We start from the raw sequence: 202,266 nt of genomic DNA, 5'->3' as shown, positions 1-202,266 counted from the left end.
CCCGAAGGGCTTCACCGTTCGACTTGCATGTGTTAAGCACGCCGCCAGCGTTCGTCCTGAGCCAGGATCAAACTCTCCGTGAATGTCTACCCGCAATCGGGCGGCACTCGCGTTGAGCGGCACGGCAACCACCGGAATAGGGCGGTCCCGCGCACTGCGTCCTCGCTAGTGTTTTACTTCAAAAGGAATCTCCAACCCCGATCAAACGATCGAGGCCGGGGATGTCAACATATCTGGCGTTGACTTTTGGCACGCTGTTGAGTTCTCAAGGAACGGACACTTCCTTCGGACCGCCTTCCAGCGGGCCCTCCGGGCGCTTCGTTCTTTCGTGTTTCAAGCTTATCAGATGTTTTCCGCTCCGTTTTCCGGAGTTTCATTCATCGGAATTCGCTTTCCGCTTGCCCCCGCTCTCTCGCGGCGACTCCGGAACTGTACGGGGACAGGACCGCCACATGCAAATCGCCCCTGCCCGGGATCCCGGGCAGGGGCGATCCGATGTTCAGGCGCCGTCAGATGCGGCCCATCTCCTCGGCGATGGCCGCCACGAAGCCGTCGATGTCGGCCTCCGTGGTGTCGTACGAGCACATCCAGCGCACCTCGCCGGTGTGCTCGTTCCAGAAGTAGAAGCGGTAGTGCTTCTGCAGCCGCTCGCTCACCTCGCGCGGGAGGATCGCGAACACCGCGTTCGCCTGGACCGGGCGCACGATCTCGACGCCGTCGATCCCGCGAACGGCCGCCTCCAGCCGGCTGGCCATCGCATTGGCGTGCCCGGCATTGCGCAGATAGAGGTCGCCGGAGAGCAGCGCCTCGAACTGGACGGAGAGGAAGCGCATCTTCGAGGCGAGCTGCATCGAGGTCTTGCGCAGGAACTTGATGTTCCGCACCCGCTCGGGGTTGAGCACCACCACGACCTCGCCGAACAGCAGGCCGTTCTTCGTACCGCCGAAGGACAGCACGTCGACGCCCACGTCCGTGGTGAAGGCGCGCAGCGGCAGGCCGAGCGCCGCGGCGGCGTTGGCCAGGCGGGAGCCGTCGACGTGGACGAGCATGCCGAGCTGGTGGGCGTGCTCGGTGATCGCACGGATCTCGTCGGCGGTGTAGAGGGTGCCGAGCTCGGTGCTCTGGGTGATGGAGACCGCGAGCGGCTGCGCGCGGTGCTCGTCGCCGAAGCCCCAGGCCTGCTGGTCGAGCAGCTCGGGGGTGAGCTTGCCGTCCGGGGTGGGGACGGTGAGCAGCTTGATGCCGCCCATCTTCTCCGGGGCGCCGCCCTCGTCCACGTTGATGTGGGCGGATTCGGCGGCGACCACGGCACCCCAGCGCGGGAGCAGCGCCTGGAGGGCGACCACGTTGGCGCCGGTGCCGTTGAAGACGGGGTGGGCCTCGGCCTTGTCGCCGAAGTGGCGGCGGAAGACGTCCTGGAGGTGGGCCGTGTAGTCGTCCTCGCCGTAGGCGATCTGGTGACCGCCGTTGGCGAGGGCTATCGCGGCGAGGATCTCCGGGTGCACGCCGGCGTAGTTGTCGCTGGCGAAGCCGCGGACGGCGGGGTCGTGCCGCCGTACCGCGTCCGTACGGGTGAGGTCGGTCATCGGGCTGTCAGCCACAGGTGCTGTCCGTTCAGTTCTGCTGCGGGGCGGTCCCAGAGGCCCGCCAGGTGTCCGGCGAGGTCGGCGGTGTCGGTGAAGCCGGCGAACTTCGCCTCCGGCTTCTCGGCCCGCATTTCGGGGCTGACCAGCGCCTTGATGACCAGGATCGCAGCCGCCGCGGTGGGCTCGCCGTCGGGGGCGGTGGTCTCCTTCTTGAAGGAGTCCGCCATGGCGAGGGTCCAGGCCTCGGTGGCGGCCTTGGCGGCCGCGTAGGCGGCGCCGCCGGCGGTGGGCTTGTGCGCGGCGGCGGCGGAGATCATCGCGTAGCGGCCGGCGGAGCTGCGGACCAGGGCGGGCTGGAAGGCCAGCGAGGTGTGCTGGAGGGTGCGCACGACGGTGTCGTGCAGGAAGTCCCAGTCGTCCAGGCGGGTGTCGAAGAAGGTCTTGCTGCCGCGCCAGCCGCCGACCAGGTGGAACAGACCGTCGACGTGGCCGTGCTCGGCCTCCAGGTGGTCGGCCCAGTCGTGGACCTCCTGCGGGTCGAGCAGGTCGATCACCTGTCCGCTGACCTTGGCCCCGCGCACGGCGATGCGGGTGGCATCCAGCGCGGATTCGAGGCGCTGGGCGTCGATGTCGGCACCGATCACGGTGGCGCCGTCAGCGGTGAGGCGGCGCAGCACCGCCTGGCCGGCCGGGCCGCTGGCTCCGGCGACGGCGATGACCTTGCCGGTCAGCGGGGACTTGGTGGTCGTGGTCACGCGGCGGCTCCCTGGATACCGGTGCCGGTGATGCCGGCGGTGGCGGCGATGACGCCGCCGAGCTTCTTGGACAGGGCCTCGTAGAACATGCTCAGCGGGAACTCGTCCGGGAGCACCGCGTCGCACAGCGCCTTGTTGAGCGCCTTGCCGTCGGTGATGTCGAGCGGCAGCGCCTCGGCGCCCTTCGCCCAGGTGGAGGCGGGGTGCGGGGTGAGGTAGCGGGAGACCAGCTGGTAGGCGGCGATCCAGTGGGCCGGCTTGGGCCGGTCGATGCCGTCGCGGTAGAGGGTCTCGATCTCGGCGCAGAGCGCGTTGGTGACCTGCGGGGCCCGGTCCCAGTCGATGCTGAGGCGGTTGTCGCGCCAGCGCAGCGCGTCGTGCTTGTGCAGGTAGGCGAAGAGCAGCTGGCCGCCCATGCCGTCGTAGTTGCGGACGCGGTCGCCGCTGACCGGGAAGCGGAACAGGCGGTCGAAGAGGATCGCGTACTGGACGTCGCGGGCGTGCGTGTTGCCCTCGGCCTCCAGTTTCACCGCCTCCTTGAAGGTGGTGAGGTCGCAGCGGAGCTCCTCCAGGCCGTACATCCAGAACGGGCTGCGCTGCTTGATCATGAAGGGGTCGAACGGCAGGTCGCCGTGGCTGTGGGTGCGGTCGTGGACGAGGTCCCACAGGACGAAGGTCTCCTGCGCGCGGTCCTGGTCCTTGAGCAGGCCCTCGGCGTCGGCCGGGATCTCCAGGCCGAGCTGCTGGACGGCGCTGGTGGTGACGGCGCGGAAGCGGGCGGCCTCGCGGTCGCAGAAGATGCCGCCCCAGGTGAAACGTTCCGGCGCCTTGCGCACGGCGACCGTCTCGGGGAAGAGGACGGCGGAGTTGGTGTCGTAGCCGGCCGTGAAGTCGGTGAAGGTGATCGGCACGAACATCGGGTTGTCGAAGCGGGTCCGCTCCAGCTCGGCCAGCCAGTCGGGCCACACGACGCTCAGCAGGACGGCTTCCAGGTTGCGGTTCGGGTTGCCGTTCTGCGTGTACATCGGGAAGACGACGAGGTGCTCCAGGCCGTCCTCGCGCTGGTCGGCGGGGTGGAAGGCGAGCAGCGAGTCCAGGAAGTCGGGCTCCCGGTAGCCGGTGTCGGCCCACTTGGCCAGGTCCGCGTCGACGGCGGCCAGGTAGGCGGCGTCGTGCGGGAACAGCGGGGCGAGTTCCTCGACGGCGCCGCGGACAGTGGCCAGCAGCGGGTCGACGGTGTGCCGCTGGACGGCGGACAGGTCGATCGAGCCGTCCTTGGACTGCAGCGGGCGCAGCGTCTCGACGGCCTCCTTCAGGCGCAGCCAGGCCGGGTGGCCGGCGAGGGTCGAGACCGGGGCGTCGGCCGCCGCAGCGAGCCTTGGCGAAAGATTCTGCATCGGGGACTCACTTCGACAGGAGTTATTTCAACGGAGACACCATAAGTACGAAAGGTTCTCCTGTTCAAGGGGGTCGCGACCGACAAAGCTCCGGCGTGGCTCCGCCGAGGCCCTGGCGGGGCCCCGGGTCGCGGGCCCGCCGGCCGGGCGTCCGCCATGTGGACAGGGATCTGGATGTTCTGGACAGACGCACTGTCGGAATGCGAACCTCCCGCCATGCTCCCGGCGGTGATCACGGTGACCGAGTGCCACATCGGCCTGTTCCGGGCGCCCTCTTGTTGTCACGCCTGCTGTCGCGTGCGCGGCCTCTGCCGCCGCTGTCGCTGATCCGGCTCGGAGGGCGCCGCGGACGCGGGCCCGTACGCCGACCATGCCGTGTGTGTTCCGGCGCCGCCACCGGGGGGAAGTGACCCGCCGGGCCCGCGGCCGGCCCCGGCCCGCCCGTCGCCTCCCCTGTCCCACCCGGCCCTTGTCTCCCTCCTGTCCCACCCCGCCCTTGCCTCTCCCTGTCCCGCCCGGCCCTTCCTCACTGGAGCCCTGCCATGACCATCCGCAAGCCGTCCGCCGCACTGCCCCTCGCCGCGCTGCTCGCCGCGGCCGCCGCGCTGACCGCGTGCGCGCCGCAGGACGCCAGGTCCGACGGGGCCGCCGCCTCGGGCTCCTCGGGTGCGGCCGGTACCGCCGCGGGCTGCGCGCCGGGAGCGCTGGCGACCCGGACGGCGGGGACGCTGACCGTCGGCACCGACAAGCCCGCGTACGACCCGTGGTTCACCGAGGACAAGCCGGAGAACGGCAAGGGGTTCGAGTCCGCCGTGGCCTTCGCGGTGGCGGAGAAGCTGGGCTACCCCAAGGAGAAGGTCAGCTGGGTGGTCGCGCCGTTCGGCAAGGCCACCTCGCCCGGGGCCAAGGACTTCGACTTCGACGTCAACCAGGTGTCCATCAGTGACGAGCGCAAGCAGGCCGTCGACTTCTCCTCCGGCTACTACGACGTGCGCCAGGCCGTCATCGCGCTGAAGAACTCCAAGGCGGCGGGCGCGAAGAGCATCGCCGACCTGAAGGGCGCCAAGCTGGGCGCGCAGGTCGGCACCACCAGCCTCGACACCATCACCAACACGATCAAGCCGAGCATCCAGCCGGCCGTGTTCGACTCCAACGACCTCGCGAAGGCCGCGCTGAAGAACGGCCAGGTCGAGGCGCTCGTGGTGGATCTGCCGACGGCCTTCTACATCACCGGCGCCGAGGTGCCGGAGGCACAGGTGGTCGGCCAGTTCGCGGGGGCCACGCAGGGCGAACAGTTCGGCCTGGTGCTGGACAAGGGCTCGAAGCTGACCGGCTGCGTGTCGCAGGCGGTGGACGCGCTGCGCTCCGACGGCACGCTCGCGAGGCTGGAGAAGCAGTGGCTCTCCGACGCCGTCTCGGCACCGGTGCTCAAGTGAGCGGCGACGCGGTGTCGGCCGGTCCGGCGTCGGTCGCCAAGGGCCGGGACGGGAAGGGCCGCGCCGGAAAGGGTCTCGAAGGGGATGAACTCGACGGGGGTGACCTCGACGGGGAGGGCCTCGACGGGGAGGGCCTCGACGGCGGCGGGGGCAAGGGGGACGACGACGGCTACCGTCCGTCCGAACGGCGGCTGGCGCACGAGGCGTACCGGCGCGGCCGGGCCCGCCGGTCGGCGCTGATGGCCGCCGGGTCGACCCTGGCGACGGCGGTCGCGCTCTACCTGCTGGTCGTCAACTCCCCCGGCTGGGAGGTGACTCGGAAGACCTTCTTCAACGCCGACTACGCCCGCCAGGCGCTGCCCGAGGTACTGAAGGGGCTGCGGCTCAACCTGGAGCTGATGCTCGGCTGCGGCGCGCTGATCCTGGTGTTCGGCCTGCTGCTCGCGGTGCTGCGGACGCTGCGCGGGCCGGTGTTCCTGCCGGTGCGGCTGCTGGCCACCGCGTACGTGGACTTCTTCCTCGGGCTGCCGATGATCATCTGCCTGCTGGTGATGATCACCGGGGTGCCGGCGCTGCGGCTCGGCGGGGTGACCACCGATCCGCTGGTGCTCGGCGGGGCGGCGCTGGTGCTGACGTACTCCGCCTACGTGTCGGAGGTGTTCCGCTCCGGCATCGAGTCGGTGCACCCCAGCCAGCGGGCCGCGGCCCGGTCGCTCGGGCTCACCAACGCGCAGGCGATGCGGTACGTGGTGCTCCCGCAGGCCGTGCGGCGGGTGGTGCCGCCGCTGCTGAACAACCTGGTCAGCCTGCAGAAGGACACCGGGCTGGTCTCGATCGGCGGGGCGATCGACGCGGTGTACGCGGCCAAGATCATCGCGGCCCGGTCGTTCAACTTCACGCCGTACCTGGTGGCGGGGCTGGTGTTCATCGTGCTGACCATTCCGCTGACGCGGTTCGCCGACTGGCTGACCGCGCGGACGAACCGTCGGCAGTTCCAGGGAGGTGCGGTGTGAGCGGGGACGTGCTCCGACTGGAGTCCGTGCGCAAGACCTTCGGCGGCCAGGTGGTGCTGCGCGACGTGGGGTTCGCCGTGCCCGAACACTCGGTGACGGCACTGATCGGGGCGTCCGGCTCCGGCAAGTCCACGCTGATGCGGTGCGTCAACCTGCTGGAGGGGATCGACGACGGGGCGGTCTTCCTGGACGGGGAGGAGATCACCGACCCGCGCGCGGACCAGGACGCCGTCCGCCGCCGGATCGGCGTGGTGTTCCAGTCCTACAACCTGTTCCCGCACCTGACCGTGCTGGAGAACATCACGCTCGCCCCGCGCCGGGTGCACGGACGGGGGCGGGCCGAGGCGGAGTCGGAGGCGCTGGGGCTGCTCGACCGGCTGGGGCTGGCGGCCAAGGCGAAGGAGTACCCGGACCGGCTCTCCGGAGGACAGCAGCAGCGCGTCGCCATCGTGCGGGCGCTGGCCACCGGGCCCCGGCTGCTGCTGCTCGACGAGATCACCGCGGCGCTCGACCCGGTCCTGGTCGGGGAGGTGCTCTCGGTGGTGCGCGACCTCAAGGAGCAGGGCATGACGATGGTCCTGTCCACCCACGAGATGGGGTTCGCGCGCGAGGTGGCCGACCAGGTCTGCTTCCTGGACGACGGGGTGGTGCTCGAACAGGGGCCGCCGGAGCAGGTGTTCGGCGATCCGCGGGAGGAGCGGACGCGCCGGTTCCTCAGCCGGGTGGTCGCCTCGGGGCGGCTCGCGGGCTGAGCACCGGCCGGGGCGGCGGAGCGTGTGCCCGGTGGCCGCACACCGGGGGGCACCACTGTGCGCCCCGGTGCGCGCCCTGCCCGCGCCCCGGCCACAGCGGTGATCGTGGACTGGACGACCGTCCAGACCGCGGTCGGCGGGCGATGGTGTGGCGGTTCGCCGCCCCCACCGCACCGCCGCCGGCCGCCCGCCCCCGCCGCCCCGGGAGGCCGCCGTTGCACGGACCCTCGCTGATCAGCTGGCTGCTCGCGCTCCTCACCGCCACCGCCGGCGCCTACTGCCTCACCCGGCTGCGCCACTCCCCCTGCGCCACCGACACCACTCACCACTTCGGCGCCCGCCGCCTGCTCGCCCGGGAGTCCGACGCCGCCGAGGCCCTGATGGGGCTCGGCATGGCCGCCATGGCCGTGACCGGCGGCGCCGTCCCGGCCACCGTCTGGGCCTGGGTGTTCGGTCTCCCCGCCACCACCTTCCTGCTCGCCGCCGTACGCGCCCCGGCCCGCCGGGCACACCGGCTGCACCACGCGATCGGCGCGCTCGCCATGACGTACATGGCGCTCGCGATGACCGCCACCCCCGGCCATCACCACCACGCCGCCGACGCGGGCACGCCGCTGCTGACCGGCTCCCTCCTGCTCTACTTCGGCGCCTACTCGCTGTGGGCCGGCACCCGGCTCCTGCACACGGCCTCCGGGACCGTGGCACTCGGCACCGCCGGCCTGCCCCGGGCCTGCCGGCTCACCATGGGCATCGGCATGTTCGCCATGCTCCTGACCATGTGAGCCCGGATCGATCCAAGAGCCCATCCCTGACGTGGCGTTGGTCACTGGCCGGTCGAAAGCCGTTCCTCCGGACGTCATCAGCGCATAGGTTGGCAGGGAGCGCGTTGTCGCGTTCCGTGCGTACTCGGGGAGCCCATGCGATGACTGCCCTGATCGGCCTGCTGCTGCTCGGACTGCTGCTCTCGACCGTCGCGCCCCGGCTGCTGGCCCGGGCCCGCTGGGCGGAGCGCGAACCGGTGCTGGCGCTGCTGGCGTGGCAGTGCCTGGTGGTGGCCGTGCTGCTGTGCTGCGCCCTGGGCCTGCTGCTGGCCGCCTCCGCCGCGCTGCCCGAACTGCGCGCCCTGGTGTTCTCGGGCGCCCCGCACGGCGTCGAGGCCGCGTACGGCCTCCAGGACGCGGAGGGCTGGGGCCGGCTGTGCGCCGCGGTGCTGGCGGCGGGCGGCCTGCAGACGGTGCTGGCGCTCACCCGCGAAGTCCGTTCCGCGAAGGCGATCCGCGACCACCGACATGCTCAACTCACGGTCCGCGCTCCGGAGTTGCCCGAGGCCATCGCGTCCGCCCGCAGTCGCCGGGAGCGGCTGGTGGTGCTGGAGAACGTCCGCCCGGAGGCGTGGTCGCTGCCCGGCCCGGACTCCCGCCTGGTGGTCACCACCGGCGCCCTCCAACAGCTGACCGACCGGGAGTTGGCCGCCGTCCTGAGCCACGAGCGCGGGCACGTCCGGGCCCGGCACCACTGGCTCCAGCAGTGCGCACAGGCGCTCGCCTCCGGCTTCCCCGGGGTCGGCGTGTTCAGCGCCTTCCGGGCCCAGGTGGAGGAACTGGTGGAGCTGGCGGCCGACGACCGGGCGGCGCGCCGGCACGGCCGGCACACCACCGCCCTCGCGCTGGCCGAACTCAACCTGGACCGCGGGGTGTTCGGCTCCTGCCCGCCCGGTCTGGCGCAGTCCCCGCGGCGGGTGGACCGGCTGCTCGCGGGCCGTCCTCGACTGTCCGTCCCGCACCGGCTGCGGCTCACCGTCGTCGCCCTCGCCGCACCTGCCGCGGCCGTCCTGCTGGCCGTCGCCCCGGGGCTGACCTCGCTCCTCTGAGAAGGCCCACACCCCTCCGGAAAGGCCCAACCCGGGCGTCGGTCCACCGAGTTGACACCAGGTCAGCTTTCCGGCGGCTCACCCAGCGGCCCGAGCGGAGCGCCGAGGGTCAGTTCGAGCACCTCACGATGGAGCGGCCTGGCCTGCTCGTACCGCTCCCGACCGGTCCCGGTCAGGGTGATCACGATGGCCCGCCGGTCGCTCTCGCACATCGCCCGGGTGACCAGCCCGCCCTTCTCCAAGCGGGCGATCACCCGGGACAGCGCGCTCTGGCTGAGGTGGACGGTGTGGGCCAGCTCCTGTGCCCGCAGCGCATGACCGCCGCCCTGGCACCCCTCCACCAGGCGCTCCAGCACCTCGAACTCGCTCACGCCCAGCCCGCACTTGTCACCCAGCTCGCGATCGAGCATGCAGGCCGTGGCGGCATGCCGGGCCAGCAGGTCGCGCCATTGCGCGACGAGACCGGCCTCCGCCGGGGAGTCGAGATCAGCCACGGTGCCACCCTAGCACGTGCGCCGTAAAATTATGTGTTCACATCTTATTCATTTGCATTGAATGCACACGCATGTACTGTCCTCCCCATGACCACCGCGACCGCCTCGTCACCCGACGCCCCGTCAACCAGCGGGCTGAGCTGGACACCCCGCCTCTGGGGCACCCTGATCGTGCTCTGCGCCGCCATGTTCCTGGACGCCCTGGACGTCTCCATGGTCGGCGTCGCCCTCCCGTCCATCGGCTCCGAGCTGCACCTCTCCACCTCCGCCCTGCAATGGGTGGTCTCCGGCTACGTGCTCGGCTACGGCGGCCTGCTGCTGCTCGGCGGCCGCGCCGCCGACCTGCTCGGCCGCCGCCGGGTCTTCCTGGTCGCCCTGGGCGTCTTCGCCGCCGCCTCGCTGCTCGGCGGCCTGGTCGACGACGGCGGGCTGCTGATCGCCGCCCGCTTCCTCAAGGGCGTCAGCGCCGCCTTCACCGCCCCCGCCGGCCTGTCGATCATCACCACGACCTTCGCCCAGGGCCCCGCCCGCAACCGGGCGCTGTCGATCTACACCACCTGCGGCGCCAGCGGCTTCTCGCTCGGCCTGGTGCTCAGCGGGCTGCTCACCTCGGTCGGCTGGCGCTGGACGTTCCTGATGCCCGTTCCGGTCGCACTGCTCGCCCTGCTCTTCGCGGTCCGGCTGCTCCCCCGCCCCGCCGAGGAGCGCGCCAAGGGCGGCTACGACGTGCTGGGTGCGATCACCGGCACCGCGACCGTGCTGCTGCTGGTGTTCACCGTCACCGAGGCGCAGGGCGTCGGCTGGCTGAGCCTGCGCACCGTCGGCTCGCTGGTCGTGGTCGCCGCACTGGCCGCAGCCTTCCTGCTGGTGGAGAGCCGCACCGCCCACCCGCTGGTCCGGCTCGGCATCTTCCGCAACGGCTCGGTCGCCCGGGCCAACGTGATCGCCTTCGCCATGGCCGGCGCGTACGGCGGGTTCCAGTTCGTCGTCACGCTCTACCTGCAGCACCTGCTGGGCTGGTCGGCGCTGCAGATGGCCCTCGGGCTGCTGCCGGCCGGCGCGTTCATCGCGCTCTCGGCACCGTTCATGGGCCCGATCGTGGACCGCTTCGGCACCGGCCGGCTGCTGCCGATCGGCCTGCTGGCCCTGGTCGGCGCGTTCGCGCTGTTCCTGCGGCTGGACGAGCACAGCTCGTACCTGGGTCTGGTCCTGCCCTCGATGCTGCTGCTCGGCGTGGGCTTCGCGCTGGCCTTCCCCTCGGTGAACATCGCCGCCACCGACGGGGTGGGCGACGAGGAGCAGGGCCTGGCCTCCGGCCTGGTCAACACCGCGATCCAGGTCGGCACCGCGGTGGTCCTGGCCGGCGCGACCGCGATGATCGCCGCCGGCAGTGCCGGCGGCGACAGCCCGCAGGCGCAGCTGGACGGCTACCGGCCGGCCCTGGTGTTCGTCACGGCGGTCGCGCTGTTCGGCCTGCTGATCGCCGCGGTGGGCGCCCTGGTCGACCGGCGGCGGACGTCAGCTCCCGCGCCGGTGCCGGACTACGATTACCCCCCGGTCGGGTCGAGCGCGGCGCGGACCGAAGTCCTGACCAACCGCTGACCGTCGACCGCCGCCCGGGCCGGGCCCCGGCCCCCGCCGTCGGACAATGGCGCCGGCTCCACCAAACCCCCGTTTTGGTGGAGCCGGCCGTCTTCGTACCGGGCGCCCGAGCGGCGCCCACCGGCGCGCGGTTTCACGGTGCGACTACCGGCTCCGCCAGTATATTGGCCCGGAGCCAACGAACGTTCGGAGCAGACACGATGGCACCTCGCGGGGATTCGGTCAATGAGGAGATGCGGCAACGCTCCCGTCGGCGCATCATGCGAGCCACCGTCGAACTGGTCGACCGGCACGGATACGCGGGCACCACGCTGACCGACATCGCCGAGCGGGCCGGGCTCGCGCGCGGGCTGCTCTCCTACTACTTCGACGGGAAACGGCTGCTGATGCAGTCGGCGACGCACCGGATGATGCACCAGTCGCTCTCCGGCGCGCTCGCCGAGCTGGCCCCGGACGCCACGCCGGCGGCCCGGCTGGCCCGCGCGATCGACGCGGTCCTCACCCTCGCCCTGGAGCACCCGCGGGTGATGCGCTCGCACCTCGCGCTGATCCTGGACCCGGACTCCGGTGCCTTCGTCCAGGACCCGGAGCAGCAGCAGCTCGGCGCGATCCTCCAGGGCCTGCTGCTCGACTGGGGCGCGCCGGACCCGGCCGCCGAGCACGCGGTGCTGCGCAGCGCGCTGATGGGCGGCTGCATCGGGGTGCTGCTGCCGGGCGCCGAACTCCCGCTGGCACTGATCCGGGCCGACCTGTTCCGCCGCTACGACCTGCCCTGGGAACTGGGCACCCCGCCGCAGGCCCTGCCGCCGGAACGCGAACGGCCGCCGGCCCGCGGCTGACGGCGGGTGGACGGCGGCTGGGTGTCCGGGCGACCGATCGCGGGTCGCCGGACCCGTACGTTCTGCCGGGAGTTCGCCTCAGCGCTCCTTGAGGATCGACGCCAGCAGGTCCACGGTCCGCTCGGGCGTGAGGCTGTCCACGCAGAGCCGCTCCATGACCTGGATGTACGCGTCGACGTCGTCCCGCTTGTCGAGGTACAGCGCGCTGGTGAGCTGCTCCAGGTAGACGACGTCGGCGAGGTCCTGTTCGGGGAAGCGCAGGATCGTGAACGCCCCGGACTCCCCCGCGTGCGCGCCGAATCGGAACGGCATCACCTGGATCACGACGTTGGCCTGCTCGGCGACGTCGATCAGGTACTGCACCTGGCCGCGCATCACCTTGGGCCCGCCGACGGGGCGGCGCAGCGCGGCCTCGTCGATCACGGCCCACAGTCGCGGGCTGGCGCCCTCGGTCAGCAGCTTCTGGCGACGCAGGCGGAGGCTGACCCGCCGCTCGATCTCCTCCTCGCTGACGACCGGCCGACTCTGGCCGAAAACCGCCCGTGCGTACTCCTCGGACTGCAGCAGTCCGGGGATGAACTGCACCTCGTAGGTGCGGATCAGCTGGGCGGCCTCCTCCAGGCCGACGTAGGTCTGGAACCAGCCCGGCAGCACGTCGTTGAAGCTGTGCCACCAGCCGGACTTGTTGGCCTCGCGGACCAGCCCGAGCAGTGCCTCCCGCTCCAGGCCGTCGTCCACGCCGTAGAGGCTGAGCAGGTCGGCGACGTCGCGCTCCTTGAAGCTGACGCGGCCGAGTTCCATGCGGCTGATCTTGGACTCCGAGGCCCTGATCGCGTAGCCGGCGTCCTCGCGCGTGATGCCTCGCGTCTCACGCAGGCGACGCAGCTGAGAACCGAGGAGGATCCGGCGGACCATCGAGCCGCCGCCCGGCTGAACTGTGGTCATGCGGTCGAAACCTCCACCTAGGGCAAACAGCGCACAGTCTGCCATCAGTTGAGCGCTCACGGTGCCGATACTGACGGATGTTCCTATCAGTTCCACACTCCACACACCAGGATGCACGTGCATCCGGCGCTTGCATATGCCAATAGTGCGACTGCACGTGAATCGACTCTTGCATCTGCAGTGAGCGCACACCACCATGGTGCACGTGCACCTGCACATCCCTGGCATTCCCGCGGGCTCCGCGTCGACCCCACGCGCGACTCCGTGCACCGACCCGGCAGCGTTCCCCCGCGCCACCGGGGGTTCGTGTGCGCGCGCGCTGGTCGAGGGGGCGGCCGAGCGGCCGAGCGAGTCGGAGGTGACCGGCATGACCCCGGCGGGTCCAGCCGTGTCCGCCCCCTTATGGGAGGAGCTCTTCATGAGCACCGGTACGGCTTTGGCGGTTGACCCCCATGTGGTCACCTGTACGCTCGCTCCTCGCTTCGAAGCCGTCAGAACCGCGCGCGACTTCGCCAGAACCTCTCTTCAGCGCTGGGGCCTGATGGAGCTGTTCGACGACGTCGCGCTGGTGGCCTCGGAGCTGGTGACCAACGCACTGCGGCATGCGATCGGCGCACGGCCCGACCCTGCGGGTGGCGTCCAGGGCGAGTACGACTTTCCCATACAGCCGACCCCTGAGGGACGGCTGCCGATCCGAATAAGCCTGGTCCACCGCTCTCCCCAGGTGGTCTGCGCGGTGAGCGACCCGAGCTGCATCGGCCCGGTCGCCCGGGAGGCGGACTTCGTCGCCGAGTCCGGCCGCGGACTGCACCTGGTGGAGTCCTTCAGCCGCTCCTGGGGTTGGCACCCGCTGGGCAGCGGCAAGGTGGTCTGGGCCCTGTTCGAGGCGGAGCCGGCCACCGGTTCCGAACTCGGTGGACGGCACCGGCGCTCGGCCTAGCGCCAGGCGGCGCGCGGCCGGCCGAGGGAGGCCCCGGGAGGACCGCACCCCGGGCTCCGCGGAGCGGATCGACGGGCCTGGCACAGGTGCGCCACGGGCTCCGGCCCAGCCCTCAGGGCGATTCCCACGACGATTCCCGGGCCTGCCTCCCGGACGAGCCGGCCGGACCGACGGCCGGGCACCCCGGCGGCCCGACTCCCGTCCACGTCCGGGCCCCCAACCGTGCGCGGGACCACCCGCCGCACCTGCGCACGGTCGGCCACGAGAACGCCCGTCGCGAGAGCGCCCGTCGTGTGGCCCCGGACCGGCCCCGGACAAGACAAAGGCCGTCGCGGTGTCAGTACCCACGACGGCCCCCCGATGGCAGGACGACGGCCGGTCAGACCGCCAGGTGGTCGAACTCCCCGTCCTTGGCCCCCAGCAGCAGGGCGGCGATCTCGGCCCGGGTGTAGATGAGCGCCGGACCTTCCGGGAAGCGCGAGTTGCGCATCGCCACATCGCCCCCCGGCAGGGCCGCGAACTCGACGCAGTTCCCCTGGGAGTTGCTGTGCAGGCTCTTCTGCCAGACAACCCCCTTGAGGTCGGCGGCCGCCATCCCGTTGTAGGTGTCGTACGAGCCGTACGTGTCCTGCGAGTCGTGCATAGAAATCTCCCGAAGAGCTCCGGAGTGGTCGTCCAGCGCGGCGCTCCCGGCACCCGCCGAACGAACGGACCGGCCCCGTACCGGCCCGGCACAACGCCTCACTTGACGCGATGATAGCTGCTGTGCACGTGCATCAGCACGGGACATTGCAGGTGCACGAGGCCTTTCACCGGCAGTTCTGAACTCTTCACGGACCCTTCTCCTGACGGTACGTAAACGGACATAGCCGAGTGAATCGCCAGATTCTCGATAACCGGCCGTGAGCGGCTCCCCGCTGAATGTTGATCTTCAGGCGCCCGGAGTCGCGCCTTCGTGACCCTCCGTCAGGCGACCTCCTGGCTGTGAGACATCTCACGCGCCACAGAAGCAACTCGACGCCCCGTCGGACACGTCAGGGCAACCAGCGGTGATCGCTCGAAGGCTGGGTGAGATATGTCCGGATTGCGGGCAAACCGCCCGGACGGACACGACGGGAGCGCGGCGCACCCGCCATGACCACGTGAAACTCGAACGGCAGCCGAATGCAGGCCTGACGGGCCGATGTCCTACGATCTCCGGCATGAGCACCGCAGCCATCCCGGGCGCGCCACTGCCCGTCCGCACTCCAGGCTCCCGTGCGCGGGGGCGCCACCGTCGCCCCGAGCGCCCCGAGATCCCGGCCGGATCCCCGGCCCTGGTGCTCGCCGTGCCCGCGACCGCCGGGCCCGAGTCCCGCTCGGTCGTCGAGGAGCTGCTGTCGATCGTCCGCAGCGAGCAGAGCGGCATCCAGACCGCCGTCGGCTACCTCCCGGGCGAAGCCGCCCAGGGCGCCGACAGCGACGACCGCACCGTCGCCGAACTGCTGGCCATGGCCGCCGAGGCCGGCCTGCCCGCGCCGGTCCTGGTGCCGCTGGTACCCGGCCCGCACGGATTCCTGACCGAACTCCACGCCCTCGCCGCCGAGTACGGAGCCCCCGTCACCGACGTGCTCGGCCCGCACCCGCTGCTCGCCGAGGCCGTGCACGTGCGCCTGTCCGAGGCCGGCCTGGCGCGTGCCGACCGGGCCCGGCTGTTCGCCATCGCGACCGCCGCGGACGGCGTCGTGCTGACCACCGTCGGCGGCGAGGAGGCCGCCGCCGCGGCCGGCATCACCGGTGTCCTGCTGGCGGCCCGGCTGGCCGTCCCGGTCGTGCCCGCCGCGCTCGACGTGCCGGGCTCGGTCGCCGCGGCCGTCAACCACCTCAAGGAGACCGGCTCCCAGCGCCCGGCGCTGGCCCCGCTGGTGATCGGGCCGGAGGCCGACTCCGAGCTGCTCGCCACGGCCGCCGAGGAGACCGGCTGCCCGTCCGCGGCTCCGCTGGGCGCCTACCCCACGGTCGGCCAGCTGATCGCCTCCACCTACCTGGCCGCGCTGCCGGCGCCCTCCCCCGAGGCCCTGGCGCAGGCCGAGGCCGAGGCGGCGGAGGCCGCCGAGGGCACCCACGCCGACCACTCCGGCCGGGGCGGTCACGCCGCTCACGCCGCCGCCGAGGAGTCGGCCGGCCAGCAGTAGCGGTCACCGCACGCGGGAAGGGCCCGGAACGGCTACGTTCCGGGCCCTTCCCGCTTGTCCCGTAAGGGAGTTAAAGAACGAATAGGTGCGATGTCCGTTCTGTCCATATTTGTTCACCATCGCTCGACACATCCCCCGACGACCACAGTGCGGACACGCCGCCCTCCCGACGGACGGGCCCCCGGGCGACCCGACCCACCGTCACCCGCCTCCTGAAGCGCAGACAGTTGCGCGCACCCTTCGCGGGGTTGCCGGAAATCGGTCATTTCCGATCATGAAAAGCGAGGGGAACGACCGTTCTCGCCAAACTGTGATGCGCGTCACAGGTGTTTGCAGTTTGAACTTAAGTCTGCTTAACGTGCTCCCCGTTCGTGGCCACACGAACCCAGTTCATCCGCGACGCCGAGTCCTGCCGTCGGATGTCCTGGCAACGCGAAAACGCACCACGGCAGGAGCGGGGGACCCACAGGTAAGTCGCCCCGGACCGTTCCCCGGAACGATCCAGGGCTAGGGGTGAAGCCGCGCCCACAGCGCGGCCGGGCAACTCCAGCCCGAATCCGACAGCTCACCTCGCAGGCGTGGGAGAGGACTGCGTCTTCATGCTGCCCACCAACGGCACCCGTCTGTCCAGTCGTACCCGACGCGTGATCGCCGCCGTCGGCGTCGCGGGCGTCGGCCTCACCATCCCCTGCCTCACCTCCGGCACCGCCTCCGCCGCCTCCGTCGCCACCTGGGACAAGGTCGCCCAGTGCGAGAGCACCGGCAACTGGAGCATCAACACCGGCAACGGCTTCTACGGCGGACTGCAGTTCACCTCCAGCACCTGGGCCGCCTTCGGCGGCACCGCCTACGCCCCCCAGGCCAACCAGGCCACCAAGGACCAGCAGATCGCCGTCGCCGAGAAGGTCCTCGCCTCGCAGGGCCCCGGCGCCTGGCCCGTGTGCTCGGTCCAGGCCGGCCTGACCAAGGGCGGCGCCCCGGCCGCCGTCGACACCTCGGCCGGTTCGACCGCCGGCTCGGCTGCCGGTTCGACCGCCACCAAGCCCGCCGCGAAGCCGGCCGCCCCGGCCGCGAAGCCCGCGCAGACCCCGGCCCCGGCCGCGAAGCCCGCCAAGCCGGCCGCACCGGCCCAGGACCAGGCGCAGGCCCCCGCCGACTCCACCAACGGCACCTCGGCCCAGAAGGGCCAGAGCCAGGCCCAGAACAGCGCCCAGCCCCAGGCCGACGACTACACCGTCGCCTCCGGCGACTGGCTGTCCTCGATCGCCGACAAGCACAACCTCCAGGGCGGCTGGCAGCGGCTGTACGAACTCAACCGCGGCACCCTGACCGAGGGTCCGGACAGCATCTACCCGGGCCAGCGCCTCTCGTTCAAGGACGGCGGCCAGGCCCAGCAGTCGGCTCAGGCCGACCGGTCCGGCTCCGGCTCGTCGGCCACGTCCGGCTCGGACTTCACCTGGTTCGACCGCTCGCAGAAGTCCGGCCAGACCTCCAACGGCGCTGCCGCGAACGCCAAGCCGGCCGCCCAGCCCCAGGCCCAGGCCACCAAGCCGGCCGCCCAGGCTCAGACCCCGGCTCAGACCCCGGCCGCCACCGGCAGCATGGCCGCCGCGGTCTCCTTCGCCCAGTCGAAGGTCGGCCAGGCGTACATCTACGGCGGCACCGGCAACGGCGGCTGGGACTGCTCCGGCCTGACCCAGGCCGCGCTGCGCGCCGCGGGCGTCTCCGTCCCGCGCGTCGCCGCCGACCAGGCCGCCGCCAGCACCCGCGTCTCGCTGGACAGCCTGCAGGCGGGCGACCTGCTGTTCTGGTCCAACAACGGCCAGAACTCCGGCGTCTACCACGTCGCGATCTACATCGGCGGCGGCCAGTACGTCGAGGCCGCCAACCCGAGCTCGGGCGTGCGCCTGCAGACCGTCGCCAACTGGGCGCCGGACTTCGCCGGCCGGGTCTGAGCACGACCGACGGGTGACAGCCGACAACTGGCGGCTGACCCGGAACCCTGGCGGCACACGACGGGCCCCGGAGAGCAACTGCTCTCCGGGGCCCGTCCGTTGACCGTCCTCAGCGCGCGCAGGCCCCCGTGGACCCGCGCATGACCAGCTCCGGCTGGAACATGAACTCCCCGCGCTGGACGGCGTTTCCGCCGACCTCCTCCAGCAGCGCGTCCACCGCCGCGGTCGCCATCGCCTCGACCGGCTGGCGGATCGTGGTCAACGGCGGCTCGGTGAAGGCGATCAGCGGCGAGTCGTCGAAGCCGACCACCGAGACGTCGTGCGGCACCGACAGCCCACGCTGCCGCACCGCCCGGATCGCCCCGAGCGCCATCATGTCGCTGCCGCAGACGATCGCCGTGCAGCCCTTGTCCAGCAGCGCGCCGGCCGCCGCGTGCCCGCCCTCCACGCTGAACAGCGTGTGGTGGACGAGTTCCTCGGCCTCCTCCTGGCTCCGTCCCAGCACCTCGCGCATCGCCGCCGTGAAGCCCTCGATCTTGCGCAGCACCGGCACGTACCGCCGCTGCCCGACCGCCAGCCCGATCCGCTCGTGCCCGAGTTCGGCCAGGTGTTGGACGGCCATCCACATCGCGGCCCGGTCGTCCGGCGAGATGAACGGCGCGTCGATCCGCTCGCTGTAGCCGTTGATCAGCACGAACGGCACCCCTCGCCCGGTCAATCGGGCGTAGCGGTCGTGGTCGGCGGTGGAGTCGGCGTGCAGCCCGGAGACGAAGACGATGCCCGCCACGCCCCGGTCGACCAGCATCTCGACCAGTTCGTCCTCGGTGGACCCGCCCGGCGTCTGGGTGCACAGCACCGGGGTGTACCCGTGCCGGCTGAGCACCTGCTCGATCACCTGGGCCAGTGCGGGGAAGATCGGGTTGCTCAGCTCCGGCGTGATCAGCCCGATCAGGCCGGCGCTGCGCTGGCGCAGTCGGGTCGGCCGCTCGTAGCCGAGCACGTCGAGCGCCGCCAGCACGGTCTGCCGGGTGGCGGCGGAGACGTTCGCCTTGCCGTTGAGTACGCGGGAGACGGTGGCTTCGCTGACCCCCGCCTGCGCCGCGATGTCTGAGAGTCGCGCCGTAGTCACGGTCCCAGAGCCTATTGCAACCACGTCAGACCGCCCACCAGCCGGTGCTGTCCGGCGCGAGCACCGTCTCGCCGCCGTCGACCACCAGTTCCACCGAGGAGAGCAGCAGCTTTCCGGGCGCCGCTATCCGGACCGGCGCGTCCGTGGCGTTGACGGTGCAGACGAAGGAGCCGCGGCGGAACGTCAGGGTCCCCTCGGGGCCCTCCAGCCACTCCACGGCCGTCCCGGCGCCGAGGTCGTCCTGGGAACGGCGGACGGCGAGCGCGCTGCGGTACAGCTCCAGGGTGGACGCCGGGTCGCCGGTCTGCGCCTCGACGCTCAGCGCGGCCCACTCGGCCGGCTGCGGCAGCCAGGACGGCCCGCCGGCGACCGGGCCGAAGCCGTACGGGGCCTCGGTGCCGGACCACGGGATCGGGACGCGGCAGCCGTCGCGGTAGCCGTCCTGCCCGGCCTTGCGGAAGAACGACGGGTCCTGGCGGACCTCGTCCGGCAGGTCGGTAACGTCCGGCAGACCGAGTTCCTCGCCCTGGTAGATGTACGCGGAGCCGGGCAGCGCGAGCATCAGCAGGGTGGCGGCGCGGGCGCGGCGCAGGCCGAGCTCGCGGTCGCCGGGCGTGCGGATCTGGGTGCCGAGGCCGGGCGGGTTGGCGAAGCGGGTGGCGTGCCGGGTGACGTCGTGGTTGGACAGCACCCAGGTGGTGGGGGCGTCGACCGGGCGCATCGAGTCGAGCGAGACGTCGATCACCTCGCGCAGCGCGGCGGCGTCCCAACCAGTGCCCAGGTACTGGAAGTTGAAGGCCTGGTGCAGCTCGTCGGGGCGCACGTAGTTGGCGGTGCGCTGGACGGTCGGGGTCCAGGCCTCGGCGACGCCGATCCGCTGGCCCGGGTACTCGTCGAGGATCTTGCGCCAGCTGCGGTAGATCTCGTGCACGCCGTCCTGGTCGAAGAACGGCATGACGTCGTTGCCGAGCAGCTTGAGCTGGTCCGAGCCGCCGAGGTCGGGCAGGCCGGGGGCCTTCACCAGGCCGTGGGCGACGTCGATGCGGAAGCCGTCGACGCCCATGTCGAGCCAGAACCGCAGGATCGAGCGGAACTCGTCGGCGACGGCCCGGTTCTCCCAGTTGAAGTCGGGCTGCTCGGGGGCGAACAGGTGCAGGTACCAGTCGCCGGGGGTGCCGTCCGGGTTCTCGCTGCGGGTCCAGGCCGGGCCGCCGAAGATGGACTCCCAGTCGTTGGGCGGCAGTTCGCCGTTCTCGCCCTTGCCGGGGCGGAAGTGGTACCGCTCGCGCAGCGGGGACTCGGGGCCCTCGCGCAGGGCCCGCTGGAACCACTCGTGCTGGTCCGAGGAGTGGTTCGGGACGAGGTCGACGATGATCCGCAGCCCCAGCTGGTGGGCGTCCCGGATGAGCGCGTCGGCGTCCAGCAGGCTGCCGAACATCGGGTCCACGGCGCGGTAGTCGGCGACGTCGTAGCCCGCGTCCGCCTGCGGCGAGGCGTAGAACGGCGAGAGCCAGACCGCGTCCACGCCGAGGTCGCGCAGGTACGGCAGGCGGCTGCGGATGCCGGGCAGGTCACCCATGCCGTCGCCGTTGGAGTCGGCGAAGCTGCGCGGGTACACCTGGTAGATGACCGCGTCCCGCCACCAGCCTCTGGACGCGCCGCCAGTCGCAGGAGCCGGGGTGACCGCCTCGTGGGCGGCGGCGTCGGCGGCAGGCCGGGAGGTGTCGGCCAGGTTCTGGGTCATGGACGGTATCCCTTGGGGACTAGAGGAGCGAGGAGCGTTACGACTTGGAGGCACCGGCTGTCAGACCGGTGACCAGGTGGCGCTGCACCAGGTAGAAGAAGGCTGCCGACGGGATCGCGATCAGCACGGCGGTCGCGGCCATCAGGTTCCACTGGGCGTCGTGCTCGCTGACGAAGGTCTGCAGGCCCACGGCCAGCGTGTACTTGTCGGAGCTGAGCATGAAGGTGGAGGCGAACGGCACCTCGGCCCAGTACGTGAGGAAGGAGTAGAAGGCGGCCACCGCCAGGCCCGGGCGGGCGAGCGGCAGCACCAGCCGCCAGAAGGTGCCGAACGGGCTGAGCCCGTCGACCCGGCCGGCCTCGTCGATCTCCACCGGGATGGTGTCGAAGTAGCCCTTCAGCAGCCACGCGCAGTACGGCACGGTGGTGGTCGAGTAGACCAGGATCAGGCCCAGGTAGCTGTCCAGCAGGCCGAGGTCGGAGAGCATCGTGTACATCGGCACGATCAGCACCGCGATCGGGAACATCTGGGTGACCAGCAGCGACCACATCAGCGGCCGGTGGCCGGGGAAGCGCATCCGGGAGACGGCGTAGCCGGTGGTGGCGGCGACCAGGACGCCGAACACGGTGGTGACGCCGGAGACCAGCAGGGCGTTGCCGAACCAGGTGAAGAAGTCCGTGTCGAACAGCACGTGGTGGTAGTTCGACAGCGTGAGCTTGTCGAGGATCGCGCCGGGGTGGAGGTAGTCGGTCTTGTCCGGGCCGAGCGAGACGAAGAGGATCCACGCCACCGGGAACAGCGCGATCAGGCCGGCCACGATCAGGGTGCCGTGGGACAGCGCCCTGGCCAGCAGGCTGCTCTCACCGCGTCGGCGGACCTTGGCCGGCCGGGCGGCCGGGGCCACGGTCGTCGCGGGGGTGGGGAGTTCGGTGGTGGTGCTCATCGGGGGTACCTGCCTTCGTGGGTCAACTGGGTCCGGAGCCTCAGCCGTTGGCCTGCTCGTTGCGGGCGAGCCAGCGCCGGTAGAAGGCGGTGAAGACGATCAGGATGGACAGCAGGATCACGCCGTAGGCGGCGGACTGCGCGTAGTCCCGGGGGATCTGGCCGAAGCCGAGGCGGTAGGCCCAGGTGACCAGCAGCTGGGCGTCGGGCGCACCGGTGCCGAAGAGCAGGAAGATGACGTTGAACTGGTTGAACGTCCAGATCACGCCGAGCAGGACGACGGTGGAGGAGACGGCCCGCAGCCCGGGCAGGGTGACGTACCGGAAGCGCTGCCACGGCGTGGCGCCGTCCATCTCGGCGGCCTCGTACAGCTCGGCCGGGATCGACTGCAGGCCGCCGAGCAGCGAGATCATCATGAACGGCACGCCGGCCCAGGTGTTGACCAGGATCGCGGCGGACTTCTGCGCCCACGGGTCGGTGAGCCAACCGGGTTCGGGCAGGTGGAGGAAGGCGAGCATGCTGTTGACGACACCGCCGTCGGACAGCATCAGTCGCCAGGAGAAGACGGTGACGAAGGTCGGCACGGCCCAGGGCAGGATGAGCAGCATCCGGTAGACGGCGCGGCCGCGCAGCTTCTTGTTGAGCAGCAGGGCGAGGCCCAGGCCGAGGGTGTAGTGCAGGCAGACGCAGATGGCCGTCCAGGCGATGGTCCAGACGAAGTGGGACCAGAAGCGGTCGTACGAGCCGGGGCCCCACAGGATGTCGGCGTAGTTGTGGAAGCCGACGAAGTCGTAGCTGGCCGGGATCTCGTTGACGCCGATCTTGCGGGCGACGTTGAGGCTGTTGGCGTCGGTCAGGGTGAGCCAGAGGCCCTGGACCAGCGGGTAGAGCACCAGCGCACCGAGGACCAGCACCACGGGGGCGATCATCGCGTAGGCGTACCAGTGCTTGGCGTAGGAGCGCTTGACGCGTTCCAGCAGGCCCGGACGCTGCTCGCGCTCCGGGCTGCCCTTGCCGGTGGCGCCCTGCACGGCGACTGACATCGATTGACACCTTCTCGGGGGGAAGTCTCGGGGAGAGCGGGTCCGGCCGCCGGGCCCGCCGGGTGGCCGCCGCCGCGAGAGCGGCGGCGGCCCGGACGGCCGACGGCGACTACTTGGCGAAGCCCGGCAGCAGCTTGGCGTAGTCGGTGGCGACGGTGTTCAGCGCGTCCTGGGTGCCGGTGCCCTGGACGGCCTTGCCCAGGTTGGTGCCGAGCGAGGAGAACAGCGAGCTGTACTCGGGCAGTTCGGGGCGCGGCTTGGCGCTGCCGAGGACGGCCTGGAAGCCGGCGATGCCGGGGTCGGCCTTGACGTCGGCGGTGAAGGCGTCGGAGCGGGTCGGCAGGGTGGAGTTCTTCTGCGCGATGAACGCCTGGCTCTCCGCCGAGGTCATGAAGGCGGCGAACTTCTCGGCGGCGGCCTTGTGGGCCTGGTCGGCACCGGCGTAGACGGAGATGTTGTGCCCGCCGGTGGGCGCACCGGACTTGCCGCTGGAGCCGGCCGGGACGGGCGCGATGCCGAGGTTGTTCTTGTCGGCGAACGCGGCGCCCTTGTAGATGTTGGTGATCTCCCACGGGCCCTGGACGATGGCCGCGACCTTGCCGTTGTTGAAGGCGTCCATCATGTGCGCGTAGGCATCGGTGGTGACGTCGGCCTTGGCCATGCCGGGCGCGGTGAACATCGTCTTGTAGGTCTCGATGGCCTTGACGGCCTCCGGCGAGGTGACGGTGATCTTCTTGCCGGCGGCGTCGACGGTGTCGGTGCCCTCGCCGAACAGGAACGGCATCGCGTAGTAGCCGTCTGCGGCCTTCAGCCAGAAGCCGTCGACACCGGCCTTGTCCTTGAGCGCGGCGGCGTCGGTCTTCAGCTCGTCCCAGGTCTTGGGGGCGTCGGTGATGCCGGCCTTGGCGAACAGCTCCTTGTTGTAGAGCAGGCCCAGGGTGTCGGTGACCAGCGGCACGCCGTACAGCTTGCCGTCGAACTTGGCCTGCTGGATCAGGCTGGGCTGGAAGGCGGAGGTGTCGGCGACGGCCGGGGTGCCGTCGAGCGGCTCCAGGTAGCCGGCCTTGGCGAAGGCGGCGGTCCAGCCGACCTCGGAGCGGAACACGTCCGGAGCGCCCTTGGCCCCCATGGCGGTCTGGAGCTTGTTCTGCGCCTGGTCGAACGGGACGTTGACGAAGTCGACCTTGACGTTCGGGTTGGCGGCCTCGAACTTCTTGACCAGCTCCTGGTAGTTCGGCGCCTCGTTGGTGGCGTTCGAGGTGTCCCAGTAGGTGAGGGTGACCGGCCCGTCGGCCTTGCCGTTTGAGCTGGAGCCGCTGCTGCCACAGGCAGCCATCGAGACCGCGAGGGCCACAACGAGGGCAGAGGCCGCGATGCCACGCCGCATGAGAACTCCTTGGGAGGGTGGGGGTGCCCGAGATCTTCGGAGACAGGCGCATAATGGCTGCCTCGTGCCGACTGCACCGTTGCTGCCGTCGGGCTCGGAAGGAAGTTAACAGCGGTGCAATAGCGACGGAAAGTCCTTGCAGCAAGTTTCTGCAAGAAATGGCGATCGTTACGCCCACGTGTCCTGGGCGTAGCCGCACGGTAGTTGACAGTGCGACCAAATGTCCGTGTTCGCCCGTTTCGAGCCGGTACCGGATGGCCGAGAGCACCACCATCCCTGGCCGAAAACCGCTTGCAGCAGACTGAACGCATGCGTATCAGAGCCGCCATGAGGGACGAACTACCGCTGCTGTGCGAACTGGAGCGGGCCGCCGGGGCCCCCTTCGCCGCGATCGGCATGCCGGAGATCGCCGACGACGAACCACCGGCCCCGCACGAGCTGGCCCACTACCTGGACGCGGGCGTCGCCCTGGTCGCCGTCCCCGACGCGACCGACCTGCCCCACGGGACCGACCTGCCCGACGCGGCCGACCTGCCCCAGCAGCCCGGTCCCGGTTCGATCGCCGGCTACCTGCTCGCCGAGCCGGTGGACGGCGCCCTGCACATCGAACAGGTGTCGGTCCACCCCGACCACGCCCGCCGCGGCATCGGCCGGGCGCTGATCGAACACCTCGCGGCCGGCACCGACGCCCCCGCGCTCACCCTCACCACTTTCGCCGACGTCCCCTGGAACGCCCCCTACTACGCCCGCTGCGGCTTCCGCCCGCTCGCCGACCACGAGCTCACCCCGGGCCTGCGGGAGATCCGCCGCAAGGAGGCCGAGCACGGTCTCGACCGCTGGCCCCGGCTCTGCATGCGCCGGGACCTCGCACGGGACCCCCGGCAGGCCCCCCAGCGGGACCTCACCCCGGACGCGCCCGGAGCGCTCAGCTGACGCCCAGCCGCAGCACGGTGGTCGAGCGGAACTCCTCCCCCGGCCGCAGCACGGTGCTCGGGAACGCCGGGTGGTTCGGGGAGTCCGGGAAGTGCTGGGTCTCCAGCGCGATCCCGGCGAACGGCCCGTACGGGACGCCGCTCGCGCCGGTGACCGCCCCCTGGAACTTGTTGGCCGTGTAGACCTGGACGCCCGGCTCGGTGGTCAGCACCTCCAGGGTGCGCCCGCTGACCGGGTCCTCCAGCAGCGCCGCCCGGGCCGGGCCGCCGTCGGCCGGCCGGGCCCGGAGCACCCAGTTGTGGTCGTAGCCGCCGGGCCCGGCCAGCTGCGGGTGGTCGTCGTGCACCGACTTGCCGATCGGCGTGGCCACCGTGAAGTCGAACGGCGTGCCGGCCACCGGTTCGGTCCGCCCGTAGGGGATCTGCCGCTCGTCGGCCGGGGTGTAGGCGTCGGCGTCGAGGGTGAGCAGGTGGCCGAGGACGTCGCCGTTCCCTTCACCCGCAAGGTTGAAGTACGCGTGGTTGGTCAGGTTGACCACGGTCGGCTTGCTGGTGACGGCGCGGTAGGCGATCACCAGCTCGCCGGCCGGGTCCAGGGTGTAGGAGACGGTGACGTCCAGCGCGCCGGGGAAGCCCTGGTCGCCGTCCGGGCTGTGCAGCCGCAGCCGCACCCCGCCCTCGATCCCCTCGGCCTCCCAGATCCGCTGCGCGAAGCCGTCCGGCCCGCCGTGGATGGTGATGCCGCCACCGGTCGGGGCGAGCGGGTGCTCCTCGCCGTCGATGGTGATCCTGGAGCCGTCGATCCGGTTGGCGTACCGGCCGACCGCGGTGCCGTAGTGCCGGGCCGGGCCGAGGATCTGCGTCAGCTGGTCGGTGGAGAGCAGCAGTTGGGCGGGGCGCCCGGCGCGGTCCGGGCCGGTGAGGGTGTGCAGGGTGGCGCCGAGGGTGAGCACGCTCGCCTCGTACGGGCCGGCGGAGAGCGTCCAGCGCTCGATCGCGGCGCCCGCGCCCGAGGGGTCGAGGGGTTCGTGCCGCACGCTGGTGGCCTCGCTCGCCATGGCCTGCTCCTCACTGGCGGTCGCGGGGTGCCGTGACCGCCCCGGTTCCGGGTCCGTCCAGGGGGTCGCCACGGCGACCCCACGTCTGCGTCAGCCTAGCGACGGCGACCGCCCCGGGAGCGCTCCCGTGCCTCCGCGCGCCGCCCGGGCGCCCGCCGCCCGCACGCCCGGGCCGCCACGGCTACTCCTCCTCGGACTCCGCCCCCGGCCGGGTGGCCCCGCGCGGCTGCGTCGGCAGCCCGAGGGCGGAGGCCAGGCCGTCCGGCCCGCTGCCCGCCTTGCGGTAGACCGCGGCCAGTCGACGGTTGACCAGGCTGAGGTGCACGCCGAGCTCGTCGGCGATGCGCTGCGGCGGCACGCCCTGCACCGCGAGGTTGGCGACCTCCCACTCGGGCTGGCTGAGCGTCTCCCGGAAGTCGCGCAGCCCCAGCCGGTTGGGCCGCAGGCCGTAGTTGGCCAGCTCCCGCCGCGCCTGGTCGACCAGCCCCTCGGCCGAGCAGTGCTGGGCCAGTTCGATGCCCTGGTACAGGTACTCCTGCGCGTCCTCCAGCCGCCCGACCCGGCGCAGCGCGGCGCCGAGGTCGACCAGCGCGACGGCGTGCTCGTACCCGGCCGGCGACTGGCCGAGGTGCATCACGGCCTGCTCCAGCAGCTCGACCGCCTGCTGGCCGTCCTCGATCTGGGCGTTCAGCCGCAGCGCGGTGCCGATCGCCGAGGCGGTGCCGAAGGTGCGGGCGTCCTGGACGGCCTTGTGGGCGTACTCGCGGGCCCGGTCGGGCTCGTCGGCCGCGATCGCGATGGCGAGGTGGCCGGCCCAGGGCGCCCAAACGGTGTTGTGCCAGCCGCGGGCCTCCAGTTGGGCGCCGGCCTCGGTGAGTGCGGCGGCCGCCCCGGCGTAGCGCTTCTTGGCGATCAGCAGCTTGCCGTACAGCGAGGGCGCGTCGGGCAGCACCATCGCGGTCGCGTGGTACGGCGGGTGGAAGCCGAACTTGACGGCGAGTTCCCAGGCCTCCTCGGTCCGGCCGCGGGCGAGCAGGGTGTCCACCAGGACGCCGACGGCGTCCCAGGCGAGCGGCAGCTTGGGGCCGATCCGCTCGGACAGTCGCAGCGCGCGGCGCAGGAAGTCCTCGGCCTCGGCGAGCAGGCCGCGGCGGAAGCGGGCGAGGCCCATCAGGAAGTACGCGAAGCCCCGGTGGGCACTGCTCCACCCGGCGACCTCGAACTGGATGATGGCGTCCGCGAACAGCCGCTCGGCCTGGGCGATGCGGTCGTTGTAGGTGTAGGTGAGGCCGAGCATGGAGGGCAGTTCGAAGCCCCAGGTGCTGTTGGTCCAGCCGAGTCCCTTGGGCAGCCGGCCTGCGTCGAGGACCGAGTCGGCGTAGGTCAGAGCCTCGGCGGAGGGGGCGCCGCGCAGGGTGAGGTCCCAGGCGCGCATCGCGAGGACGGCCCGGTCGGCGGCGTCGCGGGTGCTGAGGCCGTCGCACATGAGGCCGAGCCGGGTGGAGCGGCCGGGCCCGTCGTCCTCGGACTTGCGGAAGGCGTGCCACATGAACGAGGCGGCCTGGAGCCGGAGTCGGCCGGCCGGGTCGGCGGTCTGCTCGGCCTCGTCCTGGCAGACCACCGCGGCCTGGCGCAGTTCGCCGCTGTGTGCGAGCACCTCGGAGAGCCGGAAGGTGGCGTCGACCCGCAGTTCGGGGCGCAGCGGCCCCTCGTCGGGGTCGAGGGCGAGCTTGAGCTGGTTGACGGTGGCGACGGGGTCGGTGAGCAGCGCGGAGCAGCCCAGTTCGTACAGCACCTCGGCGCGGATGTCGTCGGCCGGGGGTTCGTTGAGGGCTCGGTGCAGGCAGCGCTGGGCGGCTTCGGGGGCGCCGATCAGCAGGTGTTCGACGGCGGCCCGGCGCAGTTTGCGGACGGTCTTGTCGTCGCCCTCGCCGGAGAAGGTCTCGACGAGGTGGCGGGAGGCGGCGAGCAGGCCGAGTCCGGCGTTCTCGATCTCGGCGGCGGCGACGCCGTGCATGCCGGTGCGGGTGGCCTCCGGCATGGTGTTGTAGATCGAGCTGCCGATCAGCGGGTGGACGAACTCCAGGTTGCCGTTGGGGGTCTGGGTGAGCACGCGCTGCTTGCGCAGCTGCTTGATGGCTTCGCGGGCGCCCTCGGTGGTCTGGGCGCAGATCCGGGTGGCGAGGTCGACCCGGATGTCGGTGCCGAGCATCGCGCAGGCCCAGGCGAAGCGCAGGGTGCCGGAGCCGAGCCGGTCGATCCAGCTCTTGAGGGTCATTCCGGTGGCGTCGACGGCGAGTTCGCGCAGTTGTTGGGAGTTCTCCTCGACCGGTTCGAGGTCCTGGTCGCGGACCTGGTCGAGCAGGGCGACGGCTTCGAAGGGGTTGCCGTTGACGACGTTCCAGAACTCGTAGCAGAAGGCGTCCTCGGCCTTGTCGCCGAGCTCGGCGCGGATCATGTCGGTGACGGAGACCAGCGAGAGCCGGTTGAGCTCGTGCTTGCTGGTGGCGAGGCCGAGGACGGCCTTGCGGTGCTGCTGGATCTCGGTCGGCCAGTCGCTCTCGTCCTCGCGGAAGGCGAAGACGAGCAGGACGGGCAGTTCGCGGGAGCGGACGGCGAACTGGGTGAGCCAGGAGAGCGACTCGTGGTCGCCCCAGTGCAGGTCGTCGACGATCATGACCAGCGGGGCCCGGCGCGGCGCGAGTTGGGTGAGGACGTAGTCGAGGCCGTCGCGCACGCCCTGGGGGTCGAGGCGGCGGGCGCCGGCCTTGGGCCGCTTGAGGCCCATGGCCGGTCCGACGACCTCCTCCCAGGTGCCCATGACCTGGCGGAACTCGTCGGGCTCCAGGCTGGTGAGGAGGGGTTGGAGGAGCTGGCGCAGCACGTGGTAGGGCTCGTTGAACTGGCGTTCGCCGCCGCGGGCGAACAACACGGTGGCGCGGTCGCGGAGTTTGGCGACCCGTCGGACCTCGTGCAGCAGGCTGGTCTTGCCGATGCCGGGGCGGCCGGAGAAGGCGAGCAGTTCGCCGATCTCGGTGCCGCCGGCCGCGAATTCGCAGCAGAGTTTGTCGACGGCCGTTTCGACGGAGCGCAGTTCGGCGTCGCGGTCGCGCAGCCTGACCCTCGGCGAGGTGCTGTCGCCGTCCCGGCCGGAACCTGATCCCGTCCGAAGTTCGTTGTCCTGCTCGGTCACCGTCGTGCCTCCGCCTCGCCACTCGCGTCACAGCCCGTGTCGCTGCTCGCATCACTGCCCGTGGAGCCGAGGTTAGCGCTGCGTGGCACTCGCTGTGGGGCATTCGCGCAGGCTGGGGCGGACGGTGAGGGTTCGGACGCCTTGCCAAGGGCAATTGCCCTATACCCCTAACGTCCGATCATTACATCAGATACCCTACGGCCCGCGAGGCGAAGATGATCTTTCGCTACCACCCTCTCCCCGGAAGCCTCGCCGCGTCAACTCCCCCCACACCGAGCGTTCGAACCACTAGTGCCCCCACCCTTCGCCGCACCGGGAGTCCGATGTCTGACGACACCTCACTTCAGATTCCGTTCCCGCACCGCCGCAGCCCGCACGGCCCGCAGGCCACCGCACTGCACCGTGACTGGCTGGTCCACCACCCGCTGCTCCCCGACGTCGACCACCCCGGGTACGCCCACTGGGAGGTGGTCGACCTCGCCGCCCTCGGCTACCCCGACACCGGCCCGGACGAACTCTCCCTCGCCGCCGACCTGATGGGCTTCTACTTCCTCTTCGACGACCAGTTCGACGGCCCGCTCGGCCGCCGCCCGACGGAGGTCGCCCCCATCTGCGAGCGGCTGATCGCCGTCCTGCACGGCGCCCGCCCCGACCAGGACTCGCCGGTCGAGACCGCCTTCGCCGACCTCTGGGACCGCAGCGTGCGCGGCATGCCCGCCCGATGGCAGGCCCGCGCCGCGTACAACTGGGAGTGGTACCTGGCCAGTCACCCCGCCGAGGCCGCCGGCCGCATCTCCACCCGGCCACCCGACCGCGACGGCTACCTGGTGCTCAGACGAGGCACCGCGGCGATGGAGACCATCTTCGACATGGTCGAACGCCTCGGCCAGTTCGAGGTCCCCGCCGCCGTCCTGCACCACCCGGTGCTGCGTCAACTGCGCCAGCTGGCCGCCGACATCCCCTCGCTCAGCAACGACGTCCGGTCGTTCCCGCTGGAGGCCCCGCGCGGCGACGTCAACAACCTGGTGATGATCGTCCAGCGCGAGCGCCGCTGCTCGGCCGAGGAGGCCTGCGCGGTGGTGCTGGAGGAGGCGCAGCTGATGGTCGAGCGCTGCCGGGACCTGCACGGCCGACTGCCGGACGTCTACCGGGAGTTGGGGCTCTCCCGGGTCGAACGGACGATCGCCCAGCGGTACGCGGACGGGCTGGTCACCTGGCTCGCCGGCTACCTGTACTGGGAGTCCCGCACCGGCCGCTACCACGCGGTCTGACACCGTCCCGACCGGAGCGCGGAGACATGGTGCGCGCCCCCGCGCGACGGCCGGAACGTGCACCCTCCGTACGGGCCGGGCGCACGGACCGTAGCCGCGCCCCGCGCCGGGCGGCTATCGTGCTCGACGGCGGACGCCCCGGCGGGCATCCGCCCCGAATTGCGTGTCCGCACCCTCCCGCCGGGCCGCCCCGCGCCGGGCGCGGCCCGGCGCGCCGCCCCCGCCACCCGGTCCGGGCGGCGCCCGACGTCGCGAGGAGACACCAGAGCATGACGGTCTACCAGCCCCCCGGCACGCCCGGCAGCATCGTCGCCTACCGCTCCCGGTACGAGCACTGGATCGGCGGCGACTGGACCCCGCCGGCGCGCGGCGAGTACTTCGGCGACCCGACCCCGGTCACCGGCGAGGTGTTCACCGAAGTCGCCCGCGGCACCGCCGAGGACATCGAGGCCGCGCTGGACGCGGCCCACGCCGCCGCCCCCGGCTGGGGGCGCACCCCGCCCGCCGAGCGGGCCCAGGTGCTGCTGCGGATCGCCGACCGGATGGAGGCGAACCTGGAGCGGCTGGCCGTCGCGGAGAGCTGGGAGAACGGCAAGCCGGTGCGCGAGACACTGGCCGCCGACCTCCCGCTCGCGGTCGACCACCTGCGCTACTTCGCGGGCGCGCTGCGCGCCCAGGAGGGCGGCCTGTCCCAGCTGGACGAGGACACCGTGGCGTACCACTTCCACGAGCCGCTGGGCGTGGTCGGCCAGATCATCCCGTGGAACTTCCCGATCCTGATGGCGGTCTGGAAGCTCGCCCCGGCGCTCGCGGCCGGCAACGCGGTGGTGCTCAAGCCCGCCGAGCAGACCCCGGCCTCGGTGCTGCTGTGGGCCGAGCTGACCGCCGACCTGCTGCCGCCCGGTGTGGTCAACATCGTCACCGGCTTCGGCGAGGAGGCCGGCGCCCCGCTGGCCTCCAGCAACCGCATCCGCAAGATCGCCTTCACCGGCGAGACCACCACCGGCCGGCTGATCGCCCGCTACGCCAGCGACAACCTGATCCCGGTCTCGCTGGAACTCGGCGGCAAGAGCCCCAACCTGTTCTTCGCGGACGTCGCCGACGCCTCGGACGCCTTCTACGACAAGGCGGTCGAGGGCTTCGCGATGTTCGCCCTCAACCAGGGCGAGGTGTGCACCTGTCCCAGCCGGGCGCTGATCCAGTCCTCGGTCTACGAGCGGCTGCTCGCCGACGGCCTGGAGCGGGTGCGCGCGATGCGCCAGGGCGACCCGCTGGACACCGAGACCCAGGTCGGCGCGCAGGCCAGCGCCGAACAGCTGAAGAAGGTCCTCTCCTACTTCGAGATCGGCCAGGCCGAGGGCGCCAAGCTGCTGGCCGGCGGCGAGCGGGCCGACCTCGGCGGCGCCCTGGCCGGCGGGTACTACGTGACGCCGACGGTGTTCGAGGGCGTCAACAGCATGCGGGTCTTCCAGGAGGAGATCTTCGGCCCGGTCGTCTCGGTCACCCGCTTCGAGGACTTCGCCGAGGCGATCAGCCTCGCCAACGACACCCAGTACGGGCTCGGCGCGGGCGTCTGGACCCGCGACCTCAACACCGCCCACCGCGCCGGGCGCGCCATCCAGGCCGGCCGGGTGTGGACCAACTGCTTCCACGCCTACCCCGCCCACGCGGCCTTCGGCGGCTACAAGAACTCCGGCATCGGCCGGGAGAACCACAAGGCGCTGCTGGAGCACTACCAGCAGACCAAGAACCTGCTGGTCAGCTACTCCCCGGACGCGGTCGGCCTCTTCTAGGCCACGGCCTTCACGAAACACGGAGCGGGAGACCGGTCCCGGCCTCCCGCTCCGCCGCCACTCCCCGTGGCCGCACCGCGAACGCCCGTTGGGACGTCCACGCTGCGCAACCCTCCGTAGGGCAAAACGCCCATTTCGGGATCTAAGCACATGAATGCGCGATTTTCTCGACGCGCCGCCGACATGCCCGAACACACCCGGCGAACGTCGTAAACAGGACTCCCCGTCCCTCACCCCCGGGAGTCCCGATGACCATCTCCCCCGCCAAGCTCTCCGACCCCACCGTGCGCGCCTTCGTCGCCGCGGTCAACGCGGGCGACCGCGACGCCTTCCTGGCCACCCTCACCCCGGACGCGACCATGTCCGACGACGGCTCCGACCGCGACCTGCCCCAGTGGATCGACAAGGAGATCTTCACCGTCCGCGGCCGGATGGACGTCCAGACCGAATCGGACGGCGGCCACGCGCTGATCGCCAACTTCACCAACGACACCTGGGGCGAGATGCGCACCGCCTGGCGCTTCACCCTCACCGGCCCCAAGATCACCCGCTTCGAGACCGGCCAGGCCTGACGGCTCGGGACCGGGCCCGCCGCTACCCGGACAGCCCCAGGCACCCCCGCACCGCACGGATCAGGTTGCGCGAGCGGATGTCGCCGGTGACACCCGGCTGCATGCCGTTGGTGACGTAGCCGAAGCCCAGCCCGAGCTCCGGGTCGGCGAAGCCCAGCGAACCGCCCCGGCCGGGGTGGCCGAAGCTCGCCGGGGAGGCCATCGGCGCGGTCGGGCCGTGCCGCCAGAAGCCCAGGCCGAAAGTGGAGTTGACGATCAGCACCCGGTCCGGCCCGCTCACCTCGGGCCCGGCCGCGCGGGTCAGCACCCCGGGCCCGAGCAACGGCGGCAGCAGCGCGCCGGAGCCGTCCGGGCGGTCGGCGGCGCCGATCAGCGCCGCGTAGAACCGGGCCAGTGAGCGGGCGGTGCCGATGCCCCCCGCGCCGGGGATCTCGGCGGCCTGCACCGCCGGGTCGTTGAGGTCCACCCCGGGGCGCACCGAGGCGAAGGACCGCGCGGTCAGCGAGGCCGGGTCCTGGTAGGCGTCCCGGACGGACTGCTTGGGTCGCAGTCGCAGCCCGCTCGGCCCGGTCCGGGCCGCCTCCGGGGCGGGCAGGTCGACCAGCCGGCCGACCCTCGGCGCGGCCCCGGCCGGCAGCCCGATCCACAGGTCCAGCCCGAGCGGCCGGGCGATCTCCTCGGCGAAGTACTGGCCGATCGTGCGCCCGCTCACCCGCCGCACCACCTCGCCGACCAGCCAGCCGAAGGTGTACGGGTGGTAGCCGTGCGCGGTGCCCGGTTCCCAGGCGGGCGCCTGCGCGGCCACCGCGGCCGCCGCGCGCTCCCAGGTCAGCACGTCCTCCAGCCGCAGCGGCACGTCCAGCGCGGGCACCCCGGCCTGGTGCGACAGCAGCCAGCGCACCGGCACCCCGCCCTTGCCGGCCTGCGCGAACTCGGGCCAGCAGGAGGCCACCGGGGCGTCCAGGTCGAGCAGGCCGCGCTCGGCCAGCAGCAGCGCGGTGGCCGCGGTCAGGCCCTTGGTGACCGAGCGCAGCACCTGGGCGGTGTCCGCCGTCCAGGGCACCGCCGGCGCGGGCCGCCCGCCGACCTCGGGCCGGGCGTCACCGCCCCACAGGTCGACCACCTTTCGGCCGCGCGCGTACAGCGCGAAGGCCGCGCCCAGTTCTCCGTACTCGCGGAAGTTCCGCGCGAAGGCCTCCCGTACGGGCTCGAACCCCTCGGCCGTCTCGCCCCAGATCTCCACCACCGCGCCGCCCTCAGCCTGTCCGGTTCCTGCGTTCCCGCCCGCGTCGGATCGCACACGAATCGCGCGCGAATCACATTGCGCATCACATGCGAATCGAGCTCGGATCGCACTCGAAAAGCGTTCGAAGCGGGCCCCGAAACCCTAACCTGTCCGTCATGACCAACCCTGCCGAAGAACTGCTGGACGTCGTCGACGAGCACGACCGGGTGATCGGGACGGCGCTGCGCGGGGAGGTGTACCGGCAGGGGCTCACCCACCGGTGCGTCTTCATCCTGGTCCGCGACCCGGCCGGGCGGATCTTCGTCCACCGCCGCACCGACACCAAGCTGTTCGCCCCCGGCGCGTACGACATGTTCGTCGGCGGCGTGGTCGGCTCCGGCGAGACGTACGCCGAGGCCGCCGTCCGCGAGGCCGAGGAGGAGCTCGGCGTGCACGGGATCAGCCCGCGTCCGCTCTTCAAGTTCCTCTTCCGGCAGGACGGGCTCTCCTGGTGGAGCGACGTGTACGAGGCCGAGTGGGACGGCCCGGTCCAGCCGCAGGAGTCCGAGGTCGCCTGGCACGCCTGGCTCACCCCCGCCGAGCTCGCCGACCGCCTCGCCCGCGACCACTTCGTCCCCGACGGCCGCGAGGCCTACCGCCGTTACCTGGACCTCCACGCCGCATAGGCCCCGCCCCGGACGGCGGATAGGGTGGCGCGCATGGCCTCCCGTACGCCGTCGCCGACGGCCGCCCGCGCTGCACGGACCCCCGCCCCGGAGCAGGCACCGGCCCGGACGGCGGGCCAGGCGCCGGGCCAGGCACCGGCCCGGGCGGCTGCCGGTGAGCGGCCGCGCCGCAGGCTCAGCGTGGACGAGCGGCGCGAACAGCTGATCGCCGTCGCGCTGGAGCTGTTCAGCCGCCGCCCGCCGGAGGAGGTGTCGATCGACGACATCGCCGCCGCCGCGGGGGCCTCCCGGCCGCTGGTGTACCACTACTTCCCCGGCAAGCAGGCGCTGTACGAGGAGTCGCTGCGGCGGGCCGGGCGGGAGCTCTCGGCGCGCTTCGAGGAGGCCGCCGACGGGCCGCTGTCCGAGCGGCTGTACCGGGTGATGGGCCGCTACCTGGACTTCGTGCAGAGCCACGGGCCCGGCTTCGCGGCGCTGCTGCGCGGTGGCTCGGTGGCGGCCAGCGCGGGCACCTCGGCGGTGATCGACGAGGTGCGGCGGGCCGCCCACGACCAGATCCTCTCCCACCTGGCGATCCCCGCGCCGAGCCCCGGGCTGCGGCTGACCGTCCGGGCCTGGATCGCCAACGCCGAGATCACCTCGCTGGAGTGGCTGGCCGAACGCTCGGTGCCGCTGGAGGACCTGCAGCTGCACCTGGTGCAGGAGTTCGTCGCCTCCCTCACCCTCACCGCCGCCCGGGAGCCGGCGCTCGCCGCCGAACTCGCCTCGTTCTTCGCGGACGAGCGTCCTGACGGCCCGACCGGGCGCCTGGTGCGGGAGCTCGCCGGACTGTTCGCCGTCCCCGGGATCGCCGAGGCGGTCACCGCGCTCGCCACCGCACCGTCCGGCGAAACGTCCCCGCAGGCCACGGGCGAAACGGCCGCGGCTCCCATCGGGTGATCCGCCGGTTCGGTCCCGACAGCGGGCTCTGATAGGAATGAGCACGGATCCGACGGCACGCCGCCACGGCGCGCGCGGACCCACCCGAACCAGCGGACCGCAGACGCAGCAGAGCGGGGGGCTCAACAGTTGACCCAGGACGTCCAGTTCAGCGCGGAGGCCAATCCCTTCGCGGCGGCGGAGCAGGTCTGCGCGACCCTCGGCACGCTCACCGACGCCCTCTTCGACGAGCGCACCTCCCGCCATCCGGCGGCCTCGCTCAGCGCCCTGCGTCCGGCCGAACACCCCGCCTCCGAGGCGCTGTTCGGCCTCCCACTGGCCCCGAACGGCCCGGTGCACGCGACCGTGGACCGGCTCGGCACGGTGCTCACCGCCGGCACGGCCCGCCCCGGTACCGGCGCCCGGGTCGCCGACCGGGTGACCGCCGCCCTCCACACCCGCTACGGCGGCGGGGCGGTGCGCGGCGCGATCGCCGACCGGGGCACCACCTCGGCCGCGCTGTTCCAACTGCCGGTCACCGGCGAATTCGCCGACCCCAAGCTGCGCCCTCCGTTCGCCCCGGCGCTGGCCGCGCTGGCCGCCGGGCAGCAGACCCGCCAGCCGGTCGAACTGGCCACCGGCGCGGGCGCCGAGGTCCGGCTGGTGGTCCCGCCCGGCTTCCACCCGCTGACCTCCCCCGGTGGTCCGGCCGGGGTCTGCTCCCGTACGGTACCCGCGCCGGCGGGCGGGGCGGACGGCGTCGACCCGGCCACCGCCGCGGCCGCCGAGGAACTGACCGGGCATCTGGCCGAGGTCGCCGAGGAACTGTTCAGCGGTGACGGTCCGGAGCGGCGCCGCGACTTCGCGGTCATCTCCGCCACCCTCGCCGACCTGGTCCACGACGCCGGCACGGTCTACGCCGGCGTCTGCGCGCTGGACGTGGACGGCCGGGCCTCCGACGCCGCCCTGGTCGTCTCGCTCGCCCGACACCCGCTGCCGATCACCGCGCTCGCCACCGAGCTCGCCACCGTCCGGCGGCACGCCGAGGTGTGGACGGTCCTGCTGCCGGCCGGGCCGGCCGCCGTCCTGGTCGAGGGACGGACCGTCCCGGTGCCGGGGCCGCTGTCCGCCGACGGGCAGCGGCGCTGGGTGGTCACCTCGGCGGTCGAGGCCTTCGTCCCGCTGCCGGACGGCGGCACCGTGCTCTGCGTCCAGCTGTCCACGGCGCAGCCGGAGGACTGGGACCTGTACACGCAGGCGTTCGCGGAGCTGCTGAAGAGCGTTCAGTTCGGCTGGGACGGGGAGGTGTCCGGCGCCGTGCGCGCGCCCGTACCCGCCACGCCTGCTCCCGCTCCCGCTCCCGCTCCCGTCGAGAAGGAGCCGGAGAAGGTGCCGGCGCAGCTCCCGCCCGAGGACTTCAACCCGTTCGCGCCCGTCACGGAGGCCTCCCCGGCCGACGCCGAGCCACAGTCGGCGCCGGCCAGGCGGAAGGGCACGCCGGTCATGGTGCCCCCGCCGGACTTCAACCCCTTCGCCCCGGAAAGCCTCCCGTCCACCCCGGACACGTCCCCGGCGGCCGCCGCCCCGGCCACCGACCCGTTCGGCACGGTGACGGCCGACCAGTCGGACCCGTTCGGCACCACGCTCGCGGCGCAGGGCCCGGCCGTCCCGCCGCCGCCCTCCGCACCGCCGGCCGTTCCCGCGCAGGCTGCTCCCGCGCAGGACGCCCCGCGGAAGGGCACGCCGGTCATGGTGCCCCCGCCGGACTTCAACCCCTTCGCCCCGGAAAGCCTCCCGTCCACCCCGGACGAAGCGACGGAGACCGACGCGGCGGAGGCTTCGGGCCCGGAGACCAGGCCGTTCGGCTGAGCCCCGACCACTGCCCCTCCGCCAGGATCCAACCGCAGGATCGACAGGAGGCCGCGACAACGCGACGCCGAAAGCCGGTAGTTGACCGCCGCTGCGGACAACGCCCGGACGCGACAGGAAGGTTGGGAGGCCCTACGCCGTCAGCCGGCGCGCCGGGCCAGGTGGACCACGTCCGGCACGCCGCGGCTGACCGGGATCTCGTGCGTGACGACGTCGGAGAAGCCCGCCGCCCGCAGTGCCTCCTCGAAGTCCGCGGAGGGCTGCGCGCTCCACACCGCCAGCACCCCGCCCGGCTGCAGCCGGTGCCAGAGCACTGCGAGCCCGTCGGCGCCGTACAGCCCGGCGTTGGAGTCGGTGACGGTCCAGTCCGGGCCGTTGTCGATGTCGAGGCACAGCGCGTCGTAGCGCTCGCCGTCGGCCGCCGCCAGGTACTCCAGCAGGTCGGTGTGGAGGACCTGGACCCGCTGGTCCTCCAGCGCGCCGCCGGAGAAGGCGCCGAGCGGCCCGCTCCGGTGCCAGTCGATGATGGCGCTCTCGCGCTCGACGATGGCGATCCGCCCCCAGCGCGGCTCGGCCGCCGCGTACGCCAGCGAGAAGCCGACGCCGAGGCCTCCGATCAGCACCGAGGGCTCCGCGGGGGCGCCGGTGCGGTCCAGTTCGTCCAGCGCCGCCTGGATCAGCAGGCGTTCGGAGCGGCCGTCGGCGGTGTCCATCAGGAAGCAGCCGTTGGCGATGATCTCGAAGTGCCGACCGCGCCGGCGCAGTACCACCTCGCCGAACGGGCCGTCCCGCCGGTCGAGCGTGACGACGGCCTCGTGAGCGTCCCGTTCGGGCAGTGCGGTGGACATGCGGCTTCCTCAGCGGACTCGGGTGCAGGAGCGTCCCGGCGGACGAGTACCCGCCCGACAATAGCCGAGTCCGCCCCTGCGCCCGTCACGTCGTGACCAGCACCCCGGCGTAGGAGACGCCCGCGACGACCACCCAGGAGCCGAGCCCGAGCAGGGCGAGCCGCCCGCCGGTGCGGACCATGGTCGGCAGGTGCACGGCGCTGCCGAGACCGAACAGCGCGGCGGCCAGCAGCAGTTCCTGGGCGTCCCCGGCGAGGGTGAGCGCCCTCTCCGGAAGCACCCCGGTGGTCCGCAGCACGATCATCGCGAGGAACCCCGCCACGAACAGCGGGACGATCGGCGGGCGGCTGCCGACGGTGCCCGGGTTCTTCGCAGGGCCTTCCCCCGGCTCCTGGCCGGCCCCGACGACGGCCTCCCCGGCCCGTCGCGCCCGGCGCCGCACCGCGACGGCCATCCCGGCGACCAGCGGCGCCAGCAGCACCACCCGCATCAGCTTGACCAGGACGGCCTCCCGCAACGCGCCCGCCCCGCCGGTCTGCGCGGTGGCGACCACCTGCCCGACGTCGTGCACGCTCGCGCCGACCCACCGCCCGAACTCCACGTCGCCCAGCCCGAACGGCTGTTGGAGCAGCGGCAGCACGGCGATGGCCAGCGTCCCGCACAGGGTGACCAGGGCCACCGAGGCGGCGACGTCCTCCTCCTCGCTGCCGGCCGCCTGGCTGACCGCGCCGATCGCCGAGGCTCCGCAGATGGAGTACCCGGTGGCGACCAGCAGCGGCTGGTCGCCCGGCAGGCCGAGCCGCCGGCCGAGCCAGAGCGTGCCGGTGAAGGTGGCCGCGACTACCGCGAGCACCATGGCGACGGTGGCCCAGCCGAGGCCGAGCACGTCGTCCAGGCTGAGCTTGAGCCCGAGCAGGACGATCCCGAGCCGCATCAGCCGCTTGCCGGCCATGGACAGCCCTGGCCGGGCCACCCCGCGCACCACCGGGCGCAGCGCGGGCAGGTGGGCCGCCGCCATGCCGAGCACGACGGCTGCGGTCAGCTTGGGCACGGCGGGCACGGCCGCGTGGACGGCGATCGCGGCGGCCACCCCGGCCGCCGCGAGCAGCAGGCCGGGGGCGTCCCCGCCGAGCGGGGGCAGTGAGCGGGTGCGCGTGGCGCGCTCCCGGAGGGTCAGTGCCACGCCGCCCTCACTGCTGCTGGTCGGCGGGCAGCCGGTAGACGCGCCGGATGCTGGTGCCGAGCCGCGAGACGTCCGCGCCGTAGACGTGGATGGAGATGGCGGTGCTGTTGCAGGCGTTGCGCACCAGGTGGATGTCACCGGGCGGGGCGAAGGCGGCGACGGTGCCGGCCGGGCCGGCGACGTGCTCGGTCTCGACGAGGTGGGCGGTGCGGCCGTCGGAGACCAGCCGGTAGCGGGTCTCGCTCTCCTGGCCCTGGTGGACGCCGGCCACGCACCAGGAGACGTGGTCGTGGATCGGGGTCTGCTGGCCGGGCAGCCAGACCAGGGCGACGACGGAGAAGCCGCCGTCCTCCTCGGCGTGCAGGACGTGCTGGCGGTAGCGCGTCGGGTCGCCCTCGCGCTGGGCGGGGGTGAGCAGCGCGTCGGGCCCGTCGGGGTCGGCGCGCAGGTGCGGGGCGAGGCGTTCGCCGACCAGGTAGGCGGTGAGTTCCGGGGGCAGTCCGCGGTCCACGACGGCACGGATCTCGCCGATCAGGGCGGTCATCCGCTCGGTGAGCCGGTCGCTGCCGACCGTGGCTGGGGGTGTCATACCAGCAGGTTCGGCTGCACCGACCTATCACGTCCAACGATGGTTCTTAAGCTTCCCCCCAACTTCAGCTTATGAATCGCCCCGGTGAACACCCACCGGAGCCACGGCTCAGCACCCGATCCGGCTCGCCGCCGCCCTCCGCAGGTGGTCCAGCACCAGCCCGGTGGCCGGTATCCGCCGGTGCTCGCGCAGCACGTACGCGCTCACCTGCCGGCGCAGGTGCGGTTCGACGGCCCGCCCGGTGACCTTGCGGTGGCACATGAAGGAGAGCACCAACGCGGGCATCAGCGCGATCCCGACCCCGGCGGCGACCAGGCTCTGCACCGCGAGGTTGTCGTCCGTGGAGAACACGATGTCGGGCGCGAAGCCCTCCTCCGCGCAGACGTTCAGCAGGTTGGCCCGGCAACGCGGGCACCCGGCGATCCAGCGCTCGCCGTCGAGGTCGGCGAGCCGAACGGCGTGCCGACGGCCGAGCGGGTGTCCGACCGGCAGCAGCACGGTGAGCAGGTCCTCCATCAGCGGGATCTCGTCCAGCCCGTCGGGCACCTCGGTCGCGCCGCCGGGGTAGCGGAAGGCCAGCGCGATGTCGCACTCCCCGCGCAGCAGTCGCTGGACGGAGTCCGGCGGTTCGGCTTCCAGCAGCTCGACCCGCACACCGGGGTGTTCGGCGAGCAGCCGGGCCATCGCCTCGGGTATCAGGGTGGCGTTGGCGCTGGGGAAGGCGCAGACCCGCACCCGCCCGGCCCGCAGCCGGGCGAGCGCGGCGAGCTGCTGCTGGGCGGCGGAGAGGCTGCCGAGGATCAGTTCGGCGTGCCGGGAGAGCGCCTCGCCCGCCTCCGTGAGCCGCAGTCCGCGCCCGGCCCGGGTGAACAGCGCGACGCCGACGGTGCGTTCGAGCGCCTTCATCTGCTGGGTGATGGCGGGCTGGGTGTAGCCGAGCTCGCGGGCGGCGGCCGAGTAGGAGCCCGCTCTGACGACCTCGTGGAACGTCCTGATGTGCCGCGAGTCGAATACCGGCTCCATGGCCCTCCCCCGGTCGTCGTCGTCGAACCTCCGCAATCATAAGAGGAAATTGGAGATGCCCGCTCTATCCCCACCCACACCTATGGTTCAGGATCGAACCAGGCCTCTCACTGCTGCGCGGACGGCGGCAGCCCCATCGCCACCCCGGCCTTGACCACCGGCGCCCCGCCCCGCATGCTCGGGCTGCGCCGGCTGCGGCGCTCGACCCAGCGGGCGAGCCAGGAGAGCAGCAGGCACATGCCGATGTAGATCGGCGCGATCACGATCACCACCGGGATGAACGGCAGGTCGTAGTCGAGGTTGGTGGCGATCAGCTTGCCCGCGTGCAGGAACTCCTCGTAGGTGATCAGGAAGCCCAGCGAGGTGTCCTTGAGCGCGACCACCAGTTGGCTGATGATGGCCGGCAGCATGGCCCGGTTGGCCTGCGGCACCAGCACGTACGTCATCACCTGGGTCTTGCGCAGGCCGAGCGCGTAGGCCGCCTCGCGCTGGCCCTTGGGCACCGCGAGCACGCCGGCCCGGAAGACCTCGGCCAGCACCGAACCGTTGTACAGCACCAGCCCGGCCACCAGCGCCCACAACGGCTGCACCTTGAGCGCGACGAAGACGAAGAAGATCATCACCAGCAGCGGCATGGCCCGGAAGAACTCCACCACCACCGTGGAGAGCACCCGCACCACCTTGTGGTCGGACAGCCGCCCGGCTGCGAACAGCGCGCCGAAGGGCAGCGCGAACAGCACCGTCCAGCCGAAGGCCTTGAGGGTGTTGCCGAGCCCGCTCAGCAGCAGGTCCTGGACGCCCCGGTACTCGAAGGGCATCCACTTCTGGTACGTGAACTGGTGGGTGTGGAACAGCATGTAGACGATCCAGCCGATCAGCGCCGCGATCAGCAACAGCGCGATCCCGCCGTACAGCCGGTGGCGGGCGAGCGCCTTCGGACCGGGGATGTCGTACAGCGCCGAGGATCCAACGGTCATCGCGACACCGCCACTCGTCGTTCCAGCAGGTTGAAGACGGCGCTGACGGCCAGGGTGATGATCAGGTAGCCGACGGCGATCCAGACGAAGGTCCAGATGATGCTGTAGCCCAGTTCGTTGATCGTCCGGTAGGTGCCGAGCAGCTCGGTGACGCTGAACGAGCCGGCGATCGCCGTGTTCTTCGCCAGCGCGATCATCACACTGCCGATCGGCGCGACCACCGACCGGTACGCCTGCGGCAGCACCACCACGCTCATCGTCTGCCCGAAGCTCATGCCCAGGCTGCGCGCCGCCTCCCCCTGCCCCGCCGGCACGGTGTTGATGCCCGAGCGCATCGCCTCACAGACGAAGGCCGAGGTGTAGCAGCCGAGCGCGGCCACCGCGAAGACGAAGAACGGCAGCGTGATGTTGAAGCGCGGCAGGCCCAGCACCACGATGAAGAACAGCAGGGTCAGCGGCGTGTTGCGCAGCAGCGTCACCCACGCCGTCCCGAACACCCGCAGCGGCCGGACCGGCGAGACCCGGAAACCCGCGATCATCACTCCCAGCACCAGCGACAGCACGGCGCTCACCGCGAACAGCGAGAGCGTGCCGAGGAAGCCGTCCCAGTAGGTCGACCAGTTGTCGGTCAGCGTTTTCACGGCGCGGCCCTCTCAGTACCGGTCGATCGGCGGCGGTGTCGGCGCCGGCTCCCCGGACAGGCCCAGGGTCGCGTCGTAGGCCTTCTTCCAGTCGCCGTTCTGTTCGTTCTGCGCCAGCGCGTCGTCCAGGGCCAGGCGCAGCACGGTGTCGTTCTTCGGGGTGCCGATCCCGTACGGCTCCTGGGAGAACAGCGGGCCGACCACCTTGAGCTCGTCCGGCGCCTTGGCCGCGTAGCCCAGCAGGATCGCGTTGTCCGTGGTGACGGCGTCGACCTGGCCGGTGATCAGGTTGTCCACGCAGGCCGAGTAGGTGTCGTAGCCGATCAGCTTCGCCTTCGGGTACTGCGACTGGATGCGCTGGTACGGGGTCGAGCCGGCCGCCGAGCAGACCTTCTTGCCGTCCAGGTCCTGCGGGCCGTGGATGGTGTTGTCGTTCCTGCGCACCAGCAGCGACTGCCCCGCGACGAAGTACGGCCCGGCGAAGCCGACCAGCTTCTTCCGGTTGTCGTTGATGGTGTAGGTGCCGACGTAGAAGTCCACCTGGCCGTTCTGCAGCGCGGTCTCGCGGTTGGCCGAGGCGATGGTCTTGAACTCGATCCGGTCCGGCGGGAAGCCGAGGTAGGCGCCGACCATCTTGGCGATCTCGATGTCGAAGCCGGAGTACACGCCGGTGGCCGGGTTCTTCTCGCCCAGGTACGGCTGGTCCTCCTTGGCGCCGACCACCAGGTGGCCCCGGCTCCGGGCGGCGTCCAGGGTCGGCGAGCCGGTGATGGAGGCGGCGTCGCGCACCTGGTAGCTGGGCAGCGCGCTCGCCTGCGGGCCCTTGGGCGGCGGGGTGCCGGGCTTGCCGCAGCCGGCGGCCAGCACGGCGAGCAGCAGGACGGCGGCGAGCACCGTCCGGCTCCGGGCGGCGGGCGTGGTCTTCCTCGTCACGGCGCCGCCTCAGTGCTTCAGGATCTTGGACAGGAAGTCCCGGGCGCGCTCGCTCTCCGGAGCGCTGAAGAAGTCCTCCGGGGCGCGGTCCTCGACGATCCGGCCGTCGGCCATGAAGACCACCCGGTTGGCGGAGGCCCGGGCGAAGCCCATCTCGTGGGTGACCACGACCATCGTCATGCCCTCGTGCGCGAGCTGGCGCATGACGTCCAGCACCTCGTTGATCATCTCGGGGTCGAGCGCCGAGGTCGGCTCGTCGAACAGCAGTGCCTTCGGGTCCATCGCCAGCGCCCGGGCGATCGCCACCCGCTGCTGCTGGCCACCGGAGAGCTGGGCCGGGTACTTGTCGGCGTGCGCCTCCAGCCCGACCCGCTCCAGCAGGGCGCGGGACTTGGCGTCCGCCTCCGCCCGGGGCCGGCCGCGGACCTTGATCTGCGCGAGCGAGACGTTCTGCAGCACGGTCTTGTGCGCGAACAGGTTGAAGGACTGGAACACCATGCCGACCTCGGCGCGCAGCCGGGCCAGCCCCTTGCCCTCCTCGGGCAGCGGCTCGCCGTCGATCAGGATGGTGCCGTCCTCGATCGGCTCCAGGCGGTTGATCGCCCGGCAGAGCGTCGACTTGCCGGAGCCGGACGGTCCGATGACCACGACGACCTCGCCGCGGCCCACGGTCAGCTCGATGTCCTGGAGGACGTGCAGGTCCCCGAAGTGCTTGTTGACGCCGCGCACCTCGATCAGCGGCGTGAAGGCCGAGGGCCCCGCCTGGGCCGGCCCGGGAGCGCTGGTCACCGGCCGCGACGCCCCTTCAGCAGCCAGCCCAGCGCGCCGCCGGCCAGCAGCGTGGCGAGCAGTGCGATCCAGAGCGGCGCGGTAACGGTGAACACCCAGAACTGGATCTTCACCTTGTCGAGGTTCGCGAACAGGAACCACACGGCGAGGACGACGATGACGCCGATCCCGATGTACCGGGTGGGGATCCCAGCGATCTCGCTGCGTTTGGAGCCGGACGAGCCGTCCGAAATCTTGGTCACCGGAGCAGTCTGCGGGCCGGGGCTCCGATTTGCCCGGTTACGCGCCCTGATGGGTGAGGGAGTAACCCGCACGGGGCAATCCGGCCCCGTGCGGGTTTGAAGTGCCGTACGGGTCAACGGCGCCGTACGGGTTCAACGGCGCCGGCCCGCTACCGCTCGTCCCGCCAGGAGCGCCAGAGCGCCGCGTACGGGCCACCGGCCGCGACCAGCTCCGGGTGGCTGCCGTACTCGCTGATCCGGCCGCCCTCGACCACCGCGATCACGTCGGCGTCGTGCGCGGTGTGCAGCCGGTGGGCGATGGCGATGACCGTGCGGCCCTCCAGCACCCGGGCCAGCGAGCGCTCCAGGTGCCGGGCGGCGCGCGGGTCCAGCAGCGAGGTGGCCTCGTCCAGCACCAGGGTGTGCGGATCGGCCAGCACCAGCCGGGCCAGCGCCAGCTGCTGGGCCTGCGGCGGAGTCAGCACGGTGCCGCCGGAGCCGACCTCGGTGTCGAGGCCGTGCGGCAGCGCGTCCATCCAGCCGCCGGCGTCCACCGCGTCCAGCGCGGAGCGCAGTTCGGTGTCCTCGGCCCCGGGCGCGGCCAGCCGCAGGTTGTCCCGCAGGGTGCCGACGAAGACGTGGTGCTCCTGGTTCACCAGGGCGACCTCCGCCCGCACCCGCTCGGCCGGCATCCGCGCCAGTGCCGCCCCGCCGAGCGTCACGCTGCCGCGCCCGGGGGCGTAGATCCCGGCCAGCAGCCGCCCCAGCGTGGACTTGCCCGCCCCGGACGGCCCGACCAGCGCGACCCGGCTGCCCGGCGCGACGTCCAGGCTGATGCCGTGCAGGACGTCGGCGCCCTCCCGGTAGCCGAACCGGACGTCCCGGGCCTCGACCCGGCGGCCGTCCGGGTGGCTGGACTCGTCGCCCTCGTGCTCCGGCACCTCGCGGACGCCGACCAGCCGGGCCAGCGAGGCCTGGCCGATCTGCAGTTCGTCGTACCAGCGCAGGATCAGGTCGACCGGACCGGTCAGCATCTGCGCGTACAGCACTCCTGTGGTCAATTCGCCGACGGTGATCCAACCCTTGAGGGTGAACAGCCCGCCGAGCAGCAGGGTGGCCAGCACCGCCGAGGAGTAGAACGCGTCGATGGTCGGGAACCAGACCGAGCGCAGCCACAGGGTGTAGCGCTCCCAGGCGAGCCACTCGCCCAGCTTGCGGTCCGTCAGGGCGATCCGCTGGTCGCCCAGGCGCAGCGTCTCCACCGTCCGCCCGGCGTCCACCGTCTCGGCCAGCACGGTGTTCACCGCGGCGTACCCGGCCGACTCGTTGCGGTAGGACTGCGGCGCGCGCTTGAAGTACCAGCGGGAGCTGACCAGCAGCAGCGGCAGGCCGACCAGCGAGGTGAGCGCGAGCAGCGGCGAGGTGACCAGCAGGGCGCCGATCACCAGCAGCAACGACACGATGGCGACGGCGAGTTCGGGCACGGCCTCGCGCACCGACTTGTCCAGCCGGTCGATGTCCGTGGTGCCCCGGGAGACCAGGTCCCCCGTGCCGGCCCGCTCCAGCACGCCGGTGGGCAGCGCGACCGAGCGGACCAGGAAGTCCTCGCGTAGGTCGGCCAGCACCCGCTCGCCGAGGACGGCACCGCGCATCCGGGACCAGCCGGTGAAGGCGGACTGGACCACCAGCGCCAGCAGGTACCAGCCGACCGCGACCGCGATGGTGGCCTCGGCGGTGCCGGTGGCCAGCGACTCGACCAGGCTGCCGAGCACCCAGGGGCCCACCAGCCCGGCCACGGTGGCCACCGAGTGCAACCCCACCACCGCGGAGAACCCGCCGCGGTGGCGCCGGGCGAGCAGGCGCAGGTAGGCGCGCACGGCGGCCGGTGAGCCGACCGGCAGGGTGGTGGCCGGCCCCTGCTCCTCATGGACGGGGGGCTTCATGACGTGCTCCTCAGGTGTGCGGCGGGTCGGGCGGGACGGACGGCGCGGGTGCCCACGCGGCCGCTCATACCGGCTCCCCCACCGGTTCCGGCTGCTCTTCGCGGGTGACCACGGCCCGGTAGGCCGGCTCGGTCCGCATCAGGTCGCGGTGCCGCCCGGCCACGGCCGCCCGGCCGTCACGCAGCAGCACCACCCGGTCCGCCTGGTCGAGCAGCAGCGGGCTGGTCGCGAAGAGCACGGTGGTGCGCCCCGCCCGGGTGTCCCGCAGTCCGGTGGCGATCCTGGACTCGGTGTGGGCGTCCACCGCGCTGGTCGGCTCGTCCAGGACGAGGACCGGCGGGTCGGCCAGCAGCGCACGGGCCAGGGCGAGTCGCTGGCGCTGCCCGCCGGACAGCGAGCGCCCGCGCTCGGTGATCCGGGCGAGCATCGCGTCGCCCTCGCACTCCGGCGAGCCGTCCACCAGGGCCTCCAGCACGTCGTCGGACCGGGCGGCGGCCAGCGCCTCGGCCACCGAGACCCGCCCCGAGGACGGGATGTCGAACAGCCCGGCCAGGGTGCCGGAGAGCAGCACCGGCTCCTTGTCGTGGACCAGCACCGCCGCCCTGGCCTCGGCCAGCGGTACCGCGTCCAGTTCCGTCCCGCCGAGCCGGACGGAGGGCTGCTCCGGCTCGTCGCCGGCGGCCGGGACGTGCCCGCCGAGCCGCCCGGCGAGCGCCCCGGCGAAGTCCGGGTCCCCGCAGACGACCGCGGTCAGCTCCCCGGCCCGCGCGGTCAGCCCGGTCGCCGGGTCGAACAGGTCGGCGTTCCCCGGCTTGTTCAGCGAGGCCTCGGCCACGCCGCTGGTACGGCTGAGCGAGAGCACCCGGACGGCGCGCCCGGCGGAGACCCGGGCGACGCTCCAGGCGTGTGCGGCCTCGCCCAGGATCCGCAGCGGCGCCGCGAGGAAGGCGGTGGCGCCGTACACGGCGATCAGGGTGCCGACGGCGAGTTCGCCCGCGGCCGCCTGCCGGGCGCCGTACCACGTCACCCCGATCACGAACAGGCCCGGCAACAGGACCTGTTGGGCCTGCATCAGCGACCAGAGCCGGGCCGATCGGACGGCCGCGGCCCGGACCTTCTGGGAGGCGGCCCGGTACCGGTCGAGGAACAGCTCCTCGCCGCCGATGCCGCGCAGCACCCGCAGCCCCGCCACGGTGTCGGCGGCCAGCTCGGTGGCCTTGCCGCCGAGCGTGCGCTGCTGCTCGTACCGCCGCTCGAACGGCCCGATCAGCGGCCAGACGGCGGCCGCCAGCACCGGGACACCGAGCAGCACCCCGACCCCGAGCACCGGTTCGACGATCAGCACGGCCGAGCTGACGGCCAGCCAGACGATCACCGCGGCCCGGACCCGGGCGACGAGTTCGACGTACCAGCCGATCCGCTCGACGTCCCCGCTGCCGACCGCGACGACCTCCCCGGTGGCGATCCGGCAGGACAGCCCGGCGCCCAGGTGCGAGGCCTGCCGGGCCACCAGCTGCCGCACGTGGCACGCCGCGTGGATCCAGTTCCAGACCGCCTGGCGGTGCAGCAGCACGGCACCGAGCGCGGACAGCACGGCGAGCGCCACCGCGAGGGCGCCGGCCCGCCAGATCCCGGCGGCCTCACCGTCGACGGCGGCCTGCACGCCCCACCCGAGCGGTATCGGCAGCGCCGCCTGGCCGCCCATCTCCAGCAGCGCCCAGCAGGTGGCGAGCACCTGCCCGCGCCGCTGACCGCGCTGGAGCCAGCGCAGGAAGGCCAGGGGTGAGGAGAGATCGGGACTGCCGGGGTCGGCCAACGGCAGGGGGGTGAGCAGCATGACGCTCCGATACAGGAGGGTGCGGGACGGTGCTGGAGGGTGCTGGAGAGCGCGAACAGGCGTGAGCGGACACGCCGGGAGAAGGTCACGAGCCGGAGGCGCGGGTCTCGCGGCACGGCGGGCCCGGCTCGCGCGAACGACGGAAGCCGGACGGCGGCGGGCGACAGCGCGGCACCTCGCCCCGGCGGCATCGGCGCGTCCGGGGCGGCGCCTGACGGGACGGCCGGGCGGAGGCGGGAAGGGCACGAAGGGCCCGGATCTCAGGAGGTCATGGCCGCGAGCCTGCCAACCCCGATGTGATCCGCGCAACAGGTTTTTTCGCTGCCCGGCCCCTGGATCCCCACCGCAGCGGGCCTCCGGCCCCGCAAGATTCCCCCGAACGGCGGGAACAATCCCGCCCGGGTGCCAGTTGCCCCCTTCTGGAATCACACGGACGACCAGGAGGGCACCCCTTCCCGTGAGCAACATCCCCAACGTCACGCTGAACGACGGCACGCAGATCCCGCAGCTCGGATTCGGCGTGTGGCAGGTCCCGGACGACGAGGCCACGGCCGCCGTCCGCACCGCGATCGAGGCGGGCTACCGCTCCATCGACACCGCGGCCATCTACGAGAACGAGGCCGGCACCGGCCAGGCGATCACCGAGGCCCTGGCCGGCGGCGTGGCCCGCGAGGACCTCTACATCACCACCAAGCTGTGGAACTCGGGCACCCGCGACTGGTCGGGCGAGCAGGGCCGCGACGCCGTCCTGCGCGAGTTCGACGCGTCGCTGGCCAAGCTCGGCCTCGACTACGTCGACCTCTACCTGATCCACTGGCCGCGCCCGAAGCACGGCAGCTACCTGAACGTCTGGAAGGCCTTCGAGCAGCTGAAGGCGGACGGCCGGGTCAAGTCGGTCGGCGTCTCCAACTTCGGGCCCGAGCAGCTCACCCGGCTGCTCGACGAGTCCTCGGTCGTCCCGGTGCTGAACCAGGTCGAGCTGCACCCGTACTTCCCGCAGACCGAGCTGCGCGCCTTCCACGCCCAGCACGGCATCGCCACCGAGGCCTGGAGCCCGCTGGGCCAGGGCAAGGAGCTGCTCGCCGAGCCGGCACTGGCGAAGATCGCCGAGAAGCACGGCCGCACGGTCGCCCAGGTGGTGCTCCGCTGGCACCTGCAGAGCGGCGTGATCGCGATCCCGAAGTCGGTCACCCCCGCCCGCATCCGGGAGAACCTGGACGTCGCCGGCTTCGAGCTGGACGCCGAGGACCTCGCCGCGATCGCCGGTGTCGCCACCGGCACGCGGATCGGTCCGGACCCGCAGGAGTTCGACTGGAACTGACGGCACCCGCCGTCCGACTTCTCTGACGAGCGGTCATGTCGAACGACCGCCCACCCCGATCAGGGGTGGGCGGTCTTCGGTGTGCCACGATCCGCCGACGCCGACGAGCAGCGGCCTCCGGCGGGTCAGGCCACCAACGCCTTGAGCCGCCAACTCCTTCAATCACCAACGCCTCAAGCCCTCAACACACCGGGCCTTCCGTACGTTGGCGAATCGTTTTGGCTGGCGCTCAAAGGATCCCTCTAGAGCCGCGCCGCCTTGCCGAGGAGCGCCAGCGCGGGCCCGTGCTCACCCTCGTCCAGCGGGGCGAGCAGCAGCCGCTGGACCTCGGCCACGCCGGCCGTCGAACGGTGCAGCAGGTCCTGGCCCGCCGGCGAGAGCGACAGCAGGTTGCGGCGCCCGTCCGAGGGATCGCGCCGGCGCTGCACCAGACCGCGGCGCACCAGCCGGCTGACCATCTCGGCCATCGTCGCCTTGTCCAGCGAGGCCAGCTCACCGACCGTACGCTGGTCGGCGCCCGGCTCCAGTTCCAGCGCGTCCAGCACCGCGTACTGCGGAGCCGTCAGCTCCGCACCGACGTGCTCCGACCAGAGTTTGGTGTGCACCTGCTGGCCCACCCTGATCAGGTAGCCGATCGCCCGCTGCGCGTCCAGTATCGGCCGCGCGTCGGAGAACACGGCGACCGCGGCGGGCTCCAGCCTGGCTATCTTGGCCATCACCCGCACGATCTCCACCTGCTCCTCCGCCGTCAGCGGCTCGAACAGGGTGCGCTGCACGCGGACCACACCACCGGTGGCCTCACGCACCGCCTGGGCACCGCTCTGCGAGAGCGCGAGCAGTTTTCGCCGGCCGTCGGCCGGGTCACGCCTTCGCAGCACCAAGCCGCGGCGGACCAGCCGCGCGACCATCTCCGCCATCGTCGCCTTGTCCAGCGAGGCTCGCTCGCCGACCGTCCGCTGGTCGGCACCCGGTTCGAGGGCCAGGACCAGCAGAACGGCGAACTGCGGAGCCGTGAGATCGGCTCCGACATGCTCGGACCACAGCCTGGTGTGAACCTGCTGTGCAACGCGAATCAGGTGTCCGGGCGACTGTTGCAGTCGCGCGGACACGCGGGTCGTCGGGATCTCCCCCAGCACCATGTATCCGTCCCGATGTCACACCCGGTGTGTGTGGGACACCCGGGTGGGGCAGTAACGGCGAGTGGGCGTCCAGCTATGAGGGAGGGCGCTCCAGCCGTGCAGCCGGTGGCTGCTGGCGGACACTATACAAACGGCGGGCCCTTGCTGGCAGGCAGGGGCGGATAGTAGACGCAGGTTCGGCAACATTGGCATATTTACGCGGCCGCCACGCCCTCTCGGTAACCCGTTCTCAGTAGAAAGCCGACCGGTCGGTCCTTACCGACCGTCACGTGCGGCTCTCCGACCCTGTTCGCCCTCCCTACTCGCGGGTAGGGTGTGGCCACCCTCCCCGGGGCGCTCCCCGCGGAGACCACCCCGAGAGAGACGAGAGCGCGCATGACCGAGCAGAGCACCGCCCCCCGGGTCGCCGTCGTCACCGGCGCCGCCCGCGGCCTGGGCGCCGCCACCGCCGTGCAACTGGCCGCCGACGGCTACGCCGTGGCCGTCCTCGACCTGGACGAGACCGCCGGGAAGGACACCGTCGACCGGATCACCGCGGCCGGCGGCCGGGCCCTGGCCGTGGGCGCCGACGTCTCGGACGCCGACCAGGTGCAGGCCGCCGTCGACCGGGTGGCCGCCGAACTCGGCGCCCCCGTCGTGCTGGTCAACAACGCGGGCGTGCTCCGCGACAACCTGCTCTTCAAGATGTCCGAGTCCGACTGGGACACGGTCATGAACGTCCACCTGCGCGGGGCCTTCCTGATGACCCGCGCAGTGCAGAAGCACATGGTGGACGCCGGTTTCGGCCGCATCGTCAACCTGTCTTCCTCCTCCGCCCAGGGCAACCGCGGCCAGGCCAACTACTCGGCCGCCAAGGCCGGTCTACAGGGCTTCACCAAGACTTTGGCCATTGAGCTGGGCAAGTTCGGCATCACCGCCAACGCCGTGGCGCCCGGCTTCATCGCCACCGACATGACCGCGGCCACCGCCGCCCGGGTCGGCATGGACTTCGAAGACTTCAAGCGGGCTGCGGCCTCCCAGATCCCGGTCCAGCGGGTCGGTCTGCCTGAGGACGTCGCCCACACCATCTCCTTCCTCGCGAGCGAGGGCGCCGGCTTCGTCTCCGGGCAGGTGATCTACGTCGCGGGCGGCCCCCTCGACTGAGCACGGAACCTACACAGGGTTACCACGGAGTGGGAAGCCGGCCGCACCGGCCTCCCACTCCGTTTTCTTTACCGGGGCTTTTGCAGAATCATTCGAACACCACACTGGCATTCGATCCGAGAATCGCGGAAATCACTCCCCGGGCGGACCTCTCCCCGCCAATTGTCGATTTCACGGGAAAATGACAAATCCCTCCGGAATAGCCCCGGCCGGATGGGTAAGGTCACCCCCGTGCAAGCCCCGAGTACCCCCGCGCCCTATCCCAACCAGGGGCCGGAGCAGCTCACCACCACCCACCGCGAGCGCCCGAGCCCCGAACGAGTCCACCGCCGCGAGCCCGGCTGGCCGCCGATGAGCCGCCGACAGGCCGCCCTGCTCGCCGTGACCTGCGTCGCCTACCTGCTGGTCCTGGCCGGTGTCCTGCTCAACACCGCCCTGGTCGACCTCGACTGGTCGGTCCGACTGTTCCGCCCCTACGACCACTGGCCCAGCCTGGAACCGCTGCTCGACACCTGGGTGGTCGCCGGGCAACGCGGCCCGTCCGCCATCGCCGCCTTCGTCTGGCTCGGCTGGCGCGCGCACAGGCTGGGGCGGCTGCGCCCGCTGCTGGTGATGGCCGTCGCGCTGCTGCTGCTCAACGTCACGGTCGGCGCGGTCAAGATCGTCACCGGCCGGCTCGGCCCGCACTACGCCCAGTACGTCGGCTCGCCCGAACTGTTCTCCGGCGGCACCATCTTCCCGTCCGGTCACACCGCCAACGCGGTCGTCACCTGGGGCGTGCTCGCCTACCTCGCGGTCCGCTGGCGGCGCACCGGCGCGGTGATCGCCGCCGCCACCGCCTGCTCGATCGGCCTGACCACGCTCTACCTGGGCACCCACTGGGTCACCGACGTGCTGGCCGGCTGGGCCGCCGGACTGCTGGTACTGCTCTCGCTGCCGCTGCTGGAGCCGCTGGTCGTCGCCGCCGAGCAGCGGTTGGCCCGGCGGCCGGGCCACTGAGCCCCGCACGCCAAGACCACCGGGAGGGCGGCCCTACCCCTCCCAGCTGCGCTCGACCACGCCGTCGCGCACCGCGAGGTTGAGCCGGCCCTCACGGTGGTCCATGGTCATCATCGCCCCCGGCTCCAGCACCCGGACCGAGGCCCAGCCGTGCCGCCGGGCCAGCTCCCGGGCCCGTTCGATCCGCAGCCCCGCGTAGCCCTCGGCGTCCGCCGCCGCGTCCGACCCCGTCATCGCGTCTCCCCCGCTCTCCCCCACCGACGTACGCTGGAATCGTAGCCCCCACCCGCGCGGCCCGGAGGTGAACGGCCATGCGCACCACCACCCCGCGACGGCCGTGGCGCAGCGGCACCGAACCGGCCACCGCCCGCAGCGACCTCAAGCTCCGCTACCTGCTGTCGCTCACCTTCACGCCGCTGTTCGCGCTAGCGACGGCGGGCTTCGCGATCTGGGCGGCGGCCTCCCCCGCCAACGGCGCCCCCAGCCGGGGGACCCTGACCGGCTTCGCCATCGCCTGCGGTCTGCTCACCCTGTTCGCCACCGTCGATCTCATCGTGGTCATCCGGCGCCGCCGGACCGAGCTCTGACACGGTGTCTCCCACGGAGTGGGAAGTCGGCCCGGCCGACTTCCCACTCCCGGAGCACTCCCGCAACACTTCCGCACCGCCACCGAGCACCCACCCAGAGCCGGCTCGGAACCGGCTCGGAACCGGCTCAACGGCTGCCGACCGCCTGCTTCACCAGCGTCCGCCCGAAGTCCCACATCAGCCCGCTCCCCCGGTGAGCGTCATCCATGATGTCGGTGAAGGCGTCCACGAACCGGTCGACGTCGCGCTCCGTGATGATCAGCGGCGGGATCAGCTTGATCACCTCCAGGTGGTCACCGGACACCTGGGTCAGGATCCGGTGCCGCTGGAGCAGCGGGACGACCACCATCTGGGCGAACAGCCCCTTGCGCGCGGCTTGCAGGGCCGTCCAGCCGGTGCGCAGCTTGAGCGACTTGGGCCGGCCGAACTCGATGCCGATCATCAGCCCCCGGCCGCGTACCTCGGCGAGCAGCTCGTACCGGTCGACCAGCGCGGCCAGCCGCTCGCGCAACTGGTCGCCGACCTGACGCGCGTTCTCCACCACCTTCTCCTCGCGCATCACCTCCAGGGTCGCCAGTCCGGCCGCCATCGCCTGGGCGTTGGCGCCGAAGCTGGCCGAGTGCACCAGCACCCGGTCCATCGAGGAGTACACCTTCTCGAAGATCCAGCTCTTGCCGAGCGTCGCCCCGACCGGCACGTAGCCGCCGGAGAGCGCCTTGGCCGCGCAGACCAGGTCGGGCAGCACGCCCTCCTCGTGCCGGTAGGCGAAGAACTCGCCGGTACGGCCGATCCCGGTCTGCACCTCGTCGCAGATCAGCAGCGCCCTGTGCTCGTGCAGCAGGGCCTGCGCGGCGCGCAGCCAGCCGGGCGGCGGCGCCAGGACGCCCTTGCCCTGGATCGGCTCGACGATCAGGGCCGCGACGTCGCCGCGCCTCAGCTCCTTGGCCAGCGCGCCGAGGTCGCCGAGCGGGATGGCGGTGTCCGGCAGCAGCGGGTCGAAGCCCTTGCGGAAACCGCTCTCCCCGTTGACGGAGAGCGAGCCGGTGGTCAGCCCGTGGAAGGCGTGGTCGGCGTACAGGACGCGCCTGCGGCCGGTGGCGTACCGGGCGAACTTGAGCGCGGTCTCCACCGCCTCGGTGCCGCTGTTGCCGAAGAACACCCGGTCCAGCCCGGGGGCGTACGAGAGCAACCGCTCGGCGAGCAGCCCGGGCAGCGGCGAGCAGTCGAAGCGGACCAGGTCCGGCAGGTCGAGGTCCATCACCTGCTGGATCGCCGACCGCACGACCGGGTGGTGGCGGCCCAGCGCGAAGATGCCGAAACCGGCCAGCATGTCGAGGTACTCGTTGCCCTCGGCGTCGTAGAAGTACGGGCCCTTGGCACGCTCGTAGTACTTGTCGAACCCGATGGTGTGCAGCATGCGCGGCAGCTGCGGGTTGAGGTGGCGGCCGTGCAGCTCGTACCGCTCGGCGCCGCGTTCGGCGATCAGCGCGGCGAGGTCGAAGCTGGCGGCGGTGCGGTCGGGGTCAGCCGGCATGGCGCTGGTTCGCTCCTCGGTTCGGTAGCAGGTTCTTGGCGAAGACGGCGGTCTGCGCGGCGACTCCGGTGCCGGTCAGGCCGGTCTCCTCCAGGATCTCCCCGCGGGCGGCGTGGCCGAGGAACTCCTGCGGCAGGCCGAGCACCCGCACCGGCACGTCCACGTCGGCGTCGCGCAGCGCCTGGGCGACGGCGGCGCCGACGCCACCGGTGCGGCCGTTGTCCTCGACGGTGACGACCAGCCGGTGGGCGGCGGCCAGTTCCGGCAGGGCCGGGTCGACCGGTTTGACCCAGCGGGGGTCGACGACGGTCGCGGTGAAGCCCTCGGCGAGCAGCAGCCGGGCGGCGTCCAGGCAGGCGGCGGCGGTGGTGCCGACCGCGACCAGGAGGATCTCCGACGGCCGGCCGGTGCGCAGCAGGACGTCCATCCCGCCGATCCGGTCGACGGCCGGCACGGCGGGCCCGATGGTGGCCTTGGGGAAGCGGACCACGGTGGGGGCGTCCGCGACCTCGACGGCCTCGCGCAGCTGGGCCCGCAGCTGGTCGGCGTCGCGCGGGGCGGCGAGCCTGAGGCCCGGGACGACTTGCAGGATCGACAGGTCCCACATGCCGTTGTGCGAGGCGCCGTCGCTGCCGGTGACCCCGGAGCGGTCGAGGACGAAGGTGACACCGAGCCGGTGCAGGGCGACGTCCATCAGGACCTGGTCGAAGGCCCGGTTCAGGAAGGTCGCGTAGACGGCGACGACCGGGTGCAGGCCGCCGGTGGCGAGGCCGGCGGCGGAGGTGACGGCGTGCTGCTCGGCGATGCCGACGTCGAAGGTGCGTTCCGGGAAGGCCTTGGCGAAGCGGGCCAGGCCCACCGGTTGGAGCATGGCCGCGGTGATCGCCACCAGATCGGGCCGCTCGGCGCCGAGCGCGACCAGCTCGTCGCCGAACACCGAGGTCCAGGAGACTCCGCCGCTGGGCGAGATCGGCAGGCAGGTGTACGGGTCGATCGGGTTGACGGCGTGGAAGCGGTCGGCCTCGTCCTGTTCGGCGGGCCGGTAGCCGCGCCCCTTGACGGTGAGGCAGTGCACGATGACGGGGCCGCCGAAGTTGCGCGCCTGGCGCAGCGCCTGTTCGACGGCGCCGAGGTCGTGGCCGTCGATCGGCCCGAGGTACTTCAGCCCGAGGTCCTCGAACATGCCCTGTGGCGCGAAGGCGTCCTTGAAGCCCTTCTTGGCCCCGTGCAGCGCGTCGAAGATCGGCTGGCCGACGAGCGGGGTGCGCTGCAGCGCGCCCTTGCCGAGGGCGAGGAAGCGTTCGTACCCCTGGGTGGTTCGCAGGGTGGCCAGGTGGTTGGCGAGGCCGCCGATGGTCCTGGCGTAGGAGCGCTCGTTGTCGTTGACGACGATGACCAGCGGCCGGTCGGGGGCCTCGGCGATGTTGTTGAGCGCCTCCCAGGCGAGCCCGCCGGTGAGCGCGCCGTCGCCGATCACCGCGACGGTGTGCCGGTCGTGCTGGCCGAGCAGTCGGGCGGCCTTGGCGAGGCCGTCGGCGTAGGACAGGGCGGTGGAGGCGTGCGAGTTCTCGACCAGGTCGTGTTCGGACTCGCCGCGCGAGGGGTAGCCGGAGAGCCCGCCCTTCATCCGCAGCCGGGAGAAGTCCTGGCGGCCGGTGAGCAGTTTGTGGACGTAGCTCTGGTGGCCGGTGTCGAAGACGATCCGGTCGTACGGGGAGTCGAAGACCCGGTGCAGGGCGATGGTCAGCTCGACCACGCCGAGGTTGGGCCCGAGGTGTCCGCCGGTGCGGGTGACGGCGTCGATCAGGAACGCACGGATCTCGTCGGCGAGCAGCGGGAGTTCGACCGCCGGAAGCTTTCGCAGTTCGGCCGGGGACGTGACGCTGGAGAGCAGTGACATGGGTACACCTCACGACTCGGAGTGGTGCGGTGGTGCCGCCGCCCGGCGGGAGCGGGGCCGGCCCGGGCGCGGGGCCCGGGCCGGACGGGGTGTCCTCGGGAGCGGTGGCGCGGTCGAACGACCGGCTCAGTGGCCGCGGTTGGCGCCGATGGTCTCGGTGATGGCGCGCAGCGACTCCTTGAGCGAGCCCATGGTGGCGAGTACGGCGGTCGGCTCGTAGCCGCAGTGCGCCATGCAGTTGGCGCAGCGCGGGTCCTTGCCGCGGCCGTACTTGCTCCAGTCGGTCTTCTCGACGAGTTCGCGGTAGGTGGGCACGTAGCCGTCGGCCATCAGGTAGCAGGGCCGCTGCCAGCCGAACAGCGAGTAGTTGGGGATGCCCCAGGGAGTGCACTCGAAGTCGGCCTTGCCCTCCAGGAAGTCCAGGAAGAGCGGGCTGTGGTTGAGCCGCCAGCGGCTCCGGTTGCCGCCGGCGAAGGCCTTGCGGAAGAGCTCCCGGGTCTGGTCGACGCCGAGGAAGTGCTCCTGGTCGGGGGCCTTCTCGTAGGCGTAGGCCGGGGAGATCATCATCTCGTCGACCTTGAGCTCGTCGTTGAGGAAGTCCAGCACCTCGATGATGGTCTGCGGGGTGTCGGTGTTGAAGAAGGTGCTGTTGGTGGTGACCCGGAAGCCGCGCCGCTTGGCCTCCTTGATCGCCGCCACCGCCTCGTCGAAGGTGCCCTCCTTGGCCACCGACTCGTCGTGCCGCTCGCGCATGCCGTCGATGTGCACGGCGAAGGTGAAGTACGGCGAAGGCTTGAACTTGTCCATCTTCTTGCGCATCAGCAGCGCGTTGGTGCAGAGGAAGACGTACTTGCGGCGCTCGACGAGCTGGCGGACGATCTCGTCGATCTGCGGGTGCATCAGTGGCTCGCCGCCGGCGATCGAGACCATCGGGGCACCCGATTCCAGGACCGCGCCGACCGCCTGGGCCACCGGCATCCGCTGCTTCAGCACACCCGCCGGGTGCTGGATCTTGCCACAGCCCTCACAGGCGAGGTTGCAGGCGAACAGCGGCTCCAGTTCGACGATCAGCGGGAACTTGTCCCGGCGCTTGAGCAGCTTCTGCTGCATGAGGTAGGTGCCGACCCGCACGGTCTGGCGCAACGGCATGGCCATGGCTAGCTCGCCTCCTGGGGGAGCGTCGAGGATGTGGGGTGGTTCAGGTCCGCGGGGCCGGGCCGGGACTCCTGCCGGTACCAGTCGACCAGGGCGGGTACCGCCGCCCGCAGGGTCCGCCAGGCACGCACCCCGGCCGGGAGGGTTCCGAGCCGCAGAAGTTCGCGCTCGGGGGTGTCCACGACCACCCGCAGGACGGCGGCGGGCAGCGTCGGCCGCCGTTCCCGCAGCGCGGCCAGCACGGCGGCGGCCTCCATGTCGACGGCGAGCGCGCCCTGGAGGTGCAGGGCCCGCCGTTCGAGGCCGCGGACGACGTGGTCGGCGGTGTGGTGCACCCCGGCGTGCGCGGTCAGGCCGAGCTCCTTGAGGGCCCTGGCGAGCTCCGGTCCGGAGTCGACGGGGTACAGGTGCCCCTCCGCGTCGCGCACGCCGTCGGCGACCACGATGTCGCCCGGCAGCACGCCCGGGCCGACCGCGGCGCCGAAGCCGGCCACCACGACCGCGCCGTAGCCGCCGGGGGCGGAGCCGAGCAGCCGGCGGACGGTCAGCGCGGCCCGCCGCCGGCCCATGCCGGTGCGCACCAGCACCGGCGGCCCGCCGGCCGCGCCGCGCCAGTCGCCGCCGCGCAGCGCCCAGACCTCCGGGCCCAGCGCGCAGAGCACCAGCAGCGGTGCGGTGGTCACCGCGCCGCCCCGATCGCCGGGGTGTCGCCGTTCCTGCCGCCGAAGGCGGGGCTGCCGTGCAGGTAGCGGCCGAGCGCGGTGACCGGGAAGACCAACCGGTACAGGTGGTAGTTGATGGAGAAGTCCCACGGGAAGCCGGTGCCGGTGAACTGCGGCTCGTCCCAGGTGCCCTCGGGCAGCTGGGTGCGCACCAGCCAGTCCACGCCGCGTTCCACCGCCGGGTTGGCCCGGCCGTCCGGGCCCTCCCCGGCCGCGAGCAGCGCCATCAGCGCCCACGCGGTCTGCGAGGCGGTGGAGTCGCCGCGCCCGGCCCAGCGGGCCGGGTCCTCGTAGGAGCGCATGTCCTCGCCCCAGCCGCCGTCGGTGTTCTGCCGGTCCTCCAGCCAGCGGACGGCCCGCCGGATCGCCGGGTGCTCGTCCGGGACGCCGGCCGCGACCAGGGCGGGCAGCACCGAGCCGGTGCCGTAGATGTAGTTGGTGCCCCAGCGGCCGAACCAGGAGCCGTCCGCCTCCTGGTTGTGCAGCAGCCACTCGACGCCGCGCCGGGTGCGCCGGTCGCGGGCCCGGCCGGTCTCGGCGAGCATCTCCACCACGTGGGCGGTGACGTCGGCGGACGGCGGGTCGACCACCTCGCCGAAGTCGCAGAACGGCAGCTTGTTGGGCAGCGTGCTGGTGTTGTCGACGTCGAAGGCGCCCCAGGCCCCGTTCTTGGACTGCATGCCGAGGTTCCAGAGCACGCCGCGGTCCATCGCCGCATCGACCTTGGCCGGGTCGGGGTGGTCGACCCGGCCCAGCGCGAGCACCACCTCGGCGGTGTCGTCGATGTCGGGGTAGGTGTCGTTCTCGAACTCGAAGGCCCAGCCGCCGGGGGCCAGCGAGGGCCGCTGGACGGACCAGTCGCCGTCCTTGCGGATCTCCTCGCCGAGCATCCAGTCGACGGCCGAGACCAGCGCCGGGTGGTCGGCCGGCAGCCCGGCGTCGACCAGCGCGATGGTGGCCAGGCAGGTGTCCCAGACCGGGGACTGGCAGGCCTCCAGCCAGCGGCGGCCGTCCTCGGTGTGCACGGTGAAGCGGTCGAAGGAGGAGAGTCCGGCCTTCATCACCGGGTGCTCCAGCTCGTAGCCCTCCAGGTGCAGGGCGATCAGCGAGTACACGGCCGGCGGCTGGATGCCGCCCCAGCAGCCGTCGGCCTCCTGCCGTTCGACGATCCAGCGGCAGGCCTGCGAGACGGCGAGCCGGCGCAACGGGCGCAGGGCGCGGTGGTGGTAGGCGTGCAGGACCTTGTCGAGGCGCTCGAAGAGGCCGTCCCAGCTGGTGGCGGGGGCGAGCGGCCGGTCGGGGTAGGGGTGGTCCGGGTCGGTGTGCAGCTCGGTGAGCGGGAAGGGCGCCGGACGGACGGGGCGGTGGGCCGAGACGACGGTCAGCGGGACGATGGTCTGGCGGGCCCAGCAGCCGAAGGCGTAGATGTTCAGCGGCAGCCACTTGGGCAGGAAGATGATCTCGGGCGGCATCTCGGGGAGCCGTTCCCACGGCCACCAGCCGAAGAGCGCGAGCCAGATCCGGGTGAAGACCCGGGCGGCCGCGATGCCCCCGGCGGAGCGGACGTACCGCGCGGCGGCCACCATGTGCGGGGCCTCGGGGTCGTCGCCGGCGAGTTTGAGGGCGACGTACGCCTCGACGGTGGTGGACAGTTCGGCCGGCCCGCCGTGGAAGGTGGCCCAGGTGCCGTCCTCCCGTTGCTGGGACCGGATCCACTCGGCGGTGGCCTTGGTCTGGTCCTCGGTCCGGATCCCGAGGAACTGCCGCAGCAGTAAGTCCTCGGCGTCCATCGTGACGTTGGTCTCCAGGTCGCCCTTCCACCAGCCCTCGGAGCTCTGCAGCGAGAGCAGGTGGGTGGTGGCACGGGCCAGGGCCTCCTGCGCGTCGGCCGCTCCGAGGTCCGCCTCACCGGCCGGCCGGAGCTGGTCGGTGTCTTCGGGCTGCCACCGCCCGGCGCCCAGCAGGGTCGGGGGGCGGTCGCCCACCGCGACCGGCTCGGAATCGTACTCAGGGTCGAGCCGGCCGTCCGCGGTTGCTGTCAACGTAACGTCACCTCTCTCGTACCACCACGAATTCGGCGAGTGCGACGAAGTGCTCGCGCACCTCGTCGGACATGGGCACCTCGTCCAGGGCGGCGAGGGCAGTCGTGTGCTGGCGGCGGGCTTCCTCCTGGGTCCAGGCGCGGCCGCCGGCCTCCTCGATCAGCGCGGCCCGGGCGGCGAGCTCGGGCTCGCCCTCCTCGCCGCGGCCCTTCGGGTCGGCCAGCTGCTCGGCGAGCCGGCGCGAGGCCGCGCCGCCCTCGGCCAACGCGGCGGCGACCGGCAGGGACTTCTTGCGCTGGCGCAGATCGCCCCAGTGCGGCTTGCCGGTGACCTCGGTGGCGCCCCAGATGCCGAGCAGGTCGTCCACTGCCTGGAAGGCCAGGCCCAGGTGGTGGCCGTAGCGCTCGAGCGGTTCGGAGACCTTGTCGTCGGCCCCGGCCAGGACGGCGCCGATCGCCGAGGCGGCCGCCAGCAGCGCCGCGGTCTTGCCGCCCTCCATCTCCAGGCACTCGGCGACGGTGACGCTGTCGCGCTGTTCGAAGGCGACGTCCATGGCCTGGCCGTCGATCAGTCGGCGGGTCGCCGTGGTGAGCAGCCGGACGGCCCGCGCGGCGTCGGTGGGGCTCGTACCGCCGGGCACCGCGGCGTCGAGCAGCACCTCCGTGCCGAGCGTCGCCAGGGCGTCGCCGACCAGGATCGCCTGAGCCGGACCGAAGACCGTCCAGGCGGTGGCCCGGTGCCGCCGGGTCTCGTCACCGTCCATCAGATCATCATGGAGCAGGGAGAAGTTGTGCACCAGTTCAACCGCGACCCCGCCCGGCACGCCGACCTCGGCGGCGGCGCCGGTGGCCCGGGCGGAGAGCAGGGCCAGGGCGGGGCGCACGGCCTTGCCGCCGTCGCCCTTGGACGGGGTGCCGTCCCGGTCGATCCAGCCGAAGTGGTACGCGGCGACGGTGTCCATCGGTGCGGCCAAACGGGCGACGGCGGACCGTAGCGGCGGGGTGCAGAGCGTGCGGCTGCGGGCCAGCAGCTCCGGCACCGAGACCGGTTCGGCGTGCGCCGTGCCTCCGACGGCGATGCCGGTGCGTGACTCCACGTGCGTTCCCTCTCCCTCGTGGTGCCGGACCGCCCGGGGCTGCCGGGTGCTTGCGCTGTCGGTGCGGCTGGTGTCGATGTGGCCGGTGTCGGTGCGGCTCGGGTCGGTGCGGCTGGTGCCGGTGTCACCGCTGTCAGTGCCGCCGGTGCGGCCGGTGTCGTTCCCGGCGGTGCGGTCGACGGGAGGCCCGCCGGCTCTGGCGGGGTCCCCGGCGGCGCCCGCCGTCACCGGGGCCACCTCCCGTCGCCCCGGTCCACCGGGAGCCGGCCGCCGGCCGCGGCGAGCGCCGCGTCGGCCGCGGCGTGGCCGCTGCGCACGGCCCCCTCCATGGTCGCGGGCCAGCCGGTGGCCGTCCACGCGCCGGCCAGCAACAGGCCGGGGACGTCCGTGCGGGCCGACGGGCGCAGCAGCGCGCTGCCGGGCGCCGGGTCGAAGGTGGCGGTGCGCTCACGGGTGACGAAGAAGTCCAGCACCTCGGCCCCGGCGGCGGCCGGGAGCAGCCGCGCCAGCTCCGGCAGGTACCGGCGGCGCAGCTCGGCGACCGGCAGGTCGATCTCGTCCTGGACGGCGGACTGCGAGAGCGCCAGGTACTGGGCGCCGGGGTGGGCCCGGCCGAGCCCGGTGCCGGCCAGGCCGGAGTGCGCGGTGCGGTCGAAGACCCACTGCACCGGGGAGCCGAGGGCGGCGAAGAACGGCCGCCGCAGCACCTTGCGGTCGTAGACCACGTGCACGTTGAGGATCGGCGCGGTGCCGAAGTCGGCCAGCCGGTCCTGGCCGGGGAGGGCGTTCGGGGGCAGCAGGGCGGCCGCGCTGTCCTGGGCGCCGGCCAGCACGACGGTCTCGGCGGCGAGCGGCTCCGCGTCGCCTTCCAGATGGACGGCGTGCTGGGGCACCGCCGGCTTGAGCTCCGCGACGCGGGCGCGCAGCAGCACCTTCACGCCGGCGCGTTCCAGCTCGGCGAGCGCCCGGTCGTGGTGGATCACGCCGAGCGGGACGGCGGCCGTGCCGATGTCGGAGGCGCCCGGGTCGGAGAGCAGGCCGGTCTTGAAGACCATCGCCGCCAGCGCCAGCGACACCTGGTCGGCCCGGGCGTTCAGGGTGGCGACGCCGACCAGGTCCCAGAGCGCGGCGAGGGTGTTCGCGTTCTGCCCGTTGCGGCGCAGCCACTCGCCGAAGGAGATCTCGTCCAGTGCCGGGTCGGCGAGGTCCAGGCCCTGGAGCGCCAGCGCGCCGCGGACCACCCGGGCGCGGTCGGCCGGCCCGAGGTGCGGGTAGCGGGCGAGGCTGCCGGCCAGGTGCAGCGGGACGGGCAGGCCCGCCCGGCGCAGCCGCCCGAGGGTACGCACCGGGGCCGCGTCCGGCCCGGAGACGGAGAGCACCGGGACGTCCAGCCGGTCCTGCAGGTGGACCAGCCGGGCGGCGCCGAGCCGCTCCAGCAGGCCGCGGTAGGCGGTGCAGCAGCGCAGGTACACGTGCTGGCCGTTGTCGACGGTCAGCTCGCCGCGCTGGAAGGAGAACGCCAGCCCGCCGAGCCTGGGCCGCCCCTCGACCAGCGTGACCCGGTGGTCGGCCTCGGCCAGCCGCAGCGCGGCGGTGATCCCGGCCAGGCCGCCGCCGACCACCACGGCGGCCGGGCGCGCGGCATCGGCTCGCCCGGTCATCGGCCCTCCCCCTCGCGATTGCTGGACCGCCCTGCGGCGGTCGCTCCGGCCGGCACGCTCGTGACCGGCCCGGTCGTGGTCAACACTGCCCTGCCCGCTTGTGATTCCCCGCTGACACAGCGTGACAGAACTGCGGTGAGAATCAAGAACGCCCCCCGGCGAGCCCGGAAAGCGCGACGTACGCCTTCTCCCAGCCCGGCAGCGAGACCCGGCCGCGCAGTACGGACTCGGGGTCGGCGGCGATCCGGCCGAGCAGCCGGTGGTAGATCCCCGCCATCGCGGCGGTGCAGGCCCGGCTGCGGCGGTCGAGCATCGGCAGCAGCCGCAGGCCCTCCTCGAAGGCGGCCTGGGCGCGGGCGGCCTCGAAGGCCACCAGGCCGGTGAAGTCGGCGCCGACCGGCGGCCTGGGCAGCGCGAAGCCCTGCTCGCAGCCGAACCGGGCCAGGTCCTCGGCGGGCAGGTAGGTGCGGCCGTTCAGGGCGTCCTCGCGCAGGTCGCGCAGGATGTTGGTGAGCTGCAGGGCCAGGCCCAGGGTGTCCGCGTAGCCCGCGCCGCGCTCGGGGTCGTCGCAGCCGTACACGCCGAGCGAGAGCCGGCCGACCGAACCGGCCACGCAGCGGCAGTAGACCTTCAGTTCCTCGTAGGTCTGGTACTCGGCGCCCTTGAGGTCCATCTCGACGCCGTCGATCAGTTCGTCGAAGCCGCCGAGCGGGATCGGGAAGCGCCGGGCCGCGTCGGCCAGGGCGACCTTGATCGGGTCGGTGTCGTCCTCGGCGACCGCCCCGGCGCGGACCTCGTCCACCAGTTCCCGGGTGCGCACCAGCGCCTCGGCCTTGCGGTCGGACGGGAGGTCCCCGTCGCCGATGTCGTCGACCCGGCGGGCCAGGGCGTACAGGGCCGACATGGCCAGCCGCTTGGGTTCGGGCAGCAACCGGATGCCGTAGCTGAAGTTGCGTGCCTGAAGTCCGGTGACTGCCTCGCAGTACCGGTACGCCGCCATGACCTGGGCCGACGCCAGTGGTGATGCCGCCACTCGGGCGTTCACCTTCCCTTCGCGAAGATGGCCGCCGCCTTCGCTGCGAGGCGGCGCTTGTCAGGCTTCGCCTGCTGCGCGAGCACGTCGTACCCGGCGTCCTCGATGGCCGCCAGGGCCGCGTACCCGCCGGCGGTGAATCCCGCCAGGAGCAGTCGAAGCCTCCCCCGAACCGTACCTACCAATGGCGCGCCGCGGTCGAGCAGGGTGCGGGCCCGCTGCACCTCGAAGGCGATCAGCTCGCGCACCGGGCCGCCGGCGGTGGGAGCGGCGAGGTCCGCCTCGGTGACGCCGAACCGGGCGAGGTCCTCGGCGGGGAGGTAGATCCGCCCGTGGGCGAGGTCCTCGGCGACGTCCTGAAGGTGTTCGACCACCTGGAGAGCGCTGCAGATCGCGTCGGACAGCTCGATCCGCTCGGGGGTGGAGACGCCGGCGATGGCCAGCACCAGGCGGCCGACCGGGTCGGCGGAGAGGGTGCAGTAGCCGATCAGGTCGTCGTAGCCGGCGTAGCGGGTGGTGGTCTGGTCCACCCGGTTGGCCTCGATCAGGCGGCGGAACGGCTCCGGGGTGAGCCCGTGCCGGTCGACCAGCGGCACGAGGCTGCGCAGCAGCGGGTGGCGGGGGCCCTCGGAGGCTCCCGGGTGGAGCGCCGCCTCGAAGACCCGGTCGAGATCGCGCTCCAGTCCGTCCAGCAGTGCGAGGCGGAAGGCGACCTCCTGCGGAGTCGGCGGGCCGGACTGGGCCGAAGGGGTGGCGGGAGGCGTTGCCTCGACCCCGAGCAGGGCGGCGGTGGCGGCCGGATCGGCCAGGTCGCCGTCGCCGGCGTCGTCGACCAGCCGGGCGTAGCCGTAGACGGCCATCAGGTCGTCGCGCCAGGCCGCGGGCAGGAAGAACGGGGCGACCGGGAAGTTCTCCGCGCCCGCCTTGTCCAGGGTCTCCCCCGCGGAGCGGTTCACCGACGTATCTCTGGGCTGGGCCGAAGCCGACACTGCTGTCACTCCCCCGTTCTACACCGCTGGGCATCACCGGCCCGACTCGGACACGCGTCCGAGCGGGGGCGCCACCTCCGGCACACCGCCCCCGCGCATACAGCCTGACACCACGGGGCGCGCCGGAGAAGAGCGCCCCGCCCGGCGCACGGGGGCGCTCACCCCCGCGGCGGCGGGCCACCCGGGGTACCGGCGGGGCGCACGAACAGGGGGCCGGCCCCGGAAACCCCGGAACCGGCCCCCTGGACGGCCTGCGGTTACGGGCGCTCGCCGCGCTCGTAGCGGCCGACGACCTCTTCGGTCGGGCCGTCCATGATCAGCTCGCCGGCCTCGATCCAGATCGTCCGCTCGCAGACCTCGCGGATCGAGCTGTTGTCGTGGCTGACCAGGAAGACCGTACCGGCGGACTTGCGCAGTTCGTCGATCCGCTTCTTGCTGCGCTGCTGGAACGCCTGGTCGCCGGTGGCCAGCGCCTCGTCGATCAGCAGCACGTCGTGGGTCTTCGCGGCGGCGATGGCGAAGCGCAGGCGGGCGCCCATGCCGGAGGAGTACGTGCGCATCGGCAGCGAGATGAAGTCGCCCTTCTCGTTGATGCCGGAGAACTCGACGATGTCCTGGTAGCGGCTGCGCACGTCGGCCGGCGCCATGCCCATCGCCAGGCAGCCGAGGATGACGTTGCGCTCACCGGTGAGCTCGTTCATCAGCGCCGCGTTCACGCCCAGCAGCGAGGGCTGGCCGTTGGTGTAGATGCCGCCCTTCTCGGTCGGCAGCAGGCCCGCGATCGCGGCCAGCATGGTCGACTTGCCGGAGCCGTTGGAGCCGATCAGGCCGATCGCCTCGCCCTTGTAGGCGGTGAAGCTGACGCCGCGCACGGCGTGCACCTCGCGCACGCCCGCGGAGCGCTTGCGGCTGATGATGCGGCTCAGCGCCGAGGTGGCGCTGCCCTTGCCGGAGCCGGCGCCGTGCACCCGGTAGACGATGTGCACGTCGTCGACGACGACGGTGGGCTCGCGGGCGACGTCCGCGTCCCGGATGGTGTCCAGCTTGCTCAGTTCGACGTCAGCCACGGCCGTACTCCTCCTCGGCCTTCCAGAAGAAGACGTATCCGATCACGAACATCACGACCGCCCACCCGATGCCGTAGGTCCACTGGTGGAGCGGGAGTTCCTGGTGCTGGGGCTGGTGCTTGTTGTAGATGATCGGCGCGAAGGCGTGCCGCAGCAGGTCCATGTAGACCGAGGCCGGGTTGAGGGCCATCAGCGTCTGGATGTACTTGGGCCACTCGTGGATCTTGTCCTGGATGCTGAACATCACGCCGGACAGGAACATCCAGGCCCGCATCACGAAGGGGATCAGCTGGGAGATGTCACTGGTCTTGGAGCCGAGCCGCGCCATGACCAGGGCGATGCCCGTGTTGAACATCATCTGCAGCACCAGGGCCGGGATGATCAGCAGCCAGGTCCGGCCCGGCTTGATGCCGCTGACCAGCACGGTGCCGACCAGCACCACCATCGAGATCAGCAGCTGCTGGAGCTGGATCACGGTGAACGCGATCGGCAGCGAGGCCCGGGGGAAGTGCAGCGCGCGGATCAGCCCGAGGTTGTCGGCGATCGCCCGGGTGCCGGACTGCACCGCGTTCTGGGTGAACTGGAAGACGAAGACGCCGATGCAGAGCCAGGCGATGTAGGTGTCCGGCGGGAAGTTGTCCTTGCTCTTCAGGATCACACCGAAGACCAGGTAGAACACCGCGCAGTTCAGCAGCGGCGTCACGACCTGCCACAGCTGGCCGAGCTTGGCGTCGGTGTACTGGGCCACCAGGCGGGCGGTGGCGAAGGCCCAGATGAAGTGGCGCCGGGCCCAGAGCTGCTTGGTGTAGGAGATCAGGCCGGGCCGCCTGCCGCTCACGGCCAGGCCGTACTTGTCCGCAAGCTGCTTGGGGGTCAGGCCCGCGTCCACCCCCCTGGGGGATGAGAGGCTGACGGGTTCACTCACTGTCGACACATTCGTCCTTCACGCGGGATCGGTCGGGGCGGCCGGTCGACGGGGGTCCGCCGGCCTTGCGCCGATGGGGATCCACTGGATCACGGGGAGAGTCCGGCCGGTGTGTGGTCACCGGCCGCAGCGATCGATCATTCGATCAGATGACCGGTGGCCGGCCCAGCCTGGTCAATCGCCAAACGGTACGCCATCGCATGGGCCGCCGCGGACCGCAGGGTTCGCGCCAGCCCGCCCGGAACCCGCCCCACCAGGCCTTCAGCGCCTCCGAGGAGGGGCGGCGGGCCAGGGTCAGCAGGAACCAGGTTCCCAGATAGAGAGGCACCAACAGGGCCGGAAGGTTCCGTCTGGCGAGCCAAACCCTGTTACGGGCAATGTTGTGGAAGTAGGTGGCGTGCCGGGCGGGCGAGGTCGTCGGGTGGTGCAGCACCACGTCCGCGCGGTAGTCGATGGCCCAGCCGGCGTCCGCCGCGCGCCACGCGAGGTCGGTCTCCTCGTGGGCGTAGAAGAACTCCGCGGGCAGCTGCCCGGCCTGCTCGAACACCGCGCAGCGCACGGCGGTCGCGCCACCCAGGAAGGTGGTCACCCGGGACGAGCGCAGCGGGTCGCTGGCGCGCAGCCGGGGGACGTGCCGGCGCTGGGTCACGCCGGTGTCGGGGTCCGCGATCCGGAAGGCCACGATGCCCAGCTCCGGGTCGGCGGTGAAGGCCTCGCGCAACAGGCGGGCCGAGTCGGTGCGCGGCAGGTGCCCGTCGTCGTCCAGGAAGAGGACGGCGTCCACGTCCCGGCCGTCGCGGCCGAACAGCTCGATGCCGACGTTGCGCCCGCCCGGGATGCCGAGGTTCTCCGGCAGCTCGACGCTGCGCACGCCCTCCGGCAGCGGCGGCAGCTGGGCGCCCTGGCCCACCACGGCCAGCTCGACCGCCGCGCCCTCCTGGGCGCGCACCGATTCGATCAGGGCGGCCAGTTCCTCGGGGCGGTTGCCCATGGTGATGATGACGGCTCCGAGGCGGAAGCTCTCCGCGTTGGTCGGGGCGCTCATCGCAGCCTGCTGGAGAGGACGATGCTCAGCAGGTGCAGCACGGTCTGCAGCATGGCGATCGCCGCCAGCGCCACCACCGCGATCCGGGTGAAGAACAGCCCGCCGTGGACGGCGTCGGCGATCCCGGCCGCGAGGATCAGCAGCGAGGCCTCGACCGCACCGACCAGGCGGTGGAACTTCAGGAAGGAGGCCGCCCGGCGGGCCTTGGCCACCGAGGACGAGCGCGGCACCGAGGCGCTGTCCTCGACCGCCGTCAGGCCGCTGCGGGCCCGGGCCACGTCCACCAGGTCCGTCTCGGACTTGATCAGGATCGCGCCGAGCGCGGCCAGCGTGCCCAGGAACGCCCACTCCCAGTGCGAGCCGCCGCCCTCGCGGTGCAGCAGGTCGGTGGCGCGCAGGCCCAGCCCGGTGAGCAGGGCCGCCTCGGACATGTAGTGGCCGACCCGGTCCAGGTAGACGCCGGTGAGCGAGGTCTGCCGGCGCCAGCGGGCCACCTCGCCGTCCACGCAGTCCAGCAGCAGGTAGACCTGGATCAGCAGGGCCCCCAGGACCGCGCCCGCGATGCCCGGCACGACCAGCGCGGCGCCGGCCAGGACGCCGGTGAACATCATCAGGTACGTCAGGCCGTTCGGCGTGATCGCCGTCACGGTGGAGAGCACGCGGGTGATCCGCAGCGAGATCCGCCGCATGTACAGGCGCCCGGCCCAGTGCTCGGCGCTGCGGCGCTGGAGCATGCCCTCCGGGTGGATCACCGCGCGCAGTTCCTCGATCGAGGGCCGGCGGGTCAGGTCCACCGGGGGCCGCTCGGCGCCCGCGGTGGAGGGGTCAGCTGTTGACGGCTTGGACATAGTCGGCGTACGCGTCCCTGATTGCTGAGGGGGAGAGGTCGAGGTGCTCAAGGATGGTGAAGCGCCCCGGGCGGGTGTTCGGAGCGTAGTGCACCGCGTCGGTGAACTCCGCCTCGGTGAAGCCGATCTGAGCTGCGGTCACCGGCAGCCCGTGGCTCGCCAGGCGCTCCACGATCAGACCGGTCAGCTCGCGCTCGCCCCGCAGGAAGCTGGCGAACGCGGCGCCGAGGCCGACCTGTTCGCCGTGCTGGGCGGAACGCTTGGGGTACAGCACGTCCAGGGCATGCGAGATCTCGTGGCAGGCGCCCGAGGAAGGCCGGGTGCTGCCCGCGATGTTCATCGCGATGCCGGACAGTACCAGGGCTTCCGCGAGGGCCGTGAGGAGGTCCTGATCCTGAGTGTTACCTGGGTGCCGCAGCAGGTTCTCGCCGGCCGAGCGGGCCATCGCCACGGCCAGTCCGTCCACCGGCTCGCCGGTGACCGCGTGCGACAACTCCCAGTCCGCGCAGGCGGAGATGTTGGAGACCACGTCGCCGATGCCGGCTGCCACGAAGCGCGGCGGGGCCTGCCGGATCACATCCAGGTCGACGATGATGCCGATCGGGCTGGGCACCCCGTAGGAGCCGCGGCCGGCGTCGTTGTCGAGCGTGGAGACCGGCGAACAGATGCCGTCGTGGGCCAGGTTGGTGGCGACCGCGACCAGCGGCAGTCCGACCCGGGCGGCGGCGTACTTGGCGGCGTCGATGATCTTGCCACCGCCGAGGCCGACCATCGCGTCGTAGTGCCCGCCGCGCACCGACTCGGCCAGGCGCACCGCGCTGTCCAGGCTGCCGTCGTCCACGTTGTACCAGTCGGCGCCGGGCAGGGCCGGCTCCAGGCGCCGGCGCATCGCCGCTCCCGAGCCGTTGCTGATCGCCACCGCGATCCGGCCCGAGGCGGACAGCCGCTGGTCGGCGAGGATGCCGCCGAGCGCGTCCAGCGCGCCCGGGCGGACCTCGACGAACAGCGGCGACGGAACCAGCCGGGTCAGTACTGGCACGCGATCTCCCGCGCCTTCGCCAGGTCGTCGTGGTTGTCGACCTCGACCCAGGAGACCTCGCCGATCGGCTGCACGTCGATCCGCAGGCCGCGGTTGACCATCTCCTGGTAGCCGTCCTCGTAGTACAGCTGCGGGTCGCGCTCGTAGGTGGCGCGCAGCGCGTCGGTCAGGTCGACGGCGGCGGCGGGGTTGATCACGGTGACGCCGATGTACTCGCCGGTGGCCTCGGTCGGGTCCATCAGCTTGGTGATCCGGCGCATGCCGGCGGCCGGGTCGACGACGACCTTCATCTCCTCGTCGGCGAGCTTCTTCACCGTGTCGAGGGCCAGCAGGATGCCGGGGGCGGTGCCGGCCTCGACGAGGCGCCGGTTGCCCTCCAGCATGGTGCGCTGCACGGACGCCGGGTGCACGGTGTCGCCGTTGGCCAGCAGCAGGCCCTCGGCGAAGAGCTCGCGGGCGCACCAGAGCGAGTACGCGTTGTTCCACTCCTCGGCCTTGTCGTTCTCGACCAGGTGGAGCTTGACGCCGTACTTGCTCTCCAGGGCGTCCTTGCGGTCGTACACCGCCTCCTTGCGGTAGCCGACGACGATCGCCGCCTCGCGGATGCCGACCTCGGCGAAGTTGCCGAGGGTGAGGTCCAGCACGGTCCGCTCCCCGTCGACCGGCACCAGCGCCTTGGGCAGGGTGTCGGTGTACGGGCGCAGCCGGCGGCCGGCGCCGGCTGCCAGAACGAGGCCGATCATGCGGGGTCTCCTGATCCGTCGTGCGGTGCGCGGGGCGGTGCGCGCGGGGTGCCGGGGCACCGGCTTTCCGTCCGGCCGGGCCGCGAATCGGCGCGCCGGTGCCGCCGCGAGTGCGGGCACCGTGCCGTAAGCGATGGTAGGCGACCCGGGCGGCCGGCCCGAACGCGGCCGGGGGCTGCGAGGTGACGGGAGGGTGGCGAAGCAGTGATCGAACGCGCGGGCGAGGCGGCGATCGAACGCGATGGGAACGGATACCGAACAGTCCTGCTATTCCGATGACCCTTCCGGGAACGTATCGGGCCCATCTCTGCCCGGAATCGACCTGCCGACGGTCATGATCCGCCCGGTTGTGCGTGGGACCCGTACCCACCGCCACCCATACGGCAGACTGGAGCCCGACGCCGGCGCCGGTGCCCCCGCTGCGTCCGCTGCACCCGGTGTACCGGACGTACCCCGATGCTTCCGTTGCTCCCCCCTCCCGAAAGAGGCCCCATGCCCCAGAGCCTGCCGACCAACCCGACACACTTCGACTCCGAGATCGACACCGGTCTCGACGTCGAGACGGACGTGACGGTCGCCCCGGGGGCCTCGACCGGGACCGCCGGCGCCGGTCCCGAGATCCTGCTGGAACTGGTCGACGACGAGGGCGTCACCACCGGCACCGCCGAGAAGCTCTGGGCGCACCAGCAGCCCGGCCGGCTGCACCGCGCGTTCTCGGTCTTCCTCTTCGACCGCCAGGGGCGGCTGCTGCTCCAGCGGCGGGCGCTCGGCAAGTACCACTCCCCCGGCGTCTGGTCGAACACCTGCTGCGGCCACCCGTACCCGGACGAGCCGCCGTTCGTCGCCGCCGCCCGCCGCACCGCCGAGGAGCTCGGCATCGCGCCGGCGCTGCTCTGCGAGGCGGGCACGGTCCGTTACGACCTGCCGGACGAAGCCTCCGGGCTGATCGAGCGGGAGTGGAACCACCTGTTCGTCGGGCTGGTGACCGCGCCCGTCGAGCCCAACCCCGACGAGGTGGACGACTACGCCTTCGTGACCGCGCAGGAACTGCGGGAACTGCGCGCCGAGCGGCCGTTCTCGGTGTGGTTCGAGACGGTCTTCGAGGCGGCGCTGCCGGGGATCCGGGAGATCGCCGGGCGGGACTGGTAGACGGGCGGGACCGGTCGGCGGGCCCGCGGCGCTCAGTCGTCGGTCTCCGGGGGGACGGGCAGCGAGGCCCAGATGACCTTGCCGCCCTCCCCCGTCCGCTCCACGTCGCACACCCCGCCGGCCTGCAACGTCACGCTCTTCACCAGCAGCAGGCCGCGGCCGCCGGTCCGCCCGGTGTCGCTCTCCAGCGCCTTCGGCCGGTACGGGTCACCGTCCTCGACCGACACCCGGACCCAGCCCCGGCGGACCGCCAGCTCGGTCGTCACCTCCGGCGACAGCTTCGCCGCGTGCGTCACCGCGTTGCTCACCAGCTCCGAGACGATCAGCAGCACGTCGTCCACCAGCTCCTGGTAGCGCACCCCGGCCATCCCCTGGGCCAGCAGGCGGTCACGGACCGCGTGCCGGGTCAGCGGCACCGAGGCCTCCTCGGCCGGCACCGGGAAGCGCCACACGCCCTCGACCGGTCCGGCGGGTGCGCGTTCCGGCCCGGTGCGCCTCGGCTCGGCGCGTGCGTGCTCCGGCCCGGCGCGTCTCGGCTCGGCCTTCGCCGCCCCGCTGATCTGCTCCACGTCCAGCCGCCCTTCGTCCGCGACCCGGGGGTGTCCTCGACCCGGGAATCAGGCGTTCCGCTCATGGCGCCCTCGATCCACAGAGGCTAGGAGAGGCACCGGCGGGACCGTGGCACCGTCGACAACTTGCCCGTGTCGGACCGCTTCCGGCCGGAACGGACCGCAGCCACCGCCGGGGTCGACCGTTTCCTTCGCGCTCGCCACCACTTCGGCCGGGGTTCGCGCACCGTGGCGACCCATCCCAGCCAGCCCGACCACCCCTGCCGCCCCGGACGTCCCCCCACCCGGGGAAACGCAGGTGAGAAGCACTCCAGAACCCTGGTAATGTTCTCTCTGTCGCCGAGGGGGCGAGAAAAACCCCGAAGCACACACCCCGTCCGGGTGGCGGAATGGCAGACGCGCTAGCTTGAGGTGCTAGTGCCCTTTATCGGGCGTGGGGGTTCAAGTCCCCCCTCGGACACAACCGAATTCCCCGTGGGATCCGAAAGGAACCCGCGGGGAATTTCTTTTTCCCGGCGCGCCGCCGCCGTCCACGGGTCCTCGCGGGTTCTCCCGGATTCTCCCTGCGGACCGGGTGGCCGCCGCGGCGCTCGCGACCCCCCGCAACCGCTGTGACCCAGGCGACTTCTGCGGCTGCCGTGACCCGGAAAGCGGACACGAGATGGCAACGATCGGACAGTTTGAGCTTCCCTTGAGGTATTCGCCCCTTTTGGCCCCATAGGCTGTCTCCGTTTGTCCGGAAACCAGCATAAAAACCACGACACCACCCGATGAAACCCCGAGCGAGAGGACCGATACGTTGAGTGAGCCAGAGTCTCCGACGGCATCACATCAGAACTACCGGCGATCGCTCGGCACCATCAGCCTGACCGCCGTGGGGCTCGGATCCATCATCGGATCCGGGTGGTTGTTCGGCGCCGAGCGCGCCGCCCGGCTGGCCGGCCCCGCGTCGATCCTGGCCTGGGTGATCGGGGCCGCGGTGGCACTGACCATCGCGCTCACCTACAGCGAGCTCGGGTCGATGTTCCCCAAGGCCGGCGGCATGGTCCGGTACGGCCAGTACTCGCACGGCTCGCTGGCCGGCTACCTCGCCGCCTGGGCCAACTGGATCGCCATCGTCTCGGTCATCCCCGGCGAGGCCACCGCCTCCGTCCAGTACATGAGCTCCTGGCACTTCGGCTGGGCGCAGGGGCTGTACAACGGCAAGGAACTCACCCTGAGCGGGGTGGCACTGGCCAGCGTGCTGCTGGTCGGCTACTTCGTCCTCAACTGGTTCGCCATCACGATGTTCGCCAAGACCAACACGGCGATCACCGTCTTCAAGGTCATCGTCCCGACCCTGACCGCCGGCGCGCTGCTGTTCGCCCACTTCGACACCGCCCACTTCACCGACCACGGCGGCTTCGCGCCGAACGGCTGGAGCGCCGTGTTCACCGCCGTCGCGGTGTCCGGCATCGTCTGGGCCTTCAACGGCTTCCAGTCCCCGCTCAACCTGGCCGGCGAGGCCCGCAACCCCGGCAAGTCGCTGCCCAAGGCCGTCATCGGCTCGATCCTGATCGCCCTGGTGATCTACGTCGCGCTGCAGATCGCCTTCCTCGGTGCCATCCCGGCCGCCGACCTGTCGCACGGCTGGAGCAGCCTCGCCTACACCTCGCCGCTCGCCGACCTCGCGATGGTCTGGGGCCTCAACTGGCTCGCCCTGCTGCTGTACGCGGACGCCTTCGTCTCCCCCAGCGGCACCGGCATGATCTACGCCGCCACCACCTCTCGCATGATCCACGGCGTGCAGGAGAACGGCCACCTGCCGAAGATCTTCGGCAAGGTCGACGCCAGGACCGGTATCCCGCGCCCGGCCCTGGTGCTCAACCTGGTGGTCGCCTTCCTGTTCCTCGCGGTCTTCCGCGGCTGGGGCTCGCTGGCCGAGATCGTCTCGGTCGCCACCGTGATCTCGTACGTCACCGGCCCGGTCGCCGTGATGGCACTGCGCCGCCTCGCGCCGGACCTGCCCCGGCCGGTCCGGCTGCGGGCCATGCCGGTCATCGCCCCCGTGGCGATGGTGTTCGGCTCGCTGGTCCTGTACTGGGCCCGCTGGCCGCTCACCGGCAAGGTCATCCTGCTGATGGCCGCCGGTCTGCCGATCTGGGCCTGGTACGAGCTGCGCAAGCCGTGGGCCGAGCTGAAGCCGCACCTGAAGGCGGGCGCCTGGATGGTCGCGTACCTGTTCGTGATGGCCGGTGTCTCCTGGGCCGGCAGCACCGACTTCGGCGGCCAGGGCTACCTGCCCGAGGGCTGGGACCTGCTGGTCGTCGCGGCCATCGCGCTGGCCTTCTACCGCTGGGGCGTCGCCAGCGCCTGGGCCAACCCCTCCCTGGCCGCCGTCCGGCGCGAGCTGGCCGAGGAGGCCGCGGCCGGCGAGGGCGCCGACGGCCCTGCGGGCTCCGGTCGGGAGCCGCGGGAGGCCTCGCGGGCCTGAGGGAGCGTGCAACGCCGAAGGGCCGGTCGAGTCGTCGACCGGCCCTTCGGCGTTGACGGGGGCCGGATGGGACAGGACTGGGCGGGGTGCCGGGTCCCGGTCGGATCCGTCGGCGGGCGGCCGTCAGCCGCGGCGGGCGCGGCGGATGACGGCGGTGACGACCGGGGGGAGCAGGTCGCGGGCGGCGCGCTTGGCGACATTGGCCGGGCGGCGCAGTTCGGCGGCGCGGGCGCGGCGGGCGGCGAGGTCGCGGGCGGCCTCCTCCTGGGCCTCCTGGGCCGCCCGGCGGGACTGCGAGGCCTCGTTCCGGGCCGCTTCGGAGGTCAGCCGCCGGTGGTGGCGGGAGGGGCGGAACGCGTCGATGCCGTCCGAGCTTCCGGTCATCCGGAGCACCTGCTGCCCGTTCAGGGTCTCGGAGCTGAGGTAGCAGCCCTCGGCGAGGTCCACCCGGTCGAGCAGGTCGCGCTGGAACGGCTCCGGATCCCCCCAGGTGCCGTAGAACTTGCACTCGGTCAACATGATCGGCTTGAGCCCGTGGTTGAAGACCGCGCCCCAGGTCGCGGCGGCCACGCCCGGGGTGTGCTGCGAGCGGTAGTCGTCCAGGACGACGACACCCTGGTCCTGGAGCGCCACCCGGGCCACCTGGAGGTCGCCCACGACGTGCTCGTACAGGTGCGAGGCGTCGATGTGGATGAAGCGGAACGTGCCCGCCGCGATCCGCCCGCCGGCCAGGGCGGAGGTCGGGGCCTGGATTATCTCCGGCAGTTCCTCGTGGAAGGCGAGGTAGTTGACCTCGAAGGCCGAGCGGGTCAGCGACTTCCGGTAGGAGATGTCCATCTCGGCCGCGTTCTCGTCGTCCGGCGCGTCCGAGTCGAAGAGGTCACAGACGGTGAAGGACTCGCCGGGCTGGAGGTGCTCGCCGATCACGATCGCGCTGCGGCCCAGGTACGCACCCATCTCCAGCAGGTCGCCGGTGACCCCGGTCTTCTCCTGCCGTCCCATGAACCAGTCGAACGAGTGCCGGTCATGCTCCCAGAACCAGCCCGGAACGTCGTCCAGCACGGCTGGTTCGGCAGGCCGCTGCGACTCGTCCTTCAACGCGGCATCGGTCACGGGATGCTCCTTATGCGGTACGGATGACCTGCGGATTTGAGCCAGACCTCAGCCCGGTGGCAGCCCCCGCCCGACCGTGGGACACGCTGGTCCCGGACCATGTGCACCACTACGAACCACTGGCAACAGTAGTGCCTCACCGCTGAGTTCGCTGCAATCTACAGCGGTGCCCGCGGGCGTGAGGAGCTTTTCGCGCAATGATTTTCGCGGACCGTCGTTTCGCTGCCGGAGGGTGAACACGGAGCCTTCGGGACGGTTCGTCCGGTGTCCCGCGGCGGCGGACCACGGCGCGACCGGTCGCGCCGCACGCTGATCGTCAACTGGACGTCCGACGGCGGGCGGTGGAGCTGACGGCGGAGGCGGTGGGGGCGGCCGCCCGGTGCCGTGGCCGTGCGAGGCCCTTGAGCGGTCGGACGAGCGGCGCGCGGACCGAGCCCTCCGACGAGAACACCGCGCGGTTCGCCCCGGAGTGACCCGCCGGCCCACCGGGCCGGATTGGCTCTTGCGCGCGGCCGACCGGGCCGCCTTGACTGGCCCTTTGACTAGCGCTGTTGGTCAATCGGCCGACCGGATGAGAGGACACTCGGTGCAGCAGTACGCGGAGTACGGCGACCAGTACATCGACGGCGCCTGGCGGCCCTCCCTGGACGACGCCGGGTCGATCGAGGTGCTGAACCCGGCGACCGAGCAGGTGCTCGCCACCGTGCCGGCCGGCGGGCCGGCCGACATCGACGCCGCGGTCGCCGCGGCCCGCCGGGCGGCCCGCGGCTGGGCGACGACCGCCCGCGCGGACCGGCTCGCCCTGCTGACCCGGTTGCGGGACAAAATCGCCGCCGCCCAGGAGGAGATCACCGCCACCGTGGTCGCCGAACTCGGCGCCCCGGTCGGCTTCGCCGCCGCCGTGCACGCCGGAGCGCCGCTGACCGTGGCGACCTCCTACCTGACACTGCTCGCCGAGCACCCCTTCGAGGAACGGATCGGCAACTCGGTGGTGCTCGCCGAGCCCGCCGGGGTGGTCGCGGCCATCACGCCGTGGAACTACCCGCTGCACCAGATCGTCGCCAAGGCCGTCCCGGCCCTGGCGGCCGGCTGCCCGGTGGTCCTCAAGCCCGCCGAGGACACCCCGCTGGTGGCCCGGCTGTTCGCCCGGCTGGTGCACGAGGCGGGCTTCCCCGCGGGCACGTTCAACCTGGTGACCGGAACGGGCGTGGTGGCGGGTGCGGCGCTCGCCGCCCATCCGGGCGTGGACATGGTCTCGTTCACCGGATCCACCGCCGTCGGCCGACAGGTCGCCGAGACGGCGGGCCGGGGCCTGAAGCGGGTCGCCCTGGAACTCGGCGGCAAGTCCGCCAACGTGGTGCTGCCGGGCGCGGACCTGGCCCGGGCGGTCAACGTCAACATCGCCAACGTGTTCGCCAACTCGGGCCAGACGTGCAGCGCGTGGACCCGCCTGCTGGTGCACCGGGACCAGTACGAGGAGGCCGTCGCGACGGCGGCGAAGGCCGCCGCCAAGTACGCCCCGGGCGATCCGACCGACCCGCAGACCCGGATCGGCCCGCTGGTCAACGCCAAGCAGCTGGCCAGGGTGCGCGGTTACGTCGAGGGCGCGCTCGCCGCGGGCGCCCGGCTGGTCGTCGGCGGCGCGGAGCCCGTCCCGGGCCTGCCCGCCGGCTTCTACGTCCACCCGACCGTGCTCGCCGACGTCACGGGGGACATGGCGATCGCCCGGGAGGAGGTGTTCGGCCCCGTCCTGGTGGTCCTCCCCTACCGGGACGAGGACCACGCCGCCGAACTCGCCAACGACACCGAGTACGGCCTGGCCGGCGGCGTCTGGGCCGCGGACACCGACACCGCCGCCGCCTTCGCCCGCCGCCTCGACACCGGCCAGGTCGACCTCAACGGCGGCCGCTTCAACCCGCTCGCGCCGTTCGGCGGCTACAAGAGCTCCGGCCTCGGCCGCGAACTGGGCCGCCACGGCCTGGAGGAGTTCCTCCAGTACAAGTCGCTGCAGTACTGACCGCGGCGCCGAGCGGGGTACCGGCTTCGGGCCCGCCGCACGTGGGGCGGCGGGCCCGGGGGTTCGGGCATCGAGGTCGGTCGGGTGAGGCCGGTCGGGCGGGGCCGGTCAGGCGAGGTCGACGCCCGGGTAGAGGGGGAAGGGGGCGAGGAGGTCGGCGGCGCGCTTGGCGACGCCGTCGCGCACGGCGTCGTCGAGGCGGTACTGGGCCTTGGAGGGGGCGCCGCCCGCGGTGGTGGTCGGGGTGGTGGCGCGCAGCACGGTGTCGATCAGGGCGGCGATCTCGTCCATCTCGGCGGCGCCGAGGCCGCGGGTGGTGAGCGCCGGGGTGCCGAGGCGCACGCCCGAGGTGTACCAGGCGCCGTTCGGGTCCTGCGGGACGGAGTTGCGGTTGGTGACGACGCCCGAGTCCAGCAGCGCCGCCTCCGCCTGACGCCCCGTCAGGCCGTAGCCGGAGACGTCGGCGAGGACGAGGTGGTTGTCGGTGCCGCCGGTGACCAGCCGGCCGCCGCGGCGCAGCAGGCCCTCGGCGAGCGCCCGGGCGTTGTCCACGACGGCGCGGGCGTAGGTCCGGAACTCGGGCCGGCGGGCCTCGGCGAAGGCGACCGCCTTGGCGGCCATGACGTGCGAGAGCGGCCCGCCGAGCACCAACGGGCAGCCGCGGTCGACGTGTTCGGCCAGTTCGGTGTCGCACAGCACCATGCCGCCGCGCGGGCCGCGCAGCGACTTGTGGGTGGTCGTGGTGACGATCTGGGCGTGCTGGACGGGGTCGTGGTCGCCGGTCAGCACCTTGCCCGCGACCAGGCCGGCGAAGTGCGCCATGTCGACCATGAGGGTCGCGCCGACCTCGTCCGCGATCTCGCGCATCCGCCGGAAGTCGACCAGTCGCGGGTAGGCGGAGTAGCCGGCGACCAGGATCAGCGGGCGGAACTCCCGGGCGGTCTCGCGCAGCGCGTCGTAGTCGATCAGGCCGGTGGCCGGGTCGGTGCCGTAGCTGCGCTGGTCGAACATCTTGCCCGAGATGTTGGGTCGGAAGCCGTGGGTGAGGTGGCCCCCGGCGTCCAGGGACATGCCGAGCATCCGCTGGTTGCCGAGCGACTGGCGCAGTTGCGCCCAGTCCTGCTCGGTGAGGTCGTTGACGCCCCGGACCTTGGCCCGCTCCAGCGCCGGGCTCTCCACCCGCTGGGAGAGGACGGCCCAGAAGGCCGTGAGGTTGGCGTCGATGCCGGAGTGCGGCTGGACGTAGGCGTGGTCGGCGCCGAACAGGGCGCGGGCGTGCTCGGCGGCGACGGTCTCGACGGTGTCGACGTTGCGGCAGCCCGCGTAGAAGCGCCGGCCCGCGGTGCCCTCGGCGTACTTGTCGCTGAGCCAGTTGCCCATGGCGAGCAGCACGGCCGGGGAGGCGTAGTTCTCGCTGGCGATCAGCTTGAGCGAGGCGCGCTGGTCCTCCAGCTCCCGGCCGATGGCGGCGGCGATCCGCGGCTCCACGCCGGCGACCACGTCGAGGGCGCTGCGGAAGGCGGTGTCGGCGGCCGCGCCGGCGGCGGTGTGCGGGGCCTGAGCGGCCTCAACGGCAGGAGGGGTGTGCGGGGTGGCCAAGGCGGTCTCCTCGTGGTGCACGGACGAGTACGGACGGCCCAGGCGCTCGGCAACTGTCGTGCGGGTGCACGGAGCCGCTTCCCGATGGTCGGTTCCATCCGTGCGCGCCAGTCGCGGCTCCCCGGGATCGTACCAATGCCCGGGGGGATGTGGCGGAGATCTCAGGATTCGGGACGGCACGCCCGTTTCGCCCCTCGATGTCCGTTCTTCTGCAACGCCGGTATTGCGGCGCAATGACGCCGAATGAAGCCGCAATACGCGCCGAAACAATGCCGGGGAAAACCGCCGGAGGTGATTTGCGGACCTCCCCGCGCATCCGGTCTGATGGCGCTCGAACGGCCGACGGGAAACCCCCGGGGGCTGGTTCGGAAATGCACACCAGCGCACCCTCACCCACAGGGCGGCGGAGAATTCGGGGAGTACGCCTCTCATGGCCGTGGTCGAAACAGCAGCGGGCTCCGTCCCCGCACCCGCCGCGCCGAGGCTGCTCGGCCGGCTCCTGCGCGACCGGGTCGGCGCCGCCGCCCTCGCCGTCGTCCTGCTCTTCCTGCTGCTCGCCCTCGCCGCCCCGCTGATCGCCGCCCTGTACGGGAAGAACCCGGTCGAGCACTACGGCCAGAACTCCCCCGGCCTGCTCAGCGACGGCGGCCTGCCCGTCCTGCCGAACGGCGGCATCTCGGGCGACTTCTGGTTCGGCCTGGAGCCGGGGCTCGGCCGGGACGTCCTGACCCAGTTGCTCTACGGCATCCGCACCTCGCTGCTGATCGCCTTCGCCTCCGCCGCCGTGACCACCACGCTCGGCGTGCTGGCCGGGGTCGCGGTCGGCTACCTCGGCGGGATCGCCGACCGGCTGTTCGGCTTCCTGGCCAACGTGCTGCTGGCCTTTCCGACCCTGCTCCTGCTCCTCGCGCTGAGCCCCGTCATCCAGTCCCGGCTGGTCGATCCGGGCGCCGCGGAACCGGAGTGGATGCAGTTCCTGGTGCTGATCCTGGTCTTCTCCGCGTTCGGCTGGATTCCGCTCGCGCTTTCCCTGCGGGCCACCGTGCGGTCGCTCCGGGAAAGGGATTTCGTGCAGTCCGCCCGGGCCCAGGGCGCCGGTCGATTCCATGTCGTCGTCCACGAACTGCTGCCGAACGTCCGCTCGCAGCTGCTGGTGCACGCCACCATGGCGGTGCCGACCTTCGTCGCCTCCGAAGCGGTGCTGTCCTTCCTCGGCGTCGGCATCACGGAGCCGATCCCGGACTGGGGGCGGATGATCTCCCGCGGCTCCGAGGTCTTCCAGGCCGATCCGACCTACATGGTCTTCCCCGGTGTCGCCCTGCTGCTCTTCGTGCTCGCCTTCAACCTGCTCGGCGACGCCGTCCGGGACGCGTTGGACCCGCGCGCCGCCCGCTGAGCCCCGCCCTTCTCCGTCCATCACCCCAAGCCCGCCCCGACCCGCCCCGGCTCCCGGGGCAAGGAGAGATTCGCCATGCGCTGGACCAGACCGTCCCTCGCCGTCGTCGCCACCGCCCTGCTGGCGACCGCCTGCTCGGCCGGTGCGGGCACCGGCCCGGCGCCCGCCGGGGCGGCCGCCAAGGAGACGTCCCCGCTGACCGCCGCGCTCGGCGGCGAGAAGGAGAGCGCCGGACCGGCCCCCGCCGTTGCCGGCGCCCGCGTGGGCGGCACCGTGAACGTGTACAACAGCGTCGAGTTCCGCCACCTCGACCCGCAGAAGGTCTACGCGGGCGCGACGTACAACGCCTCGCTGCTCTGGGGCCGCCAGCTGACGCAGTACCAGGTCGTCGACGGCAAGGCCAAGCTGGTCGGCGACCTGGCGACCGACACCGGCACCTCCGGCGACGGCGGGCGCACCTGGACGTACAAGCTCAAGGACGGCGTGGCCTGGGAGGACGGCAAGCCGATCACCGCCCAGGACGTCAAGTACGGCATCGAGCGCAGCTTCGGCAAGGGCTACGAGGTCGGCCCGCCGTACTGGCCGCAGTGGCTCACCGGTGAGGCCAGCTACGAGGCGGCGCGCGCCAAGTACGCCGGCCCGCAGGACGGCGACCTGGCCGCGATCGAGACGCCCGACGAGCACACCATCGTCTTCCACTTCCCGCAGCCGCAGGCCGACGTCCCGTACATGGCCGCGCAGTCCTCGTCCTCGCCGGTGCGCCGGGACAAGGACACCGGGACGGACTACGACCGGCAGCCGTTCGCCACCGGCCCCTACCGGATCGTCGAGCACGTCCAGAACACCCGCATGGTGCTGGAGCGCAACCCCGCCTGGAAGGCCGAGACCGACCCGATCCGCAGCCAGTACCCGGACAAGTTCGTCTTCACGTTCGGCAAGGAGGCGCTCAACATCAACCAGGAGATCCTGTCCGGGCGCGACGGCGGCGCCAGCGCCACCACCGCCTCCGACGTGCTCTCCCCCGAGCTGTACCAGACCGCCGACACCGACCCGAAGGCCAAGGACCTGGTCGTCTCCGGGCGCCAGGGCGCCTTCGTCACCCAGCTGGTGATCAACAACGAGCGGGTGCCGGACGTCGAGGTCCGCAAGGCCCTGCACCTCGGCTACCCCCGCCAGCAGGCCCGCCAGGTCCAGGGCGGCTCCCGGATCGGCGAACTCGCCACCACGCTCAGCTCGCCGGCGCTGATCGACTGGGAGAAGTACGACCTCCACCCGGTCAAGCCCGAAGGCGACCCGGAGGCCGCCAAGGCCGCGCTCGCCAAGGCCAAGCAGGCGCCGACGAGCCTGACCTACGGGTACAAGAACACCCCGGACGGGCAGCGCACCGCGCAGGTGCTGGTGGACGGCTTCGCCAAGTCGGGCATCACCATCGTGCCCAAGCCGATCGACCCCAAGGCGTTCCTGGACGAGGTGCACCGCGCCGACTCCCCGTACGACCTGTTCGAGGAGACCTCCTCCGTCGACTGGCCGACCCCGTCCACGCTGATCCCGTTCTCCTTCGACGGCCGCGCCGGCAGCGACCTCAACTCCGCGCGCTACCGCAACCCGGCGGTGGACAAGGAGATCGACCGGATCAACCAGATCGGCGAGCCGCGCGCCAAGGCCAAGGAGCTGTACGCGCTGGAGAAGACCGTGATGCAGGACGTCCCGGTGCTGCCGTTCGTCTACGCGAACGTCAACCAGGTGCGCGGCTCCAACGTCGGCGGGGCGTTCATCCACCCCATCTACGGCACGGTCAGCCTGGCGTGGCTGTACCTGAAGTCCTGACCGCCGCACCCGCCCCCGCGCCGGTCGGTGCGGGGGCGGGCCCCTGAACTCCCGCACTCCCCGCGCACTGCACGTAGTCCTGCCCCGCGCACGCCTCCCCGTCCCGTCGACCCCGGACCGGCCATGCTCTCCTTCGCCCTGCGGCGGACCCTCCAGGCCCTCGCCGTCCTGGTCGCGGTCTCCGCCGCCGCCTTCGCCCTCTTCTACGCCGCGCCCGCCGACCCGGCCCGCGCCGCCTGCGGCCCGCGCTGCGACAGCGGCCAAGTCGCGGCGGTGCGCCAGAGCATGGGCCTGGACCAGCCGCTGCTCACCCAGTACACCGACTACCTCACCGGGGTCGTCGCCGGGCGCGACATCGGCGACGTGGACGGCTCGGTCATCCACTGCGACGCGCCCTGCCTCGGCTACTCCTACCGGCTGCACCAGCCCGTCACCGAGGCCCTGGCCGACCACCTGCCGGTCACGTTCTCGCTCACCGCCGGCGCCCTCGCCGTCCTGCTGGTGCTCGGCCTCGGCACCGGGTTCGTCTCCGCGCTACGGCACGGCGGCCGCACCGACCGGCTGCTCTCCGGCTTCACCCTCGTCGGCGCCAGCGTGCAGATCTACTTCCTCGGATACGTCGCCCAGTGGGCACTGGTCTACTCCACCGGTCTGCTGCCACTGCCCTCCTACACCCCGCCGACCGAGGACCTCGCGGCCTGGGCGGGCGGGCTGCTGCTCCCCTGGCTCGTCCTCGGATTCGTCAACTCCGCCGTGTTCGCCCGGCTTTCACGCTCCCAGCTGCTGGAGACGATGAACGAGGAGTACGTCCGCACCGCGCGCGGCAAGGGCCTCGGCCGGCTGCGCGCCCACCTCAAGTACACCTCGCGCGGCGCCGCCGGGCCGCTGGTGCAACTGCTCGGGCTGGAGGCCGGAGTGCTGCTCGGCGGGGCGGTCATCACCGAGACGGTGTTCGGGCTGAACGGGGTCGGGCGGTTCGCCGCCCAGGCGGTGTCCGGGCAGGACCTGCCCGCAGTGGTCGGCGCGGTACTGCTGGCCGCCTGCTTCGTGGTGCTGTTCGTCGCGCTGGCCGACCTGGTGGTGGCCTGGCTCGACCCGCGAATCCGCCTGAGCTGACTGGAGCCGTTCGATGACGTCCACTGTTGAGTCCGTGTCCGGGGGCGCGCCCGGAGCCGTGTCGGAGGCCGCTCCTGGGCCCGGTGCCGCGCCTGCCGCGGAGCCCGTGCTGAGCGTTCGCGATCTGACCGTCACCTTCGCCGACCCGCGCGGCGGCGCTCCCGTGACCGCCGTCCGGGGGCTCTCCTTCGACCTGGCCGCCGGTGAAGTCCTCGGCCTGGTCGGCGAGTCGGGCTCCGGCAAGTCGGCCACCGGACTCGCCGTCCTCGGCCTGCACGACCCTCGCACCACCACCGTCACCGGCTCGATCCGGCTGGGCGGGCAGGAGCTGGTGGGCGCGACGGAGTCCGCGCTGCGTCCGGTCCGGGGCGGCCGGGCCGCGCTGGTCTTCCAGGACGCGCTCACCTCGCTCAGCCCCTTCCACGGCGTCGGCGCCCAACTCGCCGAGATGTACCGGCTGCACCACCCCGGCGCCGGTCGCGCCGAGGCCCGCCGACGCGCCGCCGCGATGCTCGACCGGGTCGGCATCCCGGCCGCCCGGGTGCGCGACTTCCCGCACCAGTTCTCCGGCGGGATGCGCCAGCGGGTGATGATCGCCATGGCGCTGATGAACGACCCGCAGGTGCTGATCGCCGACGAGCCCACCACCGCCCTGGACTCCCGGGTGCAGCGGCAAGTCCTCGACCTGCTCGGCGAGTTGCAGCGCGAGCACGGCACGGCGGTACTGCTGGTCAGCCACGACCTCGGCGTGGTCGCCGGGACGACGGACCGCACGCTCGTGCTGCGCGGCGGCGTCCAGGTCGAGTCCGCGCCGACCGCCGAACTGCTGGCCGCGCCGCGCGAGCCGTACACCCGCGCACTGGTCGGGGCGGCGCTCACCCTGGACTCCGTACCCGGCTCACCGCTGCCGACAGTTGACGACCCGTCACCCGTCGCCGCATTCGCGCCCCGGGCTGTCGGGCGCCCCGAGCGCTGGCTCGTCGAGGTGGCGGACCTCGCCGTCCACTTCCCCGGACGGCGCCGCCTCCCCAGCCTGCGCGCCGAGCCCGTCCGGGCAGTGGAGGGCGTAGGACTGCGGATCGCACCCGGCGAGACGCTCGGACTGGTCGGCGAGTCCGGCTCCGGCAAGTCCACCACCGCCCGCGTCCTGGCCGGCCTCCAACAGCCCACCTCGGGAACGGTGTTGTACGACGGCCAGGACGTCACCCGCCCGGGCCGGGAGCTGCGGCGCCGGCTCAGCCGGGAGATCCAGCTGGTCTTCCAGGACCCGTACGCCTCCCTCAACCCGCGCCGCACCGTCGCCCAGACCCTCGACACCCCGCTGCGCCTGCACACCTCACTCGACGCGGCGCAGCGGCGGGAGCGCTCGGCCGAACTGCTGGACCAGGTCGGGCTGCCCGCCGCCCACCTGGACCGCTACCCGCACGAGTTCTCCGGCGGACAGCGCCAGCGGATCGGCATCGCGCGGGCCCTCGCCCCGCAGCCGCGCCTGATCATCGCGGACGAACCGGTGTCTGCCCTCGACGTCTCGGTCCAGGCGCAGGTGCTCAATCTGCTGATGGAGCTACGCGAACGCCTCGGCGTCGCCTTCCTGTTCGTCTCGCACGACCTCGCCGTGGTACGGCACTTCTGCGACCGGGTGGCCGTGATGCACCGGGGCCGGCTGGTCGAGTCCACCGACCGCGACCGCCTGTTCAGCGCGCCGCACACCGAGTACACCCGGGAACTGCTGGCCGCGGTGCACTAGCGCTGGGGCCGGTCCTCGCGGGGGGGGGGCGGCCGTGAGGGGACTGGCCGTGGCCTCGCGGGGGTCGGTGGGGAGGAGCGCCTAGAGGTGCAGGTCGCGGCGCTCGTCGTCGTACCCGGCGGAGGCGGCCGGGACGGTCGTGACCAGCGGGATGTACGGGTCGGTGCCCGCCTCCCGGACCACGGCGAGGTCGGTGAGGCGCCAGGGGCGAAGGATGAAGGGGCCCTCGTAAAGCGTTGGCACGATCAGGGGCGGTCGGTCCATGCTCGAAGCCTGTCATGTGCGATCAAGGAGCCCCAGCGAATATGTCCGCCAGCGATCAATCCGACTCCGCAGGAGACCGCGCAGCCGTCGACCGCGAGCTCGTCGAGGCCGCCCGGGCGGTGGCCCGGCGCTACTGCCGGGGCGACAACCACACCGTCGCGGCCGCCGGACGCAACGCCGACGGGCGGATCGTCACGGCCGTGAACGCCTACCACTTCACCGGCGGCCCGTGCGCGGAGCTCGTCCTCATCGGCGCGGCCGCCGGCCAGGGCGCGTACGACCTCACCACGGTCGTCGCGGTCGGCGACCAGGACCGGGGCGTCGTGCCGCCGTGCGGCCGCTGCCGGCAGGTGCTGCTCGACTACTTCCCGACGGTCGAGGTCATCGTCAAGCGGGGAACGGAGCTGCTCGCCCTGCCCATCCTCGACCTGCTCCCCGAGGCGTACGTCTGGGCCGAGCACCAGGACGGCTAGCGGCCCTGCCTTCGAGCCGCCCGAGCGGCCGTTCGCCCGTCGTTCGGCTGCGCGAGCGCGACTCCAGGCACTAGCGTGCTGGCGACGTGTCGTAGTGATCGCCAACCGAGGGGGCACATTGTCGGACGACCTGCTCACAGCAAAGATCAACCACGGGTTCGACCACCTCGACGCCGACGGCGACGGGCTCCTCACCGAACGGGACCACGTCCTCATGGGCATCGCCGTCGCCCGCTCGCTCGGCCACCAGGAGGGCTCGGAGGCCGAGGCCGTCATCGTCCGCGCGTACCTGACGGTCTGGCACGACCTGCACCTCGCCCACCTGCCCGCCGGCACCGAGGCGATCACCCGCGAACAGTTCGTCCGCTCGACCGGCGCCCTCTCCGACGACCCCGAGGCCGCGCGGACCAGCTTCGGCGCACTCGCCGACGCCTTCCTCGCCGTCGCCGACACCGACCGCAGCGGAACGGTCGACGCCGGCGAGTTCTTCGTCTTCCAGCGCGGCCACTTCGCCGTCCTCTCCCGCGACGACGCCGACGAGGCCTTCCGCCACCTCGACCGCGACGGCGACGGCACCCTCTCCGCAGCCGAGTTCACCAGCGCGATCATCGAGTTCTGGACCAGCCGCGACCCCGACGCCCCCGGCAACTGGTGGACGGGCAAGCCCCCGCACACCTTCTGACACCCCCTCCGGCAGAGCTGCCCTCCCGCCCGCCGGAACGCGAGGTCAGCGGGGTCAGGTGGCGGGGACGATGCGCTCGACGATGGTCTCGATCAGGGCGGGCAGGGTGTCGGTGCCCAACACCTCGGGCAGGGTGAGGTGTTCGACGATCAGGCCGGTCATCGCGAGGTAGAGGACGAGGACGGTCTCGCGGTCGCCGGGCAGTCCTCCGTCGAGGTGGTAGGCGACGTTGGCCTCCAGCTGCTCGCGGATGGTGCCGGTGAGCTGGGCCCGCAGGCCGGGGCGGCGGGTGGCCTCCAGGCGCAGTTCGAGCATCGCGAGGTAGCCGGCCCGGTCGGCGGAGATGCGGCGGATCAGGTCGTGCATCAGGGCGGCGACCAGGGCGCGGTCACGCGGGGCCCGCAGCAGGTCGGCGATGACGGCCGGGTCCGGGGTGAGCCGGTGGTGGATGTGCCGGGCGGTCTGGTGGAGCAGGTGGTCGCGGTTGGCGAAGTAGTTGGAGGCCGTGCCGTTGGGGACGCCGGCCTGCACGTCGACCGCGCGGAAGGTGAGGCCGCGGGCGCCGTCGCGGGCGAGGACCTCGATGGCGGCGTCGGCGAGGGCGGTGCGGCGGGCGGGGTTCTGGACCATGGGCCGATTCTCTCTCGCGGGGTTTTCGGGGGCCGGGGCGCCCGGCCTGAAAACATCCTGGCAACCACTATGACTGGAGTACTATAGTCGGAGTGGTTAGGCGACAGGCCGCACGGTCCGCGCCGCTTCCCGACTCCAGAGGACCTGCATGCGCAAGCTCAGCTACTTCATCGGCACCACCATCGACGGCTTCATCGCCGGCCCGGACGACAGCTTCGACTTCTTCGCGCCGTTCCTCACCGAGGACTACACCTCGGTGCTCTTCGCCGAGTACCCGGAGACCATCCCCACCCCCGGCCGCGCGGCGTTCGGCATCGCGGAGGCGCCCAACAAGCGCTTCGACACCGTCGTCATGGGCCGTGGCACCTACGCACCGGGGCTGGCCGTGGGCCTCACCAGCCCCTACGCCCACCTGCGGCAGATCGTGGTCTCCCGCACCCTCGGTGCCGGCCCGGACCCGGCGGTGGAGGTCACCGCGGAGGACCCGGTGGCCCTGGTCCGCAGGCTGAAGCAGCAGGACGGGCTCGACATCTGGCTCTGCGGCGGCGCCGACCTGGCCGGCCAGCTGCTGCCCGAGATCGACGAGTTGATCATCAAGCAGTACCCGGTGGTGGTTGGGTCGGGCGTCCCGCTGTTCCGCGCGGAGTTCGAGCCCCGCGCCTTCACACTCACCGACAGCCGCGTCTTCGAGCGCGGCAACGTCGTCCTCACCTACGCGCGGACCACCCCGGACGCCGCCTGACGCCCACCACCGGGCGGACGCGCGGGGCACGGGACACGCGGGGCGCGGGACACGCGGGGCGAGGGGCGCTATCGCCGCGCGGGCGCGAGGACGTACCGTGGGCGCTCCCCCAAGCCGAGAGGTCGAACCCGTGTCCGAGGAGGCCCTGCCGTTCTTCGTCTACGGCACCCTGCGCAGCGGCGGCCGCAACCACGCCGCCCACCTGGCCGGACGCTGCGCCGACATCCGCCCGGCCGTGCTGGACGGCGCCACGCTGCACGACGGCCCCGGGTACCCGTACGCGGTGCCGGACGCGACGCCCGGGCGCCGGATCGTGGGCGAGCTGATCACCGTACGGCCCGGCGCGTACGCCGGAGCGCTCGCGGCGCTGGACCGGCTGGAGGACTGCCGGGCGGACGGGACCGGCCTGTACGTACGGCGGCGGCTGCCGGTGCGGACGGCGGCGGGCGAGGTGCGGGAGGCCTGGGTGTACTTCGCCGGGCCCGTCGTCGAGAGCCGGCTGCGGGAGCGGCCCGCGGTGATCGACTCGGGGGACTGGGCGGACCGGTAGCGGGGGACGGGCGGGAGACGACCGGCCGGATACCGCCAGGTAGGCTGCCCCGACAGTTGTTCCCTCTACTCACGGCGCCCGCCGAACGACAAGGAGCCACCCGGTGCCCGAGCTGCCACCCCCGATCACCGTCGTCGGGATCGGGGCCGACGGCTGGCCCGGCCTCTCCACCACCGGCCGCGCCGCCCTACGGGCAGCCGAGGTGGTCGTCGGCGGCCCCCGGCAGCTGAACCTCCTCCCCCACGACGAGGTCGCCGCCGAGCGCGTCCCGTGGCCGTCCCCCCTGCGCCCGGCCGTCCCCGGACTGTTCGCCGCGCACGCGGACCGCCGGGTCGCCGTCCTGGCCAGCGGCGACCCGATGTTCCACGGCATCGGCCGCACCCTCGCCGAGACCGTCGGCGCCGGGCGGCTGCGCGTCCTGCCGCACCCCTCCTCCGTCTCCCACGCCTGCGCCCGACTCGGCTGGCCGCTGGAGTCCACCGAGGTGGTCAGCCTGGTCGGCCGCCCGCTGGACACCCTCGCCCTGGCCCTGAACCCCGGCCGCCGCCTGCTCGTGCTGAGCGCCGACGCCACGACCCCGGCCGCCGTCGCCGCGCTGCTCACCGCGCGCGGCTACGGCGCCGCCCGCCTGCGCGTGCTCGAACAGCTCGGCGGCCCGACCGAACGACAGCTCGACGGCACCGCCGACGGCTGGCCGCACCCGCCCGGCGACCCCCTGAACGTCATCGCGGTCGACCTCGGCGACGGCCCCCGCAGCTCGCTCGTCCCCGGCCTGCCCGACGCCGCCTACGAGAGCGACGGCCAGCTCACCAAGCGGCACGTGCGCGCCGCCACCCTCGCCGCCCTCGCCCCCTCCCCCGGCGAACTGCTCTGGGACGTCGGCGGCGGCTCCGGCTCGATCGCCGTCGAGTGGCTGCGCGCGCACCGCGACTGCCAGGCCGTCAGCATCGAACGCGACCCGGCGCGGGCCGAGCGGATCACCCGCAACGCCGCCGCCCTGGGCGTGCCACGACTGCGCGTGGTGACCGGTCCGGCCCCCGCCGCGCTCACCGAACTCCCCACCCCCGACGCGGTGTTCATCGGCGGCGGCCTCACCGCGACCGGTCTGCTGGACAGTTGCTGGGCCGCCCTGCGACCGGGCGGCCGGCTGGTCGCCAACACCGTGACGCTGGAATCCGAGGCGCTGCTCACCGAGTGGTACCGGCGCCACGGCGGGGAGCTCGTCAAGCTCGCCGTCGCGCACGCCGTCCCGGTGGGCGGCTTCACCGGGTGGCGGCAGGCCATGCCGGTCACCCAGTGGTCCGCCGTCAAGCCCAACACCCCTCAGGAGAACGCGTCGTGACCGTCCACTTCATCGGAGCCGGCCCCGGCGCCGCCGACCTGATCACCCTGCGCGGCCAGCGCCTCCTGGCCCGCGCCGAGGTCTGCCTCTACGCCGGCAGCCTGGTGCCGCGCGAACTGCTCGACGAATGCCCGCCCGGCGCCCGCCTCGTCGACACCGCGCAGCTCAACCTGGACCAGATCATCGCCGAGCTGGTCCGCGCGCACCAGGCCGGACAGGACGTGGCCCGGCTGCACTCCGGCGACCCGTCCGTCTTCTCCGCCGTCGCCGAGCAGATGCGCCGCCTCGACGCGGCCGGCGTGCCGTACGAGATCGTCCCCGGCGTGCCCGCCTTCGCCGCCGCAGCGGCCGCGCTCAAGCGGGAGCTGACCGTCCCGACCGTCGGCCAGACCGTCATCCTCACCCGGATCGCCAAGCGCGCCACCCCGATGCCCAAGGGCGAGGACCTGGCCACCCTCGGCCGCAGCGGCGCCCTGCTGGTACTGCACCTGGCCGCCGGATACGTGGACGACGTCGTCGAGCAGCTGCTCCCGCACTACGGCGCCGACTGCCCGGCCGCCGTCGTCGCGATGGCCAGCCGGCCGGACGAGCTGGTGCTGCGCGGCACCCTCGCCGACATCGCCGGGCAGGTCAAGGCCTCGGGCGTGGTGCGCACCGCCGTCATCCTGGTCGGACGGACGCTGGCCGCCGAGCAGTTCCGCGACAGCCACCTCTACTCGGCGGAGCGCGAACGCCCGCACGAGCCCTGCGGGGCGTGAACCCCATGACCCGGCACGTCCTGATCCTCGGCGGGACGACGGAGGGGCGGGCGCTGGCCGCCGCACTCGCCGAGCCGCCGTCCCTGCGGGTCACCAGTTCGCTGGCCGGCCGGGTCGCCCAACCCCGGCTGCCCGCCGGAGAGGTGAGGATCGGCGGCTTCGGCGGCCCCGAGGGGCTGGCCGACTGGCTGCGCGGCGAACGGGTCGACGCGGTCGTCGACGCCACCCACCCGTTCGCCGCCGGGATGTCCCGCAACGCGGCCCTCGCGGCGGCGGCCACCGGCGTACCGCTGCTGGTGCTACGCCGCCCCGGCTTCACACCCGTCGCCGGGGACCGCTGGCTCCCCGTCCCCTCGCTCGCCGCCGCGGCCGAACTCCTGCCCGGCCTCGGGCGACGGGTCTTCCTCACCACCGGACGACAGGGCATCGCCACCTTCGCCCACCTCGACGGGGTCCACTTCCTCGCCCGGTCAGTCGACCCGCCCGAGCCCCCGTTGCCGCCGTCCTTCGAAGTCCTGCTGGACCGGGGGCCGTTCACGCTCGACGACGAACGGATGCTCCTGCGCGAGCACCGCATCGACGTCGTGGTCACCAAGGACAGCGGCGGCGCCGCGACCGCACCCAAACTCACCGCCGCACGCGAACTCCACCTGCCCGTGATCATCGTGCGGCGTCCGCCGGTCCCGGACGGCGTACCGGTGGCCCCGGACGTACCGGGCGCGGTGCGGTGGTTGCAGCACCTGCGCTAGAACGGCGGGTCGGGTCGGCCGAACCAACCGGGCCCGACCGGGCCGACCGGGCCGACCGGGCCGACCGGGCCGACCGGGCCGCGAGAAATTACCGGGCGGGTTCGTCGCCGCACCGGCAGGACGGGCCGATGGCAGACGATCACCGCACCACGACCCTGCGCGCGGCCGACGAACGGGCCACCCTGGCCAGCTTCCTGGACTACCAGCGCGACACGCTCGCGTTGAAGTGCGCCTGCCTCACCCCGGACAGCTCCGCACCCGGGCCCTCGGACCCTCCGGTCTCTCCCTGCTCGGGCTGGTCCGCCACCTCGCCGAGGTGGAGCGCAGCTGGTTCCGCAACGTCCTCAACGACGAGGCCCGGCCCGGCTTCTGGAAGAACCCCGACGGCTCCTTCGCCGAGTTCGACGCCGACACCGCCGACCCGGACGAGGCCTTCGCGGTCCGGCGCCGCGAGTGCGACCACGCCCGGCAACTCGTCGCGGCCGCCGAGTCGTTGGACGTCCTGGGGCACTACGGCGAGGAGGTCTTCTCGCTGCGCTGGATCCTCACCCACATGATCGAGGAGTACGCCCGCCACAACGGCCACGCCGACCTCCTGCGCGAACACCTCGACGGCACCACCGTCGAGTAGCCGAAACGGCCGACCAGCCCCAACGCGTGGAGACGGTCGGCCATCTGACTGTCATTCAGATCCGGATCGGATCAGATGTCGCGGAAGGTCTCGATCTGCGCGCCGATGGAGTTGAGGCGCTCGGCGAGGTCCTCGTAGCCGCGGTTGATGACGTAGACGTTGCGCAGGACGGAGGTGCCCTGGGCGGCGAGCATCGCGAGGAGGATGACGACCGCGGGGCGCAGGGCCGGCGGGCACATCATCTCGGCGGCGCGCCAGCGGGTGGGGCCCTGGACCAGGACGCGGTGCGGGTCGAGGAGCTTGACGTCGGCGCCGAGGCGGGTCAGCTCGGTGAGGTAGATCGCACGGTTGTCGTAGACCCAGTCGTGGATCATCGTGGTGCCGTGGGCGGCCGCGGCGATGGCCGCGAAGAACGGCACGTTGTCGATGTTGATGCCGGGGAACGGCATCGGGTGGATGGTGTCGATCGGCGCGGTCAGCTTGGACGGGCGCACGGTGAGGTCGACCAGGCGGGTGTGGCCGTTGTGGGCCCGGTACTCGGGGGTCCGGTCGTAGTCGAGGCCCATCCCCTCCAGCACCGCGAGTTCGATCTCCAGGAACTCGATCGGCACCCGGCGGATCGTCAGCTCGGAGGAGGTGACGACGGCGGCGGCGAGCAGGCTCATCGCCTCCACCGGGTCCTCGGCCGGGGTGTAGTCGACGTCGCAGGTGATCTCCGGGACGCCGTGGACGGTGAGGGTGGTGGTGCCGATGCCCTCGATCCGCACGCCCAGCTTCTCCAGGAAGAAGCACAGGTCCTGGACCATGTAGTTGGGCGAGGCGTTGCGGATGACGCTGACGCCGTCGTGCCGGGCGGCGGCCAGCAGGGCGTTCTCGGTGACGGTGTCCCCGCGCTCGGTCAGCACGATCGGACGGTCCAGCGGGGTGCCCGGCTCGACCGAGGCGTGGTAGGCGCCGCCGGTGGTGGCGACCTCCAGCCCGAAGCGGCGCAGCGCGGTCAGGTGCGGCTCGACGGTGCGGGTGCCGAGGTCGCAGCCGCCCGCGTACGGGATGGCGAAGCGGCTGGCGCGGTGCATCAGCGGGCCGAGGAACATCAGCACGCTGCGGGTGCGGCGGGCCGCCTCGACGTCCATCGCCGCGAGGTCGAGCTCGGCGGGCGGGGTGAGTTCGAGGTCGCGGCCGTCGTTGGTCCAGCGGCTCTTGACGCCGATGCTGGTGAGCACCTCGAGGATGCGGTAGACCTCTTCGATCCGGGCGACGCTGCGCAGCGTGGTGCGTCCGGTGGTCAGCAGTGAGGCGCAGAGGATCGCGACGCAGGCGTTCTTGCTGCTGCGGACGTCGATGGCGCCGGAGAGTCGGGTGCCGCCGGCGACCCGCAGGTGCATCGGGCCGGAGTAGCCGAGGGAGACGATCTCGCTGTCGAGGGCTTCGCCGATGCGCGCGATCATCTCAAGGCTGACGTTCTGCTTGCCCTGCTCGATGCGGTTGACCGCGCTCTGGCTGGTGCCGAGGGCCTCGCCGAGCTGCGCCTGGGACCAGCCGCGGTGCTGGCGGGCGGTACGGATGAGGGTGCCGATACGGGTGAGGTAGTCGCCTGTCACTCGCCAGACCATATCTCATGGTTGAGATGACAACAGAGCCGGGGGTGGGTGTGACACTCCTTTTGTCCGTTTCTCGCCCCGTATGAACGTCAGATCTTCACATCACCAGGCGGTATTGCCGCGATTCTGTGAGAGCGTCACGGCCCGAGCGGCTCCGCCCGGCCGACGACGGTGCCCGCGCGGTCGATGCAGATGACGTCCACCGCCACCGGCGAACCGACCAGCACGCCGAGCGCCGTCGCCCGCGCCGCCTCGGCGACCAGATCGCCCAGCGGCACCCCGGCCGCCCGGCACAACTGCACCGCCTCCAACCCGGTGTTGGCGGCGGCCACCGCCTCGGCCAACACCCCGTCGGCCCCGCCGCGCCGCGCCAGTTCGGCCAGGTACCCCTTGTCCACCTGGGAGCGCGCCGAGTGCAGGTCGAGGTGACCGGCGGCGAGCTTGGACAGCTTGGCGAAGCCGCCCGCGATCGTCAGCCGGGGCACCGGGTGGCGCTTGAGGTACTTGAGGACGGCGCCCGCGAAGTCGCCCATGTCGAGCAGCGCGTCCTCGGGCAGTCCGTGCACGGCGACGGCGACCTTCTCGGAGGTCGAGCCGGTACAGCCGGCCACGTGGGTGCGGCCCGCCGCCCGGGCCACGTCCACGCCGCGGCGGATGGAGTCGATCCAGGCGGAGCAGGAGTAGGGGACGACGATGCCGGTGGTGCCGAGGATGGACAGGCCCCCGAGGATGCCCAGCCGTGGATTCCAGGTGGAACGGGCGATCTCCTCGCCGTGGTCCACGGAGATCTCGACCACCACGTCCCCGCTGCCGCCGTGCGCGGCGGCCACCTCCGCCACGGCGTCGCGGATCATCTGCCGGGGCACCGGGTTGATCGCGGGCTCGCCGACGGGCAGCGGCAGGCCCGCCTTGGTGACCGTCCCCACCCCCGGTCCGGCCCGGAACACCACTCCGGCGCCGGGCTCGCCGGCCCGCACCGTCGAGCGGATCAGCGCGCCGTGGGTGACGTCGGGATCGTCGCCGGCGTCCTTGACCACGGCGGCCATCGCGCTCGCCGGCCCGGGCGGGACGGCGGCTCGACCCCCGGCCGCGAGGACCCCGGCGGCCAGTCCCCCGGCCCTGGGGGCGAGTTCCTCGGCGGTGAGTTCCTCGACGGCGAGCTCCTCGGCGGCGAGGGCGAAGGCCGGCTGCTGGCCCTTGGGGAGGGTGATGGTCACCGGGTCCGGGAACTCGCCGGTGAGCAGTGCGGTGTACGCGGCCTTGGTGGCGGCGGTGGCGCAGGCGCCCGTGGTCCAGCCGTGCCGCAGGCCGCTGCTCTTCAGCTGGCCGGCCCGGCCCCCGGCTTCGGCTCCGGCCTCGGCTCCCGCTTCGGCTCCCGCTTTGGCCACCTGCGTCTCGCTTCCGACTCCGTTGAGGTGCGGCCGCACCGACCGTCGGTACCGATTTTCCCCCATTCGCCTGACCGCGCCCCGACCGGGGGCGGTCAGCAGGGCCCCGCGACCCGGTGTCCGAGTCGGGGAGCGGCCGCTGCCCCGCGTTCCCGAAGAGTTCTCCGCACGGGCCTCGCACCTCGCGCCTACCAGTGAGTAATCTGGCGGTCCGCCAGAGGCGGGTTCATGACACGGGGTCCGGTGTCCGGGTTGTCCGGCCGGGCCATCAGCATGTGGGGGTTCTTGTGGCAGGGATGAGTCGGCGTACGTTCCTCACCGGTACGTCGGTGGCCGCCGCCTGGTCGGCCTTGTCGCTGGGCGGCGGGCAGTTCGCCTCGGCGGCGGAGCGCGAGCGCGCACTGGCGGCCACCGCCGCGCGGGCGGTCAGGACGACGGGCACCACGCTCGACCAGGTGGCCACACCCGTCGGCACCGGCGGGTACAAGCGGCTGACGGCCGGGCCGGGCTGGCCGCTGGTGGTGCGCGGCGACCTGGCGGCGCCGGGCACCGGGCGGGACGACCGGCGGACCGGGCTGGCCAGCTTCGTCCAGTTCAGCGACCTGCACCTGGTGGACACCGAGTCCCCGGTGCGATTCGAGTACCTGGCCCGGTTCAACGGCAGCGCGTACCGGCCGCAGGAGGCCCTGAACGCCCGCGGCGTCTCGGCCCTCGTCGAGCGGGTCAACGCGCTCGACGGCGGCCCCTACACCGGGATGCCGTTCAGCATGGTGATGGCCACCGGCGACAACACCGACAACCACGAGCAGGCCGAACTCGACTGGTACCTCACCGTCATGGGCGGCGGCCGACTCGCCCAGAACACCGGCGACCCGAACTGCTACGAAGGCGTGCAGAACTCGGGCAACGCCGCCTACTGGAACCCCGAACTCGCCTACAGCGACGGCTACAAGGCGAAGGGCTTCCCGCAGATACCGGGCTTCCTCGACGCCGCCGGCCGGCCGTTCGACGCCCCGGGCCTGCGTACGCCCTGGTACACGACGGTCGGCAACCACGACGACAGCCTTGAGGGTTCACTGCCGGACCTCGGGCTGCTGAACGACCTCTACACCGGCCAGTACAAGCTGGAGGGCTGCAACGACGCGGACGCGGCCCAGCTGATGGACTCGCTGCGCCGCGACCCGGCCGGCGCCGCGCTCCTGCTCGCGAAGCTGCTCGCGAGCGGCGACGCGGTGCGCCGGATCACCCCGGACGAGCGCCGACGGCCGTTCACGCTCAAGGAGTTCGCCAAGGCCCACCTGAACCCGGCGCACACCGGCGCCGGCCCGTACGGGCACGGTTTCACCTCGGACATGGTGGGCAGCGGCAAGCTCTACTACACCTTCCGCATCTCGGAGAAGGTGGTCGGCATCAGCCTGGACACCACCAACCAGGCCGGATTCGCGGACGGTTCGCTGGGCACCGCGCAACTGCGCTGGCTGGAGCAGCAGTTGAAGGCGCACAGCGGGCACTGGTACGACACCGACGGACGCAAGGTGACGGGCGGCAGCACGGACGAGGTGATCCTCCTGTTCAGCCACCACACGAGCACCACCATGGGCAACCTGCTGCCCGACCCGCGCAACATCTTCGAGAAGCGGCACGACGGCAACGAGCTGGTGGCGCTGCTCCAGCGCTACCCGAACGTGATCGCGTGGGTGAACGGGCACACCCACATGAACAAGGTCACGGCGCACGGCCACGCCGTGCCGGAGCGGGCGTTCTGGGAGATCAACACCGCCTCGCACATCGACTACCCGCAGCACGGGCGCATCATCGAGATCGCGGACAACGGGGACGGCACGCTCTCCCTGTTCACGACGCTGATCGAGTCCTCCGCACCGTACGGCACGGACTTCGGCAGCACCTCGGACGCCAACCTCGCCGCGCTGTACCGCGAACTGTCGTACAACGACCCGAACGGCCGGCCGGCGGCGCTGCTGGGCGCGGGCGAAGACCACAACACGGAGCTGGTGATCACCAAGCCGACCCGGTGACGGAGGCGGCGGCGAACAAGTAACAGAAAACAGATGACAGCTAACAGATGATGAAATCTGTTAGCTGTCATCTGTCAGTCGTCGCCCGTTACTCCTCCGGGTACCGCCGCGGCGTCCAGACGACCTCCACGCCGCCGCCCCGCTCGACCGCCCGGGTCTGCGAGGAGCCGATCAGCAGGATCGTCCGCATGTCGACCAGCGCCGGATCCAGCTCGCCCAACCGGACGATCCGCACGCGCTCGGTCGGCCCGCCGACGTCGCGCGCCATCACCACCGGCGTCTCGGGCGCGCGGTACTCCAGCAGCAGGTCCCGGGCGAGGGCGACCTGCGTGGTGCGCGACTTCGAGCCCGGGTTGTAGAGCGCGAGCACCAGGTCCGCCTCGGCCGCCGCGCGCAGCCTGCGGGCCACCACGTCCCAGGGCTTGAGCCGGTCCGACAGCGACACCACCGCGTAGTCGTGCCCGAGCGGGGCGCCGGCCCGGGAGGCGGCCGCGTGGGCCGCGGTCATCCCCGGGACGATCCGCACCGGGACGTCCCGGTAGGCCTCCTCGCAGGCGACCTCCAGGACGGCGGTGGCCATCGCGAAGACGCCCGGGTCGCCCGAGGACACCACCGCGACCTTGTGCCCGCGGCGGGCCAGTTCGAGGGCGTACTCGGCGCGCTCCGACTCCACCTTGTTGTCCGAAGCGTGCCGCCGCTGCCCCGGCCGCTCGGGCACCCGGTCCAGGTAGGTGGTGTAGCCGACCAGGTCGGTCGCCTCGGCCAGGACGCCGCGCGCCTCGGGGGTGAGCCAGAGCGGCCCGGCCGGACCGGTGCCGATGACGGCCACCGCGCCGGCACCGTCCGTCCGCCGCTCCACCGGCTCCAGCGGCGCGACCTTGCTCGGCAGCACCGCCACCGAGAAGTACGGGACGGTCTCGCCCTCGACCTCCGCGAGCGGCAGGATGCGCTCCCCGTCCATGAACGCGCGCTCGACGTACTGCGCGTCGTCGAGCCGGCCGGCCCGCTCCAGCGCCCGCCGGACGGCCGGGAAGGTGCGCCCCAGCTTCATGATCACGGCGGAGTCGGCGGCGGCGATCCGCGCCGTCAGCTCCTCCTCGGGCAGCGTTCCCGGGATGACGGTGAGCGTCTCCTCGGCCTCGGTCAGCGGCTGGCCGAGCCGGGCGGCCGCGGCGCTGACGGAGGTCACGCCCGGCACCACCTCGGTCGGGTAGCGGTGCGCGAGCCGCTTGTGCATGTGCTGGTACGAGCCGTAGAACAGCGGGTCGCCCTCGGCGAGGACCACGACGTCGCGGCCGGCGTCCAGGTGGGCGGCCAGCCGGGCGGCGGCCTCCTCGTAGAAGTCGTCCAGCGCGCCCCGGTAGCCGCCCGGGTGGTCGGTGGTCTCGACCGTGATCGGGTAGACCAGCTTCTCCTCGACCTGACCACCTGTCAGATAGCGCTCGGCGATCGAACGCGCGATGGACCGGCCGTGCCGGGCACTGTGATAGGCCACCACATCGGCCTTGCCGATGAGTTCGGCCGCCCGGACGGTCACCAGCGACGGGTCGCCGGGGCCGAGCCCGACGCCGTAGAGCCGGCCGACACCAGAGGTTTGACGATCCGTCACTCTTCTTCGCTCGCAATCGCGTTGACGGCGGCGGCGGCGATCGCGCTGCCACCGCGTCGGCCGCGCACCACCAGGTGCTCCAGGCCGGACGGGTGCTCGGCCAGGGCCTGCTTGGATTCGGCGGCGCCGATGAAGCCGACCGGGACGCCGATCACCGCGGCCGGGCGCGGCGCACCGGCCTCGATCATCTCCAGCAGCCGGAACAGCGAGGTCGGCGCGTTGCCGACGGCCACCACCGCGCCCTCCAGCCGGGGCAGCCACAGTTCCATGGCGGCGGCGCTTCGGGTGTTGCCCATCTTCCGGGCGAGTTCCGGCACGGACGGGTCGGTGAGGGTGCACACGACCTCGTTGTCGGCGGGCAGCCGCTTGCGGGTGACGCCGCTCGCCACCATGTTCACGTCGCACAGGATCGGCGCCCCGGCCCGCAGCGCCGCGCGCGCGGAGGCGACCACGCCCGGCGAGTACACCAGGTCCTCGACCAGGTCGACCATCCCGCAGGCGTGGATCATCCGCACCGCGACCTGGGAGACGTCCGCCGGGAGGGCGGCCAGGTCGGCCTCCGCACGGATGGTGGCAAAGGACTGGCGGTAGATGGACGCGCCGTCCTTCTCGTACTCGATCACTTCGTGGTCCTCCTGGCCTCGGCGACCGCCTCGGCCATCTCCTCGTTCGTCACGTCCACGGCCGCCCCGGCGGACGCCGGACCGTTCACCGTCACCCGGTAGCCCTGCCCGGTGGCGAGCACGTCCACCCACCGCCCGGCCGGATGACCGCAGCGCCGTTCACACCCCGACCAGTGCACCGGGAGACCGGCGGTCGGAAGGCCCGTAACCGGCGGGCTCCCGGCGACGGCCGCCGCATCGAGCGCCCGCGCCGCGTCGGCCCGGACGTCGGCCCGCGACTTGGCGCACCCCGGCAGCCCGGTGCAGGCGGTGGCCCGCTCCCAGGGCGAGCCGGGCGCGGTCCGGAACCCGGCCGCCGCCAGCGCGGGCAGCCGGTCGGCCTGCGCCCCCGGCAGCACCGCGCCGCGCCAGGGCGTCAGCCGGATCTCCCCGGCGCAGGCGCCCGCGAGTTCCCGCCACTGCGCGGCACCGGCCCGGCCGAAGCGCATGCCCACCGACAGCCCGCCCGCCACGGCCCCGCCCGCCGCCGTGGCGAGCGGGCCGACCGTCCGGACCGCACCGGCCGTAGGGACCACGCCGACCGCGGGCGCGGCCCCGGCGAAGGCGGGCACCGGCACGGTCCCGGCCGGCAGCAGCTCGGGGACCTCGCGCAGGTGCCAGGCCTTGCGCCCGCTCTCCCGTAGCACGTCCAGGAAGGTCCGGGCCGCGTCGAGCACGGCCGTCACCTCCTGCCCCGCCGGCACCGGACGCCCGTGGGCGGCCCGTCCGAGGCGCAGCAGCGCCGACCCGTCCGGGCCTGCGATCAATGTCACATCGGCGTCGAACGCGGCGACGTCGCCCCGCCCGTCGTCCAGCGCGAACAGGAACTTGCCGGAGAGCCCGGCCGCCCAGTCGCTCGCGCACAGCCGCGCGTCCAGCTCCCGCACCCAGGCCTGCACGTCGGCGAAGCCGTGTCCGTCGAGCCCGGCGAGCGGGGAGGCCACGATGTTGCGGACCCGTTCGTGCGTGTCCGAGGGCAGCAGGCCGACGGCGCGCAGCCGTTCGGCGAGTTCGGCTCCGCAGCGCGAAGCCAGGCCGCGGAGTTGGACGTTGCCGCGGGAGGTGGTCTCCAGTTCGCCGTCGCCGAGTGCCTCGGCGGCGTCGGCCAGCGCCAGCGCCTGACGGACCGTCAGCAGGCCGCCGGGCAGGCGGACCCGGGCCAGGGCGCCGTCGTCGGCCGGGTGTAGACGAAGGGCCCCTGGGCAGGCGTCCGCGCGCCCCCGGTCGGGCACCGCGGCGCCCGGCGCGGTGGCGTCGGGTGTCGGTGGCATGGCCGCGAGCATACAGATGATCCGATCGGTTGCCTTTGTCCGTCGCCTCACACCCCGGGCGCTCCGGGCGGCCTCCCCGGGATCGCCCTCCCCCAGGTCAGCCGCACCCCGTACGATGCTGGCGGACGGTCCCCGCGGGCCGTCCGCACGCCAGCGACGGCGCAGGGGAGGAAACCGGTGCAAGCCCGGTGCGGTCCCGCCACTGTGACCGCGGTTCACCGGGAGACCGGACGGCCGCGGGAGCCAGGAACTCCTGCCGTCCTCCACCGGCCCGGGGCGCGGACCCCGAGGAAGGCTCGAAGAGCAATGCGCTGCCGCATGCCCGCGCCCGGGTCCCCGGGCGCCTCACGCCCGCCCGACTCCGGGCGCTTCGCCGACGCCTCGGCGCCCCTTCGGCCGCCGGCCACGCGCCGTCGCACTCCTTCGCCGGTCGCGGGTCGTCACTCGTCCTCGCCGGCCACGCGCCGGCGCCCGCTTTCGTCCGCCAGATGCCACGCGCCTTCGTCCGCCGCGCACCACGCGTTTTCGTCCGCCGCTCGTCACTCGTCACTTTCCACGCCGGCGCGCCCTTCGGCTCGGGGCGGCTCCGAGGCCGGGAGGGCCTTCGCATGATCCTGCTGCTGTCGACGTCCGACACCGACCTGCTCAGTGCCCGCGCCGCCGAGGGCCCGGTCCGCTACCGGCTCGGCAACCCGGCCCGGCTCACCCCCGAGGACCTGCCCGCGCTGCTGGAGGGCACCGACCTCGTCGTGGTCCGCCTGCTCGGCGGTCGCCGCGCCTGGCAGGAGGGCCTGGACACGCTGCTGGCCGGCCCCCGCCCGGTGATCGTGCTGACCGGTGAACAGGCCCCCGACGCCCAGCTGATGGAGCTGTCCACCGTCCCGGCCGGCATCGCCGCCGAGGCGCACGCCTACCTCGCGCACGGCGGCGCCGCCAACCTCGCCGAGCTGGCCGCCTTCCTCTCCGACACCGTGCTGCTGACCGGCCACGGCTTCGCCCCGCCCGCCTCCGCCCCGGCCTGGGGGCCGCTGGAGCGCGAAGCCCGTACGCAGGACGGCCCGACGGTCGCGGTGCTCTACTACCGCGCCCACCACATGAGCGGCAACACCGCCTTCGTCGAGACGCTCTGCCGGGCGATCGAGGACCAGGGCGCGCAGGCCAGGGCCTACTACTGCGCCTCGCTGCGCGGCGCCGAGCCCGAACTGCTGGCCGCGCTCGGCGAGGCCGACGCGCTCGTCACCACCGTGCTCGCCGCCGGCGGCACCCGCCCGGCGGACGCGCAGGCCGGCGGCGACGAGGAGGCCTGGGACGCGGGCGCGCTCGCCGCCCTGGACCGGCCGATCCTCCAGGCGCTCTGCCTCACCTGGTCGCGTGCCCAGTGGGAGGCCAGCGACGACGGCCTGTCCCCGCTGGACACCGCCACCCAGATCGCGGTGCCGGAGTTCGACGGCCGGCTGATCAGCGTCCCGTTCTCCTTCAAGGAACTGGACGAGGACGGCCTCACCGTCTACGCCGCCGACCCGGAGCGCGCCGCCCGGGTGGCCGGCACCGCCGTCAAGCACGCCCGGCTGCGGCACATCCCGGCCGCCGAGCGCCGCCTCGCGCTCGTGCTGTCCGCCTACCCGACCAAGCACGCCCGGGTCGGCAACGCCGTCGGCCTGGACACCCCGGCCAGCGCGATCCGCCTGCTGAACCGGCTGCGCGCGGAGGGCATGGACCTGGGTTCGGACCTCCCCGGGCTGGACGGAACGAACGGGGACGGCCACGACGGCTCCCACGACGCGTCCTCCGACGGCTCCCGCGAGGGCTCCCACGACGCGTCCCAGGACTCCTCGCTCGACGCCTCCCACGAGGGCGACGCCCTGATCCACGCCCTGATCGCCGCCGGCGGCTACGACCAGGACTGGCTCACCGAGGACCAGCTGGCCCGCAACCCGGTGCGCATCCCCGCCGCCGACTACCGCCGCTGGTACGCCACGCTCCCCCAGACGCTGCGCGAGCAGGTCGAGGAGCACTGGGGCCCGGCCCCCGGCGAGCTCTACGTCGACCGCTCGCAGAACCCGGACGGCGACATCGTGCTGGCCGCGATCCGCTCCGGGAACCTGCTCGTCCTGATCCAGCCGCCGCGCGGTTTCGGCGAGAACCCCGTCGCCATCTACCACGACCCCGACCTGCCGCCGAGCCACCACTACCTGGCCGCCTACCGCTGGATCGAGGCCGCGCAGGCCGACGGCGGGTTCGGCGCGCACGCCGTCATCCACCTCGGCAAGCACGGAAACCTGGAGTGGCTGCCCGGCAAGACCGCCGCGCTGTCCGCCGAGTGCGGCCCGGACGCCGTCCTGGGCGATCTGCCGCTGATCTACCCGTTCCTGGTCAACGACCCGGGCGAGGGCACCCAGGCCAAGCGCCGCGCCCACGCCACCCTGGTCGACCACCTCGTCCCGCCGATGGCCCGCGCCGACTCCTACGGCGACATCGCCCGCCTGGAGCAGCTGCTGGACGAGCACTCCAACATCGCCGCGATGGACCCGGCCAAGCTACCCGCGATCCGCGCGCAGATCTGGACCCTCATCCAGGCCGCCAAGCTGGACCACGACCTCGGCCTGGACGAGCGCCCCGAGGACGACGGCTTCGACGACTTCCTGCTGCACGTCGACGGCTGGCTGTGCGAGATCAAGGACGCCCAGATCCGCGACGGCCTGCACGTCCTCGGCCAGGCGCCGGCCGGCACCGACCGGGTCAACATCGTGCTCGCCATCCTGCGCGCCCGCCAGATCTGGGGCGGCGTCAGCGCGCTGCCGGGCCTGCGCGAGGCGCTCGGGCTGGACGAGGCCGCGCTCACCCTCGGGGCCACCGACGCCGCCGAGGCCCAGGCCCGCGCCCTGGTCGAGGCCATGGAGGCGCAGGACTGGGCGGTCGAGGCGGTGGAGAAGGTCGCCGCCGGGCTGCCGGAGGCCGTCCACGAGGTGCTGACCTTCGCCGCCACCCAGGTGGTGCCGCGACTGGCCGCCACCACCGACGAGCTGGACGCCGTGCTGCACGCGCTGCGCGGCGGCTTCGTCCCGGCCGGGCCGTCCGGCTCGCCGCTGCGCGGCCTGGTCAACGTGCTGCCGACCGGCCGCAACTTCTACTCCGTCGACCCGAAGGCCGTCCCGAGCAAGCTCGCCTGGGAGACCGGCCAGGCGCTCGCCACCTCGCTGGTCGAGCGGTACACCGCCGACAACGACGGCGCCTACCCGCCCTCGGTCGGGCTGTCGCTGTGGGGCACCAGCGCGATGCGCACCGCCGGCGACGACATCGCCGAGGCCTTCGCCCTGCTCGGCGTCCGCCCGGTCTGGGACGACGCCTCGCGCCGGGTCACCGGCCTGGAGCCGATCACCCTCGCCGAGCTGGGCCGCCCGCGCATCGACGTGACGCTGCGCATCTCCGGCTTCTTCCGCGACGCCTTCCCGCACGTGGTCGCCCTGCTGGACGACGCGGTGCGCCTCGCCGCCGCCCAGGAGGAGCCGGCGGAGCAGAACTTCGTGCGCGCCCACGTCCAGGCCGACCTCGCGGTGCACGGCGACGAGCGCAAGGCCACCGTCCGCGTCTTCGGCTCCCGCCCGGGCACCTACGGCGCGGGCCTGCTCCAGCTGATCGACAGCCGGGACTGGCGCACCGACGCCGACCTGGCCGAGGTGTACACGGTCTGGGGCGGCTACGCCTACGGCCGCGGGCTGGACGGGCGGCCGGCCCGCGAGGAGATGGAGACCGCGTACAAGCGCATCACCGTCGCCGCGAAGAACACCGACACCCGCGAGCACGACATCGCCGACTCGGACGACTACTTCCAGTACCACGGCGGCATGGTGGCCACCGTCCGGGCGCTCACCGGCAAGGCGCCGACCGCCTACATCGGCGACTCGACCCGCCCGGAGACGGTCCGCACCCGGACGCTGACCGAGGAGGCCGCCCGCGTCTTCCGCGCCCGGGTGGTCAATCCGCGCTGGATCGAGGCGATGCGCCGGCACGGGTACAAGGGCGCGTTCGAGATGGCCGCGACGGTGGACTACCTGTTCGGCTACGACGCCACGACGGGCGTGGTCGCGGACTGGATGTACGAGAAGCTCACCCAGGAGTACGTGCTCGACCCGGTCAACCGGGAGTTCCTGACCGGCGCCAACCCGTGGGCGCTGCACGGGATCAGCGAGCGGCTGCTGGAGGCGGCCAGCCGCGGGCTGTGGGAGCAGCCCGACCCGGAGCTGATCGCGCAGTTGCAGGCCGCGTTCCTGGAGACCGAGGGGGACCTGGAGGGCGACGAGGGCTGAGTCACGGGGGTGGCCACCAGTGTTCCCGTAGCCCATTCGGGTGACAGGAACACTGGTGGCGTAGTCCGTCCAAGCGGACAATACGGGGCATGCCCCGCCGCCTCGCCCTCACCAGCCCCGCCCGGCGCACGCCGCACTCCTCGCACCCCGATCACCCCGGGCACTCCGGACACTCCTCGGATCCCGGGCACCCCCGGCGCCCCGAACCTCCCGGGCACTCCGAACACGGCGGGCACCCCGGACACGGCGGCCACCCGCAGGCGCGCCCGCACCGCTACCGCGCGCGGTTCGGTGCCCTGGCGGCCGGGGCCGTACCGGTGCTCGCCTTCCCGGCACCGGGGCAGGCCTGGCTGGCGTGGATCGCGCTCGTCCCCGGGATGCTGCTGATGCAGCGCGCGCCCGGCGGGCGGGAGGCGGCGGTGCGCGGGTGGTGGTTCGGGGCGGGCTTCATCCTGACCGCGATGTACTGGCTGGTCCCGTCCATCGGGCCGGGACTACCGGTGCTCGCCGTGCTGTTCGGGGCGCTCCAGGGCGGCTTCGGGTACGCCGTCCACCGGCTGCTGCACCCGCCGCTGACCGGCCGTCGGGCACTGCTCGCGCTGCTCGTCGTCCCGGCGGTCTGGGTGACCACCGAGTACGCGCGCTCCTGGGACGCGCTCGGCGGGCCGTGGGCGCTGCTCGGCGCCACCCAGTGGCAGCACCCGGCGATCCTCGGGCTGGCCTCGACCGGCGGGATCTGGCTGGTCAGCGCGGCCGTCGCGGCCGCCAACACCGGGGTGCTGATCGTCCTGACCGCCGTGCACCGGCGGCCGCGCGCCCTCGCGGCGCTGACCACCGTCCTGGTCCTGGCCGCCGGCCCGCTGCTGTTCGCGCTGCGAGACGCCCCCGCCCCGGCCGGGGCGATCACCGTCGCGCTGGTCCAGCCCGGCATCGTGGACGACCCGCAGGCCCGGTTCGAGGCCAGCGCCCAGGCCACCGCCGCGCTCGGCGGGCAGCCGGTGGACCTGGTCGTCTGGGGCGAGAGCAGCACCACCGCCGACCTCGACCGCGACCCGGCCGCGCTCGACCGGCTGCGCCGACTCTCCACCGTCACCGGGGCGCAGATCATCGCCGGGGAGGACGCCCGCAAGGCGGACGGGCGGATCTCCAAGGACGCGGTGCTGGTCTCCCCCGCGGGCGTGCTGGACCGCTACCGCAAGATCCGGCTGGTGCCCTTCGGCGAGTACATCCCGCTGCGGCCGGTGCTCGGCTGGATCGCCGGCGTCAGCCGGGCGGCCGGCGAGAACCGGGCGCCCGGCACCGCCTTCCACGTCCTGCCGGCCACCGACCGGGCCGGCGGGCCGCTGCCGGTCGGCGCGCTGATCTGCTTCGAGTCGGCCTTCCCCGACCTGGCCCGCACCGCCGCGCGGGACGGCGCCCGGGTGCTGGTCTACCAGTCCTCCACCTCGACCTTCCAGCACACCTGGGCACCCGAACAGCACGTCTCGCTGGCGGCGATCCGGGCCGCCGAGACGGGCCGGCCGGCCGTGCAGGCCTCGCTGACCGGGGTGTCGGCGGCCTTCGACGCGCAGGGCCGCGAGCTCGCCCGGCTCGGTACCGACGGCACCGGAGCGCTGACCGTCCGACTGCCGCTCACCGAGCCCGGGACGCTGACCTGGTACGACCGGATCGGCGACGTGGTGCCGATCGGCGCGCTGCTCGTCACGGCGGGCGCGACGGCGGCGGCGTGGCGCTCCAGCCGCAGTCGGCGCCCGGCGTGAGGGCGGAGGCTGCGCCCGGCGTGAGGGCGGCGGGGTCCTCGGCAGGGGCGTGGGCAGGGGCGTGGCCTCCGGCGGGTCAGCCCTCGGTGCCGGCCAGGTAGACGCCGAACGACGCGCCCTGCGGGTCGCGCAGCACGGCGATCCGGGGGCCGCCCGGCACGTCGGTGGCCGCCATCAGCACGTCCGCGCCGAGGCCGCTCGCCCGGGCGACGGTGTTGTCGACGTCGGCGACCGAGAAGTACGGCAGCCAGTGCGGCGGCACCTGCGGCGGAAAGCGGTCGTCCATCACCAGCATGCCGCCGAAGTCCTCGCCGCCCAGGCCCCACTGGGTGTACTGCTCGGACGGGCTGACGGACCAGCCGAAGACCGCCGGGTAGAAGGCGGTCGCACCGGCCGGGTCGCGGGTGAGCAGTTCCACCCAGCCGAGCGAGCCCGGCTCGTTGAACACCCCGGCGCCCGCGAACGCGCGGGCCTGCCAGAGCAGGAAGACCGCGCCGGAGCTGTCCCCGACCACCGCGAAGCGGCCGAGGTCGGACGCGTCGGTGGGCTCCTTCAGGACCTTGCCGCCGGCGTCCTCGACCTTCGCGACGGTGGCGTCGGTGTCGGTGACCGCGAAGCAGGTCGACCAGGCGATGGGCTGCTGCGGCGCGAACCGCGGGCTGACGGCGGCCGCCGGGGCGTCGCCGAGGAACATCTGGGTGTAGCCGTTGGCCTCGGGGCGCACGTCGGCCTCGGCCCGCCAGCCGAACAACTCGCTGTAGAAGGTGCTGGCGGCGGCCGGGTCGGAGGTGCCCAGCTCGACCCAGCAGGGGCCGCCGATGGTCACGGAGTTCTGCTTCATGGCTTCTTCTCTCGACTTCTTCTCTCGGTTCTCGATCTCTCGGTCTTCACTGACTGATCGTCACTCTTGATTCGAGTCAAGCGACCTCGATGACCACCTTGCCGCTGGCGTGGCCGGACTCGACGAAGGCGAGCGCCTCGGCGGCCCGGGCCAGCGGGTAGCGGCCGGTGATGTGCGGGTCCAGCTCACCGGCGGCGACCAGGGCCGCCAGCGCGGACAGGGTCTCGGACGTCGTCGAGCGGGTGATGTAGCGGCCGCCGAGTTCCGTCACGGTGGCCGGGTCGGCGGTGCTGACCAGCTCCGTACGGTCCGTGCGCACGGGGGCGGCGGCCCGCAGGGCGTCGCCGCCGACCAGGTCGAGGATGCCGTCGACGCCGTCGGGCGCCGCGGCCGCGATCCGTTCGACGACGCCGTCGCCGTAGCGGACCGGCACCGCCCCGAGGGACTCCACGTACGCGCGGTTGGCGTCGCTCGCGGTGCCGAGGACGGTCAGGCCGCGACTGCGGGCGATCTGGGCGGCCGCGCTGCCGACACCGCCGGCGATGCCGAGGATCAGCAGCATCCGGCCGGCGCCGAGGCCGAGGTCACGGACGGCGTCGTCCGCGGTGGCCGCCGACACCGGCAGGACGGCGGCCTGGTCGAAGCCGACACCCTCGGGTTTGAGGGCACTCAACTCGGCGAGCATCAGCGTCTGTTCGGCGTAGGCACCGGCGGCCGCGAGGCCGAACACCTCATCGCCCGGGGTGAACCCGGTGACCCCGGGGCCGACTTGCAGGACCACGCCCGAGGCCTCCTGGCCCATGACGGCGGGGAGTTCGCCCTCCCGGCCGAGCAGGCCCGTGCGGATCTTCCAGTCCACCGGGTTCACCCCGGCCGCACCGACCGCGATCGCCAGTTGCCCGGGGCCGGGCTCCAGCGCCGGGCGGTCCAGGAACTCCTGTGTCTCCGGCCCGCCGTAGTCGACGAAGCCGAATGCCTTGGCCATCGGTGATCCCACTCCTCGGGTAGCGGCTGCGATCCCCCGTCCTCCCCCGCCCCAGCATGCGGGCGGGGGAGGACGGGTGCGGGCGCTGCTGGGCCGAACGGGGGCGGGCGGGGCGGCGGGCGGCGGCAGTGGGCGTTGGCGGGCATTGGCGGGCGAACAAAAAACAGATGACAGATAACAGATTTCGAAATCTGTTATCTGTCATCTGTTTTTTGTCAGTTGTCAGCTGTCAACGGCCGTCCGTCAGCGCAGCGCCCGTGCCACCGGGATCCACAGCTGGGCTTCCGCCTGGCCGTCCGGCAGGAACCGGGTACGCAGGATCTCCGGCCCCGGCCGGAACTCGTACGGATTGGACGGGAACCACTGCGTGAAGACGTCCCGCCACATCTCCTGGAGGGCCTTCGGGAAGGTCCCGGTGTTGGAGAAGGCCGCCCAGGTCCCCGCCGGCACCTCCCGAACGTCCAGGCCGTCCGGGACGACGGTGCCCGCGTCCGCCACCACCGCGTGGTAGTAGTCGAGTTCGACACCCTCTTCGCGGCTCTCCGAGAAGAACTCGGTGACCGAGAGGATGCCTTCCGGCTCACGGCCCGAGAGCGCCGAGATCCGGTCGACGGTCTCCTGACCGAGCCCCTTGATGAACGAGGCGATGGCCGGGTTCACCCCCTCGTGCACCAGCGGGACCCGAGCCCGCCGACCGATGATCCGGAAGTCCGGCTGCTCGATGATCCGGTATTCCATACTGCTGCTTCCCTCCACGACGAGTCGGAAGGACATCCGGGGTTGGGACTTGAGCACCGCGCCCTCGCGCCGGGCCTCACCGGGCCCGACCCCGTGCATCGCCCGGAACGCCCGGGCGAACGCCTCCCCCGAGGTGTAGCCGTACCGGATCGCGACCTCCAGCAACGTCCGCTCCCCGCCGAGGACTTCGGCCCCGGCGACGGTCAACCGCCGGCGCCGGACGTAGTCCGACAGCGGCATCCCGGAGAGCATCGAGAACAGCCGCCGGAAGTGGTACTCCGACGTCATCGCGATCCGGGCCAGCTCGGCGACCTCGACCTCCTGGTCCAGGTTCCGTTCGATGTGATCCATCGCCCGGTTCAGGTGTTCCAGCACTCCGACCCCGTCCTTCCCTTACTGATCACCACCGTAGGAAGGACCCACCCTGCCGCACCCGACAATCGGTGCCCGATCCGGTCGGGTACCGATCCCCGGGTGACGGCGAGTCGCGCCGTCGGCGCCGGCCGACAGGACTCAGATCAGGCCCTGGGCCAGCATCGCGTCCCCGACCAGCTCGAAGCCGGCGATGTTCGCGCCCACCACGTAGTCGCCCGGGTGGCCGTAGCGCTCGGCGGTGGTGAAGCAGGAGTCGTGGATGTGCTTCATGATCCCGGCCAGCCGCTCCTCGGTGCGGGCGAAGGTCCAGGAGTCGCGCGAGGCGTTCTGCTGCATCTCCAGGGCGCTGGTGGCGACGCCGCCCGCGTTCGCCGCCTTGCCCGGGCCGAAGGCCACCCCGGCTTCCTGGAACACCCGGACCGCCTCCGGGGTGGTGGGCATGTTGGCCCCCTCGGCGACCGCCAGCACCCCGCCCCGCACCAGGGCCAGCGCGTCCGTCCCGGTCAGCTCGTTCTGGGTGGCGCAGGGCAGCGCGACGTCGCAGGGCACGCTCCACACGCCCGGGCCCTCGACGAACCGGACGTGACTGCCGCGCAGTTCGGCGTAGTCGGCGACCCGGCCGCGCCGGACCTCCTTGACCTCCTTGAGGAGCGCGAGGTCGATGCCCTTCTCGTCCACCACGTAGCCGGTGGAGTCGGAGCAGGTGAGCACGGTCGCGCCGAGCTGCTGCGCCTTCTCGATCGCGTAGATGGCGACGTTGCCGGAGCCGGAGACGACGACCCGGCGCCCGTCCAGGCTCTCGCCGCGGCTGTGCAGCATCTCGGCGGTGAACAGCACGCAGCCGTAGCCGGTCGCCTCGGTCCTGGCCTGCGCGCCGCCCCAGCCGAGGCCCTTGCCGGTGAGCACGCCGGTCTCGTAGCGGTTGGTGATCCGCTTGTACTGGCCGAACAGGTAGCCGATCTCCCGGCCGCCGACGCCGATGTCCCCGGCGGGGACATCGGTGTGCTCGCCGAGGTGGCGGTACAGCTCGGTCATGAAGGACTGGCAGAACCGCATGACCTCGGCGTCCGAGCGGCCCTTGGGGTCGAAGTCGGAGCCGCCCTTGCCGCCGCCGATCGACAGCCCGGTGAGCGCGTTCTTGAAGATCTGCTCGAAGCCGAGGAACTTGACGATGCCGAGGTTCACCGAGGGGTGGAAGCGGAGCCCGCCCTTGTACGGGCCGAGGACGCTGCTGAACTCCACCCGGAAGCCCCGGTTCACGTGGATGTCGCCGGAGTCGTCCGTCCACGGCACCCGGAACATGAGCTGCCGCTCGGGCTCGCAGATCCGCTCGATGATCCGGGCGTCGACGAACTCGGGGCGGCGGGCGAGCACCGGCCCGAGGGTCTCCAGGACCTCGTGGACCGCCTGGTGGAACTCCGTCTCACCCCTGTTCCGGCGGACCACGTCCGCGTAGAGCGCCTCGATCACGCGCTGCTCGGCGTCGAAGGAGGTCGGGGAGGTGGCGGCGGGAGGGGTTGTGGGCATCTGATCAGGACCTTCCGTGGTCGTCGGTGCTCGTTCGCGAGGCATTCCCGTGCCCAGGAAACGGGGGAATCCTCGCAGTGTCCACGGTCCGGCTCCCGACGCATCCACATGCTGAAACCCCCACGCCTCGCGGACCGTACGATCCACCAGCGCCCTCGCGTCCGCGCGGAGCCCGGCTGAACCACGGTCCGTAGTCGCATCGGGCACGGGCGGTATTTAGTTGTTCAAATTGGAACTACCGAGTACGGTCATCGACATCCGCTCCACCCCGGGCCACCCGGCCCGCCCCTCTCGACCCCATCGGTTCGTCGGTTCGCCGACCCATCTCCTCATCGACGGAGGCCCACCCATGCCGCAGCCCGGTCCCGCCACGGTGCGCTCGCGTGTGCGCATCCCGCTGACCTTCTCCGACGGCTACCGCGCCGAGGCGGAGGCCCTCACCTTCCACGACCTCGCCGACGGCGCCGAACACCTGGCGCTCGCGTTCGGCGAGGTGCCGGAGGGCGGGACGCCGCTGGTGCGCCTGCACTCGGAGTGCCTGACCGGCGACGTCTTCGGCTCGGACCGCTGCGACTGCGGCCCGCAGCTGCGCGAGTCGGTCGAGCGGATCACCGAGGCCGGCGGCTACCTGCTGTACCTACGGCAGGAGGGCCGGGGCATCGGGCTCTACAACAAGCTGGAGGCCTACTCCTTGCAGGACTCCGGATTGGACACGTACGACGCCAACACGGCGCTCGGCCTGCCCGAGGACGGCCGGGACTACACCGCCGCCGCCCAGATGCTCACCACCCTCGGCGCCACCGGCATCGACCTGCTGAGCAACAACCCGGACAAGGCGCAGCAGCTGGCCGACCTCGGGATCACCGTGCGGCGGCGGGTGCCGACCGGCGTGCACCTGTCCGCGAGCAACGTGCGCTACCTGCGGGCGAAGGCGGAACGGACCGGGCACTCGATCGAACTGTCCCGGCTGGTCGGCTGAGCCGGATGACGGCCGGACCGTCAGCCGTCAGCCGTCCACCCCCGCCCCCGCACCCGCCCGCTGCGCCCGGACCGTGCGCAGCACCCCGTACGCCGCGAGCGGGAGCGCGACCAGCAGCGCGGCCCAGAACGCGCCGTGCCCCCAGAACTCCGCGACGGCCGCGAACTGCCCCTTGAACACCGGGATCCGCAGCGCCTCGACCGGGCCGAGCGGTCCGGGCCAGGCGCCGAGCACCAGGGTGGCGGGGATCCAGCAGCCGAGGAGCGCCCGGGCGGTGCCCGGCGTCCCCAGGGTGCTCGCGAGGGAGACGACGGCCAGCAGGACGACGAACCCGGACTGGTAGGCCGCGCCGGTCCGGCCGGTCCCCCAGGAGGCCGGCGTCGGGTGGTGCCCGGTGGCCGCCAGCCGCACCTCGACCGCCGCCCACAGCAGCAGGGCCAGCACACAGGTGCTCCCGAGCGCGAACAGCGCGCGGTCACGGGCGCCCACGGGGCCCGTCCGCCACTGCTTGCCGTCCCACCGTGCCGCCGCGCCCCGCCCGGCGAGCCGCCGCCAGGCCTCGCGCACCTGCCGCCGGGCCTCGTGCGCGGGCTTCAGCAGCCGGTCCGCCGCGCGCTCGATCAGCGCGAACGACGCCACGATCGCCGCCACCGCCGCGAGGCCGGCCCAACTGCCCATCCCGCCCTCGAACATCACCACCCGCTCGGCCACCGGTCTCGGCATCTCCAGGCCCGTCATCGGCGGTCCGAGCCGCAGGTAGCCGATGGCGAAGGCCCCGACGCCGGTCAGGGCCGCCGTGCCGAGGCCGACCCCGGCGGGGAAGAAGGCCAGGACGGCGGCGGCGACCAGCGCCGCCCCCAGTTGGCCGACCACCTGCTGGGCCGCGTGCTCGCCGGCCTTCCTCAACGGCCCGCCGAAGGCGCCGTCCGGCGAGATCCTGAGCTGGACCCCGGCCTCGACGGGGTAGCGGAACACCGCCCCCGCCCACAGCAGCAACCCGAGCGCGAGGAACAGCAGCAGCACGGCGCCCGCCCGGCGCGGCAGGCCGGTCCGGGCGTGCGGCCACCACGCCCGCAGCCGGGCCGCCCAGTCCACCGGCGTCCGTCCACGCCCGCCCTGCCACAGCCGCCCCAGCCACCGGTCCCGGCCGGCCCGGCTCTCCCGCCCTGCCCCGCCCTCCCGGCCCTCCGCGTCGTCGGGCCGCTCGCCCCGGCCCCGGCCGCGCGGGCGCAGCGTCTCGGCGGCGACCAGGGCCGCGCGCCCGGCGTCGTCCCCCGGGTCGGCGCCCACCGCCCGCCGCCGCAACGCCGACCAGCGGCGCCGGACCGCCTCCGGCGCGGCGGTCGGGTCCGGCGCGGGCCGGCGCACCGCGGCGCGTACGGCCGTGCGGATCCCGGAGCCGGCGGCCAGGGCCGCGTCCACCACCACCGCCGCGACGAGGGCGGCGAGCTCCGCCATCCGTTCGGGCAGCGGCAGCCGGTGCAGGGCGGTGGGCAGCGGCGAGAGCCGGCCGAGCAGCCGGTCGCGTTCCTCGGGGCGCACGCTCAGCCACACCACCAGCCGGTGTGCCTCCTCGCGCTCCTGCGGGCTGAGCCCGTCGCCGCCCCGCCGGCCGCCGCCGACGGTGCGGGCGGCACGGTCCACTTCGGCCAGGACGTCCGGGAGCCGGGCCAGGGCGAGCAGTCGGGAGCAGTGTTCGCCGGAGCACTCGGGGTGGAAGCAGTCGTAGCGGGCGGCGACGGCCGGGGCGCCGCCCCGGACCAGCGCGTCGATGAACACGGCGCCGTCCGCTTCGGTGGCGATGCGTTCCAGCCCGGGGGTGTCGATCGGGCGGTCGAGGTAGTAGGGGGTGGCGGAGGGAGCGAAGGCGGCGCCGAAGGCGAGCACCGCGAGGGCGGCCGCCGCGTCGCGGCGGGAGCCGGGCGCCCGGGCGACGTCGGTCAGGTGGTGCAGGTCGAAGACGTTGTCCTGGACGTCGTCGCGCAGCCAGTCGCGCAACCGCTCCGCTCCCCCGGCGGAGAGCCAGCGGGCCGCGTCGCCGGAGCGCCGGAGCAGGACCTCGGCGAGCTTGGCCGGATCGGTGAAGGGGGAGCCGAGGAAGGTGATCGGCCGGTGGGTGCGGCCGGTGTCGGCCCGGGCCTGTCGCCGGACCACCGCGGGACTGCCGCCGGCCAGCCAGCTGCGGACCTGCGGGGCGGTCCAGCGGTCCTCCGGGTTCTTGGTGAACAGCCCTTGGAGGAGCAGCAGTTGGCGGGGGTCGGCGAGGGCGGAGAGGTCGACCTCGTCCCCCAGGACCAGTTCCAGCTGCAGCACCTCGTCGCTGATCAGCAGGCCGTCCGCGCCGAGGAAGCGGGGGCGGCCGGTGAACAGCTCGTACAGGACGTTGCCGAGCGCCCACCAGGGCCCGGCCTCGTGATTGCGGCCGGCCAGGAGCTCGGGGGCCATGTACGGGATGGTGACGATCGTCTCGGGCGTGAAGCGGCGGCTGGCGGTGAGCCGGGCGACGCCGCCGAAGTCGGCTATCACGAACTCCCCGGGCGCGCGGCCGGGGCGGACCAGCACGTTGGCCGGCTTGAAGTCCAGCGGGTTGCGCTCGATCCGCCGTTGCCAGAAGTCGAGCAGGGCGACGAGCTCGTAGACGATCCGCTCGGCCTCCCGCGGGTCGGTGTGCCGGCCGCGCTCGCGCAGTTCGGCGAAGTGGTCGGCGAGGGTGACCGGCAGGTACTCCATGGCCACCCAGTCGAGTTCGGCGCCGTGGTGGCCGACCCGCCCGAAGTCGACGATGTGCGGGACGTGGCGGCGGTAGTCGTCGTTGCGCAGGTAGCCGAGCAGGTCGGCGTCCATGGACTGGCCGGCGGCCGTCACCTTCACCGCGGCCTCGCCGCCGCCGTCGGTGCGCCGGACGTGCCAGACGGTGCCCTCGGTGCCGGAGCCGGCCACGCCGAGCGGGTCGAAGCGGCCGCGCAGGGCGTCCGGGAAAGCGCCCGCGAACCGTCCGCCGGTGGGCCCCGCACCCTCCGGCGCCCCGCCCTTCGATATCCCACCCCCTGACACCCCGCCCACGGGGCCCTCGCCGCTCCGGCTGGGCCCTGGGCCGACGTTGTCGGCCCAGCCGGGGGCGGCGGCGCGCCCGGTGCCCGCGCGCCGCTGGACCCTGGTCGGCGCCTCCGGGTCGACCCGCTCCGGTGCGGCCCGCTGGACCCTGGTCGGCGCCTCCGGGTCGAAGCGGGCCCCGCCGTCCGGCTCCCGCCCGGTCGCGGCGTCGGGGTCCGTCCGGGTGCGCGGGACGGCGCCGAGCCGGGACGGCCGGTCCGGCACGACACCGAGGCGCCGCCCCCACGGCCGCCGGTCCGCCCTGGTCGGGGGCTCGGGCCGGGCCCCGGGGCCGCTCTCCGGCCAGGGGCCTCGTCGGTCGTCGTCGGCCGGGCCGGCGTCCTCCGGTGTGGCCATGGCGGCGCTCTCCTCCCCGCTTCCCGGGGCCGGCGCGGGGCCGTAGCCGCGCGCCGCACGGCCCCGGGTGGTGATTTTGACGCGCCATCATCCCGCATGGTGGGTCGTGGTGTTGGCCGATTTTCCGGAACGCGACCGAGCGGTTGCACGAACGCCGCCGAACGCCGCCGCGGGCCTCCCCCACCTGCCCGACCCTGTCCCCTCCGGCCGCGGAACCGACGCCCCCGACGCGTCAGCCCCCGACCGGGCGCCCCCGGGGCTCCTCCGCGATCCGGCGGGCGATCTCGTCCGGCCGCACCGGGCGGCCGAAGTGCCAGCCCTGGGCCCAGTCGCAGCCGATGGTCCGAAGCCGTTCGGCGTCCTTGCGGGTCTCCACGCCCTCGGCGGTGACGGTCAGCCCGAGCGCGTGCGCCATCGACACCAGGCCGCTGACGATCCGCCACCCGGTGGACTCGTCCTTCTCCGGATCGTGCAGGTCTCCGACGAAGGAACCGGCGATCTTCAGCCCGGAGACCGGCAGGTCGCGCAGGTACGCGAGGTTGGACCAGCCGGTGCCGAAGTCGTCCACGGCCAGCGACACGCCGAGGTCCACCAGCCCGTGCAGGGTGCGCAGCGCCTCGTCCTCGGGCCCGACCACGGTCGACTCGGTGATCTCCAGTTGCAGCCTGGCCGGTTCGAGGCCGGTCGTGTCGAGGATCCGGCCGAGGTCGGTGACGAGCGCCGCGCTGCGCGCCTGGCGGACCGCCAGGTTGACGTTCAGCTGCGGCGCGGCGTCGCCGAACCGTTTGACCCAGTCCGCGGCCTGGCCACAGGCCTGCTCCAGCACCCAGCGGCCGAGCGGCATGATCAGCCCGGTCTCCTCGGCGGTGGTCACGAACTCGTCCGGGCCGAGGACGCCGAGCTGCGGGTGGCGCCAGCGCACCAGCGCCTCCACCGCGGCCAGCCGGCCGTCCGCCAGCGCGTACAGCGGCTGGTAGTCGATGAAGAACTCGCCCCGGTCGAGGGCGGCCGGCATCCGCACCGACACCGCGTAGCGGCTGACCGCGCGGGCGTTCTCCTTGGGGTCGAACAGCGTCCAGCGGCCGCGGCCGGCCTCCTTGGCCCGGTACAGCGTCAGGTCGGCGGCCCGGACGGCCGCGCCCGGGGTGGTGGTGGACACCCGCCGCTCCAGCACACCGACGCTCGCGCCCACGGCCAGCTTGTGGTCGCCGATCAGCACCGGCCCGGCCAGCGCCTTGAGCACCGTCTTCGCCGCCGCGACGGCCTCCTGCTCGCCCCGGCAGTTCTCCAGCAGCACCACGAACTCGTCGCCGCCGAGCCGGGCCACCAGGTGGCCGAGCGGGTTGAGCGCGGCCTTCAGCCGGGCCGCCACGGCGGACAGCAGCTGGTCCCCGGTGTCGTGGCCGAGGCTGTCGTTGACCACCTTGAAGCCGTCGAGGTCGACGTAGCAGAGGCCGAACCTGGCGCCCGGATCCGGATCCTCGAACAGCTTCTCCAGCCGCTCGAAGAAGGCCGCCCGGTTCGGCAGGCCGGTCAGCGGGTCGTGGGTGGCCTGGTGGCGCAGCCGCTCCTGGAGCCGGTAGCGGTCGGTGACGTCCTCCAGCATCGCGACCTGGTACTGCGGGACGCCGTCGTCGTCGCGGATCAGCGAGACGGTCAGATGGGTCCAGACCACCTCGCCGTCCTGGCGGTAGTACGGCTTGTCGAACTGGAAGTAGTCCCGCTTGCCGCTGATCAGCTCCTCGTACGCCTCCCACACGCCCGGGGTGTCCTCGGGGTGGACGAGATCGCCGACCCGGCGGCCGGTCATGTCCTCCGGGCTCGCGCCGAACAGCTCCTGGAGCGCCTTGTTGACCGCCAGGATGTTGCCGTCGGTGTCGCCGATGCCGATCCCGATGGCGGCGCTCTCGAACAGCGCCCGGAACCGGGCCTCGGAGGCGCGCAGCGCCCGCTCGGCCTCCTTGCGGGCGGTGTCGGCGGCGGTGCGGATCGCCTCCTGCTCCCGCAGCGTGCGCTCGCGCAGGGCGGCGGCCCAACCGGCCGCGAAGGCGCCGGTCAGGGCCGGGCCGCGGTCGTCGCCGAGCGGCTGCGCCTGGAGCAGCTCCACCGCCCGGGCCAGCACCACCGGGTCGGTGAAGTGCGCGTCGACCAGTTCCGCGCCGGCCTGCTCGGCCAGCCGGGGCTCGAACGGCTCGCCCAGCTGCGCGCGGTGGAGCAGGGCGGCGGTCCGGGCGGTGAGGCGGCCGAGCAGCCCGGGGTGGACGGCCGTGCCGTGGTCGGCGGAGAGCAGTCGTGCCCAGGCCTCGTGGAACCGTTCGGCGCCGCCGGACACCGGGGCGGCGCTCATGCGTCCACCCGGGTGCACGCGGTCACCGCTGCGGGGTGGCCGGCGCGGGCAGCGGTCCGGGCGGGGTGAGCAGTGGTCCGCGCGGCGGGCACGGCGGGGGGACCGGCGGCCGCTTCGCGGAGCCCGCGGCCGTCGGTCACTCGCCCGATCCGTCCGCTCAAGGGCGGAACCCCACGCCCGCCACCCCGGTCATCCGCTCGGGGTGCTCGCCGACCGTCTCCGGCTGGTCCGGACGCCACTGCGGCAGGTAGACCACGCCCGGTTCGACCAGCTCGAAGCCGGCGAACATCCCGCTGATCTGCTCGTGGGTGCGCATGGTCAGCGGGGTCGGCGTCTTGCGGTAGAGCTCCTGGTGGTCCTCCGCCTGGTCCGGGCGGCCCTCCAGGGAGGCGTGCGAGAGGACCAGCGCGCTGCCGGGCGGGAGCGCGTCACGGAGCGTGCCGATCAGCTTCCACGGGTCCTCGTCGTCGGTGACGAAGTGCGCGACGGCGACCAGCAGGACGGCCACCGGCTCGCCCTGCGCCAGCAGCGCGGCCACCTCGGGGCGGGCCAGCAGGTCGTGGACGTCGCGCAGGTCGGCCTGGACGACCTCGCTGCCGGGGTCGTCCTCCAGCAGCAGGCGGCTGTGCGCGACGGCGACCGGGTCCCGGTCCACGTAGAGGACCGTCGCCTCGGGGCGGATCGCGCGGGCGATCTCGTGCACCGCGCCGAAGGTCGGGATGCCGGAGCCGATGTCCAGGAAGCGGGTGACGCCGCGCTCGGACAGGTAGGACACGGCCCGCCGCAGGAAGGCCCGGTTGGAGCGCATGATCTGCGGCAGCTCCGGCCACAGGGCCATCGCCTTGCGCGCCATCTCCCGGTCGACCTCGAAGTTGTGCGAGCCCCCCAGGTAGTAGTCGTAGACCCGCGCGGCGTTCGGTTTGTCCAGGTCCGTGCCCTCCGGTACCCAGCTCGGTCGCCGCATGCCTGTGACTCCTTCACTCCGTTTTCCGGGGATGCAGTGCCTCGCGACAACTGCTGTGACAGACGAGACTACAAGCACACAAGATCCTCCCCTGCACCCCGAACGGCTGCAAGCGGAACACCTCCCTCCTGGCATGCGACGTTTACGGAGCGTTCCCCTCCCGTCTCACCGGCACCGGTCCCGCCGACGGCCGGGCCACCGTAGGGCCCGGCTGTCGACGAGGGAACCCGACCGAAACGGGCCGGCCCCGGACCGTGGCGCTCTAGGGTGGGGCGCGTGGACCCCAACCACTACCGCTTCCGGGGCACGTGGCGACTCGCGGCGCCGGCCCCCGACGTGTACGCGGCGCTGGAGGACGTGCGGAGTTACCCGCTGTGGTGGCCCGAGGTCCTCGAAGTCCGGCAGACCGGCGAGGAGTCCGGGGACCTCGTGGTGCGCGCGCTGCTGCCGTACCGGCTGGTGATCCGCGTGGAGGCGCGACGGCGCGACCGGGCCGCCGGAGTGCTGGAGGCGGTCATGCGGGGCGATCTCACCGGGTGGTCACGGTTCACCGTCACCTCGGACGGGCCGGGCAGCCGCGTGCTCTTCGAGGAGGACACCCGCCCCGGCAAACCCCTGCTGCGCCGCCTCGCCCTGCCCCTGCACCCGCTGTTCCGGGCCAACCACGCGGTGATGATGCGCCGGGGGCGGCGGGGGCTGGCGGCACACCTGGGCAGCGGGAGCGGGCCGGCGAACGGGTGACCACGCGGCCGGTGGCGGCCGGCACCCGTCCGGCTCTAGCGTGGCGGCGCACCCCCGACCACCGGAGGCCGTCATGCCCACCACCGCACCGGACGCGTTCGGCTTCGCGGCCCCCTTCGACCGGACCGGGACGGGCAGCAGCAAGTGGGCCCGCGCGGGGGCGCCCGGGGTGATCGCGATGGGCCTGGCGGACATGGACCTGCCCGGACCGCCGGCTGTGGCCGCCGCGCTGGAGCGCCGGGCCCGCCACCGCGCGTACGGGTACACGGTGTGCGACCCGGCCGGGCGGGCGCTGGTGGCCCGCTGGTACCGCTCGCGGCACGGCGTCGAGGTGGATCCGGACTGGGTGCTGCTGCTGCCCTGCGGCCCGCGCACCGCCCTGCGCCTGCTGCTGGAGACCGTGCGCCCGCAGGCGCCGGTGCTGTTCCCGACACCGGAGTGGGGCGGCTTCGCCCAGCTGTGCCGGGCGGCCGGCCTCCCGTACCGGGAACTGCCCCTGACCTCCGGCCCGGACGGCTACCGGCTCCCGGGCGGTCCGCTCCCCCACCCGGCCGGAGCCGTCCTGCTGAGCAGCCCGCACAACCCCTCCGCCCGGGTCTGGCCGGCCGCCGACCTGCGGGCCCTCGCCGAGCGGGCGGCGGAGGCCGGCGCGTTGCTGGTCTCGGACGAGGTGCACGGCGATCTCACCCACCCCGGGTACGTCCACCCGGTGGCGGTGGCCACCGTCGACGCGGCGCTCCGGCCCCGGGTGGTCACGCTGAACTCGGTCGGCAAGACCTTCAACTGCTCCGGCCTGCCGAGCAGTTTCGCGCTCGTCCCCGATCCGGGCCTGCGCGCCCGGTTCACCGAGGTGCTGGCCGGCTTCGGCCTCTGGGAGGGCGGCCTGCTGGAGCAGACCGTCCAGCGGGCGGCGCTGGCCGAGGGCGGGCCGTGGCTGGACGCGCTGCTCGCCCACCTCGTCGCCGCCCGCGTCCGGCTCACCGGCCGGCTGGGGCCCGCCGTCCGCTCCGCGCCGCGGTCCTCCTACCTGCTCTGGCTGGACGCCGCCGCCCTGGGGCTGCCGCCGGACGGGGCCCGCCGGGCGCTGCTGGAGCGCTACGGCCTGGAGGCCTCGGACGGCGCCGAGTTCGGCCCCGGCGGCCGGGGCGCGCTGCGGCTGAACTACGCCCTGCCGGGCCCGGTGCTGGACGCCGTCCTGGAGCGCCTCGACCGGCGGTGACCGAACACCGGGCCACCCCGCCCGGCAACCCCGCACCCCTGCCCGCTGCTCCCCGACGCACCCTCCCGGCACCCGCGCCCGAGGCCCCGCCCGGCAACCCCGCGCACGCCCCACCCAGCGCCCCCGCGCACGCCCGGAAAACCGCCCCGGATCCCCGGATTCACCCGATCGCGCCACCCCTGACCTGCAGAAACGAACGTTCACACGATATTTGCGAAGCGCCCCCGCATGCTCCGTAGCAGACTGGGCAGGGTAGTTCGGGCCGCAATCCTGACCCCGAGGATGGTAAGTCCGGTGATACCGACATCCCGCACCACTCCGCCCGACCGGCAGAGCCCCCCAGCGCCCCCGCCGGGGGTGACCCCGCTGACCGAGTCGGGGGCGCTCAGCCACGTGTCGGGCGTCTGCTTCAAGATCGGACCGCCCCGGCTGGTGGGCGTCGAGGTCGAGTGGTTCGTCCACGACGACCGATGTCCCGGCAAGCCCGTCCGACCGGAACTGGTCCACGCCGCACTGGAGTCGCTGCCACTCGGCGGCCCGGACGGAGCCTCGCTCCCCTCCGGCTCGCGGCTCACGCTCGAACCCGGCGGGCAGGTCGAGCTCAGCTCCCCGCCCGCCACCGGCCTCCTGGCCTGCGTCGAGGACACCCGACGCGATCTGACCGCCCTGCGGGCCGCCTTCGCGGCACAGGGCCTGCGCCTCACCGGCACCGGGACGGACCCGCTGGCCCGCCCCCGCCTGATGGTCCTGGACCACCCCCGCTACCTCGCGATGGAGCGGTTCTTCGACTCCGCCGGCCCCTGGGGCCGGATCATGATGACCGGCACGGCCTCGGTGCAGGTGTGCCTGGACGCCGGCGACGCGGACGGCCCGCAAGCGGTGGAGCGCCGCTGGCGACTGACCCACCTGCTCGGCCCGGTCCTGGTCGCCGCCTTCGCCAACTCCCCACTGCTGGACGGCAGGCCGACCGGCCACCGCTCCACCCGGCAGACCGTCTGGTCCCGGATGGACCCGACCCGCACGCTCGCCCCGGAGCCGGACCACGGCGACCCCCGCGAGGCCTGGGCGCAGTACGTGCTGGACGCCGAGGTGCTGTGCGTGCGCCGCCCCGAGGGGCTGCCGTGGACGGCCCCGCCCGGCCTGACCTTCCGCGACTGGGTCCGCGGCGGCGGCGAACGCCCGCCCACGCTGGGCGACTTGGACTACCACCGGACCACCCTGTTCCCGCCGGTGCGCCCGCGCGGCCACCTGGAGCTGCGCATGATCGACGCCCAGCCCGGGGACGGCTGGGTGGTGCCCACCGCCCTGGTGACCGCGCTGCTGGACGACGTACCGGCCGCCGAGGCCGCGCTCGCCGCGCTGGAGCCGCTGGGCCGCCCGGACGGTCCGCGCCCGCCGCGCAGCGACGTCTGGCGCCGGGCCGCGACGCTGGCCGTCGCCGATCCCGAGCTGCGCCGCGCCACCCTGACCTGCTTCGCCGCCGCCGACGCCGCGCTGGGCCGCCTGCCCGGCGCCGGTCGGCTGCGCGCCGCCGTCGCCGAGTTCGCCGAGCGCTACCCCGCGCGCGGCCGCTGCCCGGCCGACGACCAGCTGGACGCCCTGCGCTCCGGCACCCGACGCACTCCTCCGGAGGAGGCCGCACCATGACCGACGTCCGCCCCCCTGCCGCCCCGGCGGCGGGCACCGAGGAGTTGCGCGAGACCATCGCGGCCGAGCTGCTGGCCGCCCGTGCCCGCACCGCCGCGCTCACCGACTGCGTCGAGGACGGCGACCTCACCGCCCAGCACTCGCCGTTGATGTCCCCGCTGGTCTGGGACCTGGCGCACATCGGCAACCAGGAGGAACTCTGGCTGCTGCGCAACGTCGGCGGCCGCGACCCGATGCACCCGGAGATCGACCCGCTGTACGACGCCTTCCAGCACCCCCGGGCCGAGCGGCCGAGCCTGCCGCTGCTGGCGCCCGCCGAGGCCCGGGCGTACGCGCACGAGGTGCGCGGCCGGGTGCTGGACCTGCTGGCGGCCAGTCCGCTGGAGGGGGCGCCGCTGCTGGACGCCGGGTTCGCGTTCGGGATGATCGCCCAGCACGAGCAGCAGCACGACGAGACGATGCTGATCACCCACCAGCTCCGCCCGGGGGAGCCTGCGCTGGCCGCTCCCCCGCCGCCGCCCGCCCCGGCGGACGCGGCCGCGCTGCCCGCCGAAGTGCTCGTCCCCGCAGGACCGTTCACGATGGGCACCGACACCGAACCCTGGGCGCTGGACAACGAGCGCCCCGCGCACGTGGTCGAGCTACCCGCCTTCCTGCTGGACACCACGCCGGTCACCAACGCCGCGTACCAGCGGTTCATCGCGGACGGCGGCTACGACGAGCCGCGCTGGTGGACGCCCGAGGGCTGGGAGCACCGGCGGCGGGCCGACCTGACCGCCCCGCTGTTCTGGCGCCTGGACGGCGGCCAGTGGCTGCGGCGCCGGTTCGGCACGGTGGAGCCCGTCCCGGCGGACGAACCCGTCCTGCACGTCAGCTGGTACGAGGCGGACGCCTACGCCCGGTGGGCCGGACGGCGGCTGCCGACCGAGGCGGAGTGGGAGAAGGCGGCCCGGCACGACCCGGCGAGCGGCCGCTCCCGCCGCTACCCGTGGGGCGACCAGGCCCCCGGAGCCGAGCACGCCAACCTCGGGCAGCGGCACCTACGCCCGGCCCCGGCCGGCGGCTACCCGGCGGGCGAGTCCCCGTACGGCGTACGGCAGTTGATCGGCGACGTGTGGGAGTGGACGGCCAGCGACCTCCGCCCCTACCCCGGGTTCCGGGCCTGGCCCTACCAGGAGTACTCGGAGGTCTTCTTCGGACCGGAGTACAAGGTGCTGCGCGGCGGCTGCTTCGCGGTGGCGCCGGTCGCCTGCCGGGGCACCTTCCGCAACTGGGACTACCCCGTCCGGCGGCAGATCTTCGCCGGGTTCCGCACCGCCCGCGACCTGGAGGTGGCCTGATGTGCCGCCACCTCGCGTACCTGGGTGAGCCGGTGGCGCCACGGGAGCTGCTGGTGCACCCGCCGCACGGCCTGTACCGGCAGTCCTGGGCGCCCCGGGCGCAGCAGTACGGCACGGTCAACGCGGACGGCTTCGGCCTCGGCTGGTACGCGGACGGCGACGAGGTGCCGGCCCGCTACCGCCGGGACGGGCCGATCTGGGCGGACGCCGCGTTCGCCGACCTCGCCCGGGTGATCCGCACCCGGGTGCTGCTGGCGGCGGTCCGCTCCGCCACCGAGGGCTGCGCGGCGGGCGAGAGCGCGGCGGCGCCGTTCGCGGCCGGGCGCTGGCTGTTCAGCCACAACGGCGCGGTGGCGGGCTGGCCGGGCAAGCTGGACGCGCTGGCCGCCCTGCTCCCGCCGGCCGAGCTGCTGGAGCTGGAGGCGCGCTCCGACTCGGCGCTGCTGTGGGCCCTGGTCCTGCACCGGCTGCGGGCGGGGGCCGGGCTCGGCGAGGCGCTGGCGGGCACCGTCGCGGACGTCACCGCGCACACCACCGGCCGGCTCAACCTGTTGCTCACCGACGGCCGCACGCTCGCCGCGACCGCCTGGGGCGACACCCTGCACCACCGCGACCTGCCCGGGCTCGGCACGGTGGTGGCCTCCGAGCCGTACGACGACGCTCCCGGCTGGACGGCCGTCCCGGACGGCTCGCTGGTGGTGGTCGACGAGCGCGGCGTCACCGTCCGTCAGCTCCTCGGCCGCTACTGATCCTCCACCACCCCTTCATCTTCTGAACAGAGGACCCACCCTGTCATGGACACATTTGATCTCACCCGGCTGCTGCCCGCCGACCACTTCAGCAGCGCGCTGCGCCACGACGTGCAGCACGGCCTGACCTCCGAACCCAAGTGGCTGCCGCCGAAGTGGTTCTACGACGCGCGGGGCAGCGAGCTGTTCGAGGAGATCACCCGGCTGCCGGAGTACTACCCGACCCGCGCCGAGCGGGCCATCCTGACCGCCCGGGCCGGCGAGATCGCCGCCGCCACCGGAGCCCGCACGCTGGTCGAGCTGGGCTCCGGCTCCTCCGAGAAGACCCGGCTGCTGCTGGACGCGCTGCGCGCGCTCGGCACCCTGGAGACGTACGTCCCGGTGGACGTCAGCGAGAGCGCGCTGACCGCCGCCGGCGTCGCGCTCGCCGCCGAGTACCCCGGGCTCGCCGTGCACGGCGTGCTGGCCGACTTCACCGCCCGGCTCGGCCTGCCCCCGGAGGGCGGCCCCCGGCTGGTCGCCTTCCTCGGCGGCACCCTGGGCAACCTGCTGCCCGAGGAGCGGGCGGCCTTCCTGCGCGGGCTGCGCGCCGCCCTCGACCCGGGCGACTTCCTGCTGCTCGGCACCGACCTGGTCAAGGACCCGTCGGTGCTGGTCGCCGCCTACGACGACGCGGCCGGGGTGACCGCCGAGTTCAACCTCAACGTGCTCAACGTGCTCAACCGCGAGCTGGGCGCCGACTTCGACCCGACCGCGTTCGCGCACGTCGCGCGGTGGGACCCGGACCGGGAGTGGATCGAGATGCGGCTGCGCTCGCTGCGCGCGCAGACCGTGAAGATCCCGGCGCTGAACCTGCCGGTGCACTTCGACCGGGGCGAGGAACTGCGCACCGAGGTGTCCGCCAAGTTCCGCCGGGAGCGGGTGTCCGCCGAGCTGGCGGCGGCCGGGCTGCGGCTGAGCCACTGGTGGACGGACGAGGAGGGCCGGTTCGGGCTGTCACTGTCCGCCCCGGCGTAGGGACGGTCGGCGACGCAGGGACGACCGGCGGCATAGGGACGGTCGGCGCAGCTGAATTTGCTTGTTCACCTTACGAATCCTCAGAGCAAAAATTGAGGTTTCCGGTGTACAAGACTTAAACGAATAAGGGTTACGATCTCGGCTACCGAGCTCAGCGTTGAGTACCAGGAGTCAAGATCGTGAGCGTCACCAAGCAGCCCTCCGGGGCGGTCGAGGCCTCCGCGCCCGGCCGCCTCGGCTTCGTCGTCTTCATCACCGCCGCCGCAGCCCTCGGCGGGTTCCTGTTCGGCTACGACAGTTCCGTGATCAACGGCGCCGTCTCCGGGATCCAGGAGAAGTTCGGCGTCGGCGACGGCGTGACCGGTCTGATCGTCTCCTCCGCCCTGCTGGGCTCGGCGATCGGCGCCGCACTGGCCGGCCGGTTCGCCGACCGCTACGGCCGCATCAAGGTCATGAAGGCGGGCGCGCTGCTGTTCGCGGTCAGCGCGATCGGCTCGATGCTCCCCTTCGCCGCCTGGGACCTCGCCTTCTGGCGCGTGCTCGGCGGCGCGGCCATCGGCATCGCCTCGGTGATCGCCCCGACCTACATCGCCGAGGTCGCGCCCACCAAGTACCGGGGCCGGCTGGCCTCCTTCCAGCAGGCCGCGATCGTGCTCGGCATCGCGATCTCCCAGCTGGTCAACTGGCTGCTGGCGAACGCGGCCGGCGGCGACACCCGCGGCCAGCTGCTCGGCCTGGAGGCCTGGCAGTGGATGCTCGGCATCTGCGTCGTCCCGGCCGCGGTCTACTTCACCCTCGCCTCGGTGATCCCCGAGTCCCCGCGCTACCTGATCCAGGCCGGCCGGCTGGACGACGCCCGCGCCGTGCTCGCCCAGGTCGAGGGCCAGGACGTCGACACCGACGCCCGGATCGCCGAGGTCCAGGGGCTGATCGCCTCCGACCACCGCCCGCGCTTCGGCGACCTGCTCGGCGGGCGCTTCGGCCTGCTGCCGATCGTCTGGGTCGGCATCGGCCTGTCGGTCTTCCAGCAGCTGGTCGGCATCAACGTGATCTTCTACTACTCGTCGATCCTGTGGCAGTCGGTCGGCATCGACCAGAGCAACTCGCTGCTGATCAGCTTCGTCGGCTCGGTCATCAACATCCTCGGCACCGTGGTCGCGATCCTGCTGGTGGACCGGATCGGCCGCAAGCCGCTCGCCCTGATCGGCTCGGCCGGCATGGCCGTCGCGCTCGGCGCGGCCGGCTGGGCGTTCTCCTCCGCCACCGGCAGCGGCGACAACGTCACGCTGCCCGACCTCCAGGGCACCGTCGCGCTGGTCGCCGCCAACGCCTTCGTGCTGTTCTTCGCGATGTCCTGGGGCGTGGTCGTCTGGGTGATGCTCGGCGAGATGTTCCCGAACCGCATCCGGGCCGCCGCGCTGTCCGTCGCCGCCTCCGCGCAGTGGATCGCCAACTGGGCGATCACCGTGTCGTTCCCGTCGATGTCGCGCTGGAACCTGTCGGCGACCTACCTGGTGTACGCGGCGTTCGCGGCGCTGTCGATCGTCTTCGTGGCGAAGTTCATGAAGGAGACCAAGGGCGTCCGGCTGGAGGACATGGGCTGATCCGACAGTCCGACCATCGGCCCCCGCACCCTAGCGCGATCAGCGCGGGTGCGGGGGCCGAATCGTTCACTCCCTGCGGCGGCCCGGACACCTCCGGTACTCCTGTTCGCCAGGAGGGATGTGTCCTTGATCTTCAACCGGCTCCGCGCCCGCAGACCAGCCGCCGCCACCGCCGCCGCCGGCGGCTGCCCGTACGCCCACACCCACCCCCCGGCCTCGGCCCGGCCGTCGCCCACGCCGTCGTCCCCGCCGTCGTCCCCGCCGCTGTTCACCGACCCGGAGCAGGCCACCGAGTTCATCCGCCGCTTCCATCACGAGCAGCCCGCCACCGGGGCCCCAGACGCCCGGATACGGGCCGTCCTCGACGAGATCGAGCGCACCGGCAGCTACGAGCACACCCCCGCCGAACTCGCCTACGGCGCCAAGCTCGCCTGGCGCAACGCCGCCCGCTGCATCGGCCGGCTGTACTGGCGCAGTCTGGTGGTGCGCGACCTGCGCCACCTCGGCTCGGCCGACGACATCGCCGCCGAGTGCTTCGAGCACCTGCGGCTGGCCGGCAACGGCGGACGGATCCGCCCGGTGGTCTCGGTGTTCGCCCCCGACCGCCCGGGCCGCCCGGCCGCCCGCATCGTCAACCAGCAACTGGTCCGCTACGCCGGCCACCGGGTCGGCGACGCCGTCGTCGGCGACCCGGCCGGCACCGCACTCGCCGCCCGCGCCCGCGACCTCGGCTGGAAGTGCGCCGAGGACCGCTTCGAGGTGCTGCCGCTGCTCGTCCAGGAACACCCCGGCGAGCGCCCGCACTGGTACGAGCTGCCGGACGACACCACCCTGGAGGTACCGCTCACCCACCCCGCGTACGAGTGGTTCGCCGGCCTGGGCCTGCGCTGGTACGCGGTGCCCGCGATCAGCGACATGACGCTGGAGATCGGTGGCGTCCGCTACCCGGCCGCGCCCTTCAACGGCTGGTACATGGGCACCGAGATCGGCGCCCGCAACCTCGCCGACGCCGACCGCTACGACCTGCTCGGCACCGTCGCCGAGCGCCTGGGCCTGGACACCTCCAGCGCGCGCACGCTCTGGCGCGACCGCGCGCTGATCGAACTCAACGTCTCGGTGCTGCACTCCTTCCAGGAGGCCGGAGTGACGATCGCCGACCACCACACCGAGTCCGAGCGCTTCCTCCGGCACGTCGCCCAGGAGAAGCGGCTCGGCCGGCCGACCCCGGCGGACTGGAGCTGGATCGTGCCCCCGGTCTCCGGCGGGCTCACGCCCGTCTACCACCGGTACTACGACCCGGTGGACCCGTCGCTGCGGCCGGCCTTCCTGCCGCGCGAGCCCTGGTGAGGCGGCGGGGGAGGGAACGGCGGAAACAGCGGAAGCAGCGGGACGGGGGGAAGGCCGGCGGCGGAGTCTAGGAGCGTTCGGTGAGGCGGTCGAAGCGCAGGACGAGCCCGTCGAGCAGCGCTTCCAGGCCGGTCTCGAAGGCGCCCTCGTCCACCGTCCCACGATGCCCGGCCAGCCGGTGCGCCTCGCCGAGGTGCGGGTAGTCGGCCGCGTCGTACACCTCGGCGTCCGCGGGGAAGCCGGCCGCGAAGGAGGCCAGCGCCGAGCCGGTGACGAAGTAGCGCATCAGCGCGCCGATCCGGGTGGCCTGGCCGCGCGGCCAGCCGGCCTCGACCAGGTGACCGAAGACCGCGTCGGCCAGGCGCAGCGCGTTCGGCCGGCGGCCAGGGCCCTGGGCGAGCACCGGCACGATGTTGGGGTGGGCGGCGAGGGCGGCGCGGTAGGAGCGGGCCCAGTCGCGCAGCGCGTCCGGCCAGGGCGTCGGCCTACCGCCGGGCGAGCGGTCGGGCGCGCCGTCGGGAGTGCCGTCGGGCAAGCCGTCGGGAGTGCCGTCGGGAGTGCCGAACATCGACAAGTCGACCTCGCCGATCACGCTGTCCACCACCGCGTCCAGCAGTTCGTCCTTGGTCGCGACGTGGTTGTAGAGCGAGGGACCGCTGACCGACAGTTCGGTGGCGAGGCGGCGGGTGGAGAGGGCCGCCAGGCCCTCGGCGTCGATCAGCCGCAGAGCAGCGGCGACGATGCGCTCGCGGCTGAGCAGCGGGGTGCGCGGGCGGGCCATCGGGGTGCTGCCTCCGGTTCCTCCGGTCGGGTGGGGCGGGGACCGATCCTGGCAGGCGCCCCTTCCCAGCGCGGGCCGGCCGGGGCTACAGTCCCTCCATAAAACTTGCAGCGCTAGTTTAATGGATCTGGAGCCGCCGCCGTGAACCTGGAGCTGTCCGAGGAGCAGAGCGCCGTCCGGGACCTCGCCGCCTCCTTCACCGACCGCGAGATCGTTCCGCACGCCGCCGCGTGGGACCGCGCCGAGTCCGTCGACCGCGCGATCATCGGCAAGCTGGCCGGGCTCGGCTTCCTCGGCCTCACCATCCCCGAGGAGTACGGCGGCAGCGGTGGCGACCACCTCGCGTACTGCCTGGTCCTGGAGGAGCTCGGCCGCGGCGACTCGGCCGTCCGCGGCATCGTCTCGGTCACGCTCGGCCTGGTCGCCAAGTCCGTCAACGGCTACGGGACTCAGGAGCAGAAGCGGCACTGGCTCCCCCGGCTCACCTCGGGCGAGTCGCTCGGCTGCTTCGCGCTCACCGAGCCCGGCACCGGCTCCGACGCGGCCAACCTCAGCACCCGCGCCGTCCGGGACGGCGACGACTGGCTGATCAGCGGCGCCAAGATGTTCATCACCAACGGCACCTGGGCCGACGTCGCCCTGGTCTTCGCCCGCACCGGCGGCGACGACCCCGACCGGCAGGGCCACAAGGGCATCACCGCTTTCCTGGTGCCCACCGACCTGCCTGGCTTCACCCGCACCGAGATCCACGGCAAGCTCGGCCTGCGCGGCCAGGCCACCGCCGAACTCGCCCTCGACCGGGTCCGGGTGCCCGACAGCGCACGGCTCGGCGAAGTCGACAACGGGTTCCGGGTGGCGATGTCCGCGCTCGCCAAGGGCCGGATGTCGGTCGCGGCGGGCTGCGTCGGCATCGCCCGTGCCTGCCTGGAGGCCGCCGTCCGCTACGCCGGCGAGCGCGAGCAGTTCGGCCGCCCGATCGCCTCGCACCAGCTCGTCCAGGAACTGCTGGCCGGCATCGCCGTCGACGTCGAGGCCGCCCGGCTGCTCACCTGGAAGGTCGCCGACCACATCGAACGCGGCCTGCCGTTCGCCACCGAGTCCTCCGTCGCCAAGCTCTACGCGAGCGAGGCCGCCGTCCGGGCCGCCAACAACGCGCTCCAGGTGTTCGGCGGCTACGGCTTCATCGACGAGTACCCGGTCGGCAAGTACCTGCGCGACGCGCGGGTCATGACCCTCTACGAGGGCACCAGCCAGATCCACCAGTTGCTCATCGGCCGCGCCCTCACCGGGGTCAACGCCTTCTGACCAGCCCGTTCATCCCATCCGACCAGCCAGGACGGGTCAATCGGACCACCCGGATTCCCCGGACCACCCGGACCACCCGGATTCCCCGGACCGTCCTGACTGCTCGGATCACCCCGACTGCTCGGATCACTCGGATCACTCGGATCACTCGGATCACTCGGATTCAACCGGATAGGAGCCCGACGACGTGCGTCCCGTCTACTTCGCCGCAGCCCGCCGCACACCCATCGGCCGACTGCGCGGAGCGCTCGCCACGGTCCGCCCGGACGACCTCTCGGCCACCGTGCTGCGCGCCCTGCTCGCCGACGTCCCCGCCCTCGACCCCGCCCGCATCGACGACGTCTACTGGGGCGCCGCCAACCAGGCCGGCGAGGACAACCGCAACGCCGCCAGGATGGCCGTCCTGCTGGCCGGCCTGCCGGAGACCGTTCCCGGCGCCACCGTCAACCGGCTCTGCGCCTCCGGGCTGGAGGCCGTCACCCTCGCCGCCCGGGCCATCGGCTCCGGCGAGGCCGACGTCGTCCTGGCCGGCGGCTGCGAGTCGATGACCCGCGCCCCCTTCGTCCTCCCCCGCCCCGACGAGGCCCTCCCGCACCGGATCGAGACCTACGACACCCGGCTCGGCTGGCGGCTCACCAACCCCCGGATGGCCGAACTGCACGGCGTGCTCAGCATGGGCGAGACCGCCGAGGAGGTGGCCGGCCGGTACGACATCGGGCGGGAACGCCAGGACGCCTTCGCGCTGCGCAGCCACCAACGGGCCGCCGCCGCCCGCAAGGACGGCCACTTCGACGCCGAGCTGATCCCGGTCGAACGGCCCGACGGCGTGACGGTCTTCCAGGACGAGGGCATCCGCGAGGACACCAGCCTGGAGAAGCTCACCCGCCTCAAGCCCGCCTTCCGCCCCGACGGCACCGTCACGGCCGGCAACGCCTCGCCGATGAACGACGGCGCGGCCGGGCTGCTCCTGGTCGGCGAGGAGGCGCTGCGCGACCTCGGGTTGCGCCCGCTCGGCCGGTACGTCGCCGGCGCCTCCGTCGGGGTGCACCCCGACGTGATGGGCATCGGCCCGGTGCCGGCCACCCGCAAGGTGCTCGGCCGGGCCGGCTGGTCGCTGGCCGACCTCGACACCGCCGAGCTCAACGAGGCCTTCGCCGCCCAGGCCCTGGCCTCCGCCGACGGCATCGGATTCACCCCCGAACAGGCCGACGAACTGGTCAACCCGAGCGGCGGGGCGATCGCGCTCGGCCACCCGCTGGGCGGCTCCGGCGCGCGCATCCTCACCACCCTGCTGCACCGGATGCGCCGCACCGACGCCCGACGCGGCCTCGCCACCATGTGTGTGGGGGTCGGTCAGGGCACCGCCGTCCTCGTCGAGAACGTTGACTGAGTGCGCGCCCGCGTTCGCGCTCGCGTTCACGTCCGAGTTCGAGTTCACGTCTGAGTTCACGTCCGAGTTCGAGTTCACGTCCGAGTTCAAGGGAGCACCGGGAATGACTGAAGTAGCCGCAGTGGCCGAAGTGACGGGCCTGGCAGGCAGGTTCGCGGGGAGGGTCGCCGTCGTGACCGGCGCCGCGCAGGGCATCGGCGCGGCCACCGCCCACCGGCTCGCCGAGGAGGGCGCGGCCGTCGCCGTCGTCGACCTCACCGCCGAACGGGCCGCCGGGACGGTCGCGGCGATCACCGCCAAGGGCGGCACCGCACGGGCGTACGGCTGCGACGTGGCCGACTACGACGCCGTCGAGGCGGTGTTCGCGCAGGTCGCGGCGGACCTCGGTGGGGTGCACATCCTGGTGAACAACGCCGGGATCACCCGGGACAACCTGTTCTTCAAGATGCCGAAGGCCGACTGGGACGCGGTCCTGACCGTCAATCTGACCAGCGCGTACAACTGCAGCCACGTCGCGCAGAAGTACATGGTGGCGCAGAAGTACGGGAAGATCGTCTCACTCAGCTCGCGCTCCGCCCTCGGCAACCGGGGACAGGCCAACTACGCGGCCGCCAAGGCCGGCATCCAGGGGCTCACCGCGACCCTCGCGATCGAGCTGGGGCCGTTCAACATCAACGTCAACGCCGTCGCCCCCGGGTACGTCGCCACCGCGATGACCGCGGCCACCGCCGAGCGGGTCGGCAGCACGGCCGAGGACCAGCAGGCGGAGGTCTCCGCCCGGACCCCGCTGCGCCGGGTGGGACAGCCGGAGGAGATCGCGTCCGTGGTCGCCTTCCTGGCCAGCGAGGACGCCTCGTACGTCAGCGGGCAGACGCTGTACGTCAACGGCGGGGCGCGGTAGGTCTAGCCCGGGCGGGGACCTTCAAGGACTCTTCAGCATTAGTACGATAATACTGACGTGGCGTCACATAGCCGTCCTGGGCGTGGGGTTACCTTCACCTGGGACGGCCTTTACCTTTTCGCGTGGCCGAGCATGACCATGCCTCTGATCAGGCGACCCCACCAAATGACTATGGCATGATCATGCGGCAGTCGATGGGATGGCCGGACCGACCCGACCGGACCAGGTCGGGCCCTGCGCCCCAAGGAGTCCCATGGGCAGCCCCGCCCCCCTTCGCCGTGCCCTGGCTCTGCTCGCCGTCGGGGCCACCGCCCTCACGGCCGGCACCATCGCCGTCCCGGCGGTCGGCGCCGCGACCGCCGCCCCCGCGCACGACCTCACGGGCGTCCACGTCCGCCCCGCCTCCTTCGGGCACCACAACGCCCAGGGCCGCACCGCCCCGCTGACCACCACCCAGTGCGTCAGCCAGATCGGCATCCACTGCTACTCGCCGCTGCAGTACCGGAACGCCTACAACCTGAACCCGCTGTACCAGGAGGGCATCACCGGCAAGGGCCGCACGATCGTCATCGTCGACTCCTTCGGCTCGCCGACCATCCAGCACGACCTGGAGGTCTTCGACAAGCAGTGGGGCATCCAGGACACCAACGTCGAGGTGGTCAAGTGGGGCAACGTCCCCGCCTTCGACCCCAAGAACCCCGACCACACCGGCTGGGCCGGCGAGACCACGCTGGACGTCGAGTACGCCCACGCCATCGCCCCCGACGCGCACATCGTCCTGGTCGAGACCGGTGTCGCCGAGACCGAGGGCACCACCGGCCTGCCCGAGATGATGGACGCCGAGAAGGCCCTCATCAAGGCCGGTCGCGGCGACGTCATCTCGCAGAGCTTCGGCGCCACCGAGAACACCTTCCCGGGGTACGACAAGGGCGACTTCAAGTCGCTCACCGACCTGCGCTACGCCTTCCAGGCCGCCGCCGACCACAACGTCACCGTGCTCGCCGCCTCCGGCGACAACGGCGCCACCGACTCACAGACCAACGGCACCGACCTGTACCCGTACAAGGTCAACTCCTGGCCGTCCTCCGACCCGCTGGTCACCTCCATCGGCGGCACCCAGCTCACCCTGGACGACAACGGCGCGCGCACCGCGCCCGACAAGGTGTGGCACGACAAGTCCGGCGCCGGCGGTGGTGGCGTCTCCGGCATCTTCGAGCGCCCGTGGTACCAGGCCGGCGTCGCCAACGTCACCGGCAACCACCGCGGCACGCCCGACATCAGCATGAGCGCGGCCGTCGACGGCGGTGCCTGGACCTACGAGTCCTACGACCCGACCTCCGTCGGCTGGCACCTCACCGGCGGCACCAGCGAGGCCACCCCGCTGTTCTCCGGCGTCGTCGCCCTCGCCGACCAGCTCGCCGGCCACCGTCTCGGCCAGCTCAACTGGCGCCTGTACGGGCTCAACCTGCTCCCGAGCGCGTGGAGCGGCATCACGGACGTGAAGGAGGGCGACAACTCCTGGGGCAGCGTCACCGGCTACACCGCCACCGAGGGCTACGACCTCTCCAGCGGCCTCGGCACCATCGACGGCGCGAAGTTCGTCCACGCCATCGCCGGTCGCTGACGGGCCGCAGTGAGTAGCAGGTAACAACTAACAACTAACAGCGAACAGATAACAGATTTCGAAATCTGTTATCTGTTCGCTGTTTTCTGTTCTCTGTCATCTGTTCGCGGCCAGGTGCCGGTCGTCCGGCCCAGCCGCGCGCGGCGCGAAGGGTCAGACGCGGTCCGCCGGGGCGGAAGCAGGCGTCACGGCGGGCTCCGGGGCGGCGGCCAGTTGGGCGAGGTAGCGCTCGGCGGCGCGGAGCTTGCGGCCGTCGGGGCCCGGGAGGTAGGCGCGGAGCTCGATGATCTCCGGGGCGATCCGAAGGGCCGCCGCACGATCGGGGACCGAGCGCCAGCAGGCCTCGGCGTTGGTGGCCGCCTGTTGGGTCTCCGGGTGGTCCGGCCCCTGCGAACGGAGCAGCGCCAGGGCCACCTCGCGGTAGATGTCCGCGGCCTCGGCCGGCCGGCCCGCGAGACGGCACACGTGCGCCCGGACCTGGCGCACCTGGAGGACCGGTTCGGAGACGGCGCCGTGCTCGGCGATCACCTCCAGTTCGAGGGCGAAGGCGAGTTCGGTGGCGGCGCCGTGCTCTCCGGCGTCCGCGCTGCGGACGATCCGGCCGATGGCCTCCCGGTAGTCGGCACGCGGCTGACCGGACACCGGAGCGTCGACGGGCACAGCATCGGCAGGTACCTCGTCCGCCGGGACGGGGTCCGCCGGGGCCTCCGCCACCGGGACCGCGTTCACGGGGGCCTCGTCGCCGGTCGGGGCCGTGCCGTCCGGCGCTTCCGCCGTCGGCACCGCGTCGGCGGGGGCCTCCTCCACGGGAGGGGCCTGCGCCGGGACGGCGTCCTGCGGTTCCGCCGTCAGCGTGGCGGCGTCCGCCGGTGCCTGCTCCGGCTCCCGCTCCGACTCCGGCTCCATCTCCGGCTGCTGGGGCTTGGCCAGCGTCACGCCTGCGGACGGCTCGACGGCCTCGGGCGTCGCGTCCGTCGGAGCGGGCTTGTGCAGGGTCACGCCGGCCGGGCCGGCCTGCTGCCCCTTCAGCAGGCTGACCGGGCGGGCCGGCCTCGGCGGGGTGGGCGGCACGCCGGTCTTGACCAGGCTCACCGGACCGGCCCCGGCCGCGGGAGCAGGGGAGGCCGACGGCAGCGGAGCCGTGGGCGCCACGGGCGGTTCGACGACGGCGTCCTGTGACTCCGCCCGGCCCGGCACCGGCGGCACCGGCAGCGCGGGCGGCCCGGACGACACCACATCGGCGCGCACGGCATCTATCGGCACCGCATCGACCGGCACTGCGTCGGCCGGCGGCGCCGCGTCGGCCGGCGGACCGTCGCCACGGCGGGCGGTGTTGCGGAAGAGCGGGCGGTCCGGGGCGTGCGTGGCCAGGATGACGACGTCCGGCCGCAGCACCGAGTACACCTGCTGCCGCAGTTGCTCGGGCGCGAGCACGTCGCCCGCGCCGGGGCGGCCGCCGTGCAGCGCCTCGATCAGGGCGCGGGTGAAGGTACCGATCTGCTCCGGGTCCGGGCTGACGACCGCCCAGAGCGGGATACCCTCGCTGAGCGGCGAGGCGGCGCCCTGGAGGTACGGCCAGGCGTTCTGGTCGGCACTGAGGTCGGCGACGACGAGGGTCTGCCACTCGGCCGGGCGGTGGCTCAGCTCGGCGGCGACGGCCTGCCAGGGCAGGCCGTCCTGCTTGGAGTCGCGCAGGGTGAGCTGGAGCTGTCCGCCGCGCTTGTCGGCGACCACGTGACCGCCCAAGTGGACGAGCAGCGGCCCCGGATGGCGGGACGCGGCGCGCAGGTGGGCGAGGACGGTGTGCGGGTCGCTGGCGCCGGGAAGGTGGACGGCGTCCACCGCGTCCGCGGCGAGCAGCACCTGCGGTGAGACGGCCGCGAGCATCGCGGACAGCACCGACGCCTGGGCGGGACCGCCCCGACCCCAGGTGCGGCGCCCGGAGTTGCCGTAACCGCCCTCGACGACCAGGATCCGTCCGCGCGGCGCCGCCCCCAGTCCGCCCGTACCGGGAGCGCTCACGCCCGGGGCCGGGAAGGACAGCGGCGTGGCCGTGGACGGCAGCGCGCCCACGGCGGGCATGCCGGTGACGGTCCATCCGGTGGGCGCGATCGGCGGCGGGCCCGGCACCGCGGCCGGAGCCGTCGGCGGGGCTGCCGGAGCGGACGGCGGGAGCGGGGGCACGGGCGGCGGCTCGTAGAGCGCGGCGGGCCCGGGCGGGTGCTCCTCGGCCGGGGTGCGCGGCGGCGGTACGGCGTCCCAGGGGCCCGAGTCCGCTGCCGGTTCGGGGCCTCCGGGGACAGCTGTCGTCTCCGCCATCTTCTGGTCACCGCCCACCCCGCCGCTTCGCGGCGTCTGATGCCCTTGCCGGGTGGTGCCTACCACCACTCCCGTCGCGCCACCCTACGAGATCCCGGCACACCCGATCCAGGCCGGGTCTCCGATCGGAGCGCCACGCGGCCCGCTATCGTGCCGTCATGGCAGGCCCCGGTACACCTCTCCTGTTCCTCGACGTCGACGGACCGCTCATCCCCTTCGGCGCGCCGCCCACTGGCGGCTACCCCGTCTTCCGCGGCGACTCCGCCGCCGCACCCGGTCCGGGCGTCAACCCCCTGCTGGCCCGCGTCGATCCGGCACTCGGCGAGCGCCTGCTGAGCCTGCCGTGCGAACTGGCGTGGGCGACGACCTCGAAGAACGCATCGCCCTTGTACCTTGTTCCCGACCTGCGGAAAGAGGCTGAGGTGCAAGGGGCCACGACCCCTGTCCACCTCGGACCCGCAACGGGTTCTCAGGGCATTACCTTCCGCTCCGGAACCCCCCAGGGGCCGGTGGAAGGTTCTTGACCGTGCGCGGAGCCTGATCACGGGCGCGGAATCCGAAGCTGATGAGGGTGATGCTCTCTCCAGCAGCGAGGGGCGTCCGGCCGTGCGGCGTGAGCGCGCCGTCGAATACGACGCAGTCACCCGCGGCGAGATCGCATTCGAGGAAGCCGCCGGCGTTGATGAAGACGGTGGCGCTAGCCCTGGCTGCGCCGGTGGGGCGCTCGTGCTTGAGGCACAGGATCAGGTTGGCCTCGCCGAAGCCGACCTCGTCCAGGTGGAAGTCGAGGAACTGCCCTTCCTCCAGGTACGCGATGTAGACGCCGGTGTGCGGCTGCTCGACATCCAGACCGGTGGACCGCGTTACGACTGCGGCGAGATCGACTTGTCCGGCGAAGCGGTTCGCCGCTTCGCCCACGGCCGCGTTCCACTTGCCGTTGTGGAAGTATCCGTCAGTGGCGACGGCCTTCTCGGTCTCCTCCGCCATAGCGGCGATCAGCTCAGCGGGGAACGACTGATCACGCAGGTGACGCGGGTGCACGCGCTGGTGTGCGGTGAGCCCGCGTACAGCGTCCCGGAGGGTCGGGAAGTCCTCTGCCCACCGGGCCGGCGTCTTGGCCGTGGTGCGGGACTGGAGCCATGAGGTCCACTGACCGCTCCACTGGCGCGGCACCGGCCCGTCTGCCGCCGATGCGTCGGCCTGGCCGATCAGCAGCTCGACCCGGTCGAGTGCGGCCTGCGTGGACTCGACCAGGTCGGTGTCCCCCTTGGCGATCCGCAGGCGCAGCGCTTCTTGGAGATGGGTGTGAGCATCCGCGAGGTCGCCGCGCTCCATGAGGTGCTTGCCGGTGTGCTGGAGCGCGAAGTCCACGAGTTCCGGGTGCTGGCCTCGTGCGGTGTTCAGCGCGCCGCGGTAGAGCGCGTCCGCGCCCTGAACGTCCCCGGCGTAGCGGTGCGCGTCGGCCAGGTTGAGCCCGGTGGCGACGACGGCCCGGGTGTTGCCAAGCGCTGCGGCGAGGTCGAGCGACTGCCGCAGGATCGTACGGGCCTCCTCGTGGTGGCCCAGGCACATCTGGCCGATGCCGATCCACCTGGTCAGGACCCGAGCACGCGCGGGGTCGGCCTCCTCGGCCAGGCCCCGCAATTCCTCGTCGAGTTGGCCGACCGCGGTGGTCAGCTCGTTCCGGTCGGTGGGGACCATCCGCAGGTTGTCGTCGTGAGTGATGAGGTGATCAAGCACTTGGCCCTCCGTCGTTCGGTTCTGCTCAGCGTGGCACTACAGGTGGTCGGTCTGCTGGCGCAGGTCGGCCAGCAGCTCCACCCCGTGGGGGGAGAAGTGCTCACTCAGAAGTTCGAGTTCGCGCATGAGGTAGCGGACGGCCGGAAGACCCTCGGCATAGGCGTTCTGGAAGCTCGCGCGCTCGTTGGGCGTCAGGTCGTCGCGGCGCAGTTCGGTCTGGCGGAACCGCAGCAGCTGGTTGTACACGCAGGTCGCGTGAAACGCCCGGTCAATCTCCCAGAACTGGTTGCGGGCCACTCCCTGCGAGGCACGCCACGCGATCCCGATCTTGGGGGACGTCTTGGACGAGTAACCGTCGGCGAAGACCTGGCGCTGGAGGACGTGGAAACTGATCGACTGGTGCGTCCCCTCGTGCAGCATGTTCTCCGCCAGGAAGAGGGGCGACGGCTCCGGGCTGACGGTGTTCGGCGGGATGTGGTGCCGGGCCTTCTCGGAGAACACGATGACGTACGGGAGCGCCGGGTCGCTGGAGCTGGTCAGCGAGGAGGTGCGGACGCCGGGATTGAGGCCCACCCACAGCAGCCCACGGACGAACTCGCGTACGCGGGCGAACCCCTCGGGGTGGACCAGTGACAGGCGGTCCAGTGCCTGGGTCAGCGCCGCGCGGCGCTCGTCGGTGTGCTTGACGATCTCGTAGTCCGCCAAGTTGATCTCGTCGGCGATCTCGCCGGGAAGCTCGGCGTCGAACCAGTCGAAGGTCGCCCCGGCCACGGTCACGGGTTCGCTGCGCAGGCAGCGGGCGTGCTCCGCGTAGGGGGTGCCCGACTTCACCAGACGTTCCATCAGGGCGAAGGGGAGAGCCAGCTCGGCGCCCTCCTCGCGGAGCCGGGTCAGCACCGGGTCCTTCCGGTCGAGGTCGAAGAAGGAGCCGGCGGGGACGCGGGTGGCGATGGTGGTCTTCAATGCGGACTCTCCTTGCTTGGAGTGTGTGGCGACGCCCAGCGGCGGGTCGGCGCGGATGATCACCCGAGCCGACCCGCTATGCCGTCATCCAACCGGCATCAGTTCGGAACTGCGGTCAGACCTCGGTTCCCACCGGGGAGAAGTCGCCGTCCGGGACCGAGTGATCCAGGCGGCGCGTCAGGAACTCGACGGGCGCCGCCGGGGTGAAGTCGCCGTCCGGGACCGAGTGGTCCAGGCGGCGCGTCAGGTCGTTGACCTGGATGCTGTTGAGCATGGGAAGTTCTTCCTTTCACGAGATGTTCGGCCCCGCGCCACTGCGGCGCGGGGCCGTGCCCCGGCTCGGCCGTAGTTCTGTTGCCCAACGTTCGACCGAGGCGGGAGTCTTGGGGCGGCCTCCGTGCCGCGGGCAGCGGCACGGAGGCCATGACGCCGACGGATGCAGCGTGGAGGCCGCGACGTCCTCGGGATTGAGCGTGACCGGATCGGTAGCGCCGTAGCGAGTGCCGTTGGCGGCGATGCGGTAGGTGCTGATCGTCGGCCCCCGCTGGCGCTCTTCCGGCGGCGCGAAGTCGATGGAGTTCACCGCAGTACGCTCCGGCGCCGCAGGGACTTGCGGCGGGCCTCGCCGGCCGCCGTCGGTTTCGCGGGGGGCCTTCGACAGCACGGACTCGTACGGATCGACCAGTGTTTTCGTGGCGCTGCTCAGGGACCAGGGGTTCGGGGTGCTGCGGGATTCGGCACTGCTCAACGAGGACTCCATGAAGCCGGGGCCTGGAGGCAGTGCGGCGGACCGTCGATGACGGGGGACGCATCGGCGATCCGCCACAGGGAGCCACCCGGACGCGCTATGAGCGGTGCGGTCGGATGGCCGTCAGGGGTGGGGACGGCTACTCGCTCTTCGGCTTGTCGCCGTTGTGGTCCCCACCGTCGCCGCTGCCGCTGCCGCTGTTGCCAGCACCGTTCTTCTCGCTCATGTCGTTCATTCCTTCCGGACGGTCCGCGTGATTGCGGAGGGATGCCTGCTGCACTCACCCATGGTCGCGACCGACGGTGATCGACCGGTCACTCCAGTGGCGGAGACAAGTTGACCGCTAGTGCAAGATCAACGGCGCGACACGGCCGGACTTTTCGACGGACTTTTCCGCCGCCGGGCACCTGCACCGCGGGGCGTCGGAGGTCTACCGTCTTGCAATGTGGAGACACAATTCACCCGCCTGTGCGCAGAGTTCGACTGGAACAGCCCGGCCGTATTCAGACAGGTGTACGCCGCGACCGCGCGCAAGCTCGGCGAAGACGAGGAACTGAGCACCCGTCAGTTCCAGCGCTGGCGCCAGCCCTTACCGCCATGTCCTCACCCGGCCCGACAGCGAGTCCTCGAAGCGATGCTCGGCGTCCCACTGGAGCAGGCGGGATTCAACGTGCCGCCCCACCGTCGATCAGGAATCCCACGCGCACCACGAGAAGAGTCGGAAGACGTGAACCGCCGATCTTTCATCGCCCTCACCGGGGGCGCCGTCGTGTCCGCCGCCCTCCCGCAGCCACGGATCGGAGCCGAGACAGTCATGGACCTGCGGACCGGTCTCGCATCCCTGTACGGCCTGGACGATCGGTTCGGCGGCGCGACCGTGGGCCCTCTCGCGCAAGCGCACTTCTCCCGAGTCGAGCGGATCATCGCCACCACGAGCTACCCCGGCACGATCGGCCGGCAACTGCGCCTGATCGCCGGGGAGACGGCTGAACACGTCGCGTGGCTGGCCTTCGACGCCGGAGACCACCAGCGCGCCCTTGTGCACTGGCACCACGCCCTCACCCGCGCCGAAGAGTTGCAGGACCATTCACTTGCCGTTCTGGTGATGGCGTCGATGGCGCTGATGAACCTCCGCGAGAAGCAGCCGGACAAGGCGCTCGAACTGGCCCGAGGAGCACAGGAGAAGGCCAAGGGGTGGGCGCCCCCCTCCCTGCTGTCGATCCTGGCCACCCGGGAGGCTCGCGCGCTGGCCATGCTCGGAGACCACGTTTCGGCTCGCTCCACGCTCGCGAACGCCAGCCGGGTCTACGAGCAGGAACGCGGGGCCCGGCCGCTACCGGATTGGGCGCTCTTCCACGGGCCCGGCGAGCTGGCCATGGCGCAGGCCGCGCTGTTCACCGAGTCCGGGCACCACAAGGCCGCGGTGGACTGGCTGCGCCGCTCGCTGGGACACCAGGAATCGAGCTACGCGAGGAACGAAGCCCTGGTGCGTTTCTCTCTCGCCGGAGCCCTCGCGCGGGCTGGCGAAGCAGAGGAATCCGCCCACGAACTGAAGTCGGGTTCGGTGTTGCTGACCGAGGTGTCGTCGGGTCGGGCGCGCTCGTCCATGCAGGAGGCGCACTCTTTCCTTCACGCCCTTGATCCGGCCGCCGCCGCTGCCAGCACTGCCCACCTGATCGCGTAGGAGGAGAACCGTGGAGAAGACCAGGTTCGAGACCTTCACAGACCCGGACGCCGCTGCCCAGGCGCTGGATGAGATAGCGCCGTTGTACGAGCAGGTGTTCGCAGAGCCGCCGTACTTCGAGGGGCCCCGCGACCTGGCCGGGTTTCTGGAGGGCTACGAGGCGTTCCGGACCATGCCCGGCTTTCGGCTGGTGCTGGCCCGCGCAGGTGCCCTGGTCGGGTTCGCTTTCGGCGTCCCGCTCCAGTCGGACAGCCGTTGGTGGCATGGCCTCGGTCTGGACGAGGACTTCACCCGCGAGGACGGACATCGGACTTTCGTGATTCGGGAAATCGTTGTGGCCCCGAATCGGCGTCGGCAGGGTATCGGCCGGGAACTACACGCGACCGCACTCGAAGGTACCCAGGCGGAGCGCGTCACACTTGCGGTCCGGCCCGAAGCGCAGGCTGCCATGAAGATGTACGAAGCCCTTGGCTACCGGGAGCTGGGCGACAAGACCCCGGATTGGGAAGGCGCTCCGGTGTACCGCTACATGATCCGCTAGCTGTTCTGACCAGTGAGGCTGGGGACGCGGCCGGCGGACGGCGGCGTCGCCCTGGTGCCGGTAGGGATGGCGGGAGATGAAGTGTCCGTTCTCCCGGATCTCGTACGAGTCGTGGGCGAAACGATGGTGTTGAGGGTGACGTCGAGGCGGCGGTCGTGGCCGTGGCCGGTGACGCGCCAGCGGCCGGCACCCACCGCGGACCACGTGGGGTCAATGTCCGCCCCGGTGCGGGCACGCTCGGCACGCTCGCGCCCGGCCTGCTCGCCGGCTCGGCGCTGACGCCGACTTCGCCGCCCTGGACGCCTGGCTGCGGTCGCTCTGGCTACACTCCCCCGCCATGGACTTCGCCGCCGGACCGCCCCTGCCCTGGCACCTGACGCTGGGCGGCGGGGCGGTGGTCGAGCTGTGGGCGGACGGGTACGGCGTCGAGGGCGGGGCGTACGTCTTCAGCGTGCTCGCCCGGGCCACCGTGGCGGAGCAGGGGCAGGTCGACGTCGTCGCCCGGACGCCGGCGGACCCGACCCGGGTGGGTGTGGCGGTGGCCCGCGTCCCGGTCGCCGCCGTCTGGGACGTCCACACCGCCACCGAACGCACCGTCGACGGCCGGTGCGTCTGCCCGACCTGACCGACCCCACCTGCCGCTGCCCGGTCACCCCGAGGGGCGGCCGGGCAGCGGCATGCAGGGGACGTCAGGAACCGGCCAGCAGATCGCGGAGCAGGGCGACGGTGTCGGCGTCCAGGTCACGGCCGGTGCGGCGGCTGAGCGCGTCGAGACGGTTGACGGCGCGCAGGAGTTGGTCGCGGGCGCCGGCCGAGGCGTAGGCGTAGAAGAGGTCCCGGTGCAGGAGTTCGACGTCCGGGGCGACGGCGAGGCCGCGGAAGACGGCGGCCTCGGCGCTGCGGTGGTCGCCGTACTGCAGGCGGCGGGCGGCCAGTTCGTGGGCGGTGTCGACGATCGCCGCGATCATGTCCTGGCGTTCGGCCTCGGCCCAGCCGTAGGAGGCGGGCGGGGCCTCGGCGAACGGGGCGCCGCGCACCAGGGCCAGGGCGTGGGCGAGGGCGGCGTCGGCGGTGGCGCTGGTGCTGCGCATGCCGCGCCGGTAGAGGCTGCGGAACTCGTCCCAGTCGCAGGTGACGACCGGGGTGAAGGAGTAGCCGTCGGTGGTGTCGGTCGGCAGGAAGGCGCGGCCCTCGGGCGAGGTGCCGAACCAGGCGGCCAGGTCGGCGAGTTTGCCGGGGAGCGGGCTCTTGGCGTCGGCCGCGGTGGGGTGCGGGTCGAGGTGGGCGGCGCCGGGGTGGAGGTCGTGGTCGAGGGCGTGGTGGTCGGCGCCGGGCCGCAGCGCGAGGTAGACGGCGAGTTCGGTGAGCCGGGACAGCGCGCCGGGTTCGGCGGCACCGAGGGCTCCGGCGACGTCGACCGGGCCGAGCAGGCGGATCCGGGGGGCGTTGCGGGCGGCGTGGGCCTCCGGGGAGCGCAGGATGGCGAGCAGGTCGTCGCTGTCGCTGCGCCCGGGGGTGGTCTGGGCGACCGGGGCGGCGGCGGGGCCGGGCTCGGATCCGGGTTCGACCCCGGGCTCGGCGTAGGAATCGGCCTGGGAACCGGCTTCGGCCGGGGCCCCGGCTTCGGTGCCGGGCACGAGGTCGGGCGAGGGCTCCGGCCGGGACGGGACGCGCGGGTCGACGCCGGAGGGCGCGGGCGCGGGCTGGTGGACCGGGGCCGGCTCGACGGGCGGCGGCGGCACGACCGGCTGGACGGACTGGACGGCGGGCACGGACGGGACGGACGGCACGGACGGCACGGGCTGGACGGACGGCACGGCGAGGACGGCCGCGGGGGCTTGCTGCGGTGCCTCCGCCGCATCCCCCGCCACCGCGTCCGGGCGGCGCAGGTCCCGGGTGGCCTCGTCCGCTGCCTCGTCCGCGGCCTCGTCAACGACCTGACCGACCACGAGCTCTTCCTCGGTCCCGATCCCGATCCCGCTCCCGGTACCGGCTCCGCTCCCGCTCCCGACCTCGGTCTCGGTCTCGGCGGAGGCGGCCTGCCGCCCCTGTCCGTTGACCGCGTACCGCCCCGGCCCGGCCGGAGGGGCCGGCACCGGCGTCGCCGGGTCGGTGCCCGCGAACGGGCTGGCGCCGGTGCCGATGACCCGGGCGAGCAGCCGGGGCCCGGCGGCCGTGTCCGTACCGCCCTGCCCGCCGGCCGCGGGGGCCCCGACGGCGGCCAGTACGGGTACGGCGGCGGGCAGTTCGGCCGTGTCGGCGTCGTCGTCCGCGTCGGGGTCGAGGCCGGGACCGTCCAGGGTCCAGGCGGGCGCCGGATGCTGGGTGAGGTCGTCGGCGGCGCGGAGCAGTTCGGCGACCTGGTCGTACTGCTGGTCGCTGAGCCGCTGGAGTTCGACGGTGAGGTGCAGGCCGGGGATGGCCGCCTGGCCGGTGGCCGGGAGGGTCCAGCGGGCGACCGGGCCGGTGCCGCGTTCGGGGGCACGGGTGATGACGGCGACGCAGGTGCGCGGCCGGGCGTCGAGCAGACGGCCGAGTTCGGCGGGGACCTCGCCACCGGGCTGCTGGGCGCAGAGCACGATCTCGGGGGTCCAGGACTCGTCGGCCTGGCCCCGGCTGCGGGCGTCGCGCGGGCTGGCGGCCTCGGCGGCGACCAGCGTGGCGCGGGCCTTGGCGGTGCGCGGGCCGAGGGCGGCGAGCGCGGCCTCCAGGGTGGGGTGGCGGTGGATGCGTTCGGCGGCCGGGCCGCTGATCGGCACCTCCTCGGCGAGGTCGACCAGGTGCAGGTGGAGCCGGTCGGCGAGCGGGCTGTGCGCGAGTTCGATGGCGAGGGTGCGCAGGATGTCGCGGGCGTCGTCGGGGTGGCCGGAGAGGTGGAGCAGCCGGACGGCCTCCAGGTCGGCGAGGACGACCGAGCCGTCGGGCGAGGTGCCGAGGGTGACCAGGGCGGGGTAGGGCGCGGCGGTCTTGCGGGCCTGGGCGGCGCTGAGCAGGTCGCCGGAGTCGAGGCTGCACCACCAGACGTTGGCGGCGTGCGCGGCGCGGAACGGCGCGATCGGGGTGGCCGGGCCGGAGAGGTGCAGTTCGATGGTGTGGCCGGGGGTGATCCGGGCGGCGACGATGGCGGGCAGGCGCTTGCCGCCGCGCACGGTGTTGCGGGCCATGGTGCGCAGGGCGCGGTCGAGCAGGTCGAGGCCGGCGTCGTCCTGACGGGCCCTGAGCTCGTTCTCGAAGGCGGCGGCCTCGGCGTCGGGCATGGTGATGCGGTGCCGGGGGCGGCGGGCGCGCAGCTGGGTTCCGCGCTTGTGCGCGACGGTGCCGACCATGACGGCGGCGAGCAGGACACCGACGGTGGAGGCGGTGAGGGCGATGGAGTAGTCGTCGCCGGCGGCCGGTTCGGCGTGCGCGGCGGGGGCAGGCGCGTGGGTGGGCGCCGGGGTGACGGGCTGGGACGCGGCCGGGGTCGGCGCGGCCTGGGTCGGCGCGGGGGCGGGGGTGGCAGGCGCCTGATCGGCCGGCGGCTGGCCGGTCGACGGCGCCGGCTGCGGCGCCGGAGCGGGCTCGGACGAAGGAGCAGGCGAAGGAGCAGACGCGGGAGCGGCCGCCCCCGGCACCGTGAGCACCATCCCGGGCACCAGCACGTCCGGATCGGTCAGCCGTTCCCCGTCCGGCGCCTGGGCGCCCTTGTTCGCCTCGAACAGCTTCGGCCACGCCTCGGCGTCCCCCAACTCCCTTTGGGCGATGGCGGACAGGCTGTCCCCGCCCTGGACGGTCACCGTCGCATGCCCGCTCGCGCCCGGCTCCGTCCCGGCCTGCGGCACCTGGGCCGACCCGGCACCGGGAGCGGGGGCGGGGGCGGGGGCGGGCTCGGACGAAGGAGCGGGCGCAGGAGCAGGCGCGGGCGCCGACCCGTCCGCCTTCGCGTCCCCCGGCATCAGCAGCGCCCACCCCGGCTGGATCGGCCGGTCGGCGTCGAAGCGGATGCCGGAATCGTCCATCACCCGGCCGTCGTTGAGCTTGGCGATATCCACCCACCGTTCACCGGAGCCCAGTTGGCGTTCGGCGATGGACCACAGGCTGTCGGCGGGCCGACTGTCCCGCACGGTGTACGTGGGGTTCTGCTCGGCGGCGGGCGCCAGGGCGGGCGCGGCCTGGGCGGCGGGCAGGGCGGCGCGCTGCACGCCGGCCGCCAACTGCGCCGGGGCGGTGGCGGTGTGGGCCGGGGTGGCGGCGAAGGCCGAGCCGGCGACCGGCATCAGCGCGAACACCGAGCCGACCAGGCCGGCCGCCATCCGCTGGCTCCAGCCGAAGGCGGGGATGCGGCGGGCGATCCGGCCGCGCAGTTGCGCGGGGATCTCCAGCAGGACGGAGAGCGCGAAGCAGGCCCAGGCGAGCCAGCCGACCACGACCAGCAACCAGAGGAACAGCCGTCCGTCGTCCGGGCCGGTGAGCGCCTGGCCGACGCCGTCCGGCGCGACGTCGCCCATCGCGGCGACCGCACGGGTGCCGTAGAGCAGCAGCGCGGGGACACCGAGCAGCAGGGCGAGCAGGGTGACCAGCGCGGCGAGCGCGGTGATCAGGGCTGCGCCGCGGCCGCGCCCGCGCGGTGGGCGGGGCGCCGGGGCGGCGGGGCGGCCCGCGGCCCGGTGTCCGGTGTGGGCCCGGCCGTCGGCGCCCCGGGCCTGGTCCTTGGCACCGGGGCTCCGGCCCTTGGCGGTTCGAGCCCGGCCCGGGGCGGTTCGGGCCTGGTCCTTGGCACGTGGCGCGGCCATCAGTCGGTCTCCGCTTTCTCGACTCCGTGGACGAGGGTCGCACTGCCCTTGCCCGTTACCTTCCGCTCCCCGAGCGCGCCCAGCAGGACGGGCCGGTAGTCGGCCCGCACGGTGACGGTGACGACCTTGCCGTCACCGGAGAACTCGACCTCGCCCGCCTGAAGGCCGTACAGGGCCAGGTAGGCGTCGGCGGCCTGCCGGACGTACTCCTGCTGGACCCTGAAGCCCTTCCCCTGGAGGACGGCGGCCTGGTCGAGCTGCTGTCCGCCGACCCGCGCGGCCTCCTGGGCGTAGGCGTCGGTGCGTTCGGCGACCCGCAACCGGCCGCCGGCGTCGATCACCAGGGCGATGACGAGCACGACGTAGGCCGCGCAGATCGCCACGAAGAGGGCGACCGCGCCCCGGTCGGAGCGGCGCCGGCGCCGCGCCCTGACAGGCACTCCCATCCCCCCTGCCCCTCCCGCCCCTCGTCCTCCCCACCGGCCCCCACCGGGCGCCGGCCGGTCCCGTCGCGTCATCCCCCGTGCGCTCTCCGCTTGCGTCTCCCCCGCGCGGGCCGTCCCCAATCCCCCGTCGTGGCCCGTGTCCCGCCGGGTGCCGCCCCGGGTCGTCATGTGCCCCGGTAGCGGTCCACCACGGAGGTGAACTCGCCGACGAGGTGCTTCGTCACGGGTACGCCGGACGGTCCGCCGAGCAGGTCCGCCAGTTCGACGTCGCACACCACGGTGACCTTGACGGTCGTGACGGCGCCGCCGGGCAGGTCCAGTTGGCCGGGCACGACCTGGACGTCCCCGTTGCGGCAGGAGACGCCCTGCTGGCGCAGCGTCGCGAGGGCCGAGTCCCGGCCCGGCTGCGTCATCCCGTCGACGCTGCGCTGCAGCGAGGCGGTGCGGGCGCCGGCCCGGGCGGCGGCCTCGACCGTACCGGCCGTGGTCTGCACCCGCCCGGCGGCGATGGCCACCAGGACCAGTCCGACCACCGGGGGCACGACGATCGCCGCCTCGATGGCGACCGCGCCGCCGTCGCTGCGCCGGACCGGCCACCACCGGGGTCGGCGCGCGGCGCGGCGCTCGGAACGGCGCTCGGAACGGCGCTCGGCGCGGAGCGCCGGCCACCGACCGGCCCGGGTCCGCGGTCTCACGGCGCCACCGCCACCGGCGGGACGAAGTGCTCGCGCGGCGCCTCGGCGAACTGCGTGAGGGCGGGCGCCGACAGCCCGGGTATCAGCAGCGGCGGGCGCACCGCCACCGTGACCCGGACCACTTCGGGCGTGCTGCCGTCGGTCGTCACCGTGTACGAGTGCACGCCCTGCCGGTCGAGGAAGTCCCTGGCCTGTCGGCGCGCCGCCTCGTTCTTCACCTCGTCCGTCGCGTTGCCCTGGATCCGGCCGGCGTCCACGCCCTCGCGGGCGGCGGTGAGCGCGAGCTGGCGGTCGTACCACAGCAGCGCGGCCTGGACGACGAGCATCAGGAGCACCAGGACGACCGGGAAGACGATGGCGAGGCTCACGCTCATCGACCCCCGGTCGCCGCGGCGGCGAGGTCGGTACGTCACTTGGTGGCGCCTCCCGCGCCCGCACCCGGCATGTTCGGGTCCTGCTCGACCTTCTGCACGACCTTGTCCTTCAGCAGGTACAGCGCGGTCGCGACGGCGCCCGCGACGAAGACCAACGCGATGATGGCGAGGGCGAGTTCGATGCTGATCGCGCCGCGGTCGCCGCGCGCGCGGGCGGCCCGCAGCCGGCCGAGCCGCAGGGTGAACAGCAGCAGGGCGAACTGCACGGGCAGCAGGACGGGCCGGATCAGCCGGCCTGCCAGGTGGACGAGTCGGACGGTCATTCGGGTCTCCCGGGGGTGGAGTGCGGTGTGGTGCCAGATGCCCTGCGAGGATGGTCAGTTGAGCATCTGGTGGAGTGCGGGGAAGACGATCAGGACGGTCATCAGCAGGGTGAGGGCGGCTCCGGGTGCGACCATCCGCTCGCTGTCGGCGTTGGCGCGGGCGAGGTCCTCGGCGAGCAGCTCGCCGCGCAGGCCCTTGGCGCGCGCCCGCAGGGTGTCGTACACGGCGGCGCCGTCGGTGCCGGACAGCCGCATGATGTCCGCCACGTCCTGCAGCGGGCTGAGCCCCAACTCCTCGGCCAGCGCGTCGAGTCCGGCCCAGGGCGGGAGCCGGTCGGTGGCGGCGCGGTCGAGGGCGTCGCGGATGCGCCGGAACACGGTGCCGCGCCCGACCGCGGCGGCGCGGCGCAGCGCCTCGGCGGGCCCGCAGTCGGCGGCCCGTTCCAGGGCGACGAGTTCGAGGTAGGCGGCGATGCCGTGCAGGTACTCGGTGCGCGCCTCCTTGGCCTCGCCGCGCACGATGGCGTCGGGGACGAACCAGAGCAGGCCGGCCAGCAGCGGCCCGGCCAGCAGCGGCAGGGCGAAGGGCAGGCCGATGTCCATCAGCGCGGCCATCGCGCCCAGGTAGGCGGGCAGCAGCAGGCCGATCGCGGCGAACAGCAGCTTGTGCACCATGAACCGGGCCGGGGCGCGGCCGATCAGGGCGAGTTCGCGGTGCGGCAGGGACACTCCGCGCAGGCCGATCGAGCGCTCGCCGATCCGGTCGTACCAGCGCGGCCGCTCGTCCGGGTCCGCAGCCCGTTCGGCGGGGGTGCGGTGCAGCCGGTCCAGGGCCTGGCGCAGGTCGGGCGGCGCGGGCCGCAGTTCGGCGATCAGCAGGGCGACGCCGCCGGCGGCGACGGCCCCGGCCAGCACGGACCAGGGGGAGATCACCGGACCTCCCCGAGCTGCTGGAGCGCCTCGTCCTCGCGCGCCGGGGCGCGGCGCCCGGCCTTGCCGCGCCGGTCGGACGCCAGCAGCCGGGGCACCGGCGGGTGCGAGGCGAGGGCGCGCATCCAGGCGATGATCGCGACGAACAGGGCGGCGACGACGGCGAGCACGATCTGGCCGAGCAGCGTGCCGTACGGCCGGGTGTACTCGGTGTTGAAGGAGCCGACCGTGACGACCAGCACGATGATGCCGACCAGCCAGCGGATGGTGGTGCGGTGCTTGGCCCGGTCGGCCTCGATGGCGCGACGCTGGCGGACCTCCTCGCGCACCGAGTCGGCCATGTCGGCCAGTGCCCGGGCCAGGCCGGGGCCGCTGTCGCCGGACCGCAGCACGAGCGCGGCGAGCACCTTGTCGGCGGTGGCGTCGGCGACGCTGTCGGCGAAGGCCTGGAGCGCCTCCTCGGGCCGCCAGCGGGCCTGGAGCCGGGCGGCCAGTTCACCGATCTCCTCCTCCAGGGCGGCGGGGGCGGTGCGGCGGCTGGTGACGATGGCCTGGTTGAGGCCGACGCCGAGCAGCAGCACGTCGGCGATGCGCTGGGTCCACTCGGACAGTGCCTCCAGGCGTTCGATCCGGCGGGTGTCCGGGCGGGTGGTGTCGAACAGCCAGGGCAGGCCGAACACGGCCAGCGGCACCAGCAGGGCGGCCAGCGGGATGCGGGTGAACAGCCAGGCGAGCGGGGCGCCGGCGAGCGCGAGCGGCAGCTGGATCCGGCGCAGCCGGGCGACCCGGGCCGAGGCGGCGCCGGGGGCGCCGTACCAGAAGACGTGGGCGCGGCCGGCCAGCGGGTTGCTCCGCTCCGGGGTCTCGTCCTCGTCCGCCGGGTCGCTGCCGCGGGCCCAGGCCACCAGGGCGACCAGGCCGCCCGCGACGGCCAGCCCGCACAGGGCGAACAGCAGCATCATCGCGCGCCACCGCCGATCCGCAGTTGCAGCGGGGTGGCCCAGCCGCCGTAGCGGGAGCCGAGCAGGGCGGCGTCGAAGCCGGCCCTGCGCAGGTCGTCCAGGCACTGCGGCGGGGTGTGCGGGACGGCCCGCGGCTCACCGAGGTCCACCCGGGGGCCGAACACGGTGTTCAGCGCGGGCCGGCCGCTCTCGCCGAGGCCTGCGACCTCCAGGACGTGGGAGACGAAGCGGTGCCGGCGGCCGCCGACGGCGGTCTCGTCGACCATGGTGACGTGCACGATGAGGTCCAGGGCGTTGGCGGTGAGCCGGTAGGCGAGCGAGTCGGTCATGTGCGAGCCGTACTCCAGGCAGAGTTCGGCGATGCGGTCGACGACCATGTGCGGGCCGCGGGCGTGCAGGGTGCACATCGAGCCGCCCTCTCCGTTGGTCATGACCCGCAGCATCGGGACGACCTCGCCGGATCGGACCTCGCCGACGATGATCCGGGACAGCGTCATCCGCAGCGCCGCCGGGATGAGGTCGCCGATCGTCAACTCGCCCGCCAGGCGGCCTTCGACGCGTTCGCCGTTGCCCTCGCGGGCCTCCATCGGGACGACCTGGCGCAGGTGGCCGAGAGTGTGCAGCCACAGCTCGAACTCCGACTCCAGGGTGCCGATCCGCTCGTCCGGCGGGATCTCAGCGGCCATCGCGCGCAGCAGGCTGGTCTTGCCGACGCCCTGGGTGCCGGTGATCATCACGTTCTTCCGGGCCCGGATCGCGGCGGCCAGGAACGCGGCCAAGGTGCTGTCCAGGGTACCGAGTTCGACCATCTCCGGCAGGGTCGCCGAGGCCACCCGGTGGCGCCGGATCGCCACGTAGGGGCGGGGCGTCACCTCGGTGAGCGCCTGGAGGCGCATGCCGCCCTCCAGGCGCAGCGCGAGGGTCGGGCTGGCGGTGGACAGGCTGCGCTCGCCGCCGCCGTGCTGACGGGCCAGGTCCTGGAGCAGTTCGACGAGTTCGGCGTCGCTCTCGGCCACCGGCGGTACCTGGCGCAGGGGTTGGTGCACCCGGGAGACCCAGACGTCGTCACAGCCGTTGATCAGGATGTTCTCGATCTCCGGGTCGTCCAGGTAGGGCTGGAGTCGCCCGGCCCGGAACAGCAGGTCGAAGACGGCCTCGGCGAGCGCGCGGTCCTGCTCCCGGGTGGGCGGGATGCCGTGGGTCTGCGCGTAGGCGTCGGACCAGCGGGCGACTGCCTCCTCGATCAGCGCGCGGCCGCGCTGGCGGCGGGTGGCGCGGTCCGGTTCGGCGCCCGAGGTGGCGGTCAACCGGGTGATCTGCTGGTGCAGTTCGGCCGCGACCTGGCGCTTCAGCTCGCGGGCCACCTGCGGGTCGACGGCCGGCCGGGTGGCGGCGCCGCGCAGGTCGAGCGAGGGCAGCTGGGAGGGCACGGCGGTGGGCGTGGCCGCGCCGCCCGCCTGGACGTACGGCGGCGGCGCGGGCTGCGGGGCGACGGGGCCCGGCCGGTAGGCCTGGGGCGGGGCGGCCGCCGGCGCCTGCGCCTGCGCCTGGGTCTGTGTCTGCGTCTGGGCCTGGGCCTGGGTGGCCCAGGGCAGCGCGGCCGGGTCGGCCGCGGGGTGCTGGTGCAGGGGGCTACCGCGCACGGAGCACCTCCCCGGGGTTGTACGGCTGCGGACCGTTCGGGTGTGCCTGATCAGGTGTCACGGCGGGCTGCTGGAGCGGGTAGCGGCCGTCGTCCTCGGGCTCCGGGCGGACGTACCCGGGCTGCTGGCCGTACGGGGCCCCCAACTGCTGGTCGTACGGGGTGGGCCCGCCCTGCTGGTCGTACGCGACGTAGCCGGCCTGCGGCCCGTACGGCGGCTGCGGCTGCTGCTGGACGTGCCCCGGGAACGGGGCCGGAGCGGCCGGCTGGGGGGCCAGCCCGGCCAGCGGCGCCACCGGGCCGGTGGTGATCACCGGCCCGACCGGCTGCGGCGGGGTGTACGAGGGCTGCTCCCCCTCCACCGGCCGGTACGCCGCCGGCACGGCCGCCTGCGGGGTCGGCACCGGGGGCTGGGCGTGAACCGCGGTCGGGGTCTGGGCCGGGGTCCCGGTCCGGGCCGCGGCGGTGAGCTGGGCCGGGACCGGCGCGGCGGTCGGCGCGAGCCGCTGGCGACGGCGGCGGACCAGCAGCTGCACCTCGTCCGCCGCCGAACGCGCCGTCCGCATCAGCTCCGAGCGGATGAACCGCCGGTCGGTGATGTCACCGCCGTCGGAGAGCACCCGGGCGGTGCGGGTGGCGTGCGGCAGCAGCCCCAGCACCGGCAGGCCGAACTCGCGCGCCACCTCCGGCCCCGAGTACGGCCCCTCGGCGACCAGCAGCAGTCCGAGCGCGTCCACCCCGGTGCCGGCCGTGGCGAGGTCCTCGGCGAGCGCGGCCAGTCGGGGCCGGGCCGAGCTCAGGCCGCGCAGCGTGGTGCGGACGGTCACCGCGACCACGTCCGCCCGGCGGGCCAGCACGGCGCTCACGCCGGTGGCGCCGGAGCGGCCGAGGTCCACGATGACGTCGTAGCCCTGCGGTTCGAGGCCGTGCAGCAGGTCGACGAGCGGCTCCCAGGTGTAGGCGAGGCCCGGGGCCTGGGTGGGGTCGGTCAGCCCGGGCAGCAGCAGCCGCTCGGCGGTGCCCTCGGGCGAGAGGTCGATCAGCTGCTCCCAGATGGTCTCGGCGAGCAGTCCGCGCCGGTCCGCGACGGCCAGGTTGCGCAGCCCGTACACCGCGTCGACCCGGCCCTCCAGGGCGCCCGCGAGCACCGCGCCGCCGTCCGGGTCGGCCTCCACCAGCAGGACCCGCCGTCCGGACTCCAGCGGCCAGGCCAGCAGCAGGGCCAGGGCCGCCGTGGTCGCGCCGGGCGCGCCCGGGCCGCCGGCCACCGCGATCACCGCCATCAGGCGCCACCCGCCCCGGTCGGGGGCACGGGGGCCGTGGCAGCGCCGGGGGTGGTCCCGGTCGCCGGGGCCGTCGGCACGGTACTGCCGCCGGTGCCCGCACCGGCGGTCCCGGTCGCGCCGCCGGCCGCGGCGGCGCGCGGGGCCAGCAGGACCTGGATCCGGCCGCCGGCCACCCACTGCGCCAGCCGGGGGCCGTCCGCCGCGCCGACGGCCACGTCGATCACCTGGCTGCCGTCGGTGTCCACCCGGCCGACCGTGATGACCGTCGCGGGCATCGAGTCGGCCTTGGTGTTGTCCGGGGTGTAGACCACGACGATCTGCAGCCCCGGCTGGAGCCGGCTGGCGGGCAGCTGGCTGCGCTTGGCCGAGACACCGACCACGATCTGGCCGGGCTGCACCGCCAGGGTCTGCGCGACGTCGCCCCTGGTGAGCATCGCGCCGCGCTTGAGGTCGGTGGCGGCCCGCATGCCGACCGCCTTGTCCCGTTCGGTGGCGGACAGCGGCCGCAGCGCCGGATCCCCGGCGATCCGGGCCACCACCAGGTCGTCGTCGGTGATCACCTGCCCCCACGGGATGTCCCGGGCCAGCGCCAGCACGGCGACCCGCTGGCCGGTGCTGTTGTAGAGCACCGCACCGCCCAGGCCGCCGGCGGCGATCAGCGCGACGGCCATCGCCAGCACCGCCGGGCGCCGTCGCCGGGCCCGCAGCGTCCGGCCGGGGACGTGCGGGGCGGCGCGCCCCTTGCCCTTGCCCGCGCCGCCGCCCGGGGCCTCGCCCGGCCCCTGCCCCTGGTCCGGGACCGCCACGGACACCGCGGCCCCTGCGGGTGTGCCGGATCCCGGCGTCGCGAATGTACGGTTCTCCACCGGGTTCCGCCCTTCCCTCGTGCTCGTTCCGGATCGTCAGTACTGGGTTCTCGGTGCTCGGGTCACCGCTGCTCAGGCCGCCGGTGCCGGGCTTCGACACATGGACTTCGGCGCCGTGGTCGCGTGCGGCCGGGCCGCCGGCGCCCCGCAGCCGGGCCGCGGGGCATCGGACGTCCGCCGCCGCCAGGTCAGTTGAGGACCTGCACCTCGGCGACCTTGAGCGTGAAGTTCGAGGACTGCGGCATCTTGACGTCGAAGGTCTTCGCGTTCGGCCCCGTGACCACGACCTCGCCCACCCAGTTCGCCGTCACCGTGCCGTTGAAGACGCCGCTCTTCCTGGTGCCCGAGCCCACGGCGAACTCGTAGCCGCAGTCCGGTGACTTGGCGGCGCCGTACTTGGGGTCGTACGGCGTCCCGGCCTTGTCGCAGGTCACGGAGACGCCGCTGTCGAAGACCCAGGTCACGCCCCTCAGCACCGGTGTGACGGTGACGGAGGCCCCCGGGACGGACAGCGTCTTGGGCGCGGGCGCCGCCACGCCGTCCAGCCAGAGCCAGACCGGCGCCTTCACCACCGCCGTGCCCTTGGGCGCGACGCCCGCCGTCGGCTTCGGGAAGCGCATCTCGTGGGCGAAGCCGAAGCCGACGTCCACCAGGTTCAGCGCCGGCGGCCCGGCCGGCGAGGTGGCCTCGAACACGATCTCGGCGCCGTCCTGGCCGCCGCCCGTCTGCGGGCAGACCTTCGAGTAGAGCGCGCCCTCGGACGGCTTGTGGCCCTGCCACTCCGGGTCGCCCTCGGGGGGCGGGTTGTCCAGCGGGCGGAAGTAGCACCCGACGCCGCTGTTGAACCAGCCGCGCTCCGGGTCGTGGCAGGGCCACTGCTGGTCGTGGTAGCTGCACAGCAGCGGCCCGTCGCCCGTACTTCCGCCACCGCCACCGCCGGGTTGCGACGGTCCGGGCTTCGGTTTCGTGCCCCCGGAGTTGACCCCGGAGCAGATCACGTCCGGGTAACACTGTTCGGCACCTCCGCCCGGCGGTTCGTCCGCCGCCGCCGACACCGCCGAGGCCAACAGCAACCCGGCGGACAACGGCGCGAGGATCGCGAATCGCCGGGCCGGTTTACGCGTGTTCAGCATGCCCGGTCCACCTCCCGCTTGAAGTCGTAGATCAGCCAACGTGCTTGGAACCAGCGCAGGGACGCGGTCGCGACGTAGCGGTTCAGTCGGTCGCCCGGATCCTTCGCCACCTGGGTGACGGCGTCGACGCGGTGCCATCCCGATACGTCGACGCAGTCCTCGATCACGGCGGTCTGCGGATCGGCTTTCAGGTCAATGGCCTTGACCACCGCCGAATTGCGCGGCGTTCCGGTCATCACCAGTTTGGCGTCGCGAAGTTGGCGGAGACTGACCAGGGTGTCGGTAAGGGCCCGCCCGGAAGAGTACGTCTCCAGAGCGAATCCGTCCGAATCCGACCGCCCGAATGCCTCGGCCTGGGCCTGCCACCAGTCCTGATACGTCTTCAGGGCGAGTCGCCCCATGGCACCTTCCGGCCCGTCCGTCGGCGCGATCGAGGTGTTTACCGAACCACCCGAAGGAGGTACCGGATCCACTCCCGCGACACTGGGCGCAGCCGTTCCGAGCCGATCGACGGAACCGTCGGCACCGCCGCTCGCACAGGCGCCGAGGAGCAACACCAGAACCACCCCACCGACCCCAACCGCCCCAGGGCGCAACACATTTCCGCGCTGCCGCATCGCCCCACCTCGTCGCGACCGACCGATTCATGATCCGTGGCCGCCGGAAGAATTCCGTCGTCCCGCAGGTGTTTCCGCTGGGGATCGATTCTTCGCCAACCCACCCCATCACGGCAACACCTCAGGCCACCTGACCTTACGCGGAAGGCGGTTCCGTCGGGGCACTTTCCCGCCACAGAACGGCCAACAGTTCTTCGGAAAGCGACAATCCGGCCAATGCGCCCCGAACCGCGGCCCGATTGCGCATCAACAGGCGCCCGCCCTGCGGCGGAACGAGCAGGCGCGCGCCCGGCGCACCCGAACTACCCGGCGCTTCGCCCCCGTCGAGCAGCGCGGCGACGGACGGCTGGAGGTCCAGCGGGGCGACGGCGGCCGGGGCACCCGGGACGCCCTGCCGCAGCACGGTGGTCAGGGCGTGGCTGAACGATCCCTCACCACCCGGCAGTACGGCGTCCCGGCCGCGTCTGCCCGGGGTGTACCGGCCGACCCGGCCCCACAGCGGGACGCGCGGGTAGGCCAGCAGTTCCCCCGCGCCGTCCTCGCCGCCGCCGCGCTCCAGCGCCGCCCAGGTGTCCCGGTCGGCCACCGCGTCGACCAGCAGCAGGGCCTCCTCGTGGTCGCCGTGCACCATCGCGCTGACCACCCAGTCCCAGGCCAGGCCACGCCGGTAGGCGTTGTCGGCGGTGCTGCCGCCGGTCACCAGGGCGAGCCGGCGCCCGCGCGGATCGACCGCCAACTGGCCGACCAGGCAGACCACCAGCCACCGGCCCGGGTGCTGGGCGGCCTCCCGGACGGCGGTGAGCATCGCGTTGGCGTCCGCGTCCGGCGCCACCTCGGTGACCCGGCAGCCGGCCGCGCCGACGTCGAAGCACATCCCGGGCAGCACCCGCGCGAGCAGCCGGGCTCCGTCCGGCGCCAGCGCCGAGCCCCCGAAGCCCCGATCGGGCCCGCCGTTCGCCCCGATCACCACCAGGTCGACCCCGCCCGCCATCCGCACGCCCCCTCCCATGCCGGCCCCGGCGCACCCGGGGCCGCCCGCCGCGCCCGCCGCTGCCGTGGTGAGCAGGGGCGCGTACCGTACCGCCGCCGGGCAGGCTACCGCTCCGGGCGGCCACCGACGGGGCTCCCGGCCCGTCCGCTCAGGGACCATGGGCCCTATCGGCACGCGCGCCGACCGGAGGACGATCGGACGCATGGAGCGTGAGGACCGTGTGGAGACCCTGAGCGAGGCCGAGTGCCTGCGACTGCTCAGCACCGTGCCCGTCGGGCGCGTGGTGTACACCGAGCACGCGCTGCCGGCCGTGCTACCGGTCTCCTTCGAGGTCCTGGACGGGCGGTTGGTGCTCGCCGTGCGCCGGGGAAGTGCCACCGCGCGCGGGCTTGACGGCACGGTGGTGGCCTTCCAGGCGGACCTGCTGGACCCGGTCACCCGGACGGGCTGGAGCGTGCTGGTCCACGGCCGGGCGGACGTGGTGCGCGAGCCCGAGCAGGTGCGGCGGGTGCTGCGATCCGGCCTGCGGCCGTGGGTGGGGGACCCGGAGCCGCTGTTCGTCGCGCTGGTGCCGGAACTGGTCAGCGGCCGACGGCTGTTCCCGACCGGGCAGGACGCGCTGGGGCGCGGGGCGCTGCGGTCCTGAAACACCCGCAGGCCGCCGCGCCCCCGGGTTCCCGGGTTCCCGGGTTCCTGTGTTCCTGTGTTCCCGCGTTCCGCACCGCTGACAGATACCGGCGGGTACGCATACGCTTCCGGCGTCCTGACCCCTCCCACAGGAGCGCACCGTGACGAGCTTCGCCTCCCTCGCCGATCTGACCGCCGCCGTCGGCACCGAACTGGGCACCAGCGAGTGGCACACCATCGGACAGCGGCAGATCGACCTGTTCGCCGAGGCGACCGGCGACCACCAGTGGATCCACGTGGACCCGGAGCGGGCCAAGGAGAGCCAGTTCGGCTCGACCATCGCGCACGGCTACCTGACCCAGTCGATGATCCCGGTGCTGGCGAAGGAGTGCTACGGCGTCGAGGGCGTGCGCATGGCGCTGAACTACGGCTCGGAGAAGGTGCGCTTCCCGGCGCCGGTGCCGGTGGGCACCGCGATCCGGGCCACCGCCGAACTGCTCTCGGCCACCGAGGTGCCGGGCGGGGTCCAGGCGGTGGTGCGGTTCACGATCACCAGCGCGGAGAGCGCCAAGCCGCACTGCGTCGCGGAGACGATCACCCGCTTCTACGCGTAGCGGTACCGGACGGTTCTCCGCGTAGCGGCACCGGGCGGTGGCCCTGGGCGCGCGGCCGGGGCGGGGTACGCCGATTGGCCCGCGCGGGGCCGCTCACCAGGTCCGGACGGCCCATGACGAGTAATCTCCGACGAGATGGTTGTCGTATCGCAGCGGCCTCACCAGTCGCCCGGATACGCGCCCCGGCACGCCCGGTAGCCGTGACCGTCCTTGGAGGAGCCTTGCCCCGCCCCGCCCCCTGGTTCTCCCGCCTCGCCGGTCTGTCCTCGCAGTTCACCACCCCGCCGACCAGCAGCCCGACCACCAGCCCGGCCCTCGGCCCGACGGCGAACCGCACCGGGTCGGACCTGGCCCGACTGCCCCGCGCGGCCTGGCACCGGGTCCGGGCCGAGGCCTTCGGGGCCGAGCCCCAGGGCGAACGGCTGGCCCGGATCCACCGCTCCCCGCAGTTCGCCGACGGCGCCTTCCGCAACCCGCTGCCCACCCGCCGCCTGGTCTACGAGCGCAGCCCGCTGGAGATCACCCGCGCCCAGCTGACCGGGGACAAGACCCGCCGGGCGCCGACCGCCGCCGTACCCGTGCACCGGCTGCTCCCGGTCGACCTCGCCCTGCCGCCGGATTCCGGGCTGCGGCTCACCTGGCTCGGCCACGCCACCGTGCTCGCCGAGATCGGCGGGCGGCGGGTCCTGATCGACCCGGTGTGGGGCGAGCGCTGCTCGCCGTTCGCCTGGACGGGGCCCAAACGGCTGCACCCGATGCCGCTGCCGCTGTCCGAACTCGGGCCGGTGGACGTGGTGGTGATCTCCCACGACCACTACGACCACCTCGACATGGCCACCATCCGCGAGCTGATCGGGACGGACGCGGTGTTCGCCGTCCCGCTCGGCGTCGGCGCGCACCTGGAGCGCTGGGGAGTACCCGCCCGGCGGATCGCCGAACTCGACTGGTGGGAGTCGGTCGAGGTCGCCGGGCTCACCCTCACCGCCACCCCGGCCCGGCACTACTGCAGCCGCGGCCCGCGCACCAGCGCGCTGTTCCTCTGGGCGTCCTGGGTGGTGGCCGGCGGCGGGCACCGGATCTTCCACAGCGGGGACACCGGCTACTTCCCGGGCTTCGCCGAGATCGGCCGCCGGCTCGGGCCGTTCGACGCGACGCTGATGCAGGTCGGCGCGTACAGCGACTTCTGGCCCGAGGTGCACATGACGCCCGAGGAGGGCGTCCGGGCGCACCTGGACCTCGGCGGCGATCTGCTGCTGCCGATCCACTGGTGCACCTTCAACCTGGCGACGCACCCCTGGGAGGAGCCCGCCGAACGGGTGGTCACGGCTGCCCAGGCGCTCGGCGCCCGGCTGGCGGTGCCCCGGCCCGGCAAGCCCTTCGAACCGGTCGACCCGCCCGCGCTGCGGCTGTGGTGGCGCGCGGTCGCGGCCACGCCTCGCGGCATCGAGCCGCTGGTCCGGGACCGCAGCGCGGTGCCGGACCGGGAAAGGGCGACGGATCTCAGCGAGCAGATCTCAAGATCTGTTCGCTGAAATCCGTCATCTGCTCGCTGTTACCTGCCCGCCGTCACTTGTCCGCCCCCGGCCGCCGGCGGCGGATCAGCGCCCAGGCCCGCTGCTGCACCAGCAGGGTCAGCACCCCGGCCAGCACGATCCCCAGCAGGTTCAGCAGCAACTGCACGCTGGAGCCCGAGAACTGGCGGAACTCCCCGTACCCGAGCGCGACGGTGGCGTTGGCGGCGGCGGGCACCGTGGTCACCGAGATCGCCACTCCGACCATCATCCCGGCCTTCGAGGAGGTCAGCGAGAGCACGCCCGCGATGCCCGCCAGGAAGGCGACCACGAAGGACGTCGCGTCGGGCTGCCAGATGAACGAGGTGTTCGGCCGCGCGGCGGCGAACTTGGCCTCGCTGAACAGCCCGAGCCCGTCCATCAGCAGAGAGAACCCGACGGTCAGCGCCATCGCCACCGCGAAGCCGGTGACCAGCGCGTTCAGCGACCGCAGCGCCGGGCGCAGCCGCCGCTGGACCAGCGCCACGCACAGCCCGGCCAGCGGCCCGAACTCCGGCCCGACCGCCATCGCCCCGACGACCAGGATCGCGCTGTCCAGCACCGCGCCGCACGCGGCCAGCATGGTCGCCACGGTGAGGAAGGCCAGGAACACCCAGGTGAGGGTGGACTCCTCGTGCGTGATCTCGGAGACCGACTCCCAGACCAGCGCGTCGGCCCCCTCCCCCGGGGCCAGCCGCTCGGCCTCGTCGGCGGCCGCCGAGAGGGTCAGCTCGATGCCGGAGACGTCGATCGCCCCGCGCTCGGGCAGGCCGGTCCCGCGCAGCACCCCCAGGATCTCGTCCGCCGACTCGCGGGCGACGTCGCAGAGCACCACGTCCCCGGCAGGCCGTACGGCCGCACCCGGCAGCACCACGACGTGCGTCACCCCGACCGCGGCGTCCAGGCTGCTGAGCACGGGCTCCCGCAGGTCGGGCGGGACGATCAGGCGCAGGTGCAACACGAGCACTCCGGTGGGACGGGGCGGGCGAAAGTCCCGCCCACCCTAGGCCGTGACCCGACGCCGCCAGCGATCCGCCGTCACCCGGTGGTGCTCCTCGCCCTGCTGGCGGCCGCGGTGTCACCCCGCCAGGACGTCCCGCAGGGCGCGGGCCTCCTTGACCAGGCGGCTCGATCCGCCCTGCTCCGCCGTCGCCGTCACCTCGGCCACCGGCCCCCGGGCGCGGGTGCGCCGGGCGCAGTCCGCCGCGAGGGCGAGCAGGTCGCCGAGGCCCCGGGCGGGCGTGCCCTCGCCGCCCAGCAGGGCCGGCAGCGCGGGCCCGAGCACCGACCAGACCGTGCCGTAGGCGCCCGTCCCGGCGGCGAGGGTGAGCGCCGCCGCGAGCCGGTTGAGCTTCACCGCGCCGCAGTCGACCAGCGCGCCGAGTTCGCGGCCGAGCTGCGCGCCGTCCAGGTCGCCGCGGGCGGCGAGCACCAGCAGGGCGTCGACGGCCGCCGTCCGGTCCTCGGTGTGCCGGGCGCCCAGGCCGTAGGCCAGCGCCAGGTGCAGGGCGAGCCCGGCCGGGCCGCCGGCCTCGGCGAGAGCGGGCAGCAGCCGGCCCGTGTCGCGCTCGTCGCGGTCGGCGCCCGCGGCGAAGTGGTCGAGCCACCGGGCCGCCAGTTCCTCCCGGTGCCAGGGGAGCATCGCGGCCCAGTGCGCCGTGGGCCGCCACGTCCAGCCGCCCACCTTGCGGGCCCGGGCCACGCTCGGCTCGGTGCCCTCCAGCAGCGCCCGGAACTCGGGGGCGAGCCGCTCGCCGTCCGGGCCCTTCGGGCCGGCCCCGATGCCGGGCTGGGCGACGGCCACCCGCCGGACGTCCTCCCACCAGCGGTCCGCGTACTGGTGGCCGTGCTTCGAGCCCCGGCCGGGGGCGAACAGCACCCGCTCGGACGGCTGGTCGGGCAGGCCGCCGGTGCGCAGCCACTGGGCGACCCACCGCCCGGACGGCGAGGTGAGCGCCTCGGCGGCACGCAACACCCCGGCGTCGGCGCGGGGGCCGACCCGCAGCAGGGCCGCGCACAGGTCGGCCCGGCCGGGGGTGATGCCCGCCGCCTGGTACCCGGCGAGGCGTTCGACCAACGTGCCGGGGTCGAGCGCCCCGGTGGTGTCGGTCGGGATGGCCAGCAGGTAGGGCGGCCGGTCGGCGGTCACCTGCCAGGCGGCCTCCTCCAGCCGGGCGGCGAGGGCGGTGCCCTGCGCGGTGTTGTTCTGGCCGCGCAGCGGGGAGTGCTTCTTCTTGCCGCCGAGGAAGTCCCAGATCCGGTGCGGCGGTGTCTCGCCGGCCACCGCGGCCGCGACGTGGAGGACGTCCCGGGGCGAGCAGTCGTGCCACCGGCCGACGCCGCTCCACGGGTGGACCCGCCGGACCGGCTCCAGCGCCTCGGCGAGCGCCGCCCGGTTCTGGTGGGCCTGGCGGACCAGGCCGTCCAGCACGCGCTCGAAGACCGCCGGCTCCGGCTCGTCGGCGGCGAGCAGGGCGGACAGCTCCTGCGCGAGTTCGGCCGCCGAGGCGATCGGCGGGCCGATCGGGAGGGGCTGGGGGGCGGGCGGGAGGAGTTCGTTCCACCCGGTGTCCGGGTCGTCGTCGCCGTCGCCACCGACCGGTGCGCCGAACAGTTCGCCGGCGCGCCGGTGGTGGGCGGGGTTCAGCGCCTCGGCGGCGAGCCGCAGTTCGGGCAGGACGGCCTCCCCGGCCGCGCGCAGGTGGCGGGCCACCACGTTCAGCGCCCGCTCCTGGACGGCCTGGTCCGGGTGCCCGAACGCCTCGGCGGCCGCGAGCACCACCGGCCCGGACCGCCCGGGTGCGCGCCGGGCCGCGCGCTCCAGCCAGCCGAGTTGGGCGCGGACGAGCTTCTTCTCGGCCCGGAACAGCACCACCGCGGAGGACTCGACCAGTACCTCGGGTTCGATCAGCCCGGCCTCGTCCAGCCCGGCGAGCACGTCCTGGGCGTGCCCGGCGACCACCGACAGCCCGTCCAGCAGCGGCACCACGTCCCGGACCCGGGCGGCGTACTCCTGCGGTGTCAGGGCGAAGGCCCGCAGCACGTCGAGGAAGAACCGCTGGTCGGCCTGCTTGCCGCCGCGCAGCAGCCGGGCCAGGCAGCGGTCGATCAGGTCGGCCCGGTCGAGGTCGCCGGCGGCGGCGAGTTCGGCGATCGCCTCCGTCAGGGCGTCCCCGGGGCGGGGGCTGAACCGCAGGGACAACCCGCCGCCGATGTCGGCGAGTTCGAACACTCGGGGCAGCAGCACCGGAGTGAACGAGTCGGCCCGCAGCAGCTCGACCAGGGTGGGCCGTGGGCCGCCCCGGCGCTTGCGCTCCACCCACTCGCGGACGAAGGCCTCGCTCTGCGGCACCGCACAGCCGGTGCGGCGCACCACGGCCTCGATCACCGGGTACAGCGGCCAACCCCAGCCCGGCGCCGGCCGGTCGGCGAGCCGGGTGGCCACCTCGATCTGCCACTCCACCGGCTGGGCCGCGACGAGTTGGGCCAACGCGGGGTGGTTGGTCCAGTCGCGCGAGGTGAAGTCGCGGGCGCCGAGCCAGGTGGCGGCGCCGGCCGGGCCGGTGTGGCAGCCGGTGCCGGCCAGCATCAGGGCGCCCTTGGTGGCGAGCGCCTCCTTCGACCACTCCTCGCGCAGTTCCTTGCGCAACGCCTTCAGCGCGGGCAGGCACTTCCGGCGCTGCGTCTGGTCCAGCGCGGCGACCAGCGCCGGTATCTGCGGCATCCGCCCGCCCCGGACGGCGGCGAGCAGGTCCTCGACCGCGGTCGCGCCCTGCCCCGCTTCCGGCGTCCGCACCCCTACCGACTCCTGTACCCCTACCGATTCCTGCACCACTTCCGACTCCTGCACCGCTTCCGACACCTGTGCCACCCCGCTCACGCCTGGATCTCCTTCGCGACCGTCGAAACCCGCTCCCCGGCCGCCCGCCGGGCCGCCTCCCGCACCATCGCGACCGCCAGCGCGTGCTTGCACGGACCGCGCCCGCCGCGGTACTTGGCCCACCAGAGGCAGGTGCAGCCGAGGCGCCCCGCCTCGTCCGTACGCACCCGCTGGATGTGGTCGTCCACCGTGACGACGGCCGTCGTACCGCCCGGCTCCAGCCGCACCGCGCCCGCCGCGACCAGGGCCCGGGCGGCGCGCAGCCGCGGGTTGGCGGCCTCGGCCCGCCCGGCGTCGTACGGGAGCTGGCGGTGGAAGTAGGCGGCCTCGGCGGTGTCGTAGCCGATCTGCCCGGCGGTGCCGAGCCGGGTGAGCGCGGAGCGGACCCGCTCGTGGCTGAGCCCGGACTGCTCGGCCAGGTCGGCGACCTCGACCCGCGGCTCCCAGGCGAGCAGCACCGCGACGAGGTCGGCGTCCTGCTCGGCGGTGCCGGTGGCGAGCGCGCCGAGCACCCCGCCCTCGCCGGAGAAGCCCCGGGAGGCGTCGGGCGAGAGGGTCAGGGTGAGCCGCATGCCGGGCAGGACCACCTCCCACGCCGAGGCGGCCGGGCCGGTGGCGGCGACCGGGCCGTACACCCGCAGGGCGAGCGCGTGCCGCAGCACCCGCTGGAGCGCCACCAGCCGGTCGGGCCCGGGCAGGCAGACCGCGCCGGGCACCGGCCGGGTGGTGGGCCGCAGCGTCCGCCCGGCCGGGACGACCCAGGCGGTGCTGGAGCGGCCGCCGCGCGGCAGCGAGCGCAGGAAGCGGACCGCCTCGGCGGCGGGCAGTTCGGCGCGCAGGTCGAAGCCGGCGGCGACGACCTGGGTCTCGGCGAAGCCGCGCAGCCAGCGCTGCGGCAACGGCACCTTCTTCTCGACCAGCGGCCCGTCGAAGCTGGTGACCTCCAGCGCGTCCGGCCCGACCGCGAGGTGCAGCGGGTCGGTCGGGCCGATCCTGCTCAGCGCCTCCCGCAACGGGTTGTTGACGTCCACGTTGGTGGTGCCGTGGCCGATCTCGTCGCCGTCGAGGCCGGCCTGGAGCACGTCGAGCCGGGCGTAGACGCCGCAGCAACCGGAGAACGACTCGAAGCGCAGCCGGTCCCCGTTGGCGGTGACCACCGGGTCGAGCGAGGCGCGCAGCTGCGGCTGGTAGTACCGCGCGGCGGCGACGTCCGCGACCGCGAGCAGCGCGGCGGCGGCCGGCGCCGGGTCGGCCAGGAAGCCCGCGAAGAAGCGCGGGTTGGCCGCCTCCCCGAGCGGGGTGGCGCCGCCGGAGGTGGCCAGGTCGAGGCGCCGGCCGTCGGCGCCGTCGAGGACGGCGGACGGGCGCAGATAGGCGTACGCGTGTGCGGATTGCGTCATGTCGAACACGCTAGGTGAGGGCACTGACAATCCGTCGGGCCGCGACCGCACTGGAACAGGTTCTACCGGACGCCGGAGCCCCCGGGCGTTACCCAGGTCACATCGCGGCGCGGCGGAATTCTGCCACTATGGGCCCGTGACCGACCTGACCGAACAGGAAATCCGGGCCGACCGCCCGGCCGGCTCGTTCGCCGGACTGCTGGAGCTGGAACGACTGGACGAGAACACGTTCCGGGGCCGCTGCCACGCCGGGGCGCCGATGCGCGCCTTCGGCGGACAGGTCGCCGCGCAGGCACTCACCGCCGCCGGCCGCACCTGCGAGGGCCCGCGTGCGGTGCACTCGCTGCACGGCTACTTCCTGCTGCCCGGCGACCCGTCCCAGCCGATCCGCTACGAGGTCGAACGGGTCCGCGAGGGCGTCTCCTACACCACCCGCCGGGTGACGGCGGTGCAGAACCAGAACGCGATCTTCACCCTCTCCGCCTCCTTCAAACGCCCCGAGACCGCGACCGACCGCCACCGCACGATGCCGCCGCTGCCCGGGCCGGAGACCCTGCCGGACGCCTTCTCGCTCTGGGACCCGGCCCTGCGCGCGGCGATCACCGGCACCGGCGGCTTCCGCGACCTCGAACTGCGCTTCGTCCCGCCGGACGCGCCGGGCGTGCCGGCGTCCGTGCCGGGGATGCCGCAGCAGTTCGTCTGGCTGCGTATCGCCTCCCCGCTGCCCGAGGGCGACCCGCTCCTGCACGTCTGCGCGCTCACCTACCTCTCCGACCTCACGCTGGCCTCCACCGCCGGGCTGCACGAGCAGCCGAACTTCTTCCAGCGCACCGAGCCGCCCCGGCTGCTGATCGCCTCGCTCGACCACGCGATGTGGTTCCACCGCCCGTTCCGGGCCGACGAGTGGCTGCTGTTCGCCCAGCGCAGCCCGTCCTCCTCGGACGGCCGGGGGCTGTCGCTCGGCGAGTTCTACGACCGGGACGGGCGGCTGGTCGCCTCCGCCGTGCAGGAGTCGCTGATCCGCCGGCTGCGCTGACCCGGCGCGGGACGGGACGGCGCGGGGCGACGCGGGGCGGGGCAGCGCGGGCCCCGGCGGAACGGGCCGGCGGCCCGGACCCCGGCGACGGTGACCGCACGGCGAACGCAAGGGGGCCGGTCGGCGTCATACTCCTGAGCGGCCCCGGCCCGTATCATGGTGCGGGTGACCAAGGTTGACCTGTCACCACGGCCGGTGGAGGCGATGTCTCCGCGCCAGCTCGAACGCCGCGGAAGCCTGATCGCGGCCGCGCTCGCCCTGGTGAACGAGATCGGCGTCGAACGGCTGCAGATGAAACAGGTCTGCGAGCGGTCCGGAGTCGCCCTGGGGACGGCGTACCGCTACTTCTCCTCCAAGGACCACCTCCTGGCCGCGGCGATCGCCGAATGGCACCGCCTGCTGCTGGCCGACCTGGTGGCGGAGCTGCGCGGCCCGCGCGCCGGGCTGGGGGCCACCGACCGGGCGGTCCGCTTCGTCCGCGGCGGGATGCGGGCCTACCAGCGCCAGCCCGAGCTGGCCCGGCTGCGGGTGGCCGTCGCCGCCTCCACCGATCCGTTCGCCAGCGAGACCTTGCAGGGCATGGCCCGGGCCGACAGCACCGCCCTCCAGGCGGTGACGACCGAGGTGCCGGCCGCCGCCAGCGACCTGGTGCGGCACATCGTCGCCCACGCCTGGCAGGGCGAGCTGACCGCCTGGGTGACCGGGCGCACCACCCTCGGCGACGCCCGGCGGCGGCTGGAGGACGTGGTGCGGCTGGTGCTGAACCCGTACGAGACGCCGTACCCGGCGCCGTACGAGGTCCCGTCCGGCGCCCACCGGCCCTGACCCGTCAGACGCGGCAGCCGGCTCAACTCCCCGGTGCCGGACGGCTTCCGCCCGTGGTTCCGGCCCGCCGCGCGCGCCCCGGCCCATCAGCACCCGGCCTGACGGGACGTAAGTCCCCACCCTCCGCCTCCCCGGCGCGCCCTCCCGCCCCTCGCGGCACGAACTGGACATAGTGCGACATGCAGCTTTAATCCGCCGATGTCGCCGAAGCCCACGTCCGCCCCGAGGCAGGAGAGTCCACCCGATGAGCAGCCAGCCGCCGCAGCCCGACCAACGCGCGGAGGAGCCCGACGAACCCGCCGCGACCCTGCCCGCCGACCGGGCGGTGTTCGGGATCAGCGCCGCCCTGGTGCTGGCCGTGGTCGCCTGGGGAGTCTTCGCCGAGGACTCGCTCGGCCGGACCTCCAGCAGCGCGCTCGGCTGGGTCCTGCACAACTTCGGCTGGCTGTTCGTGGTGGCCGCCGACGTCTTCCTCGTCCTCACCGTGCTGCTCGCCTTCAGCCGCTTCGGCCGCATCCGGCTCGGCCGCGACGACGACGAACCCGAGTTCTCCACCCTCGCCTGGGTCGCCATGATGTTCAGCGCCGGCATGGGCATCGGCCTGATGTTCTACGGCGTCGGCGAGCCGCTCCAGCTGTTCGCCACCCCGCAGCCCGGCTCCGGCCTGGAACCGCAGAGCGCGGCCGCCGCCCAGCAGGCCCTGGAGTTCTCGCTGTTCCACTGGACGCTGCACCCGTGGGCGATCTACGCCGTCGGCGGCCTCGCCCTCGCCTACACCACCTTCCGCAAGGGCCGCGGCAACCGCATCTCCGCCGCCTTCGTCCCGCTCATCGGCCAGCGCGGCGCCGACGGCTGGGCCGGGCGCGCGATCGACCTGCTGGCCGTCTTCGCCACCGTCTTCGGCTCCGCCACCAGCCTCGGCCTCGGCGCGCTCCAGGTCGCCGACGGCCTCGGCTACATCACCTCCGTGCGCAACACCCAGAACGCCCAGCTGATCATCATCGGCTCGCTGACCGCCGCCTTCGTGCTCTCCGCCTTCTCCGGCGTCCACAAGGGCGTCAAGTGGCTCTCCACCGCGAACGTCGTCCTGGCCTCGCTGATCATGCTCTTCGTCTTCGTGTTCGGCCCGACGGTGTTCACGCTGGACGCGATCCCCTCCACCGTCGGCGGCTACCTCTCCGACCTGCTCGGCATGTCCACCCAGACCGGGGCCTTCACCGACGAGAGCTGGCTCGGCTCCTGGACGATCTTCTACTGGGCCTGGTGGCTCTCCTGGGCCCCCTTCGTCGGCACCTTCATCGCCCGCATCTCCCGCGGCCGCACCATCCGGCAGTTCCTGCTCGGCGTCCTGCTGGTGCCCAGCGGGGCCACCGTGATCTGGTTCTGCGTGATGGGCGGCACCGCGATCCGGCTGGTCACCACAGGCACGGCCGACCTGGTCGCGACCATCCCGAAGGGCGCGGAGGCCTCGCTGTTCGAGATGCTGCGCTCGCTGCCGCTCGGCTCCGCCACCAGCGTCGTCGCCGTGCTGCTGGTGATGACCTTCTTCATCACCAGCGCCGACTCCGCCTCCCTCGTCCTCGGCTCGCTCTCCAGCCGCGGCTCGCTGCACCCGCGCACCTGGCTCGTGGTCGTCTGGGGCGTGCTGATGGGCGGGGTCGCCGCCGCCCTGCTGCTGGCCGGCGGGCTCACCGCGCTGCAGAACGCGACGATCCTGGTCGCGCTGCCGTTCGTGGTCGTGATGCTGCTGCTCTGCGTGTCCCTAGTGAAGGAGCTCCGCGAGGACCCGGCCGCCGGCCCGTCCCGCCTGCACCCCGTGCACGGCCTGCGCGACGCCGTCCGGGTCGCCGTCGGCGAGGCCCTCGCCGAACGCACACCACGCCGCTGACCAGCGCGTACGCCCCACCCGCGCGGGTGGGGCGTACGCGGCCAACCGACGCCCAACCCCCGCCCGGACTTCACCCGCGCGTACCGACCGTTCACACCACCCTGGAACCCTCCCTGTCATGAACGCCAGCCCTCAGGCGCCCTACCAGGAACCGCGCTTCCCGCTCCCCCGGCGCCACCGCCGGCTCCTCGCCGCCACCGCCGTCCTCGCCTCCATCGCCCTCGGCACCTTCGGCGTCGGCGCCACCGTCGAGACCGTCCAGCACGGCACCCTCGCCGCCACCACGGCCACCGCGAGAAAGTGACCCGCGAGAAAGCGACCGGAGAGAAAGAGACCGACTGACCGTCCGATCCACCCCTTCAGCACCGCCGTCCGCCCCCGGACGCGGTGCTTCCGCCTTTCCGGCGACGGCGGAGCGGCGAGGCGCGACAGCGGAGCTGGGCGGCGAACCGGCCTCAGGCGCGCCGCTGCTCCCGGGCCCCGGCCGGCGCGGGGCGGGAGTGGCGGCCGGTGCCGGGTACGGGGTGGAAGTCCGGGGCGGGGGCGTAGCGGGCGGCGGGCGGGCGCAGGAGCCAGCCCGGGGGGCGGCTGCCGCGGGGGGTGGGGGTGATCAGGCCGAGGTTGTGGAGCAGGTCGAGGGCGTCGCGGCGCAGCGCGGTCCGGTCGGCGAGGTAGTCGCGGCGCCAGCGGGCCGGGAGGCCGTACTCGTCGGCGATGTCGCCGAGGAGGCCGTCTATCAGCGCGTCGGGGATCGGGACGTCGCCGCCGGTGGTGCTCTCGCCGGGCAGCGGGCGGACTTCCTCCACCAGGCGTTCGAGCAGCAGCAGGGCGGCCTGCGGCAGGGGGCCGGCGCCGGGGAAGACGAGGTCGGTGAGCTCGTCGGCCGGGTCGAGCAGGGCGACGCCCTCGGTCCGCAGCTCGGTCTCCAGGCCGAGGAAGTCGGCGAGCGCGGCCGGGCCGCTCAGCCGGTGCTCGTGCAGCCAGGCGCTCCGGTCCTCGGGGAGGTCGGCGTCGAGGACGGCGGGGGTCTCGGCGAGCAGACGGCGCACGGCGGTGGCGGGTTCGGCGTCGGCGGCGCGGCGGATCAGGTCGGCGGCGTCGTCGGCGAGGGCGGGCGGACCGGCCGGGACGGCGCGGGCGAGTTCGCGGTCGACGGTCAGTACGGCGGCCCGGACGGCAGGGTCGGCCGGGTCGGCCGGGTCGGCCGGCAGGTCGCCGAGGACCTGCCAGTCGGCGAGCGCGGCGAGGGCCATCGCTCGGTCGGCCGGGTCGGCGGCGAGGCCCGGCGCCGCGGCGCGCATGGCGTCGAGCAGTCGCCCGCACGGCAGTTGCTCGGGGGCGTCGACCAACAGGGCGAGGGCGAGAGCGAGTTGGGCGTAACCGGCGGGGGTGAACGGGGCGCCGGTCGCGGGGTGTTCGAGGCGGCGGGCGGCGCCGGGGCCGAGGCCGGCCTTGCAGAGCCGGGCGTGCCAGGGGCCGACGACGAGCCGGTAGCCGAGCAGGGCGTCGAAGCGTTCGACGAGCCAGTCGCGGTGACGGCGGATCAGCGGGAAGCCGTCGGCGTGCGGGCCGGAGGCGGTGACCAGCGGGTGGGCGAGCAGCAGCCGGGCGGCGATCCGGCGTTCGGCGGCGGGCAGGTCGACGACGGGCAGGGCCGGGGCGGAGACGTCCGCGACGGGCAGGGCCGGGGCCGGTATCGGAAGGTCCTGGCCGGAACGATCCTGCGCGCCCGGCACCGGGCGGGTGCGCTCGGGCTTGCGGTGCCTGCCGGGCCTGCCCGGCTTGGCACCTGACCGGACGACGGGCAGCGCGGAGGCGTCCCGCCGGGCGCGGCGCAGACCGCCGACGGGGCGGGGCTCCCGGGAGCGCAGGGCGGCGGTGGCGTGCGCGGTGGGGCCGTGCCACCAGCTGACGTCGGCGTCGGGCGCCGCTTCGGCGGGGGCGCCGAGATGGCGGGCCGGGTAGAGGCCGAAGGAGGCGGCGCACAGGTCGTCGGCGGTGCCGGGGGTGGCGGCGGCGAACCAGTGGGCGAGCCGGAGCAGGCCCGGGTCGGGCGAGAGTGCGGAGGCGGCGCCCGGCTCCGGCGCGGGCCTGGTCGGCGCGGCGTCAGCACGGGGGCCGGACACGGCTTCGGGTGCCGGTCCGGCCGCGGGTTCGCGTACGGCGAGGAGGGCGTCGGTGGTCCTCCGCCCCGTCCCGCCCGTGCGCCCGTCCGGCCTGCCGGTGGCCACCCGGGTGGCGCCGACCGCGTACTCCTGCTGCTCCATGTCGGGGACCAGACTAGACGGTGGCCGGGTCACCCGGTGGCAGCAACCGGCCGTGCGCCGAAGTGACCGGCCGCCCTCCGCTACGCCACCCGCCGGCCCGCACCCGCCGCCGCGCCGTCGCCCGCCCCGCACCACCCGGGTTACGCACCGGTAACCCGCTCTTCCGCCGCACCGGCGGGTCGCCTAGGGTTCGTCCCACTCCCCCACCGCCCGACCCCGGAGGTCAGCAGCCGCATGAGCATCCGTACGACCACCCGTGCCGTCCTCGGCGGCCGCCTGCGCTCGGCCGCCGGCCTGCTCGGCGGCTTCGCGGCCGCCTCGGCGACGCACCTGGGCGCGATCGCCTCCGGCGCGTCCGTGCTGCAGAACGCCACCAAGCCGGCCCTGATGCCGCTGCTGGCCGCGCACAGCGTCGCCGCGGCCGCCACCGCCGGGCGGCGGGCGCCGAAGCCGCTGGCCCCGGCACTGCTGCTGAGCGCGGGCGGGGACGTGCTGCTCCAGCTGAAGAACGACACCGCGTTCCTGGCCGGGATGGGCTCGTTCGCGGCGGCGCACGTCTGCTACGTGACGATGTTCGTCCGGCGCGGGGCGCTGACCGACCGTCGGCGGGCCCTGGTGGTGGCGGCCGCGTACGCGACCGCCTGGGTGGCCATGGTCGGGCAGCTCTGGCCGGACCTCGGGGACCTGCGGATCCCGGTGGCCGGCTACAGCCTGCTGCTCGCCTCCACGGCCGTCACCTCGGCCGGGCTGGGCTGGCGGACCGGGCTGGGCGGGGCGCTGTTCCTGCTGTCCGACACACTGATCGCCACCCAGCTGGCGAAGTGGCGGGAGCTGCCGGGGCATCAGTTCTGGATCATGGCGACGTACGTCCTGGCCCAGTACCTGCTGGCCAGCGGCACCCTCCGGCACGAGCACGAGCACGAGCACGGGCACCGTCAGCTCGAACTCGGGCACGAGAACAAGCACGGGCAGGAAACCGGGCACGGGCCTCAGCAGCAGCGGAAGCCCGCGCCGCAGGCCGGCTGACACGTCTGTGCGCCGTCGGCCCGGTCAGGGTCCGACGGCGCGCGGGGAAAACAGAACGGCGGCGGTGCCCATCAGGCACCGCGCCGCCGCAGCAGCCAGAAGCCTCCGACGCCGCCCGCCACCAGGGCCAGGCCCCCGGCCAGCTCCGCCGGATCGGCCGCGACCGAACCACCGAGGCCGGTGTTCACGGCGCCGTGCGGGGCGACCTGCTGGCCGCCGGCGCCGGACTGGCCGAGCGAGCCCGCCCACTCGCCGGCCGCCTTGCCCCAGTCGCCGAGGCCTTTCTCGGGACCCTTCTCGGCGCCTTTCTCAGGCCCTTTCTCAGGCCCTTTCTCGGAGCCCTTGTCGGAGCCCCTGTCGGAGCCGGCGACCGGGACGCCGGCGACCGCGACCTTGGTGGAGAACGCCCCGCCGTCCGGGCAGGTGCCGTCGATCCTGTTGTCCCCAGAGTGCTGGCCGGCCAGCCGGGCCGAGCCGCTGTGCTTGCCGTCGGAGCCCAGGGTGAGAGTGGCCGGACCGCCCTCGAACGCGGCGGAGTGGGCGGTGATGGTCTTGGCGTCGGGCTTGTCCGACTTCTCACAGGAGACCGTGAGCTTCACGGTCTGGCCCGGTGCGGCCTGGGGCGGGCTGACCGAGGCCGAGCCGTCCCTGGCGGATGCGAGGGGGGCCGTCAGGCCGGTCAGCACCGTCGCGCCGATCAGGGCGGCGGCGGCCGTACGCATGGGGCGCATGCCGGAACCTCCGGGATTCTCGGGCGCAGCCGGGGGGACTCCGATGTCCACGTGGTCGAACAACTGCACCCGGTTATGCCCGACAGTAGGCAGCCCGCCCGGCCCCGGCCACCGGTCGGGACCGTTCGGGTTACCACCCCTCACCCAGGGTGATTCACAGGTCGAGGTCCACCACGACCGGCGCGTGGTCCGAGGTGCCCTTGCCCTTGCGGGCCTCGCGGTCCACGTAGCTGTCGGTGACGGCGTCCACGAACGGCTTGTTGGCGTAGGTGAGGTCGATCCGCATGCCCCGGTTCTTGGGGAAGGCCAGCTGGCGGTAGTCCCAGTAGGTGTAGGGGCGGTCGTACTTGAGCGGGCGCGGCACCACGTCGTGCAGGCCCACCTCGCCGAGGGCCTCCAGCGCGGCCCGCTCGGCGGGGGTGACGTGGGTGAGGCCCTCGAAGGCGGCGACGTCGTAGACGTCCTCGTCGGCGGGAGCGATGTTGAAGTCCCCGAGGACGGCGAACGGGCGGGGCCCGGCGGCGTCCTCGGTGGCGGCCGTGCGCAGCGCCTGCAGCCACTCCAGCTTGTAGCGGTAGTGGGCGTGGTCGACCTCGCGGCCGTTGGGCACGTAGACCGACCAGACCCGGACCGGGCCGCAGGTGGCGGCGACGGCGCGCGGCTCGACGTCGGGCAGCAGGGCGCCGTCGGCGAGGTAGCCGGGCTGGCCGGGCAGGTCTCGCACGACGTCGTCCAGGCCGATCCGGGAGACGATCGCGACGCCGTTCCACCGGCCGGTGCCGTGGGCCGCGGTCTCGTACCCGAGGGCGCGCACCTCCTCGTACGGGAAGGCGTCGGCCGCGCACTTGAGCTCCTGGAGGCAGAGCACGTCGGGCTTGGCGCTCTCCAGCCACTCCAGGAGCTTGGGCAGCCGCGCGGTGACGGAGTTGATGTTCCAGGTGGCGATGCGGACGGTCACGGCGGGCGGCCTTCCCGGTGGTTCGGTACGGACGGGTGCTTCGGTCGAGACGAGGGGTGGGCACCCCCCGAGGGGACGCCCACCCCGAACATACCGCCCGGCACCGACAGTACGGCCCGGCCGGCCTGCGGCCCGGTCAGCCCGTGGGCCGGACCACCGCCGCGGAGCCGCCCCCGCGCCGGACCGGTTCGGCCGCGGCCACCCACCGCCCGTCCGGCAGCCGTTCGACGCCGGTGGCGGCGCCGATCTCGGCGACGGACGTGAAGCTGTGCCCGAGCGCCTCCAGCGCGGCCCGTTCGGGCAGCGCCAGGAAGCCGGGCTCGGCCTGGGTGGCGACGGTGTTGCGCTGGCTGGCGCGCGGTGCGGCGATGGCCTGTTCCAGGCTCAGGCCCCGGTCGAGCCGCCCGAGCAGCACCTGGAGGGTGGTGGTGATGATGGTCGCGCCGCCGGGGCTGCCGGTGGCGAGCAGCGGTTCGCCGTCGCGCAGCACGATGGTCGGGGAGATCGAGGAGCGCGGCCGCTTGCCCGGGCCGGGCAGGTTGGGGTCGGGGACGCCCGGGGTGAGCGGGGTGAAGTCGAAGTCGGTGAGCTCGTTGTTGAGCAGGAAGCCGCGGCCGGGGACGGTGATGCCGCTGCCGCCGGTCTGCTCGATGGTGAGGGTGTAGGAGACGACGTTGCCCCAGCGGTCGGCCACGCTGAGGTGGGTGGTGTTGGGGCCCTCGTAGGGCTCGGCGACGGCGGGGCCGGCCTCGGCGCAGTCGGCGGGGTGGCGCGGGTCGCCTGGGGCGAGCGGGCTGGTGAGGGCGCGGTCGGGGCTGATCAGGCAGGCCCGGGAGGCGGCGTAGCGCGCGGAGAGCAGCTCCCTGGTGGGGACGTCGCCGAAGGCCGGGTCGCCGACCCAGCGGTTGCGGTCGGCGAAGGCGATCCGGGAGGCGTCCAGGAAGTGGTGGTAGTACTGCGTGTCGCTGTACGCGCCGAGGTCGCCGTCCTCCAGGATGCCGAGCGCCTCGCCGACGGTGGTGCCGCCGGAGCTGGAGGGGGCGATGGAGTAGACGTCGTAGTCGCGGTACGGGACGTGGGTGGGCGCCTGGCGGCGGACCTGGTAGGCGGCGAGGTCGGCGGTGTCGATCTTGCCGGGGCGGGCCTTGCGGCCGGAGGCCGGGTCGACCGGCGGGTGCTGGACGGTGTTGGCCACGTCCTTGCCAAGCTCGCCCTGGTAGAAGGCCTTGACGCCGTCCTTGGCCAGCAGCCGGTAGGTGGCGGCGAGGTCGGGGTTGCGCAGGACGGTGCCGACCTCGGGGGGCTTGCCGCCGGGCAGGTAGAGCTTGGCGGTGTCCGGGAAGTCCTTGAACCGGTCGTAGTTGTCGGCGGTCTGGCCGCGGAAGGTCTGGTCGACGACGAAGCCGTTGTCGGCGATCCGCTCGGCGGGTTCGAGGGCGTCGGCGAGCGTGCGGGTGCCCCACTGGCGCAGGGCGGTGTCCCAGGTGGCGGCGGTGCCGGGGACGCCGACGGACAGGCCGCTGGTGACGGCGTCGGCGAAGGCCAGCGGCTTGCCGTCCTCCAGGAACAGCCCGCTGTCGGCGGTGCGGCCGGCCACCTCGCGGCCGTCGATGGTGTGCACCCGGCCGCTGGCGTGGTCGTAGTAGACGAAGTACCCGCCGCCGCCGATGCCGGAGGAGTAGGGCTCGGTGACGCCGAGGGCGGCCGCGGTCGCGACCGCCGCGTCGACCGCGTTGCCGCCCTTGCGCAGTACCTCGATGCCGGCCGCGGTGGCGTCGGCGTCGACGCTGGCCACCGCTCCGCCCCGGCCCACCGCCTCGGGGGCCTTCGGCGGCGGGGCTGCCCCCGCCGCCCCGGCCGGTCCGGCGCAGGACCAGACCAGGGCGGTGGCGAGCAGCAGCGGTGGTGCGATCCGGGCCAGAGCCCTCATCCGAGTCCTCCTGAGTCGACGTCAACTCCGTTGTCTCACAGGAGGCATGCTCCCGACAATCACACCGCACCGCTACCAACCGGTAGTTGACGGAACCGAATCAGGCGAAAGGGCTCAGACGCCGCTGCGCTCGACCCTGCGCCGCTTGATGGTGCGGAACCGGCGGGCGACCTGCCGGGCGAGGTCGGCGGCGCCGACCAGGCCGGCCTCGTTGCCGAGTGCGGCGTGCACGATGCTGGCCTCGGGCCGGAAGCCGCGCCCGGTGAGGGTACGGCGGAAGGTGTCCCGGGCCGGGCCGAGCAGCAGGTCGCCGGCCTCGGAGACGCCGCCGCCGATGACGAAGCGGCCCGGGTCGAGCGCGGCGGCCAGGTTGGCGATGCCGACGCCGAGCCAGGTGCCGACCTCGTAGAGCAGTTCGGTGGCGGTCGGGTCGCCGGCCCGGGCGGCCTCGGTGACCAGCGGTCCGGTGATGCCCTCGACGGTGCCGCCGGCCCGGGCGAGCAGCGGCTGCACCACCGGGGACTCCTCGGCGACGAGTTCGCGGGCGTCGCGCACCAGCGCGTTGCCGGAGGAGTACTGCTCCCAGCAGCCGCGGTTGCCGCACGGGCAGCGGTGGCCGCCGGGCAGCACCTGCATGTGGCCGAACTCGCCCGCCAGGCCGTACTTGCCGCGGTCGACGTAGCCGTCGCGGACGACGGCGCCGCCGATGCCGGTGCCCAGGGTGAGCATCACCATGTGGTCCTCGCCGCGCCCGGCGCCGAAGCGCCATTCGGCCCAGGCGGCGGCGTTGGCGTCGTTCTCGACGATCACCGGGAAGCGCAGCCGCTCGCTGAGCGCCTGCTGGAGCGGCTCGCCCCGCCAGTTCAGGTGCGGGGCGAACAGCACCGTGGAACGGTCGGCGTCGACCCAGCCGGCCGCGCCGATGCCGACGGCGTGGACGTCGTGCCGGTCGGCGAGCTCCAGCACCAGGTCGACGATGACGTTCTCGACGACCTTGGCGCTCTTGCTCTTGTCGGGGGTGTCGGTGCGCAGCTTCTCCAGCACCTTGCCCTCGCCGTCCACCACTCCGGCGACCACCTTGGTGCCGCCGATGTCGACGCCGATGGTGGGCAGTCGCAGTATCCCGGCGGGCAGGGCGCGGCGGCGGCGCTCGGCGCGGGGGCCGAGGCCGAGCAGGGTGGGCAGGACGGCCGGCCGGGTGCTGCCTTGGGGGCTGGTCACGGCTACGGACGCTCCTCACGGGGCTCGGGGTCAGGACGGGGCTGGGGTTCGGTGCGGGGCTGGGGTTCGGTGGGCCGGGCCAGCTCGTGCGAGAGCTCGGCGAGGTCGGAGCCGCCGGCCATCTCGGTGGTGAGCTGTTCGAGGCCGATCTCGGCGCGCGGGTGGCTGCCGGCCATCCGGCCCCGCTTGAGCAGGGTGAAGTGGTCGCCGACCAGGTACGCGTGGTGCGGGTTGTGGGTGATCAGGACGACCCCGAGCCCGGCGTCGCGGGCGGCGGTGACGTACTTGAGCACCACTCCGGACTGCTTGACGCCGAGCGCCGCGGTCGGCTCGTCCAGGATGAGCACCTTGGCGCCGAAGTGCACGGCCCGGGCGATCGCCACGCACTGGCGCTGGCCGCCGGAGAGGGTGCCGATCGGGCGGTCCACGTCGTGCAGGTCGATGCCCATCCGGGCGAGCGCCTCGCGGGTGGTGGCGCGCATCGCCTCGGCGTCCAGGCGCAGGCCGCCCCAGCGGCGGTGGCCCTGCTCGGAGCCGAGGAAGAAGTTGCGCCAGACCGGCATCAGCGGGACGACGGCGAGGTCCTGGTAGACGGTGGCGATGCCGCGGTCCAGGGCCTGGCGCGGGGAGTCGAGCCGGACCTCCTCGCCGCCGACGGTGTAGGTGCCCTCGTCGTGCTGGTGCAGCCCGGAGATGATCTTGATCAGGGTGGACTTGCCGGCGCCGTTGTCGCCGAGCACGCAGCTGATCTCGCCGGCGTGCAGGGTGAGCGAGACGTCCTGGAGGGCGCGGACGGTGCCGTAGCTCTTGCCGACGCCCTCCAGGGCGAGCAGTTCGGTCCTCATCGGGGCCCCCGTTCGGCCTGGCGCTTGACGTACGCGTTCAGCAGGGCGGCGAGCAGCAGCATCGCGCCGAGGAAGAACTTGAACCAGTCCGGGTTCCACTGGGCGTAGATGATCCCCTTGCTGGCCATGCCGAAGATCAGCGCGCCGAGCGCGGAGCCGACCACCGAGCCGTAGCCGCCGGTGATCAGGCAGCCGCCGATGACGGCCGCGACGATGTAGATCAGCTCGTTGCCGACGCCCTCGCCGGACTGCACGGTGTCGAAGGAGAACAGCAGGTGCTGGCCGAGCACCCAGGCGCCGAAGCCGACACCGAGGTAGAGCAGGGTCTTGGTGCGGGCGACCGGCACGCCGACCGCGCGGGCGGCGTCCGCGTCGCCGCCGACGGCGAAGATCCAGTTGCCGAAGCGGGTGCGCAGCAGCACCCAGCTGCCGACCGCGAGCAGGCCGAGCCACCACCAGACGGTCGCCTTGATCGTCAGTCCGCCGACGGTGACCTCGGAGGCGAACAGCCAGCGACAGGAGGCGAAGCCCTCCATGTCGGAGATCGGCTTGGTGGAGACGGTGCCGGAGACCAGCTTGGTGACGCCGAGGTTGGCACCGGTCAGCATCAGGAAGGTGCCGAGGGTGACGATGAAGCTGGGCAGCCGGGTGCGGCCGAGCATCCAGCCGTTGAAGGCGCCGACGGCCAGGGTGACGGCGAGCGAGACCAGAGTGCCGACCCAGGTCACCGCGGTGAACTGGTAGGAGACCATCGAGGAGGTCAGCGCGGCGGTGGTGACCAGCACGCCCGCCGACAGGTCGAACTCGCCGCCGATCATCAGCAGCGAGACCGGGACGGCCATGATCCCGATGGTGGACGCCGCGTAGAGCACGGTGCCCAGCGAGGAGACCCGCAGGAAGGGTTCGGCGGCCACCGCGAAGACGGTGAACACCGCGACGGCGGCGATCAGCGAGCCGAGCTCGGGGCGGGCGAGGAGGCGGCGCAGCGCGGCCGGGCGGTCCTGGGCGAGGACGTCGGTGGTGCTCACCTGGTCCCCCTCGCGACGTACTCGGCGAGCGCGTCGGCGTCGTCCTTGGTCAGGATCTGCGGGCCGGTCGCGACGGGCTTGCCGCCGCCGAGCATGTCCAGGTTGGACTTGTACAGCCAGAGCAGGTCGACGCCCTCGTAGCCCTGGAGGTAGGGCTGCTGGTCGACGGCGAAGCCGACGGAGCCGGACTTGAGGCCGGCCACCACCTGCGGCCCCAGGTCGAAGGTGTCGAGCTCGACGGCGCGGTGGACGTCCTGGACGGCCTGGAGGCCGGTGGCGGCCATCGGGCCGGAGAGGGTGAGCACGGTGTCGATGGCCGGGTCGGCCTGGAGCTTGGCGGAGATCGCGGCGCGGGCGTCGGGCATGTTGACGCCGTCCACGTACAGCACCTGGAAGGCGCCGCCGGCCTTGGACTGGGCGCCGGAGCAGCGCTGCTCCTGGCCGATGTTGCCCTGCTCGTGGATGACGCAGAGCACGTTCTTGCGACCGCGGCCGGCCAGCTCGGTGCCGGCCGCCTGGCCGGCGGTGGACTCGTCCTGGCCGATGTGGGTGAGCGCGCCGAACTTGGCGGAGTACTCCTGGCCGGAGTTGACGGTGATCACGGGGATGCCGGCGGCCTTGGCCTTGCCGAGGACGTCGGCCATGGCGTCGCCCTTGGCGAGGGTGACCAGCAGGCCGTCGACCTTCTGGTCGATGGCGGCCTGGACGAGCTGGACCTGGTTCTGGGTCTGCGCGTCGTTGGAGTACAGGAAGGTGATGTTGTCCTTGGCGGCGGCCTGCTCGGCACCCTTGCGCACGCTGTCCCAGAAGGCGTCGCCGGCCCCGGCGTGGGTCACCATGGCGACCTTCCAGCGCGGGGTGGTGACGGCGCTGCCGCCGGCGGCCGACGCCTTGGCGCGGGCCTCCTCGGCGCGGCGGCCTCCGGTACTGCTGCAACCGGCCGCTGTGACCGCGAGTGCCAGGAGGGCGCAGACGGGCCAGAAACGGCGGGACGGGCGAAAGCGGGTTGTGCTCATCCCCATAGTCTCTCTGGCCGGGCGGCACGTGGATGACACCGCCTCGCCCGGCGGCGCCCGCGACGCGGGAGGTAAGGTGCCCCGGGGGACCTTCCTGGAAGTTCGCTGGACATCTCGTCCGGACGACGGCCGTCCGGGTGGCAGACTTAGCGCCGACCCGAAACAGGAACATCACAGGAAACGTGATGTTCCTCTCAGGTTCCGCACAGATTCGGATGGCAACCGATCATCGGTTCCGCGCCGTCCAATGCCATTGGAGTGCGTTCGGGCGAGTGGGGCCCGGGCGGCCAGCAACCCGGATACGAGAACTTGATGCAACTGACAGGTACGCCATTCTTCATCCTCACCGTCATCCTGGTGCCGGTGTCCATCGCGGTGGCGCTCCTGTACTGGGGCAAGGTCCGCGGGCCGAACCCGGTGCGGATCCTGTCCAGGCTCGTCATGATCATGTTCTGCCAGATCACGGCCGTGCTGATGGTCTTCGTGATGGTCAACAACGCCAACCTGATCTACGGCAACTGGGACGACCTGCTCGGCACCGGTGACCACGTCCGGGCCGTGCCTCAGGTGGCGCCGGCCGACCAGGGCGCTTCGGGCAAGGAGGGCGCCGGCCAGGGCGGCGGCGACGCGGCCAAGCAGCCGCCGAAGGCGCTCCAGAAGTTCGCCGGCGTGGGCGACCCGGCGGTGCCCGGCGACGTCCAGAAGACCGAGCTCAAGGGCCAGGTGTCCGGGGTCGACGGCGAGGTGCTGGTCTGGCTGCCGCCGCAGTACAACGACCCGGCGTTCAAGGACAAGAAGTTCCCGGTGGTCGAGCTGATCCCGGGCTACCCGGGCTCCTCCTCCACCTGGTACGGCACCCTCAAGGTCTCCGAGCAGCTCAAGCCGCTGATGCAGCAGGGCAAGGTCTCCCCGTTCATCCTGGTCTCGCCGCGCACCCTGCTCCTCGGCAACCACCAGGACGCCGGCTGCACCGACATCCCCGGCAAGATCAACGCCGACGCCTGGCTCACCCGGGACGTCCCGCAGATGATCATGGACAACTTCCGCGCCGACCCGTCCCCGGACCGCTGGGGCATCGCCGGCTACTCGGCCGGCGCCCACTGCGCGGCCAAGCTGTCCCTGGCGCACCCCAACCGGTACCGGGCCGCGATCTCGATGTCCGGCTACAACGACCCGGCGTCCGAGAGCGACTCCCTGGTCGGCAAGGACCCGAAGCTGCGCGAGGCCAACAACCCGGTCAACATCCTCAAGAGCGCCCAGCAGCCGCCGAAGGTCAGCCTCTACATCAGCGGCAAGAAGGGCGACGGCCTGGAGGACGGCCAGGCGATCGCGGCGGCGGCCAAGGAGCCGACCAAGGTCCAGGTCCAGGAGAGCAACGGCCCGCACACCACCGAGCTGTGGAAGACCATGGTGCCGAGCATCTTCGAGTGGATGACCTCGGTCATCCCGCCGCAGTAGTCCCACGCAGCAGTCCCAAGCAGTAACGATCATGCAGGAGGGGCCCGCCGCGAGCACTCGCGGCGGGCCCCTCCTGCGTGGGGCACGGCTCTCAGGCCCGGCCGTCAGGCCAGTTCGAGCGCCAGGTAGAAGTCCACCCGGTCCTCCAGCCGGGAGAGGTCACGGCCGGTCAGCTCCTCGATCCGGCCGATCCGGTAGCGCAGGGTGTTGACGTGGACGTGCAACTGCGCGGCGCAGCGCGTCCAGGAGCCGTCCGAGCGCAGGAACGCCTCCAGGGTGCGGACCAGGTCCGCCTGGTGCTCGATGTCGTACGCGATCACCTTGTCCAGCAGCCGGCCGCGGAAGGCGCGGCGGACCTCGTCCGGGACGGCCGCCAGCAGCAGCACGTGCGAGGCCAGCTCCTCGGGGCCCGCCACGCAGACCCGGCCGACCCGGGCGGCGGCGATCCGGCGGGCGTGCCGGGCCTCCTCCAGGGCGCCGCGCAGGCCGCCGGCCTCGGAGGCGGGGGCGGAGACGCCGAGGGTGATCCGGCCCTCCGAGCCGAGGCCCGCCTCCAGCGGGGCGAGCAGGTCGCGCAGGGTCTCGGCGGGCACCGGGCCGTCCAGGGCGGGCAGCACCACGACGGCGCCGGAGCCGGCCCCGGCGACCAGCGCGCGGTCGGTGGTGCCGCCCAGCGCCTCCTCCAGGACGGCGCGCACCACACCCTCGGGCAGGCCGGTGCCCTCGGCGCTGAGCACCAGCCAGGACCCGTCCTGGGCCTGGGGTTTGGGATCGACGCTCTCGTAGCGGGCGGCCATCGCCGAGGAGGCGTACAGGGTGCGGCTGATCTCGGCCGGATCGGCGTCGCGCTGGAGCAGGGCCAGCACCTCGTCGGCGAGGCGACGGCGCAGCCGGCGGCCCTCGTCCCGGCGGTGGCGCTCGGCGGCGACCAGCCGGGCCAGGTTCTCGGCGAGCTGCTGGCGCTTGGTGGTCCACTCGGTGACGTCGCCGGCCACCGCGAGCACCCAGTCGGCCAGCGGCGCCTGGTGGTCGGCCGAGGCCGGGGCGGGCAGCAGCGAGTAGGAGCCGCCGGCCAGGCGGGCCCGGTGCGGGGGGCGGCGGCGCTGGCGCTGGGCGCCGAGGTGGGCGCGGACCAGCTGGTCGCGGTCCTCGGCCGGGAGGCGGTCGGCGGGGCCGGCGATCACCGCGCCGGTGGGGGTGAGCACCCAGCAGTCGAGGTCGAGGTCGCCGCCGAGCAGGTCCAGCACCGCGTCCAGGCCGCCGCCGCCGGCCGCCGAGACCAGCAGGCGGTGCCGGTCGACGAGGGCGGCGAGGTCGGCGGCGCGGTCGGCGGAGACCTGGCGGCCGATGAACTCGGTGACGGTGCCGAAGGCGATGTCGTCGGGGACGGCCAGCAGCGGCATCCGGTGCCGCCGGCAGGCCTCCACCAGGTCCTCGGGCACCGGACCGACCTCGGCCTCGCCGGCCGCCAGGGCGACCGCGCCGCCGGCCACGATGGTCCGCACGAACCGCTCGGAGTCGGCCGGGGCGGTGCGCCACAGCATGCCGGTGAGCACCAGCTCGCCGCCGTGCAGGTAGCGGCCGGGGTCGTGCAGGTCCGTGGTCATGACGCCGCTGACCTGCCGGTCCAGCTCGTCCTCGGCCGCGAGCAGGCGCAGTCGCGGGGCGCCGGGGGCGAGCAGGTCACGGACACGCATCCGCGGACTCCTAACGGGGGCTGAGGGTGGGACGGGGCTGGGGGTGGGCCGAACGGGGGAGGCCCGGGCGTTCGGTCGGGGGTCACAGTGTGCCCGAACATCCGTACTTGTCGTCACGTCCGGACGGGCGACCGGATCACGGGCCCGTCGCTTGCGAATCACGGCCGGATTACGGTCGTAGGTAGCACCTGGTGAACACCTGGGCTGCGCATTCCTCTCCTTAGAGGAACGTACAGGATGCCGGGCGGGAGCACAGCCGGGGCTTCATGCCATCGGTGACTGCCAGTGGGCCCCGTCCCGGCGGTTCACTGGGCGACACGCCGCCGGACGCAGCCCGGTGACCGGGGCCCGACGCGGAGGCGACGAAGCGGTCGGTTGAGAGGTCCGAACACCGAGTTCCGGGCACTGTGCCCACCCGTCCGGCAGGCGACGACTTGAGGAGACACCCGCATGGAGTTCCTTCGGCCCGCTACCTGGGACGAGGCACTCGCGGCGAAGGCCGAGTACCCGACCGCGCTGCCCATCGCGGGCGGTACGGACGTCATGGTCGAGCTGAACTTCGACGTGCACCGGCCATCCGCGATTCTCGATCTGAACCGCATCACCGAGCTCACCCAGTGGTCGAACGACGGCGGCGTCGTCAGGCTCGGCGCCTCCGTCCCCTACTCCCGGATCATCGACGAGCTGTCCGGGCCGCTGCCCGGGCTGGCGCTGGCGGCCCACACCGTCGGCTCCCCGCAGATCCGCAACCGCGGCGGCGTCGGCGGCAACCTCGGCGCGGCCTCCCCGGCCGGCGACTCCCACCCGGCGCTGCTGGCGGCCGGCCGGGACGTCCTGGTCGAGGCCGCCTCCGTGCGCGGCACCCGGCTGATCCCGATCGACGACTTCTACGTCGGCGTGAAGCGCAACAGCCTGGAGGCCGACGAGCTGATCCGGGCGGTGCGCATCCCGGTGGCGGACGGCCCGCAGCAGTTCTCGAAGATCGGCACCCGCAACGCCATGGTGATCGCGGTCTGCGCCTTCGGTTTCGCCCTCCACCCGAAGAACGGCACCGTCGGCACCGGCATCGGCTCGGCCGCCCCCACGCCGCGCCGCGCCGTCGAGGCCGAGGAGTACCTGGCGGGCGTGCTCGCCGAGCGCGGCCTCTGGGAGTCCGGCGACCTGCTGGGCGCCGAGGTGGTCCAGCGCTTCGGCGAGCTGGTCAAGGCCGCCGCCTCGCCGATCGACGACGTCCGGGGCACCGCCGACTACCGCCGGCACGCGCTGGCCGTGATGGCCCGCCGCACCCTCACCTGGACCTGGAACGACTACAGCAAGCAGATCAGGAGCGCGGCATGAGGGTGACTTTCACCGCCAACGGCAAGCCGGTCGAGGCGGACGACGTCTGGGAGGGCGAGAGTCTCCTGTACGTGCTGCGCGAGCGGGTCGGCCTGCCGGGCTCGAAGAACGCCTGCGAGCAGGGCGAGTGCGGCTCCTGCACGGTCTACCTGGACGGCGTGCCGGTCTGCAGCTGTCTGGTCGCGGCCGGCCAGGTGCAGGACCGCGAGGTGCGCACGGTCGAGGGCCTGACCGGGGAGAACGGCGAACTGGGCCTCGTCCAGCAGGCGTTCATCGATGCCGGCGCCGTCCAGTGCGGCTTCTGCACCCCCGGCCTGCTGGTGCAGACCGACGCGCTGCTGGAGCGGGACGCCCAGCCGAGCGACAACGACATCCGCGAGGCGCTGTCGGGCAACCTCTGCCGCTGCACCGGCTACGAGAAGATCATGGACGCGGTGCGGCTGGCGTCCGCCCGCACGTGCGCCGGAAAGGCCGTGTCGCAATGACCACCCGCACCATCCAGGGTCAGAAGAACCTCCAGGACATCCGGCAGGCCAGCAAGGACGGGATCGGCGGCTCGCCGCTGCGCCCGGACGGCCACCTCAAGGTCAAGGGCGAGTTCGCGTACTCCTCCGACATGTGGCACGAGGACATGCTCTGGGGCATGGCGCTGCGCTCGCCGCACCCGCGCGCCACCATCCTGTCGGTGGACATCTCCGAGGCGCTCAAGGTGCCCGGCGTCTACGCCGTCCTCACCCACCAGGACATCCCCGGCGCGAAGTACTACGGGCTGGAGATCCAGGACCAGCCGGCCCTGGCCATCGACAAGGTCCGCTACCACGGCGAGGCGATCGCCCTGGTCGCGGCCGACCACCCGGAGACCGCCCGCCGCGCGGTGAAGAGGATCAAGGTCGAGTACGAGGTACTCACCCCGATCGTCACCGAGGAGCAGTGCCTCGACCCCGCCACCCACGGCTACGTGCACGAGCCGCACGAGTACAAGTCGCACGGGTACGGCAACATCTGCCACGAGCAGCGGCTGGTCTCCGGCCTCGGCGTCACCGACGAGGTCCGCGCGCTCGCGGACGTCATCGTCAGCGGCGACTACGAGGTCGGCATGCAGGACCAGGCCTTCCTCGGCCCCGAGTCCGGCCTCGCGGTGCCCGCCGAGGACGGCGGCATCGACCTCTACATCGCCACCCAGTGGCTGCACGTCGACCGCCAGCAGATGGCCCCGGTCCTCGACCTGCCCGAGGAGAAGGTCCGGCTCACCCTGGCCGGCGTCGGCGGCGCCTTCGGCGGCCGCGAGGACCTGTCGATGCAGATCCACGCCTGCCTGCTGGCCCAGCACACCGGCAAGCCGGTCAAGATCGTCTACGCCCGCGACGAGTCCTTCTTCGGCCACGTGCACCGCCACCCCGCCAGGATGCACTACGAGCACGGCGCCACCCGCGACGGCAAACTGGTCTTCGCCGACTGCCGGATCGTGCTCGACGGCGGCGCGTACGCCTCCGCCTCGCCCGCCGTGGTCGGCAACGCGGCCTCGCTCGGGCACGGCCCGTACGTGATCCCGAACGTGCGGATGCACGCCATCGCGCTCTACAGCAACAATCCCTCCTGCGGCGCCATGCGCGGCTTCGGCGCCGTCCAGGCCGCGTTCGGCTACGAGTCGCAGATGGACAAGCTGGCCGGCGAACTCGGCATGGACCCGGTCGAGTTGAGGCAGCTCAACGCCATGTCGGAGGGTGACCGCATGCCCACCGGCCAGCAGATCGACTCGCCCGCCCCGGTCGCCGAACTGCTGCGGCGCGCCAAGGAGATGCCGCTGCCGCCACCGCTGGACACCGAGCACCCGGACGTGCGCCAGCTCCCCGGGGCGCTGTCCAACACCTCGCACGGCGAGGGCATCGTGCGCGGCGTCGGCTACTCGGTCGGCATCAAGAACGTCGGCTTCTCCGAGGGCTTCGACGACTACTCCACCGCCCGGGTGCGCCTGGAGGTGATCGGCGGCGAGCCCGTCGCCATGGTCCACACCGCGATGGCGGAGGTCGGCCAGGGCGGCGTCACCGTGCACGCCCAGATCGCCCGCACCGAGCTGGGCGTCGAGCTGGTCACCATCCACCCGGCCAACACCGAGGTCGGCTCGGCCGGTTCGACCTCCGCCTCGCGCCAGACGTACATGACCGGCGGCGCCGTGAAGCTGGCCGCCGAGGCGGTCAGGCGGGCGCTGATCGAGAAGGGCCGCCGCCGCTACGGCTGGACCCACGGCGACATCACGCTGATCGCCGGGAAGGTCGTCTCGGAGAGCGCCGGCGTGCTGGTCCCCATGGTCGACCTGCTCGGTGACGAGGCCATCGACCTCACCCGCGAACACCACCACCGCCCGACCGTCCCCTTCGACAAGGAGACCGGGCAGGGCTTCGGCCACGTCCAGTACACCTTCTGCGCCAACCGCGCGGTGGTCGACGTGGACGTCGAACTGGGCCTGGTCAAGGTCGTCGAGCTCACCGCCGTCCAGGACGTCGGCAAGGCGCTCAACCCGCTCTCCGTCGTCGGCCAGATCCAGGGCGGCTGCACCCAGGCGCTCGGCCTCGCCGTGATGGAGGAGATCATCGTGCGGGACGGGAAGGTGCGCAACGCCTCCTTCACCGACTACCTGATCCCCACCATCCTCGACACCCCGCCGATCCCGGTGGAGATCCTCGAACTGCCCGACCCGCACGCCCCGTACGGGCTGCGCGGCGTCGGCGAGGCCCCGACCGTCTCGGCGACGCCGTCGATCGTGGCCGCCATCCGCAACGCCACCGGCCTGGCCCTCAACCGGATCCCGGTCCGGCCCGAGCACCTCACCACGGAGGCCCCCGGGGCCTGACGCCCCCGGAGCCCGCGAGCTCCCCCGGGCTTCAGGCCCCGGGGAGCAGGAGAACCTCCCCGGGCTCCAGCGACGGGGAGCAGGAGAACCTCCCCGGGGCGGCGACCGTCTTCCCCGCCGCCCCGGGGCCGCTCCACCGCCCCCCCCCACTCGCGTGCACCGCCCAACGGCACGCGACCGCACCATCCCGCTGCCTCTCCCACGCCGGGGTTCTGCAGCGGTGCGCACCACCCACGCACCGCAGGCACCGCCACAGTGCGCCCAGTGAGTCGAGCAGTCCCCCTGCGCCAACCTCGTTGACTGGCAGTCAGGTCGGCTCGCCCACCCCAACCCCCTTTGACACTTGGGAGTGGACATGACCCGGATCCCCACGGAACACAGCCCCACGGAAGAAAGACCCGCCGAGGACGACACCGCCACGCCGACCCCGGCCCCCGCACCGAAGAACGCACTGGACGCGTACTTCAAGATCACGGCCCGGGGATCGACCTTCGGCAATGAGATCCGCGGCGGCCTCACCACCTTCATGGCGATGGCCTACATCGTGCTGCTCAACCCGATCATCCTGAGCGGCGCCGACGTCAACGGCCTCAAGCTGGACCACGCGCAGCTCACCACCGCGACCGCGCTCGCCGCCGCCGTCACCACGATCCTGATGGGCGTGGTCGGCAACGTCCCCCTGGCGGTCGCCGCCGGGCTCTCCGTCTCCGGCGTGATCTCCGCACTGGTGGTGCCGCACACCACCTGGCCCCAGGCCATGGGGCTGTGCGTGATCTACGGCCTGCTGATCGTCCTGCTGGTCGTGTCCGGGCTCCGCGAGAAGATCATGAACGGCATCCCGCTGCCGCTCAAGCACGCCATCACCATCGGCATCGGCCTCTTCGTCTCGCTGATCGGCCTGGTCAAGGCCGGCTTCGTGCACACCGGCGGCCCCACGCCGCTCGCGCTCGGCCCCTTCGGCGAGCTGGCCGGCTGGCCCGTCCTGGTCTTCTGCCTCACCGTGCTGGCGATCTTCGTCCTGCTGGCCCGCAACGTCCGCGGCGCGATCCTGATCGGCATCGCCGGCGGCACCGTGGTGGCCTTCGTCATCAACGCGGTCGCCGACCTCCCCGCGAAGACCTGGGTCAGCTCCGCCCCGGTGTGGCCGGGCAGCCCGGTCTCCGCGCCCGACTTCGGCCTCTTCGGCCACGTCGACCTCTTCGGCGCCTTCGGCAGCCACGGCCTGGGCGCCATCAGCGCCTCGGTCGCCGTCTTCACCCTGGTGCTGGCCGGCTTCTTCGACGCGATGGCCACCATCATCGGCGTCGGCACCGAGGCCGGGCTGGCCGACAAGCAGGGCCGGATGCCCGGCCTCTCCAAGGCCCTGTTCATCGACGGGGCCGGCGGCGCCGTCGGCGGCCTGTCCGGCGCCTCCGGCCAGACCGTGTTCGTCGAGTCCGCCACCGGTGTCGGCGACGGCGCCCGCACCGGCCTCGCCTCGACCGTCACCGGCGGCGTGTTCGCGCTGATGCTGTTCTTCTCGCCGCTCGCCGCGATCGTCCCGACCGAGGTGGCCTCCGCCGCCCTCGTCGTGATCGGCTCGATGATGATGAGCCAGGCCCGGCACATCGACTGGTCCGACCGCGAGGTCGCCATCCCGGCCTTCCTCACCTGCACCCTGATGCCGTTCACCTACAGCATCACCGCCGGTGTCGCCGCGGGCGTCATCTCGTACACGGTCATCAAGGCGGGCACCGGCAAGTGGCGCGAGCCCGGCCCGCTGATGTGGATCCTCACCGGGGTCTTCGTGGTCTACTTCGCGCTCACCCCGATCAAATCCTGGCTGGGCGTGCACTAGGACGTGTCTGACCCTCTCGGCCGGAGAGGACCTGTCCGCACCGCCGCCGTGCGGGAATCGTTTCCCGTACGGCGGCACCTCCCGTCTACCCTCGCTTGTGTAAGGAGCTCCCCGACATGCAGGACATCGCCGAGCAGTTGCAGGCCTGGCACGCGGCCGGGCGCTCCTTCGCCGTGGCCACCGTCGTCGGCGTCTCCGGCAGCGCGCCCCGCGACCCGGGGGCGGCCCTGGCCGTCGACGCGGCCGGCGAGGCGATCGGCAGCGTCTCCGGGGGCTGCGTCGAGGGCGCGGTCTACGAGCTGTGCCAGGCTGCCATCGAGTCCGGCGAACCCGTGCTGGAACGGTTCGGCTACAGCGACGAGGACGCCTTCGCCGTCGGCCTGACCTGCGGCGGCGTCCTCGACGTGTTCGTCCAGCCGATCCGGCCCGGGGCCGACGACGGACTCGACGCCGGCATCGCCTACATCTCCTCCGGCACCCCGGTCGCGCTCGCCCGGGTGATCGCCGGGCCCGGCGGGCTCGTCGGCGCCACCGTCGCCGTCACCGCCGACACCCACCACGGCGCCCTCTCCCCCGCCCTCCCCCCCGCCCCCTCGACGGCCCAGCCGTCGCCCGCCGCCCCCCTTCCGGCGACGCGCCCCCCGCGACACCTCCTGACCGCGCTGGAACGGGCAGTCGTCACCGAGGCCCGGGCCATGCTCGACGCCGGACGCACCGGCCGGATCGTGCTCGGCCTCGACGGCCGCCCCTGCGACGACCGCGACCAGGGCACCGTCACCTGCTTCGTCGAGTCCTACGTGCCCGCGCCGCGGATGCTCGTCTTCGGCGCCATCGACTTCGCCGCCGCCGTCGTCCGGATCGGCCGCTTCCTCGGCTACCGCGTCACCGTCTGCGACGCCCGGCCCGTCTTCGCCACGAAGCGGCGCTTCCCCGAGGCCGACGAGGTCGTCGTCGACTGGCCGCACCGCTACCTCGACTCCCAGCTCGACCGGATCGACGGGCGCACCGTGCTCTGCGTGCTCACCCACGACGCCAAGTTCGACATCCCGCTGCTGGAACGCGCACTGCGGCTGCCGGTCGGCTACGTCGGCGCGATGGGCTCGCGCCGCACCCACCGCGACCGCGAGGCGCGGCTGCGCGAGGTCGGGCTCACCGAGGCCGAGATCGGCCGGCTGCGCTCCCCCATCGGCCTCGACCTCGGCGCCCGCACCCCCGAGGAGACGGCGGTGTCCGTCGCCGCCGAGATCATCGCCCACCGGCGCGGCGGCAGCTGCCTGCCGCTCAACGCCGGGGACGGCCCGATCCACCACGAGGCACCGGCCACCCCCGAGGAGCCCCGGGCACGACGCACGCGACGGACGCACGCCGCCTGAGGCCGGCGGTCAGTCGCTCAGCGCCAGCTTCACGCCGAAGCCCACCACCACCGCGCCGGTCACCCTGTCCATCAGCCTCCGGGCGGCCGGGCGGCGCAGCCAGCCGCGCAGCGCCCGGGCGAAGCCGACCAGGACGGTCGACCACAGCACGCCCTCCACCACGTGGACGCAGGTGAGCGCCACCCCGGCGGCGAAGTGCGGGGCCCCGGCGGGGATGAACTGCGGCAGCACGGCCACGTAGAACACCCCGACCTTGGGGTTCAGCAGATTGGTCAGCGTGCCGCGCCGCCAGCCGTACCCGAAGCCGCCCTCGGCCGGCTCCTCCTCGACCGCCGCCTCCCCGCCCCGGCTGCGCAGCATGCCGACGCCCATCCACACCAGGTACGCGGCCCCGCCCCAGCGCAGCACCTCGTACGCCACCTGCGAGGCGGTCAGCAGCGCCGTCACCCCGGCCGAGGTCAGCGTCCCCCAGACCAGCGTCCCGGTCTGGATCCCCAGCACCACCCCCCACGCCTGGCGCCGCCGCCCGAGCGCGGACGTGCGCAGCACCAGCGCGGTGTCGAGCCCGGGTGTGAGCGTGAGCAGCCCCACGACGAGGGCGAAGGACCACAGAGCCGTTGTCATCTCCATGGGCCTCGATGCTCTCACAGGCCCGATGGGGCCCTCAGTCCGCCGTCCCCGGCGGGACGACCCACTCGGTCGGCTGGCCGGTGACGGCGGCGATCATGTCGTAGTCCCCGTCGTAGTGCAGGACGGTGACGCTGTGGCGCTCGGCGGTGGCGGCGATGACGAGGTCCGCCACGGACAGCACCCGCCGGTTTCCGGCGGCGGTGAGGAGTGCCTGCACTTCGATGGCGCGGTCCCACACCTCATCGGGCGTAGTCAGCCAGTCGAAGCCACGCAAGCCCTCCCGGATGCGATCGGCGTCGGCCTTGGACCGGGCGCTGTGCATGATCCCCAGCTCGACGGCTCCACAGAGCGCGAGCCGCCCCTCGTTGAACAACCGGTCGGTCTCGGCCTGAACCGCCGACTTGGAGTATCAAAGGCTGTCCGATATCGCAGACCCGCAGGGGCCGCTCAGGTGACGTTGAGGCGGGCGGCCAGGCGCAGGAGGCCGGGGCTGAGGCGGGAGAGGAAGCGGGCGGCCTTGGCCTCGGGGGTGACGGGGACGACCGGCTTGCCGGTGCGGACGGCGGTGAGGATGGCGGTGGCGACCTTCTCCGGGGGGAAGCCGCGGCGGGCGTAGAGCCTGGCGGCGCGGGCCCGCTTGGCGGCCTGCTGGTCGGCGGTGGTCGCGGAGAAGGTGGAGGTGCGGGTGATGTTGGTGTTGACGATGCCCGGGCAGATGGTGGAGACGCCGATGCCGTGCCCGGCGAGTTCGGCGCGCAGGCAGTCCGAGAGCATGAACACCGCGGCCTTGCTGGTCGCGTACGCGGTGAGCGCCTTGGACGGCAGGTAGGCGGCGGCCGAGGAGACGTTGACCAGGTGACCGCCCTGGCCGCGGTCGGCCATCAGCGTGCCGAAGGCGCGGCAGCCGTGGATGACGCCCCAGAGGTTGACGTCCAGGACGCGCTGCCACTCCTTCTCGGTGGTCTGCAGGAACGTCCCGGAGTGGCCGATGCCGGCGTTGTTGACCACCACGTCGGGCACCCCGTGCTCCTCCGCGACCGCCTGTGCGAAGGCGTCCACCGCCGCGCCGTCGGCGACGTCCACCCGGTAGGCGTGCGCCTGCGGGCCGATCAGCGAGGCGAGTTCGGCGGTGCGCTCGGCGGCGGCGAGGTCGAGATCGCAGACCACGACGCGGGCGCCGTCCTCGGCGAAGGCGAGCGCGGTGGCCCGGCCGATGCCGCTGCCGCCGCCGGTGACGACGACCAGCCGGCCGTCACCCTGCTCCCGGGTCGGCTCGGCGCTTCCGCGTTCGATGCGGGTGGTGAACTCGCGGACCATCTCGGCCACGGTGGCTCCCTTCTCCAGCAGCGCCGACCAGTGGCCGGCGTGCAGCGTCCGTCGGGTCAGCTCGGGCACCCAGCGTTCCAGCCCCTCGGAGAGGAACGGGGCGACGTAGCGGTCCCGGGTGAGGGTGATCAGCTGGACCGGCACCTGCGTCGGCCGCTCGCGCGGACTGCGCAGCGTGGGGCGGAAGTTGGCCCGGTACAGCTCGATGCCGCGGACGGCATCGCGGCGCAGGCCGGGCTGCGGGTGGTCGGGCCGCGGGGTGACCTGCTCCAGGTCGCGCAGTACCCGCGGCCAGGCCCGGGCCAGGCCCAGGCGCCACACGCCGGGGGCGAGGAAGGGCAGGTGGAAGGCGGTGATGTACCAGGAGTGCAGGCCCTGGTGGAGGAGTTGGCGCAGGTGGCGCGGGGTGGGCCGGCGCATCCGGTGGCGCAGCCAGTACCCCACGTGGTCCAGGCAGGGGCCGGACATGGTGGTGTACGAGGCGATCCGCCGCTCGGAGCCGGGCGCGGTGACGGCCTCCCAGGACTGCAGCGAGCCCCAGTCGTGGGCGACCACGTGCACCGGGCGGTCGGGGCTGACGGCGTCGGCGACCGCGAACAGGTCGGCGGCCAGGCGCTCCAGCCGGTAGCCGTCCCGGGTGGCGGGCACTCCGGACCGGCCGGCGCCGCGCACGTCGTAGCGGACCACGTGGTGGTCGCGGGCGAGGTCGGCGGCGACATCGTCCCAGACCGCGTGGGTGTCCGGGTAGCCGTGCACCAGGAGGACGGTGGGTGCGGCCGGGTCGCCCTGTTCGAAGACGGCGAGCGGGAGGCCGTCGGAGTGCACGGTGCGGCGGCGCACGGGCGGGGCGGCCAGCGCCTTCGGGGCAGCTGCGGCGTCCGGGGCCTGCGAGGCAGCCGGGGCGTCCGGGGCGTCTGCGGCGGGGGTGGTCATCGGGCGGCCTCCAGGGCAACGTCGTGGGCGGCGCCCGCCGTCCAGCGGCGGACGTGCGGCAGGTCGTCGTCGAGCCAGTGGGCGTCGTCCTCGGTGACCACCAGCAGTTCCTCGAACTTGATGCCCACGCCGCGGAAGCCGATGTGCGGCTCGACCGCCCACAGGCCCGGGGTGGGCGCGTGCCGGGAGGACCGGCCGTCCGCCCAGAGCGGTGAACGGCCGTGCAGGCGCTCGGAGATCAGTTCGCGTCCGAGGGTCTGCAGGGTGCGCACGCCGAAGCCGAAGACGTTGACCCCGGCCGGGCCGCGCACGGTGGTACGGGTGACCTGATGGCCGATCACCCGGCCCGGGTAGACCTGGTGGCGGTTGTCGTAGCCGTGTGCGGCGATCTGCGCGTCCACGGCCGCGTACACCTCGTTGAGCGGACGGCGGGCGCGCACCTCGGCGAGGATCAGCTCGCGGTACACCTGGAGGTCGGCGGCCAGGCGGTCCCAGACCCGGTTCTCGCCGACCTTGCCGCCGTAGCCGATGTCGGCGGTGTATCCGTCGACGATGGGCGCGCAGTCCAGGACGTACGGCATGCCCTCCTCCAGGCGGCGGTTGCCGGCGAAGAACTGGAGCGGGGTGTGGAAGTGCCGGAAGGCCGTGCGGTCGCCGAACCAGGCGAACGGGACGTGGAAGAAGTCCTGCACCCCGGCGGCGACCAGGCGGCGGCGCAGCTCGGCCGTGGCCTGGCGCTCGGTGACGCCCGGTTCGATCCAGGCGGCGACCTGTTCGGCGCAGTGGTAGGCGAGTTGCTGGGTCTCGCGGAAGCGGGCGAGGTCGCGCTCGTCGTAGGGGAAGGTCGGGGGTTTCGCCATCGGGGCTCCTTCTACAGGTCGAGCACGCTACAGGTCGAGCACCAGGGTCTCGCCCTCGGCGGCCCGGGAGACGCAGGGCAGCACGGCGCCGGCGGCACGCTGCTCGGGGGTGAGCCGGCGGTCCCGGTGCTCGGGCGTGCCGGCCAGCAGGCGGACCTCGCAGGTGCCGCAGAAGCCCTGGTGGCAGGAGTACGGGAGGTCGGGACGGGCTTCGCGCAACACGTCCAGGGCGGAGCGGTCGGCGGGGACGTCCAGCGCCGGGCCGTCGGCGCCCAGGCGCAGGGCGAAGGGCGCGCCACCGATGATCGGGGCGGCGCCGAAGCGCTCGAAGTGCAGCGCGGTGGAGGGGGATTCACCCAGGGAGCGCTGCACGGCGGTGAGCATCGGGGCCGGGCCGCAGCAGTAGACGGCGGCGCCGCGCGGGGCGTGCGCGAGCAGGTCGGCGCCGGTCGGCACGCCGTGCTCGTCGTCGGTGCGCAGCACCACCCGGCTCGGGTCCAGGGCGCGCAGCTCGTCCGCGTACGGGAGGGTGTCGGCGCTGCGGCCGACGTGCACCAGGCGCCAGTCCAGGCCGTGCCGCTGCGCCTCGCGGGCCATCGGGAGCAGCGGGGTGATGCCGATGCCGCCGGCGAGCAGCAGGACGGCGGGCTCGGCGCAGAAGGCGAAGCCGTTGCGCGGGCGGCGGGCGGTGAGCCTGCTGCCGGGGTGCAGGGTGTCGTGGATCTCGACGGAGCCGCCGCCGCCCTCGGGCAGTCGCCGTATGGCGATCCGGTAGGCGGCGCGGTCGGCGGGGTCGCCGCAGAGCGAGTAGTGGCGTTCGCGGCCGGAGGGCAGGGCGAGGCGCAGGTGGGCGCCGGGCTGCCAGCCGGGGAGCGGGCCGCCGGAGGGGTCGGTGAGCCGCAATTCGACGACTTCGGGGGTGAGTTGGCGGCGGGCGGCGACGACCAGCTGGAGCGGCGGGGTGGGGCAGCTGAGCGGGCGGCGGGGGTTGCGGCGCAGCAGGGGGCTGCCGAGGGCCGGGGTGTAGCGGTCGCCGAAGGCGGTGAGCCGGCGCATGAACGCGTCGGCGCGGGGGCGGCCGTAGAGGTCGGGGGGCGGGTTGAGCAGGTCCATCCGGCGGTCCTTGGCGTCTGGGAGGGGCGCGAGCGGCAGGTGACAAGTTTCGGATTTCAAAGTTCAGATAACAGATAACGTCTTCTGTTATCTGTTATCTGAACTCCGTTACTTGACCCCTTGTCAGTGGCTCACTGCTGCCGCGCGGGCGGCCGGGGAGGCGGCGAGGTAGCCGAGGGCCTGGCTGGAGGAGCCCTCCTGGGTGGGGTGGTAGCCGGGCCGCAGGTAGCGCAGGCCGGAGCGGATCGACCGGACCGGGTCGGGCAGCAGTCCGCGCCTGGCGATCCTGCCGGCCTCGCTCCAGGTGGGCTTGAGCCGTCCGTCGAGGGTGGGGTCGGCGGCGAGCAGGAAGCGGGCGCCGCGCACCCAGAGGTGGACCAGCAGCGGCCCGGAGACCGCCATGCCGCGGACCCGGCGCAGGTAGCCGGGGTCGAGGTGGACCATCAGGTCGAAGGCGACGCTGCGGTGTTCGACCTCCTCGGCGCCGTGCCAGCGCAGCAGGTCGAGCATCGTCGGGTCGGCCTTGGCGCGGTCCAGGCCCGGGGAGTTGAGCGCCCAGTTGCCGAGGAAGGCGGTGAAGTGCTCGATCGCCGCCACGAAGGCGACCCGCTCGATGATGTTCTCGCGTCGCCGCGCGGGGCTGAGCCCGGGCTTGTCGCCGAGGACCCGCTGGAACAGCCAGGCGATCTGCCGGACGTACGGACGCGGGTCGAGCCCCTGGCCGAGCAGGTGGTCGAGGACTTCCTGGTGCGCCTCGGCGTGGATGGCCTCCTGGCCGATGAACCCGAGGACCTCCTCGCGCAGTTGCTCGTCGCGGATGAGCGGCAGCGCCTCCTTGAAGACCTTGACGAACCAGCGCTCGCCCTCGGGCAGCAGCAGGTGCAGCACGTTGATGACGTGGGTGGCCATCGGCTCGTCGGGGATCCAGTGCAGCGGCAGCCGGTCCCAGTCGAAGCGGACGTCCCGGGGTTCGAGGACGAGGCTGTCGTGGACGCGCGCGGCGGGGACGGCAAGGGCGGGTACGGGGGTGGAGCGGGGCACGGCAGGCCCTCCTGACCTCGGGGCGGCGGCTCGACTCAGGGAAACGTACTCGCGGGTAGCGGCTGGGACAAGGGGTTCGGCGACTCTTATCGACATCGAGTCTAATAAGTGACACCCTCCGGGACCGTCACCGGAAACGCTTGCGAACGGACGCGCCCGTGAACGAACACGCCTGCGAGCCGATGCGAGCCGACACGCCCACGAACAAACAGGCGGGCCCCGCCGGATCACTCGGATCCGGCGGGGCCCACGGGAACGACCGGCCGTCAGACCGCCATCGCCAGCATCAGCGGCGCCGCCCGGGCCGCCAGCAGCTCGGCGGCGGCCTTCAGCTTGTGCACGTTGTCCACCGGCATCGACGTGGCCAGGCAGCCGACCGTGCTGCCCGCCGTGATCGGGACGGCCGCGCACACCGTGCCGAGCGCGTACTCCTGGATGTCCAGCACCGGCACGGTGGCCGGCTGCCGCTCCAGCCGGTGCATCAGCTGGTCGGCGTCGGTGACGGTCCGGGAGGTGAGCCGGGCCACCGGGTGGCGGGAGAGGTGGTCCCAGCGGGCGTCCGCGTCGAGCTGGCCGAGCAGGCACTTGCCGATCGCGCTGGCGTGCGCGGTGGCCCGGAAGTCCACCCACTCCTGCACGGCCGGCGCGTACTCGGCCGCGGACACCGCCTCCACCGACAACTCGCCGTCGTGGTAGCGGGTGAAGTACACTGCCGCGCCCAACTCGTCCCGCAGCTCGGCGAGTTTGCGGTTCAGCCGGGCCTTCACCAGCTGCTCCCGGTTGTGCTGGCCGAGCAGGGCGAAGGTGCCGCCGAGCACCCAACCGCCGTCCTGGCACTGGAGGTAGCCCTCGATCTCAAGGATCTCGGCGAGCTGCCGAACGGTCGGCAGGCCGAGCGAGGTCTCCCGCGCGAGGGCGACCAGGGTGGCACCGTCAGGGTGCCGGTCGACGGCCTCCAGCAGTCTGAGGGCGTGCTGCAAGGAGGTGAACGGGCCGGCGAGGCCCTGGTCCAGCGCGGCGTGGCGACCCGGGGCTGGTGTCGACATGTCGTCCCCTTCCGATGTCCCCCCACGGAGCGACCGCGGGCGCCCTCCAGCCTATCGACCCGGCGAGCCCGGCGACTGCCGTCCGTGAATATCCGTGAACATTCCGTGGAGCACCCACCGATCGCCTGGAGGAACGGTACTGGAGGACAGCGCGACGGTCCCCTCCCCCACTGCCCCGGGGGCGGAGGGAACCGTCCCTCGGCCGCCGGGTTGCGGGGCCCCGGCGGCCGGTGAGGGCGGGTCAGCCGGTCAGCGGGGCGTCACGCGCGGCGCGCCACGGCGGGGTGGCTCGGCCCTCGTTGCGCGTGGCGCGTCATGGCGGAGCGACTCAGCCCTCGTCGCCCGCCCGCAGCTTGGCGACGGCCGCCTCCAGGCGGGCGCCGTACTCCTCGTCCGCGGCGTGGAAGTGGGCGAGGTTCTTCTCGACCACGTCGTCGCGGCTCACCTGGGCGAGGAAGCCCGCGATGTTGTCGATCAGCCGGGTCTTCTCGCCCGCGGACATCAGCCGGTACAGCTCGCCGGCCTGGAAGAAGTCGTCGTCCTTGGTGTGGGCCGGCGTGGTGTAGGTGCCGGTGTAGCCGTCCAGCCGGACCGGCGCGGCGAGCGCGGTGTCGGTCTGGGCGGGGCCGTCGTACGAGTTGGGCTCGTAGTTCTTGCCGCGGCCGGACTTGTTGACGGCGTGGAGGCCGTCGCGGCCGTAGTTGTCCGCCTCGGTGGCGCGCGGGGCGTTCACCGGCAGCTGGGTGTGGTTGACGCCGAGGCGGTAGCGCTGGGCGTCGGCGTAGGCGAACAGGCGGCCCTGGAGCATCTTGTCCGGGGAGGGGCCGATGCCGGGCACGAAGTTGTTCGGCGAGAACGCGGACTGCTCGACGTCGGCGAAGACGTTCTCCGGGTTCCTGTTGAGCACCAGGCGGCCGACCTTGACCAGCGGGTAGTCGGCGTGCGGCCACACCTTGGTGAGGTCGAACGGGTTGAAGCGGTAGTCCGCGGCCTCGGCCACCGGCATCAGCTGGACGTAGAGGGTCCAGGACGGGAACACGCCGCGCTCGATGGCCTGGTGCAGGTCGCGCTGGTGCGAGTCGGCGTCGGCGCCGAGCACCTCGGCGGACTGGTCGCCGTCCAGCGAGCGGATGCCCTGGTTGGTCTTGAAGTGGTACTTGACCCAGTAGGCGTCGCCGTCGGCGCTGACCCACTGGTAGGTGTGCGAGCCGTAGCCGTTCATGTGGCGGTAGGAGGCCGGGATGCCGCGGTCGCCGAACAGCCAGGTGATCTGGTGGGTCGAGGCGGGCGAGTGGGCCCAGAAGTCCCAGACGTTGTCCGCCTCCTGCACGCCGGTGTACGGGTCGCGCTTCTGCGAGTGGATGAAGTCGGGGAACTTGAGCGGGTCCTTGATGAAGAACACCGGGGTGTTGTTGCCGACCAGGTCGTAATTGCCCTGCGCGGTGTAGAACTTCAGCGCGAAGCCGCGCGGGTCGCGCACCGCGTCGCTGGAGCCCAGGTTGCCTGCCACGGTGGAGAACCGCAGGAAGACCTCGGTGCGCTTGCCGACCTCGGCGAGGAAGTCCGCGCGGGTGTACTGCGACACCTCGTCGGTGACCTCGAAGTAGCCGTACGCGCCGGAGCCGCGGGCGTGCACGACGCGCTCCGGGATGCGCTCGCGGTTGAAGCGGGCCAGCTTCTCCAGCAGCTGCTGGTCCTGGATCAGCAGCGGGCCGTACTCGCCGGCCGAGGCCGAGTTCTGGTTGTCGGCGACCGGGGCGCCGGACTCCGTGGTCAGGATCTTGGACATGGAGGGTCCTTCAGGTGTCGATAAAAGCGTTGCATGGAGAGTGATGTGACGCATCGTCAGTTCTTGGCGTGCACGGGGCTCCGCCGGATCACCGAGCGGGCGTCAGACGCCCAGCAGGCGCCGGACCGCCGAGCGGCGGCGGGAGGAGTGCTCGCCGTCGGGGCCGTCGGCGGGCCGGAGCGCGGCGACGGCGCCGGCGGCCGCGGCCTGGTCCGCCACCGGGCGGGCGGCGGTCAGCGCGGCGGCCTCGTCGGCGGTCAGGCCGGCCTCGGTGAGGGCCGCGGCGGCCTCGGCGGCCGGGACGGCGTTGAACCAGCGCAGCGCGAGGGCCGCGCGGCCCGCCTCGGTGAGGCGGCCGGTGAGCCGGAGGCGGGCGAGGCCGCCGTCCGGGTGGACGTTGATGCGCACGTGGGTCACCGGGCGGCCCGCGTCGAGCAGGAAGCGGTGCCGGGTGTCGGGTTGCAGGCGGGTGCGGGGCAGGATCTCGAACCACTCGCCGTCGGCCGGGTCCGCCCCGGTCGAGGCGTCGAAGCCGACGAGGTCGGCCCAGCCGGGGGCATTGGCGACGAAGTGGGTGGTGTCCACCTCGGCGGCCAGGGCCTCACCGCCCCCGGCCAGGGCGATCTGCACCCAGTCGTTGGCCTTGTCGCGCCGACGCCGGGTCTCCCAGCCCTCGCCCATGACGGAGGCGCGACCGGGAGCGTTCAGGTTGTGCGGGGAGGAGAAGTAGCGGTCGGACGCCGCCTCGGCCACGCCGCCGTACTCCTGGGCGGCCAGGTCGAAGGTGAGGCCGTCCAGTTCGCGCGGGTCGGGCAGCACCTCGCCGTGGACGCGCAGCCGGGCGACACCGCCGTCCGGGAAGATGTTGAGGCGGATGTGGGTGTAGCGGTTGGCATCGTCGACGGCGAACTCGTGGGCGGTGTCGCCCTGGAGCGGGGTGCGCGGCACCAGCGTGGTCCACTCGGCGTCCGCCACTTCCTCGGGCGAGGGGTGGCCGGGCACGGAGGCGGCCTCGACGGAGGCGCTCTCCGGGTAGTTGCCGGTGAAGTGGGCGGTGTCCACCACCAGGCCGCGGACCACACCGCCGGCACCGAGCCGGACGATCGCCCAGTCGTGGTCCTGGTCGGTGGGGTGGGGCTGGTCGGCGGAGACGCCGCGGCGGCGCTTGGACTCCCAGCCGTCCATGATCTGGCCCTTGTGGCCGAAGGTGTGCGGGCGGAACTCGGCGGGCTTGGCGACCAGGAGGTTCTCGGCGTCGGCGAAGGTGTCCTCGTTG

At 73.2% G+C, this 202,266-nt stretch carries 168 protein-coding genes, 1 tRNA gene, 1 rRNA gene, 1 pseudogene and 3 riboswitches (1 of these 174 cut by a window edge); of the genes and pseudogenes, 71 read left to right on the top strand and 100 right to left on the bottom strand.

From position 1 onward, the window contains the following. From AB0O19_RS02080 to AB0O19_RS02065, 4 genes are all read right to left on the bottom strand, one after another. Positions 1–83 (bottom strand): 16S ribosomal RNA (locus AB0O19_RS02080); the annotation flags it as partial. Between the two features lie 426 nt (positions 84–509). Then, positions 510–1,586 (bottom strand): low specificity L-threonine aldolase, encoded by a 1,077-nt coding sequence (locus AB0O19_RS02075; RefSeq protein WP_363617033.1) that lies wholly within the window; start codon positions 1,584–1,586, stop codon positions 510–512. Continuing rightward, complete coding sequence (locus tag AB0O19_RS02070) at positions 1,583–2,341, bottom strand: SDR family NAD(P)-dependent oxidoreductase (protein WP_350875646.1); 759 nt, start codon at positions 2,339–2,341, stop codon at positions 1,583–1,585. The genes AB0O19_RS02075 and AB0O19_RS02070 overlap by 4 nt, the downstream gene beginning before the upstream one ends. After that, positions 2,338–3,738: a DUF6421 family protein gene (locus tag AB0O19_RS02065; protein WP_363616988.1), complete on the bottom strand. Its 1,401-nt coding sequence runs from the start codon at positions 3,736–3,738 to the stop codon at positions 2,338–2,340. Before AB0O19_RS02065 ends, AB0O19_RS02070 begins: the two co-directional genes overlap by 4 nt. 542 nt (positions 3,739–4,280) lie before the next feature. On the opposite strand from AB0O19_RS02065, the gene AB0O19_RS02060 reads away from it, so the two are divergent. From AB0O19_RS02060 to AB0O19_RS02040, 5 genes are all read left to right on the top strand, one after another. Continuing rightward, entirely contained in the window at positions 4,281–5,174 is an 894-nt protein-coding gene (locus AB0O19_RS02060; RefSeq protein ID WP_363616986.1) for an ABC transporter substrate-binding protein, read from the top strand. A gap of 191 nt (positions 5,175–5,365) precedes the next feature. Further along, on the top strand, positions 5,366–6,187 hold the full coding sequence (locus AB0O19_RS02055) for an amino acid ABC transporter permease (protein ID WP_350875703.1): 822 nt from the start codon (positions 5,366–5,368) through the stop codon (positions 6,185–6,187). Beyond that, positions 6,184–6,939, top strand: coding sequence for an amino acid ABC transporter ATP-binding protein (locus AB0O19_RS02050; protein ID WP_363616984.1), 756 nt, complete (start codon positions 6,184–6,186; stop codon positions 6,937–6,939). Before AB0O19_RS02055 ends, AB0O19_RS02050 begins: the two co-directional genes overlap by 4 nt. A gap of 215 nt (positions 6,940–7,154) precedes the next feature. After that, positions 7,155–7,721 (top strand): DUF5134 domain-containing protein, encoded by a 567-nt coding sequence (locus tag AB0O19_RS02045; protein ID WP_363616982.1) that lies wholly within the window; start codon positions 7,155–7,157, stop codon positions 7,719–7,721. Positions 7,722–7,861: 140 nt separating this feature from the next. Continuing rightward, on the top strand, positions 7,862–8,809 hold the full coding sequence (locus tag AB0O19_RS02040) for a M56 family metallopeptidase (RefSeq protein WP_363616980.1): 948 nt from the start codon (positions 7,862–7,864) through the stop codon (positions 8,807–8,809). 62 nt (positions 8,810–8,871) lie between these two features. Here the strand turns inward: AB0O19_RS02040 and AB0O19_RS02035 are convergent, their stop codons facing one another. After that, positions 8,872–9,303 (bottom strand): MarR family transcriptional regulator, encoded by a 432-nt coding sequence (locus tag AB0O19_RS02035; protein WP_363616978.1) that lies wholly within the window; start codon positions 9,301–9,303, stop codon positions 8,872–8,874. Positions 9,304–9,390: 87 nt separating this feature from the next. Here AB0O19_RS02035 and AB0O19_RS02030 point away from each other — a divergent pair, with 87 nt between their 5' ends. Together AB0O19_RS02030 and AB0O19_RS02025 are read left to right on the top strand one after the other, a co-directional pair. Beyond that, positions 9,391–10,905 (top strand): MFS transporter, encoded by a 1,515-nt coding sequence (locus tag AB0O19_RS02030; RefSeq protein ID WP_363616976.1) that lies wholly within the window; start codon positions 9,391–9,393, stop codon positions 10,903–10,905. A gap of 260 nt (positions 10,906–11,165) precedes the next feature. Continuing rightward, a complete protein-coding gene (locus tag AB0O19_RS02025) occupies positions 11,166–11,744 on the top strand; it encodes a TetR family transcriptional regulator (RefSeq protein ID WP_363616975.1) in 579 nt (192 codons plus the stop codon). Between the two features lie 78 nt (positions 11,745–11,822). Here AB0O19_RS02025 and AB0O19_RS02020 read toward each other — a convergent pair whose 3' ends face one another. Continuing rightward, positions 11,823–12,689, bottom strand: coding sequence for a helix-turn-helix transcriptional regulator (locus tag AB0O19_RS02020; RefSeq protein WP_063350131.1), 867 nt, complete (start codon positions 12,687–12,689; stop codon positions 11,823–11,825). Positions 12,690–13,107: 418 nt separating this feature from the next. On the opposite strand from AB0O19_RS02020, the gene AB0O19_RS02015 reads away from it, so the two are divergent. After that, on the top strand, positions 13,108–13,629 hold the full coding sequence (locus AB0O19_RS02015) for an ATP-binding protein (RefSeq protein WP_363585896.1): 522 nt from the start codon (positions 13,108–13,110) through the stop codon (positions 13,627–13,629). A gap of 379 nt (positions 13,630–14,008) precedes the next feature. Here AB0O19_RS02015 and AB0O19_RS02010 read toward each other — a convergent pair whose 3' ends face one another. Beyond that, positions 14,009–14,272, bottom strand: coding sequence for a DUF397 domain-containing protein (locus AB0O19_RS02010; protein WP_363585895.1), 264 nt, complete (start codon positions 14,270–14,272; stop codon positions 14,009–14,011). Positions 14,273–14,831: 559 nt separating this feature from the next. Between AB0O19_RS02010 and AB0O19_RS02005 the strand changes: the two genes are divergently transcribed. Next, positions 14,832–15,803, top strand: a complete 972-nt coding sequence (locus tag AB0O19_RS02005; RefSeq protein WP_363616973.1) for a hypothetical protein — start codon at positions 14,832–14,834, stop codon at positions 15,801–15,803. Positions 15,804–16,232: 429 nt separating this feature from the next. Continuing rightward, a riboswitch (cyclic di-AMP (ydaO/yuaA leader) is annotated at positions 16,233–16,395 on the top strand. Then, complete coding sequence (locus AB0O19_RS02000; RefSeq protein ID WP_363616971.1) at positions 16,382–17,758, top strand: transglycosylase family protein; 1,377 nt, start codon at positions 16,382–16,384, stop codon at positions 17,756–17,758. It overlaps the preceding riboswitch by 14 nt. 109 nt (positions 17,759–17,867) lie before the next feature. On the opposite strand, the gene AB0O19_RS01995 is transcribed toward AB0O19_RS02000, so the two are convergent. The 5 genes from AB0O19_RS01995 to AB0O19_RS01975 form a co-directional block, all read right to left on the bottom strand. Then, the gene (locus AB0O19_RS01995) at positions 17,868–18,887 is read right to left on the bottom strand and encodes a LacI family DNA-binding transcriptional regulator (protein WP_208869121.1); all 1,020 of its coding nucleotides are present in this window, start codon (positions 18,885–18,887) and stop codon (positions 17,868–17,870) included. Between the two features lie 25 nt (positions 18,888–18,912). Beyond that, on the bottom strand, positions 18,913–20,631 hold the full coding sequence (locus AB0O19_RS01990) for a glycoside hydrolase family 13 protein (RefSeq protein WP_363616969.1): 1,719 nt from the start codon (positions 20,629–20,631) through the stop codon (positions 18,913–18,915). Between the two features lie 37 nt (positions 20,632–20,668). Further along, on the bottom strand, positions 20,669–21,574 hold the full coding sequence (locus tag AB0O19_RS01985) for a carbohydrate ABC transporter permease (RefSeq protein ID WP_363585891.1): 906 nt from the start codon (positions 21,572–21,574) through the stop codon (positions 20,669–20,671). A gap of 40 nt (positions 21,575–21,614) precedes the next feature. Continuing rightward, a complete protein-coding gene (locus AB0O19_RS01980; RefSeq protein ID WP_363616967.1) occupies positions 21,615–22,616 on the bottom strand; it encodes a sugar ABC transporter permease in 1,002 nt (333 codons plus the stop codon). A 109-nt stretch (positions 22,617–22,725) separates the two neighbouring features. After that, on the bottom strand, positions 22,726–24,003 hold the full coding sequence (locus AB0O19_RS01975; protein ID WP_063350123.1) for an extracellular solute-binding protein: 1,278 nt from the start codon (positions 24,001–24,003) through the stop codon (positions 22,726–22,728). Between the two features lie 309 nt (positions 24,004–24,312). Here AB0O19_RS01975 and AB0O19_RS01970 point away from each other — a divergent pair, with 309 nt between their 5' ends. Then, positions 24,313–24,936, top strand: coding sequence for a GNAT family N-acetyltransferase (locus AB0O19_RS01970; RefSeq protein ID WP_363616965.1), 624 nt, complete (start codon positions 24,313–24,315; stop codon positions 24,934–24,936). On the opposite strand, the gene AB0O19_RS01965 is transcribed toward AB0O19_RS01970, so the two are convergent. Then, positions 24,929–25,993 carry an aldose epimerase family protein gene (locus AB0O19_RS01965; protein ID WP_363616963.1) on the bottom strand — a complete coding sequence of 355 codons (1,065 nt, stop codon included), beginning with the start codon at positions 25,991–25,993 and terminating at the stop codon, positions 24,929–24,931. The two genes, AB0O19_RS01970 and AB0O19_RS01965, sit on opposite strands and share 8 nt — an antisense overlap. Positions 25,994–26,174: 181 nt before the next feature. Then, complete coding sequence (locus AB0O19_RS01960; protein WP_363616961.1) at positions 26,175–29,186, bottom strand: AAA family ATPase; 3,012 nt, start codon at positions 29,184–29,186, stop codon at positions 26,175–26,177. Between the two features lie 323 nt (positions 29,187–29,509). Between AB0O19_RS01960 and AB0O19_RS01955 the strand changes: the two genes are divergently transcribed. From AB0O19_RS01955 to AB0O19_RS01945, 3 genes are all read left to right on the top strand, one after another. Next, complete coding sequence (locus AB0O19_RS01955) at positions 29,510–30,457, top strand: hypothetical protein (protein WP_363616959.1); 948 nt, start codon at positions 29,510–29,512, stop codon at positions 30,455–30,457. 269 nt (positions 30,458–30,726) lie between these two features. Beyond that, entirely contained in the window at positions 30,727–32,250 is a 1,524-nt protein-coding gene (locus tag AB0O19_RS01950; protein ID WP_363616957.1) for an aldehyde dehydrogenase family protein, read from the top strand. Positions 32,251–32,498: 248 nt separating this feature from the next. Continuing rightward, positions 32,499–32,822 (top strand): nuclear transport factor 2 family protein, encoded by a 324-nt coding sequence (locus tag AB0O19_RS01945; protein WP_363377241.1) that lies wholly within the window; start codon positions 32,499–32,501, stop codon positions 32,820–32,822. Positions 32,823–32,844: 22 nt separating this feature from the next. Here AB0O19_RS01945 and AB0O19_RS01940 read toward each other — a convergent pair whose 3' ends face one another. Further along, a complete protein-coding gene (locus tag AB0O19_RS01940) occupies positions 32,845–34,068 on the bottom strand; it encodes a serine hydrolase domain-containing protein (protein WP_363616955.1) in 1,224 nt (407 codons plus the stop codon). Between the two features lie 155 nt (positions 34,069–34,223). Between AB0O19_RS01940 and AB0O19_RS01935 the strand changes: the two genes are divergently transcribed. The 3 genes from AB0O19_RS01935 to AB0O19_RS01925 all read left to right on the top strand — a co-directional run bounded on the left by AB0O19_RS01935 (position 34,224) and on the right by AB0O19_RS01925 (position 37,520). Beyond that, on the top strand, positions 34,224–34,733 hold the full coding sequence (locus tag AB0O19_RS01935) for an NUDIX domain-containing protein (RefSeq protein WP_363616953.1): 510 nt from the start codon (positions 34,224–34,226) through the stop codon (positions 34,731–34,733). Positions 34,734–34,766: 33 nt separating this feature from the next. Beyond that, positions 34,767–35,672 carry a TetR/AcrR family transcriptional regulator gene (locus AB0O19_RS01930; protein WP_363616951.1) on the top strand — a complete coding sequence of 302 codons (906 nt, stop codon included), beginning with the start codon at positions 34,767–34,769 and terminating at the stop codon, positions 35,670–35,672. A gap of 129 nt (positions 35,673–35,801) precedes the next feature. After that, complete coding sequence (locus AB0O19_RS01925; RefSeq protein ID WP_363616949.1) at positions 35,802–37,520, top strand: hypothetical protein; 1,719 nt, start codon at positions 35,802–35,804, stop codon at positions 37,518–37,520. A 140-nt stretch (positions 37,521–37,660) separates the two neighbouring features. On the opposite strand, the gene AB0O19_RS01920 is transcribed toward AB0O19_RS01925, so the two are convergent. From AB0O19_RS01920 to AB0O19_RS01870, 11 genes are all read right to left on the bottom strand, one after another. After that, positions 37,661–38,368: a spermidine synthase gene (locus tag AB0O19_RS01920; RefSeq protein ID WP_363616947.1), complete on the bottom strand. Its 708-nt coding sequence runs from the start codon at positions 38,366–38,368 to the stop codon at positions 37,661–37,663. An 85-nt stretch (positions 38,369–38,453) separates the two neighbouring features. Next, on the bottom strand, positions 38,454–39,545 hold the full coding sequence (locus AB0O19_RS01915; protein ID WP_363617031.1) for a putative sulfate exporter family transporter: 1,092 nt from the start codon (positions 39,543–39,545) through the stop codon (positions 38,454–38,456). A gap of 13 nt (positions 39,546–39,558) precedes the next feature. Continuing rightward, positions 39,559–40,140: a cysteine dioxygenase family protein gene (locus AB0O19_RS01910; RefSeq protein WP_363585880.1), complete on the bottom strand. Its 582-nt coding sequence runs from the start codon at positions 40,138–40,140 to the stop codon at positions 39,559–39,561. 108 nt (positions 40,141–40,248) lie between these two features. Continuing rightward, on the bottom strand, positions 40,249–41,163 hold the full coding sequence (locus AB0O19_RS01905) for a LysR family transcriptional regulator (RefSeq protein ID WP_363585879.1): 915 nt from the start codon (positions 41,161–41,163) through the stop codon (positions 40,249–40,251). Positions 41,164–41,270: 107 nt separating this feature from the next. Further along, positions 41,271–42,140, bottom strand: coding sequence for an amino acid ABC transporter permease (locus AB0O19_RS01900; RefSeq protein ID WP_063350111.1), 870 nt, complete (start codon positions 42,138–42,140; stop codon positions 41,271–41,273). Then, positions 42,137–42,781 carry an amino acid ABC transporter permease gene (locus tag AB0O19_RS01895; protein WP_350875581.1) on the bottom strand — a complete coding sequence of 215 codons (645 nt, stop codon included), beginning with the start codon at positions 42,779–42,781 and terminating at the stop codon, positions 42,137–42,139. The genes AB0O19_RS01900 and AB0O19_RS01895 overlap by 4 nt, the downstream gene beginning before the upstream one ends. 12 nt (positions 42,782–42,793) lie before the next feature. Next, positions 42,794–43,714 carry a glutamate ABC transporter substrate-binding protein gene (locus AB0O19_RS01890; protein ID WP_363616945.1) on the bottom strand — a complete coding sequence of 307 codons (921 nt, stop codon included), beginning with the start codon at positions 43,712–43,714 and terminating at the stop codon, positions 42,794–42,796. A gap of 9 nt (positions 43,715–43,723) precedes the next feature. After that, positions 43,724–44,452, bottom strand: a complete 729-nt coding sequence (locus tag AB0O19_RS01885) for an amino acid ABC transporter ATP-binding protein (RefSeq protein WP_363585905.1) — start codon at positions 44,450–44,452, stop codon at positions 43,724–43,726. Positions 44,453–44,499: 47 nt separating this feature from the next. Further along, entirely contained in the window at positions 44,500–44,745 is a 246-nt protein-coding gene (locus tag AB0O19_RS01880) for a LapA family protein (protein ID WP_363616943.1), read from the bottom strand. 149 nt (positions 44,746–44,894) lie between these two features. Next, the gene (locus tag AB0O19_RS01875; RefSeq protein ID WP_363616941.1) at positions 44,895–46,667 is read right to left on the bottom strand and encodes an ABC transporter ATP-binding protein; all 1,773 of its coding nucleotides are present in this window, start codon (positions 46,665–46,667) and stop codon (positions 44,895–44,897) included. 64 nt (positions 46,668–46,731) lie between these two features. Further along, entirely contained in the window at positions 46,732–48,504 is a 1,773-nt protein-coding gene (locus AB0O19_RS01870; RefSeq protein ID WP_363616939.1) for an ABC transporter ATP-binding protein, read from the bottom strand. 457 nt (positions 48,505–48,961) lie between these two features. Here AB0O19_RS01870 and AB0O19_RS01865 point away from each other — a divergent pair, with 457 nt between their 5' ends. Next, complete coding sequence (locus AB0O19_RS01865) at positions 48,962–49,825, top strand: aldo/keto reductase (RefSeq protein WP_363616937.1); 864 nt, start codon at positions 48,962–48,964, stop codon at positions 49,823–49,825. Between the two features lie 242 nt (positions 49,826–50,067). Here AB0O19_RS01865 and AB0O19_RS01860 read toward each other — a convergent pair whose 3' ends face one another. After that, positions 50,068–50,964 carry a MarR family winged helix-turn-helix transcriptional regulator gene (locus tag AB0O19_RS01860; RefSeq protein WP_363616935.1) on the bottom strand — a complete coding sequence of 299 codons (897 nt, stop codon included), beginning with the start codon at positions 50,962–50,964 and terminating at the stop codon, positions 50,068–50,070. A gap of 375 nt (positions 50,965–51,339) precedes the next feature. Here AB0O19_RS01860 and fabG (AB0O19_RS01855) point away from each other — a divergent pair, with 375 nt between their 5' ends. Together fabG (AB0O19_RS01855) and AB0O19_RS01850 are read left to right on the top strand one after the other, a co-directional pair. After that, a complete protein-coding gene (fabG, locus tag AB0O19_RS01855) occupies positions 51,340–52,107 on the top strand; it encodes a 3-oxoacyl-ACP reductase FabG (protein ID WP_350875567.1) in 768 nt (255 codons plus the stop codon). 231 nt (positions 52,108–52,338) lie between these two features. Next, positions 52,339–53,106 carry a phosphatase PAP2 family protein gene (locus AB0O19_RS01850; RefSeq protein WP_363616932.1) on the top strand — a complete coding sequence of 256 codons (768 nt, stop codon included), beginning with the start codon at positions 52,339–52,341 and terminating at the stop codon, positions 53,104–53,106. A 33-nt stretch (positions 53,107–53,139) separates the two neighbouring features. Here AB0O19_RS01850 and AB0O19_RS01845 read toward each other — a convergent pair whose 3' ends face one another. Then, positions 53,140–53,340 (bottom strand): I78 family peptidase inhibitor, encoded by a 201-nt coding sequence (locus tag AB0O19_RS01845; RefSeq protein WP_063350104.1) that lies wholly within the window; start codon positions 53,338–53,340, stop codon positions 53,140–53,142. 77 nt (positions 53,341–53,417) lie between these two features. Here AB0O19_RS01845 and AB0O19_RS01840 point away from each other — a divergent pair, with 77 nt between their 5' ends. After that, positions 53,418–53,693 carry a DUF6343 family protein gene (locus AB0O19_RS01840; RefSeq protein WP_363616930.1) on the top strand — a complete coding sequence of 92 codons (276 nt, stop codon included), beginning with the start codon at positions 53,418–53,420 and terminating at the stop codon, positions 53,691–53,693. 127 nt (positions 53,694–53,820) lie between these two features. Here the strand turns inward: AB0O19_RS01840 and AB0O19_RS01835 are convergent, their stop codons facing one another. The 15 genes from AB0O19_RS01835 to AB0O19_RS01765 all read right to left on the bottom strand — a co-directional run bounded on the left by AB0O19_RS01835 (position 53,821) and on the right by AB0O19_RS01765 (position 71,492). After that, positions 53,821–55,227 (bottom strand): aspartate aminotransferase family protein, encoded by a 1,407-nt coding sequence (locus tag AB0O19_RS01835; RefSeq protein WP_363616928.1) that lies wholly within the window; start codon positions 55,225–55,227, stop codon positions 53,821–53,823. Then, positions 55,217–57,127, bottom strand: coding sequence for a 1-deoxy-D-xylulose-5-phosphate synthase (gene dxs / locus AB0O19_RS01830; protein ID WP_363616926.1), 1,911 nt, complete (start codon positions 57,125–57,127; stop codon positions 55,217–55,219). Before dxs ends, AB0O19_RS01835 begins: the two co-directional genes overlap by 11 nt. A gap of 126 nt (positions 57,128–57,253) precedes the next feature. Further along, positions 57,254–58,282 carry an adenosyl-hopene transferase HpnH gene (gene hpnH, locus AB0O19_RS01825; RefSeq protein WP_063350100.1) on the bottom strand — a complete coding sequence of 343 codons (1,029 nt, stop codon included), beginning with the start codon at positions 58,280–58,282 and terminating at the stop codon, positions 57,254–57,256. A gap of 2 nt (positions 58,283–58,284) precedes the next feature. After that, on the bottom strand, positions 58,285–58,965 hold the full coding sequence (locus tag AB0O19_RS01820) for a 1-hydroxy-2-methyl-2-butenyl 4-diphosphate reductase (protein WP_350875555.1): 681 nt from the start codon (positions 58,963–58,965) through the stop codon (positions 58,285–58,287). After that, positions 58,962–61,046, bottom strand: a complete 2,085-nt coding sequence (gene shc, locus AB0O19_RS01815) for a squalene--hopene cyclase (protein ID WP_363616924.1) — start codon at positions 61,044–61,046, stop codon at positions 58,962–58,964. The genes AB0O19_RS01820 and shc overlap by 4 nt, the downstream gene beginning before the upstream one ends. A gap of 7 nt (positions 61,047–61,053) precedes the next feature. Further along, positions 61,054–62,124, bottom strand: coding sequence for a polyprenyl synthetase family protein (locus AB0O19_RS01810; protein WP_363617029.1), 1,071 nt, complete (start codon positions 62,122–62,124; stop codon positions 61,054–61,056). A 242-nt stretch (positions 62,125–62,366) separates the two neighbouring features. Continuing rightward, on the bottom strand, positions 62,367–63,803 hold the full coding sequence (gene hpnE / locus AB0O19_RS01805; RefSeq protein WP_363616922.1) for a hydroxysqualene dehydroxylase HpnE: 1,437 nt from the start codon (positions 63,801–63,803) through the stop codon (positions 62,367–62,369). A gap of 142 nt (positions 63,804–63,945) precedes the next feature. Further along, the gene (gene hpnD, locus AB0O19_RS01800; protein WP_350875695.1) at positions 63,946–64,803 is read right to left on the bottom strand and encodes a presqualene diphosphate synthase HpnD; all 858 of its coding nucleotides are present in this window, start codon (positions 64,801–64,803) and stop codon (positions 63,946–63,948) included. Between the two features lie 41 nt (positions 64,804–64,844). Further along, positions 64,845–65,792: a squalene synthase HpnC gene (gene hpnC, locus AB0O19_RS01795; protein ID WP_363616920.1), complete on the bottom strand. Its 948-nt coding sequence runs from the start codon at positions 65,790–65,792 to the stop codon at positions 64,845–64,847. 290 nt (positions 65,793–66,082) lie between these two features. Next, a complete protein-coding gene (locus AB0O19_RS01790) occupies positions 66,083–66,892 on the bottom strand; it encodes an ABC transporter ATP-binding protein (RefSeq protein WP_350875547.1) in 810 nt (269 codons plus the stop codon). Further along, complete coding sequence (locus AB0O19_RS01785) at positions 66,885–67,826, bottom strand: ABC transporter permease (RefSeq protein WP_363616918.1); 942 nt, start codon at positions 67,824–67,826, stop codon at positions 66,885–66,887. Before AB0O19_RS01785 ends, AB0O19_RS01790 begins: the two co-directional genes overlap by 8 nt. A 136-nt stretch (positions 67,827–67,962) precedes the next feature. Next, positions 67,963–68,862: a glycosyltransferase gene (locus AB0O19_RS01780; RefSeq protein WP_363616916.1), complete on the bottom strand. Its 900-nt coding sequence runs from the start codon at positions 68,860–68,862 to the stop codon at positions 67,963–67,965. Continuing rightward, positions 68,859–69,596 carry a CDP-alcohol phosphatidyltransferase family protein gene (locus tag AB0O19_RS01775; protein WP_363617027.1) on the bottom strand — a complete coding sequence of 246 codons (738 nt, stop codon included), beginning with the start codon at positions 69,594–69,596 and terminating at the stop codon, positions 68,859–68,861. The genes AB0O19_RS01780 and AB0O19_RS01775 overlap by 4 nt, the downstream gene beginning before the upstream one ends. 91 nt (positions 69,597–69,687) lie before the next feature. Further along, a complete protein-coding gene (locus tag AB0O19_RS01770; RefSeq protein ID WP_063350092.1) occupies positions 69,688–70,749 on the bottom strand; it encodes an iron-containing alcohol dehydrogenase family protein in 1,062 nt (353 codons plus the stop codon). After that, positions 70,737–71,492 (bottom strand): phosphocholine cytidylyltransferase family protein, encoded by a 756-nt coding sequence (locus tag AB0O19_RS01765; RefSeq protein WP_363616914.1) that lies wholly within the window; start codon positions 71,490–71,492, stop codon positions 70,737–70,739. The genes AB0O19_RS01770 and AB0O19_RS01765 overlap by 13 nt, the downstream gene beginning before the upstream one ends. A 492-nt stretch (positions 71,493–71,984) precedes the next feature. Here AB0O19_RS01765 and idi point away from each other — a divergent pair, with 492 nt between their 5' ends. Beyond that, the gene (idi, locus tag AB0O19_RS01760; RefSeq protein ID WP_350875539.1) at positions 71,985–72,641 is read left to right on the top strand and encodes an isopentenyl-diphosphate Delta-isomerase; all 657 of its coding nucleotides are present in this window, start codon (positions 71,985–71,987) and stop codon (positions 72,639–72,641) included. 32 nt (positions 72,642–72,673) lie between these two features. On the opposite strand, the gene AB0O19_RS01755 is transcribed toward idi, so the two are convergent. Further along, complete coding sequence (locus tag AB0O19_RS01755) at positions 72,674–73,093, bottom strand: ATP-binding protein (RefSeq protein ID WP_063351556.1); 420 nt, start codon at positions 73,091–73,093, stop codon at positions 72,674–72,676. 492 nt (positions 73,094–73,585) lie between these two features. Between AB0O19_RS01755 and AB0O19_RS01750 the strand changes: the two genes are divergently transcribed. Together AB0O19_RS01750 and AB0O19_RS01745 are read left to right on the top strand one after the other, a co-directional pair. Then, positions 73,586–73,670 (top strand) — tRNA-Leu (locus AB0O19_RS01750). 339 nt (positions 73,671–74,009) lie between these two features. Further along, positions 74,010–75,683 (top strand): APC family permease, encoded by a 1,674-nt coding sequence (locus AB0O19_RS01745; RefSeq protein WP_363616913.1) that lies wholly within the window; start codon positions 74,010–74,012, stop codon positions 75,681–75,683. A gap of 123 nt (positions 75,684–75,806) precedes the next feature. Here the strand turns inward: AB0O19_RS01745 and AB0O19_RS01740 are convergent, their stop codons facing one another. Then, the gene (locus tag AB0O19_RS01740) at positions 75,807–76,796 is read right to left on the bottom strand and encodes a class I SAM-dependent methyltransferase (protein ID WP_363616912.1); all 990 of its coding nucleotides are present in this window, start codon (positions 76,794–76,796) and stop codon (positions 75,807–75,809) included. Positions 76,797–77,382: 586 nt separating this feature from the next. Here AB0O19_RS01740 and AB0O19_RS01735 point away from each other — a divergent pair. Continuing rightward, the gene (locus AB0O19_RS01735; RefSeq protein WP_363616910.1) at positions 77,383–78,813 is read left to right on the top strand and encodes an aldehyde dehydrogenase family protein; all 1,431 of its coding nucleotides are present in this window, start codon (positions 77,383–77,385) and stop codon (positions 78,811–78,813) included. A 108-nt stretch (positions 78,814–78,921) separates the two neighbouring features. On the opposite strand, the gene AB0O19_RS01730 is transcribed toward AB0O19_RS01735, so the two are convergent. Next, the gene (locus AB0O19_RS01730; protein WP_363616908.1) at positions 78,922–80,412 is read right to left on the bottom strand and encodes a glycine hydroxymethyltransferase; all 1,491 of its coding nucleotides are present in this window, start codon (positions 80,410–80,412) and stop codon (positions 78,922–78,924) included. A 29-nt stretch (positions 80,413–80,441) separates the two neighbouring features. Next, a riboswitch (ZMP/ZTP riboswitch) is annotated at positions 80,442–80,537 on the bottom strand. A gap of 305 nt (positions 80,538–80,842) precedes the next feature. Here AB0O19_RS01730 and AB0O19_RS01725 point away from each other — a divergent pair. The 4 genes from AB0O19_RS01725 to AB0O19_RS01710 all read left to right on the top strand — a co-directional run bounded on the left by AB0O19_RS01725 (position 80,843) and on the right by AB0O19_RS01710 (position 86,498). Further along, entirely contained in the window at positions 80,843–81,808 is a 966-nt protein-coding gene (locus AB0O19_RS01725; RefSeq protein ID WP_363616907.1) for an ABC transporter permease, read from the top strand. Between the two features lie 75 nt (positions 81,809–81,883). Further along, positions 81,884–83,635, top strand: coding sequence for an ABC transporter substrate-binding protein (locus AB0O19_RS01720; protein ID WP_363585857.1), 1,752 nt, complete (start codon positions 81,884–81,886; stop codon positions 83,633–83,635). Positions 83,636–83,758: 123 nt separating this feature from the next. Continuing rightward, positions 83,759–84,751, top strand: coding sequence for an ABC transporter permease (locus AB0O19_RS01715; RefSeq protein WP_363616905.1), 993 nt, complete (start codon positions 83,759–83,761; stop codon positions 84,749–84,751). A 106-nt stretch (positions 84,752–84,857) separates the two neighbouring features. Further along, positions 84,858–86,498, top strand: a complete 1,641-nt coding sequence (locus AB0O19_RS01710; protein WP_363616903.1) for an ABC transporter ATP-binding protein — start codon at positions 84,858–84,860, stop codon at positions 86,496–86,498. 81 nt (positions 86,499–86,579) lie between these two features. Here AB0O19_RS01710 and AB0O19_RS01705 read toward each other — a convergent pair whose 3' ends face one another. Further along, entirely contained in the window at positions 86,580–86,762 is a 183-nt protein-coding gene (locus AB0O19_RS01705) for a hypothetical protein (protein WP_363616901.1), read from the bottom strand. A gap of 41 nt (positions 86,763–86,803) precedes the next feature. Between AB0O19_RS01705 and AB0O19_RS01700 the strand changes: the two genes are divergently transcribed. Then, the gene (locus AB0O19_RS01700; protein WP_363616899.1) at positions 86,804–87,235 is read left to right on the top strand and encodes a cytidine deaminase; all 432 of its coding nucleotides are present in this window, start codon (positions 86,804–86,806) and stop codon (positions 87,233–87,235) included. 118 nt (positions 87,236–87,353) lie between these two features. Next, positions 87,354–87,917, top strand: coding sequence for an EF-hand domain-containing protein (locus tag AB0O19_RS01695; protein ID WP_363616897.1), 564 nt, complete (start codon positions 87,354–87,356; stop codon positions 87,915–87,917). A 54-nt stretch (positions 87,918–87,971) separates the two neighbouring features. Here the strand turns inward: AB0O19_RS01695 and AB0O19_RS01690 are convergent, their stop codons facing one another. Continuing rightward, a complete protein-coding gene (locus AB0O19_RS01690) occupies positions 87,972–88,547 on the bottom strand; it encodes a TetR family transcriptional regulator (RefSeq protein ID WP_363616895.1) in 576 nt (191 codons plus the stop codon). 148 nt (positions 88,548–88,695) lie between these two features. On the opposite strand from AB0O19_RS01690, the gene AB0O19_RS01685 reads away from it, so the two are divergent. The 6 genes from AB0O19_RS01685 to AB0O19_RS01660 all read left to right on the top strand — a co-directional run bounded on the left by AB0O19_RS01685 (position 88,696) and on the right by AB0O19_RS01660 (position 93,319). Then, complete coding sequence (locus AB0O19_RS01685; protein WP_363616893.1) at positions 88,696–89,289, top strand: dihydrofolate reductase family protein; 594 nt, start codon at positions 88,696–88,698, stop codon at positions 89,287–89,289. Positions 89,290–89,419: 130 nt separating this feature from the next. Then, positions 89,420–89,839, top strand: coding sequence for a gamma-glutamylcyclotransferase family protein (locus AB0O19_RS01680; protein ID WP_063350078.1), 420 nt, complete (start codon positions 89,420–89,422; stop codon positions 89,837–89,839). Between the two features lie 103 nt (positions 89,840–89,942). Then, entirely contained in the window at positions 89,943–91,181 is a 1,239-nt protein-coding gene (gene cbiE, locus AB0O19_RS01675; RefSeq protein WP_363616891.1) for a precorrin-6y C5,15-methyltransferase (decarboxylating) subunit CbiE, read from the top strand. Beyond that, complete coding sequence (gene cobM, locus AB0O19_RS01670; RefSeq protein ID WP_363616889.1) at positions 91,178–91,939, top strand: precorrin-4 C(11)-methyltransferase; 762 nt, start codon at positions 91,178–91,180, stop codon at positions 91,937–91,939. Before cbiE ends, cobM begins: the two co-directional genes overlap by 4 nt. A 5-nt stretch (positions 91,940–91,944) precedes the next feature. Further along, positions 91,945–92,688: a cobalt-precorrin-6A reductase gene (locus AB0O19_RS01665; protein ID WP_363616887.1), complete on the top strand. Its 744-nt coding sequence runs from the start codon at positions 91,945–91,947 to the stop codon at positions 92,686–92,688. A gap of 226 nt (positions 92,689–92,914) precedes the next feature. Then, positions 92,915–93,319: a DinB family protein gene (locus AB0O19_RS01660; RefSeq protein ID WP_363616885.1), complete on the top strand. Its 405-nt coding sequence runs from the start codon at positions 92,915–92,917 to the stop codon at positions 93,317–93,319. A 71-nt stretch (positions 93,320–93,390) separates the two neighbouring features. Here the strand turns inward: AB0O19_RS01660 and AB0O19_RS01655 are convergent, their stop codons facing one another. Continuing rightward, complete coding sequence (locus AB0O19_RS01655) at positions 93,391–94,920, bottom strand: UDP-N-acetylglucosamine 1-carboxyvinyltransferase (protein WP_363579107.1); 1,530 nt, start codon at positions 94,918–94,920, stop codon at positions 93,391–93,393. Positions 94,921–95,057: 137 nt separating this feature from the next. Beyond that, entirely contained in the window at positions 95,058–96,308 is a 1,251-nt protein-coding gene (locus AB0O19_RS01650) for a cobalt-precorrin-5B (C(1))-methyltransferase (protein ID WP_363616883.1), read from the bottom strand. 296 nt (positions 96,309–96,604) lie between these two features. Between AB0O19_RS01650 and AB0O19_RS01645 the strand changes: the two genes are divergently transcribed. Further along, entirely contained in the window at positions 96,605–98,344 is a 1,740-nt protein-coding gene (locus tag AB0O19_RS01645) for a TIGR03767 family metallophosphoesterase (protein ID WP_363616881.1), read from the top strand. Positions 98,345–98,432: 88 nt separating this feature from the next. Here the strand turns inward: AB0O19_RS01645 and AB0O19_RS01640 are convergent, their stop codons facing one another. From AB0O19_RS01640 to AB0O19_RS01630, 3 genes are read right to left on the bottom strand one after another with little or no spacing between them, the layout of a single operon-like run. After that, on the bottom strand, positions 98,433–99,953 hold the full coding sequence (locus AB0O19_RS01640; protein WP_363616879.1) for a precorrin-2 C(20)-methyltransferase: 1,521 nt from the start codon (positions 99,951–99,953) through the stop codon (positions 98,433–98,435). Then, the gene (locus AB0O19_RS01635) at positions 99,950–100,576 is read right to left on the bottom strand and encodes a precorrin-8X methylmutase (RefSeq protein ID WP_063350072.1); all 627 of its coding nucleotides are present in this window, start codon (positions 100,574–100,576) and stop codon (positions 99,950–99,952) included. The genes AB0O19_RS01640 and AB0O19_RS01635 overlap by 4 nt, the downstream gene beginning before the upstream one ends. Then, on the bottom strand, positions 100,573–101,886 hold the full coding sequence (locus AB0O19_RS01630; RefSeq protein ID WP_363616877.1) for a hypothetical protein: 1,314 nt from the start codon (positions 101,884–101,886) through the stop codon (positions 100,573–100,575). The genes AB0O19_RS01635 and AB0O19_RS01630 overlap by 4 nt, the downstream gene beginning before the upstream one ends. Before the next feature lie 167 nt (positions 101,887–102,053). Continuing rightward, a riboswitch (cobalamin riboswitch) is annotated at positions 102,054–102,139 on the top strand. Between the two features lie 355 nt (positions 102,140–102,494). On the opposite strand from AB0O19_RS01630, the gene cobN reads away from it, so the two are divergent. Then, a complete protein-coding gene (cobN, locus tag AB0O19_RS01625) occupies positions 102,495–106,193 on the top strand; it encodes a cobaltochelatase subunit CobN (RefSeq protein WP_363616875.1) in 3,699 nt (1,232 codons plus the stop codon). A gap of 89 nt (positions 106,194–106,282) precedes the next feature. Beyond that, positions 106,283–107,953 carry an apolipoprotein N-acyltransferase gene (gene lnt, locus AB0O19_RS01620; RefSeq protein ID WP_363616873.1) on the top strand — a complete coding sequence of 557 codons (1,671 nt, stop codon included), beginning with the start codon at positions 106,283–106,285 and terminating at the stop codon, positions 107,951–107,953. A 76-nt stretch (positions 107,954–108,029) separates the two neighbouring features. On the opposite strand, the gene AB0O19_RS01615 is transcribed toward lnt, so the two are convergent. From AB0O19_RS01615 to gdhA, 4 genes are all read right to left on the bottom strand, one after another. After that, positions 108,030–108,794, bottom strand: a complete 765-nt coding sequence (locus AB0O19_RS01615) for a VOC family protein (protein ID WP_363616871.1) — start codon at positions 108,792–108,794, stop codon at positions 108,030–108,032. A gap of 76 nt (positions 108,795–108,870) precedes the next feature. Then, positions 108,871–109,779, bottom strand: coding sequence for an NADP-dependent oxidoreductase (locus tag AB0O19_RS01610; RefSeq protein ID WP_363616869.1), 909 nt, complete (start codon positions 109,777–109,779; stop codon positions 108,871–108,873). 243 nt (positions 109,780–110,022) lie between these two features. After that, positions 110,023–110,892, bottom strand: coding sequence for an AraC family transcriptional regulator (locus tag AB0O19_RS01605; RefSeq protein WP_363616867.1), 870 nt, complete (start codon positions 110,890–110,892; stop codon positions 110,023–110,025). A 138-nt stretch (positions 110,893–111,030) separates the two neighbouring features. Next, positions 111,031–112,419, bottom strand: a complete 1,389-nt coding sequence (gdhA, locus tag AB0O19_RS01600; protein ID WP_363616866.1) for an NADP-specific glutamate dehydrogenase — start codon at positions 112,417–112,419, stop codon at positions 111,031–111,033. Between the two features lie 349 nt (positions 112,420–112,768). On the opposite strand from gdhA, the gene ribA reads away from it, so the two are divergent. Further along, a complete protein-coding gene (gene ribA, locus AB0O19_RS01595; RefSeq protein WP_363616864.1) occupies positions 112,769–113,398 on the top strand; it encodes a GTP cyclohydrolase II in 630 nt (209 codons plus the stop codon). A gap of 27 nt (positions 113,399–113,425) precedes the next feature. On the opposite strand, the gene AB0O19_RS01590 is transcribed toward ribA, so the two are convergent. The 3 genes from AB0O19_RS01590 to AB0O19_RS01580 all read right to left on the bottom strand — a co-directional run bounded on the left by AB0O19_RS01590 (position 113,426) and on the right by AB0O19_RS01580 (position 120,159). Beyond that, complete coding sequence (locus AB0O19_RS01590; RefSeq protein WP_363616862.1) at positions 113,426–116,848, bottom strand: hypothetical protein; 3,423 nt, start codon at positions 116,846–116,848, stop codon at positions 113,426–113,428. A 232-nt stretch (positions 116,849–117,080) separates the two neighbouring features. Further along, the gene (locus tag AB0O19_RS01585; protein ID WP_363616860.1) at positions 117,081–119,195 is read right to left on the bottom strand and encodes an EAL domain-containing protein; all 2,115 of its coding nucleotides are present in this window, start codon (positions 119,193–119,195) and stop codon (positions 117,081–117,083) included. A 157-nt stretch (positions 119,196–119,352) separates the two neighbouring features. After that, positions 119,353–120,159: an SAM-dependent methyltransferase gene (locus AB0O19_RS01580; RefSeq protein ID WP_363616858.1), complete on the bottom strand. Its 807-nt coding sequence runs from the start codon at positions 120,157–120,159 to the stop codon at positions 119,353–119,355. Positions 120,160–120,435: 276 nt separating this feature from the next. On the opposite strand from AB0O19_RS01580, the gene AB0O19_RS01575 reads away from it, so the two are divergent. From AB0O19_RS01575 to AB0O19_RS01540, 8 genes are all read left to right on the top strand, one after another. Next, entirely contained in the window at positions 120,436–120,900 is a 465-nt protein-coding gene (locus AB0O19_RS01575) for an SRPBCC family protein (protein ID WP_363616856.1), read from the top strand. A 73-nt stretch (positions 120,901–120,973) separates the two neighbouring features. Beyond that, on the top strand, positions 120,974–122,119 hold the full coding sequence (locus tag AB0O19_RS01570) for an aminotransferase class I/II-fold pyridoxal phosphate-dependent enzyme (protein WP_363616854.1): 1,146 nt from the start codon (positions 120,974–120,976) through the stop codon (positions 122,117–122,119). 357 nt (positions 122,120–122,476) lie between these two features. Further along, on the top strand, positions 122,477–123,766 hold the full coding sequence (gene egtA / locus AB0O19_RS01565; RefSeq protein ID WP_363616852.1) for an ergothioneine biosynthesis glutamate--cysteine ligase EgtA: 1,290 nt from the start codon (positions 122,477–122,479) through the stop codon (positions 123,764–123,766). After that, on the top strand, positions 123,763–125,106 hold the full coding sequence (gene egtB, locus AB0O19_RS01560; RefSeq protein WP_363579144.1) for an ergothioneine biosynthesis protein EgtB: 1,344 nt from the start codon (positions 123,763–123,765) through the stop codon (positions 125,104–125,106). Before egtA ends, egtB begins: the two co-directional genes overlap by 4 nt. Beyond that, entirely contained in the window at positions 125,106–125,855 is a 750-nt protein-coding gene (egtC, locus tag AB0O19_RS01555) for an ergothioneine biosynthesis protein EgtC (protein WP_363616850.1), read from the top strand. The genes egtB and egtC overlap by 1 nt, the downstream gene beginning before the upstream one ends. Positions 125,856–125,900: 45 nt before the next feature. Next, a complete protein-coding gene (gene egtD / locus AB0O19_RS01550) occupies positions 125,901–126,872 on the top strand; it encodes an L-histidine N(alpha)-methyltransferase (protein ID WP_363616848.1) in 972 nt (323 codons plus the stop codon). 179 nt (positions 126,873–127,051) lie between these two features. Next, positions 127,052–128,476: a sugar porter family MFS transporter gene (locus AB0O19_RS01545; RefSeq protein ID WP_363579150.1), complete on the top strand. Its 1,425-nt coding sequence runs from the start codon at positions 127,052–127,054 to the stop codon at positions 128,474–128,476. Positions 128,477–128,740: 264 nt separating this feature from the next. After that, entirely contained in the window at positions 128,741–129,823 is a 1,083-nt protein-coding gene (locus tag AB0O19_RS01540; RefSeq protein ID WP_363617025.1) for a nitric oxide synthase oxygenase, read from the top strand. A gap of 67 nt (positions 129,824–129,890) precedes the next feature. On the opposite strand, the gene AB0O19_RS01535 is transcribed toward AB0O19_RS01540, so the two are convergent. Then, positions 129,891–130,604 (bottom strand): TetR/AcrR family transcriptional regulator, encoded by a 714-nt coding sequence (locus AB0O19_RS01535; protein WP_363616846.1) that lies wholly within the window; start codon positions 130,602–130,604, stop codon positions 129,891–129,893. A 141-nt stretch (positions 130,605–130,745) separates the two neighbouring features. On the opposite strand from AB0O19_RS01535, the gene AB0O19_RS01530 reads away from it, so the two are divergent. From AB0O19_RS01530 to AB0O19_RS01515, 4 genes are all read left to right on the top strand, one after another. Then, entirely contained in the window at positions 130,746–131,909 is a 1,164-nt protein-coding gene (locus tag AB0O19_RS01530) for an acyl-CoA dehydrogenase family protein (RefSeq protein WP_363616844.1), read from the top strand. A gap of 187 nt (positions 131,910–132,096) precedes the next feature. Further along, positions 132,097–133,299, top strand: a complete 1,203-nt coding sequence (locus AB0O19_RS01525) for an acetyl-CoA C-acyltransferase (RefSeq protein WP_363616842.1) — start codon at positions 132,097–132,099, stop codon at positions 133,297–133,299. 103 nt (positions 133,300–133,402) lie between these two features. After that, on the top strand, positions 133,403–134,200 hold the full coding sequence (gene fabG, locus AB0O19_RS01520; RefSeq protein ID WP_363579158.1) for a 3-oxoacyl-ACP reductase FabG: 798 nt from the start codon (positions 133,403–133,405) through the stop codon (positions 134,198–134,200). Between the two features lie 253 nt (positions 134,201–134,453). Then, a complete protein-coding gene (locus AB0O19_RS01515; RefSeq protein WP_363616840.1) occupies positions 134,454–135,824 on the top strand; it encodes a S53 family peptidase in 1,371 nt (456 codons plus the stop codon). A 153-nt stretch (positions 135,825–135,977) separates the two neighbouring features. Here AB0O19_RS01515 and AB0O19_RS01510 read toward each other — a convergent pair whose 3' ends face one another. Continuing rightward, on the bottom strand, positions 135,978–138,143 hold the full coding sequence (locus AB0O19_RS01510) for a hypothetical protein (protein ID WP_363616838.1): 2,166 nt from the start codon (positions 138,141–138,143) through the stop codon (positions 135,978–135,980). Between the two features lie 158 nt (positions 138,144–138,301). On the opposite strand from AB0O19_RS01510, the pseudogene AB0O19_RS01505 reads away from it, so the two are divergent. After that, a pseudogene (locus AB0O19_RS01505) lies at positions 138,302–138,511 on the top strand (hypothetical protein); the annotation flags it as partial. A gap of 109 nt (positions 138,512–138,620) precedes the next feature. Here AB0O19_RS01505 and AB0O19_RS01500 read toward each other — a convergent pair. From AB0O19_RS01500 to AB0O19_RS01485, 4 genes are all read right to left on the bottom strand, one after another. Next, positions 138,621–139,883 carry a hypothetical protein gene (locus tag AB0O19_RS01500; RefSeq protein WP_363616836.1) on the bottom strand — a complete coding sequence of 421 codons (1,263 nt, stop codon included), beginning with the start codon at positions 139,881–139,883 and terminating at the stop codon, positions 138,621–138,623. A gap of 36 nt (positions 139,884–139,919) precedes the next feature. Beyond that, on the bottom strand, positions 139,920–140,846 hold the full coding sequence (locus AB0O19_RS01495) for a hypothetical protein (protein ID WP_363616834.1): 927 nt from the start codon (positions 140,844–140,846) through the stop codon (positions 139,920–139,922). A 115-nt stretch (positions 140,847–140,961) separates the two neighbouring features. Next, positions 140,962–141,120, bottom strand: coding sequence for a hypothetical protein (locus AB0O19_RS01490; protein WP_363616832.1), 159 nt, complete (start codon positions 141,118–141,120; stop codon positions 140,962–140,964). Between the two features lie 15 nt (positions 141,121–141,135). Beyond that, positions 141,136–141,594 carry a hypothetical protein gene (locus AB0O19_RS01485; RefSeq protein WP_363616830.1) on the bottom strand — a complete coding sequence of 153 codons (459 nt, stop codon included), beginning with the start codon at positions 141,592–141,594 and terminating at the stop codon, positions 141,136–141,138. 445 nt (positions 141,595–142,039) lie between these two features. On the opposite strand from AB0O19_RS01485, the gene AB0O19_RS01480 reads away from it, so the two are divergent. From AB0O19_RS01480 to AB0O19_RS01470, 3 genes are all read left to right on the top strand, one after another. After that, entirely contained in the window at positions 142,040–143,278 is a 1,239-nt protein-coding gene (locus AB0O19_RS01480; RefSeq protein WP_363616828.1) for a hypothetical protein, read from the top strand. Positions 143,279–143,288: 10 nt separating this feature from the next. Then, positions 143,289–143,819: a GNAT family N-acetyltransferase gene (locus tag AB0O19_RS01475; protein ID WP_363616826.1), complete on the top strand. Its 531-nt coding sequence runs from the start codon at positions 143,289–143,291 to the stop codon at positions 143,817–143,819. Between the two features lie 337 nt (positions 143,820–144,156). Then, positions 144,157–144,444, top strand: coding sequence for a hypothetical protein (locus AB0O19_RS01470; protein ID WP_363616824.1), 288 nt, complete (start codon positions 144,157–144,159; stop codon positions 144,442–144,444). A gap of 64 nt (positions 144,445–144,508) precedes the next feature. Here AB0O19_RS01470 and AB0O19_RS01465 read toward each other — a convergent pair whose 3' ends face one another. From AB0O19_RS01465 to AB0O19_RS01405, 13 genes are all read right to left on the bottom strand, one after another. Next, the gene (locus AB0O19_RS01465) at positions 144,509–148,591 is read right to left on the bottom strand and encodes a BTAD domain-containing putative transcriptional regulator (RefSeq protein ID WP_363616822.1); all 4,083 of its coding nucleotides are present in this window, start codon (positions 148,589–148,591) and stop codon (positions 144,509–144,511) included. After that, positions 148,591–149,037 carry a hypothetical protein gene (locus AB0O19_RS01460; protein WP_363616820.1) on the bottom strand — a complete coding sequence of 149 codons (447 nt, stop codon included), beginning with the start codon at positions 149,035–149,037 and terminating at the stop codon, positions 148,591–148,593. The genes AB0O19_RS01465 and AB0O19_RS01460 overlap by 1 nt, the downstream gene beginning before the upstream one ends. Before the next feature lie 164 nt (positions 149,038–149,201). Further along, the gene (locus AB0O19_RS01455; protein WP_363616818.1) at positions 149,202–149,732 is read right to left on the bottom strand and encodes a TadE/TadG family type IV pilus assembly protein; all 531 of its coding nucleotides are present in this window, start codon (positions 149,730–149,732) and stop codon (positions 149,202–149,204) included. After that, complete coding sequence (locus AB0O19_RS01450) at positions 149,729–150,145, bottom strand: TadE/TadG family type IV pilus assembly protein (RefSeq protein ID WP_159398548.1); 417 nt, start codon at positions 150,143–150,145, stop codon at positions 149,729–149,731. Before AB0O19_RS01450 ends, AB0O19_RS01455 begins: the two co-directional genes overlap by 4 nt. Next, positions 150,142–150,429: a hypothetical protein gene (locus AB0O19_RS01445; RefSeq protein ID WP_363579173.1), complete on the bottom strand. Its 288-nt coding sequence runs from the start codon at positions 150,427–150,429 to the stop codon at positions 150,142–150,144. The genes AB0O19_RS01450 and AB0O19_RS01445 overlap by 4 nt, the downstream gene beginning before the upstream one ends. Before the next feature lie 54 nt (positions 150,430–150,483). Continuing rightward, the gene (locus AB0O19_RS01440) at positions 150,484–151,362 is read right to left on the bottom strand and encodes a hypothetical protein (protein WP_363579175.1); all 879 of its coding nucleotides are present in this window, start codon (positions 151,360–151,362) and stop codon (positions 150,484–150,486) included. Continuing rightward, positions 151,359–152,321, bottom strand: a complete 963-nt coding sequence (locus AB0O19_RS01435) for a type II secretion system F family protein (protein ID WP_363616816.1) — start codon at positions 152,319–152,321, stop codon at positions 151,359–151,361. Before AB0O19_RS01435 ends, AB0O19_RS01440 begins: the two co-directional genes overlap by 4 nt. Then, entirely contained in the window at positions 152,318–153,964 is a 1,647-nt protein-coding gene (locus tag AB0O19_RS01430; protein WP_363616814.1) for a CpaF/VirB11 family protein, read from the bottom strand. The genes AB0O19_RS01435 and AB0O19_RS01430 overlap by 4 nt, the downstream gene beginning before the upstream one ends. Beyond that, positions 153,954–155,246, bottom strand: a complete 1,293-nt coding sequence (locus AB0O19_RS01425; RefSeq protein WP_363616812.1) for a hypothetical protein — start codon at positions 155,244–155,246, stop codon at positions 153,954–153,956. The genes AB0O19_RS01430 and AB0O19_RS01425 overlap by 11 nt, the downstream gene beginning before the upstream one ends. Further along, on the bottom strand, positions 155,246–156,061 hold the full coding sequence (locus tag AB0O19_RS01420; RefSeq protein ID WP_363616810.1) for an SAF domain-containing protein: 816 nt from the start codon (positions 156,059–156,061) through the stop codon (positions 155,246–155,248). The genes AB0O19_RS01425 and AB0O19_RS01420 overlap by 1 nt, the downstream gene beginning before the upstream one ends. Positions 156,062–156,303: 242 nt before the next feature. Continuing rightward, positions 156,304–157,248, bottom strand: a complete 945-nt coding sequence (locus tag AB0O19_RS01415) for a hypothetical protein (protein WP_363616808.1) — start codon at positions 157,246–157,248, stop codon at positions 156,304–156,306. Then, on the bottom strand, positions 157,242–157,805 hold the full coding sequence (locus AB0O19_RS01410; protein WP_363616806.1) for a hypothetical protein: 564 nt from the start codon (positions 157,803–157,805) through the stop codon (positions 157,242–157,244). The genes AB0O19_RS01415 and AB0O19_RS01410 overlap by 7 nt, the downstream gene beginning before the upstream one ends. A gap of 196 nt (positions 157,806–158,001) precedes the next feature. Further along, positions 158,002–158,856, bottom strand: coding sequence for a hypothetical protein (locus AB0O19_RS01405; RefSeq protein WP_363579189.1), 855 nt, complete (start codon positions 158,854–158,856; stop codon positions 158,002–158,004). A 202-nt stretch (positions 158,857–159,058) separates the two neighbouring features. Here AB0O19_RS01405 and AB0O19_RS01400 point away from each other — a divergent pair, with 202 nt between their 5' ends. The 3 genes from AB0O19_RS01400 to AB0O19_RS01390 all read left to right on the top strand — a co-directional run bounded on the left by AB0O19_RS01400 (position 159,059) and on the right by AB0O19_RS01390 (position 161,629). Next, the gene (locus tag AB0O19_RS01400) at positions 159,059–159,502 is read left to right on the top strand and encodes a pyridoxamine 5'-phosphate oxidase family protein (RefSeq protein WP_063350036.1); all 444 of its coding nucleotides are present in this window, start codon (positions 159,059–159,061) and stop codon (positions 159,500–159,502) included. Positions 159,503–159,644: 142 nt separating this feature from the next. Continuing rightward, positions 159,645–160,097 carry a MaoC family dehydratase gene (locus tag AB0O19_RS01395; protein WP_363579191.1) on the top strand — a complete coding sequence of 151 codons (453 nt, stop codon included), beginning with the start codon at positions 159,645–159,647 and terminating at the stop codon, positions 160,095–160,097. Positions 160,098–160,444: 347 nt separating this feature from the next. Then, positions 160,445–161,629: an MBL fold metallo-hydrolase gene (locus AB0O19_RS01390; protein WP_363617023.1), complete on the top strand. Its 1,185-nt coding sequence runs from the start codon at positions 160,445–160,447 to the stop codon at positions 161,627–161,629. A gap of 34 nt (positions 161,630–161,663) precedes the next feature. Here AB0O19_RS01390 and AB0O19_RS01385 read toward each other — a convergent pair whose 3' ends face one another. The 3 genes from AB0O19_RS01385 to AB0O19_RS01375 form a co-directional block, all read right to left on the bottom strand. After that, positions 161,664–162,608, bottom strand: a complete 945-nt coding sequence (locus AB0O19_RS01385; RefSeq protein ID WP_363616804.1) for a DUF389 domain-containing protein — start codon at positions 162,606–162,608, stop codon at positions 161,664–161,666. A 117-nt stretch (positions 162,609–162,725) separates the two neighbouring features. After that, positions 162,726–165,443 carry a DUF6493 family protein gene (locus tag AB0O19_RS01380; RefSeq protein ID WP_363616802.1) on the bottom strand — a complete coding sequence of 906 codons (2,718 nt, stop codon included), beginning with the start codon at positions 165,441–165,443 and terminating at the stop codon, positions 162,726–162,728. A gap of 80 nt (positions 165,444–165,523) precedes the next feature. Then, the gene (locus AB0O19_RS01375; RefSeq protein ID WP_363616800.1) at positions 165,524–166,927 is read right to left on the bottom strand and encodes an SWIM zinc finger family protein; all 1,404 of its coding nucleotides are present in this window, start codon (positions 166,925–166,927) and stop codon (positions 165,524–165,526) included. A gap of 136 nt (positions 166,928–167,063) precedes the next feature. Between AB0O19_RS01375 and AB0O19_RS01370 the strand changes: the two genes are divergently transcribed. The 4 genes from AB0O19_RS01370 to AB0O19_RS01355 all read left to right on the top strand — a co-directional run bounded on the left by AB0O19_RS01370 (position 167,064) and on the right by AB0O19_RS01355 (position 170,980). Beyond that, on the top strand, positions 167,064–167,963 hold the full coding sequence (locus AB0O19_RS01370; protein WP_363616798.1) for an acyl-CoA thioesterase II: 900 nt from the start codon (positions 167,064–167,066) through the stop codon (positions 167,961–167,963). A gap of 165 nt (positions 167,964–168,128) precedes the next feature. Then, a complete protein-coding gene (locus AB0O19_RS01365) occupies positions 168,129–168,788 on the top strand; it encodes a TetR/AcrR family transcriptional regulator (RefSeq protein WP_350875391.1) in 660 nt (219 codons plus the stop codon). A gap of 244 nt (positions 168,789–169,032) precedes the next feature. Then, complete coding sequence (locus AB0O19_RS01360; RefSeq protein WP_363579201.1) at positions 169,033–170,676, top strand: BCCT family transporter; 1,644 nt, start codon at positions 169,033–169,035, stop codon at positions 170,674–170,676. 118 nt (positions 170,677–170,794) lie between these two features. Then, positions 170,795–170,980: a hypothetical protein gene (locus AB0O19_RS01355; protein ID WP_350875387.1), complete on the top strand. Its 186-nt coding sequence runs from the start codon at positions 170,795–170,797 to the stop codon at positions 170,978–170,980. 151 nt (positions 170,981–171,131) lie between these two features. On the opposite strand, the gene AB0O19_RS01350 is transcribed toward AB0O19_RS01355, so the two are convergent. Further along, entirely contained in the window at positions 171,132–172,943 is a 1,812-nt protein-coding gene (locus AB0O19_RS01350) for a DUF2398 family protein (RefSeq protein WP_363616796.1), read from the bottom strand. Between the two features lie 234 nt (positions 172,944–173,177). On the opposite strand from AB0O19_RS01350, the gene AB0O19_RS01345 reads away from it, so the two are divergent. Further along, a complete protein-coding gene (locus AB0O19_RS01345; RefSeq protein ID WP_363616794.1) occupies positions 173,178–173,969 on the top strand; it encodes a lysoplasmalogenase in 792 nt (263 codons plus the stop codon). A gap of 71 nt (positions 173,970–174,040) precedes the next feature. Here AB0O19_RS01345 and AB0O19_RS01340 read toward each other — a convergent pair whose 3' ends face one another. The 7 genes from AB0O19_RS01340 to AB0O19_RS01310 form a co-directional block, all read right to left on the bottom strand. Then, positions 174,041–174,700: a hypothetical protein gene (locus AB0O19_RS01340; protein WP_363616792.1), complete on the bottom strand. Its 660-nt coding sequence runs from the start codon at positions 174,698–174,700 to the stop codon at positions 174,041–174,043. A 154-nt stretch (positions 174,701–174,854) separates the two neighbouring features. Then, the gene (locus tag AB0O19_RS01335) at positions 174,855–175,658 is read right to left on the bottom strand and encodes an exodeoxyribonuclease III (protein ID WP_363616790.1); all 804 of its coding nucleotides are present in this window, start codon (positions 175,656–175,658) and stop codon (positions 174,855–174,857) included. Positions 175,659–175,794: 136 nt separating this feature from the next. Continuing rightward, positions 175,795–177,588, bottom strand: coding sequence for a gamma-glutamyltransferase (gene ggt / locus AB0O19_RS01330; RefSeq protein ID WP_363616788.1), 1,794 nt, complete (start codon positions 177,586–177,588; stop codon positions 175,795–175,797). A gap of 114 nt (positions 177,589–177,702) precedes the next feature. Further along, positions 177,703–178,764 carry an ROK family glucokinase gene (locus AB0O19_RS01325; RefSeq protein ID WP_350875686.1) on the bottom strand — a complete coding sequence of 354 codons (1,062 nt, stop codon included), beginning with the start codon at positions 178,762–178,764 and terminating at the stop codon, positions 177,703–177,705. 47 nt (positions 178,765–178,811) lie between these two features. Next, on the bottom strand, positions 178,812–179,654 hold the full coding sequence (locus AB0O19_RS01320; protein WP_363616786.1) for an ATP-binding cassette domain-containing protein: 843 nt from the start codon (positions 179,652–179,654) through the stop codon (positions 178,812–178,814). Continuing rightward, positions 179,651–180,682 carry an ABC transporter permease gene (locus AB0O19_RS01315; protein WP_363616784.1) on the bottom strand — a complete coding sequence of 344 codons (1,032 nt, stop codon included), beginning with the start codon at positions 180,680–180,682 and terminating at the stop codon, positions 179,651–179,653. The genes AB0O19_RS01320 and AB0O19_RS01315 overlap by 4 nt, the downstream gene beginning before the upstream one ends. Next, positions 180,679–181,698 carry a sugar ABC transporter substrate-binding protein gene (locus AB0O19_RS01310; RefSeq protein ID WP_063350024.1) on the bottom strand — a complete coding sequence of 340 codons (1,020 nt, stop codon included), beginning with the start codon at positions 181,696–181,698 and terminating at the stop codon, positions 180,679–180,681. The genes AB0O19_RS01315 and AB0O19_RS01310 overlap by 4 nt, the downstream gene beginning before the upstream one ends. A gap of 312 nt (positions 181,699–182,010) precedes the next feature. Between AB0O19_RS01310 and AB0O19_RS01305 the strand changes: the two genes are divergently transcribed. Beyond that, positions 182,011–183,156 carry an alpha/beta hydrolase-fold protein gene (locus AB0O19_RS01305; protein ID WP_363616782.1) on the top strand — a complete coding sequence of 382 codons (1,146 nt, stop codon included), beginning with the start codon at positions 182,011–182,013 and terminating at the stop codon, positions 183,154–183,156. Between the two features lie 104 nt (positions 183,157–183,260). On the opposite strand, the gene AB0O19_RS01300 is transcribed toward AB0O19_RS01305, so the two are convergent. Next, the gene (locus tag AB0O19_RS01300) at positions 183,261–184,853 is read right to left on the bottom strand and encodes a PucR family transcriptional regulator (RefSeq protein WP_363616780.1); all 1,593 of its coding nucleotides are present in this window, start codon (positions 184,851–184,853) and stop codon (positions 183,261–183,263) included. A gap of 450 nt (positions 184,854–185,303) precedes the next feature. Here AB0O19_RS01300 and AB0O19_RS01295 point away from each other — a divergent pair, with 450 nt between their 5' ends. The 5 genes from AB0O19_RS01295 to AB0O19_RS01275 all read left to right on the top strand — a co-directional run bounded on the left by AB0O19_RS01295 (position 185,304) and on the right by AB0O19_RS01275 (position 192,252). Continuing rightward, a complete protein-coding gene (locus AB0O19_RS01295) occupies positions 185,304–186,191 on the top strand; it encodes an FAD binding domain-containing protein (protein ID WP_363616778.1) in 888 nt (295 codons plus the stop codon). Next, the gene (locus AB0O19_RS01290) at positions 186,188–186,676 is read left to right on the top strand and encodes a (2Fe-2S)-binding protein (protein ID WP_350875362.1); all 489 of its coding nucleotides are present in this window, start codon (positions 186,188–186,190) and stop codon (positions 186,674–186,676) included. The genes AB0O19_RS01295 and AB0O19_RS01290 overlap by 4 nt, the downstream gene beginning before the upstream one ends. Beyond that, on the top strand, positions 186,673–189,042 hold the full coding sequence (gene pucD, locus AB0O19_RS01285; RefSeq protein WP_363616776.1) for a xanthine dehydrogenase subunit D: 2,370 nt from the start codon (positions 186,673–186,675) through the stop codon (positions 189,040–189,042). Before AB0O19_RS01290 ends, pucD begins: the two co-directional genes overlap by 4 nt. 349 nt (positions 189,043–189,391) lie before the next feature. Next, positions 189,392–190,879: an NCS2 family permease gene (locus AB0O19_RS01280; protein WP_363617021.1), complete on the top strand. Its 1,488-nt coding sequence runs from the start codon at positions 189,392–189,394 to the stop codon at positions 190,877–190,879. Positions 190,880–190,995: 116 nt separating this feature from the next. Beyond that, positions 190,996–192,252, top strand: coding sequence for an XdhC/CoxI family protein (locus AB0O19_RS01275; RefSeq protein WP_363616774.1), 1,257 nt, complete (start codon positions 190,996–190,998; stop codon positions 192,250–192,252). A gap of 9 nt (positions 192,253–192,261) precedes the next feature. Here the strand turns inward: AB0O19_RS01275 and AB0O19_RS01270 are convergent, their stop codons facing one another. The 9 genes from AB0O19_RS01270 to alc all read right to left on the bottom strand — a co-directional run. Then, positions 192,262–192,882, bottom strand: a complete 621-nt coding sequence (locus tag AB0O19_RS01270; protein WP_350875353.1) for a LysE family translocator — start codon at positions 192,880–192,882, stop codon at positions 192,262–192,264. Positions 192,883–192,916: 34 nt separating this feature from the next. Continuing rightward, positions 192,917–193,255 (bottom strand): PIN domain nuclease, encoded by a 339-nt coding sequence (locus tag AB0O19_RS01265; RefSeq protein ID WP_363616771.1) that lies wholly within the window; start codon positions 193,253–193,255, stop codon positions 192,917–192,919. A gap of 74 nt (positions 193,256–193,329) precedes the next feature. Then, complete coding sequence (locus AB0O19_RS01260; RefSeq protein ID WP_363616769.1) at positions 193,330–195,141, bottom strand: SDR family oxidoreductase; 1,812 nt, start codon at positions 195,139–195,141, stop codon at positions 193,330–193,332. After that, positions 195,138–196,001, bottom strand: coding sequence for a M24 family metallopeptidase (locus AB0O19_RS01255; protein ID WP_363616767.1), 864 nt, complete (start codon positions 195,999–196,001; stop codon positions 195,138–195,140). Before AB0O19_RS01255 ends, AB0O19_RS01260 begins: the two co-directional genes overlap by 4 nt. 27 nt (positions 196,002–196,028) lie before the next feature. Beyond that, positions 196,029–197,114, bottom strand: coding sequence for a PDR/VanB family oxidoreductase (locus AB0O19_RS01250; protein ID WP_363616765.1), 1,086 nt, complete (start codon positions 197,112–197,114; stop codon positions 196,029–196,031). A gap of 123 nt (positions 197,115–197,237) precedes the next feature. Next, positions 197,238–198,155, bottom strand: coding sequence for a metal-dependent hydrolase (locus tag AB0O19_RS01245; RefSeq protein ID WP_363616763.1), 918 nt, complete (start codon positions 198,153–198,155; stop codon positions 197,238–197,240). A 266-nt stretch (positions 198,156–198,421) separates the two neighbouring features. After that, complete coding sequence (locus tag AB0O19_RS01240; protein WP_063350013.1) at positions 198,422–199,201, bottom strand: IclR family transcriptional regulator C-terminal domain-containing protein; 780 nt, start codon at positions 199,199–199,201, stop codon at positions 198,422–198,424. A 328-nt stretch (positions 199,202–199,529) separates the two neighbouring features. Further along, the gene (locus AB0O19_RS01235; protein ID WP_363616761.1) at positions 199,530–200,990 is read right to left on the bottom strand and encodes a catalase; all 1,461 of its coding nucleotides are present in this window, start codon (positions 200,988–200,990) and stop codon (positions 199,530–199,532) included. Between the two features lie 102 nt (positions 200,991–201,092). Beyond that, positions 201,093–202,266 carry the 3' portion of an allantoicase gene (gene alc / locus AB0O19_RS01230; RefSeq protein ID WP_363616759.1) on the bottom strand. Its footprint extends 86 nt past the window's final position, so 1,174 of the gene's 1,260 nt are visible here — the last part of the coding sequence; its start codon lies beyond the right edge, outside the window — the gene reads right to left on this strand; it ends in the stop codon at positions 201,093–201,095.

The organism is Kitasatospora sp. NPDC091276, assembly GCF_040684355.1.
GTDB lineage: Bacteria > Actinomycetota > Actinomycetes > Streptomycetales > Streptomycetaceae > Kitasatospora.
Note: the sequence above shows the minus strand (reverse complement) of the source record. Positions and strands in the feature narration are given on the sequence as shown.

Coding starts and splice junctions, on each gene's coding strand:
- fabG (WP_350875567.1), top strand. CDS start 51,340: ATGACCGAGCAGAGCACCGCCCCCCGGGTCGCCGTCGTCACCGGCGCC.
- AB0O19_RS01340 (WP_363616792.1), bottom strand. CDS start 174,700: ATGCGCCCCATGCGTACGGCCGCCGCCGCCCTGATCGGCGCGACGGTG.
- AB0O19_RS01875 (WP_363616941.1), bottom strand. CDS start 46,667: ATGAAGCCCCCCGTCCATGAGGAGCAGGGGCCGGCCACCACCCTGCCG.
- egtB (WP_363579144.1), top strand. CDS start 123,763: ATGACCGACGTCCGCCCCCCTGCCGCCCCGGCGGCGGGCACCGAGGAG.
- AB0O19_RS02005 (WP_363616973.1), top strand. CDS start 14,832: ATGAGCACCGCAGCCATCCCGGGCGCGCCACTGCCCGTCCGCACTCCA.
- AB0O19_RS01490 (WP_363616832.1), bottom strand. CDS start 141,120: ATGCTCAACAGCATCCAGGTCAACGACCTGACGCGCCGCCTGGACCAC.
- AB0O19_RS01645 (WP_363616881.1), top strand. CDS start 96,605: ATGAGTCGGCGTACGTTCCTCACCGGTACGTCGGTGGCCGCCGCCTGG.
- AB0O19_RS01535 (WP_363616846.1), bottom strand. CDS start 130,604: ATGGCCCGCCCGCGCACCCCGCTGCTCAGCCGCGAGCGCATCGTCGCC.
- pucD (WP_363616776.1), top strand. CDS start 186,673: ATGACCACCCGCACCATCCAGGGTCAGAAGAACCTCCAGGACATCCGG.
- AB0O19_RS01705 (WP_363616901.1), bottom strand. CDS start 86,762: ATGGACCGACCGCCCCTGATCGTGCCAACGCTTTACGAGGGCCCCTTC.
- hpnE (WP_363616922.1), bottom strand. CDS start 63,803: ATGACCGGGCGAGCCGATGCCGCGCGCCCGGCCGCCGTGGTGGTCGGC.
- AB0O19_RS02065 (WP_363616988.1), bottom strand. CDS start 3,738: ATGCAGAATCTTTCGCCAAGGCTCGCTGCGGCGGCCGACGCCCCGGTC.
- hpnH (WP_063350100.1), bottom strand. CDS start 58,282: ATGGCCATGCCGTTGCGCCAGACCGTGCGGGTCGGCACCTACCTCATG.
- AB0O19_RS02030 (WP_363616976.1), top strand. CDS start 9,391: ATGACCACCGCGACCGCCTCGTCACCCGACGCCCCGTCAACCAGCGGG.
- AB0O19_RS01290 (WP_350875362.1), top strand. CDS start 186,188: ATGAGGGTGACTTTCACCGCCAACGGCAAGCCGGTCGAGGCGGACGAC.
- gdhA (WP_363616866.1), bottom strand. CDS start 112,419: ATGCCCACAACCCCTCCCGCCGCCACCTCCCCGACCTCCTTCGACGCC.
- AB0O19_RS01690 (WP_363616895.1), bottom strand. CDS start 88,547: ATGGTCCAGAACCCCGCCCGCCGCACCGCCCTCGCCGACGCCGCCATC.
- egtC (WP_363616850.1), top strand. CDS start 125,106: ATGTGCCGCCACCTCGCGTACCTGGGTGAGCCGGTGGCGCCACGGGAG.
- AB0O19_RS01320 (WP_363616786.1), bottom strand. CDS start 179,654: ATGAGGACCGAACTGCTCGCCCTGGAGGGCGTCGGCAAGAGCTACGGC.
- AB0O19_RS01250 (WP_363616765.1), bottom strand. CDS start 197,114: ATGGACCTGCTCAACCCGCCCCCCGACCTCTACGGCCGCCCCCGCGCC.
- AB0O19_RS01905 (WP_363585879.1), bottom strand. CDS start 41,163: ATGGAGCCGGTATTCGACTCGCGGCACATCAGGACGTTCCACGAGGTC.
- AB0O19_RS01405 (WP_363579189.1), bottom strand. CDS start 158,856: ATGGCGGGCGGGGTCGACCTGGTGGTGATCGGGGCGAACGGCGGGCCC.
- ribA (WP_363616864.1), top strand. CDS start 112,769: ATGCCGCAGCCCGGTCCCGCCACGGTGCGCTCGCGTGTGCGCATCCCG.
- idi (WP_350875539.1), top strand. CDS start 71,985: ATGCCCCAGAGCCTGCCGACCAACCCGACACACTTCGACTCCGAGATC.
- AB0O19_RS01610 (WP_363616869.1), bottom strand. CDS start 109,779: ATGGCCAAGGCATTCGGCTTCGTCGACTACGGCGGGCCGGAGACACAG.
- AB0O19_RS01775 (WP_363617027.1), bottom strand. CDS start 69,596: ATGCTCCAGCGCCGCAGCGCCGAGCACTGGGCCGGGCGCCTGTACATG.
- AB0O19_RS01965 (WP_363616963.1), bottom strand. CDS start 25,993: ATGGCGAGCGAGGCCACCAGCGTGCGGCACGAACCCCTCGACCCCTCG.
- AB0O19_RS02025 (WP_363616975.1), top strand. CDS start 11,166: ATGCGAGCCACCGTCGAACTGGTCGACCGGCACGGATACGCGGGCACC.
- AB0O19_RS01275 (WP_363616774.1), top strand. CDS start 190,996: ATGCAGGACATCGCCGAGCAGTTGCAGGCCTGGCACGCGGCCGGGCGC.
- AB0O19_RS01255 (WP_363616767.1), bottom strand. CDS start 196,001: ATGGCGAAACCCCCGACCTTCCCCTACGACGAGCGCGACCTCGCCCGC.
- AB0O19_RS01860 (WP_363616935.1), bottom strand. CDS start 50,964: ATGGTGCTGGGGGAGATCCCGACGACCCGCGTGTCCGCGCGACTGCAA.
- AB0O19_RS01415 (WP_363616808.1), bottom strand. CDS start 157,248: ATGCTGAACACGCGTAAACCGGCCCGGCGATTCGCGATCCTCGCGCCG.
- AB0O19_RS01510 (WP_363616838.1), bottom strand. CDS start 138,143: ATGGCGGAGACGACAGCTGTCCCCGGAGGCCCCGAACCGGCAGCGGAC.
- AB0O19_RS01375 (WP_363616800.1), bottom strand. CDS start 166,927: ATGACGCAATCCGCACACGCGTACGCCTATCTGCGCCCGTCCGCCGTC.
- AB0O19_RS01930 (WP_363616951.1), top strand. CDS start 34,767: ATGGCCTCCCGTACGCCGTCGCCGACGGCCGCCCGCGCTGCACGGACC.
- AB0O19_RS01870 (WP_363616939.1), bottom strand. CDS start 48,504: ATGCTGCTCACCCCCCTGCCGTTGGCCGACCCCGGCAGTCCCGATCTC.
- AB0O19_RS01400 (WP_063350036.1), top strand. CDS start 159,059: ATGGAGCGTGAGGACCGTGTGGAGACCCTGAGCGAGGCCGAGTGCCTG.
- AB0O19_RS01235 (WP_363616761.1), bottom strand. CDS start 200,990: ATGTCCAAGATCCTGACCACGGAGTCCGGCGCCCCGGTCGCCGACAAC.
- AB0O19_RS01920 (WP_363616947.1), bottom strand. CDS start 38,368: ATGTCCACCGCACTGCCCGAACGGGACGCTCACGAGGCCGTCGTCACG.
- AB0O19_RS02015 (WP_363585896.1), top strand. CDS start 13,108: ATGAGCACCGGTACGGCTTTGGCGGTTGACCCCCATGTGGTCACCTGT.
- fabG (WP_363579158.1), top strand. CDS start 133,403: ATGACTGAAGTAGCCGCAGTGGCCGAAGTGACGGGCCTGGCAGGCAGG.
- AB0O19_RS01460 (WP_363616820.1), bottom strand. CDS start 149,037: ATGGGAGTGCCTGTCAGGGCGCGGCGCCGGCGCCGCTCCGACCGGGGC.
- AB0O19_RS01260 (WP_363616769.1), bottom strand. CDS start 195,141: ATGACCACCCCCGCCGCAGACGCCCCGGACGCCCCGGCTGCCTCGCAG.
- AB0O19_RS01270 (WP_350875353.1), bottom strand. CDS start 192,882: ATGGAGATGACAACGGCTCTGTGGTCCTTCGCCCTCGTCGTGGGGCTG.
- AB0O19_RS02020 (WP_063350131.1), bottom strand. CDS start 12,689: ATGACCACAGTTCAGCCGGGCGGCGGCTCGATGGTCCGCCGGATCCTC.
- AB0O19_RS01945 (WP_363377241.1), top strand. CDS start 32,499: ATGACCATCTCCCCCGCCAAGCTCTCCGACCCCACCGTGCGCGCCTTC.
- AB0O19_RS01845 (WP_063350104.1), bottom strand. CDS start 53,340: ATGACGGGGTCGGACGCGGCGGCGGACGCCGAGGGCTACGCGGGGCTG.
- AB0O19_RS01970 (WP_363616965.1), top strand. CDS start 24,313: ATGCGTATCAGAGCCGCCATGAGGGACGAACTACCGCTGCTGTGCGAA.
- AB0O19_RS01310 (WP_063350024.1), bottom strand. CDS start 181,698: ATGAGCACAACCCGCTTTCGCCCGTCCCGCCGTTTCTGGCCCGTCTGC.
- AB0O19_RS01765 (WP_363616914.1), bottom strand. CDS start 71,492: ATGATCGGCCTCGTTCTGGCAGCCGGCGCCGGCCGCCGGCTGCGCCCG.
- AB0O19_RS01840 (WP_363616930.1), top strand. CDS start 53,418: ATGCGCACCACCACCCCGCGACGGCCGTGGCGCAGCGGCACCGAACCG.
- AB0O19_RS01990 (WP_363616969.1), bottom strand. CDS start 20,631: ATGACCCAGAACCTGGCCGACACCTCCCGGCCTGCCGCCGACGCCGCC.
- AB0O19_RS01570 (WP_363616854.1), top strand. CDS start 120,974: ATGCCCACCACCGCACCGGACGCGTTCGGCTTCGCGGCCCCCTTCGAC.
- AB0O19_RS01725 (WP_363616907.1), top strand. CDS start 80,843: ATGGCCGTGGTCGAAACAGCAGCGGGCTCCGTCCCCGCACCCGCCGCG.
- AB0O19_RS01580 (WP_363616858.1), bottom strand. CDS start 120,159: ATGCGGCGACCGAGCTGGGTACCGGAGGGCACGGACCTGGACAAACCG.
- AB0O19_RS01900 (WP_063350111.1), bottom strand. CDS start 42,140: ATGACCGTTGGATCCTCGGCGCTGTACGACATCCCCGGTCCGAAGGCG.
- AB0O19_RS01955 (WP_363616959.1), top strand. CDS start 29,510: ATGTCTGACGACACCTCACTTCAGATTCCGTTCCCGCACCGCCGCAGC.
- AB0O19_RS01935 (WP_363616953.1), top strand. CDS start 34,224: ATGACCAACCCTGCCGAAGAACTGCTGGACGTCGTCGACGAGCACGAC.
- AB0O19_RS01985 (WP_363585891.1), bottom strand. CDS start 21,574: ATGAGCACCACCACCGAACTCCCCACCCCCGCGACGACCGTGGCCCCG.
- AB0O19_RS01720 (WP_363585857.1), top strand. CDS start 81,884: ATGCGCTGGACCAGACCGTCCCTCGCCGTCGTCGCCACCGCCCTGCTG.
- AB0O19_RS01910 (WP_363585880.1), bottom strand. CDS start 40,140: ATGACACCCCCAGCCACGGTCGGCAGCGACCGGCTCACCGAGCGGATG.
- AB0O19_RS01685 (WP_363616893.1), top strand. CDS start 88,696: ATGCGCAAGCTCAGCTACTTCATCGGCACCACCATCGACGGCTTCATC.
- cobN (WP_363616875.1), top strand. CDS start 102,495: ATGATCCTGCTGCTGTCGACGTCCGACACCGACCTGCTCAGTGCCCGC.
- AB0O19_RS01980 (WP_363616967.1), bottom strand. CDS start 22,616: ATGTCAGTCGCCGTGCAGGGCGCCACCGGCAAGGGCAGCCCGGAGCGC.
- AB0O19_RS01435 (WP_363616816.1), bottom strand. CDS start 152,321: ATGATGCTGCTGTTCGCCCTGTGCGGGCTGGCCGTCGCGGGCGGCCTG.
- AB0O19_RS01590 (WP_363616862.1), bottom strand. CDS start 116,848: ATGGCCACACCGGAGGACGCCGGCCCGGCCGACGACGACCGACGAGGC.
- AB0O19_RS01445 (WP_363579173.1), bottom strand. CDS start 150,429: ATGACCGTCCGACTCGTCCACCTGGCAGGCCGGCTGATCCGGCCCGTC.
- AB0O19_RS01360 (WP_363579201.1), top strand. CDS start 169,033: ATGAGCAGCCAGCCGCCGCAGCCCGACCAACGCGCGGAGGAGCCCGAC.
- AB0O19_RS01345 (WP_363616794.1), top strand. CDS start 173,178: ATGAGCATCCGTACGACCACCCGTGCCGTCCTCGGCGGCCGCCTGCGC.
- ggt (WP_363616788.1), bottom strand. CDS start 177,588: ATGAGGGCTCTGGCCCGGATCGCACCACCGCTGCTGCTCGCCACCGCC.
- AB0O19_RS01665 (WP_363616887.1), top strand. CDS start 91,945: ATGACCCGGCACGTCCTGATCCTCGGCGGGACGACGGAGGGGCGGGCG.
- AB0O19_RS02075 (WP_363617033.1), bottom strand. CDS start 1,586: ATGACCGACCTCACCCGTACGGACGCGGTACGGCGGCACGACCCCGCC.
- AB0O19_RS01615 (WP_363616871.1), bottom strand. CDS start 108,794: ATGAAGCAGAACTCCGTGACCATCGGCGGCCCCTGCTGGGTCGAGCTG.
- AB0O19_RS01975 (WP_063350123.1), bottom strand. CDS start 24,003: ATGCGGCGTGGCATCGCGGCCTCTGCCCTCGTTGTGGCCCTCGCGGTC.
- AB0O19_RS01355 (WP_350875387.1), top strand. CDS start 170,795: ATGAACGCCAGCCCTCAGGCGCCCTACCAGGAACCGCGCTTCCCGCTC.
- AB0O19_RS01240 (WP_063350013.1), bottom strand. CDS start 199,201: ATGTCGACACCAGCCCCGGGTCGCCACGCCGCGCTGGACCAGGGCCTC.
- AB0O19_RS01295 (WP_363616778.1), top strand. CDS start 185,304: ATGGAGTTCCTTCGGCCCGCTACCTGGGACGAGGCACTCGCGGCGAAG.
- AB0O19_RS01305 (WP_363616782.1), top strand. CDS start 182,011: ATGCAACTGACAGGTACGCCATTCTTCATCCTCACCGTCATCCTGGTG.
- AB0O19_RS01630 (WP_363616877.1), bottom strand. CDS start 101,886: ATGCCACCGACACCCGACGCCACCGCGCCGGGCGCCGCGGTGCCCGAC.
- AB0O19_RS01950 (WP_363616957.1), top strand. CDS start 30,727: ATGACGGTCTACCAGCCCCCCGGCACGCCCGGCAGCATCGTCGCCTAC.
- egtD (WP_363616848.1), top strand. CDS start 125,901: ATGGACACATTTGATCTCACCCGGCTGCTGCCCGCCGACCACTTCAGC.
- AB0O19_RS02040 (WP_363616980.1), top strand. CDS start 7,862: ATGACTGCCCTGATCGGCCTGCTGCTGCTCGGACTGCTGCTCTCGACC.
- AB0O19_RS01780 (WP_363616916.1), bottom strand. CDS start 68,862: ATGAGCGCCCCGACCAACGCGGAGAGCTTCCGCCTCGGAGCCGTCATC.
- AB0O19_RS01465 (WP_363616822.1), bottom strand. CDS start 148,591: ATGGCCGCGCCACGTGCCAAGGACCAGGCCCGAACCGCCCCGGGCCGG.
- AB0O19_RS01350 (WP_363616796.1), bottom strand. CDS start 172,943: ATGGAGCAGCAGGAGTACGCGGTCGGCGCCACCCGGGTGGCCACCGGC.
- AB0O19_RS01700 (WP_363616899.1), top strand. CDS start 86,804: ATGTCCGCCAGCGATCAATCCGACTCCGCAGGAGACCGCGCAGCCGTC.
- AB0O19_RS01470 (WP_363616824.1), top strand. CDS start 144,157: ATGGACTTCGCCGCCGGACCGCCCCTGCCCTGGCACCTGACGCTGGGC.
- hpnD (WP_350875695.1), bottom strand. CDS start 64,803: ATGGCGGCGTACCGGTACTGCGAGGCAGTCACCGGACTTCAGGCACGC.
- AB0O19_RS02060 (WP_363616986.1), top strand. CDS start 4,281: ATGACCATCCGCAAGCCGTCCGCCGCACTGCCCCTCGCCGCGCTGCTC.
- dxs (WP_363616926.1), bottom strand. CDS start 57,127: ATGTCACTGCTCTCCAGCGTCACGTCCCCGGCCGAACTGCGAAAGCTT.
- AB0O19_RS01425 (WP_363616812.1), bottom strand. CDS start 155,246: ATGGCGGTGATCGCGGTGGCCGGCGGCCCGGGCGCGCCCGGCGCGACC.
- lnt (WP_363616873.1), top strand. CDS start 106,283: ATGCCCCGCCGCCTCGCCCTCACCAGCCCCGCCCGGCGCACGCCGCAC.
- AB0O19_RS01300 (WP_363616780.1), bottom strand. CDS start 184,853: ATGCGTGTCCGTGACCTGCTCGCCCCCGGCGCCCCGCGACTGCGCCTG.
- AB0O19_RS01585 (WP_363616860.1), bottom strand. CDS start 119,195: ATGAGCGCCGCCCCGGTGTCCGGCGGCGCCGAACGGTTCCACGAGGCC.
- AB0O19_RS01835 (WP_363616928.1), bottom strand. CDS start 55,227: ATGCCGGCTGACCCCGACCGCACCGCCGCCAGCTTCGACCTCGCCGCG.
- AB0O19_RS01515 (WP_363616840.1), top strand. CDS start 134,454: ATGGGCAGCCCCGCCCCCCTTCGCCGTGCCCTGGCTCTGCTCGCCGTC.
- AB0O19_RS02010 (WP_363585895.1), bottom strand. CDS start 14,272: ATGCACGACTCGCAGGACACGTACGGCTCGTACGACACCTACAACGGG.
- AB0O19_RS01715 (WP_363616905.1), top strand. CDS start 83,759: ATGCTCTCCTTCGCCCTGCGGCGGACCCTCCAGGCCCTCGCCGTCCTG.